Annotated in this window: 182 protein-coding genes and 4 tRNA genes (2 of these 186 only partly in view); 79 read left to right on the top strand and 107 right to left on the bottom strand. The window is 41.8% G+C overall.

The window, feature by feature from the left end; genetic code table 11:
* Together QZT69_RS04040 and QZT69_RS04045 are read right to left on the bottom strand one after the other, a co-directional pair.
* A protein-coding gene (locus tag QZT69_RS04040) for a TonB-dependent receptor (RefSeq protein ID WP_294670739.1) crosses the window boundary here: on the bottom strand, positions 1-808 show its start. 1,604 nt of this gene lie to the left of the window's left edge; the window shows 808 of its 2,412 coding nt (coding positions 1-808); the start codon lies at positions 806-808; its stop codon lies off the left edge, out of view.
* 73 nt (positions 809-881) lie between these two features.
* Positions 882-3,044 (bottom strand): T9SS type A sorting domain-containing protein, encoded by a 2,163-nt coding sequence (locus tag QZT69_RS04045; RefSeq protein WP_294670741.1) that lies wholly within the window; start codon positions 3,042-3,044, stop codon positions 882-884.
* A gap of 199 nt (positions 3,045-3,243) precedes the next feature.
* Between QZT69_RS04045 and QZT69_RS04050 the strand changes: the two genes are divergently transcribed.
* The 4 genes from QZT69_RS04050 to rsmI all read left to right on the top strand — a co-directional run bounded on the left by QZT69_RS04050 (position 3,244) and on the right by rsmI (position 6,893).
* Complete coding sequence (locus tag QZT69_RS04050) at positions 3,244-4,287, top strand: M42 family metallopeptidase (RefSeq protein ID WP_294670743.1); 1,044 nt, start codon at positions 3,244-3,246, stop codon at positions 4,285-4,287.
* 17 nt (positions 4,288-4,304) lie between these two features.
* Positions 4,305-5,336 carry an endonuclease/exonuclease/phosphatase family protein gene (locus QZT69_RS04055; protein WP_294670744.1) on the top strand — a complete coding sequence of 344 codons (1,032 nt, stop codon included), beginning with the start codon at positions 4,305-4,307 and terminating at the stop codon, positions 5,334-5,336.
* Between the two features lie 117 nt (positions 5,337-5,453).
* The gene (locus QZT69_RS04060) at positions 5,454-6,206 is read left to right on the top strand and encodes an RDD family protein (protein ID WP_294670746.1); all 753 of its coding nucleotides are present in this window, start codon (positions 5,454-5,456) and stop codon (positions 6,204-6,206) included.
* Positions 6,207-6,218: 12 nt separating this feature from the next.
* Positions 6,219-6,893 (top strand): 16S rRNA (cytidine(1402)-2'-O)-methyltransferase, encoded by a 675-nt coding sequence (gene rsmI / locus QZT69_RS04065; protein WP_294670748.1) that lies wholly within the window; start codon positions 6,219-6,221, stop codon positions 6,891-6,893.
* Positions 6,894-6,964: 71 nt separating this feature from the next.
* On the opposite strand, the gene QZT69_RS04070 is transcribed toward rsmI, so the two are convergent.
* A complete protein-coding gene (locus QZT69_RS04070) occupies positions 6,965-7,786 on the bottom strand; it encodes a universal stress protein (RefSeq protein ID WP_294670750.1) in 822 nt (273 codons plus the stop codon).
* A 94-nt stretch (positions 7,787-7,880) separates the two neighbouring features.
* Between QZT69_RS04070 and QZT69_RS04075 the strand changes: the two genes are divergently transcribed.
* A complete protein-coding gene (locus QZT69_RS04075; RefSeq protein ID WP_294670752.1) occupies positions 7,881-8,936 on the top strand; it encodes a zinc-binding dehydrogenase in 1,056 nt (351 codons plus the stop codon).
* Positions 8,908-9,447 (top strand): copper resistance protein NlpE N-terminal domain-containing protein, encoded by a 540-nt coding sequence (locus QZT69_RS04080; protein ID WP_294670753.1) that lies wholly within the window; start codon positions 8,908-8,910, stop codon positions 9,445-9,447. Before QZT69_RS04075 ends, QZT69_RS04080 begins: the two co-directional genes overlap by 29 nt.
* A 79-nt stretch (positions 9,448-9,526) precedes the next feature.
* On the opposite strand, the gene aspS is transcribed toward QZT69_RS04080, so the two are convergent.
* On the bottom strand, positions 9,527-11,269 hold the full coding sequence (gene aspS, locus QZT69_RS04085; protein WP_294670755.1) for an aspartate--tRNA ligase: 1,743 nt from the start codon (positions 11,267-11,269) through the stop codon (positions 9,527-9,529).
* A gap of 128 nt (positions 11,270-11,397) precedes the next feature.
* Positions 11,398-12,276 (bottom strand): hypothetical protein, encoded by an 879-nt coding sequence (locus tag QZT69_RS04090; RefSeq protein ID WP_294670756.1) that lies wholly within the window; start codon positions 12,274-12,276, stop codon positions 11,398-11,400.
* Positions 12,277-12,535: 259 nt separating this feature from the next.
* Between QZT69_RS04090 and QZT69_RS04095 the strand changes: the two genes are divergently transcribed.
* Together QZT69_RS04095 and QZT69_RS04100 are read left to right on the top strand one after the other, a co-directional pair.
* Positions 12,536-13,339, top strand: a complete 804-nt coding sequence (locus QZT69_RS04095) for an outer membrane beta-barrel protein (RefSeq protein ID WP_294670758.1) — start codon at positions 12,536-12,538, stop codon at positions 13,337-13,339.
* A 113-nt stretch (positions 13,340-13,452) separates the two neighbouring features.
* Complete coding sequence (locus tag QZT69_RS04100) at positions 13,453-15,354, top strand: histidine kinase (protein ID WP_294670760.1); 1,902 nt, start codon at positions 13,453-13,455, stop codon at positions 15,352-15,354.
* A gap of 69 nt (positions 15,355-15,423) precedes the next feature.
* Here the strand turns inward: QZT69_RS04100 and ppk1 are convergent, their stop codons facing one another.
* From ppk1 to trpS, 3 genes are all read right to left on the bottom strand, one after another.
* Positions 15,424-17,523, bottom strand: a complete 2,100-nt coding sequence (ppk1, locus tag QZT69_RS04105) for a polyphosphate kinase 1 (RefSeq protein WP_294670761.1) — start codon at positions 17,521-17,523, stop codon at positions 15,424-15,426.
* 143 nt (positions 17,524-17,666) lie between these two features.
* A complete protein-coding gene (locus QZT69_RS04110) occupies positions 17,667-19,385 on the bottom strand; it encodes an ABC transporter substrate-binding protein (RefSeq protein WP_294670763.1) in 1,719 nt (572 codons plus the stop codon).
* A gap of 226 nt (positions 19,386-19,611) precedes the next feature.
* Positions 19,612-20,580: a tryptophan--tRNA ligase gene (gene trpS / locus QZT69_RS04115; RefSeq protein ID WP_294670765.1), complete on the bottom strand. Its 969-nt coding sequence runs from the start codon at positions 20,578-20,580 to the stop codon at positions 19,612-19,614.
* A gap of 122 nt (positions 20,581-20,702) precedes the next feature.
* On the opposite strand from trpS, the gene QZT69_RS04120 reads away from it, so the two are divergent.
* Entirely contained in the window at positions 20,703-21,461 is a 759-nt protein-coding gene (locus QZT69_RS04120; protein WP_294670767.1) for a 1-acyl-sn-glycerol-3-phosphate acyltransferase, read from the top strand.
* Positions 21,462-21,488: 27 nt separating this feature from the next.
* The gene (gene gatC / locus QZT69_RS04125) at positions 21,489-21,782 is read left to right on the top strand and encodes an Asp-tRNA(Asn)/Glu-tRNA(Gln) amidotransferase subunit GatC (protein WP_294670769.1); all 294 of its coding nucleotides are present in this window, start codon (positions 21,489-21,491) and stop codon (positions 21,780-21,782) included.
* Here gatC and QZT69_RS04130 read toward each other — a convergent pair.
* The 11 genes from QZT69_RS04130 to QZT69_RS04180 all read right to left on the bottom strand — a co-directional run bounded on the left by QZT69_RS04130 (position 21,733) and on the right by QZT69_RS04180 (position 31,366).
* Positions 21,733-21,936 carry a hypothetical protein gene (locus QZT69_RS04130; protein ID WP_294671364.1) on the bottom strand — a complete coding sequence of 68 codons (204 nt, stop codon included), beginning with the start codon at positions 21,934-21,936 and terminating at the stop codon, positions 21,733-21,735. The two genes, gatC and QZT69_RS04130, sit on opposite strands and share 50 nt — an antisense overlap.
* A gap of 238 nt (positions 21,937-22,174) precedes the next feature.
* Positions 22,175-23,368: a phosphoglycerate kinase gene (pgk, locus tag QZT69_RS04135; protein WP_294670771.1), complete on the bottom strand. Its 1,194-nt coding sequence runs from the start codon at positions 23,366-23,368 to the stop codon at positions 22,175-22,177.
* A 133-nt stretch (positions 23,369-23,501) separates the two neighbouring features.
* A complete protein-coding gene (locus tag QZT69_RS04140) occupies positions 23,502-24,302 on the bottom strand; it encodes a hypothetical protein (protein ID WP_294670773.1) in 801 nt (266 codons plus the stop codon).
* Between the two features lie 119 nt (positions 24,303-24,421).
* Positions 24,422-25,237, bottom strand: a complete 816-nt coding sequence (locus tag QZT69_RS04145; RefSeq protein WP_294670775.1) for a hypothetical protein — start codon at positions 25,235-25,237, stop codon at positions 24,422-24,424.
* 1 nt (position 25,238) lies between these two features.
* Positions 25,239-26,255, bottom strand: coding sequence for a glycosyltransferase family 9 protein (locus QZT69_RS04150; protein ID WP_294670777.1), 1,017 nt, complete (start codon positions 26,253-26,255; stop codon positions 25,239-25,241).
* On the bottom strand, positions 26,242-26,997 hold the full coding sequence (locus QZT69_RS04155; RefSeq protein ID WP_294670779.1) for a glycosyltransferase family 2 protein: 756 nt from the start codon (positions 26,995-26,997) through the stop codon (positions 26,242-26,244). The genes QZT69_RS04150 and QZT69_RS04155 overlap by 14 nt, the downstream gene beginning before the upstream one ends.
* A gap of 6 nt (positions 26,998-27,003) precedes the next feature.
* Positions 27,004-28,599, bottom strand: coding sequence for a lytic transglycosylase domain-containing protein (locus QZT69_RS04160; protein ID WP_294670781.1), 1,596 nt, complete (start codon positions 28,597-28,599; stop codon positions 27,004-27,006).
* A 13-nt stretch (positions 28,600-28,612) separates the two neighbouring features.
* Positions 28,613-30,019, bottom strand: coding sequence for an Asp-tRNA(Asn)/Glu-tRNA(Gln) amidotransferase subunit GatA (gatA, locus tag QZT69_RS04165; protein ID WP_294670783.1), 1,407 nt, complete (start codon positions 30,017-30,019; stop codon positions 28,613-28,615).
* A 20-nt stretch (positions 30,020-30,039) separates the two neighbouring features.
* A complete protein-coding gene (tatA, locus tag QZT69_RS04170) occupies positions 30,040-30,216 on the bottom strand; it encodes a twin-arginine translocase TatA/TatE family subunit (RefSeq protein WP_294670785.1) in 177 nt (58 codons plus the stop codon).
* A 147-nt stretch (positions 30,217-30,363) separates the two neighbouring features.
* A complete protein-coding gene (locus QZT69_RS04175) occupies positions 30,364-30,708 on the bottom strand; it encodes a hypothetical protein (protein ID WP_294670787.1) in 345 nt (114 codons plus the stop codon).
* A gap of 13 nt (positions 30,709-30,721) precedes the next feature.
* Positions 30,722-31,366, bottom strand: coding sequence for a hypothetical protein (locus QZT69_RS04180; RefSeq protein WP_294670789.1), 645 nt, complete (start codon positions 31,364-31,366; stop codon positions 30,722-30,724).
* 25 nt (positions 31,367-31,391) lie between these two features.
* On the opposite strand from QZT69_RS04180, the gene recJ reads away from it, so the two are divergent.
* Positions 31,392-33,116: a single-stranded-DNA-specific exonuclease RecJ gene (gene recJ, locus QZT69_RS04185; RefSeq protein WP_294670791.1), complete on the top strand. Its 1,725-nt coding sequence runs from the start codon at positions 31,392-31,394 to the stop codon at positions 33,114-33,116.
* A gap of 63 nt (positions 33,117-33,179) precedes the next feature.
* Here recJ and QZT69_RS04190 read toward each other — a convergent pair whose 3' ends face one another.
* On the bottom strand, positions 33,180-34,724 hold the full coding sequence (locus QZT69_RS04190) for an acyl-CoA carboxylase subunit beta (RefSeq protein WP_294670793.1): 1,545 nt from the start codon (positions 34,722-34,724) through the stop codon (positions 33,180-33,182).
* 117 nt (positions 34,725-34,841) lie between these two features.
* Here QZT69_RS04190 and QZT69_RS04195 point away from each other — a divergent pair, with 117 nt between their 5' ends.
* The 6 genes from QZT69_RS04195 to QZT69_RS04220 all read left to right on the top strand — a co-directional run bounded on the left by QZT69_RS04195 (position 34,842) and on the right by QZT69_RS04220 (position 40,000).
* Complete coding sequence (locus tag QZT69_RS04195; RefSeq protein WP_294670795.1) at positions 34,842-35,600, top strand: membrane metalloprotease; 759 nt, start codon at positions 34,842-34,844, stop codon at positions 35,598-35,600.
* 112 nt (positions 35,601-35,712) lie between these two features.
* Positions 35,713-36,174, top strand: coding sequence for a hypothetical protein (locus QZT69_RS04200; RefSeq protein WP_294670797.1), 462 nt, complete (start codon positions 35,713-35,715; stop codon positions 36,172-36,174).
* A 215-nt stretch (positions 36,175-36,389) separates the two neighbouring features.
* Positions 36,390-37,616, top strand: a complete 1,227-nt coding sequence (hemA, locus tag QZT69_RS04205; RefSeq protein WP_294670798.1) for a glutamyl-tRNA reductase — start codon at positions 36,390-36,392, stop codon at positions 37,614-37,616.
* A gap of 9 nt (positions 37,617-37,625) precedes the next feature.
* Positions 37,626-38,540 (top strand): hydroxymethylbilane synthase, encoded by a 915-nt coding sequence (gene hemC / locus QZT69_RS04210; protein ID WP_294670799.1) that lies wholly within the window; start codon positions 37,626-37,628, stop codon positions 38,538-38,540.
* Complete coding sequence (locus QZT69_RS04215) at positions 38,515-39,195, top strand: uroporphyrinogen-III synthase (protein ID WP_294670801.1); 681 nt, start codon at positions 38,515-38,517, stop codon at positions 39,193-39,195. Before hemC ends, QZT69_RS04215 begins: the two co-directional genes overlap by 26 nt.
* A gap of 145 nt (positions 39,196-39,340) precedes the next feature.
* Positions 39,341-40,000 carry a sterol desaturase family protein gene (locus QZT69_RS04220; protein WP_294670803.1) on the top strand — a complete coding sequence of 220 codons (660 nt, stop codon included), beginning with the start codon at positions 39,341-39,343 and terminating at the stop codon, positions 39,998-40,000.
* A gap of 111 nt (positions 40,001-40,111) precedes the next feature.
* Here the strand turns inward: QZT69_RS04220 and QZT69_RS04225 are convergent, their stop codons facing one another.
* Genes QZT69_RS04225 through QZT69_RS04265 form a run of 9 tightly spaced genes read right to left on the bottom strand, consistent with a single transcriptional unit; the run spans position 40,112 to position 48,111 of the window.
* A complete protein-coding gene (locus QZT69_RS04225) occupies positions 40,112-41,149 on the bottom strand; it encodes a beta-ketoacyl synthase chain length factor (RefSeq protein ID WP_294670804.1) in 1,038 nt (345 codons plus the stop codon).
* The gene (locus QZT69_RS04230) at positions 41,140-42,339 is read right to left on the bottom strand and encodes a beta-ketoacyl-[acyl-carrier-protein] synthase family protein (protein ID WP_294670805.1); all 1,200 of its coding nucleotides are present in this window, start codon (positions 42,337-42,339) and stop codon (positions 41,140-41,142) included. The genes QZT69_RS04225 and QZT69_RS04230 overlap by 10 nt, the downstream gene beginning before the upstream one ends.
* Before the next feature lie 5 nt (positions 42,340-42,344).
* Positions 42,345-42,614 (bottom strand): phosphopantetheine-binding protein, encoded by a 270-nt coding sequence (locus QZT69_RS04235; protein ID WP_294670807.1) that lies wholly within the window; start codon positions 42,612-42,614, stop codon positions 42,345-42,347.
* A gap of 3 nt (positions 42,615-42,617) precedes the next feature.
* Positions 42,618-43,895 carry an ABC transporter permease gene (locus tag QZT69_RS04240; protein ID WP_294670809.1) on the bottom strand — a complete coding sequence of 426 codons (1,278 nt, stop codon included), beginning with the start codon at positions 43,893-43,895 and terminating at the stop codon, positions 42,618-42,620.
* A complete protein-coding gene (locus QZT69_RS04245; protein WP_294670811.1) occupies positions 43,895-44,638 on the bottom strand; it encodes an ABC transporter ATP-binding protein in 744 nt (247 codons plus the stop codon). Before QZT69_RS04245 ends, QZT69_RS04240 begins: the two co-directional genes overlap by 1 nt.
* Before the next feature lie 4 nt (positions 44,639-44,642).
* Positions 44,643-45,650, bottom strand: coding sequence for a BtrH N-terminal domain-containing protein (locus tag QZT69_RS04250; protein ID WP_294670812.1), 1,008 nt, complete (start codon positions 45,648-45,650; stop codon positions 44,643-44,645).
* Positions 45,650-46,048: a hypothetical protein gene (locus tag QZT69_RS04255; protein WP_294670813.1), complete on the bottom strand. Its 399-nt coding sequence runs from the start codon at positions 46,046-46,048 to the stop codon at positions 45,650-45,652. The genes QZT69_RS04250 and QZT69_RS04255 overlap by 1 nt, the downstream gene beginning before the upstream one ends.
* Positions 46,049-47,197, bottom strand: coding sequence for a beta-ketoacyl-ACP synthase III (locus QZT69_RS04260; RefSeq protein WP_294670814.1), 1,149 nt, complete (start codon positions 47,195-47,197; stop codon positions 46,049-46,051). It lies immediately after the preceding gene.
* Positions 47,198-47,199: 2 nt separating this feature from the next.
* Positions 47,200-48,111 (bottom strand): hypothetical protein, encoded by a 912-nt coding sequence (locus tag QZT69_RS04265; RefSeq protein ID WP_294670815.1) that lies wholly within the window; start codon positions 48,109-48,111, stop codon positions 47,200-47,202.
* Positions 48,112-48,265: 154 nt separating this feature from the next.
* Here QZT69_RS04265 and QZT69_RS04270 point away from each other — a divergent pair, with 154 nt between their 5' ends.
* Positions 48,266-49,432 carry a DUF2062 domain-containing protein gene (locus tag QZT69_RS04270; protein ID WP_294670816.1) on the top strand — a complete coding sequence of 389 codons (1,167 nt, stop codon included), beginning with the start codon at positions 48,266-48,268 and terminating at the stop codon, positions 49,430-49,432.
* Positions 49,433-49,928: 496 nt separating this feature from the next.
* Here QZT69_RS04270 and QZT69_RS04275 read toward each other — a convergent pair whose 3' ends face one another.
* The 16 genes from QZT69_RS04275 to QZT69_RS04350 are packed head-to-tail and all read right to left on the bottom strand — an operon-like array spanning position 49,929 to position 62,217.
* The gene (locus QZT69_RS04275) at positions 49,929-50,294 is read right to left on the bottom strand and encodes a hypothetical protein (protein ID WP_294670818.1); all 366 of its coding nucleotides are present in this window, start codon (positions 50,292-50,294) and stop codon (positions 49,929-49,931) included.
* Complete coding sequence (locus QZT69_RS04280) at positions 50,294-50,917, bottom strand: outer membrane lipoprotein carrier protein LolA (protein WP_294670819.1); 624 nt, start codon at positions 50,915-50,917, stop codon at positions 50,294-50,296. Before QZT69_RS04280 ends, QZT69_RS04275 begins: the two co-directional genes overlap by 1 nt.
* Positions 50,901-51,671 carry a polysaccharide deacetylase family protein gene (locus tag QZT69_RS04285; protein ID WP_294670820.1) on the bottom strand — a complete coding sequence of 257 codons (771 nt, stop codon included), beginning with the start codon at positions 51,669-51,671 and terminating at the stop codon, positions 50,901-50,903. The genes QZT69_RS04280 and QZT69_RS04285 overlap by 17 nt, the downstream gene beginning before the upstream one ends.
* Positions 51,655-52,590 carry a beta-ketoacyl synthase chain length factor gene (locus tag QZT69_RS04290; protein ID WP_294670821.1) on the bottom strand — a complete coding sequence of 312 codons (936 nt, stop codon included), beginning with the start codon at positions 52,588-52,590 and terminating at the stop codon, positions 51,655-51,657. The genes QZT69_RS04285 and QZT69_RS04290 overlap by 17 nt, the downstream gene beginning before the upstream one ends.
* A gap of 1 nt (position 52,591) precedes the next feature.
* Entirely contained in the window at positions 52,592-53,767 is a 1,176-nt protein-coding gene (locus QZT69_RS04295) for a beta-ketoacyl synthase (RefSeq protein WP_294670822.1), read from the bottom strand.
* Positions 53,768-54,022: a phosphopantetheine-binding protein gene (locus tag QZT69_RS04300; RefSeq protein WP_294670823.1), complete on the bottom strand. Its 255-nt coding sequence runs from the start codon at positions 54,020-54,022 to the stop codon at positions 53,768-53,770. It lies immediately after the preceding gene.
* Complete coding sequence (locus QZT69_RS04305; protein WP_294670824.1) at positions 54,015-54,623, bottom strand: 3-oxoacyl-ACP synthase; 609 nt, start codon at positions 54,621-54,623, stop codon at positions 54,015-54,017. The genes QZT69_RS04300 and QZT69_RS04305 overlap by 8 nt, the downstream gene beginning before the upstream one ends.
* Positions 54,620-55,693, bottom strand: coding sequence for a beta-ketoacyl synthase N-terminal-like domain-containing protein (locus QZT69_RS04310; RefSeq protein ID WP_294670825.1), 1,074 nt, complete (start codon positions 55,691-55,693; stop codon positions 54,620-54,622). Before QZT69_RS04310 ends, QZT69_RS04305 begins: the two co-directional genes overlap by 4 nt.
* Positions 55,686-56,114: a thioesterase family protein gene (locus QZT69_RS04315; RefSeq protein ID WP_294670827.1), complete on the bottom strand. Its 429-nt coding sequence runs from the start codon at positions 56,112-56,114 to the stop codon at positions 55,686-55,688. The genes QZT69_RS04310 and QZT69_RS04315 overlap by 8 nt, the downstream gene beginning before the upstream one ends.
* Positions 56,111-56,530 carry a hypothetical protein gene (locus tag QZT69_RS04320; protein WP_294670829.1) on the bottom strand — a complete coding sequence of 140 codons (420 nt, stop codon included), beginning with the start codon at positions 56,528-56,530 and terminating at the stop codon, positions 56,111-56,113. The genes QZT69_RS04315 and QZT69_RS04320 overlap by 4 nt, the downstream gene beginning before the upstream one ends.
* Complete coding sequence (locus QZT69_RS04325; RefSeq protein WP_294670831.1) at positions 56,520-57,392, bottom strand: lipid A biosynthesis acyltransferase; 873 nt, start codon at positions 57,390-57,392, stop codon at positions 56,520-56,522. Before QZT69_RS04325 ends, QZT69_RS04320 begins: the two co-directional genes overlap by 11 nt.
* Before the next feature lie 6 nt (positions 57,393-57,398).
* Complete coding sequence (locus QZT69_RS04330; RefSeq protein ID WP_294670832.1) at positions 57,399-57,644, bottom strand: acyl carrier protein; 246 nt, start codon at positions 57,642-57,644, stop codon at positions 57,399-57,401.
* A 17-nt stretch (positions 57,645-57,661) separates the two neighbouring features.
* Positions 57,662-58,885 carry a beta-ketoacyl synthase gene (locus QZT69_RS04335; RefSeq protein WP_294670833.1) on the bottom strand — a complete coding sequence of 408 codons (1,224 nt, stop codon included), beginning with the start codon at positions 58,883-58,885 and terminating at the stop codon, positions 57,662-57,664.
* Position 58,886: 1 nt separating this feature from the next.
* Positions 58,887-59,618: a 3-oxoacyl-ACP reductase FabG gene (gene fabG, locus QZT69_RS04340; RefSeq protein WP_294670835.1), complete on the bottom strand. Its 732-nt coding sequence runs from the start codon at positions 59,616-59,618 to the stop codon at positions 58,887-58,889.
* Entirely contained in the window at positions 59,615-61,144 is a 1,530-nt protein-coding gene (gene hutH, locus QZT69_RS04345) for a histidine ammonia-lyase (RefSeq protein ID WP_294670837.1), read from the bottom strand. The genes fabG and hutH overlap by 4 nt, the downstream gene beginning before the upstream one ends.
* 23 nt (positions 61,145-61,167) lie before the next feature.
* The gene (locus tag QZT69_RS04350; RefSeq protein ID WP_294670839.1) at positions 61,168-62,217 is read right to left on the bottom strand and encodes a methyltransferase; all 1,050 of its coding nucleotides are present in this window, start codon (positions 62,215-62,217) and stop codon (positions 61,168-61,170) included.
* A 412-nt stretch (positions 62,218-62,629) separates the two neighbouring features.
* Between QZT69_RS04350 and QZT69_RS04355 the strand changes: the two genes are divergently transcribed.
* Genes QZT69_RS04355 through QZT69_RS04370 form a run of 4 tightly spaced genes read left to right on the top strand, consistent with a single transcriptional unit; the run spans position 62,630 to position 70,823 of the window.
* The gene (locus QZT69_RS04355) at positions 62,630-64,225 is read left to right on the top strand and encodes an NAD(P)/FAD-dependent oxidoreductase (protein WP_294670840.1); all 1,596 of its coding nucleotides are present in this window, start codon (positions 62,630-62,632) and stop codon (positions 64,223-64,225) included.
* Between the two features lie 56 nt (positions 64,226-64,281).
* Entirely contained in the window at positions 64,282-68,085 is a 3,804-nt protein-coding gene (locus QZT69_RS04360; protein ID WP_294670841.1) for a 1-acyl-sn-glycerol-3-phosphate acyltransferase, read from the top strand.
* A gap of 1 nt (position 68,086) precedes the next feature.
* On the top strand, positions 68,087-69,610 hold the full coding sequence (locus QZT69_RS04365) for an NAD(P)/FAD-dependent oxidoreductase (protein ID WP_294670842.1): 1,524 nt from the start codon (positions 68,087-68,089) through the stop codon (positions 69,608-69,610).
* A complete protein-coding gene (locus QZT69_RS04370; RefSeq protein WP_294670845.1) occupies positions 69,603-70,823 on the top strand; it encodes an NAD(P)/FAD-dependent oxidoreductase in 1,221 nt (406 codons plus the stop codon). The genes QZT69_RS04365 and QZT69_RS04370 overlap by 8 nt, the downstream gene beginning before the upstream one ends.
* Positions 70,824-71,117: 294 nt before the next feature.
* On the opposite strand, the gene QZT69_RS04375 is transcribed toward QZT69_RS04370, so the two are convergent.
* Positions 71,118-72,359: a phenylacetate--CoA ligase family protein gene (locus QZT69_RS04375; protein WP_294670848.1), complete on the bottom strand. Its 1,242-nt coding sequence runs from the start codon at positions 72,357-72,359 to the stop codon at positions 71,118-71,120.
* Positions 72,349-74,034: a C45 family peptidase gene (locus QZT69_RS04380; RefSeq protein ID WP_294670851.1), complete on the bottom strand. Its 1,686-nt coding sequence runs from the start codon at positions 74,032-74,034 to the stop codon at positions 72,349-72,351. The genes QZT69_RS04375 and QZT69_RS04380 overlap by 11 nt, the downstream gene beginning before the upstream one ends.
* A gap of 72 nt (positions 74,035-74,106) precedes the next feature.
* Here QZT69_RS04380 and QZT69_RS04385 point away from each other — a divergent pair, with 72 nt between their 5' ends.
* From QZT69_RS04385 to QZT69_RS04395, 3 genes are all read left to right on the top strand, one after another.
* Positions 74,107-74,652 (top strand): 4'-phosphopantetheinyl transferase superfamily protein, encoded by a 546-nt coding sequence (locus QZT69_RS04385; protein WP_294670853.1) that lies wholly within the window; start codon positions 74,107-74,109, stop codon positions 74,650-74,652.
* An 83-nt stretch (positions 74,653-74,735) separates the two neighbouring features.
* Positions 74,736-74,969, top strand: coding sequence for a hypothetical protein (locus QZT69_RS04390; RefSeq protein ID WP_294670857.1), 234 nt, complete (start codon positions 74,736-74,738; stop codon positions 74,967-74,969).
* 59 nt (positions 74,970-75,028) lie between these two features.
* Positions 75,029-75,691, top strand: a complete 663-nt coding sequence (locus QZT69_RS04395; RefSeq protein WP_294670860.1) for a hypothetical protein — start codon at positions 75,029-75,031, stop codon at positions 75,689-75,691.
* 6 nt (positions 75,692-75,697) lie between these two features.
* Here the strand turns inward: QZT69_RS04395 and QZT69_RS04400 are convergent, their stop codons facing one another.
* From QZT69_RS04400 to QZT69_RS04430, 7 genes are all read right to left on the bottom strand, one after another.
* Positions 75,698-76,645 carry an NAD(P)-dependent oxidoreductase gene (locus tag QZT69_RS04400; protein ID WP_294670862.1) on the bottom strand — a complete coding sequence of 316 codons (948 nt, stop codon included), beginning with the start codon at positions 76,643-76,645 and terminating at the stop codon, positions 75,698-75,700.
* Positions 76,646-76,674: 29 nt separating this feature from the next.
* On the bottom strand, positions 76,675-76,920 hold the full coding sequence (locus QZT69_RS04405) for a DUF6327 family protein (RefSeq protein WP_294670863.1): 246 nt from the start codon (positions 76,918-76,920) through the stop codon (positions 76,675-76,677).
* The gene (locus QZT69_RS04410) at positions 76,920-77,270 is read right to left on the bottom strand and encodes a competence protein (protein ID WP_294670866.1); all 351 of its coding nucleotides are present in this window, start codon (positions 77,268-77,270) and stop codon (positions 76,920-76,922) included. Before QZT69_RS04410 ends, QZT69_RS04405 begins: the two co-directional genes overlap by 1 nt.
* 2 nt (positions 77,271-77,272) lie before the next feature.
* Positions 77,273-77,590 (bottom strand): YtxH domain-containing protein, encoded by a 318-nt coding sequence (locus QZT69_RS04415; RefSeq protein ID WP_294670869.1) that lies wholly within the window; start codon positions 77,588-77,590, stop codon positions 77,273-77,275.
* 233 nt (positions 77,591-77,823) lie between these two features.
* A complete protein-coding gene (locus tag QZT69_RS04420; RefSeq protein WP_294670872.1) occupies positions 77,824-78,264 on the bottom strand; it encodes an Lrp/AsnC family transcriptional regulator in 441 nt (146 codons plus the stop codon).
* A 448-nt stretch (positions 78,265-78,712) separates the two neighbouring features.
* Positions 78,713-79,903: an acyltransferase gene (locus tag QZT69_RS04425; RefSeq protein ID WP_294670873.1), complete on the bottom strand. Its 1,191-nt coding sequence runs from the start codon at positions 79,901-79,903 to the stop codon at positions 78,713-78,715.
* A gap of 66 nt (positions 79,904-79,969) precedes the next feature.
* Positions 79,970-81,745, bottom strand: coding sequence for a UvrD-helicase domain-containing protein (locus QZT69_RS04430; RefSeq protein WP_294670877.1), 1,776 nt, complete (start codon positions 81,743-81,745; stop codon positions 79,970-79,972).
* A 520-nt stretch (positions 81,746-82,265) separates the two neighbouring features.
* Between QZT69_RS04430 and cysS the strand changes: the two genes are divergently transcribed.
* The 6 genes from cysS to QZT69_RS04460 all read left to right on the top strand — a co-directional run bounded on the left by cysS (position 82,266) and on the right by QZT69_RS04460 (position 89,873).
* Positions 82,266-83,735, top strand: coding sequence for a cysteine--tRNA ligase (gene cysS, locus QZT69_RS04435; RefSeq protein ID WP_294670880.1), 1,470 nt, complete (start codon positions 82,266-82,268; stop codon positions 83,733-83,735).
* A gap of 94 nt (positions 83,736-83,829) precedes the next feature.
* Positions 83,830-84,219, top strand: coding sequence for a ribonuclease P protein component (gene rnpA, locus QZT69_RS04440; RefSeq protein WP_294670882.1), 390 nt, complete (start codon positions 83,830-83,832; stop codon positions 84,217-84,219).
* A gap of 217 nt (positions 84,220-84,436) precedes the next feature.
* Entirely contained in the window at positions 84,437-86,077 is a 1,641-nt protein-coding gene (locus tag QZT69_RS04445) for a S41 family peptidase (protein ID WP_294670885.1), read from the top strand.
* Between the two features lie 28 nt (positions 86,078-86,105).
* Positions 86,106-87,671 (top strand): O-antigen ligase family protein, encoded by a 1,566-nt coding sequence (locus QZT69_RS04450; protein WP_294670888.1) that lies wholly within the window; start codon positions 86,106-86,108, stop codon positions 87,669-87,671.
* Positions 87,672-87,838: 167 nt separating this feature from the next.
* Positions 87,839-89,188, top strand: a complete 1,350-nt coding sequence (gene mgtE / locus QZT69_RS04455; protein WP_294670890.1) for a magnesium transporter — start codon at positions 87,839-87,841, stop codon at positions 89,186-89,188.
* A 124-nt stretch (positions 89,189-89,312) separates the two neighbouring features.
* Positions 89,313-89,873 carry a fasciclin domain-containing protein gene (locus tag QZT69_RS04460; RefSeq protein WP_294670895.1) on the top strand — a complete coding sequence of 187 codons (561 nt, stop codon included), beginning with the start codon at positions 89,313-89,315 and terminating at the stop codon, positions 89,871-89,873.
* A 164-nt stretch (positions 89,874-90,037) separates the two neighbouring features.
* On the opposite strand, the gene QZT69_RS04465 is transcribed toward QZT69_RS04460, so the two are convergent.
* Positions 90,038-92,281: a T9SS type A sorting domain-containing protein gene (locus QZT69_RS04465; protein ID WP_294670898.1), complete on the bottom strand. Its 2,244-nt coding sequence runs from the start codon at positions 92,279-92,281 to the stop codon at positions 90,038-90,040.
* Positions 92,282-92,487: 206 nt separating this feature from the next.
* Here QZT69_RS04465 and QZT69_RS04470 point away from each other — a divergent pair, with 206 nt between their 5' ends.
* From QZT69_RS04470 to QZT69_RS04490, 5 genes are all read left to right on the top strand, one after another.
* Positions 92,488-93,819 (top strand): DEAD/DEAH box helicase, encoded by a 1,332-nt coding sequence (locus QZT69_RS04470; protein WP_294670900.1) that lies wholly within the window; start codon positions 92,488-92,490, stop codon positions 93,817-93,819.
* A 147-nt stretch (positions 93,820-93,966) separates the two neighbouring features.
* Complete coding sequence (locus tag QZT69_RS04475) at positions 93,967-95,583, top strand: cell wall metabolism sensor histidine kinase WalK (RefSeq protein ID WP_294670903.1); 1,617 nt, start codon at positions 93,967-93,969, stop codon at positions 95,581-95,583.
* Positions 95,584-95,585: 2 nt separating this feature from the next.
* A complete protein-coding gene (locus QZT69_RS04480; RefSeq protein WP_294670905.1) occupies positions 95,586-96,278 on the top strand; it encodes a response regulator transcription factor in 693 nt (230 codons plus the stop codon).
* 105 nt (positions 96,279-96,383) lie between these two features.
* Positions 96,384-98,015: an OmpA family protein gene (locus QZT69_RS04485; RefSeq protein WP_294670908.1), complete on the top strand. Its 1,632-nt coding sequence runs from the start codon at positions 96,384-96,386 to the stop codon at positions 98,013-98,015.
* Between the two features lie 204 nt (positions 98,016-98,219).
* Positions 98,220-99,662: an aldehyde dehydrogenase gene (locus QZT69_RS04490; protein WP_294670911.1), complete on the top strand. Its 1,443-nt coding sequence runs from the start codon at positions 98,220-98,222 to the stop codon at positions 99,660-99,662.
* A 117-nt stretch (positions 99,663-99,779) separates the two neighbouring features.
* Here the strand turns inward: QZT69_RS04490 and QZT69_RS04495 are convergent, their stop codons facing one another.
* The 6 genes from QZT69_RS04495 to QZT69_RS04520 all read right to left on the bottom strand — a co-directional run bounded on the left by QZT69_RS04495 (position 99,780) and on the right by QZT69_RS04520 (position 106,266).
* Complete coding sequence (locus QZT69_RS04495; protein WP_294670914.1) at positions 99,780-101,126, bottom strand: hypothetical protein; 1,347 nt, start codon at positions 101,124-101,126, stop codon at positions 99,780-99,782.
* Position 101,127: 1 nt separating this feature from the next.
* Complete coding sequence (locus QZT69_RS04500; protein WP_294670917.1) at positions 101,128-103,026, bottom strand: hypothetical protein; 1,899 nt, start codon at positions 103,024-103,026, stop codon at positions 101,128-101,130.
* 134 nt (positions 103,027-103,160) lie between these two features.
* Positions 103,161-103,820, bottom strand: a complete 660-nt coding sequence (locus QZT69_RS04505) for a hypothetical protein (protein ID WP_294670920.1) — start codon at positions 103,818-103,820, stop codon at positions 103,161-103,163.
* A gap of 69 nt (positions 103,821-103,889) precedes the next feature.
* The gene (locus QZT69_RS04510; protein ID WP_294670922.1) at positions 103,890-104,783 is read right to left on the bottom strand and encodes an LD-carboxypeptidase; all 894 of its coding nucleotides are present in this window, start codon (positions 104,781-104,783) and stop codon (positions 103,890-103,892) included.
* 95 nt (positions 104,784-104,878) lie between these two features.
* Positions 104,879-105,742, bottom strand: a complete 864-nt coding sequence (locus QZT69_RS04515; protein ID WP_294670925.1) for an anti-sigma factor — start codon at positions 105,740-105,742, stop codon at positions 104,879-104,881.
* Entirely contained in the window at positions 105,712-106,266 is a 555-nt protein-coding gene (locus QZT69_RS04520; protein WP_294670928.1) for a sigma-70 family RNA polymerase sigma factor, read from the bottom strand. Before QZT69_RS04520 ends, QZT69_RS04515 begins: the two co-directional genes overlap by 31 nt.
* 155 nt (positions 106,267-106,421) lie before the next feature.
* Here QZT69_RS04520 and ileS point away from each other — a divergent pair, with 155 nt between their 5' ends.
* The 5 genes from ileS (at position 106,422) to QZT69_RS04545 (ending at position 116,624) form a co-directional block, all read left to right on the top strand.
* Complete coding sequence (gene ileS / locus QZT69_RS04525; protein ID WP_294670930.1) at positions 106,422-109,949, top strand: isoleucine--tRNA ligase; 3,528 nt, start codon at positions 106,422-106,424, stop codon at positions 109,947-109,949.
* Between the two features lie 107 nt (positions 109,950-110,056).
* Entirely contained in the window at positions 110,057-112,087 is a 2,031-nt protein-coding gene (locus QZT69_RS04530; protein ID WP_294670934.1) for a recombinase, read from the top strand.
* A gap of 125 nt (positions 112,088-112,212) precedes the next feature.
* Positions 112,213-114,927: a T9SS type A sorting domain-containing protein gene (locus QZT69_RS04535; RefSeq protein WP_294670938.1), complete on the top strand. Its 2,715-nt coding sequence runs from the start codon at positions 112,213-112,215 to the stop codon at positions 114,925-114,927.
* A 155-nt stretch (positions 114,928-115,082) separates the two neighbouring features.
* Complete coding sequence (locus QZT69_RS04540) at positions 115,083-115,961, top strand: Ppx/GppA phosphatase family protein (protein ID WP_294670940.1); 879 nt, start codon at positions 115,083-115,085, stop codon at positions 115,959-115,961.
* Positions 115,962-116,213: 252 nt separating this feature from the next.
* Complete coding sequence (locus tag QZT69_RS04545; protein ID WP_294670943.1) at positions 116,214-116,624, top strand: hypothetical protein; 411 nt, start codon at positions 116,214-116,216, stop codon at positions 116,622-116,624.
* A 60-nt stretch (positions 116,625-116,684) separates the two neighbouring features.
* Here QZT69_RS04545 and QZT69_RS04550 read toward each other — a convergent pair whose 3' ends face one another.
* Positions 116,685-118,478, bottom strand: a complete 1,794-nt coding sequence (locus QZT69_RS04550; protein WP_294670946.1) for a YfiR/HmsC family protein — start codon at positions 118,476-118,478, stop codon at positions 116,685-116,687.
* A gap of 375 nt (positions 118,479-118,853) precedes the next feature.
* On the opposite strand from QZT69_RS04550, the gene QZT69_RS04555 reads away from it, so the two are divergent.
* Together QZT69_RS04555 and QZT69_RS04560 are read left to right on the top strand one after the other, a co-directional pair.
* Positions 118,854-119,615, top strand: coding sequence for a hypothetical protein (locus QZT69_RS04555; RefSeq protein WP_294670949.1), 762 nt, complete (start codon positions 118,854-118,856; stop codon positions 119,613-119,615).
* An 11-nt stretch (positions 119,616-119,626) separates the two neighbouring features.
* Complete coding sequence (locus QZT69_RS04560; RefSeq protein ID WP_294670952.1) at positions 119,627-120,148, top strand: hypothetical protein; 522 nt, start codon at positions 119,627-119,629, stop codon at positions 120,146-120,148.
* Positions 120,149-120,210: 62 nt separating this feature from the next.
* Here the strand turns inward: QZT69_RS04560 and QZT69_RS04565 are convergent.
* From QZT69_RS04565 to QZT69_RS04620, 12 genes are all read right to left on the bottom strand, one after another.
* A tRNA-Ala gene (locus QZT69_RS04565) sits at positions 120,211-120,284 on the bottom strand.
* Between the two features lie 426 nt (positions 120,285-120,710).
* Positions 120,711-121,886 carry a patatin-like phospholipase family protein gene (locus QZT69_RS04570; protein ID WP_294670955.1) on the bottom strand — a complete coding sequence of 392 codons (1,176 nt, stop codon included), beginning with the start codon at positions 121,884-121,886 and terminating at the stop codon, positions 120,711-120,713.
* 118 nt (positions 121,887-122,004) lie between these two features.
* Positions 122,005-123,072 (bottom strand): ACR3 family arsenite efflux transporter, encoded by a 1,068-nt coding sequence (arsB, locus tag QZT69_RS04575; RefSeq protein ID WP_294670958.1) that lies wholly within the window; start codon positions 123,070-123,072, stop codon positions 122,005-122,007.
* A gap of 8 nt (positions 123,073-123,080) precedes the next feature.
* Positions 123,081-124,112 carry a hypothetical protein gene (locus QZT69_RS04580; RefSeq protein WP_294670963.1) on the bottom strand — a complete coding sequence of 344 codons (1,032 nt, stop codon included), beginning with the start codon at positions 124,110-124,112 and terminating at the stop codon, positions 123,081-123,083.
* The gene (locus QZT69_RS04585) at positions 124,069-124,548 is read right to left on the bottom strand and encodes a DUF6428 family protein (protein ID WP_294670966.1); all 480 of its coding nucleotides are present in this window, start codon (positions 124,546-124,548) and stop codon (positions 124,069-124,071) included. The genes QZT69_RS04580 and QZT69_RS04585 overlap by 44 nt, the downstream gene beginning before the upstream one ends.
* 17 nt (positions 124,549-124,565) lie before the next feature.
* Positions 124,566-124,898, bottom strand: a complete 333-nt coding sequence (locus QZT69_RS04590) for a helix-turn-helix transcriptional regulator (RefSeq protein ID WP_294670968.1) — start codon at positions 124,896-124,898, stop codon at positions 124,566-124,568.
* Positions 124,899-125,006: 108 nt separating this feature from the next.
* Entirely contained in the window at positions 125,007-126,542 is a 1,536-nt protein-coding gene (locus QZT69_RS04595) for a SulP family inorganic anion transporter (RefSeq protein WP_294670970.1), read from the bottom strand.
* A gap of 610 nt (positions 126,543-127,152) precedes the next feature.
* The gene (locus tag QZT69_RS04600) at positions 127,153-128,586 is read right to left on the bottom strand and encodes a TolC family protein (protein ID WP_294670973.1); all 1,434 of its coding nucleotides are present in this window, start codon (positions 128,584-128,586) and stop codon (positions 127,153-127,155) included.
* A 1-nt stretch (position 128,587) separates the two neighbouring features.
* Positions 128,588-131,737 carry an efflux RND transporter permease subunit gene (locus tag QZT69_RS04605; protein ID WP_294670976.1) on the bottom strand — a complete coding sequence of 1,050 codons (3,150 nt, stop codon included), beginning with the start codon at positions 131,735-131,737 and terminating at the stop codon, positions 128,588-128,590.
* Between the two features lie 8 nt (positions 131,738-131,745).
* The gene (locus QZT69_RS04610; protein ID WP_294670979.1) at positions 131,746-132,834 is read right to left on the bottom strand and encodes an efflux RND transporter periplasmic adaptor subunit; all 1,089 of its coding nucleotides are present in this window, start codon (positions 132,832-132,834) and stop codon (positions 131,746-131,748) included.
* A gap of 97 nt (positions 132,835-132,931) precedes the next feature.
* Positions 132,932-133,291 carry a hypothetical protein gene (locus QZT69_RS04615; protein WP_294670981.1) on the bottom strand — a complete coding sequence of 120 codons (360 nt, stop codon included), beginning with the start codon at positions 133,289-133,291 and terminating at the stop codon, positions 132,932-132,934.
* Positions 133,292-133,491: 200 nt separating this feature from the next.
* Positions 133,492-133,565: transfer RNA gene (locus QZT69_RS04620), tRNA-Arg, on the bottom strand.
* A gap of 162 nt (positions 133,566-133,727) precedes the next feature.
* Here QZT69_RS04620 and QZT69_RS04625 point away from each other — a divergent pair.
* Positions 133,728-136,049: a two-component regulator propeller domain-containing protein gene (locus QZT69_RS04625; RefSeq protein ID WP_294670984.1), complete on the top strand. Its 2,322-nt coding sequence runs from the start codon at positions 133,728-133,730 to the stop codon at positions 136,047-136,049.
* Positions 136,046-136,753, top strand: coding sequence for a DNA repair protein RecO (gene recO / locus QZT69_RS04630; RefSeq protein WP_294670986.1), 708 nt, complete (start codon positions 136,046-136,048; stop codon positions 136,751-136,753). The genes QZT69_RS04625 and recO overlap by 4 nt, the downstream gene beginning before the upstream one ends.
* A 93-nt stretch (positions 136,754-136,846) precedes the next feature.
* Here the strand turns inward: recO and QZT69_RS04635 are convergent, their stop codons facing one another.
* Both QZT69_RS04635 and QZT69_RS04640 read right to left on the bottom strand, forming a co-directional pair.
* Positions 136,847-138,484, bottom strand: coding sequence for an ABC-F family ATP-binding cassette domain-containing protein (locus QZT69_RS04635; protein WP_294670989.1), 1,638 nt, complete (start codon positions 138,482-138,484; stop codon positions 136,847-136,849).
* 118 nt (positions 138,485-138,602) lie between these two features.
* A complete protein-coding gene (locus tag QZT69_RS04640; RefSeq protein ID WP_294670991.1) occupies positions 138,603-138,884 on the bottom strand; it encodes a hypothetical protein in 282 nt (93 codons plus the stop codon).
* 140 nt (positions 138,885-139,024) lie between these two features.
* Between QZT69_RS04640 and QZT69_RS04645 the strand changes: the two genes are divergently transcribed.
* Positions 139,025-139,657: a hypothetical protein gene (locus QZT69_RS04645; RefSeq protein WP_294670994.1), complete on the top strand. Its 633-nt coding sequence runs from the start codon at positions 139,025-139,027 to the stop codon at positions 139,655-139,657.
* A 74-nt stretch (positions 139,658-139,731) separates the two neighbouring features.
* Here the strand turns inward: QZT69_RS04645 and QZT69_RS04650 are convergent, their stop codons facing one another.
* The 9 genes from QZT69_RS04650 to QZT69_RS04690 all read right to left on the bottom strand — a co-directional run bounded on the left by QZT69_RS04650 (position 139,732) and on the right by QZT69_RS04690 (position 150,676).
* Entirely contained in the window at positions 139,732-141,750 is a 2,019-nt protein-coding gene (locus QZT69_RS04650) for an FG-GAP-like repeat-containing protein (protein WP_294670995.1), read from the bottom strand.
* 30 nt (positions 141,751-141,780) lie between these two features.
* Positions 141,781-142,905, bottom strand: coding sequence for a hypothetical protein (locus QZT69_RS04655; protein WP_294670998.1), 1,125 nt, complete (start codon positions 142,903-142,905; stop codon positions 141,781-141,783).
* A gap of 322 nt (positions 142,906-143,227) precedes the next feature.
* Positions 143,228-144,931 carry a lysine--tRNA ligase gene (gene lysS / locus QZT69_RS04660; RefSeq protein ID WP_294671001.1) on the bottom strand — a complete coding sequence of 568 codons (1,704 nt, stop codon included), beginning with the start codon at positions 144,929-144,931 and terminating at the stop codon, positions 143,228-143,230.
* A gap of 173 nt (positions 144,932-145,104) precedes the next feature.
* A complete protein-coding gene (locus tag QZT69_RS04665; RefSeq protein WP_294671004.1) occupies positions 145,105-145,980 on the bottom strand; it encodes a hypothetical protein in 876 nt (291 codons plus the stop codon).
* Between the two features lie 6 nt (positions 145,981-145,986).
* Entirely contained in the window at positions 145,987-146,955 is a 969-nt protein-coding gene (locus QZT69_RS04670; RefSeq protein WP_294671007.1) for a pseudouridine synthase, read from the bottom strand.
* Between the two features lie 189 nt (positions 146,956-147,144).
* Positions 147,145-147,672 carry a hypothetical protein gene (locus QZT69_RS04675; RefSeq protein WP_294671010.1) on the bottom strand — a complete coding sequence of 176 codons (528 nt, stop codon included), beginning with the start codon at positions 147,670-147,672 and terminating at the stop codon, positions 147,145-147,147.
* An 83-nt stretch (positions 147,673-147,755) separates the two neighbouring features.
* The gene (locus QZT69_RS04680; protein WP_294671013.1) at positions 147,756-148,109 is read right to left on the bottom strand and encodes a YraN family protein; all 354 of its coding nucleotides are present in this window, start codon (positions 148,107-148,109) and stop codon (positions 147,756-147,758) included.
* A gap of 149 nt (positions 148,110-148,258) precedes the next feature.
* The gene (locus tag QZT69_RS04685; protein WP_294671016.1) at positions 148,259-149,965 is read right to left on the bottom strand and encodes a toxin-antitoxin system YwqK family antitoxin; all 1,707 of its coding nucleotides are present in this window, start codon (positions 149,963-149,965) and stop codon (positions 148,259-148,261) included.
* Positions 149,966-150,025: 60 nt separating this feature from the next.
* Positions 150,026-150,676, bottom strand: coding sequence for a LysE family transporter (locus QZT69_RS04690; protein ID WP_294671019.1), 651 nt, complete (start codon positions 150,674-150,676; stop codon positions 150,026-150,028).
* A 202-nt stretch (positions 150,677-150,878) separates the two neighbouring features.
* Here QZT69_RS04690 and QZT69_RS04695 point away from each other — a divergent pair, with 202 nt between their 5' ends.
* Together QZT69_RS04695 and QZT69_RS04700 are read left to right on the top strand one after the other, a co-directional pair.
* On the top strand, positions 150,879-151,238 hold the full coding sequence (locus QZT69_RS04695) for a hypothetical protein (RefSeq protein ID WP_294671022.1): 360 nt from the start codon (positions 150,879-150,881) through the stop codon (positions 151,236-151,238).
* A 126-nt stretch (positions 151,239-151,364) separates the two neighbouring features.
* Positions 151,365-152,333, top strand: a complete 969-nt coding sequence (locus tag QZT69_RS04700) for an acyltransferase (RefSeq protein WP_294671027.1) — start codon at positions 151,365-151,367, stop codon at positions 152,331-152,333.
* Positions 152,334-152,398: 65 nt separating this feature from the next.
* Here QZT69_RS04700 and QZT69_RS04705 read toward each other — a convergent pair whose 3' ends face one another.
* The 8 genes from QZT69_RS04705 to QZT69_RS04740 all read right to left on the bottom strand — a co-directional run bounded on the left by QZT69_RS04705 (position 152,399) and on the right by QZT69_RS04740 (position 162,461).
* The gene (locus QZT69_RS04705; RefSeq protein WP_294671030.1) at positions 152,399-153,115 is read right to left on the bottom strand and encodes a glycosyltransferase family 2 protein; all 717 of its coding nucleotides are present in this window, start codon (positions 153,113-153,115) and stop codon (positions 152,399-152,401) included.
* 29 nt (positions 153,116-153,144) lie between these two features.
* Entirely contained in the window at positions 153,145-153,801 is a 657-nt protein-coding gene (locus QZT69_RS04710; protein WP_294671033.1) for a CoA transferase subunit B, read from the bottom strand.
* A gap of 5 nt (positions 153,802-153,806) precedes the next feature.
* The gene (locus QZT69_RS04715; protein ID WP_294671035.1) at positions 153,807-155,600 is read right to left on the bottom strand and encodes a hypothetical protein; all 1,794 of its coding nucleotides are present in this window, start codon (positions 155,598-155,600) and stop codon (positions 153,807-153,809) included.
* 122 nt (positions 155,601-155,722) lie between these two features.
* Positions 155,723-157,498: a hypothetical protein gene (locus QZT69_RS04720; RefSeq protein WP_294671039.1), complete on the bottom strand. Its 1,776-nt coding sequence runs from the start codon at positions 157,496-157,498 to the stop codon at positions 155,723-155,725.
* Positions 157,499-158,194 (bottom strand): CoA transferase subunit A, encoded by a 696-nt coding sequence (locus QZT69_RS04725; RefSeq protein WP_294671042.1) that lies wholly within the window; start codon positions 158,192-158,194, stop codon positions 157,499-157,501.
* Between the two features lie 7 nt (positions 158,195-158,201).
* Entirely contained in the window at positions 158,202-160,727 is a 2,526-nt protein-coding gene (locus tag QZT69_RS04730) for a transglycosylase domain-containing protein (protein ID WP_294671045.1), read from the bottom strand.
* 233 nt (positions 160,728-160,960) lie between these two features.
* A complete protein-coding gene (locus QZT69_RS04735) occupies positions 160,961-161,710 on the bottom strand; it encodes a uroporphyrinogen-III synthase (protein ID WP_294671047.1) in 750 nt (249 codons plus the stop codon).
* A gap of 31 nt (positions 161,711-161,741) precedes the next feature.
* A complete protein-coding gene (locus QZT69_RS04740; RefSeq protein ID WP_294671049.1) occupies positions 161,742-162,461 on the bottom strand; it encodes a DUF4271 domain-containing protein in 720 nt (239 codons plus the stop codon).
* A gap of 190 nt (positions 162,462-162,651) precedes the next feature.
* Between QZT69_RS04740 and QZT69_RS04745 the strand changes: the two genes are divergently transcribed.
* Together QZT69_RS04745 and QZT69_RS04750 are read left to right on the top strand one after the other, a co-directional pair.
* Positions 162,652-163,842: an acyl-CoA dehydrogenase family protein gene (locus QZT69_RS04745; RefSeq protein WP_294671050.1), complete on the top strand. Its 1,191-nt coding sequence runs from the start codon at positions 162,652-162,654 to the stop codon at positions 163,840-163,842.
* Between the two features lie 133 nt (positions 163,843-163,975).
* Positions 163,976-164,284, top strand: coding sequence for a hypothetical protein (locus QZT69_RS04750; RefSeq protein WP_294671054.1), 309 nt, complete (start codon positions 163,976-163,978; stop codon positions 164,282-164,284).
* 85 nt (positions 164,285-164,369) lie between these two features.
* Here the strand turns inward: QZT69_RS04750 and QZT69_RS04755 are convergent, their stop codons facing one another.
* Positions 164,370-164,711: a hypothetical protein gene (locus tag QZT69_RS04755; RefSeq protein WP_294671057.1), complete on the bottom strand. Its 342-nt coding sequence runs from the start codon at positions 164,709-164,711 to the stop codon at positions 164,370-164,372.
* A gap of 118 nt (positions 164,712-164,829) precedes the next feature.
* On the opposite strand from QZT69_RS04755, the gene hemW reads away from it, so the two are divergent.
* Entirely contained in the window at positions 164,830-165,957 is a 1,128-nt protein-coding gene (gene hemW / locus QZT69_RS04760) for a radical SAM family heme chaperone HemW (RefSeq protein ID WP_294671060.1), read from the top strand.
* 34 nt (positions 165,958-165,991) lie between these two features.
* On the opposite strand, the gene QZT69_RS04765 is transcribed toward hemW, so the two are convergent.
* Positions 165,992-166,771, bottom strand: coding sequence for a glycosyltransferase (locus QZT69_RS04765; protein ID WP_294671063.1), 780 nt, complete (start codon positions 166,769-166,771; stop codon positions 165,992-165,994).
* Positions 166,772-166,859: 88 nt separating this feature from the next.
* Between QZT69_RS04765 and QZT69_RS04770 the strand changes: the two genes are divergently transcribed.
* From QZT69_RS04770 to QZT69_RS04785, 4 genes are all read left to right on the top strand, one after another.
* Positions 166,860-167,786, top strand: coding sequence for an N-acetylmuramoyl-L-alanine amidase (locus tag QZT69_RS04770; RefSeq protein ID WP_294671065.1), 927 nt, complete (start codon positions 166,860-166,862; stop codon positions 167,784-167,786).
* Between the two features lie 64 nt (positions 167,787-167,850).
* A complete protein-coding gene (locus QZT69_RS04775; RefSeq protein WP_294671068.1) occupies positions 167,851-168,303 on the top strand; it encodes a single-stranded DNA-binding protein in 453 nt (150 codons plus the stop codon).
* Between the two features lie 112 nt (positions 168,304-168,415).
* Positions 168,416-168,489 (top strand) — tRNA-Asn (locus QZT69_RS04780).
* 154 nt (positions 168,490-168,643) lie between these two features.
* Entirely contained in the window at positions 168,644-169,156 is a 513-nt protein-coding gene (locus tag QZT69_RS04785; protein WP_294671070.1) for a hypothetical protein, read from the top strand.
* Positions 169,157-169,209: 53 nt separating this feature from the next.
* Here the strand turns inward: QZT69_RS04785 and QZT69_RS04790 are convergent, their stop codons facing one another.
* Positions 169,210-169,665, bottom strand: coding sequence for a hypothetical protein (locus QZT69_RS04790; RefSeq protein WP_294671072.1), 456 nt, complete (start codon positions 169,663-169,665; stop codon positions 169,210-169,212).
* A gap of 332 nt (positions 169,666-169,997) precedes the next feature.
* Here QZT69_RS04790 and QZT69_RS04795 point away from each other — a divergent pair, with 332 nt between their 5' ends.
* The 9 genes from QZT69_RS04795 (at position 169,998) to QZT69_RS04835 (ending at position 195,556) form a co-directional block, all read left to right on the top strand.
* Positions 169,998-172,034, top strand: a complete 2,037-nt coding sequence (locus tag QZT69_RS04795) for a hypothetical protein (RefSeq protein WP_294671075.1) — start codon at positions 169,998-170,000, stop codon at positions 172,032-172,034.
* On the top strand, positions 172,031-172,777 hold the full coding sequence (locus tag QZT69_RS04800) for a hypothetical protein (RefSeq protein ID WP_294671077.1): 747 nt from the start codon (positions 172,031-172,033) through the stop codon (positions 172,775-172,777). The genes QZT69_RS04795 and QZT69_RS04800 overlap by 4 nt, the downstream gene beginning before the upstream one ends.
* Positions 172,774-173,385 carry a hypothetical protein gene (locus QZT69_RS04805; RefSeq protein WP_294671080.1) on the top strand — a complete coding sequence of 204 codons (612 nt, stop codon included), beginning with the start codon at positions 172,774-172,776 and terminating at the stop codon, positions 173,383-173,385. Before QZT69_RS04800 ends, QZT69_RS04805 begins: the two co-directional genes overlap by 4 nt.
* Positions 173,378-179,059 carry a hypothetical protein gene (locus tag QZT69_RS04810; RefSeq protein WP_294671082.1) on the top strand — a complete coding sequence of 1,894 codons (5,682 nt, stop codon included), beginning with the start codon at positions 173,378-173,380 and terminating at the stop codon, positions 179,057-179,059. Before QZT69_RS04805 ends, QZT69_RS04810 begins: the two co-directional genes overlap by 8 nt.
* Positions 179,060-179,070: 11 nt before the next feature.
* Positions 179,071-180,060: a hypothetical protein gene (locus QZT69_RS04815; RefSeq protein WP_294671085.1), complete on the top strand. Its 990-nt coding sequence runs from the start codon at positions 179,071-179,073 to the stop codon at positions 180,058-180,060.
* Between the two features lie 5 nt (positions 180,061-180,065).
* A complete protein-coding gene (locus tag QZT69_RS04820) occupies positions 180,066-180,806 on the top strand; it encodes a hypothetical protein (protein WP_294671087.1) in 741 nt (246 codons plus the stop codon).
* Positions 180,807-180,814: 8 nt separating this feature from the next.
* Positions 180,815-193,411, top strand: coding sequence for an RHS repeat-associated core domain-containing protein (locus QZT69_RS04825; RefSeq protein WP_294671090.1), 12,597 nt, complete (start codon positions 180,815-180,817; stop codon positions 193,409-193,411).
* A 619-nt stretch (positions 193,412-194,030) separates the two neighbouring features.
* Positions 194,031-194,945 (top strand): YihY/virulence factor BrkB family protein, encoded by a 915-nt coding sequence (locus QZT69_RS04830; RefSeq protein ID WP_294671093.1) that lies wholly within the window; start codon positions 194,031-194,033, stop codon positions 194,943-194,945.
* A gap of 17 nt (positions 194,946-194,962) precedes the next feature.
* Positions 194,963-195,556: a hypothetical protein gene (locus QZT69_RS04835; protein ID WP_294671096.1), complete on the top strand. Its 594-nt coding sequence runs from the start codon at positions 194,963-194,965 to the stop codon at positions 195,554-195,556.
* Between the two features lie 22 nt (positions 195,557-195,578).
* On the opposite strand, the gene QZT69_RS04840 is transcribed toward QZT69_RS04835, so the two are convergent.
* The 3 genes from QZT69_RS04840 to QZT69_RS04850 form a co-directional block, all read right to left on the bottom strand.
* Positions 195,579-197,102, bottom strand: a complete 1,524-nt coding sequence (locus tag QZT69_RS04840) for a hypothetical protein (protein ID WP_294671098.1) — start codon at positions 197,100-197,102, stop codon at positions 195,579-195,581.
* Between the two features lie 659 nt (positions 197,103-197,761).
* Positions 197,762-199,120 (bottom strand): sigma-54 dependent transcriptional regulator, encoded by a 1,359-nt coding sequence (locus QZT69_RS04845; RefSeq protein ID WP_294671100.1) that lies wholly within the window; start codon positions 199,118-199,120, stop codon positions 197,762-197,764.
* Positions 199,121-199,130: 10 nt separating this feature from the next.
* Positions 199,131-201,668: an ATP-binding protein gene (locus QZT69_RS04850; protein WP_294671103.1), complete on the bottom strand. Its 2,538-nt coding sequence runs from the start codon at positions 201,666-201,668 to the stop codon at positions 199,131-199,133.
* A 168-nt stretch (positions 201,669-201,836) separates the two neighbouring features.
* Between QZT69_RS04850 and QZT69_RS04855 the strand changes: the two genes are divergently transcribed.
* Positions 201,837-203,138: a T9SS type A sorting domain-containing protein gene (locus tag QZT69_RS04855; RefSeq protein WP_294671106.1), complete on the top strand. Its 1,302-nt coding sequence runs from the start codon at positions 201,837-201,839 to the stop codon at positions 203,136-203,138.
* A gap of 314 nt (positions 203,139-203,452) precedes the next feature.
* Here the strand turns inward: QZT69_RS04855 and QZT69_RS04860 are convergent.
* Together QZT69_RS04860 and QZT69_RS04865 are read right to left on the bottom strand one after the other, a co-directional pair.
* A tRNA-Leu gene (locus tag QZT69_RS04860) sits at positions 203,453-203,537 on the bottom strand.
* Between the two features lie 102 nt (positions 203,538-203,639).
* Positions 203,640-205,709 (bottom strand): CotH kinase family protein, encoded by a 2,070-nt coding sequence (locus QZT69_RS04865; protein WP_294671108.1) that lies wholly within the window; start codon positions 205,707-205,709, stop codon positions 203,640-203,642.
* Positions 205,710-205,943: 234 nt separating this feature from the next.
* Between QZT69_RS04865 and hutI the strand changes: the two genes are divergently transcribed.
* The 6 genes from hutI (at position 205,944) to QZT69_RS04895 (ending at position 215,837) form a co-directional block, all read left to right on the top strand.
* A complete protein-coding gene (hutI, locus tag QZT69_RS04870) occupies positions 205,944-207,176 on the top strand; it encodes an imidazolonepropionase (RefSeq protein WP_294671111.1) in 1,233 nt (410 codons plus the stop codon).
* A gap of 65 nt (positions 207,177-207,241) precedes the next feature.
* Positions 207,242-208,456, top strand: coding sequence for a TraB/GumN family protein (locus QZT69_RS04875; protein WP_294671113.1), 1,215 nt, complete (start codon positions 207,242-207,244; stop codon positions 208,454-208,456).
* Between the two features lie 85 nt (positions 208,457-208,541).
* Positions 208,542-209,663 carry a DUF4143 domain-containing protein gene (locus QZT69_RS04880; RefSeq protein WP_294671116.1) on the top strand — a complete coding sequence of 374 codons (1,122 nt, stop codon included), beginning with the start codon at positions 208,542-208,544 and terminating at the stop codon, positions 209,661-209,663.
* 133 nt (positions 209,664-209,796) lie between these two features.
* Positions 209,797-210,567, top strand: a complete 771-nt coding sequence (locus tag QZT69_RS04885) for an AMP nucleosidase (RefSeq protein WP_294671118.1) — start codon at positions 209,797-209,799, stop codon at positions 210,565-210,567.
* A gap of 192 nt (positions 210,568-210,759) precedes the next feature.
* On the top strand, positions 210,760-213,057 hold the full coding sequence (locus QZT69_RS04890; protein WP_294671120.1) for a GH92 family glycosyl hydrolase: 2,298 nt from the start codon (positions 210,760-210,762) through the stop codon (positions 213,055-213,057).
* A gap of 77 nt (positions 213,058-213,134) precedes the next feature.
* Positions 213,135-215,837 (top strand): reprolysin-like metallopeptidase, encoded by a 2,703-nt coding sequence (locus QZT69_RS04895; protein WP_294671125.1) that lies wholly within the window; start codon positions 213,135-213,137, stop codon positions 215,835-215,837.
* A 198-nt stretch (positions 215,838-216,035) separates the two neighbouring features.
* Here the strand turns inward: QZT69_RS04895 and QZT69_RS04900 are convergent, their stop codons facing one another.
* From QZT69_RS04900 to QZT69_RS04910, 3 genes are read right to left on the bottom strand one after another with little or no spacing between them, the layout of a single operon-like run.
* Positions 216,036-216,734, bottom strand: coding sequence for a copper homeostasis protein CutC (locus tag QZT69_RS04900; protein ID WP_294671127.1), 699 nt, complete (start codon positions 216,732-216,734; stop codon positions 216,036-216,038).
* Complete coding sequence (locus tag QZT69_RS04905) at positions 216,731-218,935, bottom strand: family 20 glycosylhydrolase (protein WP_294671130.1); 2,205 nt, start codon at positions 218,933-218,935, stop codon at positions 216,731-216,733. Before QZT69_RS04905 ends, QZT69_RS04900 begins: the two co-directional genes overlap by 4 nt.
* A 3-nt stretch (positions 218,936-218,938) precedes the next feature.
* Entirely contained in the window at positions 218,939-221,047 is a 2,109-nt protein-coding gene (locus QZT69_RS04910) for a tetratricopeptide repeat protein (protein ID WP_294671133.1), read from the bottom strand.
* Positions 221,048-221,095: 48 nt separating this feature from the next.
* On the opposite strand from QZT69_RS04910, the gene QZT69_RS04915 reads away from it, so the two are divergent.
* On the top strand, positions 221,096-223,903 hold the full coding sequence (locus QZT69_RS04915) for a prolyl oligopeptidase family serine peptidase (RefSeq protein ID WP_294671135.1): 2,808 nt from the start codon (positions 221,096-221,098) through the stop codon (positions 223,901-223,903).
* Between the two features lie 69 nt (positions 223,904-223,972).
* On the opposite strand, the gene QZT69_RS04920 is transcribed toward QZT69_RS04915, so the two are convergent.
* The 3 genes from QZT69_RS04920 to QZT69_RS04930 all read right to left on the bottom strand — a co-directional run bounded on the left by QZT69_RS04920 (position 223,973) and on the right by QZT69_RS04930 (position 225,253).
* Positions 223,973-224,329 carry a hypothetical protein gene (locus QZT69_RS04920; protein ID WP_294671138.1) on the bottom strand — a complete coding sequence of 119 codons (357 nt, stop codon included), beginning with the start codon at positions 224,327-224,329 and terminating at the stop codon, positions 223,973-223,975.
* Positions 224,330-224,490: 161 nt separating this feature from the next.
* On the bottom strand, positions 224,491-224,874 hold the full coding sequence (locus QZT69_RS04925; protein WP_294671140.1) for a hypothetical protein: 384 nt from the start codon (positions 224,872-224,874) through the stop codon (positions 224,491-224,493).
* Between the two features lies 1 nt (position 224,875).
* Complete coding sequence (locus QZT69_RS04930) at positions 224,876-225,253, bottom strand: hypothetical protein (protein WP_294671143.1); 378 nt, start codon at positions 225,251-225,253, stop codon at positions 224,876-224,878.
* A gap of 182 nt (positions 225,254-225,435) precedes the next feature.
* On the opposite strand from QZT69_RS04930, the gene pheS reads away from it, so the two are divergent.
* From pheS to QZT69_RS04965, 7 genes are all read left to right on the top strand, one after another.
* Positions 225,436-226,461: a phenylalanine--tRNA ligase subunit alpha gene (pheS, locus tag QZT69_RS04935; protein ID WP_294671146.1), complete on the top strand. Its 1,026-nt coding sequence runs from the start codon at positions 225,436-225,438 to the stop codon at positions 226,459-226,461.
* A 1-nt stretch (position 226,462) separates the two neighbouring features.
* Positions 226,463-226,822: a bacillithiol system redox-active protein YtxJ gene (gene ytxJ / locus QZT69_RS04940; RefSeq protein ID WP_294671150.1), complete on the top strand. Its 360-nt coding sequence runs from the start codon at positions 226,463-226,465 to the stop codon at positions 226,820-226,822.
* A 2-nt stretch (positions 226,823-226,824) separates the two neighbouring features.
* Entirely contained in the window at positions 226,825-227,901 is a 1,077-nt protein-coding gene (locus QZT69_RS04945) for a glutaminyl-peptide cyclotransferase (protein ID WP_294671153.1), read from the top strand.
* 2 nt (positions 227,902-227,903) lie between these two features.
* Positions 227,904-228,350 (top strand): nucleoside deaminase, encoded by a 447-nt coding sequence (locus tag QZT69_RS04950; protein ID WP_294671155.1) that lies wholly within the window; start codon positions 227,904-227,906, stop codon positions 228,348-228,350.
* A 183-nt stretch (positions 228,351-228,533) separates the two neighbouring features.
* Positions 228,534-229,433 (top strand): ABC transporter ATP-binding protein, encoded by a 900-nt coding sequence (locus tag QZT69_RS04955; RefSeq protein ID WP_294671159.1) that lies wholly within the window; start codon positions 228,534-228,536, stop codon positions 229,431-229,433.
* On the top strand, positions 229,430-230,221 hold the full coding sequence (locus QZT69_RS04960) for an ABC transporter permease subunit (RefSeq protein ID WP_294671161.1): 792 nt from the start codon (positions 229,430-229,432) through the stop codon (positions 230,219-230,221). Before QZT69_RS04955 ends, QZT69_RS04960 begins: the two co-directional genes overlap by 4 nt.
* Before the next feature lie 96 nt (positions 230,222-230,317).
* Positions 230,318-230,686, top strand: the 5' portion of a protein-coding gene (locus tag QZT69_RS04965; RefSeq protein ID WP_294671164.1) for a T9SS type A sorting domain-containing protein. The gene runs 1,350 nt beyond the window's last position; 369 of the gene's 1,719 nt are visible here — the first part of the coding sequence; the start codon lies at positions 230,318-230,320; its stop codon lies off the right edge, out of view.

Consider the following 230,686-nt stretch of genomic DNA (forward strand, 5'->3'; position numbering starts at 1 on the left):
GTAAAAACGTTGCTCCTGAAATCAACGGAGTGTCATCATACCATTTTGTATCTGATTGAGATGGAGTACTGTATAGACCCGAATATAAAATGACTTTGGTAAGTGGTTTTGAAGTAGGGTAGGCCGTACGGATATTGATGGATCCGGATAAAGCAGCGCTTCCGGAAAGTACGGATGCCGCTCCTTTGATTACCTCAACCTGGCTTATGTTTTCAACAGGAATGAATCCCCACTCAGGTCTGCCGGCATCCCCGGAAAGCATCGGCATGTCATCTACCATTACCGCGACCTTGGATCCTACACCAAATGTAAACCCGCTTCCTCCGCGGATTTGAGGCTCTCCGTCCAAAATATTCAATCCGGGAGTCTGATCTAAAACGGTCTCAATGCTTCGTGTGTTTTTGCTTTCTATTAATCGTGGTTTTAATACTTCGATGGAAACCGTCTGATCCTCCAATGGTTTATCAAATTTCCCAACCTTAACCTCTACTACATCCAATACGGTTGAAATCTCTTCCATTGGGATGTCCAGTTCAATCAGACCGTTTTCAGTCACATTGATTTGAATAGTATCCGTATTCATCCCTTCCATGCGGCAAATCAGGTTGTAAACCCCTACCGGAAGTTCCAGCACAAATTGACCGTTTTCATCCGAATTTGCGCCGTAAAGTTGATTGGCTTTTACAAATACGGTCGCACCAACAACAGCCTCACCCTGTAAATCGCGAACTTTTCCGGTTATTCTTCCTGTTTGAGCAAAAATGAAAGAGGATGTTGAAAGTAGTAAGATGGAAAGCAAGTACTTCATAAAATGTAGCTTATAAAAAATGAACCACCATCCTCAGTAAGAATGGTGGTTACACAACAAAGGTATGAAATTTTTATTTCTTAACGATTCGAATAGTCTGAAGTCCCTGTTCCTGAGTTAATTGAAGAACATAAATCCCGTTTTCCATAGCAGTAAGATCAATCGTATTAACCGCTTGGGAAACCTCTCCGCTCAAAACAACTTGTCCTGAGACAGAAACAATCGCGTAAACCGCATTTCCTGAAATATTTGATAAAGTTAATTTACCGGTAGTTGGATTCGGGTAAACGGAGATTACGGTCATTTCGGTTTCGTTCAAACCTAAACATTCTTCCACATTGATTGTATTTGTTGCTGTATTTGAACAACCGTTTACATCTGAGTAAGAATAGGTAATTGTTTCGATTCCCACACCTGCTGTTGAAGGGTCAAAATTTCCTCCGCTAACGCCTGTTCCGGAATAGGTTCCTCCTGCTGGTGTTCCTCCGGACAAAGCAAATGCAGGATTGTAAACACAAACATCCGTGAAGTTTGCTAAAGCAACATTTGGCAATGCATTGATGGTAATACTGAATGTTTCATCCACCATCGGACAAGATCCGGATGCTGCAATGGTATTTGTTACGGTATAAGTTCCTGCAGTACTTGTAGAAAGATCAATTTCCCCGGTGTTGGAGTTGATGGTCAAACCGGCTGTAGAAGAAAATACACCTCCGTTTGCACCCGCACCGAATACAGGAGAAGGGTCTGTTGCATTCGTACAATATGCCGGCTGGGCATAAGTAAACGAGGCATCCGGGTTCGTTGTAATGGTAATATTCACACTGGAAGAAGATCCGGAAGTAGGACATGCTGCAGATCCTGTTGCATCATATGTAACGATATAAGTTCCAACTGAACTTCCTGAAACATTGATCTCGCCTGTTGTAGTATTTGCAAACACCAAACCGACAGGAATCGCCGAGAATGTTCCCGGGTCAGTTACTGTTGGTGTTTCATTTGCCCCTCCGGCACAAATAGTGTTCGATGGGTATACAAATGCCGAGTTTGCCGGAGGATTAATCGTAATGGTAGTTGTTCCGGTATTTGTACAAGTTCCGGTATAGGTATTTGTTACTGTATAAGTTCCCGGCGTACTCGCAGATACATCGATAGAACCTGTACTTGAGTTAATTATTAAACCTGAGGTTGAAGAAAATGTTCCGGCATTTGTTGTTGTTGGAACAGGATCCGTATCAGCAGGGCAATAAGTAGCCTGGGCATAGCTTAAAGAAGCATCAGGTAACGCATTAACAGTAATTGTCACGGGAGTTGTAGTTTTTGATCCCCATTGGTTGGTCGCTGTTAAAATTGCAGTATAAGTTCCCGGAGTGTTATAAGTAACTACTGGGTCCGTAGCAGTGCTTGAAGCAGGGCTTCCTCCTGTAAATGACCAACTGTATGATGTTGGGAAATTGGTAGATGTGTTTGTAAAGGTAATTGTACTTCCAACACAAACCGTAGTTGCAGACGTTGTAAAAGAAGGTCTTGGAACATAAACTAATTCCATATCATCAATAGTCAAAGTATCACCACCGTTTCCGCCTCCCGGAGTTTGGTTTGTGGTAAATGTGGTAATGATGTAAGCTGCATTTGATGGAGTTCCCACATAATTAAATGGAATAGATAAGCGTTGCCAGTTCCCTCCATTGTAAGAAATACTTGAAATAGCAGTAGCAACTGTATTTGCACCGGCCACATCATTAGGGTCTTTATAACCATTCGTATTGTTATGAATGACGCAGCTTACTCTTCCAAGTTTTGATGTAGTAACAGGCTTGTGTCTTACCCAAACGACCAGGGAATCAGGAGAATCGGTCATAGGGTCTGAAAAATTGACATCAGTAGTTACTGATTTGTTATGATTCGCTGAGTTTGTAGGAGTAATGCTTCCCATATTTATTTGGCCCGTAGTAACGTTTCCGTTTGCTGCAACTCCAAAAATACTATTACACCAAATTCGAACGGAATAGATTCCTGTTGATCCCGGTCGTACGTATGTAACCCGATCCATTTGCTGGTTGGCAGCCCCGGCTAATCCCCCACTGGCTGTCATAAAACTATTCCAGTTAATAGGTTCTTTGATCTCTGGCGATGAAGCTTCCCACGCTTCAAAATTGCTGTTCCCGATCTGGGTCTGAGCAGATGCCTGCAGGGTGAGAGTAAGTAATGATAAACTGAGTACTATTTTTTTCATAGTCTGTTGATTTGAGATTCTTTGCAGAATCCGGTTAATGTATTAACAAATTTAGTGGATTTATTGAATTCCGGGTGTTTTTAACAGTTGATATTAAGCCAAATGAATGTTGCTAATCCGATCGAATTAACAGTTCTTTAAAACGATCAATGGAACGTGACAGGGGGATTTCTATTACTTTTGACGCAAACTCGAAGAAATGAATAAAAAGCTCTTAGCCGAAATATGTAAAACACCTGGTGCTCCCGGATACGAAGACCGCGTAAGAAAATTAGTGCTCCGCGAAATTGAATCGCTTTGTGATAAAGTGGAAGTAGACAATATGGGGAATGTTTATGGGATCCGAAAAGGCAAGTCCGAACAATCCGTAATGATCGGAGCACATATGGACGAAATCGGGTTCATGGTTACCTATATTGATGACAAAGGATTTATCCGTTTCACCACTTTGGGAGGCTTTGATCCGAAGACATTGACTGCTCAGCGTGTAATTATTCATGGAAAAGAGGATGTAATCGGGGTAATGGCATCGAAGCCTATTCACGTAATGACCCAGGACGAACGCAATAAAGTGGCTAAGCTTTCTGATTACTTCGTAGATACTGGTTTGCCGGCTGAAAAGGTCAAAGAATTGGTCTCTATCGGTGATGTAATTACACGTGAAAGAGAATTCATCGAAATGGGAGAATGTTTTAACAGCAAATCACTGGATAACCGCCTGGCTGTTTTTATTGCGATCGAAGTACTTAAATTGTTGAAAGGCAAAGAGCTTCCTCACGATGTTTACATGGTCTTCACCGTCCAGGAAGAAGTAGGTATTCGTGGAGCAAATGTGGCTAGTTTGAACATTAAACCAACTTTTGGTTTCGGATTGGATACAACCATTGCTTTTGATTTGCCGGGAGCTGCGGCTCACGAACAAATCACAAAACTGGGAGAAGGAACTGCTATTAAAATTATGGATGCTTCAACGATTTGTGATTCGAGAATGGTCCGTTACATGAAAGAAGTTGCCGATCGAAATAAAATCAAATGGCAGCCTGAAATCCTGACCGCAGGAGGAACGGATACTGCCGGAATTCAGCGCATGTCTCCCGGAGGATCTATTGCAGGCGCGGTTTCTATTCCGACAAGACATTTACACCAGGTCATTGAAATGGCTCACAAAAATGATATTCAGGCAAGTATTGATTTACTGGCTTCATGTTTGTTAGAGCTCGACCAGTTTAGCTTAGAATATTAAAAAATATAGCTTTCATCATGAGAAAAATTGTTTTGCTTTCGATCCTCATTACTGCTTGTTCGGTAAACGGATTTTCACAAAAGGAATCGAAAAAAGGTTCGCTGCAGTCATTCCACGGTCGCGCGATTGTTTCATACAACGTGGAGAATTTGTTTGATACCATTAATGATAAAGGAGTCATTGATGAAGAATTCCTTCCGGATGGAAAATTGAAATGGAATTCGGAAAGATATCAATTGAAACTCGACCATTTGGTGGAAGCAATTACCATGAATCTTGCGGAAAATCCCATTGTGATCGGGCTGATAGAGATCGAGAATAAAGGAGTTTTGATGGATTTGAAGCGTACAGGCCGTTTGGGGAAGACCAGCTATGAGATAGCACACAAAGATTCTCCCGATGCACGCGGAATTGACTGTGGACTGCTTTATGATAAGAGCGCCTTTAAATTGCTCAAAATGGAAAACTTAAAAGTTTCCATTGATTCCATTCCTAATTTTAAAACGCGCGATATTTTATATGTCAAAGGCCAATTGGAAGGTGGGAAAATCATCCATTTGTTTGTGAATCACTGGCCATCACGAAGAGGTGGAGCAAGTTCTGAAATCCGAAGAATCCAGGCTGCAAAAGTTGCCCGTGCAAAAGTGGACCAAATTCTGAAAGCTGACCCGAAAGCAAACATCGTTCTGATGGGAGATTTCAACGATCACCCCGACAATGTTTCTGTAAACGATGTCCTGAAAGCAAAAGCAGTTACAGATACAAATGCGGATTTGGTAGACTTATTTGAAGATGATCACAAAGCGGGAAAAGGAACACATAATTACAAAGGGGAGTGGGGAGTTTTGGATCATTTTATCATTTCAAAAGCACTTTATAGCGGAATGGCTGGTATTGCACTTTCTCCGAATGACGGAAAAATCGTTTACGAGGAAAAATTACTTTTCACTCAGAAAGACGGAAGTAAAAAACCTTCAACAACTTACGGCGGACCAAATTATTACGGTGGTTACTCCGATCACTTGCCGATTCAGCTCATTTTAAAGTAGAGAAAGCACCGCTTTGGATCGGGTAGGGCCGGAAAATTTTCCGACCCTACCCTTAAAATCTAAAATGAAGCATATTTGTTCTTTAATTTGTATTTTCGGTTTTACATCTAAAATGGCATGAAAACAATTTCCTTCACAACATCGCAATTTGTTACGATCGATTACGAGCTTGCGAGTCCGGTGTACCGGGCAGTTGCCGCCTTTTTGGATGTGATTTTCCTGCTTATTTACATGGCTATTGCAAGCTACTTCATTTCCATGAACCTGTTCGATGTAAATATGAATGTGGTACAGGACCGATGGTCGCTATTAAGTATTTTTCTACTGCGACTGCCTTGGCTGTTGTATTCTCCGGTTATTGAATATCTCACAAACGGTCGGTCACTTGGAAAGCTCATTATGGGAATCCGTGTGGTGAAGAGCAACGGAGAAACTGCCGGTCTTAGAGAATACTTTACCCGCTGGATCTTCCGCATAGTAGATATTTGGGTTGGTGGTTTTGGATTCTTGGCTTTATTGGTTTCCGGAACAACAGAAAAAAGACAGCGCATAGGTGATATTATGGCCGATACCGTGGTAATTAAGGTAAAAGACACACAGATCTACCAATTAAGAGACGTGCTTGCGATCAAAAGTTCTGATAACCATGTTCCAACCTACCCGAATGTCATTCGTTTCTCAGATGAAGATATGTTATTGATCAAGAATACCATTTTGCGTGTACAGCGTTATCCCAATCAGTCGAATAAAGATTTCGCTATTCAATTGGCCGATGAAACAGCGCGCCTGATCGGGTTGCCCGAAACACCGCAGAAAAGAATGGAATTCCTTAAAACCGTGTTACAGGATTACGTGGTACTGACACGCTAAAACAAACTAAAAATGGGTGTGTTATTTGTTGTTCCGACTCCAGTTGGAAACCTGGAAGATATTACGTTAAGAGCAATTCGTTTGCTCAAAGAAGCAGAAGTTATTTATTCGGAAGATACCCGTGTGACCAAAAAGTTATTGTCTCATCTGGAAATTACGGGTAAACAGATCATTCCTTTTCATGCGCATAATGAGCATAAACAATTGGAACGCTCCGTTCAAACAGTTCGCGAGAACCAATGCACGGTGTTGGTTTCGGATGCCGGAACTCCTGCAATTTCAGATCCCGGATTTTTATTGGTTAGAGCTTGTGTGGAAGCCGGTTTGGAAGTGACTTGCCTGCCTGGTCCAACAGCTTTTGTACCTGCATTGGTGGCAAGCGGTTTTCCGTGTGACCGTTTTGTCTATGAAGGATTCCTTCCACACAAAAAAGGAAGACAAACCAAATGGCTTTCCTACAAAGACGAAGAGCGTACGATCGTTTTATACGAATCGCCGCACCGTATTATCAAGGCGTTGGAAGAATGTGTCAATTTCCTCGGACCGGAAAGAGAAGTTTGTGTTGCGAGGGAAATCAGTAAGTTATTCGAGCAATTTGTACGCGGAAAAGCAGCAGATGTATTGAAACATTTTCAGCAAACACCACCCAAAGGTGAAATCGTTCTGCTTATAAAAGGAAACGGGTAAGCTTTCTCAAACTCACCCGTATTATTTTTTTGACTAAAGCATAAGTCCTAAGGTCTTAATATCCTGCAGTCCTACTGAGTAATAAACCCGAATTGTGATCCGGAAGAAGTATCCTCACCGTCAAAAGTCATCACAGGGATAGCTAATTCATTTTCGGCCAGACTCTGGATTAAATTTGTTGAGAACAAAGAGAACATGTCCTGGTAATGGGTAGCGGCCAACAGATCGGCATTGACTTCACGACTATATTCGATGAGGTTTTTCTCAAAATTGGTCGAATCCAGCAAATGAATCGTTGCATCCAGGCCTTGTTCTTGTAAATATCCGTTAGCAACACGCAAGTTCACTTCAATTTTCTGCATCAATCCTTCATCGGAATAACGCTGACCTACCAGGTAGATTTTTGAGTTGAATACCTGCGCCACACGTGATGCATAACGCACAACCTGTACACTTTCTCTTGCCAGGTCAACCGTCATTACAATCGATTTTATCTTATGGAACGAAGTATCCTGCTGGGTCAATATAATCGGAACATTGCTGTTGGAAATAACCGATAAAGCCGGACTTCCGAAAATCTTCTGCCAGATAGAAGTACTGTGTGTCCCCATAATAATGAGCTGAACACCGATAGAATCTGCAATAATTCCAATATCTCTTAGAACTTTCCCGATAACAACGCGCGTGGAGATTTTCACTTCCGGTGTTTGATACTTGGCTGCAAGATCATGCAGGTTCTTTTCAGCTGCAATACGCTCCTTTGTGTTCGAAATGATATGTAGTAAAACAATATCACCATTATTGTATTTGGCCGCATCCAATGCAAAGACCAATGCATTTTCGGTAACAGGAGTAAAGTCGATCGGTACCAGGTAGTGGAATGTAGTCGCCATTGTATCAATTTTAAGTTTGATTAAAAATAACATTTTTTCGGCAGACAGGTTCAAAATCGGACAGAAGGACATACTTTTTAGGTTAAATTTGCGTATGAAACAAACTGAAGCATTTTTCCTGATAAAAAAGGGAAGCGCAGAAAGTGCTTTCGAATTGAGAAGCCTCAGCCTGCCTGAATTAAAAAACGACCAGGTCCTGGTAGAAGTAGAAGCATTCGGATTGAATTATGCGGACGTAATGGCGCGTCTGGGGCTTTACCGGGAAGCACCGCCATTGCCTTGTGTAATTGGCTACGAAGTCGTTGGAATAATCAAGGAAGTAGGAGTAAGCGGGAACAAAGAGCTTATCGGTAAACGAGTAGTAGCATTCTGCCGGTTTGGAGGATATGCCAAACACGTTATTACAGAAAATTATGCCGTTTCGGTTATCGACAATATGGATGTGGGTGTCGCTTTATCACTGGCAACCCAGTTTGTAACAGCACATTACATGGTCAGCAGATCAGCAAATGTGCAGTCCGGAGAGCGTGTTTTAGTTCACGCAGCAGCGGGAGGTGTCGGAACAGCCTTGATCCAGCTTTGTAAATTAAAAGGGGCACACGTTATTGCGAAAGTCAGTTCCAAAGAAAAGGAAAGATTGGTTAGCGACCTGGGAGCAGATCAGGTGGTTAATTATAAAACCGGTGCTTACGAAGAACAGGTTTTAACTCATTTAGGATCAGAAAGATTGGATGTGAGTTTCAACCCGGTAGCAGGAGCAACATTTAAAAAAGACTGCGCGCTTTTGGGAACAGGCGGAAGGATGGTGTTATTTGGTGGTTCTGAATTATCAAATGGTAAGTGGGGACTTCTTTCAACGCTTAATTTTGTTAGAAAGATGGGTTTTATTGTACCAATTGGGCTTATGATGCGTTCTAAATCCATCCTGGGAATAAACATGCTTAAAGTGGCCGACTTCAAACCGAAGGTACTTGCTCAGTGTTTAAACGAAGTGGTGCAAATGGTACAGCAGGGCCAGATTCATCCGGTTGTAGGCGGTGTTTACAAGCAGGGGGAACTGAAAGTGGCCCATCGTTTGCTGGAAGAAGGCAAAACTGTTGGAAAATTAATAATTGTGTGGGATGATGAAACGAATGAACACTCTTTCTAAAACGGTACTAACGTTTGTTTTGTGTCATCTGCCTTGGCAGGTTCTTATCGTTGGTTCAGTTGTGATCCTGGGTGCCTGCATTGAGCACAGAGAGAACGAAAAAAAACCTGCCGGACCGGTTACCGGGAACAAAGCGGAAGAAAAATACATCACGGATAAGGATTACAAAGTTTTTCGCATTTACGAAGGTGAGGTTCCATGTGAAGATTGTGATGGTATTCAGCAGCGCCTGGTTATAAAAGGAGATACTGTGGGGATCTTCAGGTTGACAGAAACCTACAAAAATGCTACGGAAGACGGCGACGCAACCCTGGTTTGCAGCGGTCAATGGAAGAAAGTCAAAGCAGATGCAAAAGAGATCCTTATTCTTTCACAAGGTGGAATCGATGATTCTGTGCGAAGAATGGAATACGAATTTCACCCGAAAGAAATCATCCAGCTTTCACTCGATAAGAACCAGTTTAAGAATACTGCAGAGTATCATTTGAAAATGGTCCGAAAATCAAAGTGAAACAAATTTGATAATACTTTAGGGACGTCCCGTACGTACTGGACGTCCCTACCAGATATAATTTTTGAAAATAGAATTATTATAATTTAATCCCCAACTCCTTCAATTGTGCTTCATCGATCACGGAAGGTGCATCAATCATCACATCTCTTCCGCTGTTATTTTTAGGGAATGCAATGTAGTCACGGATAGAGTCGGAACCCCCCATTGTTGCTACCAAACGGTCCAAACCGAATGCCAAACCACCGTGTGGAGGTGCGCCGTATTCAAAAGCGTTCAATAAGAATCCGAATTGTTCCTGTGCTTGTTCCGGGGTAAATCCTAATAACTCGAACATGCGTGATTGAAGTGCTCTGTCGTGGATACGAATCGAACCGCCACCCAGTTCAACGCCATTCATGGCTAAATCGTAAGCATTTGCCCGTACTTTCCCCGGTTCTGAATCGATCAAATTAAAATCTTCCGGTTTCGGAGAAGTGAACGGATGGTGCATTGCATGGTAGCGGCCATTTTCCTCATCCCATTCCAACAGCGGGAAATCCAACACCCATAAAGGTTTGAACTCATCCGGCTTGCGAAGTCCAAGTTCTGTACCCATGCGTAAACGCAATTCATTCATTTGCTTGCGTGTTTTATCCAAATCTCCGCTCAAAACGAAAATAAGATCACCTGCTTTTGCTCCGGCAGCTTCTGCCCAGGATTTCAATGCAGTTTCGTCATAGAACTTGTCTACAGAGCTTTTGTACGTTCCGTCAAGGTTACATTTCACGTAAACCAACCCAAGTGCACCGATTTGAGGGCGTTTTACCCAATCAGTGATCTCATCCAGCTGCTTGCGTGTATATTCGCTTGCTCCCGGAACAGCAATTCCGATAACAGCTTCTGCGTTGTCAAATACCTGGAAATTCTTTCCTGCTGAAAGCGCTTTCAGGTCCGTAAATTTCATATCAAAACGGATGTCCGGCTTATCGGAACCGTAAGTAGCCATTGCTTCGGCATAACTCATTCTCGGGAAATCTCCTTCGAAAGTAATTCCACGAACTGTTTGGAATAAATGCTTGATTAATCCTTCAAACATGTTCAAAATATCTTCCTGTTCCACGAAAGCCATTTCACAGTCGATCTGTGTAAACTCCGGCTGACGGTCAGCACGTAAATCCTCATCGCGGAAACACTTCACGATCTGGTAGTATCGGTCGAAACCGGAAACCATTAATAACTGCTTAAAAGTTTGCGGAGATTGAGGCAGGGCATAGAATTCGCCCTGGTTCATTCTGCTCGGAACAACAAAATCGCGCGCACCTTCAGGAGTTGACTTGATCAAATAGGGAGTTTCTACATCCAGAAATCCTTTTGAATCCAAATATTTACGCGTTTCCAATGCTACGTGGTTACGTAAACGCAATTTCTGCTGCACCGGGTTTCTTCTTAAGTCCAGGTACCGGTATTGTGCACGTAATTCTTCACCACCGTCCGTTTCGTCTTCGATCGTGAAAGGAGGCGTTTTGGCAGCGTTCAATAAGTTCAGTTCCGAAACCTTAATTTCGATTTCTCCGGTTGGCAGGTTCGCGTTTTTGCTGCTTCGCTCGATAACCAGACCTTTTACCTGGATCACGAACTCACGTCCCAATTTTCTAGCCTGCAGGCACAAATCACTATTTTCTTCCAGGTTGAACGCCAATTGAGTGATTCCATAGCGGTCACGTAAATCAACAAAGGTCATTCCTCCAAGATCCCTGGATTTTTGCACCCATCCTGCCAATGTTACTTCCTGTCCGATATGTGTGGCGCGTAATTCGCCGTTTGTGTGTGATCTGTACATGTACTTGAAAATTTATCCCGATTGTTATCGGGAGCAAAATTAACGATTGTCAAAGAGCTTTTGACGCCGTTAGAGCGATTTTTTTAAGAAAGTGCATGCACGCAGATTAGAAACGTGTTCCGAATAATTCAATCAGTTACAAATACTTTGGAGGAGATCCATTCATTTCTGGTCGTCAGGATGTGGATGATCAATACACCGCTTGCTTGTTCGGGGATGTCGAAGCGGAATCCATTTTCCTCGGAGGCAATAATCCGCTCAACCGGGAAAGTGCTTCCTGAAAGGGTTACAAAACTTGCTGTTTGGATAGCTGATGCTTCCAGACCTTCCACAACGATCTGCCGGTTTTTCATATAAACGGTTAGTTCGTTTGCCAGTATATCAGAAACACCTAAATCATTGATACAAGTTGAGAAATCGTTGTCATGATAATAGATCGTATCCAATTCCGAGCAGATCAGCCGGGGATAATCAATATCAAAGATCACAACGCCCGACAAGCCCGGATTGATGGGCCCGAAATTACTTCCTGTTCCGAACTGCCAACTTTCCGGGTAGCCGGAAGGCTTGTCAATACCCTCGAGTCCTATTTTTTGATATTGCTCGGAACCAATTGTAATGGTAGATAGAGAAATGACTCTCACTCTAATTGCTTCACCAAAACCTGTGAAATCATTGAAAACGGAAATAGTATCCTGCAGGTTTACATCAAAATCATACAGCAAGTATTCCATATTGTTCGGCATTCCGTTAATCATAACCGGTACAAAAAACACCTTGGAAACAGCAGCCTCATAGCGGAAAGCACCAACATATTCCTGGTCTATAAAATCAGGCTGATCGCAACGGTGGAGTTCCCGGTAGTTGATGGAATTGATCTGGATCTCAGGACCGGTAATGTAATATCCGTTGGTGGTATACCATTTGGATCCGATCGAATCGAACAGGTTGGTTTGACCCATGGATAGGAACGGGACAAAAAACAGGAGTAGTAAAGAATAGCGCATATCGAATAGTTTATGAGTTGATTAACAAGACGAAAAAACCGGATAAAAAGTTGATTCGGGCAGGATAGAGCGGTCACTGCCCCCGGTCTTTGAAACGATTTTCCAAAAAACATGCAATAGTAACACATTGAAAAATAAGTGTTTAAAAAATAGTTTAAATTTTTTTTGCATCTGCTGTAACAAAATAAAGCCTGAGGAGGTCATATGTTCGAAAAGCCCGAAGGACTTAACGAATTAGAAAACAATAAAATTTAGAAATATGAGAACTGGTTTATTTATCACATTTATTTTCTTCTTGTTTGGTTACGCAAACGGACAGGAGGATCCGGATACAACGACAATCCGCATGAAAGAGAAAAAAATCCTCATCATTAATAATGATGGCGGTGAAGATGGAGACAACGACACTATTGATGCAGCACCGGACCATAAAACCCTGAAACATTTTGAGGCGCATTGGGCGGGAGTTGAGTTTGGACCGACAATCTTGTTGAACAGTGCTATGAAAAGCAGCTTCCCCAATGACAAACAATGGGAAAATGATCCGGGCAGATCATTCAGCTGGAATTTCAACTTCGCAGAATACAAGTTCAAGATTTACAAGAACTACATCGGGTTGACTACCGGTTTGGGACTTAACTGGACACAAATAGGATTAAAGAACAACCTGTTGTTTGCGAATTCTGATTCGCTCTGGACGATTAAAGATACCGTAAACGATTACCAAAAGAACAAACTTCGTGCAGTATACTTAACGGCTCCGTTAATGCTTGAATTCTGTACAAACTCAGATTCTGACAAAGGATTTTACCTGGCGGCAGGTGTGATCGGGGGAGTTCGTATCGGATCAAGTACCAAACAAGTGATTGAAGAAGACAAGGCCAAGGTCCGCACCAAAACAAAAGGAGTTTACGGGTTGAATGCATTCCGTTTGGATGCTGCTGTAAAATTGGGATATAAAGATATCGGGGTGTTTGCAAATTATAACTTACTGCCTCTTTTCGATACCGACAAAACAGTCGGAGTTTACCCACTAACATTTGGTTTAACAGTCAATTTTTAGTGATTTCACATCATAAGTAACAAAGCGGAGAAAGGGAGGTTAATTTTAACCTCCTTTTCTTTTTCTATAAAATCAGTTTCAGACCTTTTTTGCTAACTTTGAGCAAGAACTCTATGAAACGTTTAATATTCTGTCTGGTATTTATAGGTTTTGCCGAATCCCTTCAGGCACAATCGAATTGCTCATGTGAATCAATGCAGGAGTTTATTGTGCAGCGCGATATGGACAGTACAGCGGTTCACAAACCATTCAGTCTTTGGAAATTTGCCAAAAAACTGGAAAAGGATAAGAATCCGAGATGTCAGGCTTTTTCATTCCAGTTGAAAGCACAGGTTCAGATCAGGAACGGACAGTTTGATGATGCCCAAAAGAGCCTCGACCGCGAAAAATTCATCCTGGACAGTATTCGCTGTAAGTCCGGTTCTTATGTAGAGCATAATCTCACACTCGGTGAACTTTTAATGCTCCAGGGTGACTATGCCGGTTCGATAGATGCTTATTCCAAAACAATACGAATTTTGCAGAAATCCGGAAATAATACCATGCTTGCAAGGGCTTACTTAGGTCTTTCAGGTAGTTATGGAAGATCCAAAGACAAGGAAAAAGCAAAATACTACGCAAATTTGGCTTATCCGATCTTACGTGTTTTATCAGACAACGAGGCAAAAATCGATCTGCTGGCACAGTTATCTTCCAGGTATTACAAATTGTACCAGCTGGAAAAAGATAAATCCTACCTGGATTCGGCATTGAATACGGTTTCCTTTTCATACGTACTCGCAAAGAAAATCCAGTATTCGGAAAGTTACCTGCAGATCTACAATTTGTTTGAGGATCATGCTTATTACAACCGTAATTTCCGATTGGCCCTTAAATACCTGGATAGTGCCCTGATGCAGACCAATCCTGGATACCACTGGAAGGAACGCGGAGCAATTTATGGGGATATTTCCGATATCTACCTGGAATTGAAACGATACGATAAAGCATATCAATTCGCTGATTCTAATCTCGTTTACGCACAAAAGATCGGTGATCCGTATGACGTTACGAACGCACTTGAATTACTTTACAACTGTGCAAAACTCAGCGGGGAATACGAACGTGCACTGGTTGTCTATGAGGATTTGTCTAAAATGAAGGACAGTGTTCTGAAGATCCAGAACGAACGTGCTTACAGTCAGTTAGAGGAGAAATACCACCGTGTCCGTAAGGAAAAATCGGATGCTGAATATGAACAGGATAAACGGTTGTTGCAGCAACAACAGCAAATCGGGCATTTGAAATGGCGCCTGATTCTGGTCGGAAGTATCATTTTTGCATTGCTTGCAGCGTATGTGCTCATGGTTTTCAGACAAAAGTCGATCAAACAGAAGCAAAAAAGACTGGAAATCCAGCAGCGTCTCAACAGGGCAAGAATCAATCCGGATTTTATTTTTAATGCGTTGAATCAGCTGCAAAATGCAGAACTCAGCCAGGGAGCAGATTATAAAAAGAAAATCCAGTCGTTCTCAAAATTGCTGAAGCAGGTATTGGACAGTACGCATGATGATTTCATGACACTGGACCGGGAAATTGAGTTCCTGACCTTCTACCTGACTTTGCAGAGAGACCGTTCTAAGCAAGCTTTTAATTTCTCCTTCGAGGTAGATGAAAACCTGGATCCTTCCAATGTCTGTCTGCCGACCATGATCCTGCAGCCTTTTGTTGAAAGTACCGTTCTGGAAGGTTTTTCCAATCTGAACAAAGTAGGAGAATTAAAGATCCGATTCAAATTGAAAGGATTGAATGAATTGGCAATCGTAATCGAAGATAATGGAAAAGGACTCAAAGCAATCGATTCTTCCAGGGCTTCGGAAATTATTAATGATCGTTTGTACCTGTTGAATAAACTCAACAAAACGAGTTCTTCTTACCTGATCCGCGAAAGATCAAGCGGGGGTGTTTCCGTAGAGATATTTATCCCGCTTATCACCAAAGCATACGCAGAGGAACTGAAGAAGGAAGGCTTTTAATTGGGGAGCCAAGAGCCAAGACTGAAAATCGCTTGGACATCCACCTAATTTGTCTTGACTCTGAAAAGTTTAATATCCCAGATTTTCAATTAATTGGTGGTAATAGTTCTTTAATTCTGCCTGTGAACGGATCACGGCTTCATTTCCTGTTGCTTCTTTATAAGCGTTTTTCTGGTATTTATCTATTATCCGTGCCTTTTCACGGTCTCCCCATTGAAAGGAAAAAACCAGGTCGATGAGTTTTTTGATCTCTATGTCGTAAACAGGGGCGCCAACTTCGATACGTTTATCCAGGTTTCGTTCCATCCAGTCTGCCGAAGAGATAAAATGCAGGGGTTTGTCATTATTCCCAAACACCAGGAAACGTGTATGTTCCAAAAATCGGTCTACAATACTTAATATTTCGATGTTTTGGCTCAGGCCTTTAATTCCCGGCACCAGGCAGCAAATACCGCGTACCATCATTTTGATCTTAACACCGTGTTGAGATGCTTCATACAATTTGTCGATCATTTGCTGGTCAACCAGGTTGTTGATCTTGATGTGAATGAATGCCGGCAGGCCTTTTTTGGCGTTTTTGGTTTCATTCTCGATCAATTGCAGGTATTTTCTTCGCGCATTGACCGGAGAAACAATCAGTGTTTTGAAATGATAATGGTGCAGTGGGTGCTCCATCATATGGAAAACTTCATGCACTTCCTCTGCAATTTTCTTATTAACGGTAATCAAGCCCATGTCGGTGTAGATCTGGGCTGTTCGTTCGTTGAAGTTCCCCGTACCGATATAGGTTATCAGCTGTTCCTTCTTGTCGGCGATCCGTTTAATTTGGATCAGTTTGGAATGGATTTTCAGGTCTTCCGGACCATGAAGTACCTTTGCGCCTTCTTCCCGCATTTTTTCCGACCAGAACAAGTTATTCTCTTCATCAAAGCGGGCCTGCAATTCCAAAACAACAGTTACCTCTTTTCCGTTTCTCATAGCATTTACAAGAGCATTCATGACCTGCGAATTTTTGGCAACCCTGTAAATGTTGATCTTGATGGAAACAACCTTCGGATCGATAGCTGCTTCGCGCAGTAAATCCACTACATGGTCAAAACGGTGATAAGGATAATGCAGCAGCACATCTTTTTCAAGAATGACTTTGATCAGGCTATGTTGTTTGTGAAAGCTCGGGTGATCCACAGCCTTGTAAGGAGCATATATAAATTCCTTATTCCCAAAATCGGGGAACTTCATGAAATCCTTGAAATTGTGATATTTTCCGCCTGCAATGGTGTTTATTCCCAGTGTCAGGTTCAGGCTGCGTATCAGCATCTCCAGTAAATCCTGCGGCATACGGTGATCATAAACCATACGAACGGGTTCACCTTTTTTGCGTTGTTTGATACTCTTCTCCATTTTTTCAATGAAAGACATCGAAACATCATCGTCCAGGTTCAATTCGGCATCACGCGTAAATTTGAATGTAAATGCTTCAATGGTGTCAAAAGAGAAGATCGGGAAGATATCCGCCAAATGGAGACGAATAATATCATCGATCAAAATCACCCCTTTTCCTTTTTCGGATTCCAGGATATAGAACCTGGAAACCAGGTTAGGGATTTCTATGAGTGCAAAACGTGCTTTTCGTTTATAATCCCATTCCATGCGCACTGCCAGGTAGATTGCTTTGTCACGCAGTCTTGGAAATGGCATTTTTTTGTCAATCAATACGGGAACAATGTCGTGGATGACTGAAGAAAAGAAATAATTTTTAAGTTCCTCTTTTTGTTTATCGTTTACGGTTATTTCATCGTAATGCCTGATCCCTTTCAGTTTTAGCTTATGTAGAATTGAGGCATAGGCGTGTTCGAATTTCCGCTGCTGTTTGATCACCACATTGCGGATTTCTTCATACAATTCCTCGGCCGTTCCTTTGTAACCTTCTACTTTTTGATCATCGAGCTGAATCATGCGTTTCACGTTCGCGACCCTAACCCGGTAGAATTCATCCAGGTTATTGGAATAGATACCCAAAAAACGCAGTCTTTCCACCAGCGGGACTTCATCGTCCAGGGCTTCCTGCAATACGCGGTCGTTAAAAGCGAGCCAGCTTAATTCTCGGTTGAAATATTTTGCATTATGCGTTTTCTGTTTTGAAGAACCGGTTTCCAGACTTTTTACCATGGATTTATTATAAAAGTGACAAACTTAACAGGTTGGATTTGATTCTAAGTTAAGAAATTTTTCAGATTTTGTTAAGGCAATAAAAAAGGCAATCCGCCTTGGACTGCCTTTAACTTTTTGCAAGCTGAGAGTTAGTTAAAAATTTAATTTGAACCCTTTGGTTCTTTTATAAATATACTTGAAAAATCTAAATTCTCCAAGGAATTTGTTTTAAAATTTCGAATGCGCGAGTTGATCATCGTGATAAAGTCATCATTTACAAGAGGAGTGACTACTGCATCATCTACAATTTGCTGATCACATTCAACCATAATATCCGTGCGTTTTTTGGAGTCAAGTTCTTTGTTGAGACGAACATACAAATCATCGAATTTGGCATTTCTGTACTTGAACGGATTCATAAATTCGGAATTCAGGTTGGCATACTTTCCATAGAAAATGCTCAGGAAGCTCTCTCCGTCCGGGTAATCGGCAATCCAACCGGAAACCCAAAGACTGGCTTTACCGGATTTTACATATTCATTGCGCTTTTCGAAATTAACTAATTCAACGGTAGTTACAATTCCGAGATTTTCCTTCAATTGTTTCGAGATTCCTTTTGCCAGCAAATGATTTGCGGCATCTTTATTACCGCTTACATAAATCACCAGTTGAGGGAATCCATTCCCATTGGCATAACCTGCCTTGGCAAGCAGGGCATTTGCCTTGTTTACATTAAAGTCCGGTCCTTTTACACGGCTTGCGGGGAAGAATTCGGTATTCGGGATAAATCCGTTGGAAACCGGGTAACCTTCGCCTTGCAAGGTATGGTTCACCAAACCTTCACGATCTATTGCATGGTTGATAGCTTTTCTTACGAGTACGTCCTTTAAAACGGGGTTTTGCTGAGACATACCCAAAAACGTTACCGAGAATGACTGTTTGGAATCTACCTTGTGCTTGACCGTTTTTCCTTCCTGGGCTTCCTGCAGGGATCCCAGGATATTGTCGACTTCTTCGGTAGGGATCTCCAATACCAGGTCAATTTTTCGTTCTCTGAATGCAATCAGCTCACTGCGTTTATTTTTGGTATAGCTCAATTCGATAGCGGCCAGGAACGGAAGTTGGTTCCCGAATTGGTCTTTTGCCCAATAATTGGGATTTCTTTTCAGCTTCAGGCCTTTATTAGAGAATTCTTCCAGCATAAAAGGTCCTGTTCCGACAGGATGGTTTTTGATATCTTCCTTGTAGAAATCATATGCTTCTTTTGGAAAAATCCCAAAACCCGAATAAGTCAATAACTTATCAAAACCGGCAAAGGCTTCTACGAGGCTAATCTGAACTTTGTAGCGGTCCAGGACTTTAATCCCGGAAACTCCACCCGCTTTAAATTGTGTTTTTGTCGCTTTGTTGAATTCGGAAGCACCAACTACACGATCATTGAGCATGAAGCTGATCTCGTTTAATTTCAAACCGCTGCAAGACATATCCAGTGTGAACTTAACATCCTCTGCGGTAAGTTCTCTTCCCTCGCCATCCAGACATTCATCCGGGTGGAAATAGATCCCTTTTCGGATATTTAAGGTGTAAGATTTCCCGTCAGGAGAAACCGTAAAGCTTTCGGCAACCGATGGAATTACTTTTGTTCCGGATGCATCCAGGCGCAGGATCGGGTCAAAGATCTGGGATGTAATCCGCTGGATGTAAAGGGTCGTGGCTTGTAGCGGGAGAATTGTTTCGATCTTTTCGGACGACATGAACCGGAAAGTTCCTCCGTATTTTGCGCCACCTATTGCTTTTAGGTTTTCAACATTCACAGAGTCATCCGAGCAGCCGGCAAATCCGACAGCAATCATGGAAATAAGAACGAACTGTTTAAACATAGTAAGCGCGTTGCAGTGTTTTTACAAAAATAACATTTAAAACAAATGTTAGTGGTTTTGAAGGAAATACACCAGAATTTTAGTCCTTTCCTTCCTAAAAAGGCAAAAGCCCCATAAGAGGAGCTTCAGCATGTTGGTTTAATAAGAGTAGTTTATGTTGGTGTAACATAAGTTGATTCAAATATAGTATTTTTTGATTAAACGGTAGCGTCGATTAAAAATATTTTTAGTAACCAACTTTACTTCGAACGCGTTTCAGAGTTTCACGGGCGATCAATCTAGCTTTAGAAGCCCCTATTTCCAAGGCTTTATCAATCTGAGATTTATCAGCCATTAAAGCATCATATTTTTCCCGTTGTGTTGAAAATTTGGTCAAAATCAACTCTAAAAGTGAATTTTTCGCGTGACCATATCCGTAATTTCCACCCAAATAGTTTGCTCTCATCGTTTCGATCTCGGAAGGAGAAGCCAGTAATTCGTACAAACGGAAAATATGGCAGGTATCAGGATCTTTAGGTTCTTCCAGTCCTTTACTGTCTGTAACGATCGACATCACTTGTTTTTTCAGCTGTTTTTCAGGCAGGAAAATATTGATCGTGTTGTTCCTGGATTTACTCATTTTCTCACCATCCGTACCGGGAACGATTTGGGTTGCTTCATTAATCTTAACATCCGGTAATACGAATGTTTCTCCCATTTTGAGATTGAATTTATCGGCTACATCTCTGGATATTTCCAGGTGCTGTTTTTGATCTTTCCCAACCGGAACAATCTCCGCATCGTATAAAAGGATGTCGGCAGCCATCAGGATCGGGTAGGTAAACAGCCCGGCATTCACGTCCGATAAGTAATCTGCCTTGTCTTTAAAACTGTGAGCAAGCGTTAAGCGCTGATATGGAAAGAAACACAACAAATGCCACATGAGTTCGGTCACTTCTGCTACATCACTTTGTCTGTAGAAAGTTGTTTTTTCGGGATCCAATCCGCAGGCTAACCAAACAGCAGCGGTGGAATACGTGTTTTCGCGCATCAGCTCTGCATCTTTGATCTGTGTCAGCGTATGCAGGTTTGCGATGAAAAGAAAGGAATCATTCTGCTGATCCTTTGCCATCTCAATTGCAGGCAAGATCGCACCGAGCAAATTCCCCAAATGCGGGGTTCCCGTGCTTTGTATACCTGTAAGAACTCGTGCCATTTAAAATTGTTTTTTGCGAATTTAGGGGTTTCTTTCAGCTAAAAGGAAGGAATTGGATAGAAATTCCAAGAATGAATGTTTTTTTGTAACTGAATTTTGATTCGAAACGTTATTTTTGATCGGTGAAGCAGTTCCTGGGAGTACTAAGTTTATGTTATAAGTTTTACGTAGGGCTGATCTTCGTAATCACTTTGCTGTTCTTTTATCCCTTTATTTTTATAACGCTTACCCGCACCTCGTGGAGAAAATGGAGTTTTCCCATTAACGTGGTCTGGAGTTTTACTGTTCGCCTTCTTTGCGGGATTTGGGTGCATCGGCTTAGGAGGGTAAAACTGCCGAAAGGCCCATACCTGATTGTTTCGAATCATACTTCTTATTTCGACATTTTTGTGATGTATTCCATTCTTCCCAGGCATTGCTTTTTGTTTATGGGGAAAAGTGAGATTCTCAGTTATCCGCTGGTAAAAACTTTTTTCAAAAAACTGAACATCCCCGTTCACCGCAACGATCGAATGAAAGCTGCGAAATCATTTATCCAGGCAAAAAATGCGATACAGGACGGTTGGTCTATCGTCATTTTCCCGGAAGGTGGAATTCCGGACGATAACCTGCCGGAAATGGTGGAATTTAAATCCGGAGCATTCAAATTGTCCAAGAACGCACAGATTCCGATCGTTCCCATTACGTTTTTGGACCATTACCACATGTTTTCCGATCCGGATGAGGTTTTGGGACATGCACATCCGGGAGTTTCCCGCATTTACATGCACGATGCCATTTCTGTTGAACAGCAGAACGCATTAACGGAAGCTGAATTATCCGATTACGTTTTCAACGTTTTGGCCGGACCGCTGAGAGAAAGAGGTTTAATGAAGAAATGATTCGTTCAAATTTTGTAATTTTGCACCATGGAAAAGATTTCAGAAGAAACAATTGATCACATTGCGCACTTGTCAAGACTGCGTTTTGAAGGAGACGATAAAGTCGCTATCCGCCAGGATTTGGATAAAATTATCGGTTTCATGGGCAAATTGTCTGAAATACCTACGGATGATGTAGAACCATTAATTTTTATGAGCGACGAAGTAAACGTGCTTCGTGACGATGAGCCTGAAGTAACCATTACGCAGGTTGAAGCATTGAAAAATGCCCCTAAAAAAGATTCCGATTATTTCCGTATTCCAAAGGTTTTGGATAAATAGATTTCCGTTTAATTTTCTTTTTTTCAGTAGAATTGCCGGTTACCTGTTTGTGGCAGTTCATACAAACATTCGCAGCTGGAATGCCCTCCTTTTTTCCATCAACACTTGCATTGTGGCAGTATTTACAATCAATTTCGAGTTTACCTGCGTGAATATCGTGTGGAAATTCAATGGGTTGATCGGGTTTGTAACTTTCTTCAACGGGTAGAATTTCCGGATCAGCTCCACTCGTGCAGCGATTTACTCCCAATCCGCATACCGTAAAGAGAAGTAAGAACAGAAAACAGTGTTTTTGAAATCGTTTCATTGGATGGTTAATGCTTAACTTGAAGGGTGGAAATAAAAATCCCCGATCTGCTGAACAAACCGGGGAATCTTTTTTATGCTTTTGATTAAGAACGAATAGCCTTTATACCCGGTAATTCAATTCCTTCCAAATATTCTAACATCGCTCCGCCTCCCGTGGAAACGTAGCTTACTTTATCTGCCAATCCGAACTGGTTGATTGCTGCAACGGAATCACCACCGCCGATCAGAGAGAATGCACCTTTTTCGGTTGCACGAACGATTGCTTTAGCGACTTCTGCCGTTCCTTTTTGGAAATTGCTCATCTCAAACACACCCATCGGTCCGTTCCACAGGATCAATTTGGAGTTCTCAATGATCTCAGCACAAGCTTTAACAGATTCCGGACCAACGTCCAACCCCATCCATCCGGAAGGAATTTGCCCGATCGGAACCAATTGCGTGCTCGCATTGTTATCGAATTTATCTGCTACGATCGTATCTGTAGGAATGTACAAGTTCACTCCTTTCGCTTTTGCTTTTTCCAGGATCTCGTTTGCTGTTGTCAGGAAATCGTCTTCCACCAAAGAGCTTCCAACGGATCCTCCCTGAGCTTTCACGAAGGTATAAGCCATCCCGCCGCCAACGATCAGGTTGTCTACTTTTTCCAGTAAACGCTCTATGATCGTAATCTTGGAAGAAACTTTCGCCCCGCCAACAATCGCAGTTAATGGTTTGTCATCGCTGTTTAATACGCGGTCAACACTTTTGATCTCGGCTTCCAATAAATACCCGAACATTTTATCATTCGGGAAATAGTTGGCAACAACGGTTGTAGAAGCATGGGCACGGTGCGCGGTTCCGAAAGCATCATTTACGTAACAGTCTCCGTGCTTTGCCAAATCTGCCGCAAAAGATTCTGTTCCAGCTGTTTCCTGCTTGTAAAAACGCACATTTTCCAGCAATAATACTTCTCCCGGTTTCAGGGCTGAGCTCATTTCAAGTGCACTGGAACCAATGCAATCTGAAGCAAACTTTACGTGTTTCCCCAACAGACTTTCAATTTTTCCAACGATGTGTCTCAACGAGAATTTGTCTTCCGGACCTTCTTTCGGTCTCCCCAGGTGGGACATTAAAACTACGCTTCCGCCTTTTTCCAAAATATGCTTGATAGTCGGCAGTGCTGCGCGAATTCGCGTATCGTCTGTAACTTCCAGCGTTTCTTTGTTCAGAGGAACATTAAAATCTACGCGTACCAGCGCACGCTTGTTTTGAAAATCGTAAGTTGCTATTGTTGCCATTAATGGAATCTTAATTTTGAGGCAAAGTTAGGTTAAAGATCGAAATTGGCAAACTGAAATTCCGTACAGAACCAAAAATGGCGACAAGTAACCGCCGCCATTTTTTGAAGAACCTTAAAAAGACTGAAAATCACTATTCAGACCACAAAACCAGGTCTACAAGAATAATACCATCTTCATTTACAAGTGCATTTGAAAGTGTAACGGTGTTTGAATTGGTCCCGCTCCAGTATCCGTTGAAGGAATCGAAGGTGTAAGTTCCGGCCGGAAGATAAAATGTTTCGGTTGGATAACCGTGATCATCCTGCGGATAAATGTATTCGCCGGTAGTGTGGTCGTAAGCATAATATCCGAAAAGATCGTTGGTAGAAGTGGGATTCCCCTGAGCATCTATCAAACGGATTTCAACCTGGTAGATGGTTGTTGTTTGTTTGATCCCTTCGATTACTGAAATGATATCTTCCGAAACTGCAGACTGCGAAGCAATCGCATTGCGAAGATCCGGGATCAATCCATTTGCATCGCTGTAACGGTTTTCAAGAACAGCATCTTTGATTTGCCCTGTCAGGACAATCACATCGTCATTCAATACGACCAACTGAGCTGTGAGATTATTTACCGGTGCGGTTGAAAAGGGAACAATACTTTCATCTGCTGCCAGACTTACAAAATAATCGATGTCGTCTGCATTGTTCTGAATGTGGTTTACAAGTACAAACAAATCGTTGTAAAATGCATTTGCATCCGGAGTTCCCGAGATATTTACTTCGTAAACCAGGCGGTCAATTGCATTTGAAGCATTTTGTACATCCTGTGGAATGTTTTCGGCCGTTTGGATCGCATTGTTAAGATCCGCCTGTACATTGTTCTGAGCAAAAGAAGTGCTCAATCCTGTCAGCATAAGAGCTGCTGCATAAGTAACCAGTTTTTTCATAGTGGAATTATTTTTTATTTGTCCGAATTTACGCCATTGGTATTTAGGCTTTCGGAAGCGGGAATTAAATAATGGTTAAATTGCGGCAGGTAGGGAAAAATTTTTCGCCCCTACCTGAATCAGGCTATAAGAAACCACAACCCCATCAGTCCGAGAGGTAATTCCCACATAAATTCCAGTCGTAGTTGATAACCCACCATGAAAGGAATTAAATGCCCGACGGCTCCGCAAAAAACGGTAAACGGAAGCAGCCAGTGAAAACCCAATAACCCCGTTTGTATACCCAGGGCAAGGATCAAAAGTGCAAATCCGGCATAGCGTGCTTTTTGTGACCCGATCAATTGAGGAATTGTCGCCAGGGATTTCGGATCGTGTGGAAGATCCCGGCTGTCGAAAGGGATAATTTGGGCAAAAACAGCAATGAATACGAGCAGGGGTATTTCCCAGCCGACTCTTGCCAGGTGTTTATCGGACGCGAAGGGAATGAGGATGATCAATACCCAGCTGATCGAGATCAGGATATTTTTAGCGAAAGGAATATGACGAATTCCGTTTCCAATGATGGGAAGCGGCAGTGCATAAAGTGCAACGATGATGGCATTTAATCCGGTCAGGACGAGAAATTCCTTCGTTATTGGAATGTAAAGCATACATGCCAGGCAAGTCAGAAAATTGAGAATGAACCAGGCAATTTGGAAGGAGTAGGTATTCTGCATCCAGAGCAGGCGACGGTTAGAACGCACGGTGTAATTTAACTGCCGTAAACGAAATAAACGATGAAGCTGGTAGGCACTGACAGTTCCCGTGAAACTCCAGAGTGCAAATAATTCCAGGTGATCCAGTCGAAAATAACTCCCGATTCCATATACAAGACTTGTCACACATAAAGCAACCCAGCTGTTTGTATAAATCAATATGCTGAGAGTAGGTCTCATGTTAGTTCCCGATTTTGCTGAAAACTGTTTCTACGGAGATTTCAGAAATACAGTCACAGGTTTTCTTTTCTTTACATTTCTCGCATTTCGGATCAAAGACAAGTGCAGTTGAATGCTCACCCAAAGGCCTCCATCTTCCGGGATGAATGGGAATTCTTGGGGAGAACAGCCCAATTGCCTTTATGTTTAAAAAACCGGCAATATGAAGCGGTCCGGTACTGCAGGCCACCAGTGAAGCAGCGTTTTTAATCAGCCAGATCAATTGGTCAATACTCAGTTTTCCGGTTGAATCATGGCATTTTTCATCTTGCGGGATTAAATTGCGGAATTGCTGGCCTTCTGATTCCGTACCTGTAAAAACAACTTCGTAACCGTTTCCGATCAACTTAGAGGCAAGCTGGGTATATTTTTCGATCGGCCATTCGCGGGCACTTCCCTGCGACTTAGGATGAAGAACGACGTATTTTTTATCCAAAAGTGTTTGGAATTCCTCCGGGAGCTCTTGTGCTTCGACGGAGAAAAAGGAAATCAGCTTATTAACCAGCTCAAAGGTTGGAATTTCCTCTAACCCGAATGGGCGCAGTAATTCAAAATTCAGCTGTGACTCGTGAAGCAGTGATTTTTTACGCGTGAAATTAGGTCTTACATTACAGGTGTTTAAATGAAAAAGACGGTGGGAAGTTCCGATTCGGGTCGGTACTTTTGCTTTTTTGAACACTTTAGCCAGTTCCTTTTTCGGGAAAACATGAATAACCGCATCAATTCCGAGACTTTCTATGGCATCAGCTTGTTCGCTTTTTGATAAGGTAAAAAGATCATCGACTTTTACGATATCATCGATTGCCGCGTAATATTTTACTATAGGGGCAGTATAATTCTTACAGATGAAAGTAATGCGGCAAGTGGGAAATTGTTCCTTCAGCCAGGCTGCTATCGGAAGAGTCAGAAGTACGTCGCCTATGCTGTCTACACGGCTGATTGCAATGTGTTTCCCGTTCCAATTCTTATTTTCCCTCACGATTCAGTCTTCTTAGTTCTTTGTACTTTAAAATGTTGGATTGGGCGCTGATCCGGGCAATTTTGAATCCTTTCCAGCCGTCCAGGAACCCTAATTTAATAAAATACATCGCAACAAAACGACCCAAAGCACTAATTGCGGGTTTCAATGGCCCTACCTTCTTACCTCGAGCATGGAATTTTTTCGCTGTTAGAAGCGAATATTTATCGGCTCTTGCACGGTGGTCTTCGTAAGAATAGTAAGAGTAATGTTCCAGTATACCTTTAAAGACCTTTGCTTCGGAGGGAGGGTGGACCAATTCTTCGTGAACGAATTCTCCCGACCAGTAAGAACCTTCTTTCGGGAATAAACGTGGTTTGATGTCCGGAAACCAGCCGCTGTGACGGATCCATTTTCCCATGTAGTTGGTCATGCGGTTCACAGAATAAGTTCCGGCGAACCCTTTTTCTTTCTCGGTTTTGATCTCTTTGTACAGTTCTTCACTCAAAGCTTCATCTGCATCCAATGAAAGAATGTAATCGGAAGAAGCAAGGCTGTTCAGGTAATTTTTGCTGGCGGAATAACCTTCCCAGGCTCTTTGTTCGAAACGAACACCATACTTTGTACAGATTTCGGCTGTTCTGTCGGTGGAAAAAGCATCGAGTACAATGATCTCATCTGCCAGGTCACGGATAGATTTCAGGCAGCGCTCTATGTTGCGCTCTTCGTTTAAAGTGATGATAACAACTGCAAGCGAATTCATATGTGATTATTTTACCCGTAAACGCTGTCCGACACGAATGCGGCTAGGAGAAACTCCCGGATTTAAACGGGATAATTGGTTCATTGTTAAACCATGTCGGGAAGCAATTTTGGAAAATGTATCTCCGCTTCGGACGGAATAATACCTTTTGGCAACAACCGGTGTATTCTGAACAGGAGGAACCGTTTTTATCGTTGCATTCTGAATACTGTCCGCAACGGCTTCCAGGTATTCCTCATTTTCCACCGTTGTACTGACTTTTGTCTGTATCTTCAGCAGTTGATTTACAGTTATCCGGGCTGTAGTCAAATCGTTCCAGTCCATTAGTTCCTGGATGGATACATTGTATTGTGCAGCGATACTTCCAAGGCTTTCTCCGGCTTTAACCTTATGATAAGTATAATTAATGGTTGTAATGACCTTGGTTTTGGGAACGTCAATTTTGGTATTCACGGGATTTGAAACCACCAGCTGGTCGTTTTGAGGATCAATCGCAACATCTGTTGGCAATTTATAATTACCCAAACCATAGATACGCTGTTCCAATGCATAAAGAGAATCTTCCAGGCTCACCAGTAACCCGATTTTTTGGAGCGGCCCTGTTACACATTGTGGTGGGAATGTGGGTGGAATATAGGAAGTTTTATAAACGGGGTTTAAACTCTGAATATCTTCAACCGACCAGGAAACCAGTTTTTCAATGGTTTGCATGTGAATCCCGCGATTCAGACAAAGTGTATCTAATTGATAGAAATGTATTTTTGGTTCAGCCGGTAGCAAATTGTGCTCCGCGTGGTAAGTCATCAAATAAGTTGCGGCGATGAAATTCGGAACATATCCCTGGGTTTCGCGCGGAAGGTAGGGTCTAACTTCCCAATAGGTTCTTTTTCCTCCGGAGCGGCGGATTGCTTTGTTTACATTCCCCGGTCCTGCATTGTATGCAGCTAATGCCAGGTTCCAGTCACCGTAGATATCATACAGTTTTTTCAGGTAACGGCAGGCAGCGTCTGTTGCTTTTACAGGATCCATGCGTTCATCCATGTATGAATTTTCCTTTAAGCCGTATTGCTTTCCGGTTGCATACATGAATTGCCACAAACCAAGTGCTCCGGCTCTGGATTTCACCTGGGGTCTCAAACCGCTTTCTATAACAGACAAGTATTTCAATTCAAGCGGGAGTCCGTATTCGGAAAGTTTTTCTTCATACAGGTCAAAGTATAAACGGCCGCGCCCTAAAGCTATACGAACGAAATTTCGGCGGTTTTGAGCAAAAAACTTGATAGTTGTCAGCGAAACGTTGTTACAGTCGAAGCCAAAGGTGGAAACTTCATTCAGTTTTGCAAGTCGTTTGCAGTAATCTTCGTCAGAAAATGAAGGAATAGTTCCTGCCTCATAATCCAGGGCATCGACAATAGAATCGTAATTCGCACCCTTTGAAAAATCGTCGTAGTAAAGATTTAAGCTTTGATCTACTATTCGGATAAATACTTCCCCGGTTACTGTATCCTTTACAGGAGGTTTCTGTCTGCGTTGCGCCAGCAAATCGGGCGAATTAAGCAGCGTGATAAAAAGTAGAAGAAGTACTGTTCCGAATCGTTTCATAGGCAAAATGGGATTAATTATGAGTGATCTGATCCGCCAAAGAGAAAATAATCTCTTCGTTGAAATCGTCAGCCATAATTTGTAAACTCATTGGTAATCCGTTGCTGTGCGTACCCCGAGGAATGGCAATTGCCGGATTTCCTGTTAAGTTAGCATGCACGGTAAAAATATCTTGTAAATACATTTGGATCGGGTCGTTGATTGATCCGAACTCGAATGCAGTAGAAGGGGTCGTCGGTAAAATCATCAGGTCATACTGACTGAAGATCTCTTTGGTCTTGTTTTTCAAAACACGTCTCACCTTCATTCCTTTGGTGTAGTAAGCATCGTAATATCCGTGAGACAATACGAAAGTTCCGGCCATGATGCGTCTTTTAACTTCTTTTCCGAATCCTTCCGAGCGGGAAAGCGTATAGGTTTGTTCAACTCCTTTTGCTTCCGGAGATTGATACCCATAATGAACACCGTCGAATCGTGAAAGGTTGGAAGATGCTTCTGCGGTTGTTAATACATAATAGGTCGGAACCAAATATTCCAGATACGGGAAGCTCACTCCTTCAACGGTATGGCCTAAAGCACGTAGGTCTGCGATGGTTTTTTCCATCATGGTGCGAACTTCAGTATCTATGTTTTCGTTTTCAAGTGCTTCCTTCAAATAAGCAATTTTCTTTTTCCCGATAGCAGGAATGGCCGTAGAAAAACCAAGCGGTCTGGAAGAACTGGTGGCATCCATCGGATCTTTACCGGCAATGATTTCCATTACCAAAACAGTGTCTTCCAGGTTGTTTGCAAACGGACCGATCTGATCGAAAGAAGATGCGTAAGCAATTAAACCGTAGCGGCTCACTCTTCCATAGGTCGGTTTAAATCCATAAGTTCCGGTAAAAGAAGCCGGCTGTCTGATTGAACCACCGGTATCTGATCCCAATGCAACGGTGCACATTCCTGAAGAAACAGCAACTGCCGAACCTCCGGATGAACCTCCCGGAACATGTGTTGGTCTCAGGTTGTTTTTTACCGGACCATAGGCGGAAGTTTCATTGGAACTTCCCATGGCGAATTCGTCACAATTCAAACGGCCGATGATCACAGCATCTTCCGCCAAAAGCCGTTCTACAACGGTTGCGGAATAAAGCGATTCAAACCCTTTCAGGATTTTGGAACTTGAGCTCACTGCGTGGCCTTTGTAGCAAATGTTATCTTTTAATCCGATAACCATTCCAGCCAATCTACCTGCTTTTCCGGAAGTTCGTTTTTGATCCACCAATCGAGCCTGTTCCAAAGCGCTTTCTGTAAATACTTCCAAAAAGGCGTTCAGATCTTTATTTTTTTCAATTTGCTCTAAGTAGGAATGCACGATACTCTCCACAGTTTTCCCTGCGGAGAGTGCAACTTTAACTTCCGAAAATGTTTTATACATGTAGAATGGATTGGCTTAATCTATTTTTTCTCTTCTGTGGTGGATGGAGCAGAAGAAGCCTCTTCGCCTTTACTAGCGTCCTTGAATTCTCTGATCCCTTTTCCAAGACCTTTCATCAATTCAGGAATTTTTTTACCTCCGAATAACAAAAGAACTACTGCAAGAATTAAAATAATTTCTGTTGCACCTAATTTCATAACATACTAATTTGTTGCAAAATTAAGGAAATATAAGTTAAGATGAGTGTTAAAAATACATTCAGAGGTGATTTTGATCTAAAAAATGAAGGCTTTTTTATAATCAGCGATCAGATTAATGAAGTGTATAAAAGCAAACGGTTGGACTTATGAGAATTCTACGATTGCTTTTTCGAGTGCCTTTAAGATTCGTTCACGCTTGGTACCCCCGATTAATCCTGCGGGTAAGCGCTCATACCAACTCTGCCAGTAATGTTCTAACCCGTTGTTAAATCGTTTGGTAGAAGGATGAACTTTCACTGAAAAATACTCTTTTGCAATTTTTAATTGGTTTAGAGATACAAATTGAAAGGTAAACGAACATTCCCTTACAAAATAAACCCACTCACCTTTTTCCGGGGAATTTTGAACAGACAGGCCTTGCACATGAGTGGTAGACATATAATCTATATGTTCTTCCGGGTTTGTTTTCTCTTTCCAGTGCTTTGACATGCTATTTTGAATGCTATTCTTTGATATAGATCAGCTTTTTGCCGGTAAACAAGGTTGCCTCAAGCCTTTCCCATTGCTCATACGTTGGAGCAAGGATGGCTACTTCCGAGCCGTAACGTGTAATGGTGCTAACCTGTAGAATGGACTGGAACAGCGGCTGGTAGTTCAGTTCGCTGTGTATAATGGTCATTTTTCCTCCCGCAAAAGTCACAATGCTTGGCTCGAAATAAGAACCTTCATGAAAATTGATTACGTATTTATTTGAATTGATCTTTGTAAAGGTATTCAGAGAACCTTCGCCTGCAATCATTAGTTTGGATTCTATCCCATAATAGTAATTTTCTCCTTCGAGTACGCATGGAACGGAGTCATTGGCTTTGATCCCGAACAAATAGTCTCCTTTTACCTGTAGTTTGGAAGATTCCCGCACCTGTTCCCGCGTAATACTGGCAATCGCAACAGTGACAATCGAGATGCCTTTTTCATCAATGATATAGGTCACTTGCGAATCACTACTTTTGTATTTTCCAAAATGAGATTTATCGGTAGTTAACTGTGAAGGACTTCCAAATGGAAGCGGATCTGAAAACTGGACGGTTTTTTGGGAAAAACTTAAAAATTGAAGGGAAAGGGTAAAAACAAGAAGAACTTTTTTCATAACTTATATTAGAAAACGGAAATTTATGCAAAAACACTGGTTTATCAAACAAACACCAAGCCCCGACAAAATTCAAGCCGCAGTTGACGACCTAAAAGTGAGTCCGATCATGGCATCCATCCTTACTCAAAGAGATCTTACAACACTGCCGCAAATTCGTTCATTTTTCACTCCGCAGCTAAGTGATCTGCACGACCCTTTTCTAATGTTACATATGGACAAAGCGGTAGAAAGGTTACAATTGGCCGTTGAAAAAAAAGAACGAATTACAATTTTTGGAGATTATGATGTAGACGGAACAACATCCGTGGCTTTGGTTTACAGTGTTTTAAAAGAGTATGTTTCGGTGGATTTTTACATTCCGGACCGTTATGAAGAGGGATATGGCCTTTCTTACAAAGGAATTGATACTGCAATTGAGAACGGATGCAGTCTTTTAATTGCACTGGATTGCGGAATTAAAGAAGTCGATAAAGTCAGTTATGCGAAGGAAAAAGGCCTGGATATCATTATTTGTGATCACCATACGCCTGGAGCAATCATTCCGGACTGCATTGTTCTGGATCCCAAGCAGGTTGGCTGTGAGTATCCGTTCAAGGAATTGTGCGGTTGCGGTGTCGGCTTTAAGTTACTGCAGGCCTGGTTTACAAAAACCGGGAAAAATGCAGATGAATTGTTTGATTACCTGGATTTGGCGGCTATCGCAATTGGTGCCGACATTGTTTCGGTTACGGGGGAAAACCGCATTTTGTGCAAACACGGGATTCAGCGGATGAATGAAAATCCTCGTCCGGGCATTGCAGCACTGGTGGAACAGGCGCAGCGTTCCTTCCCGCTTGATCTGTCGAATGTAGTTTTTACCATTGCACCGCGTATCAACGCGGCTGGTCGTTTGAAAAGTGGTTCACGGGCAGTTGAATTGCTGCTTTCGGAATCCAAACAAGCAGCGAAACAGATCGCGCTGGAAATTGATGAGTACAATTCGGAAAGGCGAATACTCGATGCCCAAACAACCGTGGAAGCTTTGGCAATTATTGAGCAGGATGAGCTTTTTATAGGTCGGAAATCAACAGTCGTTTTTCAATCCGACTGGCACAAAGGAGTGGTGGGTATTGTTGCTTCACGTTTGATCGAACACCATTACAGACCAACAATTGTTCTTACCCAGAACAAGGGAGAAGCAACTGGTTCAGCCCGTTCGGTTTCCGGTTTTAATGTTTACGAGGCAATTTCAGCCTGCGAACACCTATTAACTCAGTATGGCGGTCATCAGCACGCGGCCGGACTGACGCTGCCTTTGGAGAATATAGGATTATTCACCGAACATTTTGATGCGTACGTGCAGCAAAACATTCAGCCTTTGGATGAGGTGGAAGATTTGGTTATTGACCTGGAAATTGCTGCCTCTGATTTATTTCTTGCAGGAGAATCAGTGCACCAGGTACCTAGAATTTACAGGATGCTGGAACAAATGGAACCTTTTGGACCCGGAAACGATAAACCGGTTTTCTGTATCCGGAATGCCTATGCGAATAAGCAAAAGGTATTAAAAGAAGCGCATTTGAAATTTGATCTGGTGGATCCTGTTTCGGGAATCGAGCTTTCGGCAATTGGTTTCAACATGGCCGATAAAGCTGATTTGATTGCTTCGGGTTGTGCGTTTGACTGTGCCTTTACCCTGGAAACAAATACCTGGCAAAACCGCACAACTTTGCAGATCCAGGTTCGGGATATTCGGGAAACTCTTTAAATTATCAATTATGAATTATCAAGGATGTTCTTCTTGATAATTCATAATTAAAATGCTTGATAATTATAAAGGTATGTTCCCGTGTTTTTTCTTCGGTAATGTTTCCGATTTTTTCTCCAGGGATTTAAATGCGGCGATCAAAGTTGCGCGCGTTTCTTCCGGTAAAATAACAGCGTCAACGAACCCTCTTTCAGCTGCACGGTACGGATTGGCAAACATATCTGCATATTCCGCTTCTTTCTCTTTCCATTTCGCTTCCTTGTCTTCCGCAGCAGCGATTTCGGATTTAAAGATAATTTCCGCAGCACCTTTTGCTCCCATTACCGCAATTTCTGCAGTTGGCCAGGCATAGTTCAAGTCTGCACCGATGTTTTTGGAGTTCATTACATCGAATGCACCCCCGTAAGCTTTACGTGTGATTACCGTAATTCTCGGAACAGTTGCTTCAGAGAAGGCGTATAATAATTTTGCTCCGTGAGTAATAATCCCTCTCCATTCCTGGTCTGTTCCCGGCAAGAATCCCGGTACGTCTTCCAATACCAAAAGCGGAATGTTGAACGAGTCACAGAAACGCACGAAACGTGCACCTTTTCGGGAAGAATCAATATCGAGTACTCCGGCCATAGAAGCAGGCTGGTTTGCAACAACTCCAATGGATCTTCCGTCTAAGCGTGCAAATCCAACTACAATGTTAGGTGCAAAATCGGCTTGTACTTCGCGGAAAGTATCGTCGTCGATCAAACAATCAACGATCTCACGGATGTCATAAGGTAAATTTGAATTGTCAGGAACAATGTTCTGGATGCGGCTCAATTTTTCTTTTGCAAACAAAGCAGTTCCGAATTGCGGAGCCAGCTCCATAGCGTTTTGAGGCATGTATGTCAACAGTTCACGAACTTTGCGCAAACATTCCACATCATTTGAAGCCGTGAAGTGTGTCACACCGGATTTTTCAGCATGAGCCTTTGCTCCACCCAGATCTTCCGAACTAACTTCTTCGTGGGTTACTGTTTTCACTACGTTTGGTCCGGTTACGAACATATACGAAGTATCTTCTACCATGAAAACGAAATCCGTTAATGCAGGTGAGTAAACGGCCCCTCCGGCACATGGTCCCATAATCACGGAAATCTGTGGAATTGCTCCCGAAGCACGTGTATTGCGGTAGAAAATATCCGCATAACCTGCTAATGATACAACACCTTCCTGGATACGGGCACCGCCCGAATCATTTAATCCGATAACCGGAGCACCATTTTTCATGGCCAAATCCAGTACTTTACAGATTTTCTGAGCATGAGTTTCAGAAAGAGAACCGCCAAGCACTGTAAAATCCTGGGAAAAAACGTAAACTACTCTTCCGTGTATCGTACCGAAACCGGTAATTACGCCATCTCCCGGACTTTTTGTTTTGTCCAGTCCGAATGAAGTAGCGCGGTGCTCCACAAGCATCCCGATTTCCTGGAATGATCCTTCATCCATCAGTAAGGTTACTCGTTCTCTTGCGCTTAGTTTTCCCTGTGCATGTTGTTTGTCGATTCGTGCCTGACCACCGCCTAATTTCGCGGCTTCGCGTTTTTGAATCAATTCAGCATTCTTTTCTTTCATGAAAAAAGGTTTGTGGGCACCAAAGATACACTTTCAGCTTAAAAATCATGATAACGATTTAAAACGGGTATTTTTTTCTTTCAGGAAAAGTGATATCTTTCAAAAAAAAGATTCAGTATGCGCACTCTCCAGCTCGCTTTTGTATTCTTCCTGGCATTTTTGCCTTATTCCTGCAAAAAAGACAGTGACCGCCGAATCCGGAAATTTCACCGGCAGGAGGTAGGCTATTCGGCTAACGATATTCTTTCGGACAAGAAGTATAAGTCTATCACGATCGAAATTATTTACATGACCGGATTTAAACCCACCGATCAGGCAATTGATAATCTGAAACAATTAGTTACAACAACTTGCAATAAGCCGGATGGGATCAATGTGGTTTTTAAGGAAATTCCTGCACAGGGTAAAAGTGCTTATTCAATTGATGATGTAAAAACAATCGAAAATGACCACAGGGAAGAATTCACCTATCGAAAAGATCTCGCAACCTGTTTTATCTTCCTGGACGGTCCGTCGAATGAGAACCAGGGTACGGCTATGGTTTTGGGTCATGCTTATTTCAACACTTCCATGGTGATTTATGAGAAATCGTTGAAAGATAACTCCGGTGGTTTTGGTGAACCTGAATTATACAAGTTGGAAACTACGGTTATCAATCATGAATTCGGTCATATTCTGGGCCTGGTAAATTTAGGTTCTACCATGTATAGTTCTCACCAGGATACAGAGCACGGCGCTCATTGTGATAATACGAATTGCCTGATGTACTGGGAGGTTGAGACCGGGAATGTCTTCGATAACCTGATCGGAAACTCACCGATCCCAACCTTTGACCAGAACTGCAAAAGGGACTTAACCGAAAACGGCGGGAGATAAATTAGGCTTTTTTAAAATTTCTTTTTTACCTGTTTTTGTAATTTGTAACAGTCTATTGTTGCAGTTTCCTCGATTTGCCTGATTGGATAACCGAAACCAATTAGCAGCTTGTATGAAAAGAGGAAATAAGATTTTATCAATTATTTTGATCCCCGTAATGGTTTTGCAATCCTGCATTGTGTCTGCACCGAAGTATACGCACGTGGAACAGGTGATGGAGCTTAAAACTGGCATGACCCTGGATTCGGTGAATAGCAAACTGGGAATTAAACCTTATGATATCGATATCATTGATTCGACCGGGTACCGCTCATATATTTATAAATATCGTACAACTGATCGTAAAACGATCCCTTTTAGATTAAAGGAAACCAATGGGAAAGAAAAAATCGGGAAGTACATGGATTTGGTCGCTTATTTCGATTCTACGGATGTTGCTTACCGGTTTGAATCCAGGTCGACCGATTCCCAGGTAACCCAAAAGAAATTCAATGTGAACACTATTGTGACCATTGTGACTGTGATTGTACCGGCATTGTTGGTTTATTTGGGAATCCAGAAAACAACCAAGTAAATGCGCTGTCCCGGGTAAGGTGATTTTTGTCTCTTTTTTGCCTTTAAACAGGTGATTTTTGTCATCTATTCCGCAGGCGGTTTTTAGCTTTGCTTTTGTTTATGAGACTTTGCGAGTTGTTTATATCGATTCTAAATTAAACCTCTGACAATTTTGTGACAAAACTTATCAATCCAAGAGCCAATTTTGCACGTAAGTAGGGAAACTCTGCACAAGTGATAAAACAACTACATACAATCGCATTTACGCACAGAAATTTGGAAGTCTCCAAAATCGGAGCTTTGCATATTGAGCAGGATTCTGTTCAGTCGCGTTTTCAGTCACTTAAGGACCGTTTACACATCGATGAGATTATGTTCTTATCGACATGCAACCGCGTTGAGTACTTCCTGGTAACCAATGAAACGGTTTCCCCGGAATTTTTGCATGATTTCTTTTCAGCGCTTTATCCGGATTTCGATGAGGAAAAAGTAAACTTCTTTGCTTCCAAAGCAGTTGTTTATGCAAAGATGGAATCTGTGAACCATGCATTGCGTGTTGCAGCTTCCATTGATTCCCTGGTAATCGGGGAGCGCGAGATCATTACACAGGTGCGACAGGCTTATGAGCAGTCGCGTGATTTGGGTCTTTCCGGAGATACGCTGCGTATTTTGTTCCGTCATACGATCGAAACCGCAAAACGTGTTTATACCGAAACAAAAATCTCTTTAAAGCCGGTTTCTGTAGTTTCCATCGCTTATCAGCGCCTGGTGGGCATGGATGCTCCGAAAGATGCACGTGTTTTGGCTATCGGTGCAGGTGTTACCAATACCGCAATGCTCCGTTTCCTGAAGAAACACGGGATGAACAATTTCGTAATCTTCAACAGAACACTTGAAAAGGCAGCAGTTTTAGCAGAAGAATTGGGCGGTAAAGCCTATCCTTTAAGTGAATTGGAAAACTACTCGGAAGGTTTCGATATTTTGGTTTCCTGCACAGGTTCCGAAGATATTATCGTTAATGAACAGCTTTATACCAAATTGCTGAATGGCGAAACCAACCCTAAGATTACGGTAGATCTGGCTTTACCGAATGATATTGCACCGGAAGTTCACAGCAATTTCCCGACAAGAGCAATTTCCATCGAAGTGCTTCAGCGCATTTCAGACAGTCACCTGCAGGAACGCTCACAGGAAGTGATCCATGTGGAGCAGATTTTGGAAGAAGCAAATAATGAATTCCGCAACATCGCTAAGATGCGTGCAATAGAAGTTGCCATGAGACCTGTTCCGCAAATGGTCAAAGAAATCCGTGCCACAGCTTTCAATGAGATCTTTAAGAATGAATTGGACCAACTGGATCCGTCTTCCAAAGAGATCCTGGAAAAAGTAGTCGGTTATATGGAGAAAAAATACATGAGCATGCCAATGATTATGGCTAAGGAAATCATGTTTAAATCGTAATTTTACTTCATGAGAAAAATTCGTATCGGTTCGCGCGGAAGTGATTTAGCACTTTGGCAGGCCAATCATGTAAAAACCCAGTTGGAAGCTCTTGGAGCAGAAGTAACCATCACCATTATTAAAACGCAGGGAGATGAAATCCAGCACTTAAGTTTTGATAAACTGGAAGGCAAGGGTTTTTTCACTAAAGAAATCGAACAGGCTTTGCTTCAGAATACGATAGACCTGGCAGTGCATTCTCATAAGGATTTGGAAACTAATCCACCCGAAGGATTAATCATTGCGGCAGTTTCCGAAAGAGAGAACCCGGCTGATGTATTGTTGATACACCCGAAAGCTCTCGACGAAAATGCATTCTGGAACCTAAAGAGCGGAGCGGTTGTAGGAACTTCTTCTGCCCGGCGTAAATCGCAACTGGTTGCTTTCCGGTCAGATGTAGAAATCAAGGACCTGCGTGGAAATGTCCCGACACGCCTTCAAAAGCTGGTGGATGGTGAATACGATGCAATTCTCTTAGCAAAAGCAGGTTTAGACCGCCTGAAGCTTGATCTGAAAGGGATGCATGAAGTAGTTCTGGACCCGGAACAATTTATTCCTGCTCCTGCACAGGGAGTTTTAGCGTTGCAAATCCGTGAAGATGATCACGAATTGAATAATTTCATGCAAGCCATGAACCACGAAGATATTCAATCACAAATTGCATTGGAAAGAACAGTTTTGAATCGTCTGCAGGGCGGTTGCCAGCTTCCGCTTGGTGCATATTGCCCGGAAGAAGGACGATTGTTGGTTGCTTTCGCTCACGAATGGGAGCAGGGAGCACAGTGGTTCGAATTTGAAGGTCCGCACGACCTGGATATGGTGGATGTAGTGCTGGAAGCTTTATTGGAAGAAGAAGAAGATGAAGACCCGGAGTATCTTTCTTAGTTCAGAAAGCGATTCCTCTCTTCCGATTGTTGATTTTTGCCAGGAGAATGATCTTCTGCTGGTACGTAAATCATTTATTTCTTTCGGAAAAATCCCTTTTGAGATTCCCGCAGATTGGGATGTTGTTTTTTTCTCATCCCCGAGGTCATTTGACTTTTTCATCTCTGAAGGCTTTAAACCGGAAGCCGGCCAACAAATAGCCTGTATTGGTTTGGAAACCAAAAAGCATATAGAAAATTCAGGATATGAAGTTTCTTTTTTTGGTGAGAATGCCGGAAATCCTAAGGAAGTTGCTATTGAATTTAGGGCCTGGCTTGGAGATCGGAAAGCTGTTTTCCCGCAATCGACGAAATCGAATAAGACAATTGAATCGGAACTTCCCGAAACGCAAAGAATTCCCTTGCTGGTTTATGATACGATACCGGATCCGGTGCCATTTCTAAATGCTTTTTCCGTGTATATATTTACGAGTCCTTCTAATTACGAAAGCTTTGTTTCTTTGAATACTATTCCGGAAGATGCTAAAGTGATTGCCTGGGGTCGCTCAACAGCAGAAATGATGATGGATGATGATACTCCCGTACATTTTATCCTGGATACTTCAACCTATTCCGAGCTTCTGACGATTCTTCGAAAATTATCGGATAAAAATTAGTTTTTTTTAACGAAAACCCCTACATTTTAGTTATGTTTTAAAACTGATGACTTCTAAAGTTGATTAACTTTGTTGTAGGTTGTGATAGAACAACTGAGTGCCAAATTGAAATATTCAAAAAGTAATACTCACTAAATTCTATTCTATGGGAGCAAATAATGAAAATTATGAATTCCGAGTTTATCCTGATGAAAAATCGCCTAAACTATTCAAGTCGCCTCTATTGGAGGTTTTAACAAAAACAAAGCTTTGGATCATTATCGTATTGTATAGCACAGTTGCTGCTGTATGGATCTGGATGTACATGTATTATTTTCACGGAACAGCAATCAGTGCCATTTTATTGTTCTTCCTTGGGTTTTTAGCATGGACATTCGGCGAATACACCTTACATCGCTTTGTCTATCATAAGTTGAAGGATGCGTCTTATGATACGGGAATGCAGTATGTGTTCCACGGAATTCACCATCAGTATCCAAGTGATGAAGACCGCATCATTTTGCCGCCAATTCCCGGATTGGCAATAGCAAGTGCTTTCCTGGGGGTTTTTTACCTGATGATGGGAAGTGCCGCATTTACTTTTGGAGCGGGATTCCTGATCGGTTACCTGGTTTACATCAGTATCCATTGGATGGTGCATAGTAAGCCGGTACCTGCGCGATTTAATTTTTGGTGGACTCATCACAATATTCACCATTACCAGCAGCATGATAAAGCTTTTGGGGTGTCAACGCCGATTTGGGATATTGTGTTCCGTACCATGCCTGTAAAGGGCCGTAAAACGATTACAATCCTGAAGAAATAATACTCTTTATCAAACATAGGTCACATAGAAACGTAGGAATCAGTGAATTGTCTATCCACTTCATTTGAATTTCTAAGAATATGTGATCTATGTTTCGATTGTGGTATTAGATCATTTTTGGAGCAGGATCAAGCTGTGGCGAACAGCATCAAAATGATTGTAGATAAGGACGGTGCGCGGTTTTTCCGTTGCACCATTTTCCATTAAATACCCTGCTTGTCCGTTTAGCAGACGAACAGCCAAATAACTTGCGAATGCGCTCACTGTGCGGTATTCACCAACAGATTTCTTAAAATAGACTTTGGGTTTATCACTAAATAATTGTTCTACCTGCTCATACCAGGAGTCGGTAGAAACATCGCCGTTCTTTCCAAGCAGCAAACAATCAATAGATGTAGTATCGAGCTTTTGTTCGTCCAGGAAACTTTTTACGAATTCCCCGATCTCATTTTCAGAAAGATAAGAAGACTGCTTAAATGCTTTGAATTCCGCAAGACTATTTTCCGGATTATTGCTCAGATAGAATTGGGCTGACCCTTCTCCACAGTAAGAACCCTTCGTTCCTGAACTCAAAAGATCCACATTGGGAACCAATTCTTCCTTGAAGCGTTCTCCTAAACGGTCAATGTTATAGTTGTAATCGGATATTTCTTCAACAGCTCCCACTAACAGATTTTTTTCTTCTCCGTGATATTCATCGAAGTATAGGGAAGCATCCAGTAGGGCAGATTCAAATGCCAGGGAACCATTGACATGTGTCATACTGTAACCCTGGTTCTCAGAGAGAAGTGCAACCTGCCCGGCCAACGCGTTAGGGGTACTTTGTACAAAATTGGTAGGGGTTAATGTTCCTTCGTTGTATTCGACAATTTGATTTAAAAACTTGATACAATCTTCCAATCCGCCATTTGCCGTGCCGAAAATAATTCCGTCAGGTTTCGGATTCCTTCCCAATATAGGGAGTGAAACGCCTATTCCCATACGTACAGCTTTACCCATTCTTCGCAATTGGGCATTCGGGATTAAATCCTGGTAAGAAGGCTCGACAGCTTTGTATATGTACTCATTCAACACCTGCCATTCTCCGTTTTCGAAGGATAGATCGTGTGTCTTTTGAGGAGAAATAGCGTAGAGGTCTTTTATATACATGCAGAAAAGATTAGAGAAGTGCAGTTCCCTCCAAACCCGAAAGAATTGGAAAGCACGTGTCTGATAGCAACCCCGGGTGTATAATTCAAAGTGGGCCGGAATGGGAATTCCAAAATGGGTTTTTCTACGCGAAGACTGGGATATACTTCCCGGTTCTGAATGGAAAAAATGCTGTATATTGCTTCCAAAACACCTGCTGCCGCCAGTGTATGTCCAACATAAGATTTGGTTGAACTGAAATGAGGAACTGTATCGAAAAGCTTTGAAAAAGCAAAAGATTCCGTCACATCGTTGTTAGGAGTTCCTGTTCCATGAGCATTGATGTACTGGATGTCTTCCGGTTTCAGCTTAGCACGTTTAAGAGCTAATTCCATGGCCATTCTGGGGCCTCTCGCATCGTCAGAGGTGGCTGAAGGGTGGAAAGCGTCATTACAAATACCGAATCCTGAAAATACGGCCTGGATCTTTGAGGTATCAGAAACATCTGCTCTGCGTTCCAGAACAACATATCCTGCAGCTTCTCCCAGGCTCAATCCTTCCCGATTTGCATCAAAAGGCTTACAGGGTTCTTCGCTCAAAATTCGAAGTGAATTGAATCCGTTTACGGTAAATTTTGCCAGGCAGTCACTTCCACCGGCAATTACGCGGTCTACTTTACCTGTTTCCAGCAATCGTGCTCCGAGAGCAATGGCATTGGCGGAAGAAGAACAAGCAGTATTCACCACATCTGTGATTCCTTTCATTCCGTACAAACGCACAATTTGTAAAGCATGGTCCGAACCTTCGTAATGCTTTACGTACTCGGATGGTGCACCCTGCATATTTGCGTCGTGGTAAAGGTCATCGGTATAACACATCCCACCGACTGTGCTTGAACTGATAAAAGCTGTACGGGTGGACGCGATATCTTCCGGACTCAACCGGGCATTTGCAACCGCCTCGCGAAAGGCCTTTATTGCAATGAGTGTTGTGCGTGTAAATCCACGTCCTTTTTCAAGGCCCAGTTCATTCAGCAAGGACTCGTCGCTTTGGTCAATTTCACCGAATACCAATGAATCCGAATAATGGGATTTGAAATGTTTGGCTTTTTTGATTCCTGAAATTTCGTGTTTCAGGGAATGAAGATTTTCAGCAATTGTCAATCCAATTGAACTGATTGCACCCATTCCCGTTACAACAATTTCAGTCATAGATCTTACTTTGTTCTATTCGCAATGATGTAGTCTACGATTGTATTGACGTCAACCAAAATTTGTCTACCCTCAGTTGGATTTTTGATCTTGATCCCGTACTCACGGTCCAGTAAAACGATCAATTCCACAGAATCAATAGAATCTAAACCTAGTTCTTCCCCGAATAACGGAACATCATTCTGAATATCTGCAGGAGTTAAATCCAACAGGTTCAAATACTTGATCAAATGTTCTTTGAACTCAACGATTAATTCTTCTCTGTTTGTAGTCATATTTTAAATATAATTTTGAATTCTCAACTTGATGAATATCAAGATCTGACAAATTACTGTGAACAAAAATAAGAAAGTTATAGTACCAATTAATTCACTCCACGCACCATTTTTCAAGAAAAGCGTATAATAACCTTCCAAACACCATTTCAAGGGCGAGATATTTCCGATTGCCTGCATGTAATCCGGCATGACGAAATTCGGGACCCAAATACCGCCGATGGCTGCAAAAATAATAATTGAAATGGCTCCGAACCCATTGGCTTGTTCCTGGGTTTTGGCGTAAGTACCTACTAAAACGGCATAGGAGATAGCTGAAAGGGCAGAAAGAAGCGTTACGACCAGGAACGGTAAAAAAGCATTCGGCATAGCAAGCTGCGGAAGTCCGATGTGCGGGAAGATGTAAATTCCCATCAGGAAAAGCAATAGCAGCTGCGACAATGCAACGAACAGGTAAACCAGGAATTTGGAAACCAGGGTCAATGCAAATCCTTTAGGAATGGTTTGTAATCTTAAAAAACTTCCCGACAGACGTTCTTTCACAATATTTCCACCTAATGAAATGACCATGAAGAACATGGCAAAAATAGACCATGCAGGTACATTGTGCTGGCTCGAATTCGGGATAAGCTCCGCTACATCACTTAAGCTTGCATTCGCAATTTTTAATTTGGTTTCGCGATTTATAATTGCTTGCCGGATGTTGGAAGGGATGGAGTCATATCCCATTTCCTGGAATAGTTTCCCAACCATTTCTTCGTTCTCAATACCGTTGGTAATCGCCTGAATGCCATTGTTTACGGAAATCCGGAAATTCTCCTGTACAACCGGATCAAAGTAGATCGCGATTTCCTGTTTTTTGGGTGTTACCCTGGGAGCTTCTTCAATAACGCCCATTTGTTCCAACATCAATTTGGAAATGTTGTCCGCATTGCTGGCAAGCCGCTCGCTAAAATTCGAAGGAATGTAAATCCCCAGCATGGCATCTTCGTCAATGGTTGTGCGTTTTACTGCACTTTCGGAAAGCTTGTTGTTTTGCTTGATGTCAAAGCTTCCGGAGTAAACCAGCGCTTTTACCAGGGAATCACCCAGTGGGCCATTGTCCCTGTTAGAGATCAAAACCGTCAATTTGTTTTCATTGACGATCTGAAAGGCACTGTTTTGTACGATTGTAATGATAAAAACCAATAGCAGAGGCATCAGGTACATCAGCAGCAACCCCACTTTATCGTGGAGTACCAACAGGATTTCTTTCCATATGGATGCCTTTAATTTTCTCATCAATCGCGTAATAAGGTTCCGGTTAACTTTAAAATGAGTTCTTCCAGGTTGCCAACCTCATGCTCACGGAGCAGGTTCGTTAATGTTTCACTCGCAATAATCTTTCCGTGATCAATCAAAATGATCTGGTTGCAAAATTCTTCAGCTTCTTTTAAATGATGGGAGGTGTAGATAATTGTTGTTCCCTGCCTGTTCAATTCCTGCAGCAGGCTCATAATGGCAATTTTGCTTTGAACATCTACGCCCACGGTCGGTTCGTCCAAAAATAGTACAGAAGGATCGTGAAGCAAAGAAATGATAAGGTTCAGCCTGCGCTTCATTCCTCCTGAAAAAGTAGATACTTTTTGGTTTTTCACATGAAAAAGCCCCACTTTTTGTAATAAGTCATCGATTTTTTGCTCTAAATCTTCCTTTTTGAGATTGTAGAGATTTCCAAAATAGGATAAATTTTGTTTGGCTGTCAATTCCGGAAAGAAGGAGAAGTCCTGCGGTACAAAACCAAGTTTGTTTCGGATTTCCCGTGGACTTTTTTCACCTTCCAAATGATAAACCACCGAACCGAGTGTTGGTTCCAAAATACTGCAGAGAATGGAAATGAGTGTTGTTTTCCCGGCGCCATTCGGCCCGAAAATTCCTACGATTTCTCCTTTTGCAATAGTAAAATCAATGCCTGCTAAACTTGGAACGGCACTTTTACCATAGGATTTGTAAACCTTTGAAACATGCAAAAGAGTCTCCGGCATTTCATTAGAATTTAATTCTTGACAGTTCCTGGAAGGCTTGTTTTTCTACTGCACTGATCTCAACTAATAAATCGGCACAGGCATCAAAGTCTTTTTGTTCAGTTAAACGTCCTTTATAGATACCGGACATCTGCAAAGCGCTGTCTCTCCATAAATCACCGGCCTTAGTCATTGTTTCGGAAACTTTAGCCAATTGCTCATTTTGCATGATAACAGCGGCTTCTTCAAGGAATGCTGCGTAAAGGAACCGGAATCCGCCGCCGCCGGTACCAATTTCTTCCTGCATGCGGACTATTTGTCCCAAATGAAGACCAGCCTGGCGCGGACCTAGTTTCTCTCTCCAGGTTCGGATTTTTTTGGAAGTGTGGACAATTCCTTTAACTCCGGCAATTCCACCCGGAATTTTCAGCATATCCCTGCAATTGCGTTTAATGCCTTTTTCAATTCCTCTTCTTATCTGTTCCTGGGTAATATTCCCGATTTCAACCGGGTAATAAATATGTCCTTTCGGGGCAAGTGCACCTTTTGCAAAACGCACGCGCTCCAATTCTTCTGTGCTTAAAGAAGTGGTTACTTCCATCACCGGATCACTTACCAAATAACGGTCACCTTCCTTACCAAAAACGATCAGGTTGTGAGCATTGAAGTGAAAACGATATTCTTTCGGGAAATAAGGCAGGTGGAAAACCCCTACCTGACAGCCAACCTGTATTCCCTGTGCGATCTTTTCATCCAGGAAACGGGTTGCTTCCTTCGGATCCTTGAATTTCTTACGTTCTACTTTGACATCCAATGCTTTACAAGTGCGCTTGAAAATAGCTCCCGGCATTGTACGGAACGAAATCGCGGGCCCGTTGTTTACTTTCATAAACGGGATGTGAATATAGAACAACCCTGAACCCATGCCGAAAGCCAGTGGCTCAGTCATAAAGTCCACCCCATGGTGCTGTAATAAGCTCATGGTTACGCCATTTTCGCAATGGGCAGTTTGGTGATGAATAAATTCTGACACTAAGCTTTAAAGTTTTTGAGTTCATCCACGGAGATTTCAAAAGCATCTGCATAGCGTTTTAAAGTGCTGTCGCTCAATTTTTTGAACCCGTTTGGTTTTAAATGTCTTTTGATACGGAATTTCCAAATGCCTGTATAGCCTGATAATACAGTGAAATCCATCAATTTTTCTTCCATGAAATAAAGAATCGGACTTGCCAAACCTTTTTTGATCTGTTCCCGCGCATCCAGCGTTCTTCGTTCAATTTCTTTCCAGGCTTCATCCAGTGCAACCTTTTTGGCTTCCCAGCCTGTGCTTAATTCGGTATCGTAATGACCGTCTTCGTTCTTCACATAACAAACTTCTCTTGTAAAATTTTCAAGAGCACTTTTATCTTGAGGAACTTCAGACTTTTTCATTTAACACACTGTTAAGTAAGCAAATACGTATGAGAATCTAGAGCTTTCGGGAACAGCAAGCAGGATAGTATCTCCGACTTTCAGTTTTCCGCTGTTAAATAGTTCGTCCACCATTAAATAGATCGATCCGGCACCTACGTTTCCGTGAGTTGCCAAATTGGAGAACCAGCGTTCTTTTGGAATGTGCATTCCATTTTCGGCTAAGTGCGTATAGATTTTGTCTTCGAAAAAGTAACTGGACATGTGTGGTAAAAACCAGGTTACATCATCACCACTTAGATTAGTATCCTGGAATTTGGCTTTCAATTTATTGAATCCAAGCTTCACGATGTACTCGTCCAGCAGCTTTACATCCTGTTTAATGCTCAGAATAGATTTTTCGATCATATCCTGAGGCTCATAATCCATGTAGCTTTTTAATGTACCATCTTCCATTTTGTCTGAAGCCATGTACATGCATGCTTCAACTTCATTGGCAAAAGAAATTCCTTCGATCCAATCAATGCGTAATGAAATTCCTTCAGCACTTTTCTGATCTTCCAGCATGCATACTGCAGCACCGTCTGATAACATCCACCGAAGGAAATCCTTGTCGAATGACAAGTACGGATTTTCCTCTAATTCCGTTAGTTTTTGAATTTCCAATTCGAACTTATCGGCACTCAATACACGCGAAAGCCTTTCAGAACCGGTAGAGATTGCTTTTTTACTCATTCCGGATTTGATAGCCATGTATGCATACTTCATAGCGTGCATTCCCGAGCAACAAACCCCTGAAGGGGAAACGACTTCAATATTTCCGGATTCCGGCAACCATCCGTGGACCATCACACCATGTGAAGGCATCATCTGGTCGGGAGAAGAGGTTCCGCAGCTTAGCAGATCCACTTCTTTAATTTCCTGCGGATTCTTTTGAAACAAATTGCGAATGGCTAAAGCAACCATTTCGGAATTTGTATGTGTAGGTGTTCCGTCTTTACGAATGGCATAATAGCGGTTTTTAATTCCGTTATTGCGCAAAACGATTCTTCTTGACTTAGAAGCACGGTCGTTAATTAATCCCAGGTAATCCTCCATTTCATCATTTGAAATGGGTTCATTCGGTAAAAAAGATGCCGTACGTGTTATGTATACTTCCTTCAAACTCATTCTTATCTCAATTGAGTGCTTCTGTAATATGCTAATTCGCGTTTAATGTGTTGTCCCTTAAAAGGGCGTACAAAGATATGATATATCATTAAAACAATGGGCGAAACAATGAATAAAGCGAAAATCAAATAGTACTTAAAGAAGTTTACCCAAAATTTACGGCTTCCTCCTTTAGCGGTTTTCTTTGTGATCAGGTTTGCCCAGATCCTAAAAAGCATTTTCGCCCTTGATTCTATGAATAAAATGGATACGGGTATGATAACTCCACCTCGGGAAACAATTCCTTCCTGGAATTTTTCTTCCTGCCCTGTACTTAGTTTCTCCTTTAGTAAAGCACCGAATTGGCTGACATTCCGAATGTCCTCATCCGAAACTCCCGGCTTTGGAAAAATTCCCCACTTCTTTGTTTTCTGCCCTGTCAACATCCAATGTAAAATGGTAACTACACTGATTAAGTTACTTGTTTTATCAATTAATGGCACATTACCGATCAATTTTCCACCTGCAGAAGCAATTTGTATCTTAACTGCTTCCTGAGCGTTGATCCACATATTTCTGCAGCCAAGCACGGATACAATATTTGTACCATTCATGATTTTGCGGAATGATTCATCCTGTAGGATAGCAGATGCCGGCAGAGAAGGAGACAAAAACCACGGCTGGTATCCAAAAATAATCAGGTCATACCGTTCTCTTTCAAAGTGCAGCGGTTTGATGGGAACGGGTTTTTCCAATACTGTTTCGGGCATCGCATCAAAGAATTTTGCGCTTGTCCATGGAAAAGGGAATGGCGTTTCGGGTTCAACTTTTACCCATTCTATTGTGCTGTCAGTAAATGGTTTACAGAAATTTTGGAGGATTTCGGTAAGCTGTCCTGATTGGGAATAATGTATAACTAAGATGTTTTGTGCCATAGTTAATCGTGGATCTTAGCAAATTGTTTAACCTTTTGCCCTTACAAATTTAACAAGGTTTTGTTTCTAAACTACTTTTTTATGCTCTTTTGAAATGGTGATCCGGTGATTTTAGCTGTGAATTCTTGAAAAGTTATGATTAATTTTGCCGCTCATGGATTCAAGTCTGGTATCAATCACAAGCATAAACGGTTGCGTAATTATTCCCACCTACAATAATGAGCGAACTTTGGAACGCGTTATCCGCGAAGTGCTGGAACATGTTCCTGCCGAATGTGTAATTATTGTAAATGACGGTGCTACAGATTCTACACCCGAAATTTTGAAAGCTTTTGAGAATGAGGTTACCATTCTGATGAATGAAGTGAACAAGGGAAAGGGTTATTCACTTCGAAAGGCCTTTAAATTTGCAAAGGAAAAAGGGTATGAAAATGCGTTGACGATTGATTCTGACGGACAACATTACCCAAGCGATATCCCCGTATTGATAGAGCAGGCCATTCTGTGTCCCGGAGCAGTTATTATGGGATCCAGGAACATGGAGCAGGAAGGGGTTCCTCAAAAAAGTTCGTTCGGGAATAAATTCTCCAATTTTTGGTTCAAAGTTGAAACCTGGATCACTTTACCGGATACCCAAACGGGATTCCGTATTTATCCGTTGAAACCGTTAAAGAAGATTTGGCTGTTTACCAATAAATTCGAATTGGAAATAGAAGTCATTGTGAAATTGGCCTGGCGCTTCGTGCCTTTTGTCGCGGTTCCCATACAGGTCAAATATGATCCTTCGGAGCGGGTTTCCCATTTTAGGCCGGCGCGTGATTTTACACGAATCAGTATTCTAAATACGTTTTTGGTTCTTACCGCTTTGATTTGGTACTATCCCCGCAAATTATTTTCCGTCCGCACCTGGAATGTTATCAAGCATGAAGCAATCAAACCTGAAGAATCAAATTTCAGGAAAGCGCTTTCCATTGGATTTGGCTTTTTTATGGGGATCGTTCCGCTTTGGGGTTTTCAATTGCTGATTGGAATTCCACTTGCTATTTTGTTCCGGATGAATAAAGTATTGTTTATTGCTGCAGCCAATATTTCCATTCCGCCTATGATCCCGTTTATTATTTATGGAAGTTTCATTTGCGGACAATTATTCCTGACGGGAACAACAAATACAACTCAATTAACAGATTTAAGCCTGGAAGCAATCCGGAAAAATGTTTACCAATATGCAATCGGGGCGTGTATTTTTGCAACAATAGCCTTTATTGCTTCCTTTTTGGTAAGTTTTATCCTGCTGAAGATTTTCCGGAAAGAACCGAGATAATTTACCACATAATGCACATAAAACAAATGGGAAATGTGCTGAATTGTTTTTTTGAGTATGTCCTGTCCTAAAATTTAGGTGATTTTGTTTTATTAGCCTGCTAGCAGGCACTCTTTGTTTCTCTGCGGTTATAAATTTCGCCTTGTTTAACCGCTAAGAGTGAACGCTTGCGCTATAGCTTGTGCCACCGCTAAAGCTTTGGCGACATGCGGTTAGCGAAGGAGCAAAGAACACAAAGGTTTGAGTAGTTATCTTGTTAAAAAGCAGTCTACTAATTTTCAATATTCGTTACTTTCTTTCTCACTTTTTGGCACTACCTGTCTTAAGTACATAATTCCCCCTACAGGACGCATAATGCGAGTCCGGTAGTCTCGCTTTTTATCTGTGCATCTGAGTGAAATATCTTCTCTAATCCAGGACAAGACATTTAGAATAAAAGGGTTCTCAAAAAGAAATCTATGTGACCTAATTATCAATGTGGTTGAAAAAAGCCACTTTATTGGTAAGTTCCACTGAATTTCAAACAAACTCCTTCTGCTGTACTCAGCTGCCCGGAAACTTTCAGTGTTTGATCATCTTGCTCTGTTACGGTCATCTTAAAAGTTGCTTCCGGTGTATTTACCGGATTTAAAACTGCTAGGAATTTGCTGGTTGCAAGTGTTTTTAACCGGATCGGCTTGTTAAATTGTGTTCCAAGGATTTCTTTCACCAATTCTAACTGCACAACTCCGGGAGTAACAGGATTATTTGGAAAATGCCCCTCGTAAATGCGGTGTTTCGGATCAATTGAAATACTTGCTTCAAGAACATTGTCTTCAAAATTCAAGGAATTGATCGTATAAAAAGTGTCTTTTAAAATCATTAGAATGTAGTGAATTTAGAGTCATTAATTGTACCGTTGACCTCCATGTTTGAAAAACTGTAAACCAATTTGTTGTCTTTATCGGTTTGCATAGTCAATTCTTTGATGGTGAGTTCTTTCTTTCCGAAAACAAGATTGATCTCAGAAACGTAACGCTTCATTTTATCGCTTTTCGGGGTAAGTACCAATTTGTAGTTTGATTTATTTTCGAAATAACTGATCCTGAATTCCTTTTCATTCAAAAATTCTCCGGTCATCATTTGTACCATCAGGCCTTGAATCTTCTTCACGACCATTTTGGAAGAAGCACTGCTTACTTCTTTACCTTTTTCCTGGAGTTTGACAGTTTTTCCGTTGATTAGTATGATCTGGTTTTCCGGCTTTGTTTTTTCCCAGCGGATTTTGTTTTCGCTTTTGTACCACATTTTTCCCGAACCTTTTTGAGCATTGGTTAAAAGGGCGGAAGTGGCGGTTTCAGTGAAGTCTGCCTTGATTGCCTTGGTTTCTTTATGTTGTTTTTCCAGGGCCGTTTTGCATGCTTTAGGATCAGGGATTTTTGAATAATCCTGTGCAGATGCATTTACAGCAAGCAGAAAAAGGAGGAAACTACTTATTAATTTCATGAATGAATTTTTTCAGATGTTCTTGCTTTGCAAAGATAATACCATTTGCTTGTGCCTGGGTAATGTATTCCTCCAGGATATCCGCAGTCTGCTCTAAATTATCATGCAGCAGAACAATGCTTCCGGGTTTGGTTTTCATCAAACGTTTCAGCAAAGATTCCCGGTTTTTAAAAGAATCATACGAACGAACACTCCATGCAACAATCTTGAATTTCCGTCTCCTCAGTGCACGGGCAATTTTCGGATTTGTATAACCGATCGGAGGGCGGAAAATGGTGATTTTTTCCGATACCAGCGGCTCTATGTTTTTTGTAAACTGATCTATTTCGGTTGCTATTTTTTCGCTGTGAAGCATAGCAAAGAAAAGGGAATGATTTTGCGTATGATTGCCGATGCTGTGCCCTTCGGAAATGATCCGCTTTACAATTTCGGGGTGTTCCTGGGCTTTGTTGCCAATCATAAAAAAGATCGCTTTAATATCATGTTTTTTAAGCGTGTCCAAAATGCGTGGTGTCTGAACCGGATCAGGACCATCATCAAAAGTGAGAATGACTTCAGGACTGCTGTTCCGGAAAATGGACGGGTAGAAGTATTGAAAACGCAGGAATACGATCCCGAAAACGAGAAAAACGCAGAAGTTGGAGATAACAAATGCTATCCAAAGCCACAGATAAGGACTGTTCCGGAAAATTAGAATAACGATCAAAAGCGTGCTTAATGCAACTGCAATATTGAGTCTATGCTTCCACCTCATTTCTATTGATGAGCGTCAAGCCCAATTTATTGGATTCTAAATTATTTACGATCAATATGCGCTTGTCGTCTGCATTCCCGATCAGCCAATCATTTGCCATATGCAGTGCGAAAGCAGATGCACTTTGGTAAAAACCGGTATAATCTGTGAAAGAAATATGGTTCTTGGCCAGGAATCTGAAGTCAGAACGCGCTTCCAGGATAAGATCAAGGTCTCCGGAACTGCAATTGTTTGCATCCAGGAACTGATTGATAAGTGTTACAAGTGTTTCCTGGCTTTTGGTGGAAAAATAAACCTCACATGCCTGCACAAATGCAATGGAATTCCCCTTTTCACCGGACAATACTGCAAACGTAGCACCGGATGTGAAAGGAAGATGCGTTAGGATCAGGGAACCGCGCAGTCTTTCCAAAAATGGAATGGCTTCATCAGCTGCCCCCACCAAAACTGATTTTTTCCCTTCATCGATGCACAAAAGACCATCTTTCAAGGCAACTTCGAATGAAAGTGCATTTTGAGTATGAGTCATGTTGTAAGCATGATTCTTGAGATCCAGGGAAATCTGTCCTGAAATAGTATTGTGTGTGCTTTGGATAAAAGCAGTCGGTGAAAGTACATCACCACTCACGGTATTAATAGTTACCAGGAACTTTTCGGTGTCTGTTAAACAGCCCAATGCCGTTCCTACGGAAATGGAATCAAATTCATTTGGGACTTTTTCCTGGCAGGCTTTGGAAGCCGTAATTCCCATGCGTAAGATGGTACTCAGTCTTCGAAGTGCGGCAACCGGAATATAGTTCTTGTAATCCGGAGATATTAATTGGTTTTCAGCAGTTAAGGGCTTCAATTCATCCCAGATGTTCTCCTTTTGGAAGGAGTTCTGGTGTGTAATCGATTCGATATGTTGAATGAAGTACATATTAAACTGCGCTTAAAATGATGCTTGAATTATTTCCCCCGAACCCGAAAGAGTTGGATAGGATGTGTTTGATTTCATGACCTTCCGAATAGTTCTTAACAGGAATAAGTCCTGTTTCTTCAATGGCCTGACCGAAGTTCAGGTTAGGAAGTAAAATTCCCTTATTCAGGGCTAAAATAGCAAACACAGCCTCAATTCCTCCTGAAGCCGCTAAGGTGTGTCCCGTATATGATTTGGTGGAACTGAATGGAGGTACGGATGAACCAAAAACGGTTTTAATCCCGTGTGATTCTGAAAGGTCGTTGTTAGGCGTTGCGGTTCCATGTGCATTGATATAATCAATATCTGCCGGATTTAATCTTGCAACTTTCAGGGCACTTTTCATAGCAAGTGTTGCGCCGTATCCTTCCGGTGAAGAGGCTGTTTGGTGATAAGCATCTGAAGCATTTGCCCAGCCAGAAAGAACAGCCAAGGGCTTTTTACCGGTTTTCCGCATTGTTTCTTCGGTTTCCAGAACTAAAAAAGCGGCTCCTTCTCCCAGGTTGATCCCTTTGCGCGTTTCATCAAATGGCCTGCACCACTCTTCGTCGAAGATCATCAGTGATCGAAATCCTGCAATGGTAAACTGGGAAAGTCCGTCTGTTCCACCAACCACCACACGGTCTAATTGCCCGCTTAAAAGCATTCTGGCGCCCAGCATAATGGAATTTGCGGCAGATGAGCACGCTGTGGAGATGGTATTGACATACCCCCTGATTCCAAGTTCTTGCGCAATTTGCTCGCTGGTAGTTCCGCTGGAATGGTTTTTATAAACATTCAGATCATCGCTTTCATCCTTCAGATAGTCCTTGTATGCAATTTCACTGACATCCATTCCGCCTACGGAAGTTCCGGAGATTAACCCGGTGCGGACCTCGGAGCTCAATTCGTGTTCCCCGAAGGCTTCTTTTGCAGCGATCATTCCAAGCAGGGCCGTTCTGGATGCATTTTGGGTCAAACCGAAGCGCTCGATCAATTCCTGGTTGGTCCAACTGATTTCACCCACCTTAAAACGTTCCGTATAGGGTTTTCTGCCCTGTTTGATGCCTGTTTTTTCAGACTTCAAAGCAAGCAGGGTCTCTTCCACATTTTCACCGATGGAGGAAATAACGCCATATCCGGTAACGTAGATGCGCATTTATTGATGTTTAGAAATGTAATCCGCTAAAGTATTCACCGATTGGAAGATCTCTTTTCCTTCATTCGGGTCTGAGATTTTAATCCCGTAGTTCGAATCCAGCAAAACGATGAACTCAAGGGCGTCGATCGAATCCAATCCGAGTCCCTGATCTCCGAATAGCGGAGCATCGTCCTGAATGTCTGCAGGAGTAAGGTCTTCCAGGTTTAATTGCTCAATAATCTGAGCCTTTAGGTTTTCTTTTAAGTCACTCATTTCTGTATTGTTTAATTAGTGTTGACAGTTCAAGCTCCATTGAATATGCTTCTTTTTCAGAATCAGTTAGCAAAAATAGGAAACATTCTTGTTCACCATTCGTTTTTGCCTCTATCCAGGCGCATAAACAGCAATTATTACCTTTATTTAACGCCATTTGTGCCCATTCGGAAAAATGTGCCGGATTAAAAGTTTCTTCTATGAAAAAACAATTTTCTCCGTACCACTTATGACGAATGCACAGTTCACCGGTAACAATATTCGGTAGAGTATAAACGAAAAGGGAAGGGCTTGGGTTTTTCAACTGTTCGTAGCTTTCTACAAACAGGTTGTCCGTATTCTGACTGGCAGAACTATTTGCAAAGATCAATTGCAGGTCGTTTTCCAGGTCTGCGTCTTTGGGAAAAAACGGAAGCAGCAATTCTGTTCCGATGAACGCCATTTTGGAAAGAACATCCATCTTGTAGAACTTCGGGTACTCAGCTCCGAGCTGCTGGTAAGCAGATTTCAGCGGATTCTCTTCTCCGGCTGTATTGTAAACCAGTTTTCCGTTCAGGAAAGTTCCTTTCGGGCATACATAACTATGTGCTAAAATCTTCACGATTGTTTTTGTAAAATTAAACTGGCATTTCCTCCTCCGAAACCGGAAGCGGTTTTCAGCACGGTATTCAAGGCTTTCTGCTCTATGTGCTGAATAATATTGAGTGGAACTGAAGTTCCGGTTTCTTTAAATCCAAGGTTCGGGAATAGGGTGTTTTTCTCCATGGAAACAATACTCATAATGATTTCCAAAACACCTGCAGCCCCAAGTGTATGTCCGAAATAACCCTTCATGCTGTTCAACGGGACCTGGTCTAGGTTCATTCTGCCAAAAGCAATGCTCTCCATTTCATCATTGAATACGGTAGCTGTGCCATGGGCAGAAATAAAATCGATATCCGAAGCCTTTTTACCGCTCCGGCGGAAAGTTTTTTTAATAGAACGCACAAGACCTTCACCTGTTCTGGAAGGCCCGGAAATGTGATTGGCATCGTTGGATGACGAACCACCCTTATACAGAACGGCAAAATCGGCTGGTTTCTGTGTCGAAACCAATACAATGCCGCATCCTTCTCCCAATACGGTTCCGTTCCGGCTTTTATCAAATGGTTTGCAGGTCTCGTTGCTTAAAGCAAACAAGCTTTGAAATCCGTATGAAACAAATTCGGAAACAGCATCAATCCCGATCACCAGTACTTGGTCATATTTCCCTGCAAACAGGTAGTCTGCTGCTGTATTGATGGCAATTACTCCCGAAATACAAGCATTTGAAATGATCAGTACGTCTGTTGCCGGGAAAAATTCATGAACGATGGAAGCCGTCTCTGCGAAAGTATCACCGGGAAGCAAGTCGATATTTCCCTTAGTGGAACTTACGATAACTGCTGTTTTCCCGGAGATTTCCGGGTACGCGTTTTTAGCTTTCTCAAGTGCCTCACGCAGAAGTGTATCGTAACGGTTACCTGTAATTTCTTCTCTTTTGGCCAAAGGAATTGCTGTTTGCTGGAAACCTGCTTTTTCATGAATCTTAATTCCTGAAATGCCGTTTTCGAACGCATCGAAATGCTGTTCAATTGTATTTCCTAATGGAGTGACCAATGAAAGTGCCGATATGTAAATGGGTTTATCCATCGATCCAGTCTTGCTTTTCTTCCCAAATACGGTAGAATTCGGGTTTGATTAATTCCAGGGTACGATCAGAAGTAAACATGAATACCTGCATGGTCATTCCTGTTGCTGCAATCTGTTTGGTTGCGTTATTGATTACTTCGTAACGAAACACGATTTTCGCTGAATCGTGTTGTTCCAAAATAACATTGACTAAAGCTCCTTCTCCGTAAAAGATGGAAGCTTTGTGTGAGATCTCTGATTTTACAATCGGAATGAAATATCCCTGGGCGTGGACATCCAGGTACTCGATCCCGTAATCCCTTCCGAATTGCTCGCGTGCATCCTCGAAGAATTTCAGATAATTTCCATGCCAAACAACGCCCATAGCGTCTGTTTCACTGAAACGGATCGGAATAAGAATGGATGATTTCAGGATTTTCATGCCAAAACAATTTTCATTTGACAGGTCAAAAGCACTTTTCCGTTGGATTTCGCAGTTCCTTCCACCAGGTGAATGGTATCAAAAGTACTGAGTACTTTAACGGATGTCTCAATCCGGTCATTTTCTTTTGCGGCATCTTCTACCTGCACCTGGGTTACAGCTCCGATAAAACCTAGTTTTGGTTCGCCGCCTTCTTCCAGGCTGTTCAAATAACCAAAACCTGCCGCACAGGTTTGTGCAATATTCTCAATCAATGCTGATTCGGACAGGACCTGACTTTCCAGGAACAAATTGTCCGGTGCAACCTGGAATTCGGTTTTGAAACCCGCTTCGTCTGCCGACAAAAGGCTGTCTATCATCACGAAAGGAGCTCTTTGCGGAATGATGGATGTGATGTTTTCTTTGTTAATCAACATAGTATTCAAAAAAGTTAAACCATTGAGTGGGACTTGCTTTCACTTGTTCTTCCAGGTGTTTGGCATAAATTTCTGCAATTTTTTCAGGGGATTCGAACGTTGTGATCGGATCCGTAGCGCTTAATTCATAGTGCGTACTTCCTGCTTTGACTGCGTATACAAAGGTAAGCGGAACTTTGAATTTATGTGCCATAATAAATGGTCCGGCAGGGAATTCTGCAAATCCGTTCAGAAAAGGCAGTTTAAAGTTCTTTTGGCCGGCTGTTGTTCTGTCCGCATGCAGAGCGATGAGTTCGTTGCGTTTTAAAGCCTGGTGGATCAAAATCAGGTGGGAAAGATCGTCTTTGATAGGAATCAGCTGGTATTGGGATTTTCCGGCAGAATCTTCTATAAAAGCCTTAATCTTTTGGACTTCGGCATCAAGCATCAATATATTGATCTTGAGGGTAATTCTTTCTCCAAGCAGGTTTCCGGCATTTTCCCAATTTCCCAGGTGCGCCGAAAACAAGAATCCGCCCTTTCCGGCTTCATTCATTTTGATTAAGGCTTCTTCGTTGTTAAAACGAAAGGTAAAAATCTTTTTTCGCGGAGTTTTAAGTGCTATCCGGTCAATCAATGTCTGTCCGAAAACATACAAATTCCGTGCGGTTGCTCTTAATGCTTTTCCTTTGCTATAATTAAATCCTTTTTGGTAAAAGGAAACTAAAGCTTTACGCGGTTTGCGCGAAAATAACAGGAAATAACCGGAAACTCCGATGCAGAAAAAGTAAGCAAAGCGAACCCCTAAAAATCGAATAGAGTAAATAAAGAACTTATATCCCCAAAGAGAACCTTTGGTTTTACCATCCCATTTTTGTTCCATCCACTATTAAGCGTTCAAACGTTGTTCAACTAAATCGTAGAAATCGTTGAAAGTCTCAATGGTTTTGAAATCTTCTGCAGTAGGTTTAATCCCTAAATTCTCTTCGATAACAACTACCAGATCCACATAGTCAAGACTATCAAGATCTAAGGTTTGCTGCAGGTTATTCTCAGGTTGGATCAATGCCGCATCAACTTCAAATTCGTCAGATAAAAACTGTTTTGTAGTAAGAATGATGTCTTCTCTTTTCATCGTTTGTAGGTAACTCTTTATTTTTTAAACTTTTTGATAATCAGGGAGGAATTTGTTCCTCCGAATCCAAATGAATTGGAAAGGAAACAGTCAATATTCTGCTCTTTGTAGCTTGGAATAATGTTGATCTTTTCCGAATGTTCATCCGGGTTTTCAAAATTGATATTCGGAGCAATAAAATCATTATTCATCATTAAGAGAGAATAAACGACCTCACTTGCTCCGGCCATCCAGCATTCGTGTCCGGTCATACTTTTAGTAGAACTAACAGGAACTTTGGAGCCCAGTACATTGAAAATGGCTTCTGCTTCCGTAGAATCCCCGATAGGAGTGGAAGTAGCATGCGCATTTACATAGTCAATATCTTTTGGTGTCAAATTAGCTTGTTTCAAAGCCATGCTCAGGGATCTGAACTGACCGTCGAAATTCGGATTGGAAATATGGTCGCCATTCGAAGAAAACCCGAATCCCACAATTTCACCGTAAATCGGAGCATTTCTTTTCAACGCAGATTCTAAAGATTCGATGATCACAGTAGCAGCACCTCCGGAAGGGACCAATCCGTCGCGGTCTCTGTCGAAAGGACGGCTTGCCATGGAAGGAGCGGCATCTCTTACCGAAAATGTGCCCAAACCATCAAAACTTGCCATTGCATAGGGATTAATTTCCTGTGCTCCGCCGCAAACTACGCGTTCCTGAAGCCCTTGTTTGATCAGCAAGTATCCCATTCCGATAGAGTGAGATCCGGAAGCGCAGGCTGCAGAGATGGTGAAATTCATTCCTTTCAATTTGTAAATCGTTGAAAGGTTCATATTCACCGTCGAATTCATGTTTTGAAAGATGTCACCACTCCCGATAAGTGTGGTGTTCTTCTTGGCACGGACTTTATCAACTGTTTCCACAACAGCTCCAGCCGTAGAATCATTTCCGAATATAATTCCGGTCTCGGTTTTATCCAAAAAGTCAGCATCCAGGCCTGAACCTTCCATCGCCTCTTTGGTTGACATGAAAGCGAACCGCGCTGGCTGGTGCATTCCAATACGCTGACGGCGTGAAAGGAAAGGATTCAAATCAGGTTCCGCAACCATTCCGGTGAAGCAGGAACGGTAACCGAAGTCTTTACGCTGCTCATCGTAAATAACCCCACTGCGGCCATGACGCAGTGATTCCAGAACTGTGTCCAGGTCTTCACCCAAACACGAGTAGGCACCAATTCCGGTAATTACTACACGATGTTCCATTCTAAGCGTAAATTCCTCCGTTAATATTAATAACCTCTCCGGTTATGTAAGCTGCTTTTTCCGATGCCAAAAAACTCGCAAGATACGCTACTTCTTCCACTTTTCCAAAGCGGTTTGCAGGAACCATCCGTTTTAATTCATTCATATCCAGGTCACTGGTCATGTCCGACTCAATAAATCCGGGAGCGATTGCATTTACGGTAATGTTCCGTTTAGCGATTTCCTGCGAAAGTGCTTTCGTTGCAGCAATCATGCCACCTTTGGCAGCTGAATAATTGGTTTGTCCGGGAACACCCTTTAAACCGCTTAAAGAGGCAATATTGATGATGCGTCCGCTTCGTTGTCTCAACATACGTTGTATAATTGCTTGTGTGCAGTTATACATTCCTTTCAAAGAAGTGTTCAATACAGCGTCCCAATCCTCTTCGGTTACCCACGGGAATAAATTATCTTTTGTGATACCTGCATTATTTACCAAAACATGGATAATTCCTTCAGGGTTAGCTGAATACCAGTTCTCAACGGCAGTTTTAACGGCTGCGCCGTCTTTCACGTCAAAATGCATCAATTCGCCCGTACCACCTGCCTGCTGAATCAAACGAAGCGTTTCTTCCGCAGCAGCTTTGTTGGAAGCATAATTGATTAATATATGGAGGTTTAAGTCCTGGGATATTTGCAGCGCGATCGCACGTCCAATTCCTCGGGATGCACCTGTGATTAGAGCACATTTCATAGGGCAAGAGTTGTTTTCTTAAGGGTGTTTGTTACGTTTCGGATAGCTTCAAATTGTGGAACATCTTCGTTGATAGTTGGAGAGACCGCACGAATTTGATTATAAATTTCTTTTGTTTTCGAAGAAAGTTTGTTTTTCCTGGTTTCATCCAGTAAATCAATCGCCTGGCAAACAGACATCATGTGGATGGCCATTACCTGGAATCCATTCTCAATTACCTTTTTAGTAATCACGGCGCTGTTCGTTCCCATACTTACGATATCCTGGTTGTCGTTGTTGTTGGAAATACTGTGAACGTACATCGAATTGGAAAGCATCTGGTTTTCAGCAGTTGTGGAAGTCGCCGTAAACTGCATTCCCTGGATCCCGAAATTCAAACCTAAGGTCTGTGTATTCAGGAATGGAGGAAAAACGCCGTTGATTTTGCTGTTCAACAAGAAGTTTAACTGTCTTTCCGCAAGCATCGTCAATTTGGTTATTACCAGTTTGATCTTATCCATTTCCAGTGAAATATAGTCCCCGTGGAAGTTACCTCCATGGAATACATTCTCACGCTCCAGGCTCACAACCGGGTTGTCATTGGTGGAATTGATCTCGTTCTCGATAATTGTCTTCGCGTAGTCCAAAGTGTCTTTTACAGGACCAAGGATTTGCGGAATACAGCGAATGGAGTAATATTCCTGGATTTTTTTCTTGAATTCGGTTGTTTCAGCAACTTTGTCGTCGGTGAAAAGCTCTTCGCGTTTTTTGATCAGGGTGCTGTCTTTCAGGAAGTCACGCATGGATTTGGCAACAAATTGCTGACCGGCGTGCAATTTTACCTCATTCAGGCCTACAGAGAATGAATCGTCATAAGCCTCCACAATTTCGTTGATCATAGTTGAAGCTGCGATTGCCCAATCCAATAAGCGGTATGAGTAGATCAAATTCACCGAACCGATTCCAGACATGCAGGAAGTTCCGTTCATCAATCCCAATCCGTCGCGCAATTTTACTTTTAGAGGGGTAATGTTCTTTTCGGCTAAAACTTCAGAAGTCTTTCTGCGAACACCATCGATGTAAACATATCCTTCGCCGATGAGGTTTAATGCCAAATGAGCCAATTGGACCAAATCACCGCTTGCACCTACACCCCCGTGTTCGTAGATCTCGGGAATAATATCGTGGTTCAGGAACTGGACTAACTTCTCAATCACTCCATAACTGACTCCGGAGTTCCCCTGCATGAAATTCGTTAAACGGGAAAGCACAACTGCTCTCGCGGATTCGGCATCCAATACATTTCCTGTCCCCGAAGAGTGGCTTCGGATCAGGTTATACTGAAGCTGGTTTAATTTGTCTTCATCGATCTTGAACTGAGCCATAGGCCCGAACCCGGTATTGATACCATAGATAATCTTATCGCTTGAAAATTCCTGCAGGAATGAAAACGAACGCTCCAATTCCTTACGGACATCGTCGGAAATTACGTATTCCTTTTTTTCAAGGCTAAAAGCTTCTATCTGTTTTAGATCCAGTTTGTTCATGTAAATTATGAGTGGGGAGTGACTTATTTCGGTAATTTAACTTCAAGGATTGTGTGGAAACGGTCCTCGTGAAGCGGGTGTTCTTTGACAGTTTCGAATCCTGCTTTCTCAATAATGTATTTCATCGCAGTGGAAGAATACATTTTACTGTTTCCGTTTGCCAGGGCTGTAAAATAAAGCGAGGTAGCAATTAAGCTGAATTCTGCTGCCGGAAAGCGCTGATCATCAATGAAAGTTTCCATGATGAAGATCGTAGCGTCCGGTTTCATATGCTTCTTGATTTTCAATAAGATCGCTTCGATTTCTTTTTCACTGAAACAGTCCAGGAACTGGCTCATCCAATAAACGTCTGCTCCTGCAGGAATCTCCGAATCCGGGTCCAGCATGTTGCGTTCGTTGTAGTCTACCCGGTCTTTAATTTCGGAAATAGCTTCGATATTTGCCTGAGCGACTTTTAATTGTACACCCAAATCAAAAATACTTACACGAACATTCGGATCGTGCTGTGTACTTGCAATTGCCCATTTTCCGGTATTTCCACCGATATCGTAAATGTGTTTCGGCTGGTGCTGGAAAATGATTTTCAGTGCTTCTCCGAATGAATTGTCGGAATAATGGTGGTCGAATTCAAACCACGATTTTTTCAACTGTTCCGGTAAAAGTGATAAGCCCTCATAAATGGTATTCCACGGACCGATTTCTTTTAAACCTTCCGGCTTTCCGTTCAAAATAGAATCTTTTAAATGGAAAAGCCCTTTATAACAGATATCCTGAGTGAACATCATGTTCACTTTTGTCATCTCATCTCTTGTTAAAAAGTAACCGATTTTAGAAAGGGTATACTTGTCTTCATTCAGTTCAAGCACGTCTGCTGCTTTAGCCATTTCAACCAAAACGCGAACCCCGTATTCACTGATGTTTTTGCGCTTGGCAATTTCCTCAATGGTTAAACCGGCTCTTTCTTCGTACAATTCATCCATGATTCCAAGGCTGGACATCGTATAAACGGTTTGGAATACAAACGGGCTAAAGGCAATTTTTTGTGCCTCATACAAAGAGTTTAATGCTTTCATGGGTTCAATCTATACCGAATTTGAGTTTAGTTACTTGTCGTTCGATCAGGGTTAATTTAAAACGTGGCGTCAAAGTTAGAAAAAAAAATAGTTTCTTGTTTGTATGTTAATTCTTCATAGCAAGCAAATTAACGTGAGTTCGGGAAAGGCGTGTCTTCAGATCGCTTGGAAGTGGTGTGTTACGAGCGTAAATAAGACGCAATATCGGGTTGTTTCGATGAAATTTTCAGTAAGCAGACTGCTGTTTACCGGCAATCACAAGTTTTATTCATAGAAGGAAATAATTTACCGGCTGAAGGATTAAAACATTTTTGATATCCATTAATTGCATTATTTCTGAGGGATCACCTTAATTACTAAAATCGGGAATTTTGAAGCGCCGAAAGCTCTATTTCATTAATTTTGAACCCGAATGAACGAAGAATTTGACGTTACCATCATCGGCTCGGGTGTAAGCGGTTTACTTTCCGCAGCATTATTGTCCAGATCAGGAATGAAAGTCCTTGTATTGGAAAAACACTACCTGATCGGGGGATATTTACAGGGTTTTGAACGCAAAGATTTTGTTTTTGATACTGCTATTCACTGGTTAAATCAATACAACGAGGAAGGAACAGTAACCCGTGTTTTTAAAATGCTGGGAGAGGATTACCCGAAACCTCAATTGATGAAACGTATTCAACGGCATATTTCCACCAATCACGATTACCTGCTTACGAATAATCCGGATGAATTGAGGGATCGGTTGATTTTGGATTTTCCGCATGAAAAGAAAGGAATTGAGCGATTTTTTAAAGTTGCCAGGCGTATTGCGAAGGTTTCACTCCGGTTTCCGGAATTCTTCCAATCCATAGAAACCAAGTCTCCACTGGAAATACCATTCTTTCGGTTGAAACAGCTTGGAATCATCTATCCGTTGATTCCTTATGCTATCGGTGGTGACGATGTGAAAAAAGGATTGAGCAAATTTTTCAAGGACCCGGCGCTGCAGGAACTTTTCTGCACGGAGCGCGATCTGCTTTCATGCATCTTCCCGATTGCCTGGGCATATAATTCGGACTACCAAAACCCGCCCATCGGTGGAAGCCAGGTGATTCCTGCATGGCTCGAAAAACAGGTTGTGCCGGAGAAATGCGAGATCCGATTAAGCTCTGAAGTAGTTGGATTTGATTTTGAGAATGAACTCATAACAGCGGTCCGCTATAAAAATCGCGGGAAAGAATACCAGGTAAAAACGAACTATGTTATTGCGGCCTGTGATGTCGACTTCCTGTACCGGAAATTAGTACCACAGCACCTGGTTCCGCCAAAATTCTTCGAAACATTGAATGAATCGGAGATGTACAGTTCTTCGGTGACTATATCCGTGGCTTTGGACTGTACGGCAGAAAGTTTAGGTTTCGGGCACGAATTGACCCTTGTTTGTGAGGAATCCAGTACCCGTGATGAGCACAGTTCCGGTGATCCGCACAAATCTGCGATTTCTGTTTTGGCGCCTACTGTCCGCGATCATACACTTGCCCCGGAAGGAATGGGCACTGTTACGCTGTATGTTCCGGCGTGGATGGATTATATGAACAACTGGCAGACAGAAAAGAATGCCAAGGGAGATTTTGTTCGGACCGAAGCCTATAAGAAATTGAAGGATGACTTTGCCCGGATCATTTTTGAACGGGTAGAAGCTAAAATGTGTCCGGACCTGCGTAAACACATCTTGTTTTACGAAGTGGCTACTCCGGTTACTTATTACCGCTATACGGGTAATAAGAACGGTTCCATGATGGGAACACGTCCCGGGAAGAAAAACATGCAGAGCAAAATTGCGCATTACCGAACGCCGGTGAAAAATTTAATTGTGGGCGGTCAGTGGGCAGAATTGGGCGGTGGTGTTCCGATTGCCGTTAAAACAGCTTTCAATGCATCCTTAATTGTGCTGAAGAAATGGGACAAACCCAAATTCAAAAAACTGCTAAATGCATACAAAAAAGGTACAAAACTCACAGCATGAGATATTTTTGTAGCTTTGCCGCCTAATAATTTCTCCTCTTTCCGAAACTAACACTCATGATCGGTCAAATTTGTGCTCGAATAGTTGAATTTTTTCTTAAAAAAAGACTTGTTTTTTGGGGAAGTTTCATGCTTGTGCTTGCTTTTTTGTTTGTTGGTGTTTCCAAATTGAAGATCAACGAAGATCTCTATGCCATTTTTCCGCAGGGAAAGGAATTCAAAAAGTTTAGCGACATCGTTCAGAAGAATAAACTGAATAAGCAGGTAGTTTTCTCTATCGAAGCGCAGGAAGATGAGGAAGTCACGCTTGAAAAACTGGAAGAACTGAAAGCTGACCTGGAAAAGCAATTCTCCAAAGAACTAAAAGATGTGGAGGTTGTAAAGTCAGTAGATGAGGGTGCCTTGATCGCATTCCTTCAGAAAAGTTCGCTGTACAACCTGACAAATAAGGATTACGAAAAGTTACAGGAAAAACTTCAAAAAGATTCCATTGCAAGGGGATTGAAACGAACTGCGGATTTATTAACCGGACCAAATGCTTTCTTCGTAAGCAAATTGGCTGCAAACGATCCACTGGGATTGTTTTACGGACAATTGAAGCAGTTGAATCCGAATGGTGATTCCAGTACCTATATTGTAAAGGACGGGGTTGTTTACTCACAGGATGAACGCTATGCTTTTTTCTTCGGAACTATTGACCTGAACCAGAAGGACACCAAAAAGCTGGAGAAATTTGCGGACCGTTTGGAAGGTTTTAAGCAAACGAAAGCCAAGGAAAAAGGACTGAACTTTGATTATTTCGGAACTTTCCAGATCGCTGTTGCAAACGCAAAACAAGTCAAGTCGGATTCGTTTCTAACTGCAATTATCAGTATAACAGCTATTTTGCTGCTGCTGATTTTTTATTACAGAAGTGTTTTGGCTCCTTTCTATTTTCTGCTTCCCGGCTTTTTCGGAATCCTGAGCGGGGCTGGATTGGTGGGTTACCTGCATCCTGAGATATCGGCAATTTCGCTGGCTACCTCTTCTGTTTTACTTGGAATTGTACTGGATTATTCTTTCCACTTCTTTACGCATTTGAAGCATTTGGGAAGCGTGGTTAAAACGGTGAAAGAGATCAGTTCACCGATGATGCTTGGTAGTTTTACAACCATTGCTGCACTTGGGGCTTTACTTTTCACTAATTCTGTAGTTCTTCAGAATTTCGGATTAATTGCACTTTGTACTTTGTCGGGATCGGTGCTTTTTACCCTGCTTTTCCTTCCGGTATTGATCGAAAGCCTGGGAATCCGAATCAAGGACAAAAACAACTACAAAGTTAATTTTAAACTAAAAAAATCGTTTGTAAGAGTCTCGTTTTTACTGATCACCCTGGTCTCATTGGTGTTTTTATATAGGTCATCCGATGTGAATTTTGATTCGGATATGAACAACTTGTCGTTCCATACTCCGGAGCTAAAAGAGAAAGAGAAGTTTTATACAGGCATCAACCCGAATTCGGATAAAAAACTCTTTGTTTTTTCATCTGCTCCAACGAAAGAAGCAGCCCGCGCTCAAAACGACGCGGTTTATCAAACATTTGTATCTGCAAAAGAACAATACGGGATTTCGGAATTTGTTTCGTTGTCGCCTTATCTTCCTTCCGATAGAACGCTGAATGAATCACAAAAGAACTGGCGTCAATTCTGGAGTGCCAATCCGAAGGTGGCAGCTGAAATCAAAGAGCTTGCTCCAAACTACGGATTGAATGCAGCGGGTTTTGAACCGTTTTTTAGTTCCACCGAATCACTTTCTTTCGATAAAAAGGAAGGTGAGAACCTGGCAAAGGAAATCGGGCTGAGTAAATTTGTTTCGGAGGACGAGGGAAGACATACTTATGTGACTTCTATTACCGTTAAGAAAGACAAACAGGAACTTGTTAAAGGAGAACTCGATCGAATCGATGGAATTTTTGTCCTGGATATTTCAGAAATGGCCAAATCGATGCTGAATGTAGTGAAACAGGATTTCGATTACCTGTTCTTGTTCTCATCACTGCTTGTATTCTTTTCCCTTTTGATCATTTACGGAAGGATCGAATTGACTTTATTTGCGTTCTTCCCAATGGTTTTGGGCTGGATCTGGATCCTGGGAATTGCAAGCATTTTTGATATTCCGTTCAACTTCATCAATATCATTGTTGCAACCTTCATTTTCGGTTTGGGAGACGACTTCAGTATCTTCACCACCGACGGACTGATCCAGCAGGCCAGAACAGGAGTGAATTCCCTGAAATCAACACAATCGGGAATCATCCTTTCGGGAATTGCAACCATGATCGGGACAGGAGTGCTCATTTTCGCAAAACATCCTGCTATTCATTCCATCGGAACGATAAGTGTTATTGGGATCGGGTCTATCATGCTGATTACTTTATACGTTCAGCCCCGGGTTTACAACTTTTTTGTGCTGAACAGGAAGAAAAAGGGCCGGGGACCGATTACCTTTTTCTACTTCATTTATAGTTTGCTCTTATTTTTCTACTTCTTTGTCGGAAGTCTGATCCTGAATATCCTGTTGATCTTCGTGTTGATTCCAACTCCAATCAGCCGCATTAAGAAACAGGAAATACTGAACTTCTCCATTTCCAAATTGGCGAAATCTACCTTGTATGCCGGTCTGCATGTTGAAAAGAGAATTATTGACAGGCAACGGTTGAATTACAGGGATCCAAGTATCATCATCCCGAATCACACCTCGTTTTTGGATATTTTGGTAGTGCTGATGCTTAATCCCAAAACGATTATTATGGTTAAGAAATGGGTATACAATTCGCCTATTTTTGCTCCTTTTATTCGGTATGGGGGTTATTTATTTGCAGAAGAGGGTGCCGACGGAAATTTGGGAGAAATCAAAAAACGGATCGGCGAAGGTTATTCCATCGTTATTTTTCCTGAAGGAACACGTAGTCCGGATGGTGAAATCAAGCGTTTTCATAAAGGAGCATTTTATATTTCAAAGGAACTGAATATTCCGGTTCAGCCTTTACTGATTTTAGGCAATCACGAAGTGAACCCGAAGAATGACCTGATCATCAATCAGGGGAAAATTTTGGTAAAACCACTGAGACGCATGCGCGCATTGGAAAGAGAGTCTTACAGTGATTTTTCCAAACGGGCAATGAAGGTAATGCGTGCCGAAATGGTAGAATTCCGAAAAGAATACGCGGATACATCTTTTTATACCCGCAAGGTACTTGAGAATTACTTGCTAAAGGGTCCGGTTTTGGAATGGTATGTCCGTGTAAAATGGATGATGGAACGCAAGAATTTTGATTTCTACAACCACTTGATCGGTGATCGAAAACGTATTGTGGATGTGGGTTGCGGCTATGGTTATCTTTCTGTTTTCCTGCATTATTTCGATCCTTCACGTGAAATAATCGGGATGGATTACGACGAAGACAAGGTTGCTGTTGCAGATAACTGCATTAAGAAATCTTCCGGGTTGAGTTTCCACGCTGCCGATATTCGGGAATGGGACATGCCGGAAGCGGACGTTTATTTCTTTAATGATGTGATCCACTACCTGCGTCCGGAAGAACAGCTGGAGTTATTGAAAAAAGTCAATACGAAACTGGGAGCAAATGGAATTATCGTAATCCGTGATGGAATCATCGAGTTCCGTGACCGATTGAAAAACACCAAATTAACAGAGACGCTTTCCACAAAATGGTTTAATTTTAATAAGACGACGAATGATCTGTCATTCCTGTCTGCAAAAGAAATAGAGCGTTTTGCAAACGAGAACGGATTTGGTTTCGAATTGATCGAGCATTCATCCAAGACTTCGAATGTATTGATGATCCTAAAAAAACTTTGAGTTGAACCCGGGACAAAAGATAATAGTAATCGGTAGTGGTATCGGCGGCTTGGTGAGCGCTTTGGTACTTGCTAAACATGGTTATAAAGTTCAGGTCCTGGAAAAAAATCACCAGATCGGTGGTTCTCTGCAGGTGTTCAGCCGTGACAAAAAAGTATTCGATACCGGTGTTCACTATGTCGGCGGATTGGATAAAGGAGAAAATCTCTACCGCATTTTCAAGTATTTGGGAATCTATGACGACTTAAAGATGAAACGCCTGGATGAGCAAGCGTTTGACATCATCCGCCTGGCAAACGGCAAAACAGTAAGTCATGGAATAGGTTATCAAAACTTTACGGAACAATTGAAAGCCAGTTTCCCGGAAAATGCCGGTGATATCGACCAAATTGTTCATGAAATACAAGTATATTGTACCTATTTCCCGCTTTACAATATTGAACTGGAATCGGAGATCAATTACGTGGAACATACGGAAGTATTGGAAGTTGGTGCCTGGGAGCATCTTGCCTCTTTAACCGACAATGAAGATCTCATCAAAGTAATCCTGGGTTCAGGGCCGCTTTATGCCGGAATAAAAGGAGTTACGCCATTTTACGTGGTTGCCCTGATATTGAATAGTTTCATCAAAGGCAGTTATCGTTTTATCAATGGAGGTTCACAGATCGCCAAACTGCTGAAGAAGAAAATTTCAGAGAATGGCGGAGAAGTTTTGAAAAGGAAAGAAGTAACAGGCGCAAATTTCAATGAGTCGGGAACAATAGAGTCCGTTATCTGTTCAGACGGAAGCGAGTTTTCCTGTGATTTTGTGATCTCAAACTTACATCCGAAGGAAACTATCAGCCTGCTGGGAAAAGAGCGTTTTAAAACCGCTTACACGAATCGGGTGAATGCATTACCGAACACGATCGCATCATTTATGGTGTATTTATCGCTGCATGAAAATACCCTTCCGTATTTCAACTCCAATTATTACGATTATTTCACCGATAACATTTGGAACGAAGAGTTCCATTTTTCGGAAGAGTGGCCTCAGATGACCTTTACCTCTGCCCAGGTTTCCAAAAACACGAAGGAATATGCAGAATCTCTTTCAGTGATGTGTTACCTCGACTTTAATGAATTTAAGACCTGGGAAGATTCCGTTCGGACCATTGTTAAGGAAGGAACACGTGAGGAGGCTTATGAAGCCTTTAAAAGAGCATGTGAAGAGCGTATTTTGGTCCGCCTTGAAGAACGTTTTCCCGGAATCAGATCGAAAGTAAAAAATTGCTATTCTTCTACTCCGGTTACTTACCGGGATTACGTTTCCACCCCAAATGGTTCCATGTATGGGATACAGAAGGACTTCAAACACACCCACAAGACACAGATTAATACAAAAACGCATATTCCGAATTTGTTCCTTACAGGGCAAAACATCATTTTCCACGGAATTTTGGGAGCTACCATTGGTGCTCTTGTAACATCTTTTAATTTTGTAAACAATAAGCAAGTAATAGAAAAAATCAAAATGTATGACTAAAGAAGTTGATGTTGTTGTAATTGGTGCAGGTCCTGCCGGTTCTGTAGCTTCCTCTAAATTGATTAAAGAGGGTTTAAAAGTTTTGGTTTTGGAAAAGATGCAGTTCCCGCGATTTGTAATCGGTGAAAGCTTATTGCCGCACAGTATGGATTATTTGGATGAGTTAAATCTTCTTCCGGCTGTAGAAGCTTTGAATTTCCAGGTGAAAACCGGAGCATGCTTCTATCATGACGGTGAGCGCTGTGATTTCTTGTTCGAAAACCAATTCACGGATGGCTGGTCATACACATTCCAGGTTAAACGCGCTGATTTTGATCACGCATTGATTAAAGAAGTTGAAAAACAGGGGGCGGAAGTAGAATTCCAGGCTGAGGTGACAAATGTAAATACTTCTGCAACGACACAAGTAGTTACTTACCGCGACAGCAACGGCGATATTCATGAAGTTCATTGCCGCTTTGTTATGGATGCAAGTGGATACGGACGTGTACTTCCGCAAATGTTCAACCTGGAAGTTCCGGTTTCAACACCACCTCGCGGAGCAGTTTTCGCACACCTGGATGACACCAGAAGAACCCCGGAAGACGGAAGGAATATCTTTGTTCACGCATTCAATGACAATACTGCCTGGATTTGGTCCATTCCTTTTTCGGATGGAACCGCGTCTGTAGGGATTGTCGGAAATAAAGACTTTGTGGAGGAATGCTATGCAGACGGTGGAAAGCTTTTCAAGCAAAAAGTAGCTGAATTCCCGGGATTGAACGGACGTTATGATGGTGTTGAGTTTATGTTCGAGCCGCGTCTGATCGTTAATTATGCGGTTTCTGTAAAACAGGTTTACGGAGAAGGTTACGTGCTTTGCGGAAACAGTACGGAATTCCTGGACCCAATCTTTAGCTCCGGAGTAACATTAGCGATTTCTTCAGGTTACAAGGCTGCTGCCCTGGTTGCCAAGCAATTGAACGGCGGACAAGTGGATTGGGAAAATGATTACAGCGCTGTTCTTAAGAAGGGGATTGATGTATTCCGAACTTATGTACTTGCTTGGTATGAAGGGACATTGGGTGATATTTTCTTTAGCGAGAAGATCGATGAAACGATCAGACAACAAATTTGTTCGGTATTGGCAGGTTACGTTTGGGATGAAACGAATCCATTTGTCAAAAAGCACAATACACTGGTAAATGCGGTGGCACACATTGTGAAAATGTAAGAATATAATTGGAATCTTGCAGGCGCGCAATGCATTGCGCGCCTTTTTTGTTTACCACAGATACACAGATTAAAAGGGCACTTACCAGTTGCCCTATGGGAAGCAAAGAGACGACCAGTATTAAGACAGTTAACACCAAAAAAGTACATAAGAAGGTAACAAAGATTGAAATTTAGATTACTTTTTAACAAGAAGGATATTCAAACCTTTGCGTTCTTTGCTCCTTCGCTAACCGCATGTAGCCAAAGCTTTAGCGGCGGCACAAGCTATAGCGCAAGCGTTCACAACCACAATTTATTTAAATACAATTTTCTCCGGTTTGCGCATGTGGTTCTTAAACACCTGGCTTCTCAGGTAATCTGTTTCAAGGAACACAAAATGCGGAACCACTCGCAATTTTGCTTTGCAATCTTCGATAATCTGGTTCATTACCGGGTGATGTTCTATCCGGTTTTCAAGAAGGATTGTAATGGTATCATGGCCCAGGTAATCTTTTGCAACCTCAATTTTGTAGCAGGCGATCTCTGATCTGCTGTCGAATATTTCATAGATCGAAGGTGGGAAAATAGTGGTTCCCTTAAACTTGATCATTTGGTTCTTGCGTCCTAAAATAGGTCCGATCCGTGGAGATGTTCTTCCACACCTGCAGGCCTCCCGATAAATTCGGGCAACGTCACCTGTTTTATAGCGTATTAACGGAGTTCCTTCAGTTCCCAAAGTTGTGATAACAATTTCTCCTTTTTCGCCGTGAGGAACCTCTTTTCCTTCTTCGTCCAATACTTCCAGGTAAATCAGATCTTGATTTAAATGACCACCCTGGTGTGCGGTACATTCCGTAAATGCAGCTCCCATTTCCGTAGAGGCATAGGTAGAGAACAATTCAATGTTCCAATCTGCATGAATTCGTTTTGCCAATACATTCTCGGAAAGATCGTCCTCGCGAATAGGTTCTCCGATACAGATTGCTGCACGAACCGAGGTTTGATTGATGTCAATGCCGTTTTGCTTCGCATAATCGATTAGATTCACTAAGAAACTCGGGACTGCGATCAGGATAGTCGGTTTGTTCTCCAAAATGGAATTCCATTGCAATGCCGGAACTCCGGGCCCAATGCGGATCATTCCTGCGTTCAGTTCCTGAACACCTAAATAATAAGCCAGCCCGGCCATGAATTGCTTGTCGATGGTTGTCATCAGCTGGAAAAGATCCCCGGCCTTTGCACCTGTCAGTTCAAAAGATTCTTTTTCGTTTTTCGCCAAACGAACCAAATCTTTCTTTGTAAGATAGATTGTTACGGGTTTTCCGGAAGTGCCTGAAGTAGTTACGTATTCAGCTACCTGGTGCGAAGGAACACACAAAAAATCGCGGTTATTTTGCGACAGATCTTCTTTCGTTGTAAAGGGAAGTTCTTTAAATGCTTCCCAGCTTAATGAGTCCAACGCATTTTTTGAAAAATGTCTTTGGTAAAATGGGGCATGATTTACCGCATAGCGAATTGTTTTATCTACTTGTTCAAGGATCTTGCTACTTTCCATTTTTTCGACATTCTTTGATCAAATTTCGCAATTCTTCTTCAATTTGAGGTGATGCAACGTGTTTTGTAAGCGCAACCTGGTAGTAATGAACAGCCTTTTTATATTGCTTCTTCTTTTGGAAATACTTTCCTAATTGCTCATAAGTAACATAAGACTCCGAATTGTCTGCAATGAATTTGTCAACCTCATTTGCTGAGAGATTCAAAGGTTTATCAAACATCAGGTAAGCAGTGATTTGCTGTTTAACGAGTTTAAATGCTTTGAATTTGCTGTACGCTCCGGAAGTTAGGAACGGATCCCGTGAAATGGTGTCTACCAGCTGAATGTGTTTGGTCTTGAATGTTTTTGTCAGATCATAGCCCAGGAAAGTTCCCAATTGATAATCCGAGCTGGAGATATAGTACATTTTGCTTTCCGGCTGCATAACTACGCTGTGATGTGCCAGCAGTTGATTAATAGCTCGCGGGTTTCCCATTCCGATTGTATCTCCGGATTTTGTGTTCAGGGAACCATACTGATCTCTCAGAATAGAAGCTGCGTCATTACGATCCAGTGAGGTTGATCCTCTGAGTAATTGCTGCATGCGGTCAAAACGGTATTTGGAATCACTGTTTGCGATGTTCTTCACATTTGCGTCGTCTTTTTTGAAAACATCTGATTGATAGTGATTGGCACAAACCAGGACATCCGTTTTACTTTCATAAACACCTAATTTTTTAGGTGATTTTTCAATCAGGACAGCTTTTCCGTCTTCAGCAGAGGAAACCATTAGTGTTTCGGAAACAAAGGTGTGCCGTTTTTTAGCAATAGCCACAGCTTCGTCGATATTTTTTGCATATTGCAGGATCTCGCGTGCCAGCAGGGATATTGGCATTTTTGAGCTGGTCGGCAAATCGGATTTGGAAGCATTGATCGTTACCGTCAATCCTTTTTCGTTCATTCCGGATGCTACACCCGTAAATCCCGCCCAGGAATAGGACGTGAACTTGTAGCCTTTGCTCGGATTCACAAAAATGACCAATTTGTTCTTCGCGAAATCATCGCCCACATAGAAATCAAAATTCCTTCCGACCAACAATTCTTTATCGGCACTTTTCTGCCCTTTTACTGCAAAAGAAGTACAGCCGACTACGCTGTAATCATTCAAAGCATGCCCGATATCGTGGGCAGCGTGGTAATTCAGGATGCGAGTGTATTTGGAAGCAATGTAATCGTAACGATCAGAAAAGGCCAGGGAAATACCGTAAATTTCCTGTTGGTTCTCTAATGGAATATTCTCCGGTAAGTCACTGTTGAAGAATCCGACCATTAGTTTAATGACATGTCTCCACAATTTATTCGGCAGGAAATTGTTGATTTGACCAACGAAGATATCTTCCTGTTCCTGCACCAGCTCTTTGGCAAGTTTGCCATAAATAACACCTCTTTCGTAAGGTTCACCCTCCAGGTACATTTCCCAAACGCCGTATTGGTTTTTTTTGAGGTAAGAATTTCCGAGTACGTAGTGATCTTTCCCAACTTTTTTGCGTTCTCCAATGTGTATTTCCGGAACTTCAGGAGTGTCAATTTGGGCATTGAACAAAACGATTGTAAACAAGACAAAAATGAAGGCGAAAAGCAACTCTGTGGGTATCCAAATAAGACGGAACAGGTATTTAAAAATGGTTTTGATCACGCGTATGGAATAATTGAGTACAAATATACGCTATTTTTGAGGGGAATGTCAGCGATTTCACTCACTTAAGCTATGATAAGCATTATTAACAACCCAAATTCTACCGTGGCTTACTTCAAACAGGAAGATTATGAGAAGCTGCTCAAAGACGGTATTCACAAACGTGCAGTGGAGAAAGGGAGTGTCCAAATGCTAATGGAAAAATTGGGTTATGATGGTTTGGAAATTCAGTATAAGCAAACAGGTCAGCCCTTTTTCAGGAACAATCCGGAATTGTTTTTATCGATTTCACATGCGAAAGGCTGGTATGCTGTAAGTGTTGGTACGGAACCTGTTGGAGTTGATATTGAACCATTCTCATCCCGATTAAAGCAAGGACAGGATTATTTTCGCAATGAGCGGGAACTTCCGTTTTCTGAAAATGAAACAGCGCTTCAATTAATGTGGGGGGCAAAGGAGGCTTTTTACAAATGGAAGGAAGGCCAAATTGCTGATCTGAAGGAAGAAGTAACTTTGGTAAGAATTTTAGAAGAAAAATTGGTAATTGAATTTGAATCAGATGAATACCAATTGGGGTTTCGTGTTTTTGGAGAAGTTTTCCTGGTGTTCACCCTTTAAAAACAATATTTTAAGCTCATTAGTCGATTTCCTTTCAAAATCCGTTATTAATCATAATTTTGAAGCGTTAATGAATACTACCTATGAAAAAATTGACTTTTGGAATTTTACTTATCACAGCCCTGGCTTCCTGTAAGAAAGATTATAACTGCTCTTGCGATTACTATGTGGATGGAGAATATCAGGTGACTAATGATACAAAGATTAACGCCACCAAATACAAAGCAAAAAAGGAATGTAAAGAGATGAATTCCGATCTGACTTTCGGTTTTGGCGGATCCAGCTACTACGCAGAAACAAGATGCAGCTTGAAATAATTTTTTGAATACTTTTGGGAAAGCTGTTTGTTTTTAAAATGGTATTTTTTAATTGTATTATGAAGCACTTGATATTCTCCCTCAGCCTGTTTTTGTCCCTTACTGCCCGGACACAGGTTTTCCATATTCCCGATACCTCGGCTTTACTGGTGAAAACCACTAGTCAGTCTCCGGCGCATTGGTACATTGAAGTTGTTTCTGATATCTCAACAGATACCGTATTGAGATGGAAAGCAACACATTATGATAATGTTCCTGTCGAATGGCAGATATCTATAGACGACCAAACAACTTTTCATTCGAATGTTCAGGTTGGAGACAGTGGTGACTTTAATTTATTGGCGAATCAGCCATTCGCAACTAAATTAATTATCGGCGCAATGTTGAACGGAACTCCCGGACATGGGATTTGTTATTTTGATGTTTACGATCCGGATAATCCTGCAGTTGTACAAGCAATCAGCTACGAGTTTATCGTTACACCTTCTACAAACGGAATTGCAGATTTGAATGATGATTCATTCCTTGAATGGAAGAATGGGATGCTGCTGGTGAAAAACGGGCGGGAAGCTGAATTTGAAGTTTATGATCTTGCTGGAAAAATTGTTGTGAAAAACAAACTAACAAATGCGTTGAAAATTTCTGATCTGCTGAAGGATCAGACTTTATTGATTAAAGTTAAGCTTGAAGATAAAGTTGCTATGATTAAGATTTACAACTGATTCCAATCAATTGTTTTCTTTATCAAGTATTTTGTCAGCTAAAACAGAACTAAGTTTGTAGTAGCTTTCGGAGGTCCAGCCTCCAACATGCGGAGTAAGCAATATTCTGTCGGATTCCAACAGAAACTTCAGTTCTTCATTATCTGTTTGATCAAAGAATTGTTCGAAGGATTTTTTCTCGAATTCATTGACATCTAATCCGGCTGAAATGATTGTTCCTTTTGTTATAGAATCAATTAATGATTTAGTTTCAACTATTTTTCCTCTTGAAAGATTCAGTAAGTAAATTGGTTTGCCCAAAGCATCAAAAAATTCCTGATCGGCGAAGTAAATGGTTTCTTCGTTTTGGGGAATGTGAAAAGAAATCACGTCTGATTTACGCAGAAGGGCTTCTAAAGTTGCTTCGATTACAAAATCATCTCCGAACCCTGTTCTATACTTGTCGTAAGCAAGCAGTGTAATATCAAAACCGCGTAATTTCTTTGCGAAAGCCTTTCCGTTATTCCCATAACCGATTATTCCAACAGTTTTTCCATCCAGTTCGGTTCCCCTGTTTCCTTCACGGTCCCAAATTCCGTTTTTCACATCTCTGTTCGCAGTATGTATCTTATTCATCATGGATAAGAGCATTCCAAGAGCGTGCTCCCCGACTGCATTGCGGTTTCCTTCCGGGGCATTGTAAAGCTTAATTCCGCGACCCGAACAATACATTTCGTCGATGTTTTCCATTCCGGCACCTGAGCGTGCTATGAATTGAAGAGCCGGCGTGAATTTCAGGAAAGATTCGTCCATGGTGAAGCGGGATCTGATTACAAGACCATGCGCATCGCCTAATTGCGATTCACAGTGTTCTCTTGTCCAGTCATGAGCTTCAATGCATTCGTATTCACCGCTTTGTGTGAGCCTTTCGGAAAGAATAGGGTGTACGGTATCAAGAAAGAATACTTTTTTCATGGAATGAATTTAGTACTCCGAAGTTAGGTTTATTCTTTGAACGGTTTGACCACAAACTGTAAAATTATCTTGATCACCTGTTCGATCAGGGAAAAGGTCGTGCGGTTAGTTTCCCCGATATAACCTTCAAGCAGATTTATTGGTCGAAGGTTTTCCCCGGTCTTCTCCAGGTTTAGTTTTATTTTTTGCGCATGGATTTCACGCTGCACCTTTAAAATCTGGAGATCCAGTTCGATTTCTTCAAACGAAGAATATATTTTCGGTTTTTTTTCCATCAGTCGTTGAAGAAGTGTTTGGAAAATGTCCGCAAAAGCGGACGTTCAATGAATTTAAGACGCAGGAACAGGATCAGGATGACCAGGATGAAATATCCTCCGGCGATGATCAAAAACCCCAGGGCCATACTATCCAATGCATTTCCGATGGCCATAGCTGCGGCAATGGATCCGAAAAGGAAAGCAATCATCAGGAAGAAACCAATCACCATCAGCCTGACAACAGTTCTGGTAGATTTCATTACAAACTGAAATCCCCATAACTTATAGTATTGTACGGTGCTTTCTACGTAAGCTTTGGTTTCTTTCTGAATCTTTTGAGTACTTTCTTTTAGTTCTTCAAATGCCATACTTATTTAGCTGATGCTTTTTTAGGTCCCTTCAAAAGTTCCAGTTTTTCTTCCAGAAGGGAGATTAATTCGTCTTTTTCATGAACTCCGCTTGAAATGGCATTATCTAAAAAGTCTCCTACATCCTCACCTTTGCGATGAAGCAGCTGGGCCAGTTCATGATATTTATCCATCAGGTTATCTTTTCCCTTGCCTAAATTATCTTTTAATTTTTGACGGGTTACAGAACCTTTATCGGGAGCTAACAAAATTCCGATACCTGCACCTATTACAGCACCTGCAAGAAGCGCGACGATGATATTTCCTGTGTTACTTGACATGATACTTTGTTTTATGTGTTCCTAATAAATTTAACCAAAAAATCGAGGCAATGTTGAAACCGGTGAATCTTTTAACGTTAATTTTCAGTTTTATACAAACGGAGTTTGCCGGAGCCTATGATTTCATAAGCTTCACTTTCTAATATTAAATGCTTCATTTACATTAATAAAAAAACATGTTGGGTAAAAAAGGCGAGCGTATTACCCGAGCCAAAGAAATTCGTGGCAAAACCCTATTTCAGCTCCGACATCACAAAACTACTGTTTACCTGTCCGATGTGCGGGATCTGTGAGAGTTGGTTCTTCAGGAAATCATGGTAAACTTCCATATTCGCAACTTCAATGATAAGCATGTAGTCCGTTGCACCGGCCACGTGATAAGCATGGATGACCTCCTGAAGCTCTTTTATGGCAGTTTCAAAGATATCGATTCCTTCTTTTTCATGACTTTTCAGGCTCACCTGGCAAACAACTTTCAGTTCTTTTCCAACTGCTTTCCGATTAATACGTGCCGTATATCCTTGTATGACACCCATTCGCTCGAGGCGTTTGATGCGTTCAAAAGTTGGAGTAACCGATAAACCGATCTTACCCGCAACTTCTTTGTTGTTCATTTTTCCATTGGATTGAAGAAGTGTGATTATCTGATAATCAATCGAATCTAATGCCGACATAGTAGTAAGTTTGAGAAAAAAATTCTGGTTTAGACCCTTAAACGGATCAAAAACAGAATGAATAGTCTTCATTTTTCATAAAAATAGAATAATATTCCGTTAATCACGAATCAAGCCAAATTTGATTTTACTTAGCGGTGCTCTTTAGCGGATAAAAATCTGAATTTAAACAGTATGATTCGAATTTTTGTCAAACTGCTCTAAGAGCCGGAATGTTAAAAGATCTTTGTTTTTAGTTGATTTATGTCCTGGTTTTAAACCGGACGCAAATATTTCCACAAAAATTTAACAAACGTCCACACAACGTTTGGTATTACTCTCCGTCATAGGAAGGTGAAAGTGGGGAATTGAAATTAATTAATCACAAAAACAAGAACCCCGGTTTAGGCACTGCTGTCTAAATTACTACTGCTTTAAAACCCGGTTGACGAAATTCGGCCGGGATTTTTTATTCTGATAAATCACCATTGGTAATCAATTTCCCCATCTTTTCTGAGAACCGGATACTGGTCTTATCAATATACTTATAGTAGAAATGTGAAATAAGAAAAGTCGCAGCCATGGATGCAATGAATGAAATGAAGAAGGGAATGAAATAGGTCCCCGGTTTCCATAATCGGAGAAAAATGGTGCATCCCAGTGAACACATCACTGCCAAATGGATCAGGTAAAAGGAAAACGAGATTTTTCCCAGGTATAAGAAGGGTTTTATTGAAAAGAACCGTTTGAAATTTTTCTCAAAACAGATCAAAAACAGCAGGCAAAAGGAACCCAATACATGGAATAGGTCGTAACTATTGGTCCAACCCCAAGCCAAAGGTTTCCAAATACTTTGCTGTACGAACGATCCTTGTGGGTAGGAGCTGAAATAAATTCCTGCAACAAGAAGGAACAGTTTTATAGTGATGCCTTTCCAGCTTTTTGGAAAAGAAAACCCGTCAGCGAAAAGCCTGCTTATGAGTGATCCGAGAATGAAAGCGGCGTAGAATTTTTTATCTGTAAGGAGGATAAGAAATGCGACGATAATATGGAGCAAGATGGATTTTTTATTGTTACCGGATAGTGTCAGAAAGGAAAACAATAATAGCGAACCCAAAAATTCAATGGTCATAGTCCATAATACCGGATTGTAACGGTTGTCATTATTTAGAAATACATCAATGAACACGTTTTTTATCATCACTGCAACAGTTTTCATGTCGGTGAAAAGGCAGTTCAACCAATCTTTTGATTTGGTAATATCTCCCAATTCCCTGTGAGTGAAAAGTCCTGCCTCATGCAGCATATAACACAGAATGATTGATGCGCCAACAGGAATAAGCAGCCTGAAGTAACGTTTGGCGGCATATTCTCTCAAAAGTTTATGACTTCCGGAGCGGTGAAATTTATAACTGAGCACAAAACCACTTAGTACGAAGAAAATAGAAACCGCAAACCCACCGTTGAAAAAGAGATTGAGCGGTGTTCTGGCAATGAGTAGTTCTACCTCGCCATTTCCCAGGTGTATCTGATCCGGATTCAGATAATTAATTGCCGGGAAAAATCCCAAACCGAAATGGTGGAATACGACTATTATCATAGCCACACCACGCACACCATCCAGGAAAGCCAGTTTGTTTTGGGGAGGTTCGCTATTCATTGCAAAGCTAGAATGCACAAATAATGAAATGGTTGGGAATCGGGAAACAATTTTATTTCTGTAAAACTATTCCCGGAGATTCAATTTCTTGATTCGTGAACGAATTGCTCCACTTGTTCTTCCGAAGTGAGCGGACAATTCTTTGACTTTAGTTCCGCCGGCAACTAATGCTGAAAGCTCTGAATCAAAATCAACAGTCCAGGGCTTATAAGCATCCTGGTGCCTGGTTCTGAATTCCTCCACAGAATAAGCTTTCTTCGGGCTGGTTTCGGGAACCGTCAATTCTTCATAAGGCAAATCATGCAGCTCTTCCGGGGAAGGAATGCTTAAAACAGTTATAGTTTGAGAGTTTTCGACAGGTTGGAAAGAAGTGGGAATTAATTTCTGTGGAATGAGCAGTTTGTTTTTGGTTCTGGTAATTGCAACATACAACAGGTTAATTTCTTCATTCAATTTGATTAGGTCAGGCTTGGATGCTTTGAGCTCAGGATGCAGTTTCATCAATTTTTCTTCGGATATAAAATCATTTGCCAATTCGATTGAATCGTATTCCATGCCCTTGCATCGATGTACCGTGGAAAAAATCATTTCAGCCTGGTCCTTGTCATCGTTGGTCAGGTGCTTTTCTTTAATTGTTTTGATAATCTTGGGAATTTCATTGCCATATTCCTTTACGATTTCAACCATCATCCCTAATTCGATATCTTCGGTCTTGGAAATGTATTCCTCCAGTTCCTTCAGTGATTGCATTTCCCGGATCAGTTTATCCCGGATCAATCTTCTGTTATTGTTGTATAAGTTTAGTACGTCATAAAGAGATGCTCCGTCTTCCGCATACGTGTAGGAGTGAAAGTTGCCCTCAAAGTAGATTTTTTGGACGTTTCTGTTATCAGTGACATACTGAATTGCCTTCAATAATAGACCCAAATTGCTACGTGCAATAATTGCTTTGGATTTTAGATCGGTGGTTTTTCCCTGTCCTGAAACGACCGGATTGTTTTCAAAACCCAACAGCTTTTTCCAATTTAATACAGACATTGCAAGATGGGCTATTTCCTCGTTGAATCGAAAGCTGGCAGTCAGGAAAAGGGTTTTGTAATCTGTTTTTTCAAGGGAGTTAACAGCAAACCGCCAGCTGTAAATCTGTTGATGGGTATCGCCCACAATTAGTTTAACGGCTTCTTGCTTAAAGAAAACGTCCAGCATAGCTGCAGAAGCATCCTGGCCTTCGTCGAAAAGAATATAATTGTAATGGAGTATCGGTTTGGATAACTGGAATTTTTTGAGGTAAAAATCATGGGTGATCTCTATTTTTCCGGCGTCCATTTTTTGGTACAGCTCGATTGTTTTCTTTTGAATGTAGCGATAGTGCATCCTTACAAACGCTTTGGCCTTTCGACCTGTAACAATCTCCAGGTAGTTCATCTCTTCGAAACCGGCTTTATCACTGTTGCAGAAGTACGAAAAGAATTTTTTAACATGGTTGGCCAAAACGAATTCGGAATGCTTTTCCTCACTTCCGCTTATTCCCAGAATCTCAGCTATCTCATGGATTTTATATCCCGATGCATTGATCCGGTAAATACTATTCATAACAATGTGACGAAATGCCAGGGAATGGGCAGTTTCGACCGTAACATTGGTTAATCCCTGACTTGTGAACTTTTTCTTAGCGTCCAATTTAACCGATTTGTTGAAGGCCAGGTAAAGAATCCTGCTTTTTGGATTTCGGGTTCTGGCATATTCAATAATGGTGGTGGTTTTTCCTGAACCGGCAACCGCGTTGATTTTTAAATTTCCGGTTTCATTCAGGATTTTTTCTTGTTCTGGGGTTAATTTCATAAAGTGAACAGTTAATAAATTAGTTGTTTAAATGCCTGAAAAAGAGAGTGGTGAATCTCTTCTCCAACAGCTTTCTTATTTAAGTTCAGAAATATTTTGAGAAAAAGCAACATGTGGTCAAACAAAAACATCGCCTCGAAATAGTATATTATTCTGATTTCTAATTTGATACCGCGAACTCCCAATTACACGATACTTGGATATATAGTTCTTACTAAGATCCTTAGCCCTCCTTTTTATTGCAGGATGAAAGTAAAGGGCTTCCATTTCAGTTACTTAGACCGAAAAGTGCTTGTCATTTGGGATCCTGATCCCTTCTTTTCGTGAATAAGTCCGAAAGGGAAGACCGCTCGGAAGACGTAATTGGGATGAAGGCTACCTCGTATTACGTTTCAATGAAACTATACTTCGTCTTCAATTCACTTTGTGGCTTTCTTTTGCTTACTTTTTTTGCCTTGGAAAAAAGTAAGAGGAATTTCTCCATATCTTCGCGCATAAACTTTCAAATAACAGAGCAGCAATGAGCACACATTCCAAAATTCAGATTTACAACAGCCTTTCAGGTGAAAAGGAAGTCTTTAAACCCATTATTGACGGTAAAGTTGGAATGTATGTTTGTGGTCCCACGCTCTACAGCGAGCCGCACATGGGGAACATGCGCACCTTCATCAATTTCGATTTGATTTATCGTTACCTGATGTATGTGGGTTACCAGGTGAAATATGTCCGTAACATTACGGATGCCGGACACATTACGAATTCTGCCGGTGAAGCGGTTGATTCGATTGGAAAAGCTGCGCGTTTAGAGCAAGTTCAATCCCTGGAGATTGTTTACAAGTACAATGTGAAATTCCAGGATCTGCAACGCATTTACAACATGCTCCCTCCGGCTATTGAACCAACAGCAACCGGGCATATACAGGAACAGATCGAAGTGATTGAAAAGATTATTGAAAATGGATTTGCATACGTAGTAAACGGTTCTGTTTATTTTGACGTTCGGGCATACGGCGAGAAATTCGAGTACGGAATTCTTAGCGGTCGAAAAGTAGATGAATTGGCAGAAGAAACCCGTGAACTGAATGCACAGGACGAAAAACGTTTCTTTGCAGATTTCGCTTTATGGAAAAAGGCAAACCCGGACGATATGCAGATCTGGCGTTCACCATGGGGTGACGGAAATCCGGGTTGGCACATCGAATGTACGGCGATGAGCACCAAATATTTGGGAGACAAGTTCGATATCCACGGAGGTGGATTGGATCTGAAATTCCCGCATCACGAAGACGAAATTGCACAAAGCTGCGGTTCTGTGGGAATCAGTCCGGCAAATTACTGGATGCATGCAAACATGTTGAATGTAAACGGGCAAAAAATGTCCAAATCTTTGGGAAATTACTTCCTGCCAATGGAAATTGTGGAAGGAACAACGGAAGTATTTGACAAACCGTATTCTCCGCAGGTAATTCGTTTCTGCATGATGCAGGCACATTACCGCAGTACATTGGATTTTACTCCCGATTCATTGAACGCGGCTGAAAAAGGATTTACACGTTTGTCGGAAGCGTATGAAAAACTGGGTTCTCTGGAAACAAAGGCGGAATCTTCCCAGGACGTACAAGCGCTGGTAGATTCGTTTTACAAAGCAATGAACGACGATTTCAATGCTCCGATGCTCGTTGCGGGCTTATTCGAAGCGGTGAAATACATCAATACCATTTCAGAAGGAAAAGCAACGATAACCGCAGGTGATTTGGAATTATTGACGAAAGAGTTTACCGGTTTTGTGTTCGATGTACTTGGTCTGACCATTGAAAAAGCATCTACAGACAGCGCTTTGACTACTGTAATGGATTTGGTTTTGGACATGCGTAAAGATGCCCGGGAAAACAAAGACTGGAGTACTTCAGATAAGATCAGAGATCGTTTGGCAGAAGCCGGAATCGTTGTAAAAGACGGAAAAGACGGTGTTACCTGGACAGTAAAGTAGAATTTTTGTGTCTCCCCTTGAGGGGAGAATAAGAGGGGTGGCCATCCCCCTTTATCCCCTTCAAAGGGGGAGTTGGATGGTCTTCCTGATTAGTATGAGCGAACATTTCGGAAAAGCATACAAACTCTGCAGTCGGAAAACGATTGATCGTCTCTTTAAGGAGGGAAAGCAGTTGCGTGCATTTCCGTTAGGCGTTTATTACCTGGAAACGGAATTCCCTGAGAAAGTTCCTTTTCAGGTTGTGATTTCAGCACCGAAACGGCAATTCAAACGAGCACATGATCGCAATTATGTCAAGCGCCTGGTAAAGGAAGTCTTACGAAGAGAAAAACAACCTTTGGAGGACGTTTTAAACGCTTCCGGAAAACAACTGGCACTTTTTATCGTTTATACCAATAAAGAAGTTTTATCCTATCCGGAATTGGAGAAATGCATGCGGAAACTGCTCGGGAAACTGCTAGCAGAACTGCAGTCAGCAGAATAAAAAGTGCACCGACCGATCATGTGATTCAACCATTCGTCAAAAAACACAAAAAATCAAGTTTGATTACTAATCTTTCGGTATTTTTACCAGTTTGGAATCCGTTTTTTCGGAATGATTTTTGAAATTAAAATGATCACGAAGAGATCAACCGCAACGGATCGATAAAATCCCGGGTTTCGGTATTAGAGCAGTTTAAGAAAAATAATAGTTAAGAAATATGAAGCAATTCCTGCATGTTTTTGTCCTGGTAACCATCCTTATTGGTTTCAATTCTCCATTAAAAGCACAATCGAACGGATTCGAGGAAATTAAGTCTATGGAGCTCATGGACCTCATTTTTCAGCAGCTGGAGACCAACTATGTGGATGAGATCAAGCCCGGAGAAATGAGTAAAACAGCTATCGATGCTATGTTGAAACAATTGGATCCGTATACGGTTTATTACCACGAATCCAACATGGAAGATTACCGGATGATGACTACCGGACAATACGGAGGCATCGGTGCTTTGATCCGCAAAATGGGAGATTATACCTACATCGCAGAACCTTATGAGGGAAAACCTGCACAGGTAGCGGGAGCAATGGCCGGAGATAAAATCCTCTCCATTGACGGAAAAGACATGAAGGGAAAACCGAGCGATGAGGTTTCTGATGGGTTACGAGGCCCGAAAGGTTCGACCATTCAATTGAGAATTGAACGTGCCGGACAGGAGAAAACCATTTCCATTACACGAGATGAGATCAAGTTGGCTGACGTTCCTTACTTCGGAATGCTGAACAACGGAACAACCGGTTACATCAAATTGAACAGCTTTACACAGACTGCTTCTGCAGAAGTTATTTCGGCTTACGGAAAACTAAAGCAGCAGGGAATGACCAACTTGGTTTTGGATTTGCGCGGAAATGGCGGAGGGTTGTTGATCGAAGCAGTGAAAATCGTGAATATTTTTGTGAAGAAAGGTCAGACAGTGGTTACCACAAAAGGCCGCATTCCTGAAGAGAACAGAACGTACGCAACTTCTGCCGATCCGCTTGATCTAACCATTCCCCTGGTTGTTTTGGTGGACGGTGGTTCGGCTTCGGCATCCGAGATCGTTTCAGGAAGTTTGCAGGATCTGGACAGAGCGGTAATCATCGGAGAGAACTCTTATGGAAAAGGCCTGGTTCAGCGTACATTTGATTTGAAATACGGATCAAAGATCAAATTGACCATCTCAAAATATTACACACCTTCCGGACGTTGCGTGCAGCGCCTGGAATACTATGACAAGGAATTGAGTGATAAGCCGAAAGCAATTGCAGATTCCCTGTTGAAGACATTTACCACGGCAAATGGCAGAAAAGTAATAGACGGACGTGGAATTGAACCTGATATCGTGGTTGAAAAAGACGATTATTCACGCCTGCTTTTGATGTTGGTAAGCAATAATGTGATTTTCAATTTTGCTACTGATTACAAACGCGCTCACGAAACAATTGCTCCGGCAAAGACTTTCCAGCTGAGCAAGGAAGATTACGATGCATTTAAGGCTTATGCTTTGAAGCAGGATTTTACCTATTCAACTGCTTCCGAAGAACAATTGGAACGCATGAAAAAAACGGCTGAAGATGAAGGTTATTTCGAGGACATCAAAGCTGATTATGAACAGCTCTTGTCCAAGGTAACTCCGTCTAAAGAACGTGACCTGGATAAGTTCAAAGATGAAATTACAGAGATCTTATCCAGTGAGATCGTATCGCGTTACTATTATCAAAACGGTCGTGCGGAACAAGCATTCCAATACGATAAAGATGTTCAAAAAGCATTGGAAGTTCTTTCGGATCCTAAAAGAGTAAATACTATTCTCGGAAAATAAGCGTTATCGATTTATATAGCGATTACTTATGCTGGATAAACTGACCGGGAAACCCGTTCATTATTATATTCAATTGGTTGCAATGATGGGAATTGCGGCGGGATTACCCTTCAGTAAGATTCCGCTTTCCATCGGAACGATGCTTTTAGGCCTCAATGTTATCTTGCTTTGGGATTGGAAAAAAGTTTGGAAAAACTGGACTTCAAATCGCTGGATCTGGCTGCTTTTTTTGTATTTCATCATGGAAATTTGCTCCGTTCTGTGGAGCTCAGATAAGCATGAAGCATGGAATATGATTAGAAGGGAATTGACACTTTACGCCATCCCATTAGCAATTATCGCCATTCCTTTAACGCAGTTCAAACATTACAAATGGGTCGTTTTGAGTTTCCTGACGGCCGTTTTTCTAACCAGTTTTATCAACGTCGGGACTTATTTTCATTGGTGGGGATCTAAAGTTTACGACGATATCCGAAGTCTTTCCCTGTTCATTTCTCACCTGCGCTATGCCATGATGATCGTGCTTGCACTTGTCTTTTGTGCCGCATGGTGGATCCGCAGATTTCCCTATCGATGGGTGGCAGTTTTATTGGCAGCATGGTTCGTTTATTATACTATTATTTCCCAAATCGGAATGGGGGTTTTTACACTTTCGGGCATTGTTTTGATGATGTTTTGGTTTAAGGTAAAGTCGATCAGAACTCGTTGGATAAAAAGGACATTTATCACGGCTTTCGGAGCATGTATTTTGTTCGTCGGTGTTTTCCTGTATATCAACCTGCAGCCCGTTCCGCATAAAATAGAAGTTAAACCTGAGGATTATGTAAAGAAAACGGTCAATGGAAATCAGTACACCTTTGATATCCTTCCAAAGATCAACTGGGAAAACGGATATCCGGTCCAGGCATTTATCGCGGATGAAGAATTGGAAAAAGAATGGTCCAAAGTTTCCGGGGTGAGCTATGATACGGGAGTGGATTTAAAAGGAAATCCGATTCGGAATATTTTGTGGAGGTACATGACTTCCAAAGGCCTGCGAAAAGATTCGTTGGATTTTCAAAAAATGAGCAAGCAGGATATCCGAAATGTGGAATTGGGATTTGCCTCCGTTGAAATGGCGAAGGGCGGAATTTCAGCACAATTGTACCGCATGCGCAGCCAGTTGAAAGATGCAGAAGACCCGAACGGAAAATCACTCCTGGAAAAAATAGAATCCCTGAAAGCCGGGATTACCATTTTAAAATCACATCCGCTCATCGGTGTTGGTATCGGTGATATGAAACCGGCATTTGCAGAAGCATATAAATCCAATCATTCGAAGCTAACCCCTGAAAATCAGCATTTAACTCACAATCAGTTTCTCACAACCTGGATTGCGGCAGGGATCATTTGCTTTATTGCCTTTATTGCTTTGTGGTTTATTCAACTTGCTGTGGCTTTACGGATCAATGCCTTTGAATGGACCGGATTTTTGGTCATTACCATGCTGTCGTTTTTGATTGAAGATACCCTGCAGACCCAGACAGGTGTTTCGTTTGCAGCGTTTTTCTTCGCCTTTTTTATCACAGGCAGAAACTTGTTGTATAAGAAATAGTTTAAATGGAACTGTTTAAACTCTTTGAGCCCTCGGAGGTCTAAGAGCGAAGAAGATTTGAACGATTGAACCTTTTGGAGCATTCCTGATATTTAATATTCACGTAATCCGGCAGGGGTTGCTTCTTGGCTTTGAAAGACTTACTTTTGCACCAAAATTGACTATCCATGCGTTTCGAACTAACGAAAGAATTTCTAGAGCGCATCCGACAAGCTATCTCGTCGGAGGATGATCAATGGATCAAACAGCACATTACAGATCTTCACTTTGCAGATATCGCTGAGATCATGGATGAATTGTCCATGGAGCAGTCGAAGTACCTCTATTATCAATTGGATGAAGAACTTCAGGCGGATGTCCTGATGGAATTGGAGGAGGAAGTAAGGGATCGTTTCCTGGCTTCTCTTTCTACCAAAGAAATGGCGGAGCAGCTGGAGAACCTGGATTCTGATGATGCCGCAGATATTCTCGGAGAACTTCCGGATGAAAAGATCCAGGAGGTAATCTCTCAAATGGAAGATGACGATGCCGCGGATGATATCGTTGACCTCTTAAATTACGATGAAGATACTGCCGGGGGATTGATGCAGAAGGAGTTTATCCAGGCCCGTTTAGACTGGCCGGTAAACCGGGCATTGGTCGAATTACGAAGACAAGCGGAAGACGTTGAACAGGTTTATACGATCTATGTTATTGATGACCTGAATAAACTGGTTGGAGTTCTTTCCCTGAAAAGACTGCTTTTTGCAAGTCCGAAAACACCGATCCGAGATTTGTATGAAGGAAAGAACCTGATTTTCGTTACTACAAGCGACTCTTCCGAAAAGGTTGCCAAAGTGATGGAGAAATACGACTTGGTTTCTGTGCCGGTTGTAGACCTGCAGGGAAAACTGGTTGGCCGCATTACGATTGATGACGTAGTCGATGTGATCAAGGAAGAGGCAGATAAAGATTTCCAGTTGGCTTCTGGGATCTCCGAGAAAGTAGAATCGAATTCAAGTGTTTTCCGTATTTCAAGAGCGAGACTTCCCTGGCTTCTGATCGGAATGCTGGGAGGGATCCTGAGTGCACAGGTGATTTCGCGTTTCGAAACAAACATTACCCATCTTCCTGCATTGGCATTCTTTATTCCGCTTATTACGGCAATGGGCGGAAATGTCGGAGTACAGTCATCTGCAATTGTAGTACAGTCGCTGGCGCGCGGCAATGATCCTTTTGATAGTATCCTTTCGAAAGTTGGAAAAGAAGCTATAGTAGGTTTGGTAAACGGGCTGCTTTGTTCTTCCCTGATTTTTGGAATATCTTATTTCTTTAATGATTACCGCCTGGCGCTTGTGGTGAGTATTTCCTTATTAACAGTAACGATTTTTGCAGCAATCTTCGGAACGATGATCCCGCTGATCTTAAATCGCTATAAAATTGATCCTGCACTCGCAACCGGGCCGTTCGTTACTACCACCAATGATGTGTTGGGGCTGTTTATCTACTTTACCGTAGGACTTTTGCTTTTGAACTAATCTGCTGAATAAAAGTAGTTTATAAGGTTTAGAAAAAATAAGTTCAATTTTTTTTCATTTTCTGAAATCCAAAACTTTTTTCAGGTCGTAACTGAGTCAAATTTAAAATTCAAAACTTACGATTATGAAAAAGGGATTATTATCAATTGCGTTAATTGCTTCAACAGCATTGTTTTCTAACTCATTCGCTCAGAATGTAACAGTTATGGTAGGGGGTGAATCTATGTATCCTGCAAAGAACATTGTTGAGAATGCGGTAAATTCAAAAGATCACACAACATTGGTTGCAGCGGTAAAAGCAGCTGGTTTGGTGGAAACTTTACAAGGGAAAGGACCTTTCACAGTGTTTGCACCGGTAAATGATGCATTCGAAAACCTTCCTGCCGGAACAGTAGAGACTTTGTTAAAACCTGAAAACAAAGCGACGTTAACAAAAGTATTGACTTATCACGTAGTTGCCGGAAAGATGGACTTTAATACGATTGCTGCAGCGATTAAAAAGGGAGGTGGAAAGGCAGAAATGGCGACCGTTTCCGGAGGTAAATTGTGGGCAATGATGAATGGTGACCACAACATTACTCTTAAAGACGAGGCGGGAAACGTTGCAAACATCTCTACTTACGATGTTTACCAGTCTAATGGAGTAATTCACGTAGTAGACAAAGTATTGATGCCTAAAATGTAATTTCTGCGGTAAAATCTTGAACAAATTGTAAAACTGAGTTACTTCGACCGAATTCAGGATAAAACCGCTAACTCATAGCAAGAGTGACCCTGGCTCCCGGCGATCCTGTCGCGGGACGCCAGGGTTTTTTATTGGAATAAGCTGAAAAAGTTCAGAAATAAAACCTATTCCACTACCAATTTATCTTCCAGGGAGATTTTCCCTTTCCGGATACAGATAATGTAAGTGCCTTTCTGCAGGTTCAATTTATGGAACGGAATTACCTGGCTGCCTTTCTCGAACGAATACATTTGTTGCAGTTCTACTTTTCCGGCTATAGATATCACTGAAACTGTATAGTCTCCATTTTCAGGAATATCTGCACTAACGGTAAAATTGCCTTTTGATGGGTTCGGTGAAATAGAAATTGGTTTGGAAGAAACCTTTTTCTCCAGTGATCGGATATCTGAAAGTTTCTCCTCGTTATTGATATCTATTGTTGCCAATTGGTAGTAATTGATACCGTCCAGTGGATTTCGGTCTACAAAGGAATAGGATTGCGGGCTCTCGGAATCTCCCTGGCTTGGGATCCGTCCGATTTCTTCGAATTGCAAATTGTTTCCGGCTCGTAAGATGATAAAGTGACGATTCTCCTTTTCGAAACTCGTGGTCCAGTTGACTAATGCATCATCTCCCGAATGAGAAACTTCAAAAGCGCTTAGATTTACTGCCAAAGGACAGGTAATTGTAAATGTGGCTGTTCTGACAGTACCACAGGCGTCCGTTACTGTGGCCGTGTAAGTGCCCGGACCGTTGGTAACAGTTAAGGTACTGCTGTTTGCACCTGTATTCCACGAATAAGTATATCCCGGAACTCCGTATTGGGCCAATGGATTTAAAAGGGTTGTTCCGGAAGCGCAAGTTGCAGCCGCAATGGTTGTAGAACCATTTCCGGTAGCGGTATTTCCCAGCGTTTCTGCATTTCTTCCCTGGATGGTTACTCTCCAGTTGTACATGACATTGCAGGAATTTGAGGCATAGTTGCAGTTATCGTATCCGTAAAAATTACTGCAGTAGGAACGGTTGCTCAGGATAGTAAATGATAAATTCTGGTTGCTGCAGGATGGAGTATAACATTGAGCAAGAGACTGGGTTCCGGAACTGGCAAATGGAAGGGTTGGATTCCATTGCCCGTAATCGTCACAGGTTGGAGCTGCGCAGGTCCAAATAGTTCCAGGTGCTGCAGTGGGAGAAATTCCGCCGCAAGACGAGGTGATCCAAATTTGTGCTTCGGACATCCAGCAATCAATAATGGCCCCAAAATCCAGGTAATCATCCGAGCAAAAATCGGTGCGTACGTCCCAATAAGCGGAAACATCCCATGGTGTGGTTCCCCCGGGAAATGTAACGTTCAGGGTGTTTGAACAAGAGGAAGGTGATGGCAGTGAACCCAATAAATTATTCGCTGAAGAAATAGGTCCGACAACAGTTACCAGCGGATCAACTGTAATTGGATATACTTTTGCCGGATCATTCAATTGGGAAGAATCACATAAAATTTCAAGATTACTTCCGTTCAATGTATATGGATTGATCCAGGAGTTTTTATTCCCGGAAGCATCATGACACCTTGCCAGGTTGAATTTTATTTCAGCTTCTCCGGTATAAATATTTTCAAAAATTACCGGTCCGTTTGCAACCAATCCGCCTGTATGGATAAAACCATTCAAATGGTCAGGAATGTCAAGCTGGTCAATAAAAGTAAGCTGCTTTACATGCAGGTTCTCCCGGATAATGAAATCCGATTTGATGCCGCCTTCCATAAAGATGATTTTTAGATCAATTCCGGGAAAAACATCCGTGATATAGGCTCCCTCGTTTCCAATGGTGATCTGGGACCAGTTTGATTGGTAAACTGAAACGGAATTGTCCGTGTTAACGACTCTGAGCTTGTAATTGTTGAAGGAAAAATAGACTTCTCCCAGTTTGAAAGAGGTAAGTTTGCCGGCTACATCCAGAGTTGTTTGGCAAGCCTGCGTTCCGGATTCATAAAGCTGGGGAGAAACAGCATGAAGTGTAGGATCGATAGCGCGCCATAACCCATCTTTAAGTAGATTGATAGGACCGGCCGCTTTTTCTATGTAAAAATAAGTCGGGTTATCCAGATCGATGTAATAGCGGGAATCATAAGTCCTTTTGCTGATATCTTCCACCACATTCTTACCGTATGGAGCACCAAAAGTCAATTTTCCGAAATCCGGATGAGTGTGAAAACTTTCCGGATTGTATTTTTTCCCATTTTCTGATGAATAGGTGCGTGGATTGATGAAATCAATGTTTGCAGACATTGGTTCAAAAATACTTACTTGTGCCAGAGACTGAAGCAGAAAAGATCCTGAGAAAATTGCGCAAAGAGTCAATTTATTCATAGTAGTAGCTGTTGTAGTAGTATATTGCCATTCAGGCAATTAATGGGGTAAAAGTATGTTTTTTTTTAGTGAACAGCTTTATTTTTCCTGTTAAAAAAATATTGATATATCATTGATTTTCAACTGGGAGGACTTGCTTTTCAGAAAGTATGAGGCTTATCGGGCATTCAAAAATGGATTGCTTACCTTTGTAAAAAATTTCCCGCATGACATTTCACGATCTGAATATTAAGAAACCGATCTTAACGGCTTTAGATGAGCTTGAATATACTACACCAACTACTATTCAATCTGCTGGATTTTCAGTGATGATGTCCGGAAAGGATGTGATCGGATTGGCTCAAACCGGTACGGGAAAAACCCTTGCTTACCTGCTTCCGATGCTTTCTTTATGGAAGTTTTCGAAAGAACCGCATCCGCAGATACTGATCATTGTTCCAACAAGAGAATTGGTGGTCCAGGTAGTCCGTGAGGTCGAAAAACTGACTCCATATATGAATGTCGTTGTTGGTGGTGTTTACGGTGGAGCGAATATCAATACACAAGCAGCAATGGTTTTGCAGGGATTAGATGTCCTGGTAGGAACCCCTGGTCGTATTTTCGATTTGACAGCCAATGGTTCTTTGCAGTTGAAACACGTGAAAAAAGTGGTTATTGATGAAGTGGATGAAACTTTGAATCTTGGATTCAGACCGCAATTGATGCGCATTTTTGAACTGCTTCCGGAAAAAAGACAGAACCTGTTGTTCTCGGCAACACTTTCGGAAGAAGTAGAGGCTTTTCTCGATAGTTATTTTGACAATCCGGTGAGAGTTGAAGCTGCTCGTGCAGGAACTCCGCTTGAAAAGATCAGGCAGGAAGCAATTGCAGTCCCGAATTTTACTTCCAAAGTCAATTTACTCAAGCATCTGCTTGAAGAAAATAAAGAAATGACCAAAGTGCTGGTTTTTGTCTCTTCGCGTGTCTTAGCAGAAAAATTATTTGATGAGCTGGAGCCGATTTTCAATGTCGAATTGGGAATCATCCACTCACAGAAAGCACAAAATTTCCGATTCAACACCGTTAATCACTTTGAGAATGGTATTTACCGGGTATTGATTGCTACTGATTTGATCGCTCGCGGTATTGATGTGACTGACGTGACACATGTTTTCAACTTTGATATTCCGGATAATGTCGAAAATTACATCCACCGGATTGGTAGAACCGGCCGTCAGGATAAAGAAGGGCATGCAATCAGTTTTGTTACGGAGAAGGATAAAGAATTCTTTGGCCAGATAGAGAAGTTCATGAATAAACAGGTAGCAATCAGCGAATTTCCGGATGAGGTGGAGCTGTCCGAACTGATTTTGGAGTTCGAGAAGCCACAGGTTGCTATGAAAAACACCCTGGTGAAAACACCTTCCAAAGATGAGGCAGGGCCTGCATTCCACGAAAAGAAAGCTAAGAACAAAAAGGTCAATGTGCGCTACAATCACAAGAAGGCGATGCAGGAGAAATACGGGAAGCCGAAAAAACGAGGGACTAAAAAAAAGTAATTTGAATTGAAAATGTAGAATTGACAATTGAAAAGAAGAAACCGAAGCTTTTGATCGAGAAAGGCTCCATCCTTTTCAATTCTTTTCATTTCCCAAAAAACGTTAAGTGAATCGTTAATTTTAACATTTCACCTACATTCGTTATCTATGATTAAGATTCGGATCAATCTCGTAATTACAGCAGTATGGATTGCCATGCTGGCACTTTTGTTGATCCAGATCTTTCAAACGCTGCAATTGTATGACCGAAAATCGGATGATTTTAAAAGTAAGGTCAATACCGCCCTGGAACGCATAGCGATCCGTTACGAAAAAATTGAAGACGTACGCAGGTATTCAAGCCTGATGAGTAAAGATGTATCCGGTCAATACAAAGATGTGCTGAAGGAGGAATTCCAAAACCTGTTCGAAGTAAAAGAATCCATTTCAATAAGAGACACCGTGCTTTCTGTAAAGGGAAAGTTGGAAAATTACCTGATCGTAACCGGGAATAGCTACGATTCCATTTCAGGGTTATACTCAAAACAGGAAGTTCTGGCGCGGGATGTGCGGCAGATCCACGAATTATTCGACGGCGGGGGAATGAGCTTGTTCCATAAGGATTCCGTTCGGGCGGCTTATCACCTGGATCAGCGCGTGATGCATAAAATTGTCAAAAAAGCGAAGTACATCAACGAATTGATGGTGGAAACGTTTAGGGACAATATGTACCTGGATCCGGAGAAAAGAATCGATTTGAAAATCCTGGATTCGGTGATCCGGAAAGAGCTTGTGACGGATAAACTTCCGGATGATTTCAAGTTTGTGATCGTGGAAGAGAACAATGAACCGGTGAAATTCAAACAGCAACTCGCAGATTACGATGCAAAGCTGGATACTGTTAAGACGCATACCACGATGTTGTTCCCCAATAAGATTTTGGAAGACAAATTGTTTTTGCATGTGAATTTCCCGAAGAGTAAGTTTTTCGTCCTGAAGTCGATGGGAAGCCTGCTCATCGTGAGTCTCATTCTTGCAGTCTTGATTATCATCACCATTTCGTACATGTTCCGTACCATTTTGACCCAAAAGAAATTATTCGAAATGAAAAACGATTTCATCTCGAATATGACGCACGAGTTTAAAACACCGATTTCAACTATTTCACTGGCTTGTGAGGCAATGCATGATCCGGCAATGATGGGCGGACAAACAGAAAATGCAGCGCCATTCGTGAAAATGATCCAGGAAGAGAATAAAAGATTAAGCGTTTTGGTGGAATCTATCCTGCAAAGTGCAGTGATCGACCGGGGTGAATTGAAAGTAAAAATGGAACAGGTTCCGGTCGTTGAAATCATTCAATCCGTTGCTAAAACAGCGTCCTTCCGGATTGCCGGTTTGGATGGCGAACTGATCCTCCAAATGCCCAAAGAAGAAGTCTATATTGAGGCAGATCGCATGCATTTTACCAATATGGTGAACAATTTAGTTGATAATGCGATTAAATACAGTAAAGACAAGATCCATGTTACGGTGAAACTGGAAGTTTTTGCCGATCGACTCGAATTGTCCGTGATTGATAAAGGAATTGGAATAAAACGTGAACATATCTCGAAAATATTTGATAAATTGTACCGAGTTCCGACCGGAAACGTTCATAATGTGAAGGGCTTCGGTTTAGGACTAAGTTATGTGAAAGCGCTTTCTGACATGTTCGGATGGAGTGTACATGTGACAAGTCAAGTGGGAGAGGGTTCAGAATTTCGTGTAACAATAAAAAGATAATTATGGCTAAGCAAAAATCAATTTTATTAGCAGAAGATGATGACAATTTAGGTCAATTATTACAGACATTCCTTAAAACGAAAGGTTATCAGGTAGAACTTGCACGTAACGGAAAGCATGCATATGAAAAGTACACAGACGGACATTTCGATTTCTGTATTTTTGATGTGATGATGCCTGAAATGGATGGTTTTACCCTTGCTAAGGAAGTAAGGTTGATTGATCCTAAAATTCCGATCCTTTTCCTGACTGCAAAAGCAATGAAAGAAGATAAACTGGAAGGTTTTGAAAGCGGTGCGGATGATTATATGACGAAACCTTTCACCATGGAAGAGTTATTGGCACGAATCGAAGCAATTTTAAGACGAACAGCTCCTTCTGATAATGATGAAAATGAAATGCAGCAAATCGGGAATATCCAGTACGAACCGGTATCGCGCATTCTTCACCTGAAAGAAGAAAATAAAAAGCTTACCACGAAAGAAGGACAGCTGCTTCACCTTTTGTGCAAGAACCGAAACGAAGTGCTTGACAGACAGGCAGCTTTGCGCGCAATCTGGGGAGATGACAACTATTTCAACGGTCGTTCGATGGACGTGTACATTGCAAAACTGCGTAAACTGCTGAAAGAAGACGAGCGTATTGAGATTTTGAATATCCACGGAAAAGGATTCAAATTGATTGTTCACGAATAAGAAACAAGTTCAATAGTTCGGGAAGTTCAAAATTCCAATAGCTATTGGTGTCAAATTTGAACATTGAAACTTTTTGAACGTTTTTACAGTATATTCGCTTTTGTGATGCGAAAGAGAAACTTGAAGACTCGTCTGCCGCAGTGGACGGGTCTTTTTTCATTTCAGGTGAAAACTGCCTTGTTACTGCTGCTATTGGTTAGCAAACAAGATGCTTTTGCACAGGAAACATTCTCTATCTACTATCCGAGCGGCGATTATAAATTGCTGGAAGATAATAAGCAGGAAATCAATAAGTACATCTTTTCCCAAAACCTGAAAAAGATCGATAGCCTGCAAGTCATCGGATATGCAGACTCCACCGGAAAGAAACGCCTGAACATGCGGCTTTCCCGGAAGCGGGCAGAAAAAGTCAAAGAGTACCTGGAAAAGATCCTCCCGACTAAAACTCCCGTTTCGAGTTTTGCCCGCGGCGAAGAAAACGCTCTCCGTAATCCAAATGAAAATCATAGAAGGGTTGAAATCCACCTGTTCTTCGCGGGTAAAAGATTGGTAGAAGACTCAACGGAACTTTATGAGTACTTCGGAAATACCAAAACCTGCTTCGTGCTTTCCGATTCGATCATGAAGAATTGCAACATCATCCGTTTTAATGACGGCAGGTCCAATATGGTGATCCTTGAAATGGAACCGCATTTATTCTCTAAAAACCAGGTTTATTATACGCTTACGAAGGGTTCGCAATACGCTAAAATCATTAAATGGAAACTGGAAATGAGCGGAGAGGGCTGGTGGCGTCACGAACGTTACAGGGCCCTTGTAAAAGAAGCGGATTTTGAAGCTTACGGTGTTCTAACCAAGCGGAAAGTCCAGGTTGATTACAACGAATGCATTATCTGTGAAAAAGACATGAATGCTCCTTTGAAGTTGAAATCCGAATTACTTCCGGAAGTTTATGTCATGCAGCATCTGCAGTTGAGAAAGAAAATGCTGGATGGAGAATACCTGGTAATAGTTCCCCGGGATTACGTTACACCTTCGAGATCCTATTATTTCGATCGAAATTATGATCAGCCGATTGAATGGCGCACCAGGTTTGGGATCAGGAACAGACCTTATTATTTCGCAAGTGTTCCGGCGGAATTTCTGAAACATAAAGATTGGAATGTTTACTCCAATCGCTCTACCTGCATTCCAACGGGAGATTCATTAAAGATCAATTATCCCCTGGATACCCTTGGTCCGCATCCATGTCTGCCCGAATCCAGAGGCGGATTGAATGCCCTGGAATATGGAGCGGAAACTTCCTACTGGAATTACGATTTTCGGGCAGCAGCTATTTCTGCTTATGTGCAGTACTCAGGTACGCGTTTTGAGTATAGTTTGAATGTTGGCGTGGACCTTAAAGCAAGAATCCAGGCGATGGTGAAAACGGATTATTTGATTTTCTCCTTCGATCCTTACAAGCAAATAGTTATTGGAAATGCCAACCGGTCTATGATCCACGATTTCCACCCCACATTGGCTGCCTACGCGGGAACAAACCTGACTTTCCTGAATGACCGTTCAAATGCCGGGCTAATCCATGCTTTGTACATCGGTGCGGCTTACAAGAACAATCCGTTTTCGTTTGCATTCGACCGTTTCTACACGAATGTGGGGATTTCTACGAATTACCTCCATTCCGGCGGATTGAACTTTTCATTGTACTTGCAAGTCGGCGTGAAATTTAAGATCTAGGATAGATTGGTTTCCTAACCGTTAAACACAATACTGTGCAATTCGTAATTACTCCCCAATCACTTTCGCACTAACGCTTACGCAGTAGCTTGTGCCGCCGCTAAAGCTTTGGCGACATGCGGTCAGCGAAGGCGCAACGTTTGTCGTGATTGCGTCTTCAAAAGCGTTCGCTTTTTCTTATCTTTGCAAAAGAAAATAGAAATTATGATTCGTCTTCAAAACTTTATCAACGGAGAATTACTTGCACCTGTTAAAGGCCAGTACATCGATAATTACGAACCTGCAACGGGTAAAGTGTATGGTGAGATACCAAATTCAACGGAAGAGGACGTGGAATTAGCTGTTCAGGCGGCTGAAAAAGCATTTCCCGTTTGGTCCAATATGACCAATGAAGAACGCGGGGCAATTATGATGCGCATCAGTTTGGGAATTGAAAAACGCATGGATGAATTCGTGGCTGCAGAATCCCGCGATAACGGAAAACCGCTTTCATTGGCAGCACATGTGGATATTCCGCGTGCTGTTTCCAATTTTCATTTTTTCGCAACTGCGGTAGAGCACTTTGCCTCCGAATCGCATTACATGGAAGGAATGGGAATCAATTACACCACCCGCAAACCGATCGGAGTAGTGGGCTGTATTTCTCCCTGGAACCTTCCTTTGTATTTGTTTTCCTGGAAAATTGCACCGGCTTTGGCTTCCGGAAACTGTGTCATTGCAAAACCTTCTGAGATTACGCCATACACAGCTTACTTACTGAGTGAAGTGGTAAAGGATAGCGGTATGCCGGCAGGTGTACTGAATATCGTTCACGGTTTAGGCCAGCATGCCGGAGATGCAATCGTCAAACATCCGAAGATCAAGGCAATTTCATTTACAGGTGGAACTAAAACAGGTGAGTACATTGCCAGAACTGCCGGACCTATGTTCAAGAAATTATCCCTGGAACTGGGAGGAAAGAACCCGAATATCATTTTTGCAGATTGTGATTTTGATGAAATGATCAAAACAACCGTACGTTCCTCATTTGCCAATCAAGGGCAGATCTGTTTATGCGGATCGCGCATTTTTATCGAACGAAGCATATACGATAAGTTCAAAACGGCTTTTGTAGACCGTGTAAATCAATTAACGGTATCCAATCCTTCTGATCCGAACGCAAAAATGGGAGCCGTTGTTTCCAAACCGCACATGGAGAAAGTACTTTCGTACATTGATTTGGCAAAAGAAGAGGGCGGAACAATCCTTACAGGCGGAAAACGGGTAGTTTTAGATACTCCGTACGACGAAGGTTATTACATCGCTCCTACAGTAATCGAAGGTCTTTCATACGACTGCAGAACGAACCAGGAAGAAATTTTCGGACCGGTAGTGACTCTGACACCTTTCGATACGGAAGAAGAGGTCCTTATGATGGCCAACAGCACACAATACGGACTCAGTGCGACTATTTGGACATCCGACTTGAAAAGAGCGCACAGAACAGCAGATAAAGTGCAGGCCGGGATTGTTTGGATCAACTCCTGGCTGGTTCGTGATCTGAGAACACCGTTCGGAGGAGTAAAAGCATCCGGAGTAGGAAGAGAAGGCGGCTGGGAAGCCCTGCGTTTCTTTACCGAAGCGAAAAATGTGTTTGTTCCTTATTAATGCAAAATGCAAAATGGAAATGAAAAATGATTTCCCCTTTAAATAATTGATTATAAATTAATTCGTAATTCGTAATTCGTAATTCGTAATTCGTAATTCGTAATTCGTAATTCGTAATTATCTTTTAAGTTTCCCCTTCCGGAGCAGGCTCGCAACTTCGAATTCTAAAGAACCATAAATCTCTTTTTTCTTTAGTGAGTCGATATGGAACAAAATATCCGTTCCGCGATAATTCCATAATCCGTTGCAGGAAGATCCGGATGTCATTTTAGGGGATTTCCCGGCGGTGTAAGCACTGATGCTTTTCGGAAGTATATTGAGTGTTAACGGAGGAGAAAACAGGAAATGATAGTATTTTCCCTGTTTGGTCACAATTCCTTTCGCAAACAGTGCAGAAACCAATTTTTGCCCGTTTTCATTGACAGAAAATAACAGCGAATATCCGGGAACAGCTACCTTATTGATTTTATGGACTTCTACCGGATTAAATTCCTCATCATAACCGATTTCCACGACCTCTTCGTCGATTAGCTGTGTGCCGCCTTCCTGGAAGGAAAGATCGCCATCCCATGCGTCGAAGAATGCGGCTGTAGGAAAACTGACTTTTTTCCCAAGTCCAACTATCCACTTGTAAAGCGGTCCGTTCGGATCTTTTTTGAATTCGGAAATATCCAGGTGTATATCCAAAGCTTTCGTAGAATGTTTACTCCGTTCAAAACTCATTCCTGACTCCTTCTCTTTTATTTTAAGCGGGGCACTGGAATGCAGGTAAGTTTTAAGCCTGATATTGGACGAATCACTATCGTGTGCGCACAGCGCATAATCCAACCCGAATTTCCGCAGCCTCGGTGAATGGGAATAAAGCACAATATCTTCATCTTTAAAAATTGGGTTCTTCAGGAATTTCTCCCAGGAAGTTTCGATGTCCCCTTCGTGCGCAAAAATGGCTTTTCCAATCCGTCTTTTGATCCGGGAACCTTTGTAGACCAGGAGATAATCCTTGTCATAAAAAATATACAGTCCGAGTTCGTCGATTTTCTTGACTTTCCGGTTGTAAACAAGGGTGTCGGAAATGTGAGTATATTGTTCCAATCGGGTTAAACCATTTTTAATCTTGGAACTATCCATAACGGTGACAAAAGTTCCCCATTCGTCTTTTCCGTTCGAGAAGAAATAACCGGTACTTTGAATATCGATCCCGATGCCCTTAGCCTGTCCAAGCAGGAAATCATAAGTCATGTATTCCCGGAAAGGGACTTTATTCTTAAACATCAGGGAGTTTGTTTCCCGAGCGATATTCAACAAATTGTACCTTCCAACGATCTCACTTTCCGGAAGGCGGTCCAGCAGGCTTGGAGGCGGGTCCGGAGCAAACAGGCGCGGACGGATATAGAGGAATAAAGCCAATGCTGCACACAGCAATGCGATTAACATAACTTTATTTCCTACCCCTTCGGTTTTCATGTTATCTTTTCGTAGATACCAGGTAAGCGGTGTTTACTAAGTCTAATAAGTATTTTCCTGCATTGTCGAAAGTCCCGTCGAAGCTGTACGTCAAATTGTATGTTGTTTTCTGACGTGTTGTTTTGGAAGAAATTACTTCCACTTCTCCTTTTTTACCTTTCATAGAAGCCAGTACGTCAAAACGATGGTCATTTAAGATCGTTTCAGGCAAACGGTTGATCATATCTCCCAGGTTCATATACGCATAAATAGATCCGCTTTTCGCAGCATTTTTGACCTGTTTTCCGGTAATTGCCTCTGCTCCGTATCCGTTGGAATGGTTTTTAGCCAGATCCTCATCATTGGTGAAAATAAATAATCCGTTTTTATTGATCATGTATAAAGGAACGGAGTTCAGGATCGCTTCTTCGTACACCCAGTAATCTCCCATGTTCTTGAATTGGGAAGTGATACGCGACATGTGCTTCAGGATCTTGTTAGGGACATCCGGGCGGCCGGTTGTAAATCCTAATGTGAAAACAGGCATATCTTCTTCAGCCTCTATTTCTTTCTCACCGTACTCAAACGTTTCTTCGTCGTAGAAAAACTCTACACGTTTTGTTTTCACACGTTTAATTCCGTTAAAAGTACCGAACATACTCCCTTTGTAAGTATTGAAAACTTCATCCGTGTTAATGAAATCGTTCAATAATTCGATGGTCAGTACATTGGCAGAAATGCGTGCATTCTTTTCTTCGCTCAAGATCGGCATAATAACTTCATAAGCCTTTTCGTAGCCTTTCTTCAAATCGATCTTGTAAGTAAAGAATCCTGTATTGTTGTTCGGAATGTATTTCAATACGTTTTTGTCAAATTTTGCACTGTTCAGTTCTTCGTAAATACTTCCCAATCCGTCACCGTAATAAGCTTCCACTTTCAGATCAATGGATTTTTGGTTCAAAACGATATCGCCCAGCATGACATTTCCGGTATACAATTCGTTTAGATCACGGTATAAGTCAGGGAACATTGCCTGCAGGTAGAACAAGCTGTTTGTGTTTTTGAAATTCCGGCTGTTGTCCAGGTAAAAGATTCCGTCGGAAGGATGCGTTAATTGTGCCGCCAAACGCGGATCCTGTGCTTTCAGGTTCAGTTTTTTGGCAAAAAGTTCTTCGGTAATCAATTCCAGGCGCTTGCGGGAATATTCGGATTCGATACTGTCTCGTAGTTCGTAGTAATTCTTGAAAAGATCATTTGTTTCATCCACCGCGATAGGGGTTTCGTCCACTTCTTCCTCGATAATCTCTTCTACTTCATCACCCTCTTCATTTAAGGTAGGATCATCATCTGTGAATTCTTCTTCGTCATATTCGCCCATCGGTTCTTCGTCGAAGTACTCATCTTCATACCAGGGAAGCTCTAATCCCCTGGAAGTCCAGATAGAATCTGTGATTTCCGTCAATTTATCCTGATCCGTATCTACGCGTATCAACAGGCCTACATTGCCCTGGATCATTAAATGATTGAAGTAATTATTGTAATATTCCGTTCCTGCAACCAAACTTTCTTTGCGGTCAAAATCATCAAATACCGTGAAAAGCTTTTCTTTGTCAGTGATCCCGAAAGTAAACCCTGAAATTTCAAATTCCGGATTTTTACCGTAGAAAATATTCATCTTCTGGTTGAAGTCGATTCCTGCATCTTTCAAGGTTTTTCCCTGGGTAGAACCATCAAATAATTCAGACTGCAATTCAGTCATGAAATCATAAGAAACCAATTCATCCATGGATACCTTCTGAAGAATGGAAATATTGTTCAGACTAAAGACAGTAACTGCATCTTTAGGAATGATATCTTCGGATTTCTGTCCCCATGAGATCGCTCCCAAAAGGGTTATCGGAATTAAGATTTTAATTTTCATAAACAGATGAATGAACGGATTCTACACGAAAGTAAAATCATTTTTTGAATTGAAAACGCTATTTGGTTTATCAACGGGTATTTGGTTGATAACTTGTGTTAAAATGAAGTCTTTTTCGAACAATCTGCAAAAAACTAGTTCGAAATAACAAAGGTACTCTTCAGGATGGAAGGATTTGTTCCAACCGAATAAGTAGTTGATTCGATCAAACCTGCTACTTTCGACGGAGAAATTTTTGCCTGCGGATTATCACATTTTGCAATTGGTTTGTCAAAGCGCGAAACACAGGTGTATTTTCCTTTTTTCAACTTTTCCTGGTCTTCCGCTTTCATTTTATGGACGACACTTTGAAAATTCGGAACAATGCGTGTGAGTGTTTTTCCGTCCCAGGTAAGCCAGTTCTCATTCAGGGCCGGATCGTTTTTTTCCTTGATCTCTTCTTTGATAATTTCACGGATGCCGCTTTGTAAGTCTGAAACAGATTCGAAATCAACAATAATCTTGAAAATAAAATTATCGAAATCGGATTCTACCCGAACATTGGAAATTCCTTCTTTCTCCTGCAGTTTATTGCGGTAATATTCAATTTTCTCCTTGATTTCAGGGATTTTGGGAATGCGTTTTCCGTCTACGCTGTCCAAAGCAAGGATCGAATTGATCTTTACCTTGCTTGCGCTCATGTTTACGGTATATTTATAAGTACCGGTCCCGTCAGCGTGAAGGGTAATATCATCCCAAATATCCACGCACGACGAAAGTGCAAGAATCAGAAACCCAATTAGAAAAATACGCATAAGTCAAATTTCAGGTGTAAAAATACAGAACTGGACGAAGCAAAAACAGTACCAACTAAGAAATATTTCCTATTGAGTGAAAGAAATGTGGTTTTCCGTAATGGTCAATGTGGCTTTCCTCCCGCAAATAAATGCTCGATTGTCGGGAATATGTCCAACGGGAGCATCAAATGCAATCGGAAATGAGCGGTATCGGGTGTGCTCCAGGATTAATTCTTCCACGCACCATTCAGTAGGTTTTGCAGTGTCTTTTAGGTCAGTCATTCCGCCAACAACCAGTCCGGCGATTCGGTCAAATACACCCGCAAAGCGGAAAGCCCAAAGCATGCGGTCCAAATGATAGACCTGTTCTCCGATATCTTCAATAAATAGAATGGCATTTTCGTAATTCGGGGAATAGGGAGTTCCCAATAAGGAATACAAAATTGATAAGTTTCCTCCGACTACATTTCCGGTTGCTGTTCCGGGTTTATTAGAGGCGTTGGTCTGCCAGGTGTATGCGTTCGGTATTCCGCGGAGCACATTTAAAAGGGACTCCAGGGATTCCGGGGTGTTCTCCCGGAAATTCAAAGGCATCGTGGTGTGAGCTGTTTCAATGCCAAGTTTCAAACCTAAGCAGTGGAAATTGGTAATATCGGAAAAACCCAATATCCATCTTGGTTCGCGAAGCAGGTTCGCCCAATTCACAAGATCAAACAAACGGATCGCTCCGTAACCGCCCCGATTGCAGATAATTGCTTTGACATCCGGATGATCGATCGCCCATTGCAGATCTTCTGCTCTTTCCATATCCGTTCCGGAAAAATAGCGGTATTCGTTTGCCGAATGCGGAGCAACAAGCACTTTAAAGCCGTGCTCTTCAAAATACGCTTTTGCGAAATCAATGTGGGTTGCTTCAATCGCTTTTGCAGGAGAAACCAATGCAATAGCATCGCCGGGAACCAATTCTGGAGGACAAATCATGACCTAAAGGTAATTCAAAAGTTCAAAGAGTTGAAAGCGTTCAAAATAGATTCACGGTTTGAACCGTTTAATAGTTGAACATTTTTGAACGGATTTTATCCGTTGATCGGTCCCATCACCACCATTTTTTCCATAGTTGGTGTCGGGCTTCCGCCCATTTTTTCCAGTGTGATGGCAAAAGCAGTAATGTTTTGTGCATTTACGTCGAATGGTTCTGTCATTTGCTCCACTTCGTCGTAGTTGAAAAGTCCCACAGAAACCGGTTTTCCGTCAGCGATCACCCACAATTGGTATTGCATATTTGCCGGCGGAGGTGTGATTTTTTCCGCATGCATCACCGCTTTTTTCATGTCCTTGCTCCACATGACTTTCACCGTTGCTTCCGGTTCCATAGCGGTTCCGGTCATTTTTACAGTGCGCAGGCTTTCTGCGGCAAGAACTTCCTGGACGGTTTGTAAATGATCTTTTTCTACAATCATTGCCTGAAGAATCTGCTCATTCTTCAACTGGTCTTTTTCCATAGAAGCCATGATCTTGTCGAGGCGTTTTACTTCCTGATTCGATATAAACCAAAGCGCACAGACTCCAATGGTAAGAATCACAGATGCTGCTGCCATCATTTTCCACATCGGGCTCACTCCTTTCACTTCCGGAGTGGTGTTCATAGCAATGATTTTTGCTTCTTCCTTTTTAGCGGGAGCTTGTTCCTGTGGTGTTTCGGCAATGGTTTTTAGCAGGGATGCACGAACGGAAGGATCAGGTGCCTGGGCACTTTCAAGCATCATCTCTTCGCAGCGTTTTTGAACGCGGATGAACTCAGCCTGAATTTCCGGGTAGATTTTAGACAGGCAAGCTACTTCCTGAACTTCCTGTGGGGAAGCAAGACCGAGCGTTACCGACTCCAAAATTCCTGATGCTATGTATTCGTTTATATCCACAATATCAATACTATAAACCATTTTCTCAACTCCGCCATGGCAGCGCGCGAACGTGTTTTCACAGTTCCGAGCGGAAGATCCAGCTCATCTGCTACTTCTTGTTGCGTATACCCTTTGAAGTATAAGTATTCTATCATCGTCTGTTGTTCAACCGGAAGGCGGTCTACCAGCTGTCTTAAACCGATGGTACTCACGTTCTGCTGAACAGTTGTTGAGCTACTTACGACAGTCTCCAGGGTTTGGATTTCAGATTTCGCTTCTTTTTTCAATTTTCGCAATGCGTCAATGGAAGTGTTCCGCGCAATGTTGAGCATCCAGGTGAAAAAACTGCCTTTGGTGTCATCATACATCTGAATGTTTTTCCAGACCTTGATAAAGGTGTCCTGCAGTACATCCTGTGCAATTGCTTCATCCGTAATGAAACGGTTGATCACACCGTTAATTGCCCCGCAATAGCGATCATAGACTTCTCCGAAAGCAGTTTGGTCTCCCGCCTTCACTTTTTGAACCAAGTCATTAATCTCTATGCTATTCAATGAATCCAACGGAACGAATTTAATTATAAATAATTGAAAAGTCTGGTCAGTAAGGGCGAAAATTTTTTCACCCTTACTCTACATGCAGGCAGACTCCGAAATCCAATAGGAAATTCGTAACTTTGCATCTGTTTTGAAAATTACCTTTAATCGATTTAAAGTTTATGAGTCAGAAGTATAACGAGTATTCAGGGCTGAACCTGCCGAATGTAGCGCAGTCAGTTCTTGAAAAGTGGAAAAATGAGCGCGTTTTCGAAGCTTCCGTGTCTACACGTGAAGGGGCTGAGCCGTTTGTTTTCTTTGAAGGGCCGCCATCAGCAAACGGGCTGCCGGGTATTCACCACGTAATGGCTCGTTCGATTAAAGATATTTTCTGCCGCTACCAAACCCTGAAAGGGAAACAGGTAAAGCGTAAGGCCGGATGGGATACGCATGGATTGCCTGTGGAACTGGGTGTGGAAAAAGAATTGGGAATCACCAAAGAAGATATCGGGAAGAAAATCTCGGTAGATGATTACAATAGAGCGTGTCGTGAGGCAGTAATGCGCTACACGGATATCTGGAACCGTCTGACGGAAGAAATGGGTTACTGGGTGGATATGGACGATCCATACATCACTTACGACCCGAAATACATGGAATCTGTTTGGTGGTTATTGGGCCAGTTGTATGAGAAAAACTTATTGTACAAGGGTTACACCATTCAGCCGTATTCGCCGATGGCAGGGACCGGTTTGTCGTCTCATGAATTGAACCAGCCGGGCTGTTACCGCGATGTGAAAGACACCACAGTGGTGGCGCAATTTAAAATAAAAGAGGACCAGGTTCTGCCTGCCACCCTCCTCAATCCTCCCTCAAGGGAGGAGGCAGTTTCCAACTCTCCCCTTGAGGGGAGACAAAGAGGGGTGGAAACGTTTTTCTTGGCCTGGACCACCACTCCATGGACTTTATCTTCCAATACCGCATTGTGTGTTGGACCGAATATTGATTACGTCCTGGTTTCGACTTTCAATCCTTACACCCACGAACCGGTTCAGGTGGTTTTGGCGAAGGATTTGGTGAAAAACCATTTTGGGAAAGGTTTTGTTGCGGTTGAAGATGTATCCGGATTGGAAGGATATGATAAATCCGGGAAAAATATTCCATTTGTTGTATTGGGCGAATGCAAAGGTTCTGACCTGGTCGGAATCCGTTACGAACAACTTTTGAAAGGGGCTTTGCCTTACGAAAACGCGGATCAGGCATTCCGTGTGATATCAGGTGATTTCGTAACTACTTCGGATGGTACGGGAATCGTGCACATTGCGCCTACTTTTGGTGCGGATGATGCGCGTGTGGCTGCTGAAGCAGGTGTTCCTGCCATGCTTGTGCTTGACGAAAAAGGTGTTCCTGTTCCATTGGTTGACCTGCGAGGCCGTTTCCGCCAGGAAGTTTCCGACTCGCTTTTCGGGCTGGGTGGTGAATATGTGAAAGCAGATTACTTGACAGACGAAGAAACACAGACGGAATTTCTTAAGCAGCGGGAAGGGTTGAAATCCGTTATCCCGGATTTGAAAGCATACATGTCGGTGGATGAGCGCATTGCTTTGAAATTGAAGATAGAGAACAGAGCATTTAAGATCGAAAAATACGAACACAGTTACCCGCATTGCTGGAGAACTGATAAGTCGGTATTGTATTACCCATTGGATTCCTGGTTTATCCGGGTAACGGATGTGAAAGACCGCATGATCGCATTGAATAATACGATTAACTGGAAACCGGCTTCAACAGGAAGCGGACGATTCGGTGAATGGCTGAAAAACGCGAATGACTGGAACTTATCCCGTTCACGTTACTGGGGAATCCCAATTCCGATCTGGTCAACAGAAGATGGCGACGAGCGCGTTTGTATTTCATCTGTAGAACAATTGAAAGCGGAATGTGAGAAGGCAGTTGCAGCAGGTTTGATGACTGCAAATCCGCTGGAGGCATTCAAGCCGAATAATTTCTCCAAGGAGAATTACGCACAAATCGACCTGCACAAGAATTACGTGGATGAAATCACGCTGGTTTCTCCGTCGGGTAAGCCGATGAAACGAGAAAGTGATTTGATTGACGTGTGGTTTGATTCCGGTGCGATGCCTTATGCACAATGGCATTATCCGTTCGAGAATAAAGAATTGATCGATAATAACAAATCGTATCCTGCAGATTTCATTGCGGAAGGTGTCGACCAGACTCGCGGATGGTTTTATACCCTGCATGCAATCGCAACGATGTGTTTTGATTCGGTGGCATACAAAAATGTGGTGTCAAACGGATTGGTATTGGATAAGAACGGGCAAAAAATGTCCAAGCGTTTAGGAAATGCAGTGGATCCGTTTGAAACATTGTCGAAATACGGTCCGGATGCAACACGCTGGTACATGATCACGAATGCGCAGCCATGGGATAACCTGAAGTTCGATACGGAAGGAATTACGGAGGTACAGCGCAAATTCTTCGGAACGCTTTACAACACGTATTCGTTCTTTGCATTGTATGCGAATATTGACGGATTTAACTACTCCGAAGCTGAAATCCCGTTGGAAGAACGCCCGGAAATCGATCGCTGGATCTTGTCAAAACTGAATTCACTGATTGCGCAGGTAGATGAAGCTTATGCTTCTTTCGAACCGACAAAAGCGGGTCGTTTGATCCAGGATTTCGTGACTGATCAATTGTCGAACTGGTACGTAAGACTTTGCCGCAGACGTTTCTGGAAAGGCGATTACGAAGCAGATAAGATCTCGGCATACCAGACCTTGTATACTTGTTTGGAAGCTGTTGCAATTATGGGTTCCCCGATTGCGCCGTTCTATTTGGACCAGTTATTCTCGGATTTAAATGCAATTTCGGGTCGTCATCCTGTAAATTCTGTGCATTTGGCTTTCTTTCCGAAATCCAATACGGATTTAATTGATCTGGAACTCGAAGCACAAATGGAGATTGCTCAGAATGTTTCTTCACTGGTACTTGCATTACGTGCGAAAGAAAAGATCCGTGTGCGCCAGCCGCTTCAAAAGATCATGGTTCCTGTTCTAAACGCGCAGTTTGCAAAAAATATCGAACACGTTCAGGCATTGATCCTTTCGGAAGTGAATGTGAAAGAACTGGAATTGTTGGATGCATCAAATAACATCTTTGTAAAGTCCATCAAGGCGAACTTTAAGACCATCGGTCCTAAATACGGCAAACAAATGAAGTCAATTGCTGCAATGGTGGCTCAAATGGACCAGGATGGAATTGCTCAAATCGAGCAAAACCAGGGTTGGAGAGGAGTTATTGACGGAGAAGAAGTAATCCTTGATCTGAGTGATTTCGAGATTCGCGCGGAAGACATCCCGGGATGGCTGGTTGCATCTGAGAACGGTTTGACTGTTGCCTTGGATTCCACTATTACCGAGGCTTTGCGCATGGAAGGAGTTGCCAGAGAATTGGTGAACCGTATTCAGAACCTGCGCAAAGATTCCGGGTTGGAGGTAACGGATAAAATCCGTCTGACACTTAAATCATCCGAATTCATTCAGCTTGCTGCCGAAACGAACAAGCAGTTTATCTGCGATGAGGTATTGGCAACAGATTTAATGATTTCAGCGGATGCCTTTGAAGGACTTTCAACGGATATCGAAGCAGATGCTGATACCTTGATCCGTGTGGAAAGAGTTTAATAGAAAGGTTATTCCGGCTCCTATGGAAGTGGTTTCATGGGAGCCGAAACCATATCAAAATGTCCGTTAGTTAACGGGCATTTCTTATTTTTAAGAAAAATAAGGGAATGCAATTATTTAAAAGGACCAAAAGAAAACGGCTGGACGAACTATTCGATGAGTTTTACAACGAAGCAGATTACACATCCAACAATTTGGAGTTCCTCGTTGACCTGGTTGCATATTTTCGTCCCGATAAAATTGAAAAAGACAAACCGGTCAGCATCCGGCCACTTTTGGATTACCTGAATGAAAACGCTGTAAGACGTTATGCAATGGCTGTTTACCTGCGGAATGTTTTTCAAAACCGCAAATTCACATCCATTTTAACGGATTCAGGAATTATCCGGGATGCATATTTCATCCGGGAGATCCGGGAACGTTTAGGATCGAAGATTTTGCCGGAGCAACCGGAACCTGATACCCTTCAGTTTTTGCTGAACCAGGTTTTTTACAGGCAGAACGATTTTGAGTGGGTGCAGGAAATTGCACTGACCGAGATCAACGAGCTAATTGTTTTACTGGATTTGCGGACAATTTATGACTCGGAGGAAGACAGCCAGAACACGGCAATAACGGAAATCATCAGCGGGATCAGCCTGCTCATTCAACGTATCAGCGGAAGAGCACTCGAACAGGATGTTTTGATCATGGTACCCGAATACGAACATGTGCAAAGTCCTTTTGAATCGTTCGAGAAAAAACTGGATCTCATTGTTTCAAAGATCATTCAGGGAGACAGGCTCTCTATCTCCGCCACAGATCCCGATTTCCAGGAACTGGTTCAGTTGCTTCAGGGCTGTCATCAGATTATTAATAACGCATTTGAGAACAGTGCAAAGTTTGGGATTTCCATTCGCGTGAACCAGAGTTTGCTGCGTATCCGACAGCAATTGTTCCGGATAGAAGCTTTATTGCCGCTGCTTGCCACCGATTCTGAAGAAGATAAACGGGATAATTCCATATATCTGGCAATCCGTTTGATTAAATACAATTGCAGAAAAAATAATATCCGTCGTTTGCTGCTCGACAGCACACAGACAATTGCTTATGAAGTAACGCAGCATACCGCCAGAACCGGTGAACATTACATTACTCAGTCGAAAAAGGAATATGTTCACATGCTTCTGACTGCTATGGGTGGAGGATTGATCGTTGGTTTCCTGTGTTTGTTCAAAGTGGTTTTGGGAAAGGCAGTTATCAGTGATTTTGGTCATGCGTTCCTATACAGTTTGAATTACGCTTTCGGATTTATCCTGATTTACTTACTGGGTTTTACGCTGGCAACCAAACAGCCGGCTATGACTGCAGCTACTATTGTTAAGTCGATTGAAAATGGGTTGAACAGCTCAGCAGATGAAGCTGACAGGCACCGCTCTTTCGCAATCTTGTTCTCTCACCTTTTCCGTTCACAGTTCATTGCTTTTGTGGGGAATGTACTGATCGCTTTTCCGGTTGCCATGCTGTTGATTTGGTCTTTGCAGGGATTGGCAGGTTTCCAAATTGTGGATGAAGCAAAAAGCGAGCATTTGATGACCGATTTGAACCCGATAGCTTCCTGGGCAATCCTGCATGCAGCCATTGCAGGAGTTTTTCTTTTTCTTTCCGGGATTATTGCCGGGTCGGTTTCCAACAAGATCAAGCACAAGAAGATTTACAACCGGATTAAGGAACATCCGGTGCTAAAGATTTCACTGGGGAAAGAAAGCACCAAAAAATTTGCCGATTGGATCGAACGAAAATGGGCCGGAGTAGCATCTAACTTCTGGTTTGGAGTGTTTCTGGGTTCCACTGCATCCATCGGGATTTTCCTTGGACTGAACCTGGATATCCGACACATCACCTTTGCTGCCGGAAATATGGCTTTGGGATTATTCGGCGGGCATTTCGAAACAGGCTGGTATCCGATTATTATGGGAATCCTGGGAATCGGCGTGATCGGTTTTGTGAACTTCATTGTAAGCTTTGCACTTTCGCTTTGGCTGGCACTTCGTTCACGTGATATTCCGATCTCTGAACTGAAATATCTTTTTAAGTCTGTTTGGCTGTATTTCAAGTACGAACCATTGGCATTTTTCTTCCCTTTAAAGAATTCCTGACAGTATCATTAATTGTTGTGTCAATTGTTAAAAATCAACTTATTGCGAAGTTTAAAATGTTAAATAACTCAGAAATTAGTTGCTGATTGATTATCTTCGAGCCACATTAATTTTATTAACTTACTATGAAAAAATCATTACTGGTTTTCTCGCTTATAGCGGGAAGTACTTTGTGTTTTGCGCAGCAAGGCCTTAAAATGGGTTTAAATCATGTTCTAAATCCCCAACTCAAACAAGCCCCTGTTTCTTCTCAACCTTCATTGGTTAAAACCTTGGTTTGTCAGGATACTTTGCGTTATCCACAAGCTAAAGAACAGATTTTGGGAACGGATAATTTTTATTCATTTAACGCTTATGCTTCAGATAATGAAGTGGTTTCTCAAACTTATTTAAACTCAGGAAATTTAACAATCAATGGAATTGAGTTTTTCGGTGCAAAAGGTTCAGCTACCGATGTTACGGTAAATGCTGCTATTTATAATGTGGATGCTTCAAATGTACCAACAACATTGGTAGGGAGCGGTAATATTACGATTACGGGAGCTTACACGAATACGAATGCAGATTATGCTTATCGCTATGTTAATTTTTCTACACCGCTTACCGTAACCGGAAATTATGCGATAGTTCTTACACCGAGTACAGGGATTCTAAATTTCTATGTAACGGATCTTGCTTTTGGACAAACTTACGATGAAGACTTCTTACGTTATAAATCATCCTATTACCCGAATTCTGCTAATGCTTATGTTAGTATTCCGGTATTGACAAATGATGCAACGAATTTCCCCGGAAATGGTTCAACAATTCCTCCCGGACCATACAATTTTGAATTGTTGGCAGGGCCCATTGTGAATTATACAATCAATACACAATTCACACCATCTGCAACTACGGTTTGCCAGGGTACACCGGTTACTTATACGAATGGAACCACTCCGATGTCTGTTTTAGGTAATAGAATGTCGAACTACAATACGTTTATGTCCTATTTCGGAGTAGCTGCAACAGATTCCACATTCGTTTATGATATGGATAACAGCGCTGTAGTTTGGAATGGTACTACTACGTATACGCATCCTGCAGCAGGAACATACGATGTTATGTTAATTACAATCGGAGGATTTTTTAATAGCTGTGTGGATAACACGGTACAAACAATTACGGTTAATCCGGCTCCGGCAGCACCGACAGTTACACCTGGTGGACCGACGACTTTCTGTTCCGGAGGAAACGTAGTGCTTACTTCGTCTGCCGCTACTGGAAATACCTGGTCAAACGGAGCAACCACTCAATCCATTACGGTGAACACTGCCGGAACATATACGGTTACTGCTACAGCTTTGGGTTGTACTTCTCCGGCATCTGCAGGGCAAACTATTACGGTGAATGCGTTGGATAATGCTTCCTATAATTACCCGACCAATTCTATTTGCGACGCATCTCCGAACCAAACGCCTACAACATCGGTTGCCGGAACATTCTCATCTACTCCTGCAGGATTAACTTTTGTAAGCACTGCGACCGGAGAAATTGATGTAGCAAACAGTACTTCAGGAAGTTATACAGTAACTTATACAACTTCCGGAGCTTGTCCGAATACAAATACGCAAACTATAGTTATTTCAGGGGCTCCTGATGCAACATTTAGCTACGCAATGCCAAGCTATTGTACGAACGGAACGAACCCAAGCCCGGTATACGGTGCAGGAGCAAGCGCAGGAGCATTCAGCTCTACAGCAGGATTGGTAATCAATTCTTCTACAGGAGAGATTAACCTGGCTTCTAGTACTGCCGGAGTGTATACGGTAACAAACTCAATTGCTGCGAACGGATCATGTCCGGCGGATGCTCAAACATTTAGTGTTACCATTGCTGCAGCACCGACAGCTGCCGTTTCCGGTGGTGGTACACAATGTGGAACAGGTTCTATTGATGTAACTATTGCACTAACCGGCGCTGGTCCTTGGGATGTGACTTATACGGACGGTACAACTCCAACAACAGTTAACGGGATCACAGCTTCACCTTATACGGTAAGTGCTACTGCAAACGGAACATTTACCGTTACGAATGTAACAATGGGTGGATGTTCTGCAACAGGAACAGGTGCTGCAACGGTAGTGTTCAATCCGAACCCAACTGTAACATTTACACCAGTTGGCAATGTATGTGATAATGAAAGTCCGGTAGCATTGACTGCATCTCCTGCGGGAGGAACTTTCTCCGGTTCAACGGGAGTTTCCGGTTCCACTTTTGACCCGGCTGGCTTGACAGCAGGTTCAATTACTTTGACATATAATTATACAGATGGAAACGGATGTTCAGGATCTGCAACTTCTACATTTACCTTGAACGCAGCGCCAACAGCAAGCCTTGCAGCATTTACAGATGTATGTTTGCAGGATCCGTCATTTGGTTTAACGGGTGGTTTACCTGCTGGCGGAACGTATAGCGGAACAGGTGTTTCGGGAGGAAACTTCAGCCCGGCAACTGCAGGAGCAGGAATCCAGACAATTACGTACACGGTGACTGAGAACGGGTGTTCGGATGCAGTTTCCCAGTCAATTAATGTGGAAGATTGTGCCGGAATTGAAGAAATGGCTGATTTCGGGTTGGAAATCTATCCAAATCCTGCAAGTTCAGTAGTAGTAATCAAGGCAGGAAAAGACGTGAATTTCTCCATGGTATCCGAGGATGGAAAAATGGTTTATCCGTTATCTTCTTTAGCGATGAATACTGAAACACAATTGGAGGTTTCTCACCTGGCAAAAGGAATCTACTTCCTTCACTTTAACAATGCTCAGGGAAGCCTTGTTGAAAAAGTGATTGTAAAATAAATAACTGAATGATAGTTGGAATGCCGTTCGCCAATCGACGAACGGCATTTTTTTATTAACTGAGCCTGCGAAATCCACTATCCTTTATAAGCTCATCAAACCATTCCTTCGTGTCCCTGGTGATCTTTGTGGTTTTTTTACTAATTTCGGTTTTAATGCCAAAAAAGTACGCAGCCATAGATATCGGATCGAATGCAGCTCGATTGTTAATAGGTGAGATCGCCAAAGAAAACGGGCATCCTTATGTCAAGAAAATTTCTTACACGCGTCTTCCGCTTCGTTTAGGGGGAGAAGTGTTCGATTCCGGTGAGATCAGCGTGCAAAAAGCAGAAGATTTCATTAAGACAATGAAAGCTTTCAGCCTGATTGCGGATATTTTTGATGTTGCTGCAATCCGGGCATGTGCTACCAGTGCGATGCGGGATGCCAGTAATGGGATGGAAGTTATACAGCAGATCAAACGAAATACGGGTATCGAAATCGAGATCATTTCCGGTGACGAAGAAGCGCGATTGATCTTCGGTACTTTTGCCTTACTTGATATTGCCCGTTCCGAATCTTATTTAGTCATTGATGTAGGTGGAGGATCTACCGAGATTAACGTCTTTGAGCATGGAAAACGCGTAGCGGCAAAAAGCTTTGATATCGGCACGGTTCGTATGCTCAAGAACAAGGTTGACAAGAAAGACTGGCGGGAACTCAAAGACTGGATCAAGGAACACGTGGAAGATAATCCGCACGCGGTCTATGCAACCGGAGGAAATATCAATAAGATTCACAAAATTCTCGGTTTTAAAGAAAAAGCTCCGGTTACTTTGAGGGCCATGAACCAATTGTATGCCGAACTGGAACCCTTAAGCGTCGGTCAGCGCATGGATTTGTTCCAGTTAAAGCCCGATAGAGCCGATGTAATCGTTCCGGCACTGGAAATCTTCCGTTTCTGTATGAATGCGCTTAAATGCAAGGAAATGTACGTTCCCAAGATCGGATTGTCGGACGGAATCGTTTACGATCTGCATAAGAAGAAGATTTAATTATTCTTACTGGATGTACAAAATCATTATTTTCGGTCTTGGGATTCTGTTGATATTTGCCGGACTACAGTTCAGGATGATGCATTGGCCCTATGCTAAACTGGTATACTTTTCCGGGCAGATTCTTTCCATAGCGGCATTACTTGTTTTCATAGTTCAAAGGATGAAGCAGAAGAGAAAATCCAGCAGGCATCTTTGATAAGGAGTAGAATCCTTCAGAACTTACTTGTTTAACTATTGTAAATAGGAGTAATGAAAAAAGACCTTGAATTATTACTCAAAGGAACATATGATGGACTTTCAATCGGAGATACCATTGATAAGTTCAAGAATACGATCAAAGATGCGTTTCACAACCTATCGCAAGGTGACACAGAAATCTATTCGGATGAAGAGCAAACAGAGTTTACTTTTATCAATAATAAACTCCATTTTATTGTCCTCAAATCATTCGAAAAAGGGTTTCTTTCCCCCAAGTTCAAAAAGACCATCAAGAGACTTAATAAAAAAGGAATAGCATGGAGTTTTTATGGTGAACTGACTATGCATGACCAATTGACAATTCGTATAGAAGAAACATCAGTGGATTTAATCTTTTCAGTCAATCATAAAAACGAACTGATTTTGGGAAAAGCCGGACTTTATAAAATTCCCGTGCAATAATTACGGCTTATACGAATTACAATCCATTTAGTTGATGCGAGTTTCGAACTCGTGTCATGATTATCCAATCCTAATCCCCAACACCGTAATATCGTCCACCTGCTCCAACCCTTCGCCATAAGCAGATTTCCATTCCTCGATTGTTGTATCCAGGATTTTGCCCTGCTCATTCATCGGTTTGTGAGCATTTTCAGCAAGCAGGTTCTTGAAGTTGCGGCTCATGAATTTCTTTCCTCTTTCACCGCCAAACTGATCCGAATAACCATCTGTGAACAAGTAGAAGATATCTCCCTTATTGGCTACCATTTCGTGGTTCGTGAATTCACTCATATCCGGGTAGATAGCGATCGGACGCTTATCGGGCTTTAATTCCTCCAGTTTCTTGCTTTTCGAAGAAACAATGTACAGCGGATTATTTGCTCCGGACCAATGACATTTGTAGGTTTTGTTGTTGATCAGAAGCAGGGAAATATCCATTCCGTCCATTTGTTCGCCCTGGATTCCTTTTTGCTGTAGAGAATCGATTACTTTGTCGCGCAGCTCATTCAAAATGATATCTGCACGTGTAATTTCCTGCTGTTTCACGATCTCATTCAGCAAACTGATACACAACATGCTTACAAATGCTCCCGGAACACCATGTCCGGTACAATCTGCTACTGCAACCAGTGTCCAGTCGCCCCGGCGGTCTACGAAGAAGAAATCCCCGCTGACAATATCCTTGGGTTTGTACATTACGAAGAAATCCCCGGGAATTGTTCCGCGAATGGTTTGTTCATTGGGTAAAACCGCATTTTGGATGCGTAAAGCATAACGGATACTGTCCGTCAATTCATACAGGATCTTTTCGATCTGGTCTTTCTGTGAACTGACAATAGCGTGCTGTTCCGAAAGTTCCTGGATAGATTTTTTACGGTGAACCGAGCTGCGGTACAAAATATAGGAAATTCCCAGGATCAGGATCAGAACAACCAATCCCATGATCAGGATAACCCGCTGCATGCCGAGTTTTTGCAATTGCTCGTTAATCTGTCCTTTTTGCAATTCAATATTTCGCTTCTGCTCGAACAGGATGTCTTCCTGGTCAGAAATAGCCTGCGATTGATCCTCCAGTTTTTGCGCCTGTTCTTCCAGAATAGTTCCCTGTTCATCCAGCATTTTGACCTTTTCCTGCAGGGTCATTTTCTGGTAGTTGATCTTAGCCTTCTGATTTTTGATCGTTTCCTCCTTGGCGGCAACTTTTTCACGCTCCTTTTCCAGTTTTTCGGTCGACTCATTGAGTAGTTCTTCCCAGGCAACCGTTCCTTCCATGTATTGTTCGAACTGATTGGTCAATTTCAACCCGGCACTTTCCATATTTGCCTGGTTGACCGTGAAATCGTCTTTTTTCAAGCGCCCGTTAAAGTTAACCATCACGTAATCTTCATCCTTGCAGGAGTTTGTGATTAAGAGCGTGTGATTTCCGGCGATAGCTTTCGCAACTTTCTCAATTTTCTTGTTGAATTTTTTGTCTACGCAAAGAACCTGTGTTGCACCTATGGCATCCAAACTTTTGAAGTGGACAACACTTACCTTTTTTCCTTTCAGCGAAATGCCGTCGTATTTTTTTCGAAGAGCGCTGTAAAACGAGGTATCACTATCGAGTACACCGATCTGAAATGTTTGAAATGAAGTCTGGTTTTCCCAGCTAGTATTCAGCATGATGGGATAAATGCTTGTGGCAACTGATTCATCGGATCGTGAAAATTGTGCGGAAGCATTGGATGCACAGATAAAGCAAACCAAAAAGAATGCGAAAATAGGTTTCAATCGGATTCCGAATGAGCCGGCAACGTGTATAATGTTCAAGTTCACGATCAAAAATTGTTCGAAACGGTTTGTTTAGCATTTAATTGCCGCAAAGGTATGAAAAACAAAAGTTTTGCAGGAAAAGTTCTTTGTTAAGAATCAGTGAAATTGTGAGAATGGCAGATTGAGTAGAGTTTTGACCCACCATGGCCAGTAGGATGATTGGATCGAATTGTATGTGGCACCGACGTTGTTGAGAATGTGTCTTTTGTAAAAACCAATGAGTAATCGTTAGTTAAAATTCACATTTTACCCGGATTCGAATAGAAAGTGTGATTAAAAGTGTTGAATTTCACAGATCGAGCTTGTTTCTCATCCTGTTACACGATTCTCAATTTATTTTTCCATTTTTGACACCTAAACTTACGCATACACCGCGCTATGAAAAACCTTTTCTACGTCCTCACTTTGTTCCTTTTAAGTGCCTGCTCTTCCGAAAAAACAGATGAAGAATTGCTGGAACAGGATCGAATTGCTTTAAATGAAAGCCTGGTTTCAGGGAAAGTGGTTCCTTACAAATTTGTAAAACTCATGGTTCGGGGTTACGCTTCTGAAGATACTACTTCTGCAAAATTCAAAGCATTTAAGCGCGATTCCGATAAGTTAGTTCAAAAAATACTGGCGCTCAATCACGCGGATGAATTGTCGGTAAAGGATTATTGGGCGATGTACCAGGTGTACGATCAAATGGATGAATTCGTGATGCAAACAGACGAAGATGAGTTCCCGGTAGTAGTAGATGCCTTCCGGAAATTTTGGGACGGAACGAAAAGTACCCATTATTTCAAAGGAAAGGAAAAAGCAGCACAAGAAGCAAGGGAGCATGCTTTTCTGTCGGTATTGGCAATGGCAAGCAGCAGTTTGGGAAGTGATGTCGCATTGTATGAATGTGCAGAAACAGATGTGGAATTGCTTCCCGATTCGGAATTGAAAGGCCAGCTTCGTTTTGTAAGAGGGTTTGTGTTTATGCAAAAAGGATTTTACTATTTATCCGAAAACGAATATTCGAACAACCTGGAATGGCTCAAAAACAACAAGAACCTGGATTTGACTTATACCATCAATGCCTTGCAACTTGGAAAATTCAATCAGGAAGAGTCGTATACCGCATTCCGGGCGATGAACCATTTGTACCGGGGATAGACCGGTTGATGATGGAACGGGAAATTGATCAGGAACGTGCACTGGAGGATTTTGAGCAGGTTTTGAAAGATTGTAAAAAATTGAAAATGGATAATGAAGCCGTTTGGGCTGTTGAAATATATGTTTACCTGGAGAAAGGGAAGAATGATAAAGCAATTGCTTCACTCAATAAATTGAAGAAAAGTAAACAGCTCACAGCAGATGATAAAGCACTTGTTGATGAATGCATCGGGTACCTGCAAAAAGACGATTCGGAAAGTGCTTTGAAAGAAGTTTATGACAAGGTTTTCATGTTGAAGATCGCAAGTTCATTCACATATAACCGGATTAAAAACGTGAATACAAATAAATTACTGAAAAACAATAAGGTTCCGAAGGCTTCCAAAATAGCTAAGAAAACCAAAGTATTGGAAAACGCGGTTGAGCAGATTTACAGCTTCAGCAACGGAGAAACACTGAAAGAATCTACGAAGAAAGCGGGCGAAGAGGGAGAAAGCCTGTTGGAAGAAGTAAAGGGATTGGTTGATTTTTAAGATACGTAGTAGACAAAAAGTAAAAAAGCGAATTACGGTAGTAGTTCGCTTTTTCTTTTTCGTGGAAAATATCGGACTCGAACCGATCACCTCAACACTGCCAGCGTTGCGCTCTAGCCAGATGAGCTAATTTCCCATTTATTTTTTTTAGTTGTCACAACTAATTTGTATTAGCCCTAGTGCTGATGCTTCGATCAGCATCCTGACACGACCACTGGGCGTCGTCAGGACCAGATGAGCTAATTTCCCATTTATTTTTAGTCGTCACAACTAATTTGTATTAGCTCTAGTGCTGATGCTTCGATCAGCATCCTGACACGACCACTGGGCGTCGTCAGGACCAGATGAGCTAATTTCCCATTTATTTTCTTCTAGTTATCTCAACTAATTGGTATTAGCTCTAGTGCTGATGCTCCGATCAGCATCCTGACACGACCATTGGGCGTCGTCAGGACCAGATGAGCTAATTCCCGTGTTTCAATATTAATACAAATCTCGCAATTACAAATAACTATTTCGCAAAAAATGATGGTTTTAATTCGATCGGAAGTGTTTGTTTCGCTTAACTTTCGAAATTGTCCAACCAGTCAGGATCACTCATTTGTTCTTTAATGCGGTCAATTTTTCCAAAGGCAGTGACTAAAAGTTCTTTTTTGTTTTCGTCCACCAGGTCTTTCTTGAATTTTCCACCTTTCGGATCATTCATGATGTATTCTACAACCGCCTCTCCGATCACTTTCATCAGGTCGAATTTAGATACATCATCCAATTCGATCCCTTTCAGGTCTTCGTTTTTTAATTCACTCAGCCAATCAGCTTCCATGTTTAATTGAGAGATGTTTTTATCCGGGATTTTTTCCAGGGTGTTTTCGTCCAGTGAAATTTGAAATCTTCTGAAATCAAGCTCAGGAATGATCTCGGAGCGGATGAGGTTGCTTTGCATCTTACTGGCATCCTGGCTTGATTCCCGCATCACCACATCCAGCCAGAACAAGACATCCGGTCCGTCCGGATTCTTGATACCTTTTGGTTCAATGAACTCAATGGTTGTTCCGGTACCAAAACTAAACACACAAAGTTTGGAAAGATCGTATTTCTTTTCGGGGCCGTAATAAACGGCTTCCATAATTGCGGATAGCGTAGGGTTGTTGTAAGTTGTTGTACCACCGTCAACAAATCGCTCAAGAGGTGAGAAATAAGTTGGTGCCGACATGGTTGCTTCCATAACTGCCCGTAATAACACGTCTTTGTATGTTCCGATGTATTCTCCTTCATCGCAGAAACAGGTAAAGAAAGTTTCTTCACCGGCCGCCACATCTTTCGCCGTGATCAAAAGGTCCGTATCCGTTTTTGCACATACATCTTTCAATGTGGTATTGCCCAGAATATCAGAAAGGGCCCGGCGGTAGTTTATCTTATCGTATAAGGGCGGATTTAATTTTCTGTTGGCGAGAATTCCCCTGCGCTTAAAGACTTTCGTAACGAGATTGATGTATAACTCTTCGATTTCCGCAGCACTTTTCCCGGAAGCTATAAGTCCGGCAATGATACCGCCTGTTGAAGTGCCCGATACCATGTCAAAAAGTTCGTGACAGGGAATTCCGGCGATTTCTTCCATTTTTTTCAATAATTGCAAGGTGAAAATTCCACGGATTCCTCCACCGTCGAGGGAAAGTATGGTTTTTCTATTCGGATCAATGCCTAATGCTTTGAAAGCTTTTTTTCGGGAATCGTTCATAGTGTTTAAGTTATTTGGTAGTAAATATATAAAAATCAGGTGCTTTTTATCAGAAGTGAAAATAAAACTTCGCTGAAACCTGTTTTACGAGTCCAAATGGTTCTTTTGATTGCACAAATTAAGCTTTGCGGTATAGTTTCTTTTTCAGCCAAAATGAAATGCGCACCATGATGATTAAAGCAGGAACTTCTACCAACGGTCCGATAACTCCTGCAAAGGCCTGACCTGAATTAATCCCGAAAACACCGATGGCTACTGCAATGGCCAGTTCAAAATTGTTCCCTGAAGCGGTAAAAGATAAGGCCGCGTTGTCCGAATAATCTGCTCCTGCCCATTTTCCGACCAAAAACATGAGAAAGAACATAATGGCAAAGAAAATGACCAATGGTATAGCAACACGTACCACATCCATAGGTATACGTATGATCATTTCACCTTTCAGACTAAACATCACCACAATCGTGAATAATAACGCAATTAATGTGATAGGAGAAATGAATGGCAGGTACTTGTTTTTGAACCATTCTTCCCCTTTTAAACGAATCAAAGCAAAGCGGCTAATGACTGCTATTGCAAACGGGATTCCGAGGTAAATACCGACAGTTTTGGCGATTTCTACAATAGTAATGTCAATATTCAAGGCATTAATTCCGAATAGGGGCAAAACAATTTCCAAGTAAAAATAGGCATACAAACTGAAGAAAAAGACCTGTAGCAAACTGTTGATCCCAACCAATCCTGCAACCAATTCCCGGTTTCCTTCTGCCAATTCGTTCCAGACAATGACCATGGCAATGCAGGGAGCCAAACCAATGATGATGAGTCCGGTCATGTATTCCGGGTAATCTTTCAGGAATAAGACCGCCAGGCTGAACATTAGAAACGGTCCAACAACCCAGGTGATGAAAAATGACACGACAAGTAGTTTGGGCTTTGCCATCACTTTTGGGATCTTCGAGAATTGCACTTTGGTTAAAGGCGGCACCATCATCAAAATAAGGCCTATTGCCAGGGGCAAATTGGTTGTTCCATTTGAAAATGAGTTGATAAATTCATCGGCATCCGGAACAAAATAACCGATTGAAATGCCAATTCCCATAGCCAGGAAAATCCATAGGGTTAAAAATCGATCTAAAAATCCGAGTTTTTTTCTTTCTGCTGCCGGAGCACAATTCGTTGCTGACATAGGAATAATTAATTGATTAATGAAAATGCGTACAATGTTTCGAGCGCAATTTGTTTGCAGCGCTCGTCGTATTTTTCTTCTTGAAACGGTGTGTTATCAAATGCTTTCGGATCATCGTAAGTGGTTCCGATCCTTAATTCTACACCCGGAATAAACGGACAGTTTTCTTCTGCGTCACTGCAGGTCATAATTGCTGCGAATTCGGACATGGGGTTTTGCGAAGCATCATATACTTTGGAAAAACAAACACTCGGCTCCCGGTCGTCCGCATAATAAACGTGGTAAACAGGGTTTTCGGTTTCAGTTGTCTTCTGAACCTCCATTCCTGCGCGTTTCACCGCTTCAATTGCATTGTGGTTGAAAGCGGTGGCTTCAGTACCTCCGGAATACGTGTGAACATTCGGGATTCCGTAGAAATCTGCAGCGGCTTTTGCCCAGATCTGTCCAAAATGGCTTCTTCGGGAATTGTGAGTGCAGATATATACCAAATGCGCTGGTTTGTTTTGATGTTGTTTCTCGGAAATATAGCTTCCGATTTTCTTTAGGATTGCCTTCCTCTCTTCTGAAATGCTGTCAAATTGAGGAATTAATTCTTCAAGGTACTTTTTTACATGAGGGTACATTGCTGTTTCTTTTTTTGGTTCTTCAATGAAAACTTCACCCGAAGCAAGTTTGTAGAACTCATCGAATTGAGCCTTGAACCGGTGGAGTTCTTTGTAATTGATTTGGTAAAACAGGTTTTGATTTGAGCGCAGTTTACCTGTAAGAATTTGATGCTTTTTGAGCAGAGCAAGATTGTTTTTTATAGTCGAATCATGTAAACTGTTTACGGGTATAAGGTAACCTTCCACGCTTCCACCATGTTTGGCAATTTCCAGGAAAGTCGCCAACCGGTTTGAATGAGAAAACAGCGAAAAATACCTGGACAATTCAAGCCAGTTCTTTTCGCTGTTATCAGTATCTGTTTCAAATTCATTCATCAGAAATGAATCTTTCTTAGCAACAACCTCCGCCCGGTGTGCAACAACCCGATTGTTCATTTGTTGGCGTAAGCTCACTCAAAGACAACTTTTGCTTATCTGCCGGAATTCCGCAAGCGTCCGAAGCTAAACAAGCCGTGTTTTTCGAAACCAGCACGAAATTTTCACCATTGAAGGAAAGGTCGTATTTCCCGATAGTATCACCCTGGTATTCTACTTCGATTTCATTGTCTTCAATCCCCAATTTCTCTTCAGAAAGCTGAATGATTTTCAACAGTTTTCCCGGTTTCAGCCGGTGTTCGAAATCGTTGGCGTTCCACAATTGGAAATTAACCACCTGTTCCTTTCGGATTGTTCCCCCGCAATCAATAAAGTGTTTTTGAATGCTTCCAACCTCAGTTACATGGAAATGTTCCGGTACAAATGACCCGTCGGGGGTTTGAAATGCTACGTTGTCTAACGTTGGCAAAATTGCTTTTATCTCAGATAACTTCATCGTTTAAAAAATTTGATTTAACAACATGATTTTTCTTTATGCTCCAATTGAAGAGTAGTATTGGCCAGATACCTCTGTAATTCGGCAATAGCATCTTTGTCCACACAATAGCAGATTGCGGTTCCTTCAATATTTCCTTTTATCAGCCCTGCATTTTTCAACTCTTTCAAATGTTGTGAAACCGTTGGCTGTGCTAAAGGCAATACATTCACAAGATCTCCACAGATACAAGAATCAACCGAAATCAGGTGTTCCATGATTGCTATTCGCGCAGGATGCCCCAAGGCTTTCATCATGACTGCCAGTTTGTTTTGCTCTTCTGAAAAGTGATCCGTTTTAGTTGCTCCCATGTTTATTGCATTAATACTATATTGCAATATTACGATATAATGCTTTTGGTTCAACAAAAAATCAAAAAAATATCTGAAATCCGATAAGCTTTTAGGAAGCAACTTAAGCTATATGCCGTTTTCCATTACCTGGTAAGAAGGATCTTCCATCACGTTGATTTCAATGATCTTATCGGCATTGGTTAAGAGTTTTCTGCAATCGTCACTTAAATGACGCAAATGAAGCGTTTTACCCGCTTTTTGGTAGCGCTCTGTCAACCCATTCAATGCTTCAATGGCCGACATATCTGCAACCCTGCTTTCAGAAAAATCGACAACAACCTTTTGAGGATCATTTGCGACATCAAACTTTTCGTTGAACGCAGAAACAGAACCAAAGAATAACGGTCCGAAGATCTCGTAATGCTTTACGCCCTGGTCGTCTGTAAACTTACGCGCCCGGATCCGTTTGGCATTTTCCCATGCAAAAACCAGTGCAGAAATGATCACCCCGATCAAAACAGCCAACGCCAGGTTGTGCATGAATACGGTAATCAAAGTTACAATGAGCATGATAATAATATCGGCTTTTGGCATTCTGCCAAAGATGCGTAAACTCGTCCATTCAAAAGTGCCGATTGCTACCATGATCATCACTCCTGTTAATGCTGCAATGGGTAATTTTCCAATTACGGGTGCACCGAAAAGAACGATGATCAGAATGGTTAATGCAGAAACAATTCCCGAAAGCCTTGCTCTTGCTCCGGCTGATAAATTAACAAGTGTTTGAGCGATCATCGGGCAGCCTCCCATTCCGAAAAAGAACCCGTTCAGCATATTAGCGCCTCCCTGGGCAATACTTTCACGGTTTCCGTTTCCTTTGGTTTGGGTTATTTCATCTACTAAATTCAAGGTCAGCAAGCCTTCTGTCAAACCAACTCCCGCCATGATGGCAGCATACGGAGCGATGATCCACAATGTATTCCATTCCATCGGAACAAGCGGAATATGGAAAGGTGGTAATCCTCCCTGAACAGATGCAATGTCGCCAACGGTTTTAGTATCTATTCCAATGAAATATACCAATCCGAATATCACCACAATTGCCAAAAGTGATGCAGGAACCGCTTTGGTGATTTTCGGGATCAGGATTACCAATCCGATTGTCAAAGCAACTAATCCCATCATAACCCAGAGCGTTGAGCCTGTCATCCATTCGGAATTTTTACCTGTTGTTTTAAATTGTGAGATCTGTGCAAGAAAAATAATGATTGCCAAACCGTTTACAAAACCATACATCACGGACTGCGGCACTAAACGAATAAACTTTGCCAGTTTGAAAAGACCAACGAGAATTTGGAATACTCCCGCAAGTGCAACCGCAGCAAAAACATATTCCAGCCCATGAGATTGCATCAAGGCTATGAGAACAATAACGGTTGCGCCTGCACCACCGGAAATCAATCCCGGTCTTCCGCCAAAAATAGATGTAAATATCCCCATGATAAATGCTCCGTAAAGTCCTGCAAGCGGTGGAAATCCTGCCAATAAGGCAAAGGAAAGGGATTCGGGGATCATAGTCATTGCAACGGTTAATCCTGCCAGGATTTCGGTCTTGTAATTTACCTCTTGTTTGAGGTCAAATAAATTAAAGTACTTTTTCATTTGAATAAAATATCATTCATGAGGAACTATGTCCTCAATAAAAACTATGGGATTGTGTGGCGTTAGGGAAGAGAAATCAATTCCTCACGGTGGAGTAACCTGTGAATGATAAATAGTTCTTTTTGTTTGCATAGATGGGCGCAAAGATAGCAAATTCATGGAGATTGTTGGTGTTGAAAGCTGTATTCGAACTGCCGGAATAGTTGAAAAGCACATTAAAATCAAAGGTTTGTGGGAGATTGAAGTTTGTCATCCTCCTCAGTCCTCCTTCAAAGAAGGAAGTTAAATCTCAGTTTCGAACACAAATCCCGCTCTCACACTCCGTTCTCGCTCTGAAGAAAAAAGCATCTGGGAAAATCGGTCGGAATGAGAAACAGACCGCGTTCGCTAATCGCATGTCGCCAATAGCTTTAGCGATGGCACAAGCTATAGCGGTAGCGAAATGAAAATGATGTAAAAGAAAAAGCATCGCTATAGCGATGCTTTTTCTTTTGTGACCTCTAGCGGGGAAACTTCTAACTTTTTAATGGAGGATTTGGAGCGGGTATTACAACTTGAAACATTGGAAAGCGCAATACTATGAAACGGAAACTAAAGTTCCGATAAGCAATTATTTCCATCCTCCCCCAATAGACTTATACAGATACACTTTCCATGTAAATTGATTTTTCTGCAATTCAATAAATTCCAGTTCAGCCGAAAGCGCTGCTTGCTGTGCAAACAAAACTTCTACATAACTTGCTCGGTTGGTATTGAACAAGTCGCCAGCAATTTCACGCGAACTTTGAAGCAAATCCATTTCTGCTTTTTTGTTGCTGATCATTCGGTCGGTATTCTTTATCACAAACAACGCATTGTTCACTTCTGTGAATGCTGTGAGCAAAGCTTCCTGATAACCGTAATACGCATCCAACTGGGTTGCTGTTGCACGTTTGAAATTTGCTTTCAATTCACCTCGATTAATCAACGGAGCCATCAGGTTTCCGAATAAACCATATGCAATGGATTCAGGTGATGAAAACAAAAACCGTGTTTTGTACGCCTGATAACCAATGTTTCCATTGATAGAAAGACTTGGATAGAATGCTGTTCGAGCCGCTTTTATGTCAGCTTTCGAAGCAACAATCAATTGTTCTGCCTGACGAATATCCGGACGATTCGCAATAATTTGAGATGGTAATCCCGCATCAATTTTGAGCGTAGCTAAACCGTTTCCAGTCAAGGAAGATCGTTTGATTTCTCCGTCAAATTTTCCTGACAATCTGCGTAACTCGTTCTCAGAAGCATTTATTTCCTGCTCCAAAAGGATTAGCTGATTGCTGTAATTCAGTATCAAGGCTTCAAATTGCTGAATGCTCAATTGATTTGCTCTTCCGGCTGTTTTCTGTTCTTTTAAAACATCCACCAAACTTGCATTCAATTCGATGTTCTGCTCAATTATTTTTTTGGTTTCATCTAAACTTACCAAATTGAAATAATTGATAACCGTTTGTTCTATCACCCATGTTTTAATCATGTTCTGAGATTCTTTCGCTGCTAAAAAGCGAGCCATGGCAGCCTTCTTTTGGGCACGTAGTTTACCCCAAACATCAATTTCCCATGAAGTCTGCAATCCCAAATTGAAATCGTTCAGGTTGATTGGAATCAATTCACCATCACCAATTGGAGTAGTGATGTTTCCCGCTCCATCCATGGTCTGCAACCCGAATTTGCGATTGGAATAACCTGCATAAGCACCCGCCTTTGGAATCAGGTTGGTTCGTGCTTGTAAAACATCTGCTTCCAATTGAAGCAAGGTTGTTTGTGAACGCAACAAGGATAAGTTGTGAACCAAAACTGTATCAATCAAGTCGATTAGCAAGGGATCATTGAACAATTCTTTGGGCGTAACAACTCCTGTATTGCTTGAATCCGTTGCATCTACAGTAAATCCGCTTGGCATTGGAGCAAAATCTGGAGCCACAGGGTCTTTTAACGATTTACATCCTACTGCAATCAGTATTATTGGAAGTAAAATCGCAATGGTATTTTTATATAGTTTCATTTTATTGTTCTGTTAATGGGTTTCGTTCTCTCAACCGTCTTTTGCTGAAGCGTTCTGAAATGGAAGCAAAAACAACATACAAGCCTGGAATAATAACCAAACCGAAAATGGTTCCGATCAACATTCCGCCTGCAGCCGCCGAACCAATGGTTTTGTTACCAATTGCACCTGCTCCCGAAGCAAACATGAGCGGGATCAATCCGACCACAAAGGCAAATGAGGTCATGAGAATCGGACGTAAACGCAGTTTTGTTGCTTCAATTGCAGCTTCAACAGGCGTTGCGCCTTGCTTGTGTTTCATGCTGGCAAACTCAATAATCAGGATCGCATTTTTTCCTAAAAGTCCGATCAACATGATGATGGCAACTTGTGCATAAATGTTGTTTTCCAACCCAAAGCACCATAAGAAGAAAAACGCTCCGAATACTCCAGTAGGTAAGGATAGGATAACAGGCATTGGAAGCAATAAACTTTCGTACTGTGCTACCAAAAGCAAATACACGAAAATCAAACAAATGATGAAAATGTACATTGCCTCGTTTCCAGTTGCGACTTCATCACGGGTAATACCTGCCCAGTCAATGTCATATCCTTTTGGCAATTTCGTTTTCGCAACTTCCTGAATGGCGGTAATGGCGCTTCCACTACTGAAACCTGCTGTGGGTTCACCATTCAACTCGGCTGAAGGGAACATATTATATCGGGTAATCTGATCCACTCCATACACCCGTTCAATGGATGCAAAGGCTGACAACGGAACCATTTCTCCTAAATCATTTTTAACCGTCAGGTTCATGACATCTTCGGGTTTCGATCGGTATTCAGGCAATGCTTGGATCATCACCTTGTACATTTGCCCGAATCGGATGAAATTGGTTGCGTATTCACTTCCCAATAAGGTTTGTAATGTTCCCATGGCATTGTTTACCGTAACTCCTTTTTGAGCCGTTTTATCGTAATCTACTTTCAATAAATATTGCGGATAACTGGCATCAAAAATGGAGAATGCAGCACCGATTTCAGGACGTGCTTCCAAATCTTTGATAAACTGTTTCACCGTTGTTTCCATTTCCTTGAAGTCGTTGCTTCCTGTTTTATCCAACAAGCGTAACTCAAAACCACTGGCATTTCCATAGCCAGGGACAGCAGGCGGTGGGAACATTTCAATTTTCGCCGTTTTAATGGAATTCGTTTTTTCGGTCAAAGCTTCAATGACATCATCAACTGAAACTTTTCTCTCATCCCATTTCTTCAAGTTCACAAGAACAGTTCCGTAAGTTGCACCTGTACCATCACTTAAAATATTGGTTCCCGAAAGAGTTGAAACAGACTCAACACCTTCTAAATGTTGTGCATTTGCCTGTATCGTGTTCACTACTTCTTTGGTTCGTTCCAAAGTTGATCCCGAAGGAGTAGTAACAGAAACATAGAACATTCCCTGATCTTCATTCGGGATAAAACTGCCGGGCAAGATCTTGCCTAAAACTCCAGTAGCTAAACAGAAAAGGACCAATACGCCAAAAGTGAATGCCCTCCTGTTTACAAAAGCACCTAAAAACCGTTGGTATCTGTTGGATAAACCATCGTACCATTTGTTGAACCCATGAAAGAATTTGTTCAACAAACCTTTTGTCGAATGTTGGTGATTTGCCTTCAACAAGATGGCACACAACGCAGGTGTAAGTGTTAAAGCGGTAACTCCCGACAAGACAATAGCAATTGCCATTGTTAAGGAAAACTGCTTGTAGAAAATCCCGACAGGACCGCTCATAAACGCCGTTGGAACGAATACCGCCGACATCACCAAGGTGATCGCAATAATTGCACCTGTGATTTCACGCATAGCTGATTCGGTTGCCTTTCTTGGCGTTAATCCTTCCTGTATTTTCGAGTGGACGGCTTCAACTACCACAATGGCGTTATCGATCACAATTCCGATTGCCAATACCAATGCGAAAAGAGTAATCAGGTTCAGGGAGAAGCCCATTAATTGCATGAAGAAAAATGTTCCAATGAGGGAAACAGGTACGGTCAAAGCAGGAATCAAAGTAGAGCGTAAATCCTGCAAAAAGAGGAATACCACCAAAGACACCAAAATGAATGCTTCGATCAGGGTTTTAATTACTTCATGAACCGAAGCATCCAAGAAACGGCTCACATCATAGCTAATGGAATAGTCCATTCCTTCAATGAAGGTATTTTCTTTCAGACCCGCCATTTTCTCTTTCACGTCTGCAATTACTTCACTCGCATTGGAACCTGGTAATTGCTTCAACATAATGGAGGCACAAGGCTGACCATTTAGTTTCGCTTCCACATCGAAATAGGTAGTTCCAAATTCCACGTCTGCAATATCCTTCATTCTTAGAATATGTCCTTCCTCCGTAGATTTAATAGGGATGTTTCGGTATTCTTCTTCCGAGCTGAATTTCCCTGTATATTTCACGACATACTGTAACGAGTAGTTGTTGTCACGATCCGAATTCTCACCAATTTTTCCCGGTGCAGCTTCCACGTTTTGTTCGTCCAATGCTTGATTGATTTCTTCTGTTGAAACGCCGTAAGCCAGCATTTTATCAGGCTTTAACCAAATGCGCATGGCATATTCCTTAGCCCCGAGAATGTCGGCATAACCAACTCCCTTTACACGCTTCAATTCGGCAAGTACGTTGATGTCGGCGTAGTTGTAAAGGAACTTTTCGGAAAGCGACGGGTCTTTGCTATAGATGTTCAGATACATCAACATAGCATTTTCTTCTTTCGCAATCTTCACCCCGTTTTTAATCACTTCTTCGGGAAGTTCCCCCATTACTGCAGCCACACGGTTTTGAACGTTTACGGCAGCTTCATTGGGATCGGTTCCCACTTCGAAAATGACTTGAACAACTCCAACACCGTCGTTTCCTGCATCGGAAGACATGTATTTCATCCCCGGAACGCCGTTTATTGCCCGTTCCAATGGAACAATTGCCGCTTTGGTTACGGTTTCGGCGTTTGCTCCTGTGTACTCAATGGTTACGTTGACCTCTGGCGGGGCAACACTTGGAAATTGAGCCATGGGCAATGCAACCATAGCTAGAACTCCGAGCAGGGATATAATAACGGAAATAACAACCGATAAAAGAGGTCGTTTTATAAATGTTGATACCATGGTGCGAACTAGTTAAAAGATTGTTTGGTCTTGATTTTCTGTCCGTCCTTCACCAGTTGAATTCCTTCCAACAAGAATCGGTCTTTGGTAGTGAGTCCTTTGGAGATCACATAACTGTCTCTCAAAGACAGTTTCGGGTAAATACGTCTTAAATGAACCGTATTGGAAGCATCAATTACATAGACGTAGTAATTTTCCTGAACTTCGAAGGTGGCACTCATCGGAACCAGTGTTGCTTTTCTCAGATCGAAATCAATACTCACTTTCCCCGAAGAGCCATGTTTAATCAGTCGTTTCGGATTGGTAAATTTGGCACGGAAAGCAATGTTCCCAGTTGACTTGTCTACTTCACCTTCAACCGTCTCCACAACTCCCAATTCGGTATGCTGCGTATTATCAGCAAGCACCAAATGCAAGTCCTTTTTGTTCGATAATCCTTTGGTTTTCATGAAACTTAGATACTCGAATTCGGCCACACGGAAATAGGCATAAATGTCCTGATTATCCGAAATAGTGGTGAGCATGGTTCCTTCTTCTACCAAACTTCCCAATTTGTTTGGAATGCGGTTGATGTAGCCTGAAAACGGTGCTTTTATTTGCGTAAACGAAACGTTCATTTGAGCCGTTGAAACATCTGATTTGGATTCCTGGCATTTCGCTTCTGCGGCATCCAGTTTTGCTTCTGCCAGTTCCACTTCGGTTTTTGAAATGATATTTTTGGCAAACAAGGCTTTGACGTTTCTCAATTCCACTTCCAGCGACTTCATTTCAGCTTGTGCACTTTTTAATTGTGCTTTGGCACGCTGTAAATCGTCGGTGTACTCTTGTGCGCTGATGGAGAACAACAATTGCCCTTCTTTCACCAATTGCCCTTCGTCTACATGAATTTTATCTACAAATCCTTTTACCCGACAGCGTATTTCTACATTTCTCACCGCTTGAATATCGGCAACGTATTCTTTTGAAAATAGGGTGTCTTTTTGAACTGGATGCGCTACAGCAAAGGCTTCCAATTGTTTTTCCTTGCTTTCATTTGAAGAACAAGAAAGTATTATAAACGGCAATAAGATTGCCAGTTGACTGATTGTTTTTGACATTTTTTGAATAAATTAAATAAACACGAGAAACACATCGCTTCGGAAGAAGAAATGCAATCTACAGTCCCAATGAAATGGGAACTAAACGTTATTTAATTTATGCCTGCGGTGGTTTATGCACTCCTGTAATGAACGGAGGTTCGGGTGCAGTAATGGCGTATCGGAAATAATGCCCCGTGTTTGGAATAGTGCTTTCAGGAAGGACCTCAAAGGTAATTGATCGTAATACAAAAGCCACTTCAATTTTCTTGGCAAATCCTCCATCATCGTCCGGATCGTCTTCATCGTGCTCAGGCACGAAATTGTCCCAGCCCAAACAGTACTCGAAGATTAACTCGGTTACTGACTCCATATCATTATAGGAAAGGTCTTCTTCAACCGAATCATTATGTGGATCGGGAACGTCGATACTGTAATTTAAAATCATAGCGGCAAGAAACAGCCAAAAGGCTGACATGATTTTGCTATGACGAAGAAATTCCACGGTGCAAAGTTACATTTGATTTTGATAGATACTAGCTTAAAAGCGCAAAAAAAACCTGACAGGATTCAAACCTGTATCGACAAAAATCTAACTTATCTGAATTGCTTTAAGTCGAATAAACATTAGTTATCGAAATAAAAAAAGCCAACCCTTAACGGATTGGCTTGTGTTCGTGACCCCGGAGGGATTCTAACCCCCAACCCTCAGAGCCGAAATCTGATGCGCTATACAGTTGCGCCACGGAGCCAGTTTGGTTCGTGGTGCAAAAATCTTTAAAAAAGAGGTTGCGCCACGGAGCCAGTTTGATTGAGTTCACAATCTTCCCCCAAAATTAGTTCCTTTTTTCACTTCTCTTGCGATTTTTCCAATAATTTTGAATAGTATGCGTTTATTCACCAAAACAAATTTCATGCGAAGTCTTCTTTTAGTGGTTTTAACAGGGTTATCTTCCGCAGCATTTGCGCAATTGGGAACTGGTCAGTGGCGTATGCATGTGGCTGCTTCACAGGCAATTGATGTGGCTTATGGTGACGGACTTGCTATGGCAGCCCTAAAAACCGGGGTGATCGAATACGATGAAGCGGCCGGGGAAACTAAAATTTACAACGACCAAAATGGACTTTCGGATATTGTTGTTTCTTGCATTTCCTATGATGCCGGAACAAAATCTTTTTTTATCGGGTACGATAACGGGAATATCGATCAGTTGTATTCGGATGGAAGTATCGTAAATATTCCGGCCGTGAAACTGGCTGCGATAACGGGAAACAAACGGATCAACAGCTTTACATCCAAAAACGGAAGGGTATTTGCCGCAACCGGGTTTGCAATTATTGTACTCGACCCGATCAAACACGAGGTAAAAGACACTTACAATCCTTTTAGCGTTCCTAAAAATTACCAGTCGGTATTATTTGTGAACGATTCCATCTACGCACTCCACAATGACGGAATGGTGAAGGCCTTTACAAATAACCCCCTTCTGGGAGATCCGAATAACTGGAGTGTTGACACGCGCGTTGCCCCGCCGGCATTGGATGTTTCTTATATGAAGGGTGGAATTCTAAATAATGAAATCTATGTTTTGGCTAAAAAACAGGCGTATGGAGGTGATTCGATCATGAGAGTTACTTCCGCAGGATTACAGGAGTTTGTGGGTCACCAGTTTAGCCCGATGGAAATTGTAAACTTTCAAATAGTAAACGATAAGATGGGAGTGAGTTTTTCGAATTCTTACCTGCTTTTTAATCCGGACAGCTCAATCCATTTCAGTATTTCCGGTTATTCAAACCCTTCTCCTGAGATCCGCTCGGTTACTTTCGGAGCTAATAGTTACTGGATTGCCGATTATAAGAACGGATTGGTTAAATACGATCTGTTCGGTACTCCGAAGATCATTTCTACCGAAGGACCGCCCAAGAATGATTTCTTCAGTATCAATGGAAATGACGGAAAAATCGTGGTTACGGCGGGAACAATAGATCGTGTTTCGCTCAACTTCAGTCTTCCGGGAGCCTATACAATGGATGAAGAAAACTGGACCTTATTCGATAATGCGACGCAGCCGGCACAATGGTCAAGCGGCGTTTGGGATATCGGTACTGCGGCAATTAATCCGAAAAATGTAGATGAAGTTGCCCTCGGGGGGTATTGTCTCAATGGACTAACAATAACCAATGGTTCAGAGATTACGAATGTTTACGGGGCTTCCAATTCCATTTTGGAAAATACTGCTTTGGGAAATAACATGACTTGTATCACAGGAGTTGAGTACGATGAGGACGGAAATCTGTGGATTGTAAATGCTTACTCTTCGAAACCTCTTAAAGTTCGTGCTGCAGACGGAAGCTGGTATGCTATGTCAACGAATTCGTTAATCTCCAATGCATTTGCTTCCGAATTGGCCATCGACTACAACGGCAATAAGTGGGTGGGGATTTATGGAAAAGGATTGATGGGATATAAGGACAATGGAACTATTTCAAATACTTCAGACGACATCATTAAAGTGATGCTGACAGGAGAAGGATCCGGGAATATGCCTTCGGATAATGTGACGGCTTTAGCTGCCGATTTCGACAATGAGATCTGGATCGGAACGGATAACGGACTGGGTGTTTTGTACAATAGCGAAGGAGTTTTCTCCGCTGCCGGAACAACCGATGTGTCACGCATTTTGGTTACTTATGACGGAAACGTGGAGATGCTTCTTGGGAATTCCTACATCTCAGACATTGAAATAGACGGAGGAAACAGGAAATGGATCGGAACAGCTGAATCCGGAATATTCCTGGTTTCTGCTGACGGTCAGGAAGTGATTGCAAACTACAACAAAGAGAATTCACCGATGATTTCCAATACCGTTTTGGACATGGAATTCAATCACATTACCGGGGAATTGTTTATTATCACCGATAACGGAATGGTCTCTTACCGAACAGATGCAACCTATGAAGATCCTGATTACGCTTCAACGAAGGTTTTTCCGAATCCGGTAAAACCCGATTTTTCCGGGCCCATCACTATTCAGGGAATTAAGTACGGAAGTGACGTGAAAATTACGGATGCCGCCGGGAATTTAGTATACAAAACAACTTCAAACGGTGGAACTGCAACCTGGAACGGTAAAAGATTAACCGGTGAGGATGTGAGTTCCGGTGTTTATTTTATCTGGACTGCTCCAAGTGAGGGGAAGGGCAAAAAAGTGGGTAAAGTAGTTGTAATCCGATGAAAACAACAGATAAAGCAATTGTTTTATCGCGCCTGTCCTATTCTGAAACCAGTTTAATAGTGAATCTTTTTACGCTGGAATCAGGCCTTCAAACCTTTTTGTTCCAGGGAGCTAAAAAGAAAAAAGGGCTCATCCTTTTTCCATTGGAATTGGTAGAAATAACTTATTACAAAAGAAACGACAGCAGCTTATTGAAGCTGACGGAAATGCAGAGCCTGGAACCTTTGCATCAATTGCTGGAGAATCCGTTGAAATCAAGTATTGCCTTTTTTGTTTCCGAGCTGATGCTGATCTGCCTAAGGGACAATCACCAGGATAAAAAGCTGTTCCAATTCTTAGGAGCAGAGATTCATTGGCTAAATGCAAGTGAAGAACTCAGTAATTACCTGATTTGGTTTTTGGCGCAGGTTTCAAAACTGGAGGGTTTCCAGCCGGAAGTACAAAACAAAAATCCAAAGTATTTTGAATTGCAGGATGGAAAGTTTACGAATGAACTGCCTTTTTTACCTTCGTATTTAGAAGAACCCTGGCTTCATTGGTTAACGGACAGCCTGGAATTTGAGAAATTGGATTTCCTGGCACTTTCAATTCCAAAAGAAGAACGTGTGAAACTCATTGATGCCTGGCTGGAATACTATCAATTCCATGTAAGCGGCATGCGGAAAATGAAATCACTGGAGATAATCCGGACTGTTTTTAATTAATTGAAAATTGATAATGTAAAAATTGAAAAGTTGCGATTTGTTTCAGCCGGTCGATGCGAAACATTTACTTCTTGAATTGTCAATTTTACATTTTCAATTCTTTCTTTCAATCTCTTTTAGATTCTCCATTTTCTTGGTTGCCAGGAATCCGTTGATATCATCGAAATGGGTTTTTACCTGCTTGTTCCCGAATTCATAAACCTTGGTAACCAAACCGTCCAGGAAATCACGGTCGTGGGAAACCAAAATAAGGGTTCCGTCGAAAGCATTCAGGGCATCTTTGATGATATCCTTCGTTTTCATATCAAGGTGGTTCGTAGGCTCATCGAGAATCAGCAAATTGACTGGCTCAAGGAGTAATTTGATCAGTGCCAAACGTGTTTTTTCTCCTCCTGAGAGTACTTTAACCTTTTTGGTGGAAGAATCCCCGCCAAACATGAAAGCACCCAGGAGATCTTTTATTTTCGTGCGGATATCGCCTTCAGCAATGCGGTCGATTGTTTCAAAGATGGTTAATTCTTCGTCCAGCAAAGAAGCCTGGTTCTGCGCAAAATACCCGATTTGGACATTGTGGCCCAATTCCAGGTTACCTTCATACCCGATTTCTTTCATGATGGCCTTCACCAGCGTTGATTTTCCTTCCCCGTTCCTTCCTACAAAAGCCACTTTTTCTCCACGTTCGATCGTTACATTCACATCCCGGAATACAACATGATCGTCGTAATTCTTTTGAAGGTCTGTAATCACAACCGGGTAGGATCCGGAACGCGGGGCAGGAGGGAACTTCAAACGAAGCGCAGAATTGTCTACTTCATCCACTTCAATAATATCCAGTTTTTCCAGCATTTTTACCCGCGATTGTACCTGTAGTGTTTTGGAATAAGTTCCTTTGAAACGCTCAATGAATTCGGTTGTTTCGGCAATGAACTTTTGCTGTTCTTCGTATTGTTTTTGCTGTTGAGCTCTCCTTTCTTTGCGTAATTCCAGGTAATGGGAATACTTCGCTTTGTAATCGTAGATACGGCCCATGGTTACTTCAATGGTGCGGTTGGTAATTGCATCAACGAAAGCGCGGTCGTGGGAAATTACTACTACTGCTTTTGCACTGTTTACAAGAAAGTCTTCGAGCCATTGAATGGATTCGATATCCATGTGGTTAGTAGGCTCATCCAATAAAATCAAATCCGGTTTTTGAAGCAGGATTTTAGCCAATTCGATACGCATACGCCATCCACCGCTGAATTCAGAAGTAGGCCGGGTAAAATCTTCGCGTTCGAACCCCATTCCTTTGAGCACTTTTTCTACTTCACCGTCATAATTGATCTCTTCGATGGAGTAAAACTTCTCGCTCAGCTCGGAAACGCGTTCGATCAGCTTCATATAATCATCCGAATCATAATCCGTTCGGACTGTTAATTCCTGGTTCAATGCTTCAATCTCATCGCGCATGGCGAAAATACCTGCAAATGCTTTACTGGTTTCTTCAAAAACGGTACAATTGTCTTCTGTAAGCAAGTGCTGAGGCAAGTAAGCAATTACGGCATCTTTGGGAGCTGAAACACCGCCTTTGGTCGCTTTGTTTACTCCGGCAAGGATTTTCAATAAGGTCGATTTCCCGGCACCGTTCTTTCCCATCAATGCAATTTTATCCGTGTCATTGATGACAAAGGAAACATCACTGAACAAAACTTTCCCGCTGAATTCTACCGTTACACTGTCTACTGAGATCATAATTTCCCGATTTTGGAGGTGCAAAGGTACTGACAACTTTGGAATTGGCAGGATTGAACACATAAAAAGTAGGGGCAAAAAACTTTTTGCCCCTACTTCCTGTTAGTGTAGTAAGTTTTTATACGATAAGAATAACCGTGATGTCCACTAAAAGAGTGACAATGAATGCATTCAGAATCCATCTCATTGGAGCTACTGCTAGAAGCAAACTAAGGGTTGTCATGGTCGGAATAACTACTGCGATCAAAGACCACATATGGAGTGCGGCTCCGTAACTCATCGCGACACCGCCTAAACATCCTATAATTAATAATGTGATCGCAATTACTCCGAATCGGTATTGAGTTGCCAGATTTTCAAGTTTTATCCAGGTGCTTTGTTTTATTTCCTTCGTTTCCATAATCTTCTGATTGTATAGGACAAAGGTCCGTATGAGGAAAAAAAATTAAAATGAGCCAAATCACAAAAAAAGTTGATTTATCTCAACTTTTTGGTCTACTTGTTTATATTTGATTTAACAAATAAGAGTAAAAATTGGTTATGAAGAAGGTAAAATTGATGCTGGTGTTGGCAACAGTTGTGTTGTTGGCAGGCAATTCCCAGGCTCAAGGGTTTGGAGGAAGTGGTAGTAAGTATTTGCAGTTAGGATTAGGTTATAATCAGCATTATTCTTTGTATTCGGATTATGACCGTGCCTATAACACTTCTTACGGAGCATTTAATCTGCAAATGGAGTTTGGGATTCACAAGTACATTGGACTGGGATTTGTTGTAGGAGCTGAAGTTTCTGCAAGGACTGCCGGTTATTATTACGGAGGTGTTTACGCACCGGGGTATATCAAACCTTCCAATTCTCCTTATTGGAGTGTGGGTGTTCCGATCGGGTTTATTGCTAATTTCCACTTCTTGCAATTGATTGCAGATAAAGCAGGAAAAGGATTTGCAAATTCACTGGATGTTTACGGAGGGTTGAATATCGGCAGCGGGCCGGTTTTCAGAAATGTTCGTGATAAATACGATAATGATCCTTACTATGATTCTCATGTAGGAGCTTTGTTCTTTTTCGGACCGCATGTGGGTATTCGTTATTTCCCAAGCGAAAAAGTGGGTATTTATGCAGAAGCCGGTTACGGAAAGTCTTTAATTACCGGAGGTGTCGTTTTTAAAATGTAATTTTTTATAAAGCATAAAAAATGGGTGTCCAGGTTTAGCTGAGACACCCATTTTTTTTGGATTCAATTGTTTTATTACATCTTGATGAATGATTCGGAGTACTTTTCTCCGTTCTTCGTGTGAATGACTAAGAAATAACGCCCACTGGTCAAGCCTGTAAGAGAAATTTTCGCGTCTTTCATTTCGGTGTTCATTACACGACCGCCCAATTGAGAGTAGATCTCGATACTGCTTGCATCCAACAGATCAAAGTTCTCCACAGTTAAGTAGTCTGTTGTCGGGTTCGGATAAAGTGCAATTTTCTTTCCGTCAACTTCCAGTAAGCTTAAAGGATGAGACCCTTCTACTACAGTGATCGGTTCATTGATTGTTGGATTGTTGATCTGATCAATATGTCCGGAAGGCCATTTGATGAACATGGAATCGATAACGGTTGCAGTTCCCAAACCAAAATGTGCGTTCAGAGTGTTCATGTATCTGAAACCGTCACCGCTGCGGATATCACGGATCTGTTTTCCCCATGAACCGTAAATTTCCACACGCGCACCAATTCCATTGGAATTACTTTCAATTCCCTGAAGGTTAATAGTAATCCAGTTATTGCTGTTTTTATCACTCATATAAACCGTGTTCCCGTTTCTGATATCCAGGAATCCGTCGTTGTTCAAATCTCCTACGGCACCGTTCGTAAAGGGATAAACCATCGGGAAGAAAGTCATATCACCGTTTCCGAACATGATTTTATTCCCTCCGCCTAATACATCCGTGAAGCCGTCATTATCGAAATCAAAAGATACATGCTCGATATTCAAACTGGGATTGGTGTCCCAACCTGATCCGGCAGTCACGTCTGAGAATGTTCCGTTGCCGTTATTTTTCATTAGTTTATGAGGACCATCATCTGTGGAGCTGGCCCCAATTAAAGCATCCATCCATCCGTCGTTGTTGAAATCATTCCATGCTGAAGACCAGGTCTGGATAGGATCTGCCATATTGGAAGAGATGGAAACGTCGGTGAATACACCTGCTCCGTCATTTCTGTGCAACTCATTGATTTTTGCTGTAGAAGCACCACCACGGCATTTTGCGATGAAAAGGTCCTGGTCTCCGTCGTTATCGTAATCCATCCAGATCGAACCGTAATTCCCTCCTTCCGGGTGGTCACCTAATCCTCCCTGATGATAAGTAAGGTTCCCGCTTCCGTCGTTGATGTAGTAAACATTCGGATCGACGTCGTGGCAGGAAAAAGCATCCAGGTTTCCATCGTTATTGATGTCTACGAAGTTTGTACGCTGACAGAATACATATTCGGTACCGGAAATTTCAGTATATCCTGTTCCTGTTGCATTTGCTTTCATAAATGTTACACCTGAACCACCTCCGTAAAGCATGTCGTTGAAACCGTTCTTATCGATATCACCGATTGCCATGCTCCAGGATGGCTGGAACATCGTTGTAGAAGTCGGGATGTTATTCGTTACATAAGCTCCGCTGATTTGCTGATACAGGATTTGTACGCTGGAAGCAGAAACAGTAACGATATCATCCAGGTGGTCTCCGTTCATGTCCGTTGTTGCAAGTCCGTAATTCCCGCTGATAGCAGGGAAAGTATTTGCCGTAAAAGTAATTGGAGGCGTTGGTGGAACAACAATCGGGCTTTCTGTTAATTCAAAGCTGAATCCGCTTGCTGACCATCGGTTGTCAAAAGCAATGGTGTATGTTGTTCCGGCTGTAACATTGAAAGAAGCCAGTGATGTTAAACCGCTTCCTCCGTCATCATCCCCGGAAACACAAACAAGTGATCCGCAAGTTCCCGAGTAAACGTGGAATCGTGTATCGGCTCCCGCTGAAGCTGCTAAATCAGTTGTAATGGTAACCGTATAGTTTGCACTTGGCGTGTAAGTGTACCATTCGCCGGCCGTTACGTTCGTTAACCCGTTTAATGCGCAGGCAAGTGTCGGAGCTTCGGTTCCGTCAACAGCAGTGACGACATAAGTTCCCGCCGTGACCGGCAGGGCAGTAGCACAGGTATTTTGTGCATGGGAAAGCAAGGGCATTCCCATCAAAAGAAAAAGAGTAAAATTAATTTTCATAATTCTCGGTTTTAAGTTATCAATAGTGTATCAGTTACAGGTTTGTTTCCAGGCAATCCATTCTTCCAGGAGCTGCAGGCCTTCTTCGTGAACGATGGTCCGGCCGAGTAACGGCATACGCTCACTTGGTTCAACGGATCCAAGTCGGTAATGCATCATGGAGCGGTTTTTATCATTTGGTTTAATGATGTAAACATAGGCAGCATCAATAACTTCTTCCGGTTCTACACATAAGCCTAAGTTAATGGGATCTGATGTTTCTGAAAATGCTAAACGCATTGGTCGGTAGGAACAATGTTTGTTTTCGGCATGGCAATGCGCACAATTGATGTCTACATAGGAGCGGAACCGTTGATCTACCGACTTTGTCTGATCCATGTAATTCACAGTAGAAACAATGTTTCCGGGAAGATTATTCTGCAGATATCCGACAGCAACCAACTTTTGAAGCTGGTTTTGGGTACCATCCTCATAAGTGTAATCAATATTCAGGTTCTGAGGTTTGATCCCGATCGGAATAGGTTCGTCATTTAATTTATGACAAGTGTGACATTCCGTTTGGTTTGGAATCCGGTAAGCGGTGCTTTTTGGAACACCATTTTCAAGCCAGCTGACGTTGGTATAGCTTCCGTTCATGTCCAGATAAGCTTCTGTTTGCTCGGTATTCCAAACATAATTGGCGAAAACCCAGCCGGATGATTTACGGATCATTATACGAGTTTCGATGATCCGGGTGTTTCCTGCCGGCTGCACATTGTCATAATAGAAGGTTTTGATCAATGCCGCTCCAACCGGAAGCTCAAGTACATTATGATCACCGTTGTAAGTTGCCTGCGTTCCGTTTGGCATCCAAATGAAGCGTTTCTTATGGGCATAATCCGTGAAAAGACCGGATGCCGGTTGGTACGGAATCACTTTTTCAGCGGGTACCTGGTTTTTCATTTCACCTTCGAAAAAGCGGTAATCAGACAATTTGGTGTAGGGAACAGTGGTGAGATCCACAGAAACTCCCGTTTCTTCTTCCACCGGCGGATCAATAGGTTCCACTGTGGGTTTCTTTTTACAGGCAGGGACTGAAAAAAGCACCAAAGCCAGCGTGGCAATGGCACAAGCAGAGATTAACAGTCGGTTCCAATCAGTTCTTTTTCGGTTCATATAGCGTATTGTAGCTTTACCTTTCGGTAAGTCAGGGATAAGGTAGTATTTATTTTGAATAAATGTTCTTTCCCTGAAATAATTGTTTTGTAGGTATATAGATACAACTTTGATAAAAATAGTTGCTTTGAAAGGCGGCTTTGTGAGAATTTTGTTGATTTATCAATGTGAGAATAAATTCTTAACAAATTATTCCAGGTGTTGGAATTTAATCCTCTAACCACTTTCGGAAGTACACACCCATTTTAAGGGCGCTTACCAGAAATAAAAATCCCTGATCTACCTTAGCAAATCAGGGACTTCAATGTATTTCATTTAAGGATTATCCTACCAGGTCCACGTTCAGAATATCATCTGTTTTGGTCACTTTCAATAATCCGTGTTTTGTCAATCCTTTGATACTTGTATCCCAAGCCTTATTGCTCAGGTTAACGGATTCTTTCAAAGTAAGCAGGTTCATGCTTTTTTCGCGCTGCATGATATCGAATATCAATTGCTCGTTCTCGTTCAAAACTACTTTTACCACTTTCTCAGGGCGCATTTGCGGGAAGAACAGTACTTCCTGGATGGAAGGATTGTTTGTCAGGTACATGATCAAACGGTCCATTCCGATTCCCAACCCGGATGTTGGCGGCATACCATATTCCAAAGCACGCAGGAAATCCTGATCGATTAACCCGTTTGCTTCATCATCTCCTTTTTCGGAAAGGCGCACCTGATCTTCGAAACGCTCACGCTGATCGATCGGGTCATTCAATTCCGAATAAGCATTCGCGATTTCTTTTCCACAAACCATCAACTCGAAACGCTCGGTTAATTCCGGATTGTCGCGGTGTGTTTTGCACAATGGCGACATTTCTTTCGGATAATCTGTGATGAAAGTAGGTTGAATGTAGTTTCCTTCGCATTTTTCCCCGAAGATCTCATCGATCAATTTTCCTTTCCCCATGGTATCGTCAACAGCGATTCCCATTCCTTTAGCAGCAGCTCTCAATTCATCTTCTGATTTCCCATCGATATCGAAACCGGTGAAATCAATGATCGATTGACGCATCGTTACTCGTTTGTATGGTGCTTTGAAGCTGATTTTGTGTTCACCGAATGTACAGTCTGCCGTACCATTTACAGCTATTGCACAATGCTCCAATAAGCGCTCTGTGAAATCCATCATCCAGTTGTAATCTTTGTAAGAAACATAGATTTCCATGGCTGTGAATTCCGGATTGTGCGTTCTGTCCATTCCTTCGTTGCGGAAATTTTTGGAGAACTCGTAAACACCGTCAAACCCACCAACAATCAGCCTTTTCAGATACAATTCATTAGCGATACGCATGTATAACGGAATGTCCAAAGCATTGTGGTGCGTAATGAACGGTCGTGCGGAAGCTCCACCCGGAATTGCCTGCAAAATCGGTGTTTCAACTTCCATGTAACCGGCGTCATTGAAGAAGTTACGCATAGCGGAGAACAATTTCGTGCGTTTTACGAATACCTCTTTCACTTGCGGATTTACCACCAAATCAACATAGCGCTGACGGTAACGCAATTCCGGATCTGTAAATGCATCGTGTACATTTCCTTCGGCATCTGTTTTAGGAAGTGGAAGCGGTTTTAGGGATTTGCTCAACAACTGGAATTCTTTCACGTTTACGGAAACTTCTCCTACTTGTGTTTTGAAGACTTCTCCTTTGATCCCTATGAAATCACCCAGGTCAAGCCATTTTTTGAACAAGTCGTTGTAAAGCATTTTATCTTCTCCCGGACAGATCTCGTCGCGGTTGAAATACACCTGGATTCTTCCTTCAGAGTCCTGCAATTCAGCAAAAGAAGCCTTTCCCATTACACGCTGGCTCATCATTCTTCCGGCTAAACATACCGTTTTTCCTTCTTCAAAATTGTTCTTGATAGAAGCCGAATAATCGGTTACCGGGTAAAGTGCTGCAGGATAAGGATCAATCCCCGCATCGCGCAAGTGCTGCAGCGTTTGTCGCCGCTGGATTTCTTGTTCTGATAATTCTTGTGACATTACTTTAGATATTAGGACGTTCAGATTTTAGGACATCAGGACTTAAAACCGAAAGTCTATAAATTTTATTTGTTAGTATTTATTTTGTTTTTTCAAAGAGTTCAAAGAGTTCAAAGAGTTCAAAGAGTTCAATTGATTTTAACTTTTGAACATTTGATCTTTTTGAACTCGTGCTACCAATGCGGACAGCTGTCACACCCGTTCTTGGTTTTGATGTAGAACATCAGGCCCAAAGATACATTGTAGGAAGCTAATCCGAAAGCTTGTTTTGCACGCTGGTTACGGTCATTCGCACGGGTTTTAACTCCCGGAAGATGTGCAAAAGCCAATCCTCCTTCGGCCTGAATGAACACGTGTTTGAAAAATTCCAAACGTGCGCTTGCATTTGCACCGATCCCGTAACCGGAAAGAGCTGTTGAGCGATTCGACTGCTGATTTGCAAACCAGAAGTTGGTGGTCGTTAACATCGGGCCGATATTCAACCCCACATTCCCCGTAATCGCAAATTGTCTTCTGTCACCCAATTCAAGCAGGTCGAACGAACGCATCAATTCGATTCTCAGGTAGTTCAATCCCCCCGAATGCTCATAATGCAGCTGACGTGGATCCACTAAAACACTTTCCTGGGTATAATTCCCTTCCCACAAAGAATCAGCTCCGATATCAAAATGACCATCCAAAGTGACTTCCTTGTCATGGGCCATCACGTAATTGAAATGGTCAACACCAACAGACAGGGCCCATTTTTCCGTGAAATAATACCCGATCCGGAAATTGTACTGCGGAATGGTCATATTCATGGGATTCAAATACAGGTTTGCTCCGAATTTCGGCTGTCTGTCTGTCGCTCTCACACCACTGAGTTTGAAATCGTAATTAGACCCGATGAAATGGATTGTCGACGGAGTGTACGCAGTTCGATTATAGCCCCAATAGAAGAAAAGGGTACCTGCATTGGTACTTCTCTTCCGTTGATGTTTGCGGATCTGCGCATCAGCCGGGGTTGCAATCACTGCTAAAAGAACTAGGAATAACAGCTTTCTGTGCATGTTGATTTATTTAGTCATTTTAAGGAAGCTTACTTCTTTCTCTGTTAAATGGCGGTAATAACCTCTTGGCAAATCTTTCTTCGTTAAGCTTGCGAATTGAACACGATCCAGTTTCACAACTTCATATCCCAGTTTCTCAAACATACGGCGTACAATGCGGTTTTTCCCGGAGTGGATCTCTATTCCTACTTCACGGGCAGATTTTCCGTCCGTAACGTATTCTGCCTTATCAGCCTTGATACGTCCGTCTTCCAGTTCGATTCCGCGCATCAACAATTCCAAATGTTCTTTTTGAACCGGCTTATCCGTTTCAACGTGGTAAATCTTCGTTGCTTCATAACGTGGGTGAGTCAGCTTTTTCGCCATATCACCGTCATTGGTAAACAACAGCAAACCGGTTGTGTCGCGGTCCAAACGCCCTACGGGATAAATGCGCTCTTTACAAGCGTTGATTACCAATCCCATCACGGTTTTTCTTCCAAGCGGATCATCCATGGTAGTAATGAAGCCTTTCGGTTTGTTCAAAAGCACGTAACGCTTCGTTTCAGCGTTGATGGTTTCACCATCGTACTGAACTTTATCGCCCTTCTTGATCTTGTACCCCAATTCGGTAATGATCTCACCGTTTACGGAAACCACGCCGGTCTGGATCAATACATCTGCTTCTCTGCGGGAGCAAACCCCGGCATTCGACAAATATTTGTTCAAACGAACATCGTCTTCATTGAAAGTAGGCAATGGATCACCTTTGCGAACTTTCGGTTTAAAATACGGTTTTGAAGATCCTTCAGCACTTTGCGGTCTTGGTCTTGGAGAGCTGCTTTTCGGAGCGTCTGATTTCTCTGTTCTTGGAGCAGGTCTTCCGCCTTTTACAGCTGGTTTCCCTGTTCTGGAAGTAGGTTTGGAGCCGGTTGGCTTAGATCCTCTTCCTGTTGTTGTACGGCCTTTCCCAGTACCTGTTTTTCTTGTGTTCATCACGAGCAGAATTTAATGTTTACTATCGCAGTAGACGGCAACATCGCTTGTGCTAAAGCTTCAGCGACGGCACAAAGATAAGACGTTTCGGTCAATTTTGTTACATCACTGGAAATCAACTTATTTAATTGAGAGTTGAAAATGGGATAATTGAAAAGGATTTAGACTTTCCGAAGATTGAATGTTTTGTCAATTGGTTTTTATTTCATGAGCTATAAAAAGGTTTTCCAACAGCGCAAAGTCTTCTTCTACAAAACTCAAGTCCCCTAACTTTTTAATGGTGTTGCTATTATAGCATTCAAAGCAGATTTCCAGATATGCTAACAGTTTTTGGTCTTTATCAAAAAATAGGATTCCATTTCTTGGTTGATAACATGCTCCAATTATTCGTTCATTGTTTTTGGTACTTGCTAATAGTACTTGAAAGAAATCTTCTTTGTTTTTTGCGATTTGTCTGCATGTAATTTTGGAAAAATCAACTTCCCGGGATTTAATGGCTCCACCCAGATAGCATCTTTCTGTTAGTTTCATTTCGTCAGAATCGTCAACATAAACTGAATCCATATAGCAAGTAAGACCTAATTCACACAATTCAATATGATCAACTTGCTGTAAAAATTGTGTCAGATGCAGTGAATCTTCTTCAAAGTAATCATCATCTTGTGAGAAGGATACGGAACCGCAAAAAAAAAGTGTAAACAGAAGTATTGATTTCATAGTTCTTTTCGGTTGAGATTCAGAAACCCAATTTTTCCATAAATATCTTTGCGTTCTTTCATTCTTTGCGGTAAAATTTTCAATCACGTCGAAAATGCATCCTCAATATGTTCCAGTTTCGTGCGAAACTGATTGTGAACGATTGAAATAATGTCGAAACGTACTTCGTTGGGTAGATCCCTTGATTGAATGTATTCGTTGGCGCAAAAGATGATCTGACGCTGTTTCTTCCGGGTAACTGCCATCCACGGTTCACCGATTTCAGCTGTTTGCCGGGTTTTTACCTCAACGACTACTATTTTTTCATCTTTTTCGGCAATGATATCAATCTCAAACTTTAAATACCGGTAATTGGTTTTACGAATAACATATCCGTTTTTGAGAAGGAATTTTTGAGCCATCTGCTCCCCGAAAATGCCTAATTCCTGGTCTGTCATGAGCCTTTTCTTCTTTAATTTAAGAAAAAAGATGACATGTTACAACTATTCAAAAGTTCCGATAGCTATCGGAATCAAAAAAGTTCAAAAAAGTTCAAAAAAAGGAAATTCTTTTAAACACTTTAAACTTTTGAACCCATTGAACAGCTTTAACGTGTCTTAAACTCAATGCTACTTCCTCCGGCTCCTTTGATGACTTGCTGCCCGAACTCAAATTCCAGTTCTTTAACTACTTTCCCGCGCTTGTCGTAGATTTTCATCTTCCCGTGCTTCAAACCGTTTTTGTATTCGGTTTCCGAAACCGGGTTTCCTCTGCGGTCCAGTTCAATTGATTTTCCTTCCAGTAATCCGTTCTTATAAGTCGTAGTATTACTTGGAATATGCCCGCCGGGCCAGTAGGTATACCAAACTCCATCCTTTTCACCGTTCTTGTAATCTCCTTCTTCGGTTTTTTTATAATCCTTTTGAGAGAACGAAACGGAATGGCCGTCTTTGATGCTTTCTTTCACATCGTAATCCTTCAATGGGCCATTCGGGATTTTGGATTTCTTCGTGATGACTTTGTAATTGAATATGTCCTTTGGTTTTCCGTTTTCGAAGAAACTGGTCCATTCACCTGTTTTCTCGCCTTCTTTGTAATTCCCGAAAATGTTTGGTTTTCCGGTTGGAAAGTAAGATTCCCACTTTCCATGAAGCAAGCCGTTCTTGAAAGTCGCGATGTTTTTTTCTTTCCCGTTTTCCCAATAGTTGACCCAGGTTCCTTCCTCTTTGTCGTTGACATATTTCCCCGACATCAGCAGCTGTCCGTTTTCATACCAGGTTTCCCACAATCCTTGTTTTTGGTCGTCTACATACGGTGAACTTTTAAACTTGCTTCCGTCTTTGTAGAAGTACTGCCAGGTCCCTGTTTTTTTATCGTGGTCGTATTCCGCGTAATTGCGTAATTCTCCGGTCGGGTACCAATAGGTCCATTTTCCGTTCTGCTGCCCTTTGTCGAAAGAACCTTCCATATCCTTGGTTCCTTTTTTGGTGTACCAGGTCCACAAACCGGATTTTTCGCCCTTCTTATAAGCTCCTTCTACATTTACCTGTTCGTTGTCGTAAAAGTATTTGTACTCGCCATCCAGTTTTCCATCAACGTAGTTGCTGATTTTTTCTTTTTTGCCGGTGTAATAGAAGAAATTCCAGGTGCTGTCTTTTTGCCCGTTCCTGAATTTTCCGCTGATTAACAAATATCCGTAAATGGAAACCTCCTCGAAAGGACCGTCTTTCAGTCCGTTCTTGTAGTTGTACCATTCTTTTTCCATTCCGGTGTCGTAGAATGTAAGGTATTCACCGTTTCCATCTTTTATTTTTTGGGTGTGGAGGCTATCCGGCATCCAGAATTCGCGCAGGTAAGTGGTTGTATCGATAATTTCTTCTACTTGCTTTTTCTGTCCGGTCAGGTAATAATATTCCCAGATTCCGGCAGGTATTCCGAATTTGTAGTTCCCCTGAACAGTTAACTTCCCCAATTCGTTCCATTCACGGAAAACACTGTCCTGTTCTCCCATTTTGAAGTAACCTTCCTGTTTGTTTTTTCCGTTCGGGTGGAATGAGATCACTCGTCCGTTCAATTTACCTCTGTAATAATTGCGTTCCTCACTTACTCCTCCGAAACGGTCATAATAAAGCCATTTTCCGTGTTTGTCCCTGGTCTCACCTAACGGATCTTTGTAATAGCTTCCTACGGATTCCAGTTGCGTTTGTTGAAAATCATAATAGTTTTTCTCCTTTGGAGTAAGGTTTTCTTTGTTTATAACCTGACCCATTACCGATAAGGAGCATAAAGAAAATAGGAAACAAACGAATTTCATGGAATAATTTGAATGAGTTTTTAATCTAATAATTACGAATAGTATGAAATGTTACATCGCTTACTTATCAAGAAAACCTTTAATTACTAATAATATGCCGGTCCCGATGATGATCAGACCAATCAGGCGGTTTAGTCCCGTCAATACGTTGTCAGTAATGAAAGGTCTTAGCTTTTTTGCGCCGATAATCTTCAACAGATCCACAGAAAAGAAAGTAACCATGATAATCAGGATGTACCAGTAGGTGCTTTCGTCAATGGCGTTATCCGCGCTTTTTTTTCCGTCTGCTCCAAGTGCAATTACAGTAATCCAGTAAAAGATCACACCCGGATTGGCAAAATTCAGCAGGAATCCCTTAAGTCCCAGCAGGATGAGGTCTTTTGTTTGATTATTCAGCTGCTTATCGGCTTCTTTTTTATCTTCTTTGGGTTTCTTTAAAAGTGTTACCAATCCGAAGATGATCAGGATAACGCCGCCGACAATGGAAATAATGTTCCCGTATTCCCCGGAAGTAATTTTGGTAACCTGTGCATAAAATACCAGGGCAATGAGAATATAAATGAGGTCTGAAAGCAGGACACCAAGGTCAAATGCAATAGCCGCACGAACTCCTTTTCGGATACTCGTCTCAAGGAGCAGAAAGAATACAGGCCCGATCATTATACTGAGTATAAATCCGGTTATAATTCCTTTGATTAAAATATCTAGCAAAAGTTCGGTTTTTCTGTTTTTACAAATATAGTCATTCGTTCTACGTGTGAGCGGTAATTCTAAAAGAAAGCAGGATTGGGTCGAAATTCAATGATTTTGTAAAAAAACACCGCAGATGTTATTTTTACTGCTAATAAGTCATTACATTTGCATGTCTTGAAAGTTGTGATAAAGTAGTTACAACCTTGAAAATAAGTGAAGTATGAAAACGGCCATTGCCAATAAGAAATTAGAAACAATTATTTCCAAAGTGGAAAAAGAGGGGATTGCCTACAAAGGTCTTGTGGATGATTTGAAAGAATTGCGTGAACAAGCTTTGAAAGAACAAGATCCGTTGGTGGTGAAAGTTTTACGTTTATCATACGAATTTCTGCTGGACAGAAATGCATTTGACGTTCAGGCTCAGTATGAAGAAGATGAAGAAGGAAATGAGTATCCTTTGGAGATCGAAGACCAGGAGAACTTCCTGTATTTACTGAATTTGTTGAAAAATGCCGAGCACAAAATCAACAGGGAAGAAATCAAAGATTACCGTACAGCATTGAAACAGGAGTTGTACTAAAATCGATACAAATACGTTTTAAACCCTGACTTGCATAAGCAACGTCAGGGTTTTTGTTGTTTTGGAAATTCTCAATGATTTAATTCGCAACGGTATTTAAAACGAAACAGGTATTTTAGCGGGACTTTGGAAAAAGGGAAGAACTATTTGGGACACATTGAATCATTGCGTGCGCTGGCTGCATTGATCGTACTGATTTTTCATTTTATTTCGTTTTCAGATGCAAAAGAATACCTGGTAAAAAATGAACTGATCCGTAAGCTTTCCGAATTCGGGGCACAGGGAGTTGAACTGTTCTACATTATTTCCGGGTTCGTTATTTATTATTCGCTGACAAGAGATAACTCTTTCGGTATTCAACAGTACCCCAACTATCTTCTAAAGCGATTTCTACGCATTTTTCCGCCTTTTTTAGGCGTCATCGTTCTGATTTGCATTACTCCTCTTGTTTTTGGATGGCCTTTCCCGTATTCCGCAAAACAGCTGCTTGAGAATGCAACACTTTCGGTAGACCTGTTCAAGGATACGCAATGGATAAATCCGATTTTTGTGACTTTGAAGGTGGAGTTCCTGTTTTACCTGGTAATTGGGCTGTTGGTAATTCCATTGAACAGAACCGCCCTGAGTTATGTATTGATAACATTTTCGGCTTTGATAGCAGCTTGTTATTTCTACTCGATCGATTTGATCCACAATGTGCCTTTTTTTCTCATCGGAATTGCTTGTTCGGAAATCTATCGATCACGCAATGTGGTCCTGAATTATCTTTTAATAGGTGCCTGTTTTATTTTCCTGTATGTGATGTTCCCGATAGAGGATACGATGATTGCTTTGATTGGAGTTGTCTTTTTGCTTTGGATTGCAATTAAAAGCAAGTGGCTGGAAGCAATCGGGCGTTTCTCGTACTCACTTTACCTGACTCATGGATTTTCGGGTGGATTATTCCTGAGTTATTGCATCAATCAACCGCATGTAGACTGGAATCCATGGGTGTATTTTACAGTGGCTGTCTTCGGGGCAATCTTTTTTGCATACTGTTATTATCGGGTTATCGAAAAGCGATCGATACGCTGGTCGAAGGAAATCAATTATTAATTCTGAAATTATCAATTATCAAGGAGATTCACGTTCTTGATAATTTCTCCATTCATAATTGATAATTAGTTCGTGAAGCGGTACTTAACAATGCAGTAAATTGCTCTGAATCCGTCTTTCCAGCCGATTTTCTTGCCTTCCTCGTATGTTCTTCCATAGTAGGAAATGCCCACTTCATAAATACGGATTCCTTTTCGTTTTGCCAGTTTTGCAGTGATTTCAGGCTCAATTCCGAAGCGGTTTTCTTTGATTTTGATATCTTTCGCTATCGAAGCACGAATCAGCTTGTAACATGTTTCCATGTCCGTTAGATTCAGGTTCGTCATCATGTTGGAAAGTCCCGTAAGGAATTTATTTCCTTTGGAATGCCAGTAAAAGAGAATGCGGTGAGGCTGGTGACCCATAAAACGGGATCCGTAAACCACATCTGCATTATCCATGTAAACAGGTTTCAAGAGCAGGTTGTATTCTTCCGGATCGTATTCCAGGTCGGCATCCTGGATGATAATATATTCTCCTGTTGCTTCCTGGATAGCACGATTGATGGCCGCTCCTTTTCCCTGATTATACGGTTGGGAAAACAGGCGGATGTCCATTTCCGGGTTTGCTGCCATATAGGCCTCAATGCGTTCTACTGTGTTATCTTTTGAACAATCATTTACGATTACCAATTCTTTGTGAACGTCGTTTTCCAATTGTACCTTTTTGATCTTGTCCAAAATCAGGTGAATGGTCGGGCCTTCGTTGTATGCCGGTATAAGAATGGATAATTTTTGAATCATGTTTGGATAACGTAAAAATGGGAATTTTATTAGATGTTCATTTCAGGCACAAAATCCGGCACTACCAGATCTCCTTCTGTTTTGGAAACGATTTCTTCCACACTTACTCCCGGAGCACGTTCAATGAGGTGGAATTTATTGTCTTTGATCTCTAATACTGCCAGTTCGGTTACAACTTTCTTTACACAGCCAACTCCGGTCAAAGGCAGCGTACAGGCTTTCAGTATTTTTGATTCACCGGCTTTATTGGAATGCATCATTGCTACGATGATATTCTCAGCAGAAGCAACCAAATCCATTGCCCCTCCCATTCCTTTCACCATTTTTCCGGGAATTTTCCAGTTAGCGATGTCTCCGTTTTGAGAAACTTCCATGGCCCCAAGGACTGTTAACTGTACGTGCTGACCACGGATCATAGCAAAAGAAGTAGCAGAATCGAAAATAGATGCTCCCGGACGAAGTGTAACGGTTTGTTTTCCGGCGTTGATCAAGTCCGGATCTTCTTCCCCTTCAAAAGGAAAAGGACCCATTCCAAGAATACCGTTTTCCGACTGGAATTCTACTTCGATGCCTTCAGGAATGTAATTTGCGACCAATGTAGGGATACCAATTCCCAAATTCACATACCAGCCATCTTGCAGTTCCTGTGCAATTCGTTTTGCTATTCCGTTTTTATCTAGTGCCATGTGCTTTATTTTAACTCAATAATCTGAATAGTCGGACGTGTCAGCTTGAAATGCTTTCTTTCCGGGTTCCAAATATAAATAATCAATCGGGATTCTTCGTTGACAAAATGCTTTGCGGAATAAGGATAGTTCAATTTGAATTGCTGCACATTCTCTCCGTAATACCAGCGAAGGTTTTGATAATCGTACCTCAAATGAGCTCCTGCCTTATCATCGGTGGCAACTACCATGTTGAAATCATTCAGGTGCTTGTCCGTTTTCAAATCACCTTTTAGGCTGATCCGGATAGTTTTGTTCCGCCATTCCGGACGTATCGGGCCATCGTAGAAGAGGATAAATTCCTCATCGGATTGTTTTGTTTTTCCAACGGAATCAAACAAATGAACCTGTTTGAACGGGGTTTTCCGTTTCAAAGCAATATAAGTGCTTGCCGGATCTTCGGCCACAATTTTATAAGCCCTGGTGTCGTCTTTGGGAAATAACCACGTTGTTTTGGTAAGTATCAGATCACTTTCCGGAAGAAAATCCTTTTGCAGGGTACCGATGTGTTTTACCTTCCGGTTTGGATTTGTGCGTTCGAAGTAAGCATAGGTCAGCTGCTGGATCGGGTAGATGCTTACCGTTTCATGCGGTTTTAGATCTTTTGTTGCAGCTTCGTAGAATGCCTTGCTCATGCGGTCATCCGGGGAGAAAACCGATGTATTTAAATTTAATTTTGCGATAAAACTTACGGGAAAGAATAACAGCACTACCAAAAAGTACTTGGAGATTCGATTTCGAGCAAATAACGCAGTCAGGGCCAAAATGCTCAGCGGGATCAGGTACATGGCAGCGCGGTCTTCCGGGTAATTTACCTGCATGACTTTTGCCAGGAAAAGAATGGCAAAAATGTTTCCTGCAATCAGCATACACAGCCAGAATGAGGTACTTGTGAGGAATTGCAGCCAGGATTCTTTTTTCCATTGCAGGAATAAAAGCACTACACCCGTGAAGCCAATTATCAGGTAAGCAATACGCAGCCAGTTTGCATCGTAGAATAAAATATAGCGTGAAAGGGTTTTTCCGGTAACCCACCAAAGTCCGTCAAGACTCCCGTAATAAAGTGCTCCGGCTTCCTTTAATTCGAAGCTGAATTCGATAAGCGGAATCAGTGCAAAGCCGAATACGATGAGCAAAAAAGCGTGGAACATCAGCGCTTTGATCCCGATTTTCCTGGCGTAAAGCAAAGTAGTAAAAACAATATAAGCACTGATGATCAAACTGGTGATCAGGTAAGTCAAATTCGAGAGAACTGCTAAGTAGAGGAACAAAAGGAGCAGGATCAAATGACCGGTATGTTGCGCTTTTAACCACAGCGACAATTGCAGGAGTGCTGCCATGAAAAATCCGATTGCGAGTCCATATCCTCTTGTGTAACTGAAATAATCAAAGATCCAGGGAATCGTATTCAACGCTACGAAACAAAATTCACCCCAGATACCCAGGTTCAGGTTGCGGGTAAGTTTCCGGCTCGACCAAAAATAAAGGCAAAAACACAGGATTGCAGGAACACGGAATAAAAAGAAATGTTCGCCGAACCAGCGGTAAGAAAGATTTCCGAGCCAGCTGTTGAACAAGTGGTTATTGGCATCCATCAACGAACGTCCGCCGTGGATTTCTCCTGTTTCGATGTAATGAAAATAAGTTGCTACTTCATCGTGGATAGGTTCCACAATCCAGGCTCTTAAAATAGCATATATCAATAAACCCAAAAATAGGATCCACGTAATGAGTTGTGTTTTGGAGTTTCTTTGAATCAAAATAGTCCTGTTTTTTCGTTTGGATTCATGCAAATGTAAAATGATTTCGGTTGCAATCAACAAATAGCTGCACTAATCCCGGATATCCGCGACCAGATCAAAAGCTTTCGCTTTTTCTTATCTCACTTTTTGGTTACGGCAAGGATTTTAATGTGAATCCCCGAAAGATTTACCCGATTGTGATCATCGTTGTAAAAACGGATGTGAAGGATTCGATCTTCAGGCAAAATAAGTAAGGGATGATTGGGGTAGTGGAATTGATAACCTGTTTTTCTTCCGAAATACCAGTTAAAGCGGGTGTTATCTGTTCTCCGGAGTTCTCCTTTTAGGGATTCTGCTTCATGTCGGAGATTCAGGTCCAGGCAGTATTTATCTAATCGGACATTTCCATCTACTATCGTTTGAACCAGTCTGCCGGAGAAGGAACTCAGGTCAAGATCCAAAACGGGAATTACGGCATTGCTGCTTTTTATGGCCGGAATCATTGTGTCCAAGATCACTTGTTTTTCAGAGAAGGTATTCCTTTTGTACAAACGTGTTCCACTTACCGGATCTTGCAATATGCAGGAATAATCGGGCCAGTTCAATGCTTCAACCCAGGAAATATGATAATCTCCCCTGCTAAGTGAATCTTCGGCTAAATAATCTGTTGCAACATGTGGGATTTTTTCTTTGCGAGTCAGGTATGCGTAGCTGGCTTGTGAAACATAATCAGCAGAAATACAGGCGTCGGATGGAACTTTGCGAAGGATTTCCCGGTAAAAATTTCTGTGAATACGGTCTTCCGGAGAAAAAACGGAGCTGTCTAAATTCATGTTGAGAACGAAGGATGCCGGAAACCAAAGGAACCCCAGTAGTGCCCAACGGAGTATTTCAGAGTTTTGAACGCTGTATCCGACCGAAAGAATGAACAAGGGAACCAGGTACATTCCCACACGATCCATGGGGTAATTGACATCCAGCATTTTTGAACTGACCCAGATGCCGAAAAGAGTGAGAACAAACAGAACTGGAATCCACCAGGAAGGATCGAGCAGTAAATTTTTGAGCCCCGAATTTTTCCAACGTCTACGGAGTGTTACTGCGCTAAGGGCAATCCCAAAAACCATTAAATACTTGAATACCTCGCTTTCGGAGAAGAATACATTCTTACTGATCGATTTTCCGGTTACTTCCCAAAGACCTTCTTTGCTTCCCCACCAAAGTGCTCCGGCTTTCTTCAATTTGTTAATATAAATGTAAACCGGGACCAGGAAGGTCATGAAGCACAAAGTCGTTATCCAAAATCCTACAAGTTGGCGGACGGTGAACTGCTTCACGTGAATTATGGAAACAAAGATGAGGTAGAATAAAAGAATGACCAATGGAATCAGTAAACTCAGGTTGGAAAGCAATGTTGCTGCGAAAAAGAAAATAACCGCTATGTATAAATGCGCCTTTTTAGTTTCAAACCAGCGTTGAATGAGGTAAAAAGCGAGAACCAGGAAGGCGAGCGAAGGACCATATCCGCGGGAAAATGAAAAATAATCAAAGATCCAGTGTACGGAAATGAGTGCCAGGAAGATGAAGATTGAAAAAGGACTTTTGGTTTTTGACAGCAATTTTCTACCCGCAAAAAAATAAATGGGGAAGGTGAGCACTGAAAACAAGCGGTAAACGAAGAAATGGTCTCCGAACAAACGAAAGCATTGATGTGAGATCAATGAATTCAAGATGTGGTTATTGGCATCCATGGTTGCTCCTCTGCCGGGCAGATAACCGGTTTGGATATACCAGTAAAGTGTGGCTAGCTCATCAAAAAGCGGTTCGACGAAAAGCGCTCTTAAGACGGCATAAGTCATCAGAAAAAGAAAAAGTGGCCAAATCAGCCACTTATTATCTAATCGAAAGAATGTCATTTATTTTTGGCGAACAGTTCGCTGCTCAATGCGTTTTTCAAATTTTTCTCCCTGGAAAATGCGCTGCACAAAAATTCCCGGCGTATGAATGAAATTCGGGTCCAGTTCTCCTGCAGGAACTAATTCTTCCACTTCGGCAATCGTGATTTTTCCGGCCATGGCCATCATCGGATTGAAATTGCGTGCAGTAGCTTTGTAGATGAGGTTCCCTTCGGTATCACCTTTCCAAGCTTTTACGATCGCAAAATCAGCGGTTAAAGCACTTTCCAGGATGTGTGGCTTGCCATTGAAAACGCGCACTTCTTTTCCTTCGGCAACTTCTGTTCCATAACCTGCCGGTGTAAAGAACATCGGGATTCCCGCTCCTCCTGCTCTGCAGCGTTCAGCCAAAGAACCTTGTGGGATCAGGTCAACTTCCAGTTCACCGGATAGCATTTGACGCTCGAATTCTTCGTTTTCTCCCACATAGGAAGAGATCATTTTTTTGACCTGCTTGTTTTGAAGCAACAAACCCAGACCAAAATCATCCACCCCTGCGTTGTTTGAAATACATGTCAACCCCTTAGTTCCCTTTTTCACCAATTGTGCAATGGAATTTTCGGGGATTCCACATAATCCGAATCCGCCAACCATCAGGGTCATATTATCTTCAATGCCATTTAAGGCTTCTTCTACGTTCTTTACAACTTTATTCATGGTCTTATCACATTTGGATTTCTTCGACAATATTTGCCGTTGAATCGACGACGGCGGGATCAATTTCAGCTCCTGTCAGGTTAAATACCGAATTGTCAAAGTTCCGCGGAGCTTCAAAATCCGTGGTCGAAATCGCTATTTTCGGATCTTTGTAGACTTTGTTCATATAGTATCCGTAGATAGGAAGTGCCGTGCGCGCTCCCTGTCCCAAATCGGTGCTTCGGAAACGAACGCCGCGGTCTTCTGCTCCAACCCATACTCCTGTAGCCAGATCCGGTGTTAAACCTACGAACCAACCGTCGGAGTTGTTTTGTGTTGTTCCTGTTTTTCCAGCTGTAGGATAAGCAATTCCTCCATAAGCTGCACCTCCGCGCAACCTGCTTCCGGTACCTCCCTGGATCACTCCCCGCATCATTTTCAATACGGTGTAAGCAACGTTTTCGTTCATTGCTTCTTTGGAAACGGTTTTAGCACTGTAAATGACATGTCCCGAACGGTCTTCAATCCGCAGGATACTTGTCGGTTTATTGAAAATACCTTTATTGACGAAGGTTGCCTGGGCACCTACCAGTTCATAAAGTGACAGGTCCATGGAACCTAAGCACATTGCCGGAACAACATCTCTGTCAAGCAATTCGATGTCCATATCACGCATGAGTTTTGCAACTGTTTTTGGTCCAGCTAATGCACCCATTTGTTTCATGATGTAAACCGCAATGTTGTTTTTGGACAATGCCAGCCCTTTCATGATTGAGATTGTTCCACCGTTCCCGCTTCCGTCAGAATTTCTAGGACACCATTGTCCGTCAGGGTTCCCGTTGGGGTCGTATAAATCCACACAATAGGAAATATTCGGAACAACCAATCCGGGTTTCACTACATTCATGGTAATTCCGGCTGCGTAAACGAAAGGTTTGATCGTGGAACCGACCTGACGTTTCCCAAGCCTTACGTGGTCGTACGCAAAATGGTCAATGTTGGTACCACCGACCCAAGCTTTTACAAATCCGGTACTTGGTTCGATGGAGATCAAACCGGCTTGTAAGAAAGATTTGTAGTAACGAATGGAATCCATCGGACTCATAATCGTGTCACGCTCCCCGTCCCAGCTGAAAACGCGCATTTCTACCGGTTCATTGAATATACGCTTAATTTCTTCCTCAGGCATTCCAGCTTCTGAAAGCCGGATATAACGGTCAGAACGGCGCATAGAAGAGTTCATAATGCTGTTTACCTGATCATCAGATAATGAATTGGAGAAAGGCCAGTTTTTAGCTGACTTGTTGTTTTTGTCAAACAAAGGCTGCATCTCGTCTTTCAAATGTCTTTCCAATGCGTATTCGGCGTGGGCCTGCATGTCTGCATTCAGAGTGGTGTAAATGCGTAAGCCGTCGCGGTAAATGTCATAAGGAAGACCATCTTCCCGTTTGTAAACCAATGAACCGTCTTCTTTTTTGGAATTCAAAAGTTCGGTTACTTCATTACGAAGGGATTCTCTAAAGTATGGAGCAATTCCACGTTTGTGATCTACGATCTGGTAATTGGTAACCAGCGGTTTTTTACTCAAACGCTCGTATTCTGCTTCTGTCAGTTTCTGACGTAAAGCTTCATTTCCTTCGTCCGAGTTTTTCAGCCATTGTTTCAGTACCTGGTTTCTTCTGGTCAATGCACGCAGACTGTCGGCAGCTCTTGCTTCGGATATTTCAGCTGCAGTGATGGCAGATGGTTCAACGCCCTTGTTTTTTGCCAATGAAAGGCGGTAGTTTTTGATCTTAAAGGTGTAAGGATTGTACAAAGCAGGGTTTTTACACATTCCGACAAGCATTGCTGCTTCTTCTTTGGATAGTTCACTTGGTTTTTTATTGAAATACACTTTTGAAGCGTTGGAAATCCCAACTGCGTTGTAAAGGAAGTCGAACTGGTTCAAATACATCGTAATGATCTCTTCCTTGGTAAAGCGAGCTTCCAAACGCGTTGCAATGATGTTCTCACGTGCTTTTTCGTTAAGGCGTTTCCACATTCTTCCGATTCTTCCGGAAGACTCCGATTCTACATTTTCTCCGTTTGCACGTGCAAATTCCTCACGTTCGCGCAATTGAAGGGTGTATAATTGCTTTGCTAACTGCTGTGTAATGGTTGAAGCACCTCCGGCACCTCCGACATTGATAATTGCACGGCCTACAGCACGGAAATCTACCCCGGAGTGGTCGTGAAAACGTTCGTCTTCGGTTGCAATTAGTGCATCTGTTACATTTGGGCTTATTTTGCGGTATTCCACAGAAGTTCGGTTGATCTTCCAGTAACGGCCCAATTCCGTTTCACCGTCATCGGCAATAATTACTGAGGCCAATAATTCCGGCGGATTGTCAAGCATCGCAACAGGGGGAAGATTATCCTCCGATTGGAACAATAACAATGCTCCAATGAAATAAAGGGGAAAAGTAGCAAACAACCAGTAAGCAATCGTTGCTCTTTTATGCTCTTTCGGTGAAAAAGACGCTGCCGCAGCGGGTCCTTTACTTTTTTGTGCCATACGACTCATTTGAATGGTAAAAATAACGAAATACTATTCGCAAAGGCAAATATCGAAATTCGGGAGCAATTGTTGATTGGTTTAGGAGATACTTTCTAACAAAAAAATGCTAAAAACGGGGTTGGGTTATAAATCTGGTGAAAACATGTAGGGGCGTAAAATCTTACGCCCCTACATGTTTTTATAATTTTCTTTGTTGAACTGCACTAACGCTTGTTCATCTATCAGAAGTTTTACTTCTTCTTATTTTGTTCTTTAATAAAATTCTCAATTGCAGCTGTCATGCTTGGTGCGTTTGGCATTGGTGCATGAACATCCAGTCTCAAATTATTTTTTACAACTGCGTTTGCGGTGGTTGGACCGAATGCAGCGATCAGGGTTTTGTTTTGTTTGAAATCCGGGAAATTCTTGAACAAACTTTCAATTCCACCCGGACTAAAGAAAACGAGCATGTCGTAATAAACATCTTCCAAATCGCTCAAATCCGAAGCAACAGTTCTGTAGAGCATTGCTTTGGTAAACGGGATTTTCGCGTCTTCAAGCGTTAACGGAATTTTATCCTGCAGGATATCTGTACAAGGAAGCAGGAATTTTTCTCCTTTGTGCTTTTTGATCGGATCCACCAGGTCTTCAATGGTTTGTTTTCCAAAGAAAATTTTACGCTTGCGGTAAGTTACGTACTTCTGTAAGTATAAAGCTACGGCTTCTGAAATACAGAAATACTTCATAGTATCCGGAACTTCAAAACGAATTTCTTCTGCAATACGGAAAAAGTGATCAACAGCAGTTTTAGATGTTAAGATAACAGCGGTGTGATCTTTAATATCTATTTTCTGGGTACGGAATTCCTGAACTGAAACTCCTTCCACGTGAATAAACGGCCTGAAATCAATTTTCAACTTATACTTTTCAGCCAAATCAAAATACGGAGATTTATCTCCTTCTGGCTTCGGTTGTGAAACCAATATTGTCTTAATACTCAAGGTTTATTTTGTTTTAGCGTTCAACATTTATTTAACCTAACCAGCTTGAGATCTCGCTCGGGAAAACCAACTTTATGGCAATCAAAAGGGGCAAAATTTCAAGGGTCCAAAGGTACAAAATTATATAATACCATGATACACCCAATTGTATGGCATGATAAAAAGCGCGAATTATTCGTAAAACTATGAAAAATAAAAAGGTCCCGCCGATGATTAATTTGGACTCTTTAATGAGCTCCGGCTGAAAATAAATGAGAAAGAATTCGATCAGGATCACGATCCCGGCTGATTGTGCCATGGTCAGAGTGAGCTGATTCACTTCCTGGATAATCTGTCTGAACCCGGTTATGCTTCCGGTAAGAGATATCATGAAAAGATGATAAACAAGCAGGATTGCCGGGAAAGTCGTCAGTATGATTGTTTGGTAAGTATTAAAATCGACCAGGGAGAAATGATTGTACCAGTAAATGTATATTCCGCTGATAATGATGTACTGAAGGACTAAAAAAACAGATGAAAGCGGATTTTCCCGGATACCGTTTTTGTACTGCTCTGAAAAGCTCTGAAAGAAAAAGGTGTTTTGTCCCAGGATCAGGAATATTTCGCGTTGCCTCAGCCGTGCTGCCGAGATCAATAAAAGACATAATCCTAAAGCAGCAATGATCAAGTAGGAATAGTTGGAGCTCCTTTCCGTAAGCACCATTACCTCATTGGCCGTTGAAGTAGTAAAGAACTGTCCGCTTAAATGCATGAACCAAAATAATTGTCAGGTACAAAAATACTATTTTGGAATCACTATTGTCTGTAGAGGTTAAATCTTGGGTAAAAGTTCAAAAGTTCAAAAGGGATTCCTTAAACACCTTTGAACCCTGTTTGAACTTGTATTTTATTCATTCGTTCGATTTCATTACATTTGCACCGATAATTGAAAAAAAACTCAAATGAAATCTGATTTATATTCGCATCCGGACTATTTGTTAATGGATGAATTGCTTACAGATGAGCAAAAGTTAGTACGTGACGCTGCTCGTGCGTGGGTAAAGAAAGAGGTTTCTCCAATCATCGACGAGCATTATGAGAAGGCAACTTTTCCAATGCATTTGTTAAAAGGATTAGGTGAAATCGGTGCTTTTGGACCATACATTCCTGAAGAATACGGAGGTCCGGGATTGGATCAGATTTCTTACGGTTTGATTATGCAGGAATTGGAGCGTTGTGATTCCGGATTGCGTTCAACAGCTTCCGTTCAAAGTTCATTGGTGATGTACCCGATCTGGAAATACGGAACCGAAGAACAAAAGATGAAATATTTGCCAAAACTGGCTACAGGAGAAATGATGGGTTGTTTCGGATTAACGGAACCTGATCATGGATCTGACCCGGGAAGTATGATCACCAACTTCAAGGATATGGGCGATCATTACTTGTTGAATGGGGCAAAAATGTGGATTTCCAATGCACCGTTTGCAGATATCGCAGTTGTTTGGGCAAAAGATGAAAGCGGACGTATTCACGGATTAGTAGTGGAACGCGGAATGGAAGGGTTTTCAACTCCTGAAATGCATGGAAAATTATCTCTTCGCGCATCTTCTACCGGTGAATTGATCTTCGTAAACGTAAAAGTTCCAAAAGAAAACTTACTTCCGGGCCGTTCAGGTTTAGGAGCTCCTTTAAGCTGTTTGGATTCTGCTCGTTTCGGTATTGCATGGGGTGCTTTGGGTGCGGCAATGGATTGTTACGATCAGGCTGTCAGATACTCCAAAGAACGTTCCCAGTTCGGTGTTCCGATCGGTTCGTTCCAGCTGGTACAAAAGAAATTGGCGGAAATGATTACTGAGATCACGAAAGCACAATTCATCACTTTACGTGTCGGACAATTGAGAAACGAAGGAAGAGCGACATCTGCAATGATCTCTATGATTAAGAGAAATAACGTAGAAATTGCATTGGATATCGCTCGTGAGGCACGACAGATCCATGGAGGAATGGGAATCACAAGTGAATATTCTATGATGCGCCACATGGCAAACCTGGAATCTGTGATTACTTACGAAGGAACGCATGATATCCACTTGTTGATTACAGGAATGGATGTTACGGGAATTCCTGCTTTCACAAGAGAGAAACCATAAAGAATAAGTTCAAAAAGTTCAAGGGTTCAATTTTTGAACCTTTTAAACATTTGAATCATGTAATTAAAAAGACCTTCGGATGTATATTCGGAGGTTTTTTATTTTAGTGCCTTAAATCTAAATACTTGAACAAATGGAAAATGATATGTTAGACTCGGTTGCAATGACCAGTGCGCCGGTAAGGGACTTAGACGAGGCCGGAAGGATCTTAACAATGGGAATTATTTCTCTCCCTTTTTGTTTTGGATTGGTCGGATTGATCTTAGCCATTATTACATTGACAAAATCAGGAAAAGCGCTTTCCTTATACAGGGATTACCCGCTTCAATATACCGAATCGTCTTACAAAAAAGTAAAAGCAGGTAGAATCTGTGCAATCATCAGTTTGTGCATTTTAGGAGCGACTCTTTTACTCCTTTTTGCAGTTGGCGGAATCAGATAAACTTTAGAGTGATTTTATACACATTAAAAAAACCGTTGAAGTGATTCAGCGGTTTTCTTATTGGAGCATGTTTTTCGAATGATACCTAGTTCCAGTTGATTGATATCATGGAGTCATTGAACGAATCGCGTAGACGACTTAATTTTTTTGCTGCGAGTTCATCCCCTAAATTTGCCTTAGCTTTTAGTTTGTAGTATAGGTCCAAAGAATGTCCGTAGACATCTTGTTCCAGTACATGTTTGATTTCGGAAATGCGACCGGTTACACCAATCAGGAAGTGTTCGATTTCGCCTAATTCGTGTAATTCGTCTTCCGTTAAGTTTTTTAGCTTCAGTAATTTAGAGTAACGCGGCAATAAAACTCCCAATAAGTCGATAAATCGATCTAATTCTCGTTGAATGGCTGCCTGTTGTTCTTTAAATCCCATATTTGAAAAGTATGTCTTTTTGCTTAACGGTAAAAATTAAAAACTTTTTTTAACATTTGACTGAAATCGGAAATTTCGGACGGTGTAAAAGCAGTCGATTAATCCCTAATTTTGTAACATGTCCGGCTGTTATATCCATATTCCTTTTTGCGCCCAAAAATGTAGTTACTGCGACTTTCATTTCTCTACTAATCATTCTTACCAGGCTGAAATGGTTGATGCTTTGTGCATGGAACTGAAGATCCGATCAGAAGTTTGGAAAAACGAGCAATTTGAAACTATTTATTTCGGTGGAGGCACTCCGAGTGTACTTACCGTTGAGCAGCTGCAGATACTGATTGAACAGGTGAAAATGAATTACCTGGTATCGGATCAGGTTGAGATAACCCTGGAATGCAACCCGGATGATTGTTCTTCGGAGAACCTTACTGCCTGGAAAAAATTGGGTGTAAACCGACTGAGTATCGGTATACAATCTTTCAACGATGAGCAGTTGCTTTGGATGAATAGAAGCCATTCCGCGTCAGACAGCCGACGGGCAGTTCAAAATGCAAAACAGGTAGGTTTTGATGAATTGAGCCTGGATCTGATGTATGGTTTACCCAATATGACCCTGGAGGAATGGAAGAATCAGCTGCTTCAAATCATTGCTTTGAATCCGGAACATATTTCTGCTTATTGTCTGACTGTTGAGCAGCGAACGGCCTTATCCAAATGGGTCAAAGAAGGAAAACTGGTTGTTTCTTCGAACGAACAGCAGTCGGAACAGTTCGAACTATTGGTTTCAACCTTGAAGCAAGCAGGATATGAGCAATACGAAATCTCTAATTTTGCACGGAATGAACATTATTCGAAGCACAATACTTCGTATTGGAAAGGAGTAAAGTATCTGGGAATCGGGCCTTCTGCACACGGTTATAATCAGTTGGAGCGTTACTGGAACCAGGCAAACAATAAGGCTTATATGACAGAGCTGAAGCATGGAAGATTACCGGAGACTATAGAAATACTGTCGCCTTTTGATCGTTTTAATGAGGCATTGATGATCGGATTGCGCACGAAATGGGGCGTTTCCAAGGAGGAATTGTTCCGGAATATTACGCCGGATGAGGAATGGTTGAAGATCGTAAAGAGTTACGAAGATCAGGATTTACTTATTGAAACGACTGAAAGATTGGTACTTACAGAATCCGGCAGGTTGTTGGCAGATGCGATCGCTTCGGAACTTTTTATAATTAAGCAGTAGGGACGTAAAATTTTACGCCCCTACTGCTGTGAATTTAATTATTTAATGTCTCCAACCCGAACTGGCATCGAAAATCAGCTCTTTTCTGGCGTTCTGCAAATAGCTCTTTACTAATTTTAACCAGGTTTTCACGATTAGGTCTTTCGTGGAATAAATGATATTGAATGGTTTTGTACCGTGTAGAAAACGGAACAATTCCAGCCTTTCTTGCTCTGAATTCCACATCCGTATCTTCTCCGAATCCCGGGGTAACATAAGTCTCATCGAATCCGTTGATTTTTACCAGATCTGCTTTGAACCAACCCATGTTGGAACCCAGTAAAGGAACCAGTTTGCGCTGCAATAAACTCCATAAAGGAAAGCTTTCTTCTACGCTTGTGCTTTTATTCCGGATCATTTCGATGTAACCCGGAACAGTTCGTTCACCATTGCGGATTTTGCGGGAGGTTTCAATATCCAGGTTTACCCTGCGGGCGATACAGAACCTGCCCGGTTGAATATAACGCACATATTCCTTTACAAAACGCGGATGAAGCACGCAGTCTCCATCAATAAAAATTAACCGTTCACTTTCGGAAGCCTTGATAGCTTTATTAAGCATTTTGGTTTTCAAAAACCCCTGATCGGGCTGTTGTAAATGTTTGATGGGGAATAAAGGGCGAAATTTTTCGATCAATTCATCGAAACAGGGATCATCACAATCTTGTGAAATGATGACCTCAAAATCTTTTTCTTTTTGTAAAGCAACACTCCTTAGAACGGCATCCAGTGCACTGACATCTTTGTAAACGGAAATAATAAGAGTTGCTTTCACGGCGCAAAGATAGAAAATTAACATTTACTATTTAGTAACCTTTTGGAATAGTTGCGGACGGAATTTGATTGCCCGCTAAATTTGTGGGATGCAGTTAGTTTATACCTTTTTAGTTTTTGTATTTCTTTCCCTCCATTCAACAGGGCAGGGAATTACAATTTTGATTGATCCGGGGCATGGAGGTTCGGATCCGGGACATGAAGCTGCGGACAAGAATTTACTTCCCGAAAAAGATCTTACTTTAAAGATTGCACTGAAATTCGGGACTTACCTTTCGGAGCGCCTTGAAAATGTAACGGTTCTTTATACGCGAACAGATGATCGGTATCCCACCTTAGATGAAAGGGTAAATATGGCCAATTCAAAAAAGGTAGACTATTTCATTTCGGTGCATATCAACGGTAGTCCGAATACGAGTATCAAAGGCACGGAGTCGCATGTGCATTCCATGAGTTCCAAAAAATCAGTAAAACTGGCAAGAGCTTTTGAAAACGAATTTAAAACGAGAGCAGGCCGTAAGTCAAGAGGTGTGAAGGATTCAGATGATCGGGAGCATTCCCTTCAGGTGCTGAAATTTACAGAAATGACGAGCGTGCTGGTGGAATGTGGTTTTATGACCAATGCTTCGGAAGCGAATTACCTGAATACTTCGTACGGGCAGGATGTGATTGCTTCTGCTTTGTTCCGTGCGATGCGCAGTCATTTGCAGGAAACACATAAAGACATTTCGTTCACCAAAAAAACCGCATCTCCATCGGATAACTCCAAACCGGATGCTTCTTCGGATAAAACCTACAGCGTGCAGATTATGAGTTCGAAAGAATGGCTGGACACTGAAAAAGGGAGTTTTAAAAACCTGAAACACGCTGTAAGCCGTTCACAGGTAGCACAATCCGGTTACCGCTACAAATATTTTTCCGGAAGTTTTTCTTCCAAATCAGAAGCGGACGACTATTGTAATGAGGTGAAAAAGAAGGGTTTCCCCGATTCAATTGTGGTAGAAAGAAAGAATTAGCCTGAAATGTATTACTTTTGTGAGGAGACACACTTCAATACATTAATTTACCAGCATATAGATTATGGCAACTGTTTTTGAAACACGCTTAATTGGAAATATTGGAAAGGACGCCGTTGTGAAACAAATGGAGCGGGGAGTCATTGCAGTAAATTTTCCGGTTGCGCACAATAAGAATTGGCGCGATAAGCGTACGGGAGAAGCAAGGACCAAAACAACTTGGGTAAATTGCACGATTTGGAAAAAAGAAGGCGCGAATATGCGTATCCTGGATTTCCTGAAAAAAGGAGCTTTGGTTGAATTGGTCGGAACACCGTTCGCGAAATCCTTTACACAGGAAGATGGTTCTTCCAGGTCTGAGATCCGTTTGAATGTTTCCAGGACAAACATCTTAAGACCTGCAAAATGTGAGGATGATCTTCCATTCGACATGATTGATGATAACGAATCACCATGTGAAGAAGAGGGTTGCGATGCAGGTTTGGACGATTTTACACTGAGTGAAGACGATTTTTAGCATTGAAAGTCAGGCTAGTACTGGATTTAATTAAAAATAATTTCATTTTTTTTTAATCGGGCTTGTAGAAAACACAATTCTTTGTCTATATTTGCAACCGCGAAAGCAAAATTCCTTCTTAGCTCAGTTGGTTAGAGCATCTGACTGTTAATCAGAGGGTCGCTGGTTCGAGCCCAGCAGAGGGAGCAGAAAAAGTCATCAGAAATGGTGACTTTTTTGTTTTAATATGACCTACTATATTTACATTATCTATTCAATTTCCATTGATCGTTATTATGTTGGGTATTCTTCTGATCTGGGAATCGTATCTTTCCGGAAGAATATATAATCAATCTAAAACATGAAAGCACACTTTTTGATTACACGTTTTATACTTGCTTTATCACTTGCACCAATTGTTTCCTGTACTACTGATAAACCAAAGAAGCGTGTTGAAAGCAAGCCAAAAAAACATCTTACAGAGGCAGAAAAAGCGGATTTGGAGCGCAGTTCTTTTGATCAATTACCGGATCATAACGATTCAATTACCGGTTGCTGGACAATTGATAAAAAACGGTCTTCTTCTCAGTTATGGAACCTAAGAGAAATTAATGGATTCTTCTTTTTTGAAGAACATAAAAGATTTTCCATTTATGATAGTTCACAGTATACTTCATCTGAATCCAGAATTGGGTTTTATAGATTTTACAAGAATGAATTGACTTTTGAGATTACTGAAACGGAACGCCCGTTTCAGGATGTATGGAGAATAAAATTTCAGCAGGGAATGATAATAGCTGAAAACAAATTGAATCCGAACCAGATTCTTTATTTGAAAAAGGTCAATAAGAAAAGTGATTTAAGCTATAAATAGCTTGTTTCATATAGGGACGAAATTTTCCGCCCCTACTTTTCAACCTTTTACCGCTACTCCGGAGCCTGCATCCCGACAATCAAATCCTGGTGAATGGTAAATGAATAGGTTCCTGTGCGGTTCCACATCGTAACCCAATTGGAACTTGGACCGCCGTTACATGCCCCGAATCTTACGTCGTATGACCCGATATTCAGGTTCATGTTGGTAAACGTAGTGGTATTGTAAGTCGCAGTCGCGCTGGTTACGGCAATTTCATAACCCGGCGCCGGACTTACCGGAAATGCCTGCGAATAGAAAGCGGTATTACCCGGGGCAATCGTGTAGCAAACCCATTCCGAGCTTGAAATAACTTGCGTGGAACTATTGCGTAAAGAAATTTGGAGACAGACTGTATAGCTGCAGCTGCTTCCAGTGTTCGTTACCGACCAGGTAGGTGTTCCTTTTTGACTAATTCCCTGAAATAGAAGCATCAGGAATACGCATGAAAGTAAAAATTGTTTTTTCATAAGAGTGAATAAATGAATAGCGCCTTACTCTGTTTTTACGATTTTCAGGATCCTCGTTTTGACGAATGTATGAATAAATTGATCCCTTCCAAACTTTAATTTGACCCGATAAAAGCCCTTTTTTAAGGATCATCGTTGTCTTAAAATGTTAAAAATTAATGACAATGATCGATGGGTTTTTTAAATGGACTTTTTAAGCACTATAGTTATAACAGGTTATTCAATGCGTATTTTTTTAGTTGAAACGAATTCTTAAAGTCGGCAGATTTATTTTTAACTTTTTTAATTGGTTGGAATTTGTAGATTTGCTAAGATTTGTTAAATCACCTTAATTGAAATTAACAACCAGCATATTATTCATTGTAATCACTTTCCAATTGTTTGCACAAGAAACTGACTCACTAAAGCCGCCCGTTTTTTCCCTTGGAAGAACAGATATTGATCTGGGTGTGAATGCAGGAGTTCAATCAAATTTCTTGGATAAAAGGGGAAGGATGAACCACTTTATGGAGGTTTCTACATCATTCATGTTCAAAGGTATTCCGCTTACCTTCCAGGGAAGACTTTCGGATGAGAAATATATTTCGGGTAAACCTACTTATTTCCGTTTAAGTTACGATGCTGCAGCTAAATACCGCATGCGCAAAGCTGAGCTCGAAGGGGAAATAGGTGATTTGAATACCGGGATAGGTGAGATTAACCAGGAAATTTACAAAATGGAAGGAAAGATCAGTTACCTGGCTTTCCTTTTGGAGCAGTATAAGCTGCTGAAAGATCAAAAGAAATTAAAATACCCGAATGGCGGATTCGAGAACCCGGAGTTGCCTGATGTGAATATTCCTGATGTCAACGGAAAAGTTCCCGATTTAAAAATTCCTCAAGGGAATGGGATTGATTTTGATAGACTTAACCTGGATTCGGTTAACTTAAAAATGGCCGATTATCAGGGTAATATTGACAAGTGGACCGCTAAAATGGATAGCCTTCAAAGTCTAAAGGACCTGAAGTTAAAAGATTTGAATGCCTTGAACATGAAAAGACCGAATGGCTTTTTGGATGGAATCAAGCGTTTCGACCTCGGACTCACATCACTTTCAGGAGGAAAAATGTCCAACAGCAGTGTTCCTGTTCAGGGAGTGCGTGTGAAAGGGACATACCGAAAATATTTTTACGATATCGCTGCCGGACTCACGGTTCCAAACAGGTTGTTTTCCAATTCGGTAGTTGACCAATACCTCAATAATTCTCAGAACATATTCAACATGAACCAATTCTTTACGGTGAATACTGCACGCTTTGTAAGCTCAGCTATAATTGGGTATGGAGATGAGGAGCGCAATTCAGTGTCGGTGGAGAATTATTATAACGGCAGAGACCTGAAAAGCATTTTGAAAGGCATAAAACATGTTACGAATAACACTACGAATGTCAGCTTTACACTTTCCCCGTTAAAATCCGGAAGGTTGTTTGTTTCGGGAAGTATCGGTCAAACTATTCCGATCGGAGACTCTGTTTCCCGCAGTTATTCCAGCCGTCTGGCCGCAACGACTAAAGTGAAATACCGTTTCAGACGCGGAAATACACAAGTTTACGGTCAGGTTAAACGTATCGGAGCCAATTACGACGGATTTTCACAGGGAATGTATAATTCCGGTTTTCTTCACCATGAATACGGGTTCCAAACCAAACTGTTTAAGCATCTCACCATAACAGGAAAATATACCGGAGATCGTTTCGATGCAAATTCAAATGGGAAAGGACTAATCACGAACGGGATTCATGTTGACGTGCAGGAAACGTATTTTAAGAACCTGGTGTTGTTTGCGGGATATTCCCTCATCAATGCTCGTGGAAATGATTCGATCACTTATGGAAACAATTCCCTGTACCGTGGCGGTTTTGTCTACCAGACAAAATTCAAGAGAAGCAAATTAACGCTTTCCGGAAACAGTACTTTTTCACAGGTGAACGGCCTGGACTCCTCCATTCAAATGACGAATGTGATTTTGAAGGCTGAAATGGCACACAAATACCTGTTCTATGGGGTAACTGCCAATTACCAGGATTTCCAGGGAATGGCATTGATCTACGGATCGAACCTGATTATTTCCCCGGAACTTGGAGCGCATTACAAAGGGATCAAATTTTCATCAGCCTTTAATTACCTGAGAAGCGAACAATTTTCCGAACAATACGGTTTTTCATTCACTTTAAATGCATCACCCAGCAAGCATTTTACCTGGTATTTGACCGGAAGAAGATGGCTGCCCACAGATGCATTAAACTTTATAACACCCGATATTGATTATCCCATCCGACCCTGGTTTTGGGAATTCCGATTGAAATTTCACTTAAATGTACTAAAATGAGATTAAGCCACTATTTATTGATTCTAACCCTGTTCGGTGCCTACGGTTTATTTGCGCAGCAAAGCGTTTTTCCGGTTACGCTGTCCAATCCGATGGATTTTGATTCGATTATTGAGACGGAACCGAATTTTATCTGGCAGACCAACATCACGGCTGTGCAATCGGATCCCCGTTATTCGCAGCGTTATGTCTTATGCGAATTGGAAGAAAAACAGTTGAAAGGAGAGGCAATTGCAGTAAATACTCCAATTCTGGTTTTGGAAGATTACCAAAATACGATGTATTCTTATTCATCGACAACAACTCCTTTGGAAAAAGGGCATACGTACGTCTGGCAGGTATCTATCCTGTTTAACAGCTTAATCGTTGACCAGTCCGAACCCTATCAATTCACCATTTTGAAGCCGGAAGACCCGTTACCGATTTTCTACCCGGTAGCATTTAAGAATGACGGACAGATGTTTTCTATTGTGGATGACCAAATCGGGTTGTTAACCGATGAAACCGGGAACCTGGATCTGGAAGTAAAGCTTTCAAAAGCCGGTAAAATCGTGAAAACTGTTTATTTGAATGAATTGATAAACGGTGAGGAAAAAACGGAACAGGTGAGCGAGTATCAGGGAGTAAAGCGCTTTTTCACGTTAAAGCTAAAGGATTTGGATCTGGAAAAAGGCGTTTACAAGGCTTCCTGGATGTTGAAGAACAAAAAACAATACACATTTAATTTTACTGTCGATAAATGAGATCTGCAATTATCTTCTTATCATTTTCATTCTTTTTTCAATTGAGTTTTGCTCAAAAGGTAAAAAAGCTCTCACCGGAATCATACGTCCAATGGTGTAATTCTCCTGATTTTTTATGGAAGAATAAAGACACCATGGGTGGTATCCTGTATGCTGTGCGTTTTGTTCCTAAGCAATACGATATAGCAAAGTGCGCGATCAATCATTGTGAAAAGAAAGAAATTCTAATGACAGATTTAAGAGCAGTTGGAAATTCTTACGGGTTTATTTTAGAATTGAGCTGCACGGAATATTCAAAGGATATTTTCTCTTATCCGAGTAAGACAGGGATGAATTCCAATAACCGGAAAATGTATTTGAATAACTACATCAAGGGCGATTTGGTTGGGATCTCCTCATCTAATGACACCATCAAATGTACATCGGCTATTTATGAAGCAAGTATGCCTACACGGGTTCGGGTATTATTTGATTTGGAAAACACGACTAAACCGATCACGAAAATTGTATTTAGAGATAAAATGATAAATAATCGGTATGTTGAATTTATCATACCTGAATTAACAAATAAGCAAATCCCGACACTGAATCTTAAGAAGTATGAATAAGAAACAAAAATCACGAGGGACCAGAAGCATTTCCTGGTTTTTACTACTCCTTTTTACGTGGTCAACTTTCCAACCCACGTTAACTTATGCGGGCGGGCCAACACAACCTGAATCAGCAGCTTTTACACCAATTGGTGTTTCGGATATGGTTGACCCATTCAGCGGAGATTTTAGCTACAATATCCCGCTAATGGATATTGAAGGCTACCCGATCAATATTGCTTATAATTCCGGTGCATCCATGGACCAGGAAGCGTCCTGGGTTGGCTTGGGCTGGAACTTGAATGCAGGAGCAATTACGCGGAACTTACGCGGGTTACCGGATGATTTCAACGGAGATCAGGTAGAAAAAACCCTGAACACGAAACCGAATTTCAACATCAATATTGATGCGGGGTTGACGGCAGAGATAGCAGGATTTAATTTGTCCAATGTTGGCGGCGGGGGCGGACTAAGTGTTGGTGTCGGAATGGGATTCAACAATTATACGGGCTATAGTTCATCAGTGAGTATAGGACCTTCTTTTGATTTCGGAAAATTCCTGGGGGGTAATCTCACAGCAGGTTTCTCCTTATCCGGAAGCAGTGAGAACGGGGCTTCTTTCGCTCCCAATGTGAGTTTGAGCTACAAAGAAAATAAAAGTCTTCAGCAGGATATTAAAAGAACGGGGACAATTGGTACGGCATTTAATTCCAGAGCAGGTCTGCAGCAGTTAACCTATGGGTTTAGTGCAACGAAGATCAATTATAATGCTGTAAAGTTTACTTTAATGGGCCACAATTTTGCTTTTCGACTAGGTGAAAAGAGCAGCTCTTCAGCAAGTGCAGGCGGAGCCTTTAATTTTGGATTGGCTTCTTACATGCCAACTCCTTTGCATAGCAAATTCGGAGCATCTGCTAGCTTTAAAATGAATGTTTCCGGGTCATTATTTGCGTTTGACGGTCAGGGAAACATTGGTGTTTCGATGTCAACTTCCTGGATTCCGGATGCGAATAAAACCATGCAGGTTCCATCATACGGGTATATGTTTTCTGAGAATGGCCAGCGCTCAATAAGCAACCAGTTAGACTTTAACCGCGATAATGATCAGCCGTTTTCAAAATACAGTGTTAATTTACCTTCTGCATTTCAGACTTATGATGTATTCAGTGTTCAGGCGCAAGGTACAGGTGGAAGTTTCAGAGCAAGCAGAAATGATGTAGGTTATGTCTTTGATCCTTTAAGTTCAACCACGGATGTTGGAGCTGATGTTGGTCTGGAATTAGGATTTGGAAACCTGACAGATATCGGGGTAGATATTGAGATTCCGATTACGTTCAACAATAACGGTCCGTGGACCGATAATAATGCGGTGACTCAGGGTCTTGCATTTAAAGGGTCTGGTCTCGGAAAAATTGTACCGAGTTTCGGAATGATTGAAGCCAGTGAAAGTTCTGTTTTGAAAGATGACCTGATGACCAGTCAGTTTAATGGAACGGAACCGGAACGATTTTCATTAACTGGTGGTGCCTGGTTCCCGAGATTGAATAATACGTTGATCCAGTCGAGCGGAACAAAGAATATCACAAGAAACCAAAAGAATGTAAGGGATTACTCCAACAACCACATGTATTTCCTGAGCAGAGCCGAAGTGCAGGCAGGTATGGGTGTTATTCCTTATGATGCGGCAGCATTGTATTCCGGAGCAAAAGCTCATCATATTGGGGAGATTACACAGCTGGGGACAGACGGCCGGCGTTATGTATTTGCACTTCCTGCCTATAACCACTTCCAGGAGGATGTGACTTTCGCTACTGGAAACGGGTTGTATTCCAATGACGGGATCAATTATTCCAATGATCAAAGCGGTTTGCTAAATGGCGTTACTGCTACCGATGCTTCTACAAGTAATTCGCGCGGGATTGATCACTATTACAGTGCTACGAAAACTCCGGCATATGCTCATTCATATATGTTATCTGCGGTTCTAAGTGACGATTATGTAGACTCGGACCAAACTCCCGGCCCTTCCCCGGATGACTTGGGTTCTTATGTAAAATTCTCTTATAAGTCAGTTAAGAATTTTGAGTGGAGAAACCCGATCCAGGCTGATGCTGCATACTACAATGAGGGGATGCGCTCCGATCAAACGGATGATAAGGCGAGTTTTGTTTACGGGAAAAAAGACTTGCATTATACCGAGAAAATCGAAACGAAAAATTATGTAGCAATTTTCAGTTTTGAGGCTCGTAAGGATGGAAGAAGTGCAAATGGTCGCAGCGGAGGAATTAACCCGGCGGATGCTCAGAGTATGGTTTTATTGAAAAGCATTACGCTTTACTCGAAGCCGGATTACAATGCAAACATTGCTGACTTAACGCAAGCTACCCCGATCCAGCAAGTTGTATTTGATTACAATTACAGCTTATGCAGACACTACCCGGGAAATAATGAGAATACATCATCCGACCTTACAAAAGGAGGAAAGCTGACTTTGATAGGGATTTATTTCACTTATCAGAATTCTAAAAAGATGAAGTACCGCAATTATAAATTCTCTTATGGATCTGCGGGTACAAGAAGTAATCCTGATTACCATATCAAAGGTGCGGATCGTTGGGGAACTTATAAAGAACCGGTAAGTGCAAGTTTATCTGAAAATTTAATCACAACACCATTAAATAATTCTGATTTTCCATACGCAGAACAGGATCCTGTTAAGGCAAATGAAAGTGCCAATGCATGGAATCTGGTGAAAATTGAGCTGCCTTCCGGAGGAGAAATCAATGTAACTTATGAATCGGACGATTATGGGTATGTGCAGCACAAGAAGGCCGCACAAATGTTCCAGATTGTTGGAATTTATTACGCTGATAACAGTCATACCAGTGTTATGACCGGAACCAATGCACAATTTGCTTCTTTGGTTTCCGGTAGTGATAAGAACGGAGGATTATTGTTCAATTTGATGAACCAGACAGATGATATTTCCAAATACGGTAAAAAGGGGCAACAGCTTTACTTTAGGGTGCTTTCGGAATTGGACCCTAACGGAAGCAGTTTTAAAAGTAAAACGGAATTTGTTTCGGGTTATGGAATTATCAGTGAGATAAAAACGGTTACTATTTCGGGTACAAAATATGGGCTTGTAAAGCTGGAGTCTGAAAATATCGCTGCTGTCGGGTCTGATAATTACAGTCCAATCATTAAACAAGCTATTTTGTTTGGAAGATCGCAACTATCCCGAACGATCAATAATAACTTTACCCCGAGCGATGAATCCGGAGGTAGTGAGCAGGCAGTAATGAATTTTGTAAATGCTACTATTAATATGATTACCAGTTTTAAGGAATTGGTTACCGGACCTAATAAAGCTGTTTACGATCAGGGGAAAGGTAAAAATATTGTATTGAACCGATCCTGGATTCGACTGGACTGCCCAAGTCCAAGAAAGTTTGGCGGTGGAAGCCGGGTGAAAGAAATACGTATTAAAGATAATTGGGACCTCATGGACGGTGGAGCTGCCAGTGAGTACGGACAGACATTTAAGTATGTATTGGAGGATGGAATAACTTCATCAGGAGTTGCTTCCTATGAACCGCAATTGGGAGGTGATGAGAATCCATGGCATACCGCTTATATTGTTAACAATGTGAAACGCCTTGCAATGGATGACAAGATGTATATTGATGATCCGATCATGGAATCCCAATTCCCTACACCAACCGTTGGTTATTCGCGGGTTGTAATTGAGGATTTAAAATATACGAATGTAAAGCGAACAGCGACCGGTAAAGTTGTGAAAGAGTTTTACACTGCGAAAGACTTCCCGACAATTGTGAAGCGGACCAATGTAGATATGCTAACCGATCAAAGTTTCTTGCCTTTACTGCCGAAATATCAATACTTAACGGCAAACCAGGGATTCTCCATCGAGTTGAACAATATGCATGGTAAACCGAAGAAAGAGAGTATTTATGGGGAAGGGCAAACGAGTCCGTTGTCGGAAGTGGAATATTTTTACAAAAGTACTCCTTTAAACCTGGATGGAGTCGTGAACAGTCGTTTATCCAATACGATCCAGGTAATTAATGAGAATGGTACCGTTTCCAATGCCACCGTAGGTGTTCGATACGACGCGGTTGGAGATTTTAGAGAAAGCGCTACAAAAACGGTGGTTCCTAAAATTCACATTAATACCAACAGTTTCATTTTGGCGATGCTCGTGATTGCTATTCCACCGGTTTACCCGGGTTATGATCAGACAACGAATCGTTTCAGAAGTGCTACTATGAATAAAGCAGTTGAGCGTTTTGCGATTTTAGATAAAACGGTAGCTAACCAGGACGGTAGTATTGTGGAAACAAATAACCTGGCATATGATGCTAATACTGGCGAGGTATTGGTGACACAAACAACGACCAATTTCAACGATAAGATATATTCTTTGAATTATCCGGCATATTGGAATTATCCTTCTTTCGGACAAGCATCTAAAAACAGTTCTTATTCGTACAAAGCATCAACGGTTTCAACCAATGGATTTGCTGCGATCCCTGCTCAGTATAATTACTTTGCAGAAGGTGATGAAGTTTCCGTAACCATTGGTGCAGTCGTGAAGAAGGGTTGGGTGGTAGATGTCAACGCAACAGGAATCCGTATTATTGACAAAGCTGGAAACCCGTTCACGGGAAGTAATGCTACTATCAAAGTACTTCGTTCAGGATACAAAAACAAGCAAAGTACCTCCATGGCAAGTATGACTTCGTTTAGTAATCCTGTAACTGGTATTGGAACGAACCAATTTACAAGCGTGTTAAATGCCGGTGCTATTGAATTTGGCCAGGATTGGAGGACCTACTGTAATTGTTTTGGTGGAGCAAATCCTTCGACGAATCCTTATGTTATTGGAACAAAGGGTGATTGGAGACCAATTCGTTCATATACTTATTTAACGGATCGAATTCAAACCGCTTATGATGGAAATACCAATATCCGGAAAGATGGTGTTTTTAGAGCATATGCTCCTTTCTATAAATTAGGTAATGGCAAGTGGGAGAAAAATGGACAGAACTGGACCTTTGTTTCAGAGGTTACCGAATTTTCGCCAAATGGAATGACTTTGGAGACGCGTGATGCTTTAGGGCGTTATTCAGCTAGTCAATTTGGGTTTAATAATACCCTTACAACCGCGGTTGCAGCCAATTCAAAAACGCAACAAATGTCTGCCGGAAGTTTTGAGGATTTGGGGTATACCAATTGTATGGACCAGAATTTCTTCTCTCAGGCCAGAATTAACGGAGGCTCTTTAGGTCCGATCCCTGCATCATCTATTTCTAAGGTTCATTCCCATACCGGAAAAACCAGTATCAAAGTAACAACGGCTGCACCGGTATCTTTCCAAAACGTAGTTTCAACCTGTGAGGTTTTACCAGACTGTAATTTGTCTTTAACATGTGGAAAAGATTGTACAGGAATAACTGTAGAAGGCGGCGTTGCTCCTTATACGATGGAGTATGAATCTACCGGAGGTGCGACTGTTGAACAGATAGGTGGAAATTCATTTGCTGCTTCTGTGCTCGGATCAAGTTATAATAGCTTGACAATTATCGTGACGGATTCCAGAGGATGTAAGATAGGAATGAAAATAACGGTGCGTGGAAATGTAGTTTCCTCGGAAACCATTCAGTTTTAATTAGATCAGTTATGAAAATACTAGGAGTAATAATTCTATTCTTGTTTGCTTTTAAAGCACAAGGTCAGGATTCATTGAGAAATTTCTCTCCCAACAGGGCTTATTCGTTATGCGGTGAGGCACCTAACAAATCCATGTTTGGAGCTTCCAGCGGATTTGTCTGCCAGGGTGGTTTTTCCAAGCTGTATTATATTATTAAACCTTCCAATACGGTAACCTTGGGTACTACCAATCTATTTCGATTCAGGGGTTATGCGGACGGAACCGCAACATTGCCGCTTTCCATTTCATACAAATTGTACGGTGGATTTAATCCGGGAGACGATTATGCGACCTGGGTTGAAAATAATACAGTATCACCCGCCATCACCGGAAGTGCTACCACATCTCAGCAAAATTTGTCAACAACTTTAAATGCCGGAAAACATTACCTGCTTGAAGTGACCGTTCAATCTTGTTATGGCAGGATCGAATTCTCATTTACGAACTTCGATCTAAGATGCAGCCAGCAAATTGCCTGTGAGAATTGCATTCCAAAATTTCAACCGGTTTCGGGAGAGTATTTAGTGACGGCCTGGGTGAAGGAAGAAAATGGCAATGATAAGATCACCTATACCAATTGCCAATTGAAAGTTACTGCGAATAGTGTTTTAACCAATGTTCCGGTTTCAGGACAAATCGTAGATGGCTGGCAGCGTATGGAACAAATAGTTACTACAGGTCCAACTGGTGATTTTAAAATTGATCTGATTGCATTATCACCATCTGTGAGCTGTTATTTCGATGATATACGGGTTATTCCGAATGACGGAAGTATGATCAGTTATGTTTACGACCCGATTACCTTGCGATTAGTCGCAGAATTGGATGAACGGAATTATGCCAAGATCTATGAATACGATGAAGAAGGAAAATTGGTCTGCGTAAAGAAGGAAACCGAAAAAGGAGTCATGACTATTCAGTCGACGAAAGAAAACCAATCCGTTAAAGGAGCATACTAAAAGTTATGAAATACAGCCTTGCAATAATTTATTCGTTTTTATCCTTTTTGAGTATCAGTCAGGAAATAAAACCATTGGATGCAAAGTCTTTCAACGGTGAAATGGCTTTGTTAGGGAAAAAAATGAATGCTGAATTGGTTTCCTGTAAATTCAAAAAAGAAGTTTTTAAAGACATTAATTCTTCTGTAGCAATAGAATCCAGTACCGGCGAAATTATTCGCGGGAAGGGATTGGAGTACAAGATGGTTAACCCGGGAATGATTAGTTTCCAAACAAATAACCTGAATGTGGTTGTGGATTCTCTGGATAAAATTGTCTATATCAGCAATGTAGATTCTTCGATGAGACAGATTGCTCAAATGCAGCAGATTCCCCCGGATGCTTTGAAGGATTATAAATTGGAAAAAGTCATTTTCTCCAATTACTATATTTTAAAAGCTGCGCCTAAAAATGCTTCAATAGGGACTATGGAGTTTTATGTACATTCTAAAACTACGGAACTCTACAAATTGAATATTTTTTATCCTCCCGGAAACTACTTTTCGGAAGCGTTGGAAGATGAAACGATTGAGTCTCCTTACCTGACAATCATTTTTGAGCCTATGAAGAAATTGAAGGAGACAAGCGGCCTCATTTCTCTGGAGAATATATTGGAAAAAACCACATCAGGAGATTATGCCTTATCACCCAAAATGGAAGGTTTTCAACTGAAGGATACACGATACAAATACAAACCCACTAAATAATCGAGTCTATGTCACTAGTAAGATTCATACCACTATTCATTATTCTTCTTATTTCATTAGGAGGAAATGCAACCCTATTACCGCATAATACGATAATACTCACGGGTGCTGCAACAACGGGGACCACTTCGATAACTCCGCCTTCCTGGTCTTTAAGCTCTACGGATCTTACAAGGAAAGGGGTGCTTACTTTTGGAGTTGATCATCATTATACGAGTATTGTCAGTCAATCGAAAACTGAAATTACGGTTAGTGTTGAAAAGTATACAACTTATAGTGCTTTGACACCTGCATCAACGGAAACTAAGACAATGACCGTTTATTACTATCCGATTGATTCGGCAAGTTATGTTGATGAAAACACGCTGACTTTTGACAACGTGGAGAAGCTGAAAGTGACTATTACTCAAATCAAGGTAAATGGGGTGGTCCAAAGCACTCTTCCGGGGAATTTGTATTTACAGGGAGATGTCTTCGTAGACCGCGTGTATGACTTTTTACCACAGGTCGGGTTCACGGCTTATAATCTGACGACCGCCTTACCTGTCGATATTGATTGTGATGAAGTAGATGATGAATTAACTGTTTCCTGGGACGCTGTGCCGGGAGCAGAAGAGTACCAGTTGGAATGGACATTTATCAATACAGTAGATGTCTTACCTGCCGATATTCCGAACTTAAAGGTAGATTTTCATACAAATTCTATCCGAATTTCAACAACGGATTTAAGCTATAAACTTTCCTTGTTATTTGATAAGGGAGTAATCAGTTTCCGGGTTCGTGCAGTCGGAAGATCCTTAATTGATCCGAGTAAACTGTTATTTTCCAGCTGGTCTAGTGCAGATGGATTAATTGCCTTGAGTACGATTCCGGCAGCTGCAAAATACCAGGTTACTGTTCCATACGATGTGAAGAAGAACTGGCAGTATAGTGCAACATATGCCGAAGAAGGAAAGAAAAAGGAGGTGGTTTCTTTTTACGATGGATCTTTGAGAAACCGTCAAATGGTTACTAAGGTTAACTCGGATCACAATACAATTGTTGGAGAGACCATTTACGACCATAACGGCAGACCAACTGTCCAAGTGTTGCCTGTTCCGGTTGCCAGCCCTGATTGCGAGGTAGAGGATACTGAAAACTCCTTGAAATATTATCCTGAATTCAACAAGAATTTATCAAATAATCCGTATTCAAAAGCAGATTTTGATGTTTCAAATCCGGCTGATAGCTGTAATCCGGCTCAGTTAGGGGGAATGAATACCAATTCGGGAGCATCCAACTATTATTCTTCCAGTAATCCCAATACAGTCGGAAGTCAGGGATTTGTTCCCAATGCTGAACAGTTCCCGTTCAGTCAGGTAGAATACATGCCAGACAATACCGGTCGTATTCGTAGACAGGGTGGTGTTGGTGAAGATTTCCAATTGGGAAGCGGTCATGAAACATTCTATTATTATGCGCATCCATTCCAGGAGCAATTAGACCGTTTGTTTGGTTCCGAAGTAGGTGACGCATCACACTATCAGAAAAATATGGTGGTGGACCCGAATGGCCAGGTTAGCGTCTCGTATTTGGATCAGGAGGGAAGAACTATTGCTACATCTTTAGCAGGCCAGGCACCGAATAACCTGAGTGCATTACCTTCAGCTGCAGCAGTTGCACCATTAACTGTTGATTTATTTGCAAAAGACGCGAATGGGAACTCCACATCCAATAAGCTGTCTTCAGACGGAGTTTCCAAGGTTTTCAATCAAACGATTTCTTTGAGCTCGGTTTCTGATGTAACGATCACTTACGATATCGCTGTCGGACAATACTCGAATAGCTGCATGGATGTATGCTTCAATTGTGTTTATGACTTATCGATTGAGGTTCGCGATCTTTGTGGGGAGTTGGTTAGTCCTCCTGAATTGGCCGATAGATTGTCGGGCCGTTTTACTGTGGTTGAAGACAGCCTGGTATTTCAAACGGATTGTGCTCCTTACAGCTTCAATAATACGTTTGTGATAGAAGATTTACCGGTAGGAACTTACCAAATCTCAAAAACATTAACGGTGAACCAGGAAGCACTGGATGCTTACATGGCGATGTATACGGATCCAACTTCGGGAATCAATACTTGTATTGAAGATTATACGACTATTTTGGACCAGGTGGGAGAAAGCTCCAATATCGATGATTGTTTGGAAGATTTCAGCTGTGCAGAGTGTGTAACCAACTTGGGAAGTTTACTGGAGTATATCAATGCCGGAGGAACGGAGGATCAGTACAACGAAGAGTTGGCTGCATGTAACCTGCCTTGTAAAGCAGCATCTTACTATGAGAATATGCGTAACATATTGATGGTAGATGTGAAACCGAACGGACAATACGGTGAATACTTAAATAACCTGAACCAGGTTCAACCCTCTATCTTCCCGCTTTCGGTTTTGAATGAAGGTAACGATTTACCGAAAAGCAATCCTACTATTAGCCTTAGCTCTCATTGGAGAAATCCGCGTTACGATGTGGAAGCTACTATCCAAAACTATTATTTTGATGAAGACGGGGTAACGATTTCACGCATCATGCTGGATAATGTTACATTTTCCGGTAGTACAATCACCGGTTCTGTTCCGGCAATTCAGCCTGCTTTGACTTTGGGCACGCACGTTTTCCTGGATCCGTTAAGCGGGAATTATTATACTTATCCGCAATACTTATTGAACTTAAGTGATTTTGTAAGCTATTACAATGTGAATCCTAATTGGGCAAACTCCCTGGTTTACTATCATCCGGAGTATAATATGTTAATGACTTACAAAAGTTTCTATACAAAAGTGAATGCTTCTGACCCTTTTACTTCTGAGTCGTTTGACCAGGAAATGATGAGTGTCAATACCTGGGCCGATGCAATCACTGCGGGATTCATCAACCCAAGTTATGCTTCAGTTGGTGTAACAAGCCGCTTGAATAACATCCTTACTATTAATGGAACATATCCGTGGGATCCGTTCTCCAATTATGTGAATCCATCCGGTATGAATGCAAAAGTATTCAATTACATTACTATCAACGGAGTGAACTATTCCATGATGGAAGCCGCAGCCATGATGAACCGTGGTGGGAATAATTTAATCGGAACGACTCCAAGTGCGGCAGACCTGGATTGGGGGAAAGACATTTTAACGAATACCCCAACTCAAAACACACAATTACGCAATGATGAATGGATGACATTCAGAGGATTGTATTTGGCTGCTAAACAGGAATTACAGATGAATGTTGCCCGTACAAATGCTTTGGGTTCTACGAACCCCGGTTACAATGAATGTATCGGGAACCTGGATTTTAACCCGTTTACTTATAACTTCCTTCAGATTACACCATTCACTCCGCCATACTGGGGTGGTCAATTCTTAAATGTCGCACAGCCATGTGGTGCGTATACCTACGAATTATACAAATACAAACAAATCCGTTTTGGGACGACTTTGGCGAATGTCAACTCTGATCCAAGCCAGATCGCATATCAACAATATATTTTAACAGGCCAATGTCCGATTGCAAGCACTTTCGAGCGCGTGCTATCAGAGTCGGCAAGTACAGGTGTTTTGGATGACAATGGTTTCACAGTTAACCTGAATTCATTATCGGGATTGATTTTGTCTATGCAGGATTTTGAAACACCGGTTTCAATGCCGGCGCTTACCTGGAATCAGGTTACAAATACCAGTACCATTTTAGAAGTTGAATGGGATGAGGCCGGAAATACCTTCGGAACCTTCAAATTGGAAAAAGATCCGGGTAGTATGACCTACAACTGGTCGGATATTATTTCATTCGGAAATCTTCATTTTACTGCATTAACCGGCTCGTTGTATGAGTTTACGGTTGTAGCGCAGGTTAATATTTCTGGAACGCTGTACACACAGAACTTGAGTGGAAATACGACCTTTAAGATTGGTAACTGTACTTTCCCGGATGTTTGTAAGAAAAATGACTTTGGAAAAGCATTGGAGAATTTGACAAATGCTTTAGCGCAAATGGGTACTTTGACAAGTGCTTCTCTTGTAAGCCTGAATGTTACTCCATACTCCGGATTTATTAATAATGCAGTGAAATATACTGTTAATCCTACTTATGCCGGCGCAACTATTCAGTGGAAATACAATTCTACAATCCCCGGATTCGAATTAACTGACGGAGTAAAAACGATCCGTATCAAAATCCTGAGTACAAACCCTTCGTCATTCGCTTTGGGCTCACTTTCGTCAATTGCTTCAATTGCTGAAATGATTCCTGGCCCGAATAATACTATGGAATTAGTCTGCAACGATGCATCCGGAAACTACCTGGTTACCTTATCGTGTGATTTGATCCGTTCAGATAATGTGATGATTCCGGTTGGAGAATGCGGATTGGATGATGCCATCCTTTGTACCGGATTGGAGTACGATACTTACGACGATCTAATGGCTGTTTTGGAATTTTCACTGGAGAACCAAAATGAACCGTTCAACTTATACAATACACCTTTATGGACTTCAGTTTTAAATAGCCAGCTGCCAAGTGCACCAACAACTATTGTCGGGGATGTAGATAACGCAACGGGTGATACTTTAACTTACGATCTTCCGGGATCGTGTGATTTGGTTTTAGCTTACCTGGGATCGAATCCGAATTTCAGTTACAACAATATCACTTCCGTTGATGATATTAAATTAATTGAATCAAATTACTATGGTTCTTACAATGAATTCAGATTGTATGTCACGTATACTTATGGCGGCGTTTCCTACCGGGATTCGATTGACGGGAACTCTTGTTTCGAATTGAAGATCTGTGAGGGATGTACGGAACCTGCGGGTAATGGAGGCCAGGGACCTGCGAGTTCGGAGCAAACAGATGGAATCATTGATTTTGGTTCGTTGAACGATGAGCTTTCAACCGAGATCGATAACAATTCGGAAATGTATTGTTTGGATATTTACGAGGATTATTTGAGTATCTATAACCTTGCTATCGATACCATGACAGCTCTTGGATGCAGTAATCCCCAGGCCGCACTTCCTTTGATCCCTTACAATACGTTTGTGGCAATGAATTTATGCTGTGAATCTGGGTTTATGGAAGTTTCCAGCCTGATTACAAAGTTGCTTGCGATTACCCTGTCTCCGAGCTGTACCCCTGCGGTTCCAAAAGTAGACCGTCAGGAATGTTTGCCATTGAATGATGAAAATGTTCCTTATTGTACCAAAGTCTATTATGAGTATACGAAGGCAGTTAACTTTTTCAATAACAATGCTCCATGGCCGAATGCAAACAATATAGATCTTACCACAGCTGCACAATCATCATTTAGTTGTGAGTGCTTTGCGAATTATTTGACTTACCTATTTGAATACATTACTGCGTCAGCTAATGAAAATCTAACTCACCCGATGAGTATTGCAGATTATTGTGCTCAAATGACGGATGAACCGCAGAGTTCGTGCAGTCTGGAGTATGATCAATATGTAGCAACTACGCTGAACTTCAACGCTCAAAGCGGACCGGGTGCTCCTTTGCCAATCCTGGATTACGATGTTTTTGTAGATAAAGGGCTTTGTATTTGTGTGGACGAGTATTGTTCAGAGTTAAACTTAGGCCTAAATGGATTACTAAGCGCCGGAGTACCGGATTTATTGGAATATTGCTTGTCCGATCCGGAAGTTCCTTGTGTGATGGATACAGCAATGGTGAGTTTTGAGTCATTTGACATGCCGTTCAGCGATCCGTGTACGGAGTTTTATCAAAGCAACAATGAGGTGAATGCTCAAATTGCTTACAACGAGCAGATTCAGCTTTTACAAACCCAATTGGGTACGGAATACATCAAACATTGTATGAGTGCTGTAGAGAATATGAGCATGACTTACAATGAAATTGAGCACCATTTTACACTTTATTATTACGACCAGGCAGGAAACCTGATTAAAACAGTTCCACCTGAAGGGGTCGAGTTAATCGATATTAGTAATACGACCATCAAGAACGCCATCAAAGCGGATAGATTAAACAATACACACCAGGTGATCACGAACCACCGAATGGCAACTACTTATTTATACAACTCTTTGAATCAGCTGGTGGCTCAGAATATGCCTGATCAGGACGCAATGGATGTTTTTGAATTGACATTGCCTAATGGTTTACCTCTCGGATTAAGTACAACTGCAATCCAAATGGTCGATGCGAACCAGGGCTACTTATCCGGTTATATGGATGCTCCTGCAGCTCCTATGCTCAATCGTGGTTATTTGTACAGAACTACAAATGGTGGATTAAACTGGACACGTGTAACAAATACGCTTGGTTCTGATCTGAAGGAAGTGAAAATGGCTTCTGCCACAATTGGATATGCTATCGGGACAGGTGGTATTGCCCTTATTACAAAAGACGGCGGTCAGAATTGGGATTTGATCAATACTTCATTGACGTCTGATCTATCAGCGATTGAAGTGGTAGGAACAGATGCTTATGTACTTGAACGAATTGGCGGTCAAATACGTAAAATAACTTCTGCCGGGGTTGTAAGTGCTTATGGTACTCCTCCGACTGGTGCATATCCAGTTGTGGAATGGAAAGATTTCACACTACAGGGGAATATAACGAATATGATCGGGATAGTTTACCTGGTTACTCTGACGGAATCATCCGTTAATTATGATGCTTCCATTGTAAGTAATACCGCAACAACCTATGTCGTTGATAAAACATTGGTTGGGAATCTGGGGGCTATGTCATTTGTGAATGCGAATGACGGCTACATTGCCGGAGCCGACGGGAACATCTCTTTTATTAATGGAAATACGACCTCCGCATACAGGCAGCAATTGAAATTGTCGGGAACTGCCGGATTGATCGATCAGATTTTCATGTTAGATGCTTCAAAAGGAATTGCACGTGTTACTGAAAATGGCGTGAAGGTGATTCGTAAGACCGTTGATGGTGGTTTAACCTGGACGGCTTTGTCGGATAATTACACAGGTGCTAACCTGTCATTCATCAGGAGAACGGGGACCACTTTAGAAGTGATGCTTCAGGGAAATACCGGTGCACCTTTGAATAAGTGCTACACCAAGAATATCCTGATTAGCTCAACGGGTGTTTTTGGTGAAATCGATCAAACACCTGCATTGCCTCAGACATTTAATTTTGAGGTGACAGCTACGTATAATGATGGTACGAATGTGACTTATTTCGGAATCGGGCTTTCAGGAGGAAATTACAAATTGTATCGCTCGAATACATTTACAGGAATGTCGGCGGATATTACTTATACTGATGTTTCTCTTTTAGGGACAAGTTCTATTGTACCGAAGGAAATGGTGATCGTTAAGAACGGATCCGGAGTTGGGGTAGAAGTACTTGCAACGAATGGTATTATTTATCGAGCGAAATCAGTAGCTGCAATCAGTGGCGCCTATGATCCTTTTGCTGCTGTTTCCGGAACGAATAACGCTTTTGTTTCCCTGGATAAAATCACTATTTCTGCGTTGGATTACGTAGTTGCTTATCGATCTACGGATAAACGTATTTACGGAAAGGCAGGGACTTCTTCAGGACCTTTCTACTATTACAATACGACTTTGAACCCGGGTACTTCGACCATTGCAAAATTGGCTGTCCACGGTTCAAATATTACCATTGCCGGTACTTTCGGAGGTCTTTTCACGGCTCCATCCGTTAATGCAATCCCGACATCCAACGGGGCACTTTCTTTAACGTTTACGGATAGAACGCAGCATCGTTTAACCGGAATGACCAGTTTGCGTAAAACGGCTTCTGCAATCTTACTTACCGGACAAAACGGACAGGTATTTAACAGACCGGTTACGGCGTCAGTCAGCACCATTAATTTACGCCCGATCGGTTCTACTTCGAATGTTTCTACAGCAAATGAGTATGTTTCAAGCAGTATTGCTTACTACCTGGTTGCCGGAGCAGATGGATTACTGGCAACCCTAAAATCCACAACGTGGGGATTAGAACCGGCATTGTATACTACGACCGGTACGAAAGTTTCCGATCACAGTGCAGCGAACGATATCAATGACATTGCGGTGAATGGTCTGGCAGTTTATTTGGTTGGAGAAAATGGTTCGGCATATTACACGGCCAATATTACTACGGATTTCTTTATTCCAAGTGCTAGTTCTACGAGTAACACTCTTCAGGGAGTTGATTTCATTACCGGATTTACTACAAAAGCCATGGCAGTTGGAAAAAGCTCGGAAGTGGTTCGTTTCAATACTACTTTTGGAACACGTATCAACCGGGTATTTAGCGGAAAAATGAACGATGTGCATTTTGAGAATGGCTTGTTCGGAACTGTTATCGGTGATTATTACTTTATTCGATCAACGGTCGATGGTGGTGCGAGTTGGAAAATCAATGTTCCTTCGATCAGTGTCGGAACCACCGGATTGACAAAAGTTTGGACGAAGTCTAAACCGAATGGTCAGCACTTTGCAGTTGTGGGAGCAGTCAATAATGTCATTAAAGTTGACAATGGAGTTCTTACCATGACTGGTATTTCAGGAACGGTTAATGACATTCAATTCGCTAAAACAGATCCGTTATTCGGGTATATTTTGTTCAACAATACCTTTGCAAAAATCCCGCTTACTCCATCCGGAGGAACCTATAACCTGCCGGGTTCCTATCCTGCAGTTTACACAGCTTCGAACCCGCTTAGAGGATTGTACGTGTTTGAAAATAAATCCGCTGTGATGGTGGGTGATGCAGGAAATATTCATTATTACAGACTGAGTACAAACACCAACTATTCGTTGGCAACTGTCTCAGGAGTAACTTTTAGAGATGTGTACTTCCTGGACAACAAAATTGGTTTGGCGGTTGGAAATACCGGAGCAATTTACAGATTGAACTCTCCGAACAATGATAACGTAACGCATGATATTTTAGCTTCAGGCTTTACGGCAACAAACCAATTGTTTACGGATCCGCTGGCAATTGCACCAAGCTTATACAATATTGTTGCTATTGCATTTAGTTCACAGAATACGGCAATATATGGAGGAAACTTCCTGACAACAGCCAATGCCAATGCAAACCAGGCTTTGGTCAGAAATCTGAAGTTTGAAAGCGGTTTGTATTCCGCGAAATTCTATTATGATCGTTTAGGAAGAATTGTGGTAAGCCAGAATTCCCGCCAATGGGGTAATTCAACTACCGTAAATGATGATAAGTATTCCTACACCCTGTATGATGCTTTGGGTCGTGTTTATGAAGCAGGTGAAATGGGATCAAATGGAGATGGAGGCCCTGTATTCGCGAGTATTTTCGGAACAAACGTTGGGGGAATGACGGTTCCGAATGTAATTGATGATACAAAACTGGCCTACTGGCTGAACTACGATCCTACATTTACCCGTAAAGAGGTTACCAGAAGCTATTATGATAAAACCAATACGGTTATCAGTACAGAGGTTACTTCCCTCACTAGTTTGAATACTGCTACTCAGCGTAAACGCATTGTTCACGTGACTTATATGGAAGTTTATTCGCCGAATGCCAATGAATACGATCATGCAACACATTACGATTACGATATTCATGGAAATGTGAAAACTTTGTACCAGGATAATCGATTGATAAAGGATATAACAGGGATTGGAGATCAACGCCTGAAACGCCTGGATTATATTTATGATCTGATTTCCGGAAACGTGCATCGTGTGGATTACCAAACAGGCAGCGCTGATCAGTGGCATCATGCTTACAATTACGATGCGGATAACCGCATTACCGATGTGTATACGACCGTGGAAACACCTTTAACTTCCACTAATTCTTCTATTGCTTCCCTGCAAAATGAACCGGAATGGAGCACGCTATGGGACCGTGAAGCCGATTATGAATATTACCAGCATGGTCTATTGGCCCGAACAGTATTAGGAGACCAGAAAGTACAGGGAATTGATTATGTGTACACGCTTCAGGGCTGGACGAAATCTGTTAACTCCAATACCCTGGATGCCAATCGGGATCCTGGTATGGATGGCGCCAGTTTGAGTAGTAATCACGCAGTAGCGCGTGATGTTTATGGCTATAGTTTGCATTATTTTGATGGAGATTATCCGGGAGCGATTGGTGGAAATAATAGTTTTGTTGCCACTCAATCGGGAAGTGTATTAGTGGCAAATTCAGCTGATTTATATAATGGAAATATTGCCCGGATGATAACTACAATTACCAACCCGGATGATCGAACAGTACTTCCGTTAGGGAATGCTTATCGTTATGACCAGCTGAATCGCATAAAAGAATCCCGTAGTTATACAGACATCAATTTGGGGGCTAATTCCTGGAATAGCTCAGGTACTACCAGGTATTACAATGCTTTTGTTTATGATGCCAATGGGAATATCGTTCATCAGGATCGTAGGGACGACGTCGGTGCGAATATAGACTTCATGACTTATAACTACGAAAGTATAGGAGGAACAATTGATAGCAAGTACACGAATCCGGCAATGAAAGTGAAGCGCAACCGATTGCACAATGTAAATGATAACTCTAATTACGATTCGGAGGATATTGACCCCGGGCAAGCAGTTAATAATTACACTTACGATTCCGAAGGAAGACTAATTGGTGATGCTCAGGAGTTTATTTCCTCTATAACCTGGCGTGTAGATGGAAAAGTTAAAAAGATTACGCGCACTCCGGGTTCCGGCAAGAAAAACGTATCTTTTGATTACGATGCGATGGGGCATCGCATTGCAAAACATGCATATACGGACGCGAACGTGCTGGAGAAATCAACATATTACATATTGGATGCTCAGGGAAATACTATGAGTGTGTACGAGCGTTCAATTAATGCCAATGCATCAAGTATTTCCTATGCTCAAACAGAAAAGCACATTTATGGTTCTGGTCGTTTAGGACTTCATGCTGAGCGTATTCATTTGCTCGGGACTCAAAATGATACTTATTCCATGAGCAATATCCAACACCATATTGGTAATAAAAGTTACGAACTTTCGAATCACTTAGGAAACGTTTTAACGATTATTTCTGATAAGGTCATTCCTCATAACAATGCAGGAAGTGTGGATTACTACCTGGCAGATATTCGTCAGGCAACGGATTACAGTCCATTCGGCGTGATTCTGAAAGGACGTAACTTCGAACCGGATCCTTATGTGGAAAGTTTCCCTACGGTGCAAACAATTTACAGCACGGACTTTGAAAATCCGACGGTAACAACGGTGGGATCCATAACGACTATAGACGGTTGGTGGCACTATAGCTCCACGACCCTTTCGTTGGACAATACAGCTACTCAACGCCTGAAAGTAGTAAGTACCAACGGAGCACATGGAGCACATCAATTCTTTACGGTTGCAACAGGAGTGTCTCATACACTATCAGTAAAAATTGATAAAGGGACAGCTTCGGTAGTGAATATCCTGGTGTTCTACAATTGTCCAAGTATGAGTAGTGTTACCGGATCTGCTTATACGGTTGTTCCTGCAAACAGTAATGGAACATATACCTTGAATTTTACGAGTACGACAGGATATATCTTCGTGCAAATTCGCCAATCCGGGACCTACTATTTGGATGATATTTCGATAGTCAATAATGCGGCTACAGGTACTATGACGCATAGTTTGGTGCATCGTTACGGATTTAATGGAATGGAACGTGATGATGAAATATCTGGTATTGGGAATAATTATACAACTGAATTTAGACAGTTAGACCCAAGGTTGGGGAGATGGTTAAGTATGGACCCTGTTACTCACTTCATGCTTTCTCCTTATCAATCATTTGACAATAATCCGATCTATTTTATCGATCCAAAAGGCACTAACGCTTCTGGGAACGGCGGCGGAGATAAGAAAGTCAAAGTTTCGGCTTCAGTCAACCAACCTATTCCAAATGAAGCAAAACCAAACTATGGTAAAACAAATAAATTTTCTCTCGCAGAGGATATCTTAAAGCAGGTTAAGACTAAAGTTAATGTTGCAAGTGAAGCAAAGCCTTCGGAAATAATGCCTGAAGGTAAGACAACACTTCTTGAATTTGCTAACGCTCTATTAGGTAACCCTTCCCTAGCTCCCACAGCCCCTATAAACATTGAATATGATGATTATGGAACTGATGAAGATGAGTTGGATTTAACACTTGAAAAAATGAAGATTGTTGGTACAGCCAAACTTATTAATGTTGGTGCCTCATCTAAAACAGAATCCACGGGTTCTACCAAAACATATTCTGTAGAAGAGTTCAATAAATTGTCTTTTGATGCCAGTGTTAATGTAGGAGTTGAAAGTGAAAAGAAAGGCAGTAAAAAAGGTGTAAGTGGTGAAATAAATGCTGGATATGAAAGTGGTCAACAAAAATCTACTTCTACTACTAATACATTGAACGTATCTAATTCATATACTATAACTTCGTATACTTATGAGGTTATGATTGAGTTTACAATTAAAATGGATTTTGATGATCAAGATGAATTACAGTGGGGTGGTGGCGATAATAAAACAGGGACAATTACAATTAAAGTCCCAGCAACAATTACTGTTGAATCACCATTATTTTAATTAATTATGAGAACGACCTATAAAATTTTAAAGGTGGTATTTGGATTATCCACTTTAAGCTTAGTCATTACTTCTATTTATTTCGTTGGAGAAGTAGTGAATTACAAAAACTTGATTACTGATACTTATATTAAGTTGGTAATTTCAAGTGTTTTAATGATTTTCTTAACGTTATTAATGTCGTTAATTTATGTTTTGTTAAGAAACGAAGGAGGAAAGGATGGATAGTTTGGGTAACAGGAAGTGTTCAATTAGTTGTTATTATTAAACATAAAATTAGAATCTGATTTTCAAGGTAATGTTCCTACTGTATTATAGATTTAGTTTATTTTTCATCTGAAAATCATGAAATAATTTTTAAAATAAGAATTGTCAAGGAGATAGTTTGTTATCTCCTTGACAATCAAATATTTAAATATAGGCCATAAATCCAATCCATGTGGTAATGTTCCAGGTCTGTTGATAGGTCTAATTATCTACTATATTTTCATTGTCCTTGCTTTGGACTCATTTAAGGTGAAACGAATAACCAAATCCTTACACATTTCCCACATCTGCCTCCGGTTTTTTGGAATTCTGCCCGGTATGACCTAAATTATAGTGGTATAAAACGCTGTTTATGCCCAAAAAGAAGTCGTTTATCCGGAATTTGTATGCCATTACAAAGGCGACATTCAAAGATTGGTTAAAGGCGGACCCGTTCCGGCAGAGTGCGGTGGTGGCTTATTATGCGGTGTTCTCGATTCCGGCTTTGCTGGTTATTGTTATAGCGGTTGCCGGATTGGTTTTCGGAGAAGAAGCTGTTCAGGGCCAGATATCCCTCCAAATCGAAGGTGCACTTGGAAACGAAACCGCGGAATCCATTGAAAGCATTATTGCCAAAGTTTCGGAAGAAAAAACCTCTATCCTGGCAACAGTTATCGGGGTGGTGACCTTGATTGTAGGTTCTACGGGTGTTTTTACCGAATTACAGACCTCATTGAACCAAATTTGGGAAGTACAGGTGGTCGCAAAGAAAAAATGGCTCAAAACGCTTAAAACACGTTTATTTTCTTTCGGGTTGGTCTTGTCGCTGGGATTTTTAATGCTGGTATCGCTTCTACTCACTGCCGGGATCGAAGCTTTGAGTGAAATGATTAAGAATCGTTTCCCGGATTTTGTACCGTTTTTGCTGAGAATCGCCGGCTTCGTGCTATCGTTTGGGGTGATAACCGTGCTCTTTGCCCTGATGTTCAAAATACTCCCGGACGCAAAAATCAAGTTGCGGGACGTTTGGATCGGTGCAATGGTTACTACCCTGCTCTTTATACTCGGTAAGTTCGGGTTGGGAATCTATTTTGCAAAAGCAAATCCCGGTTCTGCATACGGAGCTGCAGGATCGATTGTTTTAGTAATGCTATGGGTTTCGTATTCCTGCATGATCTTATTTTTCGGAGCGGAATTTACCAAGCAGTATGCCACTTTTCACGGGCATGACATTCAACCCAAACCGGAAGCCAGAATTGTAGAACAGCCTGATCCGAAGGCAATTTAATTTAAAAAATGAATGCTATGGTTTCGCGTATTGTTAATTGCTTGATTTGTTTCGTATCGCTTCATTCCTTTTCACAAGGATATTCCGGGAATTTTGAGGTTTCTGATAAAAACAGGATGTATCATTTTACACTTTTGAATGGAAGGATGAATAATCCGGTTTATACGATTTTAGACGAAACCACTCACATCAACAGCATGTATCTCAGTGATTCAATAGTTCTTTCGGGTATTGACTCCATAACGGTTTCATCAAAGAAAGACAGTTTGCTGAACCGGTTCCTGGCAAATTTTTCAGGGACTTATGCCGAGTACAATAAAAAGGGCAGAATGGTTGTCGCCAGCTATTACCCGAAGCCTACAACTCTTGACAGTGCTTTTTACAAGCCGACAGAAGATCAGCGGATAAATTTTTACCCGAATGGAAACCCTTACGCGCAGTTTTATCAGAAGAACGGGCATCCGGCGAGAAGCATTGTTTATTACACACGCGATGGAGAAATAGACCACATAACCGATCTTTCACAATATGCTGAAGGTGAACAGGTGGTAATCCAGAATCCCTATGATTTCCGAAAGCGGAAGGAAACGCTCAAAATTGTCATAGAATAGATTAATTCTACAGTGTATTTACTTAATGAAGCCAGACTTTCCGGAGTTTCTGTTGTTCAGGAGTAGGATTCGGAATGTCTGAGATCTTTCCGTTTTCCAGTTTTAAACCTGCATGGAGTAAATAATCTTCCAGCGGAAGCGGTTCTGTTCCCCGGATGTATTTTTCGGCAAACTCCTTCAGTTCGGGAAATCCGCTTACAATCACCATTTCAGAGAAAAGTTTATCGTCTTCAAACGGTTTCCCTCTGTAATGGGCCATTAAATCCAGAACCAGGTCTTTCGCACCGTATTCTCCAGCCGAAAGTTCACACAGTTTGATATCCAGACATAAATTAATCAAAGCGCCTTTCAAATACACATTGTAATATTGATCCTGCATTTCCATCGGGTGAAGACTTAAATCGGTCATAGACAAGTCCGCTTTGAATTCGTGCATATCCGCAATTTTCCCTTCTACAGTTCTGAAGAACTCTTTTTCTGTGCCCAATCCCGTTTTTACCGGCATGTGGATAGTAAAGTATTCGGTCATTCCCTCATACAACCACAAATGTTTCGAGAACTTGGGTTCATTATAATCGTAATGCGCTATTTCTTCGGAATGCAAACCGAGTGGCATAAGCGTATGGAAAAACTCATGACTGGCAATTCCATAAATGTTTTGACGGATCGTTTCGATATCCAGGGGCATATACAATAAGATCAGAGTTGAATTGGAATGTTCCAGCCCGTCACCAACCAAATGACTCTTATCCGGTGCAAGATTATGATAGATCAGGAAAGTATAGTGGTCTACCGGTAATTTATTGTTCAGGTATTTCGACTGGCTCATCAGCAAGGGACGAATGTATTCGGCAATATCTTTTGAAATCGGTTTCCCGGAGGTGGAATAGCAGGCAACTTCTACTGAAATTCCGGGCAGCTTGATCATCGTAGTATCCGGTAGCGCATATAAAATCGGGTTGTCGACTAATTGATGGTAGTTTTTAGCAGTAAAAAGGTCCACATTCGGCTTACTGATCTTTTTCAAACTCGTTGCAGGATAAAGGTTCGTTTCTTTCCGGATACTGATTTCGAACGGATGATCAATATGTCCGCGGAAATAACCGAACAAACTGTTTGGAGTAAGTACAAATGAACTGTCGCTGAATGAACTTGCAGCAGAGCGATAAAAGCCGCGCCCGGTTTTGTAACCAAAAGTTTCCCAGGCATCATCTACAAGATATGATACCTGTGCAATTGCTGCCGCAGGGTATATTTTCCATGAATTCTGGTCCTTTTGTTCTGTTTTCAGTTTCTTTCCCTTTTTGTCAAACACTTCAAAAGAGGAAATATATTGTCCGAAATTCATGGCACCATAAATTCCCGGGATGATCTTCGGAAAGCAGTAGGTTAGTGTGTCCTCCGAAAATCCGCTGATTTTTAAATTTACGGCCAGTTTATCATTCGAAAGGGTTTTCAGGTTTGTTTCATAACGGTATACGATCTGTGCATTAATCTTATGATTGAATGCAGCAAAAATTAAAAGCAGAAGTATATACTTTTTCATCGACTGTAATTGAATTCAAAACTAAGACTGTTTTACCATTTCAAAAGTTACAGAAATCAATTGGAAAGTGAGAAGAACAAAATAGTACGGACGCGAGGCATTGCGTTCCAACAAATACAAACCCCCGATGGATAATATCCATCGGGGGCGTAGCTACCACACGTACTTCACTATCAACCTGTACATGTATTACCTCTAAATTAAACCTAAACTGAAACCTAAACTAACCTAATTGTTACCTAACTTATAGCGTTATGATTGATAGTACGCTCTTAAATGTTTTTCTTCATAATTTTCAATGCCGCAACAGGTGCCTTAGGAATTTTGTAATTCAAACCCACTATACCATAATTCCTAAGTCTACACTATTGCAAGATCGTATCCGGATATTCCTGTCTTTGTGACGAGGTCTCATGATGAGACCTCAACTGTCACTTCGAACGGAAATATTCCTTTATAACTCAAGTTCTTTATTTCAAAAATTTAGTCACCTGCTTTGAAATCGATTTTTCAAAAAGTGATTTTCTTGCATGTACTATTATAAAGAACGTGCCAAAGAGGCAGAAAACGAAAAAACCCTTGATTTACAAGGGTTCCGGGTTTGATGTGTTTCTAAAATATTTTCAAAATGAAAAAAATATTTCCAAAATGAAAAAAAATCAGTACTCTTCTTCCTCTTTCAACATGCGGTAAATGGTTGTCTGACCAATATCCAGTTTGTCTGCCACCAATTTGGTATTGTTGTTATATTTATCCAGGAATAATTGAACAATACGCCGGTTATATGCTCTCAGGCTCATTTCTTCGGCAATAATTCCGGATAGAATATCAGCGCTTGCTACCACGATATCATCCGCTTCGATTACATCGTTCATGGACATAACGGCCGCCAGTTCAATCACGGATTTCAATTCACGTACATTTCCGGGCCAGGGATAGGCAAGAAGCTTGTTTTGGGCAGCCGGACTGATTTTCTTAACCGTCATACCGTTTTCCTTGCAAAAGCGCTCTACAAAGCTCTTACTCAATAATAACGTGTCTTTTTCACGTTCGCGAAGCGGTGGCAATTCGATCGGAAGACCGAACAGACGATAATACAAATCTTCCCGGAAAGCGCCTGATTTCACTTCCTGAAGGAGGTTTTTATGGGTTGCAACTATAATCCGGCAGTTGAACTTATACACCTTGTTTCCTCCAACACGTGTAATTTCACGTTCCTGTAATGCGCGCAAAAGTTTCGCCTGGAAAACAGGGTCTAATTCCGCTATTTCATCCAGGAATAAGGTTCCTCCGTCTGCTTCTTCAAACTTCCCGATGCGGGTTTGGTTCGCGCCGGTAAAAGATCCTTTTTCATGTCCGAATAATTCACTTTCGAATAATTCCTTCGGAATAGCTGCTACGTTGATCGCTACGAAGGGTTTGTCTTTATAAATCGAATTGTAGTGGATTGCTTTGGCAATGACCTCTTTTCCGGTTCCGGTTTCCCCGGTAATGGAAACGGTAATGTTGTTGGAAACCGCTTTTTGCAACAGGTTAAAAATATGCTGCATCTTACTGCTTTGCCCAATGATAGTATCGCTGAAGTTGTATTTGGTCTGAACTTCTTTCTCCAGTTTTTCAATTTTCTTTAAAAGCTTGGTCTGGTTCTGAGCATTTGCCAGGGTATTCAGCAGGCGGTTCCGTAGATCGTTACCTTTTACGATGTAGTCGTATGCTCCCAGTTTAAGCAGGCTTACAGCGGTTTCGATTTCTTCCTGTTCAGAAATAACGATGACTTGTGTTCCAGGGCACATGGCTTTAATTTTTTCCAGGAGCTCTTCACCGGAAATATCCGGTAAACGGTAATCCATCGTAATTAAATCAGGAATTTCATCGTTCAAACGGCTCAACAATTCCTTTCCTGTTGAAAAAGCCTCCGTTTCATAATCAGGATTCAACGAAACAGTGTGTACCAATAGTTTTTGGTACCAATCGTTGTCTTCGACAATAAAAATGCGTTGTGTAACCCCGGTTTCCATAATGCTGTACTTAGTTTAGTTTTTCTTTTACCTGTGTAATAATGTGTCTGGCTTGTTCCTCGAAAACTTCCATCAATTCGTGAATGGAAGGATCAACTTTTAATTCTTTCCCCATCCGTTCTATTTCTTTTAAAGTAGTGTAACAGTTATTTGCTCCGAAATGCTTGAAAGGGGCAGCTAATTGATGAGCCAGTTCGGATGCATCACTCCAGTTTTCAGCTGTTGTCAGTTCCTTCATTTTGATCAACCCGTTTTCTGTTGAGTTCACGAAAGTCTGCAATAATTCTTTATAGAAGCTTTCATTGTTGTTTGTCAGTTTTTGAAGACTTTTGAAATCCGCTTCATCTAATTGAGTTCCCATATTGTTGTCTTTATAGATTTGATAGAGTATTCTTCTTATTTCTTCGGGGTTTACCGGTTTGGTAAGTACTTCTGTCCAGCCCGAATCCAGCATGTCCTGCCTTTTTTCAGGATCGAGAGTTGCGGTCAGACCAACAACCGGTATTTGATCGAGGGTTTCCATTTCTGCCATTTTTTTGCGGAGCTCATGTCCGTTCATTTCAGGCATTCGGACATCCAGAAGTACAATGTCTATGTCGTTGTTTTTCAATTGTTCCAGTGCTTCCAATCCATTGGTTGCTTCCAGAAGCGTAATATTTACACCGTGGAACATACTTCGCAGCAGGGTACGGTTGAATGGTTCGTCATCAACGATCAGCAGGCTTTTGTCTTTCAGGAAGGAAAAATCGGTGCGTGATGGTTCGCGTGGCGCATCTACCTGGTCTTCCGTTTTTTCAAAAGGGATTTCGATGTAGAATGTTGTTCCGATTCCTTCTTCACTATTTACCCGGATGGATCCGCCTTGTTTATCAATGATTTGCTTGGTAATGCTGAGTCCCAGACCGGTTCCGCCGTATTTGCGCGTCACACCCGGATCTGCCTGTTCAAATGGTTCGAAAATACGTTCCAACTGTGCTTTCGACATTCCGATTCCCTGGTCCTGAACTTCTATTAAACACCGGATTTGGCGCTTTTCCAGCTCTTCAAACCGCAAATGGACCGTGATTAAACTGTCTTTTGAGAATTTATTGGCATTACTGATCAGGTTGATGATTATCTGCCGGAAACGCAGCGGATCTCCCAGTACGTTCGGGAACGATTTTTGGTCCAGTTCGACCACTAAACTGTTGTTTTTTTCGCTTACCTGCAATTCATATTGCTCATGCAGCATCATGATCTCATTGGCCGGATTAAAAGCAATCTTTTCCAGTTGAATGTGGTCTTTTTCCAATTTGGAAAGATCCAGGATCTCATTGGTAATCTGTGATAAGTGCTTAACCGAATTTCGGATGATCTTCACTTTTTTCGCTGCGCTTTGGTTCAGGGGTTCAAAAAACAACTGTTCCGTAAACCCGGAAATGGCATTTAATGGTGTACGGATCTCGTGACTCATGGTGGCCAGGAAGCGCGACTTGGCTTCTGTCAATTGATCACTTTTATCTTTTGCAAGTTTCAACTGGGCATTGGTTTCTTTTGATTTATTGAACAAAGTGATGATCAGGATGACAATCATCAGGATCAACAGCGTAGAGATAATACTGAATAGAAAAATAATTTGGTTTGTCTCTGCAGCAACATTTTTGGCGTGCTGTGTCTCCTTGAGCAATTCTCTTTTGTCTGCCAGTTCGATTGCCTGGAATATCTGTCCTATCTGCTTGCTTAATTGATTGTTTTGCTGTTCAAGCTCTAATTTATACAGGTTTAGAAAAGACTCTTTAGAAACAGCTTTGTTCTTTACGCTTTGGATCTTCCGTGCAATTTCATTGGTGCTGGCTACTGCAATTTCAGAAGCTTTGATTTTGACTTCCGGCTGTTGGACTGCAGGAGTAGTTGTTGTAGTGGTTTGTTTCTTGTTTTTTCGCTGGAACCATTTCTTCCTGGTTTCCTCTTCCGTAGTCTGCGGCTGTACTTGCGGGGTTTGCAAAGCATTTACGCGGTCACGGATTTCCATTTTTATCCGCGCTGTTTCACTGGCATTTTGCACCTCGTTCTCCAGGATCGACATCGTTTCGTTTACCCGGTTCTCATTTTTGATGCTCATGAGTGTGTCCAGGTTCCGGAAACGGTCTTTTACCAGCTTATTTAGCTTCCGTACCTGTTTTTGATAAGAAGAATCATCCGTTTTATAAGATTGGAGCAAATCCATTTTGCGATTGGTCTGTGATTCCAGGATCTCAAAGTCGAGCGGTGCATCCGGATTATTCTGATAGAGGTAGGAATAGGTAAGGTTATCGGATTTGAGAATGTTGCTGTTTAAATCCCGGACAATAAAACGCCGGTTCTCCTTGAGATTTGTCGGGAGCGGACTTTCCGAAACCTGCGATAAACGATCGTAAACCCAATATCCTGTAGTACATACAAAAATTAAGAGCAATCCGATAATTATAAATAGAATACGTTCAAAAAGAATATTTCTCCAGCCGGTTTTCATATTGATACGAATTTTCAATTTGAAAAATACGCCTTTTTCCTGAATTTTAATTTTCAAAATGAATTTTTTAACGAAATAATCCGGTAAAAACGGGTTTTGAATGTGTTTTGTGAAGTTTGCTAAGGAACAGGTTTCGAATGGACTATCGATTATAGAGCATTTGAGTTATTTCATTTCGAATTTGAAAAGAGGAATTTTGGCTCATCAAACTGAACATTTATAACTATGAAAAAGAATTACTTATTAATCACTCTTTCAGTAATGGCCCTCCAAAGTCAGGCTCAGCAGTGGTCCAGAATACATACTAACCTTGATTCTATCTGGTCATCGTCCATTCAGTATTTCAATAAAGGAGATACTATCATTTATTCGGGTAAAACGGAAGCATCTGAATCTTCCCGGAGATTTTATGTTTCTACGGACGGGGGAGTGAATTTTGACCGTGACTTTACAGATTTGGAAGGACTCACAAATAATTTATCTGGTTTATGGGCCTTAAAACTGAATAATAAAATCCTTGGATTCCGGAATACACCGAATCATGGGACTCATGAATTCGAGGGAACCAATAATTGGGGTCCTTTTCTCTCGAATGCGATTGGTATTTATGGAGAAGTAAATGTAGGTACCCTGTTTTTCCAGGAGCAGGGTTATAACAAAATTTATACAGTGCCTGCTTCCGGAGGCTCACTAACCCAGGTAGCTACCGGTACAATTTCATTGTATTCAACTTACACGAAAGGAACACGCGTGTTTTTGGGAGGAAAACAATCGATGCCGAATTTCATCATGTATGTGGATAACGGTGATTTTTCAACTATTCAGCCAACAACGATTTCCCCTCAAATCGTTGCAAACAATGATGTGGTAACGAACTTCTTTGAGAATGCAGGTGGACTTTATGCCGTTCTGTCTGATGGGTTCGCGCGTTTGTACAAAAGCACAGATAACGGGTTGAATTGGAATTTAGTTCAAACTACTCATGTAGTTAATGGAAATACTTTTTCATTGGCAAGCTCCCAAACAATAGGAACACCGGACGGACGGATCTTTTTTGTTAAGCCTGGAGGAAACTCCGATGATGTTTACCTAAGTACGGACGGAGGCCTGACAGCTTCCAAAATTGGAAATGGTTTACCTGCTTCACCAACTCCGCATGGAAAACTGATGGTCAATGGGAATAAGGTTTGGTATGAAGTGAAAGCCATTAGTCCGTCAACGTTCATTACTACCGATACTTCCATAGCAGGTTTGTACTTATTGGATGGTCAAACAAACGGGCTTGCAGAGACTGACGTTGAGAATGAACTGAAAATCTATCCGAATCCGGTTGCGGATCTGGTACACTTCGAAGTGGGGCCCGGAAAAGGGATCGAATCTGTTCGTATTATCGACATGAATGGAAAAGTTGTTTTGGAGACCACTTCGACGGATGTTTCCTTAAATAGCCTGAATACAGGAGCTTACCTTGCAAGTGTTCAATGCAACAACGGTATTAGTATGAAGAAGCTGTTGGTGAAACAGTAATCCCAATGTGTAGTAATACGAAGAGCATCTGTCGGTTGACAGGTGCTTTTTGTTTTTGAATAGTAAAGCTTAAAGACTCCCTAAATGACGGACAGGCATCCGGTATTGAGGAATCAGCTTTTTTATTGGTACATCAGGACGGAAATTTATCGAACTTTTCAGGAGATGTTGAGATAGTTTTCAGTTGTCCCTCATCACATTCAGTTCTCACACTCACACTGAAAAGAAAAAGAGATCAGAGCGAGTTTGAGTGTGAGAGAAGAGGGCAAAAAGAAAAAGAGCATTCAACTTGCGTCAAATGCTCTTTTTCTTTTTGGTACCTCGGGCCGGAATCGAACCGGCACACCCGAAAGTACAGGATTTTGAATCCAGCGCGTCTACCAGTTCCGCCACCGAGGCATTTCAATTTGCTGTCGGACTGACAGCATCACTTACCATTGTAAGCGGGTGCAAAAATAAGGAATTATTTTAATTCAGCAAGCATATGAAAAAAAATCCTGCTTATTTAATAATTTTCAACATCGCCCGTTCATCGCCTTTTACCAGTTCTATGAAGTAAACGCCGTTCGATAATTCCTGAAGATCAGTGATGGTTAATGATTTGTCATAAACGGATTCTTCAGAAATCTTCTGTGTTTTGATGATTCTCCCGGAACCGTCGCGGATTGCCAATTGCGCACCTGCTAAATCTCCCTGTGTCCATTCAATCGTAATAATCGAAGAAAAGGGGTTCGGATACGCTGTGATCTTGTTCGCATTTACCAAATCCTGCATTCCCATCATGCTGCATCCGTTCAATGTTCCGGGCATATTTGCATCCAGCCAGGTCAGTCTTCTGTGGAACCAGTCTTTCAAACGCTGTACTTCTTCTGCATAAGTCTGACTTGGAGCTTGTACCTCCGGAGTTCCGGTTGCGCTTCCCAGATGTCCCCAGGTTTGATAGTGCCACGCCTGGCTTTCATTCACTGCTTGTGCAACGGAATCAATTTTCCCATTGATATAGGATTCTTTCAAAATACTTCTGCGCAAATCGTCATAGCGGCAACGCAATTCATTGGCAAAAAGGGTGTCTTCCAGCAAACGGATGTACCATCCCGGAGCATCTACATCCTGGTCGCATGCTCCGTAAATAAATTGAGAACCGTCTTCCGAACCGCCCCACATGTCTTTTTCCGCCCAGTCAAAATCCCAAACCGGACCTGCCTTCAATTTCTTGACAGTTCCGTCACTCTTATCCTGATCTTTCGAGAAAAAGCGGCTTTTCTTAAATCCGTCGCCATTTCTGCAAACTTCGTTAACGATAAAATAATCAATGAAAGAAGGAACGTCGATATAGGCGCGGTACCCCAAACCCGGATGCGCAAAATTGGATCCGTACAAGGCATTTTCATAATCGTCGATAAAATTTTGGATATACGTTTTTTGCTGCAACACGATTTCATCCGGTTTCGGATAAACATATACCATGTGGATATCAAGACCCGGAAACCCAATCGGGCTGTGGCTCAATTGCCAGGAATTATCGTTGTCCCAGTAATCAATTTTCAAAATGTAACCGCCCGTCAGGTCAATACCCGTAATTTCCTGCGGTTCCAATTTGTTCACGTCCACCCGGTTGTTGTCTCGTTTAATCTTTTCTCCTAACAAATAGATTCCCTGGTATTCTCCATTCAATACCACATCGACCAAACGCATGCGCGTGGCATAATTGCCCATTGAATCGAAGATGTGGAACGGAAGAATGTTGCGCGCGAAGGATTTATCATTGTAATTTGCCAGCAAAACCCAATCGCTCTCTGCAGGCATTCCAAGCAAAGAAGAGTCAATGACATTCCCGTTTACATCCCAGGTTTCAAAAGCATATGGTTTTTGCGGAAGTGACAGGGAATAATTCCCGCGGTACTCAATCCCGATCTTTCCGTTGTAATCGTTCGGTGCATCGGTCATGTAATTTCGAATGCCTTGTCCGTTGAAGCGGATTTTCATGTCTGCCATGACTTTCGGGTCATTCTGAATGACGTTTCCGTTGGTGTTGATTTCTACAATAGGTAAAAGCGATGATGAAAAAGCAAAATATCCGGCCGGATTATTCCCGAAAGTGACTGAAAAAGAGATCACATTTCCCTCGTCAGCACCATAATTGTCGTTCACACGCAATTTCCAGCTTCCATTCGGGTTTTGTCCGTTGTTGACCAATCCCATTTGTCCCAAAGGTTTAAATGTCCCGGTAAATGGAGCTATTCCGGAAGATAGACTTGCCGCCGCATCAGCATTCAAACAAGTATTGGTGAAATTGTCGTCTCCGCCGCCGATATTGGAAAAAAGTAAACCGGTAGTTCCGTCCGGAGCTACAATCCAAACAGTCAAATCGGCATTGTAAGTATGTTCGAGGTTGATACAGACAGTTTCCAACCCAAAATTGACGGTATCAATACTTGCCGGAAGGCCGGAAACGGTTACCGGAATGTCAATGGTTGCGTTGTCATTGATGGGACCGCTGCCGCCTGTAAATGTTTGGCAAAACACAGTGTATGAAATGCTTACGAATAAGCAAAGGAGAGTATGTTTCATGTTTTCGTAGTTCGAAAGCGAATGTAATTAAAATTGACTTAACGATTTCTTAATATTGGGTTTTAACACTGTGAAATACAAAAGATCAGTAACTTTCATTCTTTACCGTGAAGGGCGCGGAGTCGCAAAGAAAAGGAGAGTTAAATTATTCTGAATTCCTTCTCCGAATTCTTTGTGTTCTTTGTCTCTTTGCGGTTTCAGATTAGTATCTTTGAGGTCTGAAACACAAAAGCAATGGCGAAAATCCTCATCAAAAATATTCATACGCTTTACCAGGCAGGAGAAGACTTTCCGGAAATGATCTGCGGTGACGCGATGAAACACGTTCCCAGTATTCAAAATGCTTTTTTGGCGTTGGAAGATGGTGTTATCATGGCATACGGTTCTATGGAAGACTGGGAAGGAATCACGGACTGGCGGGGTGTGGAAGTTATCGATGCCGAAGGCCAGAGTGTAATGCCGGCATTTTGCGATCCGCACACACACACCGTTTTCGCACGCACACGTGAAGAAGAGTTCGTAGACCGGATCAACGGATTGACTTACGAAGAAATTGCCCTGAAAGGTGGTGGAATTTTGAACTCAGCTCGCAGACTGGGTGAACTTTCGGAAGAAGAATTGTTCCAGGAAGCCTTGAAGCGTATCCATAAAATGAAGGCAAACGGAACAGGTGCCGTTGAAATTAAATCCGGGTACGGACTTTCTGTAGAAGCTGAATTGAAGATCCTTCGTGTAATCAAGCGTTTGAAGCAGGAAGCAGGAATTGCAGTCAAAGCTACTTTTTTGGGAGCGCATGCTTTCCCGAAGGAATACAAGGAAAATCACCAGGCTTACATTGATTTGATCGTGAACGAAATGCTTCCGCTCATTGCGAAAGAAGGCCTTGCTGATTACATTGATGTGTTCTGTGAACGCAATTATTTCTCCGTGGAAGAAATGCAGTACATCCTCTCCGAAGGAAAAAAAGCAGGATTAATTCCGAAGGTGCACGTCAACCAGTTCTCCATTATGGGTGGAGTAAAAGCAGCTGTTGAATTGGGAGCTCTTTCTGTGGATCATTTGGAAGAATCCAATGACGAAGATATTGAAGTGTTGAAAGGCAGTGGTTGTATGCCGACTTTCCTGCCGGGTTGTTCTCATTTCATCAGCATTCCATATGGAAATGCACGGAAATTCATAGCGGAAGGACTTCCGGTTGCACTGGCAACAGATTACAATCCGGGAACCACTCCCTGCGACAATATGCAGCAAATCTTTTCACTGGCATGCGTTAAAATGCGCCTCACTCCGGAAGAAGCTCTGAATGCTCTGACCATCAATGCGGCTTACGCCATGGGATTATCCAAAACACACGGAACGATTTCACTTGGAAAGTCCACACCGGTCATTTTAACAAAACCGATTGATTCTCTGGCATATATTCCTTATGCATTTGGAGAAAATCATGTAGACAGACTCATTTTTTAGTAATTTTGGGATTGTTTAACTTACTGGAAACAAACGACTAATTGTTTTTTAGCACCTTAGCGACTATGTACAAAATTGGATGTTTACTTTTTCTCCTCAGCTGCTTCCCCGTTTTTGGACAGGAAAGCGACAAAGAGTACCAGTTGTTGTGGGAAGTCAAACCACCCAAATCGAAGAAAGTCAGCTATGTTTTCGGAAGTATGCATTCCAACGACCCGCGTCTGTTCAATTTTCCGGATTCCCTGTATACCGCTTTTGTCAGTGTGGAAGCAGTGGTGCTTGAAACGGATGTGACCCAGATTTACGATCAATATGACGTGCGGCTGAATTTGTTCAATTTTGACCTGTTCGATAAAAAACGCTCGTTTGCGAGTTCCCGGAAAGCTACTCAAACAGTTTATGGCTCCGAAGACGGAAGGCCGCAATTTTTGGATGCTTATTTTCAACAAACGGGTTATTGCGGCGGAAAAGGGTTTTACCAGCTGGAAACGGTTCAGGACCAATTGAAACTGGCAGAGAATCCCGAACTTTTCAATACACGGACAGCAATCAATGGCTTGTTCTTTACAAAGGAAGCTTTCATTCAAACCTACATCAACGGGGATATTGCTTCACTTACGAATATGTTGAAGTCGCAATTTAAAAGCTCTCCCGAAGCATACGACGAATTGATTACCAAACGGAATCAGACCATGGTAAAAGGATTGGATACATTAATGCGTAAACGAACCGTTTTCTGCGCTATAGGTTCCGGTCATTTATACGGATCAGACGGTGTTTTGCAGTTGCTGCGGCAGAAAGGATTCCAGGTCAGGGCTGTAAAAGCTACTTACAGCAACATCGTTTCTGCGGAAAAAAAACTCGTTCAGTCGTGGAGGTCCTATGCCGTTGCCGATGAAGAAGACTCGTTTCGAATGACCTTCGGCGGAAAACCGACCAAACTGGAAGAGGAGGATAAACAGCATTACATCTACCAGGAACTGGGGCAGGGAAATACTTTCGAGTTATTTATTCATACTTCTTCAGACTATTTGGATGACAACCGCTACCGTTTCCTGGAGAATGAATTTGCACGGACCAGGGAGTTTGTATTGGATGAAGGAGCAAAGGGGATTGAAGGGTTGGTTTTGGACCCAATCAAGGGATACCAGTGGAAACGCCTGATCCAGTTTGGAAACGTATGTTACGAACTTGTCTGTTACGGCGGAAACAAATTCATGCATTCGGACCGACCAACCAAATTCTTCCAAAAGTTTGAGATTCTGACAGAAAAGGAGTAACCAACAACGCATTGTTTATTCATTTTTCGCAATCTTCAAATGAATTTATCGGATACCTGTAATTTCGATTCACTAATTGCGAATCATGATTGAAAGAATACTCGAACCGATCCTCCGTAAAAAATGCGAAGAAAGTAAAATCGTTGTTCTGAAAGGGGCTCGAAGAACGGGAAGACTTACGCTTGTTTCCCGGATCATCAACCTGGAAGATCCCACAATAGGCATCATAGACTGTTCGAATAAAAAGGAGCGGAAAGCGATGAACGAGCCGGAAGCATTGAGAGCCTTCAGCCGGGACAAGAAAGTAGTCATAATCCGCGATGCGCAATTGTTGGAAAACCTGCAGGAGTTTATTGATTTCGCTATCGAGCTCGACTCTTTGGAAAACCTGTTGCTGATCTGTTCCTTCGAACCGGAATTACACGAAGATTTGTGGGAAGCATTACGTGAACAGGGACTGGAATTAAATTTATTCCCGCTTTCTTACCCGGAAAGTGCTAAATTCCATGGCCTGGTGCAGGAAGATAAAATGCTGGAGCAGCGCTTGATTTACGGTTACTACCCGGAAGTAGTTACGAACGAAGATCAGGCAGAGAAGCTGGTTTCTGAAATCATTGAATCAAGTATATTTACCCAATTGGGAGCTTCCGAGCGGATTAATAAGAAAGAGAATCTCATCAAATTACTGAGGCACCTGGCCTTTAACATCGGGAAGGTTATCAGTTTCAATGATCTGGGAAAAAAATGCGGATTGGATAATGAAACCGTGGAGCGCTATGTGAAATTATTCGCGAAAGCAAATTTGCTTGTACTGATCTCCTCTTACAACAACGGACATCGTTACGAATTGAAAAAAAGCCACGTAGTCTATTTCCTGGATAATGGAATCCGCAATGCCCTGATCCGCGCATTTCAACCGCTTGAATTCCGCAATGATGCAGAAGAGCTCTGGAAGAATTTTGTGATCAGTGAGCGCTTTAAAGCCAATGAATATGCGGGTAGAAAACCGGAAGTGTTCTTTTGGCTCACGCATACCAAGCAGGAGGTCGATTATTTGGAGATCACAAACGGTGAGGCCTTCGGTGCAAAAATGAGCTGGGAAGATTCGAAAAAGATCAAAATCCCGGCTTCGTTCAGTGAATTGTATCCGCAAATCAAAGTGACAGGAATTAACAAAAAGACTTTCTGGACATTCCTCCGAAAATAGCTACCACGAAGCACCTTTAGGTTTCAAAGAATGAGCGGAGCGAAAAAGAATCGATTTAGCTCCATTTTCACGAAAAAATAACACGACTTCTCGATTTTCTTCAGTAATTTCACTCAACTCGATAAATCACACAATGAAGACAAAATCAGAAATCGTAGAGAACTGGCTTCCGCGTTATACCGGAGAAGAACTGAAAAACTTCGGGGAATACATCCTTATCTGTAACTTTCTGAATTACGTGGAAAAGTTTGCAGACATGTACGAGGTAGAAGTTATCGGGAAAAATAAACCGATGCAGTGTGCAACAGCTCATGGAATTACCATTATCAATTTCGGAATGGGAAGTGCATCCGCAGCTACGGTAATGGACCTGTTGTCAGCAATCAAACCAAAAGCAGTTTTGTTTCTCGGAAAATGCGGTGGCTTGAAAAGTAAAAGTGAAGTCGGGGATTTGATCCTGCCGATTGCGGCCATTCGCGGAGAAGGAACAAGCAATGACTACTTTCCGTCGGAAGTACCGGCCCTGCCTGCCTTCGCATTGCAGAAAGCGATTTCTACAACCATTCGTGATTCCGGGTTCGATTACTGGACTGGAACGTGTTATACGACCAACCGCAGGGTTTGGGAACACGATGATAAGTTCAAGGAATATCTGAGCAGCATACGCGCAATGGCAATTGATATGGAAACAGCTACCATTTTCATGGTTGGTTTTGCCAATAAGATTCCAACTGGAGCATTGCTTTTGGTAAGTGATCAGCCAATGACACCGGAAGGAGTGAAAACCAGCGAAAGCGACTCAAAAGTAACTACCGGATTCGTAGATAAACATCTCATGATCGGGATTGACTCTTTGAAACAGCTTATCAATAACGGACATACGGTAAAACACCTGCGTTTCTAATGTTGAACCACTAAGCCCACGAGGTTATTTTAATGAACTTCTTTGTGTCTTTATAACATGCCTTTGCATCAGCATAGGATTGGTTTACCGTATATTCCTTGTGTGCTGGGTGTTCTTTTATGGTAAAAAATCTGCGTCTCTCTGCGCTCTTCTGCGGGAAACAATTGGTATATTCGGGAAAAATCGAAGTCCATGCGTTTCTCTCTTCTTACCGTAGGAATCTTTCTTTTTGCCGGTTCTGTTTCAGCACAAAGCAAATTGAACTACGTCAATCCACTGATCGGAACTTCCAAAATGGGACATACCTTTCCCGGTGCAACAGTTCCCTTCGGATCGGTTCAGCTAAGTCCGGATACAGACACACTTTCTTATGCAGTTGATGGGAAATACAATCCCGATGTTTATAAATACTGCGCAGGATATCAATACGAAGATCCGACGATCGTAGGGTTCAGCCACACGCATTTCAGCGGTACAGGTCATTCGGATTTGGGAGATATCTTAATCATGCCCACAAGCGGTAGATTACAGCTTAATCCCGGTATTGCTTCCAATCCGAAAAGTGGTTTCCGATCGGCTTACAGTCATGACACTGAAAAGGCGTCACCGAATTATTATGCGGCTATGCTGGATGACCACAAAATCAAAGCGGAGTTAACAACTACAACGCGTGTGGGGATTCACCGCTATACCTTCGATAGAAAAGATTCTACCCACATTATTCTGGATTTGGTTTCAGGGATTTACAATTACAACGGGAAGAACGTAAACACTTACGTTCGTGTTGTAGATGCACATCACATTGTTGGTTTTCGGCAGACTTCCGGTTGGGCAAGGAACAGAACGGTTTATTTTGCTATTGCATTTTCCCAACCGATCAAATCTTATGGATACGATGATTTGCAATCGAAAAAAGTGTACCAGGGATTCTGGCGGAAGTTTAACCTGAAAGATAATTTTCCCGAAATGTCGGCGGCCCAGCTAAGAGCCTTTTTCGATTTTGATTTGGAGTCTTCCAAAGAACTGATTCTAAAGGTCGCTTTGTCGCCGGTGAGCATGGAAGGTGCTGTTGAAAACATGAACCGCGAAGCTCCGGATTGGGATTTTGACCGGCATCGTAAAAACGGAGAAGATCTGTGGGAGCAGGAACTCAATAAGTTTGATGTTCAAATGCTGAATGAAGAAGATCTGACGAATTTCTATACAGCTGTTTATCATACCTGTTTGGGACCAACCGTTTACCAGGATTTCGACGGTCAATACCGGGGACTGGATTTTGCCAATTGGTACAATAAGGATAAGAACGATATGAACTACACGACGTTCTCACTTTGGGATACTTACCGGGCTTTACATCCGCTGTTCAACCTGGTACAGCGCAAACGAAATGCAGATATGGTGAATTCCATGATTGCTCATCAGAAGCAAAGTGCTGAAAAAATGCTGCCTATCTGGTCTCATTATGCGAATGAAAACTGGTGTATGATCGGATATCATTCCGTTTCTGTTATTTCGGATGCATACAACAAGGGATTGGAAGGAATTGATTACAATCAGGCGCTTGATGCCTGTGTCCAGACTGCACGGACCCGTTATTTCGAAGGGATTGGTTCCTATATGGATCTGGGATATGTAGCAGAAGACAAAAGCGGAAGTTCGGTTTCCAAAACCCTGGAGTATGCTTACGATGATTGGTGTATTGCCCGGTTGGCGCTTGGCCTGAAGCGGATGGATATTTACGAGGAGTTCTCAAAGCGAAGTGAAAGCTACAAACTGGTGTTCGATCCGTCATCCGGGTTTATGCGTGCAAAAATGAGTTCCGGAAAGTTCATTGAAAAGTTTGATGCACTGGAAACGCATCAGGCGGGTTATATTGAAGGAAATGCCTGGAATTATAGTTTGTACGTGCCTCACCAGGTTGATTCCATGATTAAGTTGATGGGTGGTAAAAAACGATTCGCCTTACACCTGGATTCCCTGTTTACCATGCAGCTGGCGGATAAATATTTTGAGCATACCGAAGACATTACCCGTGAAGGGATTATGGGTTCATACGTTCATGGGAACGAACCGTCGCACCACGTTATTTATTTGTTTGATTGGGTGGGAAGACCTGATTTGACTCAGAAATACATTCGTCAGGTACTGAGAACAAAATACCTTGCTAAGATTGATGGATTGAGTGGAAATGATGATTGCGGACAAATGAGTGCCTGGTATATTTTCAGTTCCTTAGGGTTTTATCCTGTTTGTCCGGGATCTGATGATTATATTTTGGGAAGTCCACTGGTGAGAAGTGCAAAGATCAATCTTGAGAACGGAGCCGTGATTGAGATCACTGCAAAAAATCAAAATGAACAGAATAAATATGTGAAAGCTGTTTATTTGAATGGTATTAAAATGAAAGACTTCAGACTGAATTATCAAAACCTGAAAAACGGTGGAAAATTGGTGTTTGAGATGACGAATAAGCCTTCAAAAACGTTTTAAGAATTCAAGTTTAAGTGTTAATTGATAGTTAAAATATGGATTTAAGTAGTAAATTCAGAGCTCAAAATTACTCGCTTATGAAAAAAATAATACTCCTCTCCAAGGTATTTTTTCTAAGTGTATCTTTAAGTTCTGTGGTTTTTTCACAAACTTCAAAACTACCAAAAGGTACCTGGAAAACAATTGCTGAAAGTGAAATCGCTGCAAGCGGTACACGTTACATTAAACCCGCAAAATTCTTAACTTTTAAACTGGATGTTTCCAAAATGCGCCAGGTTTTATCCCAGGTTAAGCGCATAGATGATCCGAATTACATTCCTGTTTTTATTGAACTTCCGAAACCGGATGGGACTTTGGGATCCTACCAGGTTCATGAAAATGAGACCATGTCGCCTGGATTGGCAGCACAATTTCCCGAAATCCGTTCTTATGATGGTGTTGCCATCGACAATTCGGGAGAAGTAGTAAAATTCGACCTGACTCCTCAGGGTTTCCATGCCATGACTTTGGTACCGGGACAACCTACATTCTTTATCGATCCATATTCATTTGGCGGTGGGGATATCGAGAATTACCTGGTTTATTCGAAAGCTGATTTCGCAACGGATAAATTCTTCGCATGTCACATGGAAGAAGAAATTGCTACGGAGATCAAAGATGCCAACGATGACATGGTGAAGAGTTTTGGTAATTGTACGAAACGAACTTACCGTTTGGCATTGGCTGCAACGGGTGAATATACGATCTTCCACGGAGGAACGGTTGTGTTAGCCCAGGCAGCCCAGGTTACAACTATGAATCGTGTAAACGGTGTTTATATGCGGGATCTTGCTGTTACGATGACAATTATTCCGAATAATAATTTACTGATTTATACCAGTTCTTCCGATCCTTATTCCAATGGGGATGCATTTTCAATGCTCGGTGAGAATCAAAGCAACGTAACTTCGGTTATCGGCGGCGCAAATTACGACATTGGACACGTTTTCGGGACAAACTCCGGAGGTGTTGCTATGTTGGGATCTGTTTGCAGTTCTACCCAGAAAGCCCGGGGAGTTACCGGTTCAGGAGCTCCGGTTGGTGATCCTTTCGATATTGATTATGTAGCGCATGAAATGGGGCACCAATTCTCAGGAAACCACTCCTTCAGATCGAATGCGGGTTCCTGTAACGGAAACGCGAATGGTACTACGGCAATGGAACCGGGTTCAGGTTCTACAATTATGGCTTACGCCGGAATCTGTTCCCCTCACAACGTACAGCCTAATTCAGATGATCACTTCCACGGAGTGAACATGAATGAAATGCATATTTTTATCAACGGGTCAGGAAATGGCTGTGCTGTCTCAACTGCTATCCCGAACCAATCTTCTCCTACCATTACAGGAACAGTTGGAAACGTAACCATTCCAGCCGGAACACCTTTTGCGCTTACAGCTACTGCAACAGACCCGGACGGTGATGTGCTTACTTATTGCTGGGAGCAGATGAATAATCAGAATTCCACACAGCCGCCGGTTGGTACTTCTACAAACGGACCAAACTTCCGTTCAAGATCGCCGTTAACAAGCGGAACACGTTACTTTCCTTCTATTGCAAGCTTGTTATCAAACGGACCTTTCACATGGGAGGTACTTCCAACGGTTAGCCGAACAATGAACTTCCGCTGCACGGTTCGTGATAATGAAGCAGAGGGTGGTTGTAACGACCACGAAGATATTGTGATCACAACAACCAATTCGGCTGGGCCGTTTATCGTGAATTATCCTTCAGCTACCGGGATTACCTGGTCGGGAAATACAACTGAAACAGTTACATGGTCTGTAGCAAATACAGATGTAGCACCGGTTTCATGTGCAAATGTGGACATTTTGATTTCACTGGATGCCGGGGTAACATTTACGGTTTTGGCAAATGACGTACCGAACGACGGTTCTCACGCTGTTACAGTTCCGGATGTTGCAACTACGAATGCAATTATCATGGTCATGTGTGAGAACGGAACTTTCTTCGATATTTCCAATAATAAGTTTACCATTACTACCGGTGGAACACCATGTAATAATCCGACGTTACCTACATTGTCCGGAAATACAACCATTTGTCCGGGAGGAAGCACAACTATCACTGTTACTGCAGGTACTTTGAATGATGCAACAGATTGGAGCTGGACTTCCGGTTCTTGTGGCGGAACGAGTGTCGGAACAGGAAACTCACTGGTATTATCCGCGGCCGGAACTTATTACGTTCGTGGAACAGGAGGTTGTGTTGCCGGCGGGGCTTGCCAAACGATTACTATTACACAAACGAATGTAAACACAGCAACTTCCGTAAGCGGGATCACGATTACAGCTTCACAGGGAGGTGCCCAATACCAGTGGTTGAACTGTGGAACAGGAAATAGCCCGATCGCGGGAGCTACTGCTCAGTCCTTTACTCCGACTGCAAATGGTTCTTATGCTGTAACTGTAACAGCTAACGGATGTTCCGCAACCAGCACTTGTGTAAATATTACTAACCTGGGAATCGATGATTTGAACTTTGAAGATGTTTCGGTTTATCCAAACCCGACAAACGGAAAAATCACCGTTTCATTCAACAAAGAGGTGAACTTGAAATCATTTGTAATCCGTGATGTAACAGGAAGATTGATCCGTGAAGAAAAACCACAGGTAACCAATGGAATTACTTTCGATATTTCTGCGGAAGCTCAGGGAGTTTATTTCCTGAATATTGAAGTGGGCGGAGCAACGCAATCATTCAAGTTGATTAAGAATTAAGAAGACATCAGGATGTTAAGATTCTGGAATATCAGGACTTAAATCCTTCTGTTCGGATAAAAAAAAACCCTGAAGCGATGGAATATCCGCTTCAGGGTTTTTCTTTTTTGCAATGTGTTGAAAATGAAAAATGAAAACAGAATATTCTGTTTTAATGATATCGTGATTTCACGAATTCGTGTGTTTTTCGAAGAGTAATCAGGCTTGGATCGCAGCCAAAATTGCTGTCAATTTATTCTCATCCGGCAGCAAAAGCGTCTCTTCGAAAGCAGTCCCCGACTCAACAGTTACTTTGGATGTTCCTGAAAAATGAATGGCATGAACGCCTGCTGATTTCAGTTCCGGAATCAATTCTTCTTTTACTCCGCCGCCAGCCATGATCTCAATACGTCCGTTTGCGTATGAAACCAGCTCTCTCAGACGATTCATTCCATGAGCCACACTCAGGTCAGAACCGCTGGTTAAAATGCGCTTAAAACCAAGTTTTACAAGTTGGTCCATAGCAGTTCTCCAATCGTCTACGTTGTCAAAAGCACGATGAAAAGTAAAATCAATATTTGGAGCCGTTCGTTTCCAGGTTTCCAAAGCTTCCATATTCAGTTTGAAATCTTTTGTCAAAGCACCTACCACCAAACCAGTTATACCGGTATCTTTCAACTCAAGGATTTGGTCTCGCATCACCACGATTTCATCGTAGTTGTAAACGAATCCGCCTGCACGGACACGGATCAGGGCGTGTTGCTCCAAATGAAAGGTGTTTTGGATCCATGAGACCATCGCTTTGGAAGGAGTCAAACCGCCCTGCTCCAGCGCAATACAAGTTTCAATGCGGTCTATCGGTTGTTTGCTGACAATGCGGGCAGCCTCCAATGTGCCGACACAAATTTCTACTTTCATTTGGTTAGGATAATTTCATTAATAAATGTCCACGGTGTGAAACCTGCTCCGGTTTGTCCCGGTGGAATAAGCTCTTTATTGAAAATCGTGACTTTGATATAACGCGCTTTCATCTTTTTAGTTAACAAGATGGGGTCACCGTTTAAGTTCGATTTTTTTGCAGTCTTGAATTTCTTCCCGTCTTTGCTAAGCTGGATGACAAATCTTTCCGGACGATAGATCCAGGAACCGGGATCATTCAGGGTTTCGATCTGCAGTTTCCCGAAAGAAGTAAGCGCTTCCAGGTCTAGTGTGAATTGAACGGTATCGTTGTTGAATCCGAGCCATTCGTTTCCTTTCCATGGTTTTTTCCCGACAACTCCGTCGGTTAGGCCAAGACTGCCGTTGTGATCGTATTTTTCATGCGGCTTGGTAGCAAAAGAAACTGGTTTTCCCAATGCCAGGTGAGAAATGAAGGTATAATCGCAAACCCGCAGTTCCTGGTCCCCGATATTGGAATGGATAAGGTAACGTTGCCCCCGGACCTGGTCTGTCCGTTCAATAGAGATTCCGGTAACGATTTCATTGTTTACAGAAAACACCACATCTTCAACCGGTTTGATCAATCCATAGCTCACACCTGCTTGGTTAGGTCTGATCTCCAGTTTCGGATCCAGGAAAGAAGTGGAAAAACGAACACCGTCATTGCGTAATTGCTGTAGGTAGTTACCTGAAAGCGCTTCCACAAAATCGGCATAGGGCACTTTGCCTTTGTTCCACAAAATTTCCGCCATGGCTACTAAACGTGGAAAAGCATTGTATTCGACCGCCTGGATGTTTGGCAGGTATTCCGTCCAGAGGTTTGCCTGAGCTCCCAGGATATATCGTTTGTATTCATCTTCCAATCCTTTCACCGGGTCAAACTGGTACACTTTTTCCAGGGGAAGGTAACCACCGATTGCCAGCGGTTCGGAAGGATGCCCGCTCTGGTAATAATCAAAATAGCAATAAGAGGTAGGAGTCATTACAACCTGGTGCTTGAGTTTAGCAGCCGCAATTCCGCCTTCCATTCCCTGCCACGACATGACTTGCGCATTCGGTGCAAGACCTCCTTCCAGGATTTCATCCCAGCCGATAATTGTTCTTCCTTTTGCATTGACGTGTTTCTCGATGTCCCGGATAAAGAAACTTTGGAGCTCGTGGCTTGTTTTCAGGTTGTTTTGTTCCATGATCGATTGGCATTTCGGGCATTTCTCCCAATTCACTTTCGGGCATTCATCTCCGCCAATATGGATCACTTTAGAAGGGAAAATTTCGATGATTTCGTCCAGCACATCTTTCAGGAAAGAGCGTGTTTTCTCCTGGCTGCAGAACACATCGTCAAAAACACCCCAGGTGCCAACAACCGGGATTTGTTTTTCCGTACAGCTCAATTCCGGGTAGGCAGCAATCGCCGCACTCGCATGTCCGGGCATTTCAATTTCAGGAATGATCTCGATCCCGCGTATACGTGCATACGTTACCAAATCCTTTGCCTCTTGCTGCGTGTAATAACCGCCATATTTGGAACGGTCCCATTCAGCAGGCTGTTTGCTGAAGTGACCAATGAGTGTGCTGTCTCTCCATGCCCCGATACTGGTCAGTTTAGGATACTTCTTAATTTCAATTCTCCAGCCCTGGTCGTCTGTTAAATGCCAGTGGAAGCGGTTGAATTTCAGTTTAGCCATCTGGTCGATGAACTTTCTCAATTCAAGGATTGTGAAATAATGGCGGCTGCAATCCAGGTGAACACCTCTGTAAGCATAAGCAGGCTGATCGGAGATGCGTATTCCCGCTAACTCTTTCGGATTTTGGATCAATTGGTTCAGTGTCTGGAAAGCATTACATAAGCTTTGATAACTGCTGTATTTGATATCAATTCCGGAATTGGCAACTTCCAATTGATACCCTTCTGTGTAAACAAAAGTCTGTATCTGCTGCAGATGAATGCTGGCATCTTTTGAAGCTGACGGTTCCAGGTGAATAGACTGCCGTCCGAACAATTGCTGCAAGTAAGGGAACAGATCCTCCGGGATTTTTGTGCGGTCGACCGTCAATCGACCGTTAAAAACAAATTTATCGGTTGTCTGCTCCACATTGGAAGGCTCAGGGAATACAAGACTGTGTTGAGCTGATAATTGGGTTGTAAAAATGAACAACAAACCAGCAAGTGTAATTTTCATGCATTAAAGTTTAATTCCTACGAGGATTATATCATCAATTTGGGGGAAAGAGCCTTTCCAGTTATGTAAACTTTTTTGAAGGATAGCTTCCTGTTCTCTAGCCGAAAGGTGCGTAATTTCCAAAAGAAGCTGTTTTAGGTTTTTGGTCATAAACTTTTTATTTCGTTCACCGCCAAACTGGTCCGGGTATCCGTCGGAGAAAAGATAAATGGAATCCCCTTTCTGAAGCGGGATAGTGATTTCATTGAATTCATAATCCGAATAATTGTTTCCTCCGATGGACATTTTATCCGGTGAATACTGGATCAGTTCTTTATCACGAATGAGCCAAAGCGGTCTGTTCGCCCCCGCATATTTTACGGTGCTAAGGTCCTTTTCGAAAATACAGATTGCCGTATCCATGCCGTCTTTGTTCTTAACGGTAGCCAGGTCCTGTTTCAATGATTCGATGATGAATTTATTAACGTGATTCAGGATCTGAGAAGAACTTTCGATCCGTTTTTCCAGGATTGCGTAGTTCAGTCCATCGATTCCCATCATACTCATAAAAGCTCCCGGGATTCCATGCCCGGTGCAGTCAGAAACCGCAAAGATCTTCTTGCCGTTCTCTGTTTCGGTGAACCAATAAAAATCGCCGCTTACGATATCCCGCGGAAGATACATCACAAAGAATTCCGGGAAGGACTGCTGGATTGTTTCCACATGCGGAAGCCTGGCCTGCTGGATTTGCAGGGCATATTCGATACTGTCGGAAATATCTTTGTTCTTGATCTCAATTTCCTGGTAAGCCTTAGCGATAAGCTGGTTGTCTTTTTTTTTTCGCAGAAATGAACGGTAAATAAAAAAACCGAAGAGGAACAGGAATAGAATAATAATAATCAGGAAAATCTTGAAATTGCGTTCACGTCCTAATTGTGCGTCTGATAGCTTTTGTTCCTGTTCCAGCGATTTGATCTGGAGTTTGTTTTGTTCATACTCGAGCCTGGCGCCCATTTCCTGGATGTAATCGCGGTTATTCCTCGCATTTACGGAATCGTTGGTTTGAGCGTAAAGTTCCATGTAATCATACGCTTTTGCCATGTTTTTCTGCGCATGATAGATTTTAGATGCGGCATAATATCCTTCAGCGAGCTCCGGTGGGAAGTTGTGTGCTTTGGCAAGTTTGATCGCTTTCTCAAACAGCGGGAGTGCTTCGGATAATTTCCCCTGTTGGTTTTTTACCTTTCCCAAGCCCAAATAGCCCAAACAAAGATTGTAGGATTCATTCGGTACTTTTACCAATATCCCGATTCCTTCCTTGTAATCTTTTTCAGCTTCTGATAAACGTTTTAATTCGAAATTGAGTTGTGCAATGGTAATATGAATGGTTCCGATTGCATCCAAAAACCGGTGTTTTTTTGCCAGTTCAAGCGATTTTTCACACGATTTCAGGCCTTTCTCGTATTGTTTGGATGTCAGGTACAAATTTGCCAGGTCATCGTAATTGATGATGATGCGTTTTTTGTTGTCAAGTTTGAGATTCAGGTTTAAAGACTTCAATAAATACTCTTCCGAAAGATCGTATTTCTCCTGTCCAAGGTAGATCCAGCCGATATTGCGGTAGCATTCTGCAATTTGGGCCTGGTTATCGGTTTTTTGAAAATTCTTAAGTGCATTGATGTAATACTCGGAAGCATGGGTGTAATCGCCGGAAAACCAATAGAGATTCCCCATCGTGTTTTGAGCTTTTCCGATCAGTTCCTTGTCCTTGGTTGACTCTGCGATCTGCATGGCTTCCTTGGTCAGTTTGAAGGCCTTTTTGTAGTCCGAATGGGCAATGGGCTGGGCGGCATTGAGTAATTTCAATACAGCAATACTATCATTGGCGGCAGTTTTTTTTTCGATACCGGAGATTTTTTTTCCGGGTGTTTCATCCGCCGTTTCGGTATCTGCCGGATCAATCAGATTGAATAATTCGATGGGTGAAACGGGCCTTGCAACGGAATTTGTACGGATATTCGATTCGGATTTTGGAATTTCATAAGAAAATGCAGCGGATTGGAATACCCAGAGTATAATAATTACCAAAATTATTCCTTTTCGCAGGATCATATCTTTTATGAATTGAGTCACAAATTAAGTATTTATATTTAACCTTTAGTTTAAAATTACTTGGTTTTCATGAAAGTTTCGATTGGATTTAGTGTTTTAGCCGCCTTGTTTTTAGGGCTTCAGACCTTTGGTCAAAAGAAAATTTTGGGTCCTGAGGTTTACAACTCCTGGAACAGAATAGGTGATGTACAGCTTTCCCAGGACGGTAAGTTTAGTGTATATTCCGTGAAACCTTACCGCGGAGATGGTTTTCTATACCTGGTGAATCTGGAAACGGGTAAAAAGGATTCTGTTGCCAGGGGATATGAACCAAAATTCGATGAAAGCGGCAGTTTTGTCGTTTTTAAGATCCATCCTGGTTTTGACACACTTCGGAAAGCAGAGCTTGCAAAAGTGAATAAGGAAAAATGGCCGAAGGACTCGTTAGGGATTTGGTATGTTTCAGACGGTTCCCTGACCAGATACGATCAGTTAAAAGAGTTCAAACTTTCTGAAAAAGGGAACTCCCTGGGCTTTCTTTCCAATAAGAATGACTGGCCGAAAGGATATCTGAGCAAAAGCGAATCCAAAAAGGAGGCGAAGCAGGAAAAGAAAAAAGGAAAGGTTAAAACGGATGGGAAGCTTTTAACACTCATCGATCCCGTTACGAAAGAAAAGAAATGCTTTAGGCATGTGACCCAGTTTGAGTTAAGCAGTGACGGGAAATACGCCGTTTTCATCCAGCAGGAGAAATTTAAGAAAGACTCTGTCCGCCTTGGAATGTATGATTTCAGTAAAAAAGAAGTGTGGACTGATAAAAAACGTGTTTCGGAATATGCCGGGATCACTTTCTCCGGCAAGAGTACCACTTTATTGGGACTGGCAACAGTCGATACCGTGTCCAACAAACGCTGGTCTTTGTTTATGATCAATCCTGAAACGAAAGCATTTAAACAGTTGATCGATACTTCTGCTCAGTTTGCAAACGATGAGGTCCTGTCATCTAATTTCAAGCCGTATTTAAACAATAACGATGCAGATGTGTTTTTCGGAGTGGCAGACCGCCCGGAAAAGCCATTCAAAGATACTTTGCTGGAAAGCGAAAAATCAAAAGTGGATGTTTGGCACTGGAAAGATACGCGTTTACAACCGCAGCAATTGGTCGAATTGAAACGAGATCAGAACCGGACGAACCTGGCTGTTTACCACCTGAACTCCGGGCAGGCAGTGGTACTTGGAAACGATAGTTTGCAATTGCAGTCGTCCGAACGTTACAACCAGGAAGTAATCCTGGCGAATTGTGGTGAACAATACCGCTACCGAACCTGGAATACTATCAATCCGACAAACTATTATTTGATCCGGGTCTCGGACGGGAAAATTACGGGTCTGAGAGAGAAAGTATATACGCGGGGATATTTGTCTCCGAAAGGGAAGCAGTTTGTTTATTGGAATGATTTAGTCAAGGAGTATTACCTGATGAATACCGATTCCCAGGTGGAAGAATGCCTTACATGCACCTGGAAGGGCAATTTCTTCGAGGATAAGAACGGAATGATCGAAGAAGATGATCCGATGGGGATTATCGGCTGGGGGCCAAATGACAGAAATATCTTTATTCAGGCTGAAAAAGACATTCTTTCTTATGATGTGGCTTCCAAAAAGCTTCGTTCGGTTACCAGCTATTTGCAGAGTTCGGAACAGGATACGAATTACAATTATGCGATCTACAACCTGAATGCAGATTCAGTGAATTTTTATCCGGAGAATATGTTATTGACGCGTTTCAGCAAAATAACCAAAGTAATGGATGTTTACCGCGTGAATGAATCCCCCGATAAGGTTCCGTTCGAACTGATTTCCGGCTCCGGGCATCATTATTTCAATTTCATGAAGGCGAAAAAGGGCAGCCGGATACTTTTTAACCGCTCCTCCAACAGCGATTTCCCGGATTTGTTTGCGACCACCAAACCAGGCGCTGAAGTTATACAGATATCTAAAGCGAATCCGCAGCAAAGCCAGTACAACTGGTCGACGGTAGAACTAATCAAATGGAACAGCTATTCCGGTATTCCGCTGGAAGGATTGGTCTATAAACCGGAAAATTTCGATCCGAACCAGGAATATCCGCTGCTGGTATATTTCTACGAAATGTATTCGGACGATATCCATAATCATTACGCACCGAAGCCCACAGCATCAATCATTTATCCTACAGAATACGCCTCAGCCGGTTATGTGGTCTTCATCCCGAATATCCGTTACACCGCCGGACATCCTGCGAACAGTGCATATGATTGTATTTTGAGCGGAACGGATGCAGTTTTGAAGAAGTATTCGAATATCGATTCCGAAAGAATGGGATTACAGGGTCAAAGTTGGGGAGGATACCAGACAGCACAGCTGATTACCATGACCGATCGTTTTGCAGCTGCAATGGCCGGTGCACCGGTCGGAAATATGTTCTCGGCTTACGGCGGAATCCGTTGGGGATCCGGTTACAGCAGACAGTTCCAATATGAGCACTCTCAAAGCCGTATCGGGAAGACCATTTGGGACGCTCCGGAATTGTATGTAGAGAACAGCCCGATCTTCGGCTTGCCGAAAGTGAAAACCCCGTTATTGATCATGCACAACGATGAAGACGGTGCAGTTCCGTGGTACCAGGGAATTGAGTTGTATACCGGTCTGCGCCGCTTACAAAAACCGGTTTGGTTATTGAATTACAACGGAGATGACCACAACCTGATGAAGCCTGCAAACCGGATGGATTTAAGTATTCGTATGCGTCAGTTCTTTGATTTTTACCTCTTGAATAAACCGGAGCCTTTGTGGTTGAAGGAAGGAATCCCTGCTATCCGGAAAGGGAAGGATTATAAATATGAGTTAACCGAGTAAAAACAGAAAAGGCATCCGGATTATTCGCGTTTATCCGGATGCCTTTTTATAAATAAAATAAACTGTTTCTCAGATAAACACAGTTTCTTCGGTTGTCTCTTCCTGTTCAACTTTGATGATGCCGTGACCCACGGCACCACCCAAGCTTGCTTTTATTTTAAATATGGCAACGCCACACTGCCCCAACTGATAGATATCGTTGTAATTGAATGTGGCCTCACCCTGCTCATTAGTCGTTGCTGTTTTCGGTTCCCGGACCGTTCCTTCTGATCCTTCACCGATCAGTTCTACTGTTGCACCTGATACCCGGCTGTTATTTTGGTCGAGCACATAAACCTTCGCAATGGTATCTTCTTTCTTTCTGCAAGAACCGATACTGATGATTGCTGCGCCGATAGCTAAGGTTAAAATTGAACGTGATAACATAGTATAACTGATTTAATACCTGCAATTTCAGTTATAAATCGAGATGAGTGCTTTTAAAATGAATAAAAGCACCCTGCGAATGTTCCTTTTTGAAGTTTGTATGAATAAAAAAACCCTGACGTTCTTGCGAAGTCAGGGTTCAGGTATCTGAAATTTAGGAATTACTGGATAAACACCGTTTCCTGGTTTTCTACTTCTTGTTCAATTTTAATAATTGCTTCACCGGAAAGCGCGTCTTTTCTTGCTTCGATATTTAGCACTGCAACACCTGCCTGCCCTAATTGGTAAACATCATTGAAATTAAAAGAAGCCACACCGGAAGCATCGCTTAGAGTTGTGTCAAAAAGAACAACGGGTGGAGAATTCGGAACTGTTGATTCGCCTTTCAATACAACCTGTGCACCTGCAACCCTTGCATTGTTAGCGTCCAACACATAAATAAGAGCAGTTGTATCTTTTTTCTTTCTGCACCCGGTAGATGAAAAGATAACACCCATACCAATAACAAGTGCTCCGAAAAATGCTGTTTTAATAAGTGTATTCATGTTAGTCTGGTATAATTACTGTTATAACGTTTGTAATGTGCTTTCTACAACGAATGTAGCCATCACCCTGTTTAGGGTCTTGTTTCGCAAGTACGTCGAAATAACCTACCGTCTCTTTTTTACCCATTTTGGCATAAAAGTCCTCCAGGTCAAAATAAGCGAAACCGGATCCGTTTGTCTGAACTGTGTCAACATATTCAGGAGTTGGCGGGTCAGAATTCACGTCAGCGATGATAATCACTTTCGCATTCTCAACCAGCTGATTGTTCTCTGAACGTACAAAAACCTTTAAAACAGAAGGATCTTTCTTACAGGAAGACAATACAATCAGTATTGAAATCAGCGAAAAATACCCAATGTTGCGTACCATTTTGTTCATAGTGTTGTTTTATTTCGTTGGTAAATATAATCTTTTTGCGTTTATAATCTGATTCTCCACAATTTCGTAACTTCGTTGCTCAAAAAAGTATGTTTTTAAACATCAAATTAAAAGAAAAAGTTACATTTCTGGTAATTTTTTTTCAGATAGACGTTTAAAAAGTAAAAAGGTTGTAAAAAAGAATGAAAGAGCAAATCGCTGCAGCTAAGGAAGCTATTGAAAATTATGCCTTGACAGACCTCAATTCTGTAGAAGCATTCCGGATTCACTTTTTGGGCTCCAAAGGAGAATTGAAGAATCTTTTCGGAGAGTTGAAAAACGTTCCGAACGAGGATAAGAAGGAAGTAGGACAACTTTTGAATGGTTTGAGAATCCTGGCTGAGGAAAAATGGATGCTTTCCAAGGAGAGCCTGGAGAATGTGCAGGGTGCAGACTCCAATGTGGATGTTACGAGACCTGCTGAACCGATTGCACTTGGAGCAAGACACCCGCTTTCTATTGTACGCAGTGAGATTATTGCCATTTTTGAACGAATTGGTTATTCGGTTTCCGAAGGACCGGAAATAGAGGATGACTGGCACAACTTCTCTGCCTTGAATTTCCCGCCGGAACACCCGGCAAGAGATATGCAGGATACTTTTTTCATTGAAAAAGGCGAGCGCGAAATGGCATTGAGAACACATACATCATCGGTTCAGGTGCGTGTGATGGAATCTTCAACACCGCCTATTCGTACCATTTCCCCGGGAAGGGTTTACCGCAACGAAGCAATTTCTGCCCGTGCGCATTGTTTCTTCCATCAGGTAGAAGGATTGTACATTGATAAAAATGTTTCTTTCGCAGATTTGAAACAAACATTGGATTATTTTGCAAAATCCCTGTTTGGTGACAAAGCAAAGATCCGTCTTCGCCCATCCTATTTCCCGTTTACGGAGCCAAGTGCTGAAGTGGATGTTTCGTGTACGATTTGTAACTCCAAGGGGTGCAACGTTTGTAAATACACAGGCTGGCTCGAAATCCTGGGCTGCGGAATGGTGGATCCGAATGTTCTGGAAGCTTCCGGGATAGATTCGGAAACATATACCGGTTTTGCTTTCGGGATGGGAATTGAACGCATTGCCCAATTGAAATTCCGGGTGAACGATTTGAGATTATATTCGGAAAACGACGTGCGCTTCCTGGATCAATTTAAAGGAGTGAATTTCTGATATGGGACTTTTTTCAAGCAAACAGAAAGCCGAATTTCCATGGGTGAAATTGACGAGCTCCGAACAGCTGCAGGAATTATTGAAATCTTCCGAAACGAAACCGGTATTGCTGTTTAAACACAGTACACGCTGCAGCATTTCTGCCATGGCAATCAACCGTTTTGAGAACAACATGGACCCCGAAAAAGCTACTTGTGTCTATTTGGATCTGTTAGCATACCGTTCCTTGTCGAATGAAATCGAAGAACTGACGAAAGTGCAGCACCAATCGCCGCAGGCCATTTTAATTAGTAATCACGAAGTCATTTATACCGAAACACACAATGGAATAAATGCATTAGACATATTGAAACTCATCTGACTATGAAAAGAAGATACGGAATTATTATCCTTCTCCTATTGGTATTGGCAGCCTTTATCCTTGTTCCTTTGATGAAATCGGGAGGTGGATCCGAAGAACTTGAAATGGCAAAATTTGATGTTCCGGGAGATTTGCAAGCGAAGTACGGAGATGATATTGCCATTAAATTCATTATTCCGGAAGGATTGGTTAAAGTAGAACTGCTTTACAATGATTCCGTATTTGATACCTGGAATAATCCGAAAGCACAGCAGAGAACGGTGGCATTGAAAACAAATTACTATGGAGTTGGTACCAGAACACTGGTGCTTCGCTCCACATTCAAGGACGGGACCGTTTTGGATAATTCCATGTTTGTGAGGGTAACTTCGGATATTGCTCCGGAATTGTTATTTGCTAAGATTGTCAATGAATTGCCGCATAACCCGGAGAACTATACACAGGGGTATGAATTTGACGGAAACCAGCTGTATGAAGGTACGGGAGATCCGGGGCAGCAGGGGAAAACCATGATCGGGCCGGTTTCTTTGCAGACAGGAGCATTCATGGAACCAAAGAACGGATTGGACCCGACTTATTTCGGAGAAGGAATTACGATCTTAGGGGATTTGATTTACCAGGTTACCTGGCAAAACAGCAAGTGTTTTGTGTACTACAAGAAAACCATGCAGCTGAAGAATGAGTTTACTTATGCGGGTCAGGGTTGGGGATTGTGCAACGACGGAAAATCGATTATCATGTCGGATGGTTCGGAGCGCATTACTTTCAGAGATCCTAAATCATTCCAGGCGACCAGGGTGATCGAAGTGTATGATAACGTAGGGCCGAGAGCATACCTGAATGAATTGGAATACATTGACGGGAAGATTTACGCAAATGTTTATCAAACCGGAACCGTTTTGGTGATCGAACCGACTACAGGACGCGTATTGCAGGAGATTGATGCGAATGAATTGGTAGTTCGCGGGAAAGGTACCGGGGATGTTCTAAATGGAATTGCTCACAACAAATTGACGAACAAGACTTACATGACCGGGAAATACTGGGCGAAAACCTTCGAAGTTCAATTCAGTAAATAAGCATGATTTCTCCTTACAACGACGAGTATTTCATGCGTCAGGCCTATATGGAGGCGCAAAAAGCTTTCGAGCTGGGAGAAATTCCCGTTGGAGCTGTTGTGGTTGTCAATAACCAAATCATTGCGCGGGCACACAACCTCACTGAAAGGTTACACGATGTGACTGCACATGCGGAAATGCAGGCAATTACAGCTGCTTCGGAATACCTGGGGGCAAAGTACCTGAAAGATTGTACGCTGTATGTAACGCTTGAGCCCTGCGTCATGTGTGCCGGAGCATTGTATTGGTCGCAGCTGGATAAGATCATTTTTGCCGCCCGTGACGAAAAACGCGGAGCAGGACGTTTCCAAAACGAATTATATCACCCCAAAACGGTTGTGAGCAAAGGACCATTGGAAAATGAGTGCTCGCAGTTGATGCTTGATTTCTTCAAGAATAAAAGATCTTGATAAAAACAGTAGGGGTGTAAAATTTTACATCCTGCTGTTTGGTGTTTATCAAATGATCATCTTCACATAAAAAAATCGGATCAAATAAGTTTATAACCGATTTAAGGGTCTTTTTTGCCACTCGCGTATCATTTTTTGATTGTAATTAAGAACATTTGCTAGATTTGGTTCAAAATCCAGCGTATGTCAGAGATTGTTTTACAAGTAGATAATTTATCCAAAAAGTATAAAAAGGTAGATGCCGTAAAAGGTGTTTCTTTTGATATCAAAAAAGGAAATGTTTACGGTCTTCTCGGTCCGAACGGTAGCGGTAAAACCACCACTTTGGCCATGTTAATGGGTATTCTGCACCCAACTCAGGGATCATTCTCCTGGTTCGGGAACGGACAGGAAGATCGTAATAGGTTACGAATAGGATGTTTGTTGGAAACACCTAACTTTTATCCGTATTTGAATGCATACGATAATTTGCGGGTAACCGCAACGATCAAAAACATGCAGAATCCAAAGGCGCGGATTGAAGAGGTTTTGGAATACGTCGATTTGAAAGAGCGTGGAAAACGTACATTTCGTACTTATTCCCTGGGGATGAAACAGCGTTTGGCTGTTGCTGCGGCTTTGCTTTCAGATCCGGAAGTTCTTGTTTTGGATGAACCGACCAACGGACTGGATCCGGAAGGTATTGCGGAAATGAGAGAGTTGATTCTCAAGATCGGTTCCGAAGGAAAAACCATTATCCTGGCATCGCACATTTTGGATGAGGTGCAAAAGATCTGTTCTCATGTTGTGATGCTGAAGCAGGGCGAGATGGTTTACAACGGAAGTATGTCCGACCTTTTGCTGCAGCGTAAATCATACAGGCTGATGGCTGATGATCGGGAAAAGCTGCTTTCTGTACTGGGCAGTTTACAACAGGTAAAAATCCTTACCAATGAGCCGGATTCACTAATGGTAGAACTGGATGAAAACCTGACAGGTGCCGATTTGAACCGCCTGGTTGCAGAAAAAGGGATATACCTTTCGGAACTGCATGCTTACCAAAAAAGTTTAGAGACGATTTTCTTAGAAAGAATGAAATTATGAGACAGATTATAGCATTGGAGTATGCGAAATTGAGAAAATTCCATACCCTTAAAATATTGTTCGCAGTTTATATGGTAGTCGTTCCGTGCTGGATGTACTTCATGAACTTTTTCTTCCAGATGAATCCCGGGCTCAAAGCCATTTTCACACAGGAAAACCCGTTTGATTTCCCGCATATATGGAGTTTTATTACCTATAGTGCAAGTTTCTTTAATATCCTGCTTGCGGTTTCGGTGGTTACTATCACTACCAACGATATCCAGTTCAAGACTATGAGGCAGAATATCATTGAGGGATTGACCAAAAGACAGGTCATTTTCGGTAAGTTCATTTTTGTTATTTTTCTGAGTGCGGCAGCGACCTTGTATACTTTTCTCTGTGGACTGGTAATCGGTTTGATTGAATCTGCAAATTCGGATTTCTACCAGAATATACACCTGAACGTGCTTTACTTCATCCAAACTATCGGTTATTTCAGCTTTGCTTTTCTCTTTGCAATTCTGGTTAAAAGACCCGCCATTGCAATTGTTACTTTCATTATTTATTTTCCGGTCGAAACGATTGTAGGGAATATCATTTCCCAGAAAATGTACCAATTCTTTCCGCTAAAAGTTTATGCAGACCTGACACCTATTCCGTTCTTCAAAGCCGTGATCAACTCCGGTCCGAAGAATGCCAATAATGATGTGTTCCTATTGAGCTTAAGTGAGCAGCTATCCTTGGCGGGAGTGTATATTGTGGTGTGTTTTACTATAACTTATTTCATCCTGAAACGAAGGGACTTGTAGATAAAGCTAACTGGTTAAGATTCATTCTGTTAACAAACTAACAAGTTTGGAAATTAGAAGTCTGTGTCCTAAATTGCGGCACATTAAACTTCTACTATGAATAAACTATTACTATGTGGAGCCCTTTTTGCGGGCTTATCGGCTCATGCCCAAACAACCCTTTTCCAGGACAATTTTGAATCAGGTGCAGGAAACTGGACTTTGAACTCTGCTGATATGAGCGGAGTTTATACTGCTAATCATTGGGTGGTTAACAATTCTTACACCGGGGGAACCGGTTCGTTTGTATGTTTTGGATTCCCTTTTTCTTTTACTGTTGGAGTAACTCCGGCACAACCTGCCGGAATAACAACTCCAAATGGGAATTACATGCATATCTCCAGTTTAGCGGGAGAAACCAGTGGAATCACCAATGCTAACTTTCTTGCAGCAGATGGGCTTTGTACTTTAGATGAAAGTAATTTT

Origin of the sequence: uncultured Fluviicola sp. (assembly GCF_902168135.1) — a bacterium.
In the GTDB taxonomy this organism is placed as follows: domain Bacteria; phylum Bacteroidota; class Bacteroidia; order Flavobacteriales_D; family Crocinitomicaceae; genus Fluviicola.

Bases quoted from the DNA above. Each gene is read 5' to 3' on its own strand.
- QZT69_RS04045 (WP_294670741.1), bottom strand. From the start codon at position 3,044: ATGAAAAAAATAGTACTCAGTTTATCATTACTTACTCTCACCCTGCAG.
- QZT69_RS04050 (WP_294670743.1), top strand. From the start codon at position 3,244: ATGAATAAAAAGCTCTTAGCCGAAATATGTAAAACACCTGGTGCTCCC.
- QZT69_RS04055 (WP_294670744.1), top strand. From the start codon at position 4,305: ATGAGAAAAATTGTTTTGCTTTCGATCCTCATTACTGCTTGTTCGGTA.
- QZT69_RS04060 (WP_294670746.1), top strand. From the start codon at position 5,454: ATGAAAACAATTTCCTTCACAACATCGCAATTTGTTACGATCGATTAC.
- rsmI (WP_294670748.1), top strand. From the start codon at position 6,219: ATGGGTGTGTTATTTGTTGTTCCGACTCCAGTTGGAAACCTGGAAGAT.
- QZT69_RS04070 (WP_294670750.1), bottom strand. From the start codon at position 7,786: ATGGCGACTACATTCCACTACCTGGTACCGATCGACTTTACTCCTGTT.
- QZT69_RS04075 (WP_294670752.1), top strand. From the start codon at position 7,881: ATGAAACAAACTGAAGCATTTTTCCTGATAAAAAAGGGAAGCGCAGAA.
- QZT69_RS04080 (WP_294670753.1), top strand. From the start codon at position 8,908: ATGATGAAACGAATGAACACTCTTTCTAAAACGGTACTAACGTTTGTT.
- aspS (WP_294670755.1), bottom strand. From the start codon at position 11,269: ATGTACAGATCACACACAAACGGCGAATTACGCGCCACACATATCGGA.
- QZT69_RS04090 (WP_294670756.1), bottom strand. From the start codon at position 12,276: ATGCGCTATTCTTTACTACTCCTGTTTTTTGTCCCGTTCCTATCCATG.
- QZT69_RS04095 (WP_294670758.1), top strand. From the start codon at position 12,536: ATGAGAACTGGTTTATTTATCACATTTATTTTCTTCTTGTTTGGTTAC.
- QZT69_RS04100 (WP_294670760.1), top strand. From the start codon at position 13,453: ATGAAACGTTTAATATTCTGTCTGGTATTTATAGGTTTTGCCGAATCC.
- ppk1 (WP_294670761.1), bottom strand. From the start codon at position 17,523: ATGGTAAAAAGTCTGGAAACCGGTTCTTCAAAACAGAAAACGCATAAT.
- QZT69_RS04110 (WP_294670763.1), bottom strand. From the start codon at position 19,385: ATGTTTAAACAGTTCGTTCTTATTTCCATGATTGCTGTCGGATTTGCC.
- trpS (WP_294670765.1), bottom strand. From the start codon at position 20,580: ATGGCACGAGTTCTTACAGGTATACAAAGCACGGGAACCCCGCATTTG.
- gatC (WP_294670769.1), top strand. From the start codon at position 21,489: ATGGAAAAGATTTCAGAAGAAACAATTGATCACATTGCGCACTTGTCA.
- pgk (WP_294670771.1), bottom strand. From the start codon at position 23,368: ATGGCAACAATAGCAACTTACGATTTTCAAAACAAGCGTGCGCTGGTA.
- QZT69_RS04140 (WP_294670773.1), bottom strand. From the start codon at position 24,302: ATGAAAAAACTGGTTACTTATGCAGCAGCTCTTATGCTGACAGGATTG.
- QZT69_RS04145 (WP_294670775.1), bottom strand. From the start codon at position 25,237: ATGAGACCTACTCTCAGCATATTGATTTATACAAACAGCTGGGTTGCT.
- QZT69_RS04155 (WP_294670779.1), bottom strand. From the start codon at position 26,997: ATGAATTCGCTTGCAGTTGTTATCATCACTTTAAACGAAGAGCGCAAC.
- QZT69_RS04160 (WP_294670781.1), bottom strand. From the start codon at position 28,599: ATGAAACGATTCGGAACAGTACTTCTTCTACTTTTTATCACGCTGCTT.
- gatA (WP_294670783.1), bottom strand. From the start codon at position 30,019: ATGTATAAAACATTTTCGGAAGTTAAAGTTGCACTCTCCGCAGGGAAA.
- tatA (WP_294670785.1), bottom strand. From the start codon at position 30,216: ATGAAATTAGGTGCAACAGAAATTATTTTAATTCTTGCAGTAGTTCTT.
- QZT69_RS04175 (WP_294670787.1), bottom strand. From the start codon at position 30,708: ATGTCAAAGCACTGGAAAGAGAAAACAAACCCGGAAGAACATATAGAT.
- QZT69_RS04180 (WP_294670789.1), bottom strand. From the start codon at position 31,366: ATGAAAAAAGTTCTTCTTGTTTTTACCCTTTCCCTTCAATTTTTAAGT.
- recJ (WP_294670791.1), top strand. From the start codon at position 31,392: ATGCAAAAACACTGGTTTATCAAACAAACACCAAGCCCCGACAAAATT.
- QZT69_RS04190 (WP_294670793.1), bottom strand. From the start codon at position 34,724: ATGAAAGAAAAGAATGCTGAATTGATTCAAAAACGCGAAGCCGCGAAA.
- QZT69_RS04195 (WP_294670795.1), top strand. From the start codon at position 34,842: ATGCGCACTCTCCAGCTCGCTTTTGTATTCTTCCTGGCATTTTTGCCT.
- QZT69_RS04200 (WP_294670797.1), top strand. From the start codon at position 35,713: ATGAAAAGAGGAAATAAGATTTTATCAATTATTTTGATCCCCGTAATG.
- hemC (WP_294670799.1), top strand. From the start codon at position 37,626: ATGAGAAAAATTCGTATCGGTTCGCGCGGAAGTGATTTAGCACTTTGG.
- QZT69_RS04215 (WP_294670801.1), top strand. From the start codon at position 38,515: ATGAAGACCCGGAGTATCTTTCTTAGTTCAGAAAGCGATTCCTCTCTT.
- QZT69_RS04220 (WP_294670803.1), top strand. From the start codon at position 39,341: ATGGGAGCAAATAATGAAAATTATGAATTCCGAGTTTATCCTGATGAA.
- QZT69_RS04225 (WP_294670804.1), bottom strand. From the start codon at position 41,149: ATGTATATAAAAGACCTCTACGCTATTTCTCCTCAAAAGACACACGAT.
- QZT69_RS04230 (WP_294670805.1), bottom strand. From the start codon at position 42,339: ATGACTGAAATTGTTGTAACGGGAATGGGTGCAATCAGTTCAATTGGA.
- QZT69_RS04235 (WP_294670807.1), bottom strand. From the start codon at position 42,614: ATGACTACAAACAGAGAAGAATTAATCGTTGAGTTCAAAGAACATTTG.
- QZT69_RS04240 (WP_294670809.1), bottom strand. From the start codon at position 43,895: ATGAGAAAATTAAAGGCATCCATATGGAAAGAAATCCTGTTGGTACTC.
- QZT69_RS04245 (WP_294670811.1), bottom strand. From the start codon at position 44,638: ATGCCGGAGACTCTTTTGCATGTTTCAAAGGTTTACAAATCCTATGGT.
- QZT69_RS04255 (WP_294670813.1), bottom strand. From the start codon at position 46,048: ATGAAAAAGTCTGAAGTTCCTCAAGATAAAAGTGCTCTTGAAAATTTT.
- QZT69_RS04260 (WP_294670814.1), bottom strand. From the start codon at position 47,197: ATGAGTTTGAAGGAAGTATACATAACACGTACGGCATCTTTTTTACCG.
- QZT69_RS04265 (WP_294670815.1), bottom strand. From the start codon at position 48,111: ATGGCACAAAACATCTTAGTTATACATTATTCCCAATCAGGACAGCTT.
- QZT69_RS04270 (WP_294670816.1), top strand. From the start codon at position 48,266: ATGGATTCAAGTCTGGTATCAATCACAAGCATAAACGGTTGCGTAATT.
- QZT69_RS04275 (WP_294670818.1), bottom strand. From the start codon at position 50,294: ATGATTTTAAAAGACACTTTTTATACGATCAATTCCTTGAATTTTGAA.
- QZT69_RS04280 (WP_294670819.1), bottom strand. From the start codon at position 50,917: ATGAAATTAATAAGTAGTTTCCTCCTTTTTCTGCTTGCTGTAAATGCA.
- QZT69_RS04285 (WP_294670820.1), bottom strand. From the start codon at position 51,671: ATGAGGTGGAAGCATAGACTCAATATTGCAGTTGCATTAAGCACGCTT.
- QZT69_RS04290 (WP_294670821.1), bottom strand. From the start codon at position 52,590: ATGTACTTCATTCAACATATCGAATCGATTACACACCAGAACTCCTTC.
- QZT69_RS04295 (WP_294670822.1), bottom strand. From the start codon at position 53,767: ATGCGCATCTACGTTACCGGATATGGCGTTATTTCCTCCATCGGTGAA.
- QZT69_RS04300 (WP_294670823.1), bottom strand. From the start codon at position 54,022: ATGAGTGACTTAAAAGAAAACCTAAAGGCTCAGATTATTGAGCAATTA.
- QZT69_RS04310 (WP_294670825.1), bottom strand. From the start codon at position 55,693: ATGGATAAACCCATTTACATATCGGCACTTTCATTGGTCACTCCATTA.
- QZT69_RS04315 (WP_294670827.1), bottom strand. From the start codon at position 56,114: ATGAAAATCCTGAAATCATCCATTCTTATTCCGATCCGTTTCAGTGAA.
- QZT69_RS04320 (WP_294670829.1), bottom strand. From the start codon at position 56,530: ATGTTGATTAACAAAGAAAACATCACATCCATCATTCCGCAAAGAGCT.
- QZT69_RS04325 (WP_294670831.1), bottom strand. From the start codon at position 57,392: ATGGAACAAAAATGGGATGGTAAAACCAAAGGTTCTCTTTGGGGATAT.
- QZT69_RS04330 (WP_294670832.1), bottom strand. From the start codon at position 57,644: ATGAAAAGAGAAGACATCATTCTTACTACAAAACAGTTTTTATCTGAC.
- QZT69_RS04335 (WP_294670833.1), bottom strand. From the start codon at position 58,885: ATGGAACATCGTGTAGTAATTACCGGAATTGGTGCCTACTCGTGTTTG.
- fabG (WP_294670835.1), bottom strand. From the start codon at position 59,618: ATGAAATGTGCTCTAATCACAGGTGCATCCCGAGGAATTGGACGTGCG.
- hutH (WP_294670837.1), bottom strand. From the start codon at position 61,144: ATGAACAAACTGGATCTAAAACAGATAGAAGCTTTTAGCCTTGAAAAA.
- QZT69_RS04350 (WP_294670839.1), bottom strand. From the start codon at position 62,217: ATGAAAGCATTAAACTCTTTGTATGAGGCACAAAAAATTGCCTTTAGC.
- QZT69_RS04355 (WP_294670840.1), top strand. From the start codon at position 62,630: ATGAACGAAGAATTTGACGTTACCATCATCGGCTCGGGTGTAAGCGGT.
- QZT69_RS04360 (WP_294670841.1), top strand. From the start codon at position 64,282: ATGATCGGTCAAATTTGTGCTCGAATAGTTGAATTTTTTCTTAAAAAA.
- QZT69_RS04370 (WP_294670845.1), top strand. From the start codon at position 69,603: ATGACTAAAGAAGTTGATGTTGTTGTAATTGGTGCAGGTCCTGCCGGT.
- QZT69_RS04375 (WP_294670848.1), bottom strand. From the start codon at position 72,359: ATGGAAAGTAGCAAGATCCTTGAACAAGTAGATAAAACAATTCGCTAT.
- QZT69_RS04385 (WP_294670853.1), top strand. From the start codon at position 74,107: ATGATAAGCATTATTAACAACCCAAATTCTACCGTGGCTTACTTCAAA.
- QZT69_RS04390 (WP_294670857.1), top strand. From the start codon at position 74,736: ATGAAAAAATTGACTTTTGGAATTTTACTTATCACAGCCCTGGCTTCC.
- QZT69_RS04395 (WP_294670860.1), top strand. From the start codon at position 75,029: ATGAAGCACTTGATATTCTCCCTCAGCCTGTTTTTGTCCCTTACTGCC.
- QZT69_RS04400 (WP_294670862.1), bottom strand. From the start codon at position 76,645: ATGAAAAAAGTATTCTTTCTTGATACCGTACACCCTATTCTTTCCGAA.
- QZT69_RS04405 (WP_294670863.1), bottom strand. From the start codon at position 76,920: ATGGAAAAAAAACCGAAAATATATTCTTCGTTTGAAGAAATCGAACTG.
- QZT69_RS04410 (WP_294670866.1), bottom strand. From the start codon at position 77,270: ATGGCATTTGAAGAACTAAAAGAAAGTACTCAAAAGATTCAGAAAGAA.
- QZT69_RS04415 (WP_294670869.1), bottom strand. From the start codon at position 77,590: ATGTCAAGTAACACAGGAAATATCATCGTCGCGCTTCTTGCAGGTGCT.
- QZT69_RS04420 (WP_294670872.1), bottom strand. From the start codon at position 78,264: ATGTCGGCATTAGATTCGATTGATTATCAGATAATCACACTTCTTCAA.
- QZT69_RS04425 (WP_294670873.1), bottom strand. From the start codon at position 79,903: ATGAATAGCGAACCTCCCCAAAACAAACTGGCTTTCCTGGATGGTGTG.
- QZT69_RS04430 (WP_294670877.1), bottom strand. From the start codon at position 81,745: ATGAAATTAACCCCAGAACAAGAAAAAATCCTGAATGAAACCGGAAAT.
- cysS (WP_294670880.1), top strand. From the start codon at position 82,266: ATGAGCACACATTCCAAAATTCAGATTTACAACAGCCTTTCAGGTGAA.
- rnpA (WP_294670882.1), top strand. From the start codon at position 83,830: ATGAGCGAACATTTCGGAAAAGCATACAAACTCTGCAGTCGGAAAACG.
- QZT69_RS04445 (WP_294670885.1), top strand. From the start codon at position 84,437: ATGAAGCAATTCCTGCATGTTTTTGTCCTGGTAACCATCCTTATTGGT.
- QZT69_RS04450 (WP_294670888.1), top strand. From the start codon at position 86,106: ATGCTGGATAAACTGACCGGGAAACCCGTTCATTATTATATTCAATTG.
- mgtE (WP_294670890.1), top strand. From the start codon at position 87,839: ATGCGTTTCGAACTAACGAAAGAATTTCTAGAGCGCATCCGACAAGCT.
- QZT69_RS04460 (WP_294670895.1), top strand. From the start codon at position 89,313: ATGAAAAAGGGATTATTATCAATTGCGTTAATTGCTTCAACAGCATTG.
- QZT69_RS04465 (WP_294670898.1), bottom strand. From the start codon at position 92,281: ATGAATAAATTGACTCTTTGCGCAATTTTCTCAGGATCTTTTCTGCTT.
- QZT69_RS04470 (WP_294670900.1), top strand. From the start codon at position 92,488: ATGACATTTCACGATCTGAATATTAAGAAACCGATCTTAACGGCTTTA.
- QZT69_RS04475 (WP_294670903.1), top strand. From the start codon at position 93,967: ATGATTAAGATTCGGATCAATCTCGTAATTACAGCAGTATGGATTGCC.
- QZT69_RS04480 (WP_294670905.1), top strand. From the start codon at position 95,586: ATGGCTAAGCAAAAATCAATTTTATTAGCAGAAGATGATGACAATTTA.
- QZT69_RS04485 (WP_294670908.1), top strand. From the start codon at position 96,384: ATGCGAAAGAGAAACTTGAAGACTCGTCTGCCGCAGTGGACGGGTCTT.
- QZT69_RS04490 (WP_294670911.1), top strand. From the start codon at position 98,220: ATGATTCGTCTTCAAAACTTTATCAACGGAGAATTACTTGCACCTGTT.
- QZT69_RS04495 (WP_294670914.1), bottom strand. From the start codon at position 101,126: ATGAAAACCGAAGGGGTAGGAAATAAAGTTATGTTAATCGCATTGCTG.
- QZT69_RS04500 (WP_294670917.1), bottom strand. From the start codon at position 103,026: ATGAAAATTAAAATCTTAATTCCGATAACCCTTTTGGGAGCGATCTCA.
- QZT69_RS04505 (WP_294670920.1), bottom strand. From the start codon at position 103,820: ATGCGTATTTTTCTAATTGGGTTTCTGATTCTTGCACTTTCGTCGTGC.
- QZT69_RS04510 (WP_294670922.1), bottom strand. From the start codon at position 104,783: ATGATTTGTCCTCCAGAATTGGTTCCCGGCGATGCTATTGCATTGGTT.
- QZT69_RS04515 (WP_294670925.1), bottom strand. From the start codon at position 105,742: ATGGTTTATAGTATTGATATTGTGGATATAAACGAATACATAGCATCA.
- ileS (WP_294670930.1), top strand. From the start codon at position 106,422: ATGAGTCAGAAGTATAACGAGTATTCAGGGCTGAACCTGCCGAATGTA.
- QZT69_RS04530 (WP_294670934.1), top strand. From the start codon at position 110,057: ATGCAATTATTTAAAAGGACCAAAAGAAAACGGCTGGACGAACTATTC.
- QZT69_RS04535 (WP_294670938.1), top strand. From the start codon at position 112,213: ATGAAAAAATCATTACTGGTTTTCTCGCTTATAGCGGGAAGTACTTTG.
- QZT69_RS04540 (WP_294670940.1), top strand. From the start codon at position 115,083: ATGCCAAAAAAGTACGCAGCCATAGATATCGGATCGAATGCAGCTCGA.
- QZT69_RS04545 (WP_294670943.1), top strand. From the start codon at position 116,214: ATGAAAAAAGACCTTGAATTATTACTCAAAGGAACATATGATGGACTT.
- QZT69_RS04555 (WP_294670949.1), top strand. From the start codon at position 118,854: ATGAAAAACCTTTTCTACGTCCTCACTTTGTTCCTTTTAAGTGCCTGC.
- QZT69_RS04560 (WP_294670952.1), top strand. From the start codon at position 119,627: ATGGAACGGGAAATTGATCAGGAACGTGCACTGGAGGATTTTGAGCAG.
- QZT69_RS04570 (WP_294670955.1), bottom strand. From the start codon at position 121,886: ATGAACGATTCCCGAAAAAAAGCTTTCAAAGCATTAGGCATTGATCCG.
- arsB (WP_294670958.1), bottom strand. From the start codon at position 123,072: ATGTCAGCAACGAATTGTGCTCCGGCAGCAGAAAGAAAAAAACTCGGA.
- QZT69_RS04580 (WP_294670963.1), bottom strand. From the start codon at position 124,112: ATGAACAATCGGGTTGTTGCACACCGGGCGGAGGTTGTTGCTAAGAAA.
- QZT69_RS04585 (WP_294670966.1), bottom strand. From the start codon at position 124,548: ATGAAGTTATCTGAGATAAAAGCAATTTTGCCAACGTTAGACAACGTA.
- QZT69_RS04590 (WP_294670968.1), bottom strand. From the start codon at position 124,898: ATGGGAGCAACTAAAACGGATCACTTTTCAGAAGAGCAAAACAAACTG.
- QZT69_RS04595 (WP_294670970.1), bottom strand. From the start codon at position 126,542: ATGAAAAAGTACTTTAATTTATTTGACCTCAAACAAGAGGTAAATTAC.
- QZT69_RS04600 (WP_294670973.1), bottom strand. From the start codon at position 128,586: ATGAAACTATATAAAAATACCATTGCGATTTTACTTCCAATAATACTG.
- QZT69_RS04605 (WP_294670976.1), bottom strand. From the start codon at position 131,737: ATGGTATCAACATTTATAAAACGACCTCTTTTATCGGTTGTTATTTCC.
- QZT69_RS04610 (WP_294670979.1), bottom strand. From the start codon at position 132,834: ATGTCAAAAACAATCAGTCAACTGGCAATCTTATTGCCGTTTATAATA.
- QZT69_RS04615 (WP_294670981.1), bottom strand. From the start codon at position 133,291: ATGTCAGCCTTTTGGCTGTTTCTTGCCGCTATGATTTTAAATTACAGT.
- QZT69_RS04625 (WP_294670984.1), top strand. From the start codon at position 133,728: ATGCGAAGTCTTCTTTTAGTGGTTTTAACAGGGTTATCTTCCGCAGCA.
- recO (WP_294670986.1), top strand. From the start codon at position 136,046: ATGAAAACAACAGATAAAGCAATTGTTTTATCGCGCCTGTCCTATTCT.
- QZT69_RS04635 (WP_294670989.1), bottom strand. From the start codon at position 138,484: ATGATCTCAGTAGACAGTGTAACGGTAGAATTCAGCGGGAAAGTTTTG.
- QZT69_RS04640 (WP_294670991.1), bottom strand. From the start codon at position 138,884: ATGGAAACGAAGGAAATAAAACAAAGCACCTGGATAAAACTTGAAAAT.
- QZT69_RS04645 (WP_294670994.1), top strand. From the start codon at position 139,025: ATGAAGAAGGTAAAATTGATGCTGGTGTTGGCAACAGTTGTGTTGTTG.
- QZT69_RS04650 (WP_294670995.1), bottom strand. From the start codon at position 141,750: ATGAAAATTAATTTTACTCTTTTTCTTTTGATGGGAATGCCCTTGCTT.
- QZT69_RS04655 (WP_294670998.1), bottom strand. From the start codon at position 142,905: ATGAACCGAAAAAGAACTGATTGGAACCGACTGTTAATCTCTGCTTGT.
- lysS (WP_294671001.1), bottom strand. From the start codon at position 144,931: ATGTCACAAGAATTATCAGAACAAGAAATCCAGCGGCGACAAACGCTG.
- QZT69_RS04665 (WP_294671004.1), bottom strand. From the start codon at position 145,980: ATGCACAGAAAGCTGTTATTCCTAGTTCTTTTAGCAGTGATTGCAACC.
- QZT69_RS04670 (WP_294671007.1), bottom strand. From the start codon at position 146,955: ATGAACACAAGAAAAACAGGTACTGGGAAAGGCCGTACAACAACAGGA.
- QZT69_RS04675 (WP_294671010.1), bottom strand. From the start codon at position 147,672: ATGAAATCAATACTTCTGTTTACACTTTTTTTTTGCGGTTCCGTATCC.
- QZT69_RS04680 (WP_294671013.1), bottom strand. From the start codon at position 148,109: ATGACAGACCAGGAATTAGGCATTTTCGGGGAGCAGATGGCTCAAAAA.
- QZT69_RS04685 (WP_294671016.1), bottom strand. From the start codon at position 149,965: ATGAAATTCGTTTGTTTCCTATTTTCTTTATGCTCCTTATCGGTAATG.
- QZT69_RS04695 (WP_294671022.1), top strand. From the start codon at position 150,879: ATGAAAACGGCCATTGCCAATAAGAAATTAGAAACAATTATTTCCAAA.
- QZT69_RS04705 (WP_294671030.1), bottom strand. From the start codon at position 153,115: ATGATTCAAAAATTATCCATTCTTATACCGGCATACAACGAAGGCCCG.
- QZT69_RS04710 (WP_294671033.1), bottom strand. From the start codon at position 153,801: ATGGCACTAGATAAAAACGGAATAGCAAAACGAATTGCACAGGAACTG.
- QZT69_RS04720 (WP_294671039.1), bottom strand. From the start codon at position 157,498: ATGACATTCTTTCGATTAGATAATAAGTGGCTGATTTGGCCACTTTTT.
- QZT69_RS04725 (WP_294671042.1), bottom strand. From the start codon at position 158,194: ATGAATAAAGTTGTAAAGAACGTAGAAGAAGCCTTAAATGGCATTGAA.
- QZT69_RS04730 (WP_294671045.1), bottom strand. From the start codon at position 160,727: ATGGCACAAAAAAGTAAAGGACCCGCTGCGGCAGCGTCTTTTTCACCG.
- QZT69_RS04740 (WP_294671049.1), bottom strand. From the start codon at position 162,461: ATGCATTTAAGCGGACAGTTCTTTACTACTTCAACGGCCAATGAGGTA.
- QZT69_RS04745 (WP_294671050.1), top strand. From the start codon at position 162,652: ATGAAATCTGATTTATATTCGCATCCGGACTATTTGTTAATGGATGAA.
- QZT69_RS04750 (WP_294671054.1), top strand. From the start codon at position 163,976: ATGGAAAATGATATGTTAGACTCGGTTGCAATGACCAGTGCGCCGGTA.
- QZT69_RS04755 (WP_294671057.1), bottom strand. From the start codon at position 164,711: ATGGGATTTAAAGAACAACAGGCAGCCATTCAACGAGAATTAGATCGA.
- hemW (WP_294671060.1), top strand. From the start codon at position 164,830: ATGTCCGGCTGTTATATCCATATTCCTTTTTGCGCCCAAAAATGTAGT.
- QZT69_RS04770 (WP_294671065.1), top strand. From the start codon at position 166,860: ATGCAGTTAGTTTATACCTTTTTAGTTTTTGTATTTCTTTCCCTCCAT.
- QZT69_RS04775 (WP_294671068.1), top strand. From the start codon at position 167,851: ATGGCAACTGTTTTTGAAACACGCTTAATTGGAAATATTGGAAAGGAC.
- QZT69_RS04785 (WP_294671070.1), top strand. From the start codon at position 168,644: ATGAAAGCACACTTTTTGATTACACGTTTTATACTTGCTTTATCACTT.
- QZT69_RS04790 (WP_294671072.1), bottom strand. From the start codon at position 169,665: ATGAAAAAACAATTTTTACTTTCATGCGTATTCCTGATGCTTCTATTT.
- QZT69_RS04800 (WP_294671077.1), top strand. From the start codon at position 172,031: ATGAGATTAAGCCACTATTTATTGATTCTAACCCTGTTCGGTGCCTAC.
- QZT69_RS04805 (WP_294671080.1), top strand. From the start codon at position 172,774: ATGAGATCTGCAATTATCTTCTTATCATTTTCATTCTTTTTTCAATTG.
- QZT69_RS04810 (WP_294671082.1), top strand. From the start codon at position 173,378: ATGAATAAGAAACAAAAATCACGAGGGACCAGAAGCATTTCCTGGTTT.
- QZT69_RS04815 (WP_294671085.1), top strand. From the start codon at position 179,071: ATGAAAATACTAGGAGTAATAATTCTATTCTTGTTTGCTTTTAAAGCA.
- QZT69_RS04820 (WP_294671087.1), top strand. From the start codon at position 180,066: ATGAAATACAGCCTTGCAATAATTTATTCGTTTTTATCCTTTTTGAGT.
- QZT69_RS04825 (WP_294671090.1), top strand. From the start codon at position 180,815: ATGTCACTAGTAAGATTCATACCACTATTCATTATTCTTCTTATTTCA.
- QZT69_RS04830 (WP_294671093.1), top strand. From the start codon at position 194,031: ATGCCCAAAAAGAAGTCGTTTATCCGGAATTTGTATGCCATTACAAAG.
- QZT69_RS04835 (WP_294671096.1), top strand. From the start codon at position 194,963: ATGGTTTCGCGTATTGTTAATTGCTTGATTTGTTTCGTATCGCTTCAT.
- QZT69_RS04840 (WP_294671098.1), bottom strand. From the start codon at position 197,102: ATGAAAAAGTATATACTTCTGCTTTTAATTTTTGCTGCATTCAATCAT.
- QZT69_RS04845 (WP_294671100.1), bottom strand. From the start codon at position 199,120: ATGGAAACCGGGGTTACACAACGCATTTTTATTGTCGAAGACAACGAT.
- QZT69_RS04855 (WP_294671106.1), top strand. From the start codon at position 201,837: ATGAAAAAGAATTACTTATTAATCACTCTTTCAGTAATGGCCCTCCAA.
- QZT69_RS04865 (WP_294671108.1), bottom strand. From the start codon at position 205,709: ATGAAACATACTCTCCTTTGCTTATTCGTAAGCATTTCATACACTGTG.
- hutI (WP_294671111.1), top strand. From the start codon at position 205,944: ATGGCGAAAATCCTCATCAAAAATATTCATACGCTTTACCAGGCAGGA.
- QZT69_RS04875 (WP_294671113.1), top strand. From the start codon at position 207,242: ATGTACAAAATTGGATGTTTACTTTTTCTCCTCAGCTGCTTCCCCGTT.
- QZT69_RS04880 (WP_294671116.1), top strand. From the start codon at position 208,542: ATGATTGAAAGAATACTCGAACCGATCCTCCGTAAAAAATGCGAAGAA.
- QZT69_RS04885 (WP_294671118.1), top strand. From the start codon at position 209,797: ATGAAGACAAAATCAGAAATCGTAGAGAACTGGCTTCCGCGTTATACC.
- QZT69_RS04890 (WP_294671120.1), top strand. From the start codon at position 210,760: ATGCGTTTCTCTCTTCTTACCGTAGGAATCTTTCTTTTTGCCGGTTCT.
- QZT69_RS04895 (WP_294671125.1), top strand. From the start codon at position 213,135: ATGAAAAAAATAATACTCCTCTCCAAGGTATTTTTTCTAAGTGTATCT.
- QZT69_RS04900 (WP_294671127.1), bottom strand. From the start codon at position 216,734: ATGAAAGTAGAAATTTGTGTCGGCACATTGGAGGCTGCCCGCATTGTC.
- QZT69_RS04905 (WP_294671130.1), bottom strand. From the start codon at position 218,935: ATGAAAATTACACTTGCTGGTTTGTTGTTCATTTTTACAACCCAATTA.
- QZT69_RS04915 (WP_294671135.1), top strand. From the start codon at position 221,096: ATGAAAGTTTCGATTGGATTTAGTGTTTTAGCCGCCTTGTTTTTAGGG.
- QZT69_RS04920 (WP_294671138.1), bottom strand. From the start codon at position 224,329: ATGTTATCACGTTCAATTTTAACCTTAGCTATCGGCGCAGCAATCATC.
- QZT69_RS04925 (WP_294671140.1), bottom strand. From the start codon at position 224,874: ATGAATACACTTATTAAAACAGCATTTTTCGGAGCACTTGTTATTGGT.
- QZT69_RS04930 (WP_294671143.1), bottom strand. From the start codon at position 225,253: ATGAACAAAATGGTACGCAACATTGGGTATTTTTCGCTGATTTCAATA.
- pheS (WP_294671146.1), top strand. From the start codon at position 225,436: ATGAAAGAGCAAATCGCTGCAGCTAAGGAAGCTATTGAAAATTATGCC.
- ytxJ (WP_294671150.1), top strand. From the start codon at position 226,463: ATGGGACTTTTTTCAAGCAAACAGAAAGCCGAATTTCCATGGGTGAAA.
- QZT69_RS04945 (WP_294671153.1), top strand. From the start codon at position 226,825: ATGAAAAGAAGATACGGAATTATTATCCTTCTCCTATTGGTATTGGCA.
- QZT69_RS04950 (WP_294671155.1), top strand. From the start codon at position 227,904: ATGATTTCTCCTTACAACGACGAGTATTTCATGCGTCAGGCCTATATG.
- QZT69_RS04955 (WP_294671159.1), top strand. From the start codon at position 228,534: ATGTCAGAGATTGTTTTACAAGTAGATAATTTATCCAAAAAGTATAAA.
- QZT69_RS04960 (WP_294671161.1), top strand. From the start codon at position 229,430: ATGAGACAGATTATAGCATTGGAGTATGCGAAATTGAGAAAATTCCAT.